The following is a 195,162-nucleotide window of genomic DNA, read 5'->3' as shown; positions in this document are numbered from 1 at the left end:
GATAATATTGGCTTTTTTCTAGTTACTTTACATAATCACCTACTTTCCACAATAAACTTTATGCAAAGCTTTACATAAAAGTTATATCGGCTAGAAGCCCCCACTCAAGCGCAAACTCAGAGCTTTGGGCTATTACAACATCTTGATCAATCGTAATATCTCATCTGTATGATTGATAGCATCATGTGCATCGTTTGAAGAAAATGATTTACTCTATAGTCTGCATGAACCCTTAAATCTTTTGTTTGCTTTAATAAATAACCAATAGTGTTTATATCCTTGTCTCTTTTAGTCGGTACTACTAAAGAAGGTTTATGATTTAAAAATAAATTATATAACTCCAACAGCATGGTGCATGCGAGTAATATAATCTTTACCTACAATAAGCGATTGTAATTCTTGAAAAGGATAAGTGTCGCCAGCCGTATAACAACCCTCACTAGCAGTGATTGACATCCTTAATTAAGACTTCCCAAGTATCAAGCCCATATTTATTAACAACCACATCATTCAGGGTAGTAAAAACGATTCCTTTCATAATATTCCCTTTATAATTATTTTTATTGCTAATCTTAGTACGAATTCTGATTTTAATCACATCAATTGTCCAGATGTTATCCCATTTCAATCGATTTAATCTTTATTTACTATATTAATATATATGATAAAATCAAAAACTGAGGGTTTGAGATTCTCTCATTACTCTAAAGAGATCCAAATGCAAAATACCAAAGTAAACATTGAAAAAATAATATTTACTGATCGTGTGATGCTACTCAATAAAAATTTGTTATTAAGTATTCCTGCCAATTTTTTATGCACATTAATAATTTTTATTGGGTTATATAAAACAACGAATCAAAAAACTCTTTTGATATGGTTCATAGCTGCAATATCAGTTTTTGTTTTACATGAAAGTTTATTTTTCTTTAATCGTTATCGTCCCCTATCATCAGAATACCAGTTAAACTGGTTAATAAGTCTTACCGTTATCTATGGTGCTCTATGGGGTATAACGGGTTCAGTGCTTATTCCTTATAACGATCTATTAAGTCAAATGCTTGTCATCATTATCATTATCGGAGTAGCATCTGGTGGACTACATATTCTTCAGCCCAATTTTTTAGCAAGTCTCTTATTTTTTACTTTAACCATTCCGCCTTTGAGTTTTTGGCTCTTTCATCAAAATTCACTAACCTATCGGTTACTTGGAACCGCGTTACTGATTTATTTTTGTTTTGTATCCATTGTATCTTGGTTGGGATATGGAATCCTTAACAAGAATTTTAAATTACGTTATGAGAATTTAGATCTAATTGATAAGTTGATTGAAATTAATGCTAGCTTAGAAGAAAGTGAGTCACGATTTCGCTCTGCATTTAATTCTGCTGCTATTGGTATGGCTATAGTCTCTCTGGAGGGACGATGGTTAAAAGTCAATGAATCTCTTTGCCAAATTGTTGGATACTCAGAAAAGGAATTATTAGAAACTGATTTTCAATCCATCACCTATCCAGATGATTTAGATCTGGATTTAAATTATGTACGACAATTATTAGCGGGAAATATACGATTCTATCATATGGAAAAACGCTATTTTCATAAAAATGGCAGCGTCATATGGATTTTGCTTAGTGGTTCTTTAATCCGAGATTCAGAGAATAAACCACTCTATTTTATCGCACAAATTCAAAATATTGATGCTCAAAAACGAGCGGAGCAAGAACTTAAGTACATCGCACATCATGATGTTTTAACTGGTTTGGGAAATAGAAAGCAATTGGAACTATCTTTTAATCATGCATTAGCTTATGCGAAACGTCACCAAAAACAAATTGCCATTATGTTTATGGACTTGGATTATTTTAAAAACGTAAATGACAAGCTGGGGCATGATATGGGAGATCTATTATTAATAGAAATAGGGAAAAGATTAAAATCCTCTCTAAGGTCTACTGATATCATTGCAAGGCAAGGTGGTGATGAATTCATCATCGCGCTCACTGAATTATCTAATGTAAATTCAGTTGTAACAATAGCAAAAAAAATTCTTGTTGACATAGCAAAGCCTTTAATCATCAAACAACATGACATTTCAATCACCGGTAGTATTGGTATAAGTCTTTACCCAGAAGATGGCTGTGACTTAGATACCTTAATCAAAAAAGCTGATGACGCATTGTATAACGTGAAAGCAACAGGAAGAAATAACTTTCAATTATCCACTGTAGCATTATTATAAATAGTAACAAAACAGCCTTAGCATTGATCATACTCTTTTCTATTTATAATAGAGCAACTATGAATAGCTGAAAAAAGATTGCGCATCAATAAGTGGTTATATTTGTTGAATAGATCTCAGAGTCAACCCAAAACCAAATGAGTTGTAACTGATATCGTCTATGCACATACTCCTAGACTTTATCCCCTATTTTAGAATGGTGGTTGAGCAACCTATCATTTCAATGGTATAGGTTACTATTTAAAGAAGTTTAGAAACTATATAGGATTGCAACATAATCTATTGCTAGAGGAGATAGACTACCCAAAAACAGGGGTGTCGCAAGGGGTTAAGCAACAAGACCATCCCAAGCAACAATTTGATTTCGGCCATTATTTTTAGCCTTATATAATGCTTCATCAGCACGTGTAAATAGAGAATCTGTATCGTCACCCTGAATAATATTAGTTAAACCAAAAGAAACCGTAACAGGAACTCTATTGCCACGAAAAAGAAAATGGAAATTTTCGATTTCGAGGCGCAAATTTTCAAGTTTTTCTTTAGATTGCTCTAAAGATAACCCTTCAAAAATAACAACAAATTCTTCACCACCGTAACGCGCAAGAAAATCGATAGAACGCATTGAGTCCTGAAATATAGAAGCGATTTTCATCAAAACTTTATCACCTGTAAGATGGCCATATTTATCATTAATATTTTTAAAATGATCAATATCCGCTAGCGCCAAAACAATATTTACTCCAGTAGTTTGCCAACGAGAATATGCTTTTTGGATAGAAATATTATAAAAATTTCGGTTTGCAATTTTAGTAAGTGTATCTGTATTGATTTGAATACTTTGGTCTATAATAGTTTTTTTCATCTGGGCATTTTTTTCTTCGAAATCCATCATCTTTTTTTGTAATTCACTAATTTGACTTTCATAGGATTGTAAACGTAAATCTTCTGCTTTTTTATAAGATTGAATTTGGCTGCTGATAAAATTCAAATTTTTATTTAAGTAATCAGTTAACTCCTCAATTGAGGTTGCATTCGACATGTTTGATTGGATATTATCCAGTGTAGCCTGAATGCCTAATTCCAGTTTACTTCGTTCCTCTTTGGAGATTTTATTATGTTCAAATGTTGTTTTTAAATAATTGCTGACTTGAAGAAGTTGATTAGTAATATTCTCAAGAAGAAATTTAAGCTGATATTGCTCTTTGCCAAATAATTCGATAACTAGATTTTTTATTTCCTCGATCACCTGAATTAACAAGCCAGCATTCAAATTATGCTCTAATGTTCTTTCTATAGATACTAACTGATTAGTTAACTCGGGAGGAGTTTTAAGACATTGGAGAAGTTCACGTAAATGTTCATTAATCTTTTTAGGCAAAATGGTCAAATCAGAATCATCAAGTATATTTTCAGAATTCTTTTCTAATAAATTATTAAGCGCAGAAACAACTGAATTTAATTTTTGCTTTATTATTATTGCATCAACATCATCATTGATCACTTCGTTAAAAAAACATATCTTATCATCCCAATCACTACTAAATCCCATTTGCAATCGAGCTAATTCAGATATGCCTTTACGAAGATGCTTAATCTCTTTTTGCATATTCTCGCAATTTTCTTCATAGAATTTGATTGTTCTAACAATTTTATTTTTTAAATCATCATCCATCGACTTCATTGTCAACCTACCTTGTAACCAATTCCTTTGCCGAATCACAATACATCTAATGATTAATACATATCATATGCAAATTCAACTCTGAAAATATAGGTAATTATTGCTCATGAATTTTAAATGCATGTCAATTATAGCAAATAAAAAGTGATAGTGAATTTCAATAAAATATAATCAATATTATTAAATTTTTTATTAAATTCAGTATAATGCCCATTATTACAGTTTGGATGTTCTAAAAATAGGGATAGATAAAGATGTTAATAGTAATTGGTTATATTTTTATATTACTTTGTGTTTTTGGTGGATTTGCCCTATCAGGAGGACATCTTGCTGCCATATTTCAGCCTCTTGAGCTACTTATTATTGCGGGGGCAGCGCTTGGCTCTTTAATTGTTGGTAATAGTATCACCACCTTAAAAGCAATATTAAGCAGCTTGCCAAAACTTTTTAGTAATGATAAGTCCTCTAAAAAAGTGCACACAGAACTATTAAGTTTGCTATTCAATCTTCTAAATAAAGCGCGCCAACAAGGGTTAATGTCTCTAGAAACAGACATTGACCAGCCAGAATCCAGCCCAGTCTTTAGTAATTATCCATCAATTACTAAAAACCATCATTTGATTGAATTTATTTGTGATTATTTTCGTCTGATTATTACCTCCAACCTTCCACCTTCTCAACTTGAAACACTAATGGATATGGAGATTGAATCACATCATGAGGAGCAATTGATTCCAGCGCACGCCTTAACTAAACTTGCTGATGGCATGCCTGCTTTCGGTATCGTAGCTGCTGTTCTTGGAGTAGTTCATACTATGGAATCAATCAGCCTTCCTCCATCAGAGTTAGGCGTATTAATTGCTCATGCGCTCGTAGGAACTTTTCTTGGTATCTTATTGGGGTATGGATTTATTGGACCGCTGGCTAATGTGATAGAGAATCAAGCGAATCAAACACAATTAATGCTTCAATGTATTAAAGCAACTATTCTGGCAAGCATTAACAATAATCCACCAATAGTCGCTGTTGAGTTTGGTAGGAAAGTCCTGTTTTCTCAACAAAGACCTACATTCAGTCAACTTAATGATGAAATTGAAAACAATAAGGATTCAGCCAATGCCCCGTCTACGAACGCAGAACCATCAGTAGGTTAAAGTAAACTATGAGTGAAAAAAAAGAAAAAAAAGAAACATCTGAACTAATTATTCGGAAAGTTAAAAAAAAACATAGTGGCCATCACGGTGGTGCTTGGAAAATTGCTTATGCCGATTTTGTTACAGCCATGATGGCGTTTTTTTTGCTAATGTGGTTAGTTGCCTCTTTAAATAAAGCCCAGAAAGAAGGAATTTCAGATTACTTCAAACAACCGTTAAAAGTAAGTCTTTTTGGTGGCGAAAGTGTTGGTAATCGTGAGCCCACCTCTAAAGGAGGAGGAAAAGATATTAAAGATACTAATGGCCAAGTTTCTACAACCAGCCAAATAGCAACAAAAACAATCATTAAAAAAAAACCTGAACCGGCTGAGCAAGAACAAAAAAAACTTGAACAGCTTAAATCTCAAATTAACTTAAGCATTGAAAGTGATCCGGCACTTACAGGATTAAAAAATCAATTACTCATGGAAATAGAAAACAATGGTCTACGTATACAGTTAATTGATGATCAAAAACAACCAATGTTTGAAGTGGGTTCTGAAAAATTAAACGCTGCTATTGAACCTATTTTTGAAAAACTTTCGAAATTACTGAATCAAGTTCCCAATAAAATAATTATTGAGGGATATACAGATGCTCATCCCTACCACAATCCTGATGAGTTAGAATATACCAACTGGGAGCTTTCCACTCAAAGAGCCAATGCCGCGCGACGAGCACTAATTAAATTGGGTTTAAATATAGATAAAGTAATCCAAGTTTCCGGATATGCGTCTACAGTTTTACTCAATAAAAAAGATCCTTTTGATCCCCAAAATCGTCGAATCAGCATTATTGTTGTCAAAAATATTAGTGATAAAGATATGCCTACCATTGATAAGATAAAAGATACCGCTGCGGAGTTTAATCAATCATCAGGAAGTAATCTCGCTCCTAAAAATAGCCAACAAATATCTCCTTAAATGCTTGCGGAATGCATGTTCTTTTTTGATGCTACTCGATTATGCATTAAAAAAACGCAGAGGGTTCGCACGGCTGGTGCTTATGATAAACAAAACTGTTATGAAGCAGCGCATCACGTGGCGCCAAACCTTTTTTCCTCCTCAGCATAACGTTGCGGTTCAACGAAATAAAATAAAAAAGAACATTGCTCTTATTCCTCGTGATGAATTGATTATCCGGTTTAACTCAACACCAGATAAATAAGAAATGCTTCGTGTTTGGAAAAGAAAATAATTATCATCGACGCTCATTGGTTGAAACCAACATGTCTCGAATGAATTTTATTTTAAGCGATCAAATGAATGCCCGTACACCTGAAAACCAATTTACAGACTTGGCTATTCGGTGCAGGATAATAAATAAGATGAATAAGCTAGGACTGCCTAAAAGTGTGGCCGTTTTTTAGTCAGCCCCATCGAGGCCGGCGAAGCTCCTCGTATATGCAACAACGCCACCTATTGGACGAGCATGCGGTTCATCTATATAGTTCATTCGATAATTCACATGAATATTACCTACATGCTCTGGGACTATCATTTCAACTTTGCCCAATAAGTTCTTCTCTTTTATAAGAGAAAATATTTTCTGTCAACCGATTGATCATTACAATATAGCCCTCATGATCCACAACAACAATTGCATCTGGTGCTGCTTCCAAAAAGACGAGAAATTTTTTATCGGATTTTTATAGTGGTATGTATTTTTTTCATAACCTACAATCCATTGAGTTACTTCAGATAAGGGAGAGTACCAGAAGAAATACATTCAATCGAAACTTTTGTCTACATTTAATAGACAACTTTGTTTTACATTTGAAAGAGTTTTCTATGATAAAATAGAAATACTTGTTAGATAAAACTAGATATGCGCCTTGTACATTGATATGAAAGACAACTTGGTAAATGATGAATCATCTGATTAACTTCTAAACCCAACAAAAAGTTTGACAGACTATAAACAGACTTATCCACAGAAAATGTGAATAACTTAAATGAAAGTGTGAAGATTTAAAAATGATATAAATCAGACACATTAAAGGTTTTTATATTTTGCTAATTAATTATTGATTATTTGCTAAAAATAGATATCCACAGATGAGGGATAGAAAAATAAATTTAAGCATAGCCATTTTATACAAATAAAAAATAAAAAAATAGTCTTGACTCGAACTATTTTTACTTTTTATTTTGAGCCATTGTTTGATTAGACTTTATGCTTAAAAACTATTCCTCTACTTTAGTGAGATTTTTAAATACAGTGCTGTCATCTGTGAACTGTTCATACCTTCATAAGACTTGAAGTTTGAGCATTTAATCTCATTATAAGAACTAAGATAATTTAGAATGAGTAATGAAAATGATATAGAGACTTTTATTTTGCTCGCCTCTCTATAAATTGCTAAAAATTTTTTTAATATAATCTATAGAAGTATTAACGCCGGCGCTTATCTGTAGCAAATAAGCATTTTCTTTATCCCACCAAAGAGCATCGTGTGGTCCATAAGAATTATTAACACTGACAATGTATATATTGCTCGAAATCATATCACTCTTGGGGTTTAAGACAGTTAAATTAAAACTACTATACCCACTAAATGAATTAATATTAGGTAATCTAGAAAGTGCTGGTTTCTTTATTGGAAAAGAATCTTTATTGAAAACACGAAACCATACAATTTGGTTTTTGTTTCCATTCTTCGGAAACATAACAAATTGAATTTCGTCTATTTGATTTTTATTACCATAAATAATTTGACTATCTGCAATAAAATCCAAGTTAATATGATTTAAATATTTTTCGTGACAATCTGGTTTGCTACCTCTAAGGATGTCATGCATTGGCCATCTTATATTCCATAAACTTGAAGGTGGTTTATATTCATTTCTATTAATGCACGCATTTTCTATACAATTGCTATAACGTGACCAATAGGATAGTTCAAAAAAATTCTTCTTTAAGACTTCAGTTGATGATGGGAGAGGAGAAAAAAATTTACAAAGCTCTAAGAACTCCTCATCTTTCAAACCCCCTTCAAGTAGACGAAGTTCAATATTAGTTCCATGAGATAAAAAACTTAATGTTTTTGATTTTGAATAATCATAACCAATCCAACAAATATTTTCCTGATTCATTACATGGGGCTTCATTTCCCAAACCCAATGATCGTATAAAGCAGCATGATCTAATGTTGATAAAGGCCCAAAGTCATACAAAAACTGCTTACATCTTAAGAGAGCATTTTTATACTTAATAAGGAAGCAATAGGAAGAGAAATGGGCAGAGCACCAAGCAGACCATTTTTTAAATTGATAATAACTTGGTTGTTCATTGTAAGGAACATCTTCTTCCCTAAGTATAAAGTTACTTAAAGTGACTTCATCTCTATTAGGTATCAAAATAACAAAATTTACCTTTTCTTGAGCCTGTGTAGGTGAAATATCTTGCACTAGATTCATTTCTTAATTCCAAGCATATTTGATTGGGAGCCTCTATAAATTGGTAGGGTTATAATCAATTTTTATAAGATTGAATTCTCCTTTTCAGCCTTTTTCTCTTGATCTATACGGTCATTACTCATAAAAAAACCAGTTATAGATGCTCTTACATGATTTCCCGCGGCATTTTCTACTTTTTTTATACAGTGCAAAATATTATTTTTAAAAATAACCAACCTATTTGGTTTTGGTACAATATAGTATCCAATTCCATCTGCAGCATAGTTATTCAACTCAGAGCTATTAAGGTGAAATCCTACTTTTTTCTTCTTATTATTGATTAACGTCACTTCAGGGTAATCAAAATCCAGTTGAGGTGTAGGATTAATTAATAATTCGGCTCCCCAATTTATGTCCCAAATAGGATGACAGTAATATACATAGGCACCTGAGATTTTATATTTACCATCAGTATGCCAAGAAAGTCCTGAACCTCTTGGGTAAAGGTAGGGTCTAGAGTAGAAAAAGTCCCAATCTTTATCTTTGAAACCTATTAAATGAGAATAGTTAGTAGATTCTGCTATTAATTTTTTTATAAATACATCAATCGTTGTGTTTGTAGGATAAATTTGCTCTGTAGTACAGGGTTCTGGCCTAGGATGAGAAATAGATACACTGCTCCATAAAGGAGAGCCATCTTCAAGACTAAAAGCATTTACCCATTTAGAAGAATGAACAAACTTGAATTGTTCAGTTTGAATAAAATTCCAAATTTGTTCAAAAGCTGATGGCTCTAAGAAATCATCAATGACCGCAAAAACATCATTGTTTAAAATTAATTTCATATTAATAGTAAAATCTATCAAAGGAGATTTTTATCTCTCCTTTTGTTACCAAGGCATGTACTCATCCTTATCTTCTTCGGTATCGATTCTATTAGAAAAATACTCATTCATAACATCTCCTTATTAAGCCATTTATTAGATGGGCCGGGATTATAGATTCATTATTTCATTGAATCAACTGAATTAAGTATCTAATTTTTACACTCTGCCTTTAGTTAATCATTAAGCTTATATTTTATCTACCGCTGCGAATAAACATTAATGCACAATTATCTTGTATAAACGGGGATGAATAAATTATCCCCTATCAGCATTCCATTAACTAAAATTATGGTAAGAGATTGTGTGTAATTTAAATAATATGAATAGCTTTAAAAAAAGTGTACCCCAAAGTGTACCCCAGATGACTTGGTCGGAACGTATCTTGTTATAACCCATTGATTTTACTATGCCGCTGATGTGAATCGAACACACGACCTTTTGATTACGAATCAACTGCTCTACCGACTGAGCTACAGCGGCGTATGGAAAAGTATACTTAAGTTAAATGATGATGCAACTGCTTGTGATTATTTATAAAGCTCGGAAGTAAAATAGATAATTAATTTTTTTTATAGAAAAACCGATGATTATAATCTTTTTTGTTGATTTAATCTCCCAATTAGCCTCAATCTGAGGTTTTCCCTGTAATAATTTTCATTAAATTAGCAAAAAAAAGTTCAATTAGGCAAAAAATGATTTATAATGTCCTGCTGATTAATTTTTTATATCAGTTTTTAAAAAAAATTAGTATAAATAGGGAAAATTTAGTTTTAAATTATTAAAGATGAATATAACATAGCGTCACCCAAAATTATGGCAACCTGTGAGAAACAAACAGCCCGTGAAAAAGAGTACGATGGAAACAGATAAACCTGTAAAAGACAGTGGTTATAGCCGAAGATTAAAAGACCGCCATGTGCAACTCATTGCCTTGGGGGGAATTATCGGCTCAGGTTATTTTTTAGGCACAGGTGAGGTAATCAACCTGGTAGGCCCTGCTGTGTTTCTAGCCTATATACTGGGTGGGTTGATCATTTTTCTAACCATGCTTTGCATGGGTGAGCTTGCTGTCGCTATCCCCATTTCGGGTTCTTTTGTAACGTACACCGCTGATTTTATATCTCCATCTGTTGCCTGTGGCGTAGGATGGTCTTATTGGATAAGTTGGGTAGCGTATATCCCCGCTGAATGTGTTGCGGGCGGGATAATCATGGAAATGTTTACAGGAGTAAATGGTTATATATGGGCTGTTTGCTTTGGTTTACTCATTACCTACATTAACCTGGCTAAAGTAGATACATTTGGTGAAATCGAATTTTGGCTGGCTTTGATTAAGATTTTGGCTTTATTAGGCTTTGTAATTTTAGCTATTTTAATTTTCTTTGGTCTAATCCATGGTCCAGAATCCAGGGGAATTATTGGCTCCAGATACATTTTAGGCGATGGCGGGCTTCTTCCGAATGGAGCAATGTCCTTGTTAACAGCAATGGTTCTTTTGCTGGTTAACTACCAAGGGTCTGAAATCATTGGTCTTGCTGCTGGAGAATCTGAAAACCCCGCGCGAATGATTCCCCACGCAATTCGAAATGTAACGTTAAGAATTCTTTTCATCTATATCATTCCCGTATTTTGTCTGGTCTTAATTTTCCCATGGCAAAAAGCCGGTTTATCCAATTCTGTATTTGCTGATGCCTTAAACTATTACAATCTTAAATGGGCAGGTGCGGTAACCAGTTTTGTGACCCTAAGTGCTACTTTATCTTGTGCTAACTCAGGATTTTATGGAACGGTTCGCGCACTCAATGCATTAGCACGCGATGGTATGGCGCCACACACTTTTTCCAAATTCAATGACAACTCAGTACCTCAAAATGCAATCATTGCAACCTTGATTACCATCTGGATTCTTTTAGGGGTGGGTTACTTTTTCGGCCAAACCCAGCTTTATATCGCTTTGCTTTTAGTATCTGGATTTACTGGAACTCTGGCATGGATATCCTTATGTACATCACAAATTCGTTTTAGAAATAGATTATATCAAGCTGGATATACAACAGCGAATCTTCGCTATGTTACGCCCTTTTCTCCTTACACAGGAATCCTTGCAATCATACTCATGTGTATTGCCTTGTTTTTCCTGGTACTGAATAAAGATCCTACCTATAAACTTGCTTTTTATATAGGTATGGTTAGCTTTATTGTTCCTATAATTGTCTATAAGCTTTTTGATTTATCGAAGAAAAGGAAAAAGGCATTACACCTGAAATCTCGAGTTAAGTTTCAGGACCTTTTCCCTCCAGTTTAATATATATGCTTGTGTGAAGCTGCTGCGAACCCTGGCTTGCCCTACGTCCCGCGGCTTGTCCGCGGGATCCAAGAGTAACACATTACTGGATCCCGCGGACAAGCCTTGAGAGATCCTCACAAAATTTAAACACGAAAACACATATTCTACGTCTTCTGTTATACCTAAAAAGACTGGCATCCCTGCGAAGGCAGGGATCCATTTACAATGTACGCGGGAAAAGCAAATTAAAAAAGTGAAAAGACAATGGAAAGTTAACTTTAATTGAGTGAACCCATCCTCTGTGGCTTAATTTGAGCGATGAACTATTTTGATGGATGGATCCCTGCCTTCGCAGGGATGACAGCCAACAATTGACATGCTACCTGGTTAAACTTTGTGGGGAGCTCTCGGGGCTTGTCCGCAGGACGTATATATTACTATAACTTAAGGCTACTGATTTCTTTATAGACCAAATGAAACCCGGGTTTCGCTACGCTGCACCCAGGCTACACCTCTAAACTCTATTTAATGCAGCTTTTGTCCGTTAGGAACTTTAGGATCAGTGGTTATTAGACATATGGCTCCGTTCTCATCTGAGAATCCAACCAATAGAAATTGAGAAATAAAGCCTGCGATATTTTTTTCACCCAAATTGACACATCCTACTACGGAACGCCCTATTAAATTTTCTGGAGTATAGTGCACAGTAATTTGAGCAGAGGTTTGTAATATGCCTATATCCTTACCAAAATCCACCCAAACTTTATATGCAGGTCTCTTTGTGCGAGGAAATTCTTCAACCTTAACAACAGTGCCTGAGCGTAGTTCAACTTTGGCAAAATCATCGTAAGAAACAATCATCTTAAAAACCTCTTTTCAATAAAACACAACAACAGTAAATTAGGCTACTGGTATCACACTGGTCGTATTCAATTCAGGAACCAAACTCTTCAATAGAATAAATAACTCATCAGTCTGATTTTCTTCACATGCTGTATTTAATAAACGCATTGTTTGGATTAATTCTTCCCAGTTAAGTTCACGGACTTTTGCCTTGAATAATTTTTCATGCTCTGTTGAAGCCAATTGCTCTGACTCATGAAACAACTCTTCAAATAACTTCTCTCCTGGGCGTAATCCAGTGTATTCAATCATAATGTCTTTTCCGGGCTCTTTACCAGCCAAGCGTATCATTTGTTCAGCCAAATAGCTGATTTTAACGGGTTCCCCCATATCCAAAACAAAAATTTCCCCGCCCTTTCCATTAACCATAGCTTGCAAAATCAACTGGCATGCTTCAGGTATCGTCATAAAATACCGTTGCATATCGGGATGAGTTACTTTGATCGGGCCTCCGCTTTGTAATTGCTTTTGAAATAATGGAACAACGCTTCCTGCCGAGCCTAAAACATTTCCAAAACGAACTGTAATGAATTGTGTTTTAGCTCTTCCATCCAGATTCTGACAATAAATCTCAGCAACTCGCTTGGTAGTCCCCATTATATTGGTTGGATTTACTGCTTTATCAGTAGAAATCAAAATAAATTTTTCAACATTAACTGAGACGCTAGCTTTTGCAACAATCTGAGTGCCAAGTACATTGTTCATCACAGCAACACGTATTTGATCTTGCAAAAGAGGAACATGCTTATACGCTGCCGCATGAAATACTATTTCTGGTAAAAAATCCATGAATAGATTATTAATTGCTACTTCATCAGTAACACTGATCAACTTAAGTTCTAAAGAAATATTGGGGAAATTTTCCTTCAGCTCGAGCTCTATTTGATATAAATTAAATTCACTGTTTTCAACTATAGCTAAACTCTTGGGTTTAAGCGCTAAAATTTGACGGCATAGCTCAGATCCAATTGAACCTCCCCCACCAGTAACCAAAACTCTTTTTCCTGCAAGACCTGCCGATAGTCGGTCCCATTGTAAATTAACCTGGTCTCTGCCTAACAAATCTTCTATATTGACCGGTCTAAGTGCATTTACCTCAACTCTTCCTGAAGCTAAAGCATTAAGGCTGGGAAGTGTGCTGAATGGGGTTTGGCTCTCCTCACAACAGGTTACGATTCGTCGCATCACTGAAGAACTTGCTGAAGGAATCGCGATAAAAATCAAATCAATTTTATATTTATGAACACGCTCTGTAATTTGGCTGGAGGTACCTAGAACTGGGATCCCATGAACTTCTAAGCCACGTTTTGCTATATTATCATCAATAAAACCTACAGGCTTATATCGATTAGAGCGTTTTAAATCACGAGCAAGCCCCTCACCAGCCATACCTGCACCAATAATAAGCACCCGCTTCATTTCAGCTGATTTATTGCCTCTGGATCGCTTATCCCAATAAATCCTCCTCAACACCCTGCAACTGCACAGAATAGTAGTTAAGATCATGCAATATAATGGAAATACAGAACGAGGAAGTTCACTCAATATTGACGTTGCGTATAAAACGGAAATTCCCAACACGGTAGCAGTCAGCGTGGCCTTTAAAATTCGAACTAAATCATTTAATGAAAAAAAGCGCCACAATCCACGGTATGTCTTGAAATAAAAATAGCAAAACACTTGAATCACTGTGAGCAAAGTCAATGCCATAATGGAATGCGACGAAGTCAATATTTTAGGAAAGGGTTGCATGTTATAACGCAACCAATGCGCTGCATACCACGCAGCAGGGATAGCAAAAATATCACACAGAAAAACGGGTGTTTTTTTATGTAATTTTTGCGCCAACACTGACATTTTATGTCTCATAACAAAGCTCATCCTTTACTCATTTTTATTATCTTATTATCGTGAGATAGTACACTATGTTGAATTGTATCTCACCAAAAAATCACTACAACAATGGTAAACCCTAATCTAAATTTATCTCTTCTGGTGAAGAAATGGAGGATCTTTCATATATTTCATAGCGATAAATCGAGTCGGAGCTAATACTTACATAAGTTTTACTTAATTTGTAATTAAAATATTTGCTCAACTCAGTTTTTAAACAAACATCACTCGGTGTATATATTACTTCGTCTTGTTTAATAAACGAAGTTAAAATGATGGTTGCTGGCTTTTTGCGCAAAATTTTCTTACAAAATTGCTCATACCAGTGTTTCGCAGGATAAAAAATAATAAGATTAGAGTGCTGTCATACCAACGCACCCTATCTTTCATTGAGCTAAAGCCATAAAGGTCAAAATCACAAAACACCAAAGATTAATTCGTGACAATTGATCGCTCAAAAAAACAATAACTGGGTCATCATTTTCAATATTTTGTCTTGCCAGCCAGGCAAATCGCCACAATGCAATTGCTGCGAAAGGTACAGTTAACATAAAATAAAACGATTCATCTCGAACATAAATGATGTAAAAGACGTACGTAATGAAACTGGCAAGGCCTACGGATACAATCAGCCAATGAAGGACTAAAGGATTATATTTCTTCAATACTTTACGTGTCGAATGCTTTAATCCTAATTGCATTTCCATTTGGCGTTTGTTTAAAGCGATAAAAAGACTCAGTAAAGTTACTGCAATAATCAACCAGGTAGAAATGGGTAGGCCAATGCCCAAAGTACCGGCTAACACACGCAACATAAATCCTGCAGCAATACAAAGTACATCGATGATGGGGATAAGTTTGAAAAGATGGTTATAAGCAACATTAATTACTAAATAAATACAGAGAATTAGAGCCAGTTTTTTAGAAATCAACCACCCCAAAGTAAGCCCCGTAAGCAACAATAAAAACAACATAAAAATCGCTTCTGATAGAGAAACTTTTCCGCTCGCTAGCGGCCTATGTCGTTTGTGAGGATGCAAACTGTCTTCAATTCTGTCTTCAATATCATTATAAATATAAACAGCGCTTGAAATAAGGCAAAAAGCCAAAGAAGCAAGTAAAGCTGGTATAAAATATCCAGGAATGGGTGTGTAACAAAATCCCAGCATCACAAAGACTGCTTTGGCCCAGTGGGACACACGAAGAAGCAGAAATAAATGTTTCAACCGTTCCATGAAACTCACTTTTTTCATATCATTTATCAATTCAATCACCTTCTCTGTTCCTGTAAAAATACAGTTTGGGAGAAGTAAGCATGACTCAGAATATATCCTTCATCTGCTCGTTGCTTGGATTATGGCTTCGCATCGCCCAAGTACCCTACTTGCACCCACAACGTACAATAAACCTCTTGGGAAACTCTATTACAAAGAGAATTGCTACGTCGATGCGGTGCGCGAACCCTCATGTGACTTTGTGTACACTCCGGCTTCTGCGTCGCTCCGCGTCTCCTCGCACTTCTCTCTTTATAGCAAGTTTCTAATAATTATTGGTCATTAAGCTAAAAGTATCATAATCCTGAAAAAATGCATCATTTCAACATGTTAATTACTAAATAAAATATAAACGTTCAATATATTGAAGCAATTTAGTAAAAAATAATCAAATAACATTGCATTTATACAATTACGAAGTAAGATAAAATATGCAAAAGGAATTACACGTGTATCACACACAAAAAAATATGCCAATGGAAGGGGGATATCATGCACTTTATTCTTGCGCCAGGATGTATCGCAAAATTTGACAATTTACGTAAAGATTATGAAGCAGAAAAAAAAATTGATTTGAACAAAAAACCGTCAATAATAGGTACGCCGATTTTTTTTGGAGGAACGGATTTAGTCAGTAGGAGCAAGCAAATTTCATTCTTAGAAAAAGTAAGAACACTACTTAAAATACATTTGCTTAACGAAGAAGACATCAAAACTCCAGCACAACGTCAAGTCTACATGATCGCAGCTCGATTTATGCTCGCTGCATGCTTGTACGTGCAATCACAAATCAAAAGTTCAAAACGAAACTCCACACTTTATCGTTTAACGGAAGACTATTTCGGAATTACTGTTATTAATTATCTGGATGATGAAGATAAAGAAGCCTGTTATTTGACAGCAGATCGACTCGTTAAAACACCACATGCTCTTGAACATGCTAATGTAGCCCTGGAAAAAGATGGGCTCAAGCCTTTTACAGAGAAAGAATGGAAAGAATTCACAGATTTTTTAAAAGAAATGACTCGTACAAAAGAATCTAAAGAGCAATTCACAAGTTTCCCTGTAATTTCAATCACCCAGCCTTTCTTTGGCACGGCTTTGGCTTATGCAGGAGCTACTGTAGGCGTGGTAATGGCGGAGGGAATAACTAACTCGACCACCGCAATTTCTCCTCGCGTTCAATTAACAGCACTGGTTGGAAGTACTTTATTAGTTTTTAGTCCCGCTGGACCAACCGGAGTTGCCCTCTTGGCACCAGTGATTGCGACAAAACTCCTCACTTCTTTTTGTACAATCAGTTTGGCTCATATTATGAGCACAGCAGGAAATTATCTCGGACAAGGCATCGGGATAGGAGTAGGCCTTCCCTTTGACGCAGCATATAATTTACTTTGGTCTATTTGTTCTCTAATAAGTCGTTATTACAGTAAATCATCACAACTTGCTGCACTTGATGGGGTACGAATTGTTGATGGAGCTACAATAGTTTCGGGTATCCCTATTCAATTAGTCCCTGAGAATGCATTACCCCAAGGATATACTAAAAAAATTCTTGAGATAACTGAAGCAGGTGAGATTCGTATTGAGGGAGAAGAAATAAAAGACTCTGATAAACCGGTACACATTCCCCCTGAGGTAATTGAGGAATTAAAGAAACAATTAGCTGCGCGTGGTAAAACACAGGATTCAGCCGAAGTACAACAAGAATCAGAGAAAAAAGAAGAAACTCAGAAAAATGATGATGAAGTGGAATCATTCTCACTGGTATAAATAAAAGCCAGGATTACGGTTTCTTTAATTTGAAATTAAATGGAAATTGCAACAGTAGCCTGGGTGCAGCGCAGCGAAACCCGGGTTCTGGACTTCCCAATACCCGGGTTTCGCTGCGCTGCACCCAGGCTACGATTAAGGACGACTATCAACCTCTTTGCGCTGGCTAGGCATAAAGTCTTTTTTATCCAGTCCCATAGCTACAGCTAAAGCCCCAGCAACATAAATTGAAGAATAAGTCCCGATTACAATACCAATGATCAATGCTAGAGAAAATCCGCGTATGGCTTCGCCTCCGTAGATAAAAAGCGCAAGTACTACAAAAAGTGTTAGTACAGAAGTCATGATGGTACGTGATAAAGTTTGGTTAATCGAAATATTCATGATTTCGATAGGACTAGAACGACGAACCTTAATAAAATTCTCGCGTACCCTATCAAATACCACGATAGTATCATTAAGAGAATAACCAATTACCGCCAACAAACCTGCCAGTGCTTTCAAATCGAATTCAAAGCCGAAAAAAGCAAAAATACCCAATATCAATACAGGGTCATGCACCAGAGCAACAGCAGAACTCACTGCAAGCCGATACTCAAAACGCATGGCAATATATATCATCGTCGCTAACAAAGAAACAAGAACAGCCAAGGCGCCTTTGGTTGCTAATTCTTGCCCTACTTGCGGCCCAACAAAGTCAACTCGTTGCTTAACAGCACCTGGTAGAGCACTCATAACTTGATCAACCAGACGAGCTTGTGCTTTATCTTCTCTGGGAGCAATACTAATTAATACATCCTTAGAAGTACCATAACTCACAACCTGAGCTTCTTTAAACCCTGCCTTATTCAGACTTTCCCTTATTGAAGGTAAATCTGCAGCAGAAGCATAAGAAACTTCAATTTGAGTTCCACCAGTAAAATCAAGCCCCCACTTCAAGCCATGAATCATTAAAGCGCCTATAGACAGCACAAAAATTAATATGGAGAACGTCGCCGTCCAACGGCGAGCACCCATAAAGTCCACATTTGAATTTGGATTAAAAAATTCCATCTGAGCCTCGCCTTAAATACCAATAGACAATTTCTTAACAACCCTACCACCATAATACCAATTTACAATCCCTCGGGTGTAAGTGATACCTGTGAGCATAGAGGTTAATAACCCCAAAGAAAGCGTTACTGCAAATCCACGTACTGGTCCTGTACCTACAGCAAACAAAATAATTGCTACGATTAACGTTGTCACATTCGCATCAAGAATCGTAGAAAATGCACGATCATATCCTGCACTAATTGCCGCTTGAGGCGATAATCCATTCCGCAATTCCTCTCGAATTCGCTCATAAATCAGTACGTTGGCATCTACAGCCATACCTACCGTCAATACAATTCCTGCGATACCAGGAAGAGTCAGGGTAGCATCGATCAGAGACAATAAAGCACCGAGCAAAACGAGGTTAAGCAACAGAGCAATATTAGCAATGAGTCCAAAAAGCCGGTAATAAACCAACATCAAGATTAGAATTAGGCCCATACCAACCTGCAAAGAAATAATACCTCTACGGATATTTTCTTTACCTAAAGTTGGCCCTACTGTGCGTTCCTCTATTGGATAAATCGCAGCAGGCAAAGCTCCAGCCCTAAGCAGCAAAGCCAAATTACTTGCTTCTTTACTGTCAGCGAGGCCAGTAATCTGAAAATTATTTCCCAAAGCGTTTTGGATCACTGGAGCACTAATAACACGCTCCTCTCTATGAGTGACTCTTTTTTCTTCTCCATTGACAGTTTGCATGGTGTTTTTTGTTTCAACATAAACAATGGCCATACGTTTACCAATATTTTCACGAGTAACTTTAGTAAACAGACTTTCACCACCACCAAGTTGTATTTGCACTGCTGGAGTAGCCGTTTGCTGATCATAACTAGATACTGCTGAGGTAATTGAATCACCACTCAACACGACTTGTCTCTTTAACAGAATAGGACGCCCCTCCATCATGAGTAATTTATCATTGACGGGAATAGCACCTGTTTGTTTCGCGATTTGCGGATCATTGTCCTGATCTACCAGGTAGAATTGTAACGTCGCAGTCCCGCCAAGAATTTGCTTGGCGCGTGCCGCATCTTGAATTCCAGGTAAATCCACCGCAACGCGGGTTGCCCCTTGTTGTTGCACAACTGCTTCGCCAACACCTAACTCATTCACCCTGTTACGTAAAATACTCATTGTTTGTTCAATCGTATTTTGGCGCGTCTTATTTAATTCAACAGGTGAAATCGATGCTAGAATTTCATTACCTGTTTTGTTTTTTACAAAAATGAGATCGGGAATTTTTTCCTTTAAGCCCAAATAAGCATTATCCATAGACTCACTATCACGGAAGCGTAAATTAACACCTTTGTCTGCTACATATCGAATACCTGTATAACGAATACCAAGCTCACGCAACTCTTGGCTAATATTTTTCATTATCCCTTCATAACGACGGCTAATGACACTGTCTACATCAACTTCTAACAGAAAATGCACTCCACCTCGTAAGTCCAGACCTTGTTTCATTGGGGCAGCATGAATTGCATCCAACCAATGTGGTGTTGATGGAGCTAAATTCAGAGCCACAGTATATTGAGAACCCAAAGCATTTTTGATGGTATCGCGGGCTAATAGCTGAGAGTCAGTCGATGAAAAAACAACCTCTACCCCTTCATTTTGGGCGATAATCGATTTAAAAGACAGGTTATCTTTTTTTAAGATACTTTCCACCTGATTTTTTAATTCATCATAATCCACAGGGGTCTCAGATGAAATCTGTACTACAGGGTTTTCTGTATATAAATTAGGTATAGCGTAAATAAACCCAACAACCGCAATAATAATCAGCATTAGGTTTTTCCACAGAGGATATTTATTTTGCATTTCCGTGTCCTATGCTTTCTTAAAGCGATTTTATAGTGCCTTTGGGCAATACAGTACTTACCGCACTTTTTTGTAAATTAATCTCTACGCCCTCTGCAAGACTGATCTTAATGTATTGATCATCCAGACTCACTACTTTAGCTAACATACCGCCTGCGGTAATAATCTCATCACCCTTCTTTAAACGGTTTATTAATTCACGATGTTCTTTTGCTCTTTTGTTTTGGGGTCTAATCAGCATAAAGTAGAACAACACAAAAATAGCGGCGATCATAATGAGCGAAAAAGATCCATCTGCTTGAGGCGCTGCTGTTCCCGCTCCAGCCAGAGCATCGCTAATAAAAAAACTCATATCGTCTCCTTTAATCTACTATTGATAATCGCGTGACATCATATAGTGAATTGCTCTTAAGGTAAATGAATCAAAGCGGAAATTAAAACAGTTTTTCATAATATTAGGTCCTATTTTGAACTATAATTTTCAGTGTCAGCTCAAAAAGAGACCAAAATGGACATTTCAAAGGTCGTATTTATTCTTTTATGTATGATGACCTATCTGATAACTGGATATTCAGCAACAGAAAAAAACGCTCAGGACACAAAACAGTCCACTGTCCTTATTATAAAAAAAATACCTCTTGTAGTAGATGGAAAGAGCACAGAAGTATTCAAAATTGAACAACTCGATGGAACTTGGGGTTATCAGGGGGTAAAAGGACAATATTTTGATGCAGTAGTTAAAAATACAACTGATAGTCCTACAGTAGTTCATTGGCATGGGCTAATTTTACCAAACTCACAAGATGGCGTACCTTATGTAACGCAAGCACCTATTCCAGCTGGGGGAGAGTCTCATTATCATTTTAAATTACGCCAATCAGGCACTTATTGGATGCACTCTCATTTTGATTTACAAGTCCAGCGCTTTCTTTCTGCCCCATTTATCATTTACGAGCCCAATGAAAAAAATAAAGAAAAGAGTGTCGTTTTATTTCTTGGAGATTTTAGCTATAAAAAACCTACAACTCTGTTGTATGAGTTAAAAAACAAAGGTACTGTCCCCCTAAAAACAATGGGTGATATGCAACAAAAAACACCCATGAATGATAATTCAATGAAAAAAAGTACATCTAAAGCAGAAAAGCCTGATTTAAATGATGTGACTTATGATGCTTTTTTAACAAATTATCACACTCTTTCCAATCCTGAAATAATCCCGGTTCACAGTGGGGAAGTTGTGCGACTTCGCATTATTGATGGTGCAGCAATGACTAATTTTTTTATCAATCTTGGCAAGCTTCAGGGAAAAGCAATTTCTGTTGATGGACAACCCATCAAAGAAATTTCGGGTAATCAATTTCAACTTGCCGTTGGACAACGTATTGATATCCTCATCAAAATCCCTGAAGGCGAAGGAGCTTATCCTATCCTTGCTCAAGGTGCTGGAACACAACTGCAAACTGGATTAATTTTATCTACACCAGGCGCTTCTAAAATATCAGTGAGTGAAAAAGCCTCCTCTCTTGTTGGCGGACTAAATTATGAGCAAGAATTTAAAACCCACTCATTAACTCCTCTTCCTGTGAAACAACCAAATCAAACGCTCACTGTCACTTTAGATGGTGATATGATGAACTATATTTGGAAAATAAATAATCAAGCGTGGCCTAATATTACTCCATTGAGTGTTGATAAAAATAAAAGAATAGAAATAATCATAATGAATAAAACAGGCATGGCTCATCCTATGCATTTACATGGGCATTTTTTTGAAGTCACAGAAATTGATGGGACTCCTCTTAAAAATGGGCCAATGCGTGATACGGTTTTAGTTTTGCCTAATTCCACCGTCAAAATACAATTCGATACTGATAATCCAGGAAATTGGATGTTTCATTGCCATATGCTCTATCATGAAGCCACGGGAATGATGACTTTTATTAATTATAATGGCGTAAAAATACCTGATTATAAGAAAGATACTTTTCGTAGATAAATCGTAGCCTGGGTGAAGCGCAGCAGAGCCCGGGTTTCGCTGCGCTTCACCCAGGCTATATGTTTATAATTTATAATGAACCCATTCCATTGGCCAAGTGATAAACCGTGCGAAATCCCGCTTGTCTTAATAACAGTACAGCACGCTGACTTCTTTGGCCGGACTGACAATAAATAAGGATAGGCTCTAAGGGATCCAGCTCATCAAGACGCATGGGCAACTCAGCCAAAGGAATTAATTTTCCACCTAAATTGTTATGGTAGTGTTCGTCGGCTGTTCTCACATCCAATAAAAACACATCAGGATTCTCTTGCAAAAAACGCGACAAATCTTCGCGTGCAATGGTAAAAACCTGCATCTCATCTGCATGGATACAAAAAGTACTTGCTTCAAGGGTTTGACCAAAAACACAAAATTGACATTCTTCGTTTTTAATCAACTGAATTTTTTTTATCTCCATAGTGAGTAAGTCAATACAAAGCAATCGATTCAGTAATGAGGCACTACTTGTGGTAATCCATTTGATAATTTCTGTAGCCTGCAAAAGTCCTAATAATCCAGGAAGAGTACCTAATACCCCACCATTTTGACAATTGGGACCCATGTCAGGAATAATCGGAAACAAACAATGTAAACAGGGATTTTCTTGCCCGTAAAATAAAGAGCAATGCCCTTGGAATTGATAAGCACTTGCATAGACATACGGTTTTCCTAAACGATGGCATGTATCATGAACAAGATAACGCGTATAAAAATTGTCGGAACAATCGGCCACCAGATCGTATTGCGCAATAATTTCTTCTGCATTACAAGCAGTTAAACGAAAAGCGTGTGTGTGAATCGTATTACTGGAATTTAAAGCGTGTATTTTTATTTTTGCAACATCAGCTTTTGCCTTGCCCACATCCATTTCCTGGTAAAGAATTTGTCGATGTAGATTATTTTCTTCGATTATATCACCATCAATAATTCCTATTGTTCCTACTCCTGCGCCAGCAAGATAAGGAAGTAGAGTAGCTCCAATACCGCCCGCACCAATACATAATACCTTTGCTTTTCGTAGTTTTATTTGTCCCTGAATGCCAATTTCTTCTAATTTGATTTGCTGAGAATAACGTTCTAATTCCGATAAAACAGTCATATTAGGGTTCCTCATCTGACTTGGATTTTTACTTCGTTGCCGGTTTATATCAGTCAATGAAACTCAAAAGTTGTTCGGTTGCTCTTTGCGGATCCTTTGCATGAGTAATTGCCGAAATAAGGGCTACGCCGTGAACCCCTGCAGCAACCACATCAGGCATGCGCTCAATATTAATTCCACCAATTGCAACCAAAGGATAATTTAAAGTGCGTTTCCAGCGTTGTAGGGATGCAATACCTTGCGCTGTAAAAGGCATTTCCTTGCTGGTTGTCGGAAAAATGGGGCCAATTGCAATGTATGAAGGATTGAGGGCATGTGCTCGTGCGACTTCGTAGTAACAATGGGTACTCACTCCCAGTAAAAGCCCTTGTTTTCTAATTGCATCAATATCCGCAGTATCCAAATCGGATTGTCCTAAATGCACTGCTTCTGCATTCAACTCTAAAGCCATTTCCCAGTAATCATTAATAAATAAAGTGGCCTGATGCTTTTTAGCTAAAGCAATACTTCGCCGCATCTCCTCTTCAAGGGTTTTTGTTTTTTCTTTAATTCGCAATTGAATGGTTTTAACTCCAAGATTCAATAGCATTTCAACCCAGGTGAAACGATCAACCACGGGATAAAGGCCCAATCGGTGACATCGCTTAAACGATGGAGGTATTTCGCACATCGGTTTGGAAGAAAGATAAGGTAAATCCATTTCATTTTCCGGAAAACCACCATAATATACACCAACTTTTGCTCGACGTACTGCTCGATGCACGTACATTTTTGCGATGATAAGTGCATCTTCAAGCAAATGACCAAGAGCCAATGACGCGGTAATTGCTGCTGAGAGAATGGAGCGAAGTTCTGGGTATTCTGTATCAGAAAAATGATTTTGGGTCAGCCAAAATGAAGTGGCACCATTTGTCCAATAATCATGCCTCCATGAAGAATCCTGCAAATGCTCCCCCAAGATAAAGACACTTTTTGCACCAAGAATTAATAATTCATGAGCAGCTTCTTGCATGGATTGATGCGTCATAATCTTACGCTTTAAAATAAATTCAGCTTCACGCATGTTCAGCACCAAAACATGTGCAAAAGAAAACCCTGCGTCGTTTAAGTTTTTTTCGTCACTATACTGGGCCGAGGGTAAAGTAAAATCGAAAACCACTGGGCCCGAATAATGATTGAGAAGCTGAAAATTTTCAGAGGAAATTTCTCCACTAATTTTAATAGCAGCAGCATCACCATAAAATCGCTGTGATTGAAGTTCAAGACCCAACCCTCGAAAAGTTTTTCTATCTGCTTCATTTTCAGTATTGGCCCAAACAGTACTCATAATGCAGCCTCCTGATGCCAAAATGGTGTATCGATCAGGGGAGTACACGATTGTGCTGTAATTCGCTCAGGCATCTGGCCTGCTTCAAAAGCACCTCGTCCTGCGATGACCGCATGCGAAAAGGCTTCAGCCATAATGATTGGATGAGTTGATGAAGCGACCGCGCTATTCAAAAGTACTGCATCAAAACCCAACTCTAAAATACGTGTCGCATGAGATGGCTTGCCAATTCCTGCATCGACAATCAATGTGACATCCGGTAATCGCAGGCGTAAAGTTTCCAAAGCAAAGGGATTAAGTAATCCTTTTCCAGAACCTATAGGAGCTGCCCACGGCATCAAAATCCGACAACCACAATCAACTAAACGCTGGCATAAAACCAAATCATCCGTACAGTATGGAAAGACTTCAAATCCGCGTTTTACCAATTCGGTTGCCGCATGTAACAATTCAAAGGGATCAGGTTGCAAGCTGTAATCATCACCAATTACTTCTAATTTAATCCATGAGGTCTGAAAAAGTTCCCGTGCCATTTCAGCTGTAGTAATTGCAGTTTGTGCATCGCGACAACCCGCAGTATTAGGAAGTAAATAACAATCTAAAGACTGAATGGTTTGCCAAAACAAATCCGTACCAGGATCACCAGGCATTTGTCTTTTTAACGACACAGTAATCACGTTGGTTTTAGAAGCCTGAACAGCATGAGTCATCACCTCAAGTGAGGGATAGCCTGCTGTTCCCAAGAGCAAACGACTAGATAAGGGTTTATCTGCTAAATACCACATAGCTATCCTCCCTGCATCGGTACAATCAGATCGATACGATCCCCTTCACACAAGATGGTGCTAGAAAACATGGATTTAGGAATAAATTGATTGTTAATTGCGATTGCTACATGCGCCGCAATCTCCTCTCTCTGCGCAAGCATTTCCTGCAGCGTACAGGACGTATCAAGCGTTAATGGTTTATCATTTACATAAATAATCATGAATAAGCCTCCCAAAGCTCAGGGTAACAAACGTCGTGTTGATTGCTGTTTAATCCACGTAGAATTTCCTCTACTAATGCCGGAGCAATTAAATATCCATGACGATAAAGTCCGTTAACAGCAATAAATTGCTTCGCATATTTTATGCGGGGCTGATGATGCACTAAAGTCGGACGACAATGCGTCACTGTCTTAACTATTCGTGCTTCGGCAAAACCACGATGCACATAGTATGCAGCGGTTAATAACTCAAGCGTTGTACGTACCGAAATTGGACTGGAATCTTCTGTTTCCAACTCACTCGCACCGATAAGATAATGAGAATCAGGGCGTGGTGCAATGTAAATATTGTACCTAGGGTGTAAGAGTCGAATAGGTCTTTGTAGCTGAACTTCCGGTGCATACAACCAAACAAGCTCCCCACGAAGTCCGCGCAGATATGGAAAAGAGGTTTTTGCCCCTAAACCTCGGCAATCAAAAACAAAATCAAATCGATGCGATTCCTTCCTTGCTTCAATTCTCCCTGGATAAACCGAAGAAACAAAGGTGTAATCTCGGCAAATAACACCTTGCTTACACAGATGGTTTTTAAGTACTGGCAACAGAGTCTGATTATCAATCTGTGCTTCTTGAGGGAAATAATAGGCTCGTTTAAATTGACTGAGTTCTGGCTCAAGTTGGTTTAGTACCTCTTCATTGAGCAACTGATAACACGAATCACTTAATTTACCAACAATTCTGGCACTAAACTGCTGCCATTCTGCTCTATCTTGTGGATGATGCACCACAAGACATCCCTTTTGGCGAAAATATACAGGTTCTGATAATTGATTTAGAATGGATGGCCATAAAGTTTCAACCGACTCCATTCCCAAATTAAAAATCACTTGCTCCGCCTTATCAAGCTCTGACATGGGTGCCAAAAGACCTGCTGCTGCATTGCTGCAATTATTGAACGAAGTTTCTGCTTCAAATAACGTGACATGCCAGCCTTCGTTTTGTAAGCGCAAAGCCAGCAAACACCCCATTATTCCAGCACCTACAACAGCAGCGTTTTTCATTTAATCAGAATCACTCTCAAAAATAATGGGTTATAATGTAGCCTGGGTGCAGCGAAGCGGAACCCGGGATCGAGAAGTTCAAGAGACCCGGGTTCCGCTTCGCTGCACCCAGGCTACATTATTTTTTTATTCCTCAATACAACACGCAATTGGTTCCAAATCAGAATGAGGCATTTTAGGTAATAACTCATTCGTATAACACGCATTCACTGCAAAAGACTCATCAATTACTCCCAAATGTTTGCCAAATCGCCCTACTTTATTCCAATCACGCTCCACATTTAAAAGCGTGCGTGAGAAAAAGGGTAAACTACGAATGAATATTGTATGATACATAGGAGTTCGCAATTGAGGTTTCATACGACATAAAAGTTCATAAGCTTCATCCGGATTTTCGGTGGTAAAGGCTGCCCCACGTTGTGTGGCTTTGAGAAATCCTTTAAGGGTTTCAGGATTCGTTAACATGCGTTCTGGCACAATAAATTGAATGGAACAAAAGCAGCAGCAACCTAAGCCTGCAAGCTGATCAAGGCGCAGAAATACCGTTTCACCGCGTAAATGTTCTAATTCAACTTTCTGAAAATTAATAAAACCAATACCTGTGTCAATGATATCACGGCAAATCGCATCAGTAACATTCATACCAATGCGCACTGTCTCATAACTTGTAGGTTCAATACCGGCTAACTTTGCCAAATTATCGATAATGATTTTGCCAAACTCGCCAATATAACCTACTCGTTTGCCGACAATATCCTGAAATGAGCTAATACCACTGGATTTAAGCGCGATAAGACCTGTTGGAGGCTCATCCAGCAATGTTCCAATTGAAGTAACAGGATAGCCTTTTGCGCGGGCAGCCAAGGTATGAATCATAGCCTTCACCCCAAAATCAACATGCCCCATCCCCACAATTTCAGTAACATCGCTGGGATCGCTAGGCTCCAAAATCGCCAACTTTATGCCTTCTTGCTGATAATATCCTAATGAATGGGCAACAAAAATTGGGGTGTGATAAGGATTTGCATACCAATTAAGTAATAAGGTTGTTCTTGTTGATAATGCACTCATGCCATAGCTCCTTGTATTAATTAATAAAATAAAGGATGGCAAAAGATATCGAGTGAAGGCCTAATTGAAGAAATGAACCTGTATTCAAAGCGCTTATTAAGCAATGATTCTTAAAAAGAGCCAAGAGACAGCTCTTTAAGAAATCAATCTATTTAAAAACGAATACAGATTTAAGGCGTTCTTACGCTGGTACAAACCAGATCAAGTTCTACGGGTATTTCTCAGACGTGTATCACGACACCCCGCGCCATCAAATTGTTGGTAATGCTAGCTGGTATAAGAAAAGCTGTCAAACATTATAGAAAAAAGATAAAAAAATCTTCATCCTCAAGTAATTGCAAGCTATTTATTGCTTGTCGAAATTTTTTAAAATTAGGTTCTCCAACAGTTACTTAAATATACTTAGGGATCAAGTCTTGTCTTCTTTAAATTGAATGTATAAAGCAACTTATGTCCAAGATAAAACAATTTATCCATTATTGAACCACATTCACTTTTATTTTTCTCAGTGCAAATAGCTCAAGGTTGTGCCATATTTTAATCAAGGTGTGTGTTTTCGATTTACTCTATAGGTGAAATCATGAAATTAGTCACTTCTGCATTATCATTATCTCTTTTCTGCATGGTTTGTACAGTTAATAGTCAATCCAACAGTAATCCGTCCAATAATGTTCAACCTAAAATTGAAAATTTTCAACTGTTAGTCAATGGACAACCTTTTTTTATTAAAGGAATGGCTTATGCTCCTGAACCCAAGGGGTTTCCTGGTAACAAACTGTCTGGAAAATCCGAGCATGATTGGGAATATAAAAAAGGAGCTTGGTTATGCATGCCGGCGAATCAATATGACGCCAATGATTGGAAATCTCCTTGTGATGATGATGATTTTTTTGGAACACTAACAATTAGCAGCACTGCAAATGAAGCTTATAACAAAGAGTTAATCGATAAATGGGAATATGAATTAAATGAGATGCAATCCATCGGGGTTAATACGCTTCGATTATATAATATTAATTCAGTAGGAAAAAATCATATTAAGTTTTTAGATGAAGCCTCCAAAAGAGGCATGCATGTTATTTATCCTATTTTAACTGATTATCTTTCAAAACAAGCTAATTATAACAAAACAAAAATTATTAACTCCATTAAAGAAGTATGTGGCAATAAAGCCATTCTTGCTTATACTGCGGGTAACGAATTGCCTATTTTTGAAGATAAAGGAGCTCTCGATCGTGTGAATGAGGTTGTTAATTTAATACACGAAAATTGTCCTGGAAGTTTAGTTACCTATGCAATGGCAGATGACCCTTCAAAATGGGCAGTAACTAAAGAGGGGGAAACGAGTCAGCTGGTAGAAAAAGTACCGAATGTAGATTTTATTACAGTAAATGCTGGTTACCGAGGGGATCCTTCAACAAATGCCTCTCATGCTTATAATGATTCGTTTTTTAATGAAATAAAACTAACCACTGAAAAATACAATAAGCCTTTTTTAATTGGCGAAGTAGGTAAGCATCTAAACGATAACTATGGTCCTACCTGGTTTAATGCAGTTTGGAAAATTATCATGAAAAAATCAGCCGAGGCGCACAATTTAGGTGGAGTCTTTTTTGAGTATAATGATGAACCCATTAAAAAATCTGCAGCTGGTACATCAAATGATATTTCCATGGGTATTACAACGGCAGGGGAACTGCAACCTGGTACAGAGTCTACTGTTCAAGATCCACCTTCTGTACAAAAGGCTGACTTCCAAATGTTTAATGGTCCCGACTGCAATTACCTTAAATGCGATAGCCAATAATTCATTGGCTTGGCCAGCTATACCACTCCTATTATAGGCTTTCTGATGGGTTCGAAAGCCTATTAACTGCATTTACATTATGCTGAATTAAAAATCGCTGACATAATAAGGGAGTGTGTTGCAATAGATGATGTAAATAAGCTCGAGTAAATTGTTGTGAACATGTGGGACAACCGCACTCCGCATCAATCATTTCAAATTGCATCTGTGTTTTTGAGTCAGTTAAATCCACGGTTCCTATCTGGCTGTAAACTTTTCCTTGTGTCGCTGCTTGTGTTGGCTCATCTGTCTCAATAAACTCGATTCCCTTATCACGCAAACGCTTGATTAACTCAGGATCAAAACGTCCTATCATATAACGTGCTAAATGAGACCATTGGTCTAATTGCTCCCAATTCAGCTCATCCAAAACATTAAAATAAACCCCATGAGACTTAACTACCTCATGTTTCTTCAAATCATTAACATCGATAAATGGAACAATTGCATCATCCCAATTATCCCAGATTTTTGGAAAATCGCGCAGGATATTTTTAGGTAAAATAACTGCATTAGGTTTTAAATGATGGATAAGCTCAATTAACCTCTCCGAGGTGAGTTTAATTCTAGAGCCATCATAAGGCGACTTGAGCACATAAACTTTTTCCTTATTGGCTATGAGCGACATTGCATTAATGACCACTGTCCCAGGACAAGCCAAATAAAGAGCTAAATCAGATATTTTTTCGAGTACATCCTGACCTGGCTTATACAATAACTGCTCTAAAGAATAAGATGCCGCGGTTATTTTTACTTCGTGCCAATTTGCCATTGTAAGACATAAACCTGCCTCTGAAGTTAAAACAGGTATAAAATTCTGTATTGCAGCCAACATTCCTGATCTCCTGATTTACAGCAATAAACTGGTGTCACCATAACTAAAAAATCTGTATCTTTTTTCGATAGCTTCTTGATAAAGCATCATTGCTTGTTTGTGGCCGATAAAAGCTGAAACCAGCATGAGTAAGGTAGACTCAGGCAAATGAAAGTTAGTCATTAACCCATCGCAAATCTTAAACTCATATCCAGGGTAAATAAAGATATCTGTATCTCTGCTGCATGCAGTTAATACTCCATTTTGTGCTGCACTCTCAAGACTACGCAAAGCAGTTGTGCCCACTGCAATAACTCGATTTCCAGCTGCCTTTGTAGCGTGTACTGCGGCACATAATTCCGGGCTAATTGTGAATTGCTCACTATGCATTTTATGGTCTTTGATATGTTCACAACGAACAGGTCTAAATGTCCCTGCCCCTACATGCAAAGTGAGATAAGCTACAGCAACTCCTCTTGAATGTAAGCTGGATAATACAGATTCATCAAAATGCAAGCCAGCCGTAGGTGCTGCAACAGAGCCTTCATATTTTGCATAGACTGTTTGATAACGATCCTGATCCAAAATTTCATCATTTCGCTCAATGTAGGGGGGTAATGGAATATGCCCTATTCCATTCAATAATTGCAAAACGTCCATAGCTGCTTTACATATAAATAAATCATCTTTTCTATCAAGGATTTCGATTTCTTTATTTTGTTCTAATTTAATAATTGATCCGGGCTTTAATGCTTTACTGGCTTTAATATGAGCGAGAAAAGTAAATTCACCCGTAATACGTTCCACTAATAACTCAACTTTTCCACCCGTAGTTTTATGACCATAAAGTCGAGCAGGGATCACTTTGGAATCATTCATAACCAGTAAATCGCCAGGATTCAAAAAATCAGCTATTTCGCGAAACTGATAATGTCCATATTCACCCTTTTGACGATTATAAGTTAAAAGACGTGAATCACTGCGGTTTTCCAAAGGATACTGCGCAATTAATTCCGGAGGTAAATCAAAGTAAAAATCCTGTTTATTCATAGAGCAACCTGAAAATAAATTGCCGTTATTATACACGGAATGTAAATATTCATCACCTCTACTGAATAAGAGATTACCTACACATTAAAGCAGAATCGTCTACACATCGCTGAAAAACCAGTCCGGCTGTGCTCTGACGTCCTGCCCCCGCGACTTATTCGTGGGTTATCCGCGGGATCCAGAAGATCTACGCTAACACTGAACCCCGCGGGCAAAGCTTGAGAGATCCTCACAAAATTTAAACACGAAAACACATATTCTCCGTCTTCTGTTATACCTAAAAAGACTATCATCCCTGCCTACGCACCCTACTGTCCGGTAAAAGCAAAAGGAATAGTTGCACGTCCTTGATAAAACACCAAGAATGGCATCCTAAATCCCTATTTAGATCAAAGATGTACTGTGAAAGATAGCGTTTTTCAAGAACCATTAAAATTTAGGGACATTACCTATTGCAGGAGAGTAAAATTTTTACCGGACAGTAGTGTGCGTAGGCAGGGATCCATTTACAATGTACGCGGAAAAAGCAAATTAAAAAAGTGAAAAGACAATGGAAAATTAACTTTATTTGAGTGAAACCATCCTCAGTGGCTTAATTTGAGCGATGAACTATTTTGATGAATGGATCCCTGCCTACGCAGGGATAACAGGCAACAATTGACATGCTACCTGGTTAAATTTTTTGAGGATCTCTCAGGGACAAAGCCACGGGGCATAGGCAGATGTGATCAAGAGACAAAGATTAAAGAAGAGCGTGCCATTAAACGCATTACTTAATCGTTTTATTTGGATCAACTTCAGGCTTAGGTGATGATGTATCCGTTATTATTCGTTTGGCGGTGTATAACCATTGAAGCCTTTGCTGCGGCCCCATAATCCTCTCCGGTGTGACTTGTTCGATTAATTCATCAAGCCTTCCTTTACCCTCAGATGATATTGATGAATTTTTGACAACACTTCTAGCTTTTTCGATATCTTCCTTTTTTGGCGCTTTTAATACCAACGATTCAAATTTTTCTACCATTTGTTTATAACTTGCATGGGGATCGGATTTTGGAGAAGGTCTTTGCGACAAACGAGGATTATTGCCTAATAATGTTGCTTTTCGAGTTTGAGCAACGCTTAAAGTTTCTTCCATTTTTTCTCTGGCCCGATGCATTTCTGATCTTTGGGCTTGTAGTATTTCTCTTAGGCTTAGGTGTTGCTCTTTGCGTTGAATTTGTTTCTGCAAATTTTCTTGTATCTTTTCCATAAAATTAAAGCGGGGGGTTTGAATACGTTCTTTTTCTTGATCAAAATTACGCTTAGCTTGCTCCCATTGCTCCTGAGTCATTTTTTTAGGGTCCATATCCTTAGGAATTAGAGCATATGAGCCATCATCTTTTTGGATAAGGCATTTTGCCTCCTCATGTTTGACAATAAAACGGGCTTGAGAAAAATCAAAAACTTGTTCCAATTTATCATTAAGGAGTATTTTCTTATTCCTCATAACTTTTAACGCAGAATGCAATCCTTGTTCACGTAATTGTAACCCTTCAATTTCAGGGGTCAATTGGCCAGGGGAGGATTGTGTCTGAAGCTCTTGTATTTTAGATCGTGTTTGTTCTAGAGCTAAACGAAATAATTCCTCATAGTTTGTGGCTGTTTGGCTCAGGTGAGCTTGATGAAAATTGAGCTCATGCTCAAAAACAACAGGATGTGCTTGAGGATGACTTAAAATAGGCAGTGCCAAGTACTTATCCAGTATATCGACATGCGTATGAAGTTCCTCATGATAGGCTTCCATCTGCTCCTCTTCCTCTTCAATAGCAGTCAACTCTTTTTCAACCTCATCTAATTGCTCTTCCAATTTATTCAGTTGTACATCAAGCGCGTGAATAGTCTTAAGGTAGTTGGAAATCATAGCCTCTATAATTTCTATTGGAGTACGGCTAGAAATTGTTTCTGTATGCTCAGTATGCTTATCCTTCATAAGATGCTTTTCTATTTCGAGTCTAAAAAGTTGATCCACATTTTTCGCCAAAGCTTCCCGATCTGCAATTAATCCCATCAGCAGAAAAACTATATGTTGTCGCTTTCGGAGTGCCTCTTCATTTTGTTCTTTAATTAATTGAATTTGATCCTCTTGTTTCATCAGTTCTCGGGCTATCATAGTCACTGTTTCTTTTCCCCCGGCTGTTTTAAGATAATAAAACACCTCTGAGGCATTTTTTAGTCCAAAATGTGAAAGAAATCGAGTGGCTAAAGAGGGAGTTGTTCCAGTATTGTTGGGGTCATTGCTTTTTTCTATATCTGCAAACCATTGCTGCAGTCGCCCCGTCATAAGTGTCTGTTCCGCTTCATTTAGCTCTTGCCCCATTGAAGCAACAGTTTCTGTACGCTTAGGATTTTCCGATCGATTAGAAGTCATATAAGCCCCCCACAAAAGCATCTTGATTAAATTATAGGCCATTTTGGCAGGAAAAAACGGACGGGGCTAAGAGAACTCCCTATTCTTAGTATTGTAAACAGTGCAAAGAGGTCTTAGAGTTGAAGGATTTTAATTTTTTAGAGCGCTTATTTGGTTTTTTGGGTTCTTTAATAACGAACCCAAAAAACTATAAAAACCACTGCTACTAATTCGAAGAGTATAATGGGGAGGATAAAGGAAATTGAATCTGAGAATCTAACAGATGAGACTCGTTTTCAGTGCGTTCTGGAGTTCTATATAATTCAGAATGGACTGGTGGCACATCTTTTGGCGTGCGACTGCTGCCAGATTTATGTTGTGCTCCCAAACTATTGCCCGACATCCAGGTATAGGACTCTGTCATTTGGATGCTTTTATCTGTAGATGACACCGAACGGGTTGAAACACAGGCATTCACAGCCGCTTTAACTGCCATACCTGACAAACCACCAATGAGTAAAAATGGAGACCACAATACAGAGCCTATGGATTTCATAACCCCTTTAAAGCTCAATTCATCTTCAGTTACAACAACACGTGATTTAATCATATCCAACACGTTTTTGTCGCTGCTATAGCATTCTTTAGCACTGGAATATAAATACGCTAAACCCAGGGCACCATAGAGTATTAGTGCGCCGATACCAAAAGTCGAAGCACTAAAAGCAATTGCGCCTGCAGTTGCAGCACCTGCTCCAGCAGTAGTTAGGGAAGCCGTAGTTAAACTCATTGCACCAAGAGTCGAACTCAGTATTGCAGCAATAACCACAATGGGTAAAAGAATAAAAAATCCAACAAATAAGACGCGTCCACCACGGCCAGTAGAAGAATAACTGTGATCATGATAATGATGATTATAACCAGTACGTACACGAGGAGTAGTACGAACCTCTACACGAGGATTATAAGGAGGTAGTGTTACCTGAGGATATAGGGGGTTACGCACCTCTACATGGGGGTGGTGAGACGTTACCTCAACTTGAGGATAGAGGGGTTGATGTCCATGGTCATGCTGATGGGTACCAGTAACTTTATCATGATGGTGTTGTTTTTTGCCGAATTCCACTTTAGTCTCCTTTTTGATTTTTATTAAATTCCAAACTTGACGCAAAGAAGTATAAAAAAGAAAACTTAAGGTTTTATTAACAAAATTGATGAATCTTTACATAAAAATTACATTTCTTTACAGATGAACTATATAATGACTAATAAAAAAACAGATATCAACCAAATTACTCCACTTGTCACATAAGGATACTGATATCCTTTGAATTTTTTTCTGCGTGAAAAAATATCAAGAATAAGAACTGGAACTACTGAAAGAAAAGTCAGCATGAATATCAGTACAACTGAAACTGCTCCATTCTGAAAAGGCATGATACGCACTAAAAAATTCAGTACTTCAACCAATATTTCACGCACATAAAAAATTGCCCATAAACACCAAAAAGAAAACGTATAAATTAGCCAGGAAGCAGCAAACATCGGGACTAACAATTTAGCTCCTTTTATGGCAAAGAACTTATTGAAGGCCTTAATAAATTCCTCTGAAAAGAAAACCAGAATCGAACTTAAAAGAACAACCATAGCCAGTGTTAGTAACATTTATTTGTTCCTTTTCTCAACATCTTCTAATACTTCCCATCGCGTATAAAGTTGTGTTAATAAATCCTCATCTTCAGCCAGACCTTGATTAATTTTTGTAATCAATTGGGCATCTTGTTGGTAAAATCTGGGCTCAGCCATTTGTAAATGTAATTCAGCTATTTTTGCTTCCAGCTGTTCAATTTTTTGTGGTAATTGCGCCAGTTCACGTTGCTCATTAAAGCTTAATTTATTTGTTACAGGATTTCGTTTCCCAACAGGTGTTTTTACTATCTGCTCTCGCTGTTGCTGTTTTTTATGCATTTTATATTCATCATATCCACCAACAAATTCATTAAACTGCCCTGCTTCTTCATAAACCAGAACACTGGTAACGACTTGATTAATAAATGCCCTATCATGGCTAATTAATATTAAAGTTCCAGGATAGTCAACTAACATACTTTCAAGGAGCTCTAAAGTTTCGATATCCAAATCATTGGTAGGTTCGTCCATTACTAACAAATTTACTGGTTTGGCAAGCAGTTTGGCTAATAATAATCTGTTTCTTTCACCACCAGAAAGCACTGAAACCGGTTGATTAAAACGTTCGGGTGAAAATAAAAAATCACGCAGATAACTGGCAACATGTTTTTTCTTGCCATTAATTGTTACATAATCCGCGCCATCACCTACATTAAACATAACTGTTTGATCTTCGTGCAATTGACGACGCAATTGATCAAAATAAGCGACACTCAAAGATGTACCAAGCTTTATTTGTCCAGAATCTGGCTTTAACTCCCCAAGCAACAGTCGGACCAGGGTCGTTTTACCACACCCATTCGGACCAATTATTCCAAGCTTATCCCCTCGAGTCAGTAGTAAAGAAAAATCACTTAAAATTGTTTTATCACCCAAGTTATAGTTCACTTGGTTTGCTTCGATAACATCTGTACCTGAACGAGTTACATCAAGCGAGAATGATTTGACCTTGCCCAATTGATTACGACGCGCCTTATATTCCTCACGCAGTGCCTTTAATGCGCGTACCCGTCCTTCGTTACGTGTTCGCCGTGCTTTAATTCCTGTACGGATCCATACCTCTTCCTCAGCCAGCTTTTTATCAAATAAATCATTTTGCTTTTGCTCGCTCAGACGAATGGATTCTCTTCTATCCAGATAAGTTTCATAGTTACAATCATGCTGGTACAGTTTTCCTCTATCAATTTCTACTATCCGATTAGATACCTGACTTAAAAACTCTCTATCATGAGTAACCAAGAGCACAGCTCCTTTGAAACTCTTTAAGTAAGCCTCTAACCATTCGATTGCTTCAATATCCAAATGGTTTGTAGGCTCATCCAATAGTAATAAGTCTGGAGTTGCAATAAGTGCCGCCCCCAGAAGCACGCGCCGTTTCATACCGCCTGACAAATTATTCATGCGCTCATTAGTAACTATGCCTAAACGGCTGGCCATAGTCTCAATTTGTGGTAATTTATCCCAAGCATGTAAATTATCCATTTGTTGCTGGCATGAAGCTAATTCATCCATATCACCCAACTGAGATAATTCATTAAAACGCGATAAAACCTCCCCTACTTCACCAAGGCTTTTCACGAGAAAATGATAAACCGACTCTTCTTCAGCAATTGGAACTTCTTGAGTCAATCCAGCTACTCGCAATCCAGAAAGCTGATTGATTTGACCGCTATCAGGAACTAAATCTCCTAATAAAAGTTTAAGCAAAGTGGACTTACCTGCTCCATTTCGTCCAACCAATGCAATACGATCTTGTGGTTGGAGCTGCCAATCAGCATTATCTAATAACTGATTACCCGCAATATTGAGTGAAACGCTATGAAGGGAAATAATACTCATAAATAAACTCTGGCTATAAATGTGCAGCCTGGGTGAAGTGAAGCGGAACCCGGGTTCCGCTTCACCCAGGCTACTTTTAAAATAAATTATTTCGAAGATAAAACCATTATACCATCCATCTCAACCTGAACACCACGTGGCAATGTAGAGACTTCTACCGCTGCTCTTGCTGGGTATGGTGTTGAAAAATAACGACTCATTGCTTCATTAATTAAAGGAAAATGACGCAAATCCGTAAGATAAACATTTAATTTCACTATATGTGCCAAACTACCGCCTGCAGCCTCACAAACTGCCGACAAGTTTTCCAAAACCTGAGTAATTTGCAATTTAATATCTTCACTGCATAGTTCCATGGTTACAGGATCAAGTGGTATTTGTCCTGAAAGATACACTGTATCCCCGCATTTAATAGCTTGTGAATAAGTTCCAATAGCTTCTGGAGCCAATTTTGTATGTACCGGTAGCATTAATTATCCCCTTGTTTTTTTCTATAAAGACGCATCACCACTTTATTGGCTCGTAACCTGCGCATTACACGAGCCAAATGCGTTCTATCAATAACACTAATTGAAAATGTAACTGCATTATGTCGTCCATCTCGTGGATCCACATTGATATTACCTATATTAGACCCTGCTTCAGCAATTGCAGTTGCCAGAGCTGCCAACACACCACGCTCGTTTACTACATCAACGGTAATATCAACCCAGTACTCACCTTCAACCTTCTCATCCCAACGTAAGGCAACAAATTGCTCTGGATTAGTTCGTGAATTTTTTAAAGTTGTGCAATCACTGCTATGCACAATAATTCCTCGACCTTGTTGGAATTTCCCAACAATATTATCGCCCGGAATAGGCTGACAACACTCACCAAAATGAACCACCATTCCCTCTGTTCCTTTAATTGCCAAGGGACGTGTTTTAATTCCTTTATCCAGTTCATTAGCGTCTTGAGTTATTACCAATCTTTTGGCAATTACCATTGCCATTTGATTGCCTATACCAATCGCATAGAGCAAATCATCTATCGTTTTATAATGTAAATCACTTAATAATGCGTGTAAGGATTCTGGTGGAATTTTTGCATAATCACTGGATAATTCGTTCAATGACTGCTCAAGAAGACGTTTTCCCAAGCTAATTGATTCAGTATTTTGTTGACTCTTTAGAAAGTGACGGATATTCGATCGCGCTTTTCCCGTAACTACAAAATTTAACCAAGTCGGGTTGGGATGAGCACCTTGTGCCGTAATAATCTCAACCGTTTGCCCATTAGATAAAGGAATACTTAACGGCACTAATTTTCTATTGACTTTCGCCGCCACACAACTATTACCCACCCCTGAGTGTACCGAATAGGCAAAATCAACTGGCGTAGCTCCTTTGGGTAACTCCATAATATGGCCTTTAGGAGTAAAAACATATACTTCATCTGGAAATAAATCGATTTTGACGTTCTCAATAAACTCTAACGAACTTCCAGTACTACGCTGCATTTCCAATAAACTTTGTACCCATTCTCTTGCACGCAGTTGTGCTTCGTTTACTTCAAGGCCAGACGATTTATAAATCCAATGTGCGGCTACTCCATTATCCGCAACCTTATCCATGTCACGAGTACGAATTTGCACTTCGAGAGGAACCCCAAACGGCCCAAACAAAGTGGTATGCAGAGATTGATATCCATTGGCCTTAGGTATACCAATATAGTCTTTGAAACGTTGTGGGACAGGTTTATAGGTACAATGTAAAGCACCTAAAATACGGTAACACGAATCAATATCTTCAGTAATCACTCGAAAAGCAAAAACATCGGTAATCTCGGTAAATGAGGCTTTTTTCTGGCGCATTTTTTTATAAATACTGTATAAATGCTTTTGTCTGCCGAACACTTGTTCGTAAGGAATGTTTAATTGCGCTAAAGCCAGTTGCAAATCACGTTCAATTGTCTGGGTCAATTCACGTCGATTGCCACGAGATTTTTCAACTGCTGATTTAATGGCTCTGTAACGCATAGGATATAAAGCCTGAAATCCTAAGTCCTCAAGACCTACATAAATCGAATGCATCCCCAAACGGTTCGCAATTGGGGCATAAATTTCCAGAGTTTCTATGGCTATACGTCTACGTTTTGCGTAAGGCATTGCACCTAGTGTCTTCATGTTATGCAAACGATCGGCTAACTTAACAATAATGACACGGATATCTTTAACCATAGCCAAAACCATTTTACGGAAATTTTCCGCCTGGGCCTCAGCCTTTGATTCAAATTTGATTTTGGTTAGTTTGGTAACACCATCCACAAGGGAGGTAATTTCTTCACCGAATTGGCGTGTTAAATCATCTTTGCTCACTGAGGTATCTTCAACCACATCATGAAGCAAAGTAGCCATAATTGTTTGATAATCCAGACGCATTCGAGCAAGAATCAAAGCTGCTGCAACAGGATGAGTAATATAAGGCTCGCCAGAACGCCGCATCTGCCCTTGATGCGCTTTTTCAGCAACCAGATAGGCCTGGTAACATTTCTCTATTTGCGACTGCTCAAGATAGCATTTCAGCTCTTCATCGAGCTCCTTAAAGTAGCTCACGCAGTACTCCCTAGTATCTAACATGACCATACCCCTATACCCATAATTCACCCTGTTTAAGGCGTCCCGTATAAATCACAATCCTTTATGATTCGTAGCTTGGGTGAAGTGAAACGAATCTGGGAAATTTTAGTCACTCAAAACTTGGGGCCCATTCAATTTACCCAAGCTACATGAATATTTTTTCCTGGGTTCTCTGTTTACAATTCTACGATTCTGGCCTAGAGCCTTGCCAATCTAATGAATGTGAACAGGGTCCCCCATCCTCCAAACTATTCCTTATCCAAAATTTCTGGCGTTATTAAGCCTTCGGCTATTTCACGCAAAGCCACTACAGTAGGTTTATCATTTTCCCATTCAACCATAGGTTGATCTCCTCGAACTGCAATTTGACGCGCACGTTTCGTGGCCACCATAACCAGTTCAAATCGATTTGCAACGTTCTTTAAACAATCTTCAACTGTAACTCGCGCCATAATTCATTCTCCAGTAGCAAAACCTTGCATTTTACTGCGATGATAAAAGGAATGAAAGCAATTTTGATTGTTTATTTATCTGCCGCCCAATACGTAAGCGGTTTGCAATCACAATTGCACCCAATTCCATCGCTGCTTTTTCAAAATTATCATTAACGATTAAATAATCAAACTCAGAATAATGACTCAATTCATCCTGAGCTTTTTTCATCCGGTCACTAATCACTTCATCCTTATCTTGTCGTCTATTCAATAATCGTTGTTTTAAGGCATCCAATGACGGCGGCACAATAAAGATACTCACCGCATCCGGAAAGGAACGTCTAATCTGCTCTGCTCCTTGCCAGTCTATATCCAGAATTACATCGATGCCATTTTGCAAACGGTTAGTAATTTGCTCCATCGATGTTCCATATAAATGATTAAAGACTCGGGCGTGCTCTAAAAAAGCACAATCATTAATCATATGCATAAATTCTTCTTCATCAATAAAAAAGTAATCCACTCCATGCTGCTCCCCAGGTCGCATCATTCGTGTTGTATGCGAAATGGATACCTCAACATCCTCAAGAGTTTCAATTAACTTTTTTACTAAACTTGTTTTACCTCCCCCAGAAGGTGCTGCAACAATAAATAAATTACCCGAATAATCACCCACAATAATACTCACTCAATGTTTTGAATTTGCTCACGCATTTGCTCAATTAAAACTTTCATTTCCACTGAACTCCGAGTCAATTCCACAGAGTCAGACTTTGAGCTTAACGTATTCGCCTCCCTATTTAATTCTTGCATCAAAAAATCAAGACGCCTACCTGCTATTTTATCGCAATTTAGTGTCCGATTCACTTCATCAAGATGAGTCTGTAATCTATCTAATTCCTCACTCACATCAATACGAGTCAAAATGAAAGCTATTTCCTGCTCCACACGCGCTTCCTGAACTTCAAGTTTCACTGCGTGCAATCGGGTCAACAGCTTGTCTTTCACTTGTTCTGTTTGCATTAATACTATAGATCGAGCCTTCTTAATCTCTTGACCTAAGTCACTTAATCGTCCTTCCACATGTGCTTTTAATGCGCTTCCCTCTGTGGTGCGCATTTGCCTTAACTGCTCAACTGCATCATGAAACAAAGAAAGTGCATGCTCTCCTAACACCTCCACATCGGGTATATTTGCTTGCAACACACCAGGCCAGGATAGGACACGACTAACACCTAAATCATTCGGCAAATGGTGAGACTCCGCAAGCTTCCCACTTAAATTCACTAATGCATTTACCATGCCTATATTTATAAGCATAGACTGATTATCAGCACTTGTGTCTTGAAATTTCAGCTGACACTCCAATTTCCCGCGATTGATCTTATCACGCAGCAAATGACGCAATTGTGGTTCTATAAATCGGAACGATTCAGGCAAACGAAATGAAACATCTAAATATCGATGGTTAACAGACTTAATTTCCCAACAAAAATGACCTTCTTCGATTTGCTTTTGCACCCGCGAGAAAGCCGTCATACTTTGCAGCATATAGATACCAATGAAAAAAACTACCTTGCGCGAATATACTCCAATTTAAAGCAATTGGACAGAGACAATCTGCCTAAAATTGGTATCAGACCATGAATCGCAATGAACAATATTACACCATTTTGGCAATTAATTAAATATATAGATGTAATAATCCCATGTAAGATCCAATATAAGTCACCTATTTATCCCGAGTTAAATCCTTAACCCGTGAGTAAATAATTACTTAATTTAACTTCCATAAGCAATTTGAAGTTAAAGGAATAAGCATACTCATTGGGATAATACTCTTGTATTCTTAGGTTAAATGGAGGAGTTATCGCCAGAAAAATGTAGAAAACTGCGCTTTTATCACATCATACATACTTTAGGGTGCAACGCGAGAAGTTAAGCGTTATAATTCTTAATTTTATCGAGGATTATCTATGCGCCCAAGTAACCGCGAAGCCAATCAATTACGTTCTGTTAAATTAACCAGAAACTATACAAAACATGCTGAAGGCTCAGTTCTTGTTGAATTTGGACAAACCAAAGTATTATGTAATGCATCGGTAACTGACGGGGTTCCCCGTTTTATTAAAGGAAAAAACCAAGGTTGGGTTACCGCTGAATACGGTATGCTTCCGCGTGCCACCCACAGTCGCACTGAACGAGAAGCAAGCAAAGGAAAACAAGGCGGTAGAACCATGGAAATCCAGCGTCTCATTGGCCGCTCACTAAGAGCTTGTGTTGATTTAAAATTCCTGGGCGAAAATACAATAACTTTAGATTGTGATGTAATTCAAGCTGATGGGGGTACAAGAACAGCGGCTATTACAGGCGCCTGTGTCGCGATGAGAGATGCAATAAACTGGATGGTAGAACGAGAAAAAATACGTAAAATGCCGGTATTTCATTACATTGCTGCAGTTTCTGTGGGGCTCTATCGAGGTCAAGCAGTACTTGACTTGGATTATGCTGAAGACGTACTTGCCGAAACCGACATGAATATCGTCATGAATGAAGCAGGACATTTCATCGAAGTTCAAGGTACTGCCGAAGACAAACATTTTAATCGTGATGAATTAAACAGCATGCTTGCACTTGCTGAAATGGGTATTCCTCAACTCATTGAATTACAAAAAAATGCGTAAAAGCTGTAACCATTCACGCTATAACATAGGATATGTGTAGCCTGGGTGCAGCGCAGCGGAACCCGGGATTGAGATCATATACAGAATCCCCGGGTTCCGCTGCGCTGCACCCAGGCTACAATCTGATGCCATTACGCGAATACTTTAAAATATGGTTTTATCAATAGCCACATCACGTGCTGTATGAGTAGAAATCATATTTTTTTTCACCAGCTCAGTTAAATGCTGATCCAAAGTTTGCATACCCTTTGCCTGACCAGTTTGGATGGAAGAATACATTTGTGCCACTTTATCTTCACGAATTAAATTTCGTATCGCACCGGTACAAATCATAATTTCCAAAGCAGCAATTCGCCCACCACCACTTTTTTTCAATAACGTTTGCGCTACTACGGCTTGCAGTGATTCAGATAACATCGAACGCACCATGGCTTTTTCCTCAGCTGGGAACACATCAATAATCCTATTGATGGTTTTGGTTGCAGAATTAGTATGTAAGGTGCCAAATACTAAATGCCCGGTTTCCGCAGCGGTCATTGCTAAACGGATTGTTTCCAGATCGCGTAGCTCCCCCACCAAAATCACATCAGGATCCTCACGTAATGCGGAACGCAAAGCAGCATTAAAACTAAGCGTATCTCGATGAACCTCGCGTTGATTCAACAAACATTTTTTATTTTGATGTACAAACTCAATAGGATCTTCCACAGTTAAAATGTGATCATAACGATTTGAGTTGATGTAATCGATCATAGCAGCCAAAGTCGTGCTTTTTCCTGATCCTGTTGGACCAGTGATGAGTACCAATCCTTTAGGATAACTAGCCATTTCTTCAAAAATAGCCGGTAATCCTAAATCATCCATACTTAAAATTTCAGAAGGAATAGTACGAAAAACAGCCGCTGCCCCACGTAATTGATTAAATACGTTCACCCTAAAACGAGCCAGATTGGGTATTTCAAAAGAAAAATCGGTTTCCAAAAATTCTTCAAATTCTTTCCTTTGCCGGTCATTCATCACATCATAGATGATTTTTATCACCTCTTTATGCTCCAGGGCAGGTAAATTGATTTTGCGCAAATCCCCATCCACACGAATCATTGGGGGTAATCCTGCAGAAAGATGCAAATCTGATGATTTATTTTTTACTGAAAACGCTAATAGTTCTGCTATATCCATTACTTAATTCGTCCTGATTATTAATCAATAATAGGTTGAGGCTTAATTGCCAGTCCAACCACAAAATTATGATGCTACTAGATTAGCTCACGAAGTGATACTCGGCAAATAGAGTTTCTTTTGCTATTGTTAAGGTTTGCAAATATACCTAAATGATCATGAGCCTTCAGCAAAATCTATATCAAATAAAACAATTAATTAAGCAATCTGAACTGGATTTTGGCAGGGAACCAGGGAGTGTTCTATTACTTGCTGTCAGCAAACAACAAAGTATTGAGGCGATTAGCCAATTATTTCATCTTGGAGTTACTCATTTTGGAGAAAGCTATTTTCAGGAAGCACAACAAAAAATAAATGCATTAAAAAACATGCCTATATGCTGGCATTTCATTGGCCCCATTCAAAGCAATAAAGCCAAAGGGATTGCCATTTCATTTAGCTGGGTTCACAGTGTTAGCCGCTTAAAAATCGCCCAGTATCTCAATGAATATCGCCCAACTCATTTAGCGCCACTTAACATCTGTTTACAAATTAGTTTAGTAGATGAAAAAACAAAATCAGGAATTCCTCCTGAAGATGCGGCTGAACTCGCTTTGGCAATCAGTCAACTTCCTCATCTCAAGTTAAGAGGTTTGATGACGATCCCGCCCCCCCAACACAATACACAAACACAATATGATTTATTTATTCAACTCAATCAACTGATGCATACACTAAATCAGGAGCTTGGGCTCAATATGGATACATTATCTATGGGAATGAGTGATGATTTAGTTTCTGCGATTGAAGCAGGAACTACTATAGTGCGTGTAGGTAGGGCATTATTTGGTGAGCGACAAAAATAAAGTGACGCGATATAATCCTAATAAGTCAGTTTTGATAAATGCAGGATAGGGGAAAATATGTCTGGTCTTATTGCCGTAACACTCTTTATTGTTTCTTTATTTTTTTCACTTGTTATTTTCAGTTTATGGCTTCGCATTGCGATACGCTATTTACGTGTCAGTGCACTTAATCCAGTAAGCCAACTTATTTATAGAGTAACTAACCCTATAGTTAACCCAATTCAACTGATATCAAAACAGCCCTATAAACCAGGAAAAAAATATGATATCCCAGCGATTATCACCTTGGTTTTAGTTGAACTATTAAAAATTATCTGCATTAGCCTTCTTGCCTTAAATGGGCTAATCCCGATCGTATTTATATTCATTTATATAATTGCAGACTTAATCATTCAACCTTGTGATATTCTGTTTTATGCCATACTTATCCGTGTCGTCATGAGTTTTATCAATCCAGAGTGGCAAAGTCCAATTGCTGACTTCTTACGTTTGTTAACAGAACCCTTGCTAAGACTCGGTAGAAAGATTATCCCGGATATTTCAGGTTTTGATTTTTCTCCTTTTCTCATTATGGTTTTATTGAAAATTATTACCTTATTTATTCGCGCAAACCTGCCCTGGAGATTATTATAAAAGCGGCTATACTTAATTTTAAGCAGAGGATTATCAGGATTGAATTATGAAATTGACGTTCCTCAGTAGCACTGGCTTAGGATTAATCCTTTTACCTTTTAGTTTATTCGCTGATACTCAGTCGTATTATTGCCCACAAAACCACGGGTACATTAATTTAGGAATGACACCTGATGAAGTAATTGCAGCCTGTGGCCAACCAGTGAGCCAACAAGAATCAAATCAACCTGTTGTACAAAAAATTCCCATGCAACAGCTCATTTATAATAATATGGGAACTCAAACCGCCTTTTACGGGGTATGGAACGTCCCCACCGGCAGTGGCGGCGTCACATTGGAAGTCAATGTTGTGAATCAAAAAGTACGCTCTATTAAATTAAATGGCTCAGATAGCAATGCAGTATCTGTTTGTCAGGGAGCAAACATTCAGGGAGGGGATCCAGTACAAAAAGTGTATTATTCCTGTGGCACACCCTCTATGGTAAATAATACGTTTATCAATGAAGTTGTACCAACAGCTGAAAAACCTCAAGTTTGGCTCTATCAGCCAGGGGAATACCAACCTGCCGTTACCATGACTTTTGTTAATGGTAAATTGCAATCCATTCAATAGACCTCTTCCCAAACTCTACTGAGAAGACGAATTGCTTCGTCGATACGGTGCTCGAATCCTCATGTACTTGCGTGTACACTCCGGTTCTCCGCTCCGCGTCTCCTCTCACTTCGCTCTTCTCAGCGAGTTTGGGAAGAGGTCTAACTCTGCAAAAAGTGGTTGGATGATATCCTCATTATATTCCATCCTACCTCCCTATTTTTTGGCAAATCACAGTTCAACACTATGGTAAGTTAAAAAAATAAGATAAACTTTCAAAATTTTAGCGCAGAACTCCATTTAAATTGATGAGGTCACTGCTTTTCTTGAACTACTTATTGAGGTACGTTTTGAAATGACTGCAAGTATAGATGAAATCACTATTGCATTTAGTGAAAATGGGACAGAAACAGTTAAAGAGCTGGATAAAAAGGTATTAAGTAAGGGCGCATGGACTACGATTATGTTTAAGTATCAGGATTGGGATAACGCCCAAAATGATTATGGACCCGTTAAATATTCAATTCGACGCTATCAAAAACGTAATAATCAATACTGGCAAAAATCCAAATTTAATATATCCAGCGAAGATCAGGCGCAAAAAATCATTGATATTCTCAGCGATTGGTTGAAATAGATTTACATTGAAGCCAATTTTGTTATTAAATTTTTACTAATTTATGACTTTTTTAATAAATATTTTCTATCTCCCAGATTACGATTTTATATCCTGCATCTACACATGCATTTCAATATAAGTTTTTATAAATAAAAGACTTTTTCATCACGCTTCTTAATAAAATAAGCAAAAAATCTGGGGGGTTTTGCTCAATTTGAATAACTTTGTGCCCATAAAATAATCCTCAAGATTTTTTTTTGTTCTAATTATTCATTTTTCTTAAGGTTCAGTTAATTTTTGCACCTTATAATACAAATCCAATTTAACAATGATCTAAAATATTATCATGCAGACTAAAAAAGAAACTCAATCTCAAACTGGGAAAAAATCTACTGCTCCGGTATGGTCCTATCCAACCATATCCATTCCAGGATTAACAATGCCACTGGACGTAGTAAAACAAAAACTACAAAATGCAAAAACGGGGCAAAAACCAACCACCACTCCATGGTTCCCTGACCTAAGCAAGATGCCATGGTTCACAACACCGTTGGATGTAGTAAAGCAAAGAATGCAAACTCCAAAAGCGAAACAACAACCTGTATGGTTTTCGCCATATGATGTAATAAAACAAACACTGAATACACCACAAACTTTATGGAGTGTATCTACTATACTCGCAGCTACATGGTCTTCACCATTTGAAGTAGTAAAACAAAGACTACAAACTCAAAAAACGCACCACCAACCTGCGACAACAGCTCAAAAAACCACACCCAAATACCAACCTGAGGCCTCAGAATTAGGGGGTTTGCCTGGTTACGCTTGGTCAGCTATGCCATCAATGGCGACAGTCCAACAACAAGTGTGGAATGGAGCTAATTTTGTAACTATTGCATTAGCTACAAGTTTTAGTATCGTAGCTGTTCAAAGCCCGATCAAAACAGTGTTAGTTAATTTATCCAAGAGCGGTAATATGGTCCCTACTTATCAAGGCGGGCTTTGGGGACTCATGAAAGCAATGTATGCTGGAACTTCGGCTTCTATTTCAGGATCACTAGTTCGAACTGGCTACGTTACCGGAGCTAAAGGCGGCAGCAAGCCTTTAGAAGAAGGGGTTCATGAAGCGGGTAAAGAAGAGGGTAAAAAATATGCCAGCGTTAGTTACAGCTATGTTATGGCTATGGCATTAGGCGATATTTTAGTAACCCAAATACCTGAATCATTATCAACCTTGAAGAAAGTTCCTGGTCTTCTTCCTACTGACTTTACATGGAAAACTCCTAATAATGCCTGGAAATTGATGATGGGGGGGTTTATACCCAGATATGGTTCTGGAATGGTCAATTTTGCCGCTTTATGTATTCTTGAAGAGAGAATAGCAAAAGGATTACCGATTCAAGATAAAAACGTGGCCCATTTTACTTCGGGAATGTTCAGTGGTATGGCAGCTGCCTTTTTCTCATATCCATTTACATCCTTTAAAGATTACGCTCTAGTGCAATCTACGGTTAAAGATGGACGTCTGCAGAATGCAAACACAATTAAATTAACCCAAGAGTTATTTTATTGCTTCATCAGCAATCCAGGAGCTTCATTAAAATCTTTTGGAGCAATGGCTCTAAAACAAGTTCCTATACGTATGGGCTTAACAGGAGTTATCTTCGCTCTGGTTGCTGGTGTTGGTCAAACTATGGGTGAAGAACCTTTGAAAAAAGTTGTTCCAGAAGGATATCAACCCTCTTCACCAGGAAAATCCAAGCACAGTATGTTTGGGGGCAAACAAACAACTCCTCGTATTGAAGAGGTTCCAAGCAATGAAGAAACACATACTACAAGTTTTACACCAACACAAAGCGAAAAGTCTTAGTGTAGAACACTAGTTGGGGAATTTCATAACGAACCATTTTATTTTTTATAAAATGGTTCGTTATGAAAAAATAGTGTACGATAGTGCAGTGATGTGCAATTTTAGATCACACATCGCAGTTTTTAACACTATTAAAAAGGATGATAAAATGATGTCACGTCTTGGGATGTTTTTCAAACCAGTTATTGAAACCACAGGTTATTCAATTGGCGCAGCCGCAGTAGGTAGTAGCATTTATCACGCCGGAACTTATATTAACAAAAAAATAAAACAACACGAGCAAGAACAAGAGCAAACTAGAAATGATATAGATCTTCCTCGTGAAAACGATAATGAACTACATGTACCGGGACTAGGGATAAAAATTGGATTTTAAAATCCATCCCCTCACTGTCATTTATTGGCATGCATGACTCATAAAAGATCGGTGTAGTTAAATTAGATTTATTAACACCGATCCAAACTTGTCTTACATAAAACCTAAAGAAACTATACCCATTCCAAACCAGGATGAGAACGTTCGAAGTATTTCTGCACCATTTCCTCTGAAACTAAATCCAAACGAGTTGGATGCCATTGAGGATTTTTATCCTTATCAATCAATAACGCTCTGACTCCTTCATAAAAATCATAATCATGCATAAAATGACTGACTATGTCATAGTCGATTTGCAGGCATTGTGCTAAAGATAGTCCCTTTGCCTTTTGTAATTGAGCTAAAGTAACTTTAAGACTCAAGGGAGATTTTTGGGATAAAGTATTATCAACCGCTTCAGCCCATACTGTGTTGGCACTTTGTAGGGACTCGCGAATCATTTCAATTGTTGGGTGCGCAAAACAGACATCAATCAATGGCTTAATTTGACTCACTTCCTCTGTAGCAGGTACAAAAGAAAAGCGCTGTACACATTGATTGACACGTTCAAAAGCATCTGTTGATAAATCTTCATTCATTAATGCATCATATAAAGCAGGCATTTGTTCTGAAGACACTATCTTTTTAACCAATCCAGCTTTTACTGCATCGTGAGAACCCAGACGATTTCCGGTCAAGCCTAAGTAAGTACCCAAATATCCCGGACACCGTGTTAATAAATAGCTTGCACCAATATCAGGAAAAAAACCAATACCTGTCTCAGGCATAGCAAATACGAAACGTTCACTGGCTATAGGATGACTTCCGTGCATGGAAATCCCTACCCCTCCCCCCATAACAATACCATCAATTAGAGAAATATAGGGTTTACCAAAATGATGGATAAAATGGTTTAATCGGTATTCGTGCCAAAAAAACTGCATTTGCTCTGCATCATTGACTTGTCCGGCAAGATAAAGTGAACGTATATCTCCCCCAGCACAAAATGCATTTCCCGAAGCTGCACGCACGACTACTGCGTGAATAGCATCATCTTCTTTCCAAAGACTTAACTGTCTTTGTATGTTAAGAATCATATTTAAAGTCAGTGCGTTCAGTGCGTTGGGTCTATTTAATGTGATGACTCCCAATGAACCTTCTTGATTAAAAAGTACTTCATCAGTCATGATTATCTTCCTTCGAATTCAGCAGCTCGTTTGTCCAGAAATGCAATCACCCCTTCATGCTTGTCTTCAGAAGCACATACTTTAGCAAAGTGAATTGCTTCCAGATGCAAGGCCTCGGTTAAAGACAAATCATAGCCATGATCAATCACCTCCATAACACTTGCAACCGCAAGAGGGGCCATGCTCAAAATTCCACGCAATAATGTTTTCCCATGCTCCAACAAAACCTCTGGTTCTACAACGTCACTCACCAATCCCCAATGTAATGCCATTTCTGCATTAATAAATCGTCCGGTCAAACATAAATCTAAAGCGCGTCCTTTACCAATTAAACGGGCCAATCTTTGTGTGCCGCCATAGCCAGGAATAACCCCCAGTTTTACTTCGGGTTGGCCAAATTGGGCTTTAGTTGAAGCGATTCTTAATGTTGCAGAAATAGCTAATTCACAACCGCCACCGAAGGCAAAACCATTCACTGCTGCTAATGAAGGCTTACCTAAAGTTTCTAAAAGACGGAAGACTTCTTGTCCACGACATGCAAATTCATATCCTGTTTGTGCTGTACATTCAGCCAATCGGTTAATATCTGCGCCGGCACAAAAGGCTTTACCCTGGCCAGTAATTATTAACGCCTTAACTTTTGGATTTATTTTTGCATAATGGAATGATTCTTCTAAAGCATCTAATACTTCGGAGCTTAAAGCATTTAACTTTTCGGGTCTGTTCAAAGTTAAAATCAAAATTCCCTGGCTATCTAAATCTTGTTCAATTAAATTCATTTCATTTACTCCTTTTCTGTAAGAACATACCGTAGCCTGGGTGCAGCGAAGCGGAACCCGGGATAGTATGCAGCGCTAAAACCCGGGTTCCGCTTCGCTGCACCCAGGCTACAAACTACGAGCACGTCAATCAACACAAAAAGTGCTCTTCATCCAAAGTTGCCTTCGCTACAATTTCTCGCATGATTTCATTAGTGCCTTCAAGAATTTGATGCACTCTCAAGTCTCTGAATATTCGCTCAATTTGATAATCACGTAAATAACCATATCCCCCATGTATTTGCATTGCTTTGTCACAAATACGGAAGGCAACATCCGTAGCCAAACGTTTCGCCATGGCACAATACAGAGGAACTTGAGAATCATTTTTATCCATAGCATTTGCTGCTCGATAAACCATTAAACGCGCTGCTTCGTAATCAGTTAGCATATCCGCAAAATAAAAACGTAATGCTTGCATCTCGGTGAGTGGTTTACCAAATTGTTTACGTTCGTGCATATAGCTTTGAGTTAATCGTAAGCAAGCAAGGGCCCCGCCTAATGAACATGAGGCAATATTTATCCGTCCCCCATTTAAAGCATTCAATGCAATTTTAAATCCCATACCTTCATCACCAACACGATTTGCAATAGGTACGCGGCAATTTTCAAAATACACCATACAGGTAGGTTGACTATGCCATCCCAATTTTTTCTCTAACTTACCAAAACTTAATCCTGGCGTATTTTTTTCGATCAACAAGCAACTTATTCCATGATGGGACTCATCACCAGTGCGAACCATACATAAATACACATCACTTGCTGAACCACCTGAAATAAAGGCTTTGGAACCATTAAGAACATAATAGTCTCCATCTTTTACAGCTCTGGTTTTTAAAGAGGCCGCATCAGATCCGGATTCAGGCTCAGTCAAGCAATAACTACCGAGCACTTCCATGGAGGTTAATTTAGGTCCCCACTTCATTCGTAACGCAGCATCAGCATATCGATCAACTAAAGAAGTAACCATATTATGAATGGAAAGATAAGCACTAGTACTGATGCAGCCTGTTGCTAATTGTTCAAACAATAATGCAGAGTCTAACCGCGTTAACTGTGCCCCGCCAATATCTTCTCGCGCCATCATCCCAGCCATTCCTAATGCGGCGGCTTCACGTAAAACCTCTATGGGAAAATAATGACGCTCATCCCAATTATCAGCCATTGGAGCCAATTTCTCGCGCGCAAAATCAGCTGCCATCTCACGAAAGGCTAAATGTTCTGCTGTGAATTCAAAATCCATAAACTATCCTTAGAAAATTTATTTAAATGTATTATTATTGCGAATTTTTATCATCCATGAAAGAGATATGCTTCGAAAAATACCTAGAACATTTTATGAACGTGATACAATTCGTGTTGCCAAAGAGCTTTTAGGAAAATACCTTATCCATAATCAATCCGGACTTGAATATATAGGAAGGATTGTCGAGGTAGAAGCGTATCTAGGACAACATGATCTCGCCTCCCATTCCTCTAAAGGCCTTACCCAAAGAACGAAAGTCATGTTTGGTCCAGCTGGATATGCCTATATCTATTTAATTTATGGAATGTATTATTGTACCAATGTTGTTACAGAAAATGAGGGTACAGGTTCTGCAATCTTGTTACGTGCTGTCGAACCCATCAAAAACATTCAAGGACGAACGCAGGGTCCCGGACTTCTTTCCAAAGCAATGCATATAGATAAACAATTGAATCAACATGATTTAACCGGCGATATTTTTTACATTGCGGAAGCAGAAAACCAAAATCCGTTTACCATTGTGGAAAAACCAAGAATTGGGGTTCATTATGCAAAAGATTGGGCAGAAAAATTACTGCGCTTTTATATAAAAGATAATGCTTTTATTTCCAAACCATAATTCTTAAAAAAGCGGTCTACTGCTTTTTTAAGGATAATGATATGATTGCAAATTTCCTGCTCGTGAAAAAAAATAAGAATAATCCTAGAAAAAGCAGTAGACCGTAGCGAGCAAATTAAAGGTGCTGAAGATAATGGATTTTTTTGAATTTTTTTCGCGAAAGCAGTAGTCACCGCTACGGTGAGTGAAAAAATTCAAAAATCCGGCAGATTGAGTACCTTTAGCTTGCGTCGCGGGTTTCAACTGCTTTTTCTAGGATAATACATGGAAACTCTTGCAGCACCTGTAATTCGTAATAACTCACTTGCCGTACTCAAAGAATATTTTGGTTTTGACTCGTTTAGAACACCTCAGGAAGACATCATTCATGATGTTATTGCAGGATATGACGTTCTCGTTTTAATGCCCACAGGAGGTGGGAAGTCTCTATGCTATCAAATACCTGCCATAGTAAGACCAGGAATAGGTATTGTTGTTTCTCCATTGATTGCATTAATGGAAGACCAAGTGGCTGCACTTAGATTACAGGGAATTCGTGCTGCATATTATAACTCCTCTTTAACCAGTGAAGAGGCAAAAAACGTATTAATGCAATTACATCATAATGAATTGGATTTACTGTATATCGCTCCTGAACGGCTAATTAGCACATCATTCCTGGAGCGCTTAAAAGAATGCCATATCGCACTTTTTGCCATTGATGAAGCCCATTGCATCTCTCAATGGGGGCATGATTTTCGACCCGAATATTCTGCTTTAGGTATTTTAAAAAACCATTTTCCTGATATTCCGATTATTGCTTTAACTGCAACTGCTGATAAACAAACACGCCAGGATATTGTTAATCAATTAAACTATTCACCCAAAAAATACATTGCTTCATTTAATAGACCCAATATCCATTATAAAGTAGTCCCTAAAACCAATGCAGTGAAGCAATTAAATCAGTTTTTGCAAACAGTAGAACAACAATCAGGGATTATTTATTGCGGCACCCGCACCAGCGTAGAAAATCTTGCCAAAAAATTACAAGAAATCGGTTTCAAAGCTCGTGCCTATCATGCTGGACTTTCTCATAAAGAACGCCGAGAAGTCCAAACTTTATTCAGGCACGATCGCATTGACATTGTTGTTGCCACGATCGCTTTTGGGATGGGGATTGATAAATCTAATGTTCGTTTCGTTGTTCATCATGATTTACCTAAAAATATTGAAGGCTACTACCAAGAAACAGGACGTGCTGGACGTGATGGATTGCCAGCCCAAGCACTGTTACTCTATGATCCAGCAGATAGTGCACGATTACGCTCCTGGATTATTAATAACCCGCTCGATGAACAAAGACGGGTTGAAACCAATAAGCTCAACCACATGCTTGCTTTCGCTGAAGCATCCTATTGTCGCCGCCAAATTTTATTACGTTATTTTGATGAACCTTGTGATACGGAATGTCAATATTGCGATGTCTGTGAAAATCCACCAATAACCGCTGATGCAACAGAAGATGCGCAAAAATTCTTATCCTGTATTTATCGATTACGGCAAAATTATGGTTTAACACATACCATAGACGTATTGCGCGGCAGTTCTTCAGATAAAATAAAACAATACGGTCATGAACAAATAAGTACCTTTGGCATCGGTAAAGACAAATCTGTCCACTATTGGAAGCACTTGGCCTGGCAACTCATTCATAAAGAATATTGTGTGCAGGACATGAATCACTTTAATGTTCTTAAATTAACACCCAAAGCCATTCCTTTGCTTAAAGGTGAAGAAAAAATCTCGCTTACTTTACCCAGTTATGATCTGAAACGGAGTAAAAAGAAAACAAAAGAACGACGCTCAATTGAAACGACGAACACCCCATTATTCGAATTGCTTCGTGCATTAAGACGCCAACTGGCAGATGAAGAAAATAAACCACCATTTATGATTTTCAGCGATGCAACCTTACATGCAATGGCCGAAGTAAAACCTAAAAATTTGGAACAGTTACTTGCAGTTCCCGGAGTAGGTCAACACAAATTAGCTCATTATGGAAGTCAGTTCCTTAAGGTATTGAATGAATACAGCGAATAAAATTAATTTGCAATGTATTTTGCTAAACTAGGAAGAATTATAGACTGGGTTCAGCGCAGCGAAACCCGGGTTCCGTGACGTTGCACTAGTACAGATAATTAAAAACTTTTCACTCCATGGTATGCGCTATACTATAGATACAAAGGATTGTAGAGATTTAAAATTGACCTCACTCCATAAAGAGAAAATTGAATTTCTTTTGGAAGGATCGCTGCGCGCCATACCTTTTAATATCATTTTAGCTGTATTATTGGCATTAGAACTCCTGTATTGGAACGTTCCTTTGTCAATGGTTCTATGGATAACTCCCGTTATTTTGCTCAGTACATTTAAATGGTTTTTTTGTCATTACCTTTTCAAAAAAGAACGGTATGAACATCCCCATATTTTAATTTATTTTACTCTGCTCACACTCACCATAGGAGTTGCCTGGGGAAGCTTTTATTGCCTTATGTTCCCCTATATATCTGTTGGACAAGAATTTATTATTGTTTTAATGTTAGGTGGATTAAGTGCTGGTGCAATAGCTTCGCTGTCTGTCTATCTTCCGGCTTATTATGCGTATGTCTCCCCTATCTTTTTCCAGCTGATCGTTTATAACTATTGGATATATAAAGAAGAAAGAATAGTTCTTGCATTTATGTTTATATTTTTTTTTATAGTGCTGAACTTTTCTGCAAGAATGAATAATTCTTTGTTAAATAAAGTATTTTTGTTATCTCGAGAAAAAGAAAAATTAATTGATGACTTAGAAACACTCTCCATAACCGATGCGTTAACCGGTTTATATAACAGACGTTATTTTCAATTAATATTGCAGAAGGAATATGAAAACGCTCAGCGTAATAATTACACAATAGTTCTGGTTTCTATTGATGTAGATAACTTTAAACTGATCAATGACAATCTAGGACATACTTATGGTGATAATTTTTTAATTTTTGTTGCTGGATTATTAAAAAAATCATTTCGCCGTGCTAATGATACGATTTGTCGTGTTGGCGGTGATGAGTTTTTCGTCATTCTTGTGAACCAAACTATTGAGAACAGTCTCGCCGTTTGTTATTCATTTAATAAACAATTCAATAACAAAAAATCGAAGAAAAAATCGATAATGAAGGACGTCACCTTAAGTATGGGCATAGTATCTACACCATCTAATAAGTTCAAAATTGATAATTTAATTGCATTAGCGGATGAAGCGCTTTATCAGGCTAAAAACGAAGGCAAAAACAAAATAGTTGTAAAAGAATGGAATGACTCTCCGTAGGCTTTGATGTGTGACAGGATCTGAGCTTAGTTAAGTAAAAATTCCTAGGTTTCGCTTCGCTGCACCCAGGCTATGGCAATACCAACTCGCCTTGAGCGTTAAAACGATATCGATTTTGATCCCAACCCTGACCAAAAAGTCTGAGTACGGAGCTGTAATAACTGTCAGCAGTCAGTTCCTCTGCATCAATACGCTGTCTTTGTACTGCAAGCTCTGAAGGATTATTTGCTAATAATGGTAATAGTGCAGCAGCAAAACCAATAGAGCCTTTGCCTTCTGTTTTACCCGTCAGAATATTAATTTCTTCTGGTGGAGCCCCCAATTGTTGCGTCAGTCCAATAATAGGCAAAAAGTGTTTTATCAATTCTGCTGCCTGAGGTGCATCCTGAGCTAACATCCCTACCCAAAGATAAACACGAATCGCATTATAACTACCTAAATTAGGATGCTTTAGATCAGGTTGCCAGCCATGATTCTTTTTCCAAATAACCCAATCCGGCGCAAATCCTTTGGGGGAAGTTTCTAACAACAACCGTCTGCTATTTCGCTCAAGGATATTCCATTGGCTGTTGAGTTGAGTAAATCGGGCAAATAACTGAGGCGGTAAATAACTGGGATTAAGACGCCAGTAGTTTTTAAAATTAAACCCGAACTTACCTGGAAGTAGCATGAGTCCAAATCCTGGAATTTGAACTACCTCTTCCTTCAGAATACGTTGAAGAAGCTTTTTACCAAGAGAATCATAGCGCTTATTGTTCCATAGGCGTCCTGCTTCCAGTAAACTATAAGCAATCCATAAGTCAGAATCAGCAGCCGAATTACGGTCTAAAACAGTCCATTTTTTTTGAGTATTTTGTCCCCATTCCCATGCAGGTAAGTGCGCCCCCAAATCACCTGCAGCAAGATTTTTTTCAGTCCAGTGTAATAATTTATCAAACATAGGTTGATCATGAGCAACTAAAGCAAAGAATAATCCATAACTTTGCCCCTCAGAAGTAGTTTTTCTTTCCGGAAGTTGTGGATCAATGACTCGTCCATCCGTACTGATGTAGTACTGCTTAAATTTCTCCCAAATTGGCCATTGGGTACTTGCCATGACGTTACAAATACCCAATATAAATAAAATAATAATTAATAAGCACTTCTTATTTTTTAATTTAAAAATCACGTTTTATCCTTTTGAGTGCCTTTCAAACGATGTCGGATGAGGGCTGACAAACCATTCCACATCAAGAATGTAATAATTACAGCAGCCAAAAGAGATAAAAGTGCTAGACTAATTGGATGTTTTTGCAACGACTCCCAAAGTCGATCCAATAATGGTAGATATCCCAGATAGTACTTATTACCTACCCGTAAACTATTAATTCCAGAGTCACGGATTACAGCCACGGAACCAAAGATTTTGTCAACATTTTTATTATTAGTTAATGCCCTATTGAGTAGATCAAAACCTTGCTGACTTTCAGCTAATAAAGCAACAATACTGCGTTTTTTGTAATATGGGGATTGGATACCGAAAATAGCTGCTACAGAACCCATTGCAGTGACGGTAGTTTTACTTTCAGCTGCACTGAAAGGAGTCAGTCGTTGTGTATCTGGCATTGCATTTCTATTTAAAGGTTTTTTAATCCAATCTTGGGTTTTATTAATCAGCAGATTAAGATCATCATTATCACGAAGGTCTTTAGGTAACGTACCAATAATTAAAATATCAGCATCTTTATTTTTAACTTGAGACCAGTTATCTGTCAAAGTCATCGCTAAAACAGGATAACCTGTTGCTGCCCCAATGTTACCCGAAACATTAAGCAAAGAAGTCACTGCTTCAGGTTTTGATTGTGGATCAATATAAACTACCGTTTGTGACAGATCAGCCAAAATACTAAAAGGAAAACCTGAACTCATGAACGCATTGAGATTAGGCATTGCAATATAATGATAATAATTGGAGAGATCTAAAGTTGAAGCATCATCAATTACTCCTAAATTATTAATTACCTGATAAGTAATGCATTGTTCATTTTGCACTCCTCCAGCCACTTGTGTTCCATATGCAAAATCAAAGGTAAATTGGTTATGTGCCCCTAATTTTGCTGGAATATAGAGTTGTTTACTTGTTACTGCCATATTTCCTGCAAAAGCGTTCTCTCCCTTGGGCTCCAACATATAGCTTTTTACAAAGGAATTATTCAGACTAATCTGCAGCTGTGAAATACTTGCTGCTGGCGGTAATGAGTAACGATACTTTAAGAATAAATCAATACCTCTGCTTTGATGCAAAAATAAATCAGGTGGGATATTAAATCTAAGAGAGATGGGAAAAGGAGTAAACCCTTTTGTTTGGAGTTGCTCGTCAAATTCTTTTAATTTTGCAAAAGTTACTGGCTTATAGGTAGGTATCCAGTTTGGCGCATCATAAGGCTTTCGAGGTTGTAACATTTTTACGTTATCGATACTAACGCTTGGTCCTCGAAAAAGGACATTACCTTGCGCTATGCCCTGGACAGCAGTTACTAAATCCTTATCATCACGTCCCGAAATCACCAGTAATTTAATATAGGGATTATTTGGATGACTTATCATTTCGACTGTAGGAGCTTGCACAGTTTTATAATTTTTCAAGAAATTAGGTCTTTGCGCATTCGTCGCAAATATTATGGCATTGCTTGTAGGTACCTGATTATACAAAACAGGGAAAGTCGATCCACGCCATAGAGCCTTACTTCCAAACCATGATGCCAGAATTGCTGCAGCACGCTGTTGCGCCAAATTAGGTTGCTCAGAAAATATAATGGGTAGATTTAACCGATTCTTATCTAGTGGGTCAAAAAAAGGCGCAGGAAAATGTGAGAGATCATTTTTCAAAAGTAAGGTTTGGAAATTCAACTCAAGATAGCTGTTCTTGTCAATATCCATCCATATTGAACTGTGTGCTGGATTTTCACAAATCGCTTTATAATGACCGATAAACTCAAGACGGAGACGGTTAAAATCATTGATAAAACGAGAATCGATGGGTATGTCTATGGAATTCAATTTACCTAATTGTTCAGCACTAATTGCGATCACGTCGACCAATTGGTCATTTAGATAAATTTTAAGTTGCGACAGCAAAGGAATAAGTGAGGGTGAAGGGATAAATTGCAAATGTAATGCTGCTTGAAATATCAATTCATCTTTACGCATGGTAAACTCGATATTTCTTCCTGTAGTGAAGTTACCTAAAGTAAAATTGCCTTGCTGCTGATTTAAATTATTAAAATATAACTTAACTTTTCGTGTTGGAACATTGGCTGGAACAGATAATATAGGTTTTGCAATCTGGTCTGGATTTGTTGTAACAACAGGAGCAGCGTGTAAATGAAATCCAAAAACCAGTAATGTAATCCAAATTATTTTTCTTATCATTATCTCATCCATTAGTTTAATTTTATTTCTAACTTCAGCAATCCCTGCCTAGAGATTACTCTTTGGTCTAGGTCTCGGTCGATGTGGCAAAAATGTCCCCATCCAAATAATTGCGTTGGTAAAGTCTATAAGTAACTTACGAATTCTACGCGGTGTAAATCCTATGATATCGTAATAACCACGCAAATCCAGTGCAAATACATCACGCATACTTTTCAGAGGTTTATCCTGACTAAATTCTTCTTGCCATAATGACCAAACATCTGCTCGCGCAAAAGTACACTGGATAAAATCGATATTTTGTCTCAAAGATAGCTCATGTAACTTAATACCTGCATTGCGATAAAATGTATAAGCAATAGTTCCAGGGAAAGCAAATTCGTCTTCTCCTCGTTTGAGGAGAAGAGTTATCTCTTCTCCTATGCGAAGTAAGTCTTGCTCTTCCATTTGTATACCTGCTCCCCTATCAGAATAATTCTTAAGGATACATTGATATACATGACCATCAGATCGCATAATTGCTGCTGGCATAATAAACGTCACGCGAGGCGCTCTACGTCTTTGTCTTGCCTCAATACTTACTCCCAGGGCACCACCAAGAATAGCTATATTATATAAAGACCAGGCTGAAGTAATAAGTACCGCTAAAATTGTAGCTGCTGGGTCCACAGTCAATCGAAAAGCGGCAGCGGCTAAACCAGCAATATTGATACACAATAAGACGATATACGGTCGTGCTGTCAGCCAATCTACATGCTCTTCTGCAATAATATCCCCTTTAGGCGTCACGTTAAATCTTCCCTTATGTGGATTGATTAAAGCCATAGTTGTAGGAACCGCAATATACCAAGCCATTACTGTTTCATAAATTTCATTCCATAAAAAATGACGAAACCGACCTTGAATTTGATTATTAGTCAATATTGCATGAACAATATGAGGTAAAGCATAAAGTAGTATCATTACCCCAGATGCATAGACTACATACGCGTTTAAAAGCAAAAACGCCGCTGGTGTAATGAAAAAAATTAACCGGGGAACGCCAGAAAGAAAATGCAACATGGCATTAAAATAACAAAGTCGTTGTCCAAAAGCTAACCCTTTACCGAACAAAGGATTATCCATGCGTAAAATCTGTACCATACCGCGTGCCCAACGAATACGCTGGCCCACGTGACTTGCAAGACTTTCTGTTGCCAAGCCAGCTGCCAATGGAATGCGAATATAAGCGGAATTATAACCAAGACGTTGGAGTCGCAAGGAGGTGTGTGCGTCTTCGGTAACGCTTTCTACTGCCAGACCACCAATTTTTTCCAATGCAGAGCGACGTATGATACCGCTCGATCCACAAAAGTAAGTTGCGTTCCATGTATCATTCCCATCTTGCACCACACCATAAAACAAAGCACTTTCATTGGGTGTTTTTCGAAACGACTTCAAATTGCGTTCGAAAGGATCAGGTGAAAAAAAGTGATGTGGGGTTTGTAAAATAGCAAGATTGGCATCTTTTAAAAACCAGCCAACAGTCAACTGTAAAAAAGGATGGGTAATAACGTAGTCGCAATCAAAAATTGCTACCAGCTCACCATGTGTTTGTTTTAGAGCATAGTTGACATTGCCTGCTTTTGCATGTTCATGGGAAGGACGCGCGATATAATGTACCCCTACTTCCTCGGCAAATGCTTTAAATTCAGGACGGTTGCCATCATCCAGAATATAGATATTTAGTTTTTCTTTAGGCCAATCCAAACCTAGAGCCGAGTAAACACCAGGTTTTAATATACTCAAATCCTCATTATACGTAGTGATCATGATATCTACAGTAGGCCAGACGGACTGATCAGCAGGTAACGGTATTGGCTTTCGATTTAATGGCCAAATACTTTGAAAATATCCTAATATCATAACCAGCCAAATATAGGTCTCAGCAAAGATAAGTAAGCTTCCAAATACAGCACTCACTGTATCATCCCATACTAAAGTATATTCGTACCTCCACCATAAGTATCGGCATGAAACAATCACAGAGAGGACAACCAGCATAATAGTACTTGCATGACCAGGAGCTTTACGAATACTCATAGCCATTCCCCATAGAAGTACCACAAAAATAAATTGTGCTAGTGGTTGAAATGGCTGGGTAATGCAAATTACTAATAATAAGGCCGAAAAAATGGTTAATATAATAAGCAGCACACGGCGCACAATACTTTTTGTTTGGCTAAAACACTTTGCTGTGTGTTTTGCTATTTTATTGTCTTCGATCTTCTCCGGCAGTCCTTCTATCCAAGAGTAATAATAATTAACGCCTCTTTGCCAAAGATTGTGACTCGTTCTTCTTTTTTGTTCTGTATATAACACAATAAGCCATAGGCTTTGAATTAAATAACGGAATATGTCTCCCGGGCGAGGATGTTTTCGGGAAATGTGCGGGAACCAAGCGTAATGATTTCTTCGCACCCATTGCCAACGGGATGATTCCAATCGTAAAAAAGTCCATGCCGTTATTTGGAGTAAAATAATGCAAATAGTAGTAAAAAATGAAGTTTGATGATGAAGAAAACTTTGGTAAAACCTTTCAATTTTTTTATTTGCAGTACGTGACAAAAGCAAATTCAGGATCTTACTCATTTTATATTTCCAAAATCATTGCTCATGCACCAATTAGCTAAGGCATTTATATCTTGAACTATTAAACGATACGCGCGACATTCTCCTATATTAAAATGCAGGCGCAATAAGTTATCCGTTGTAAAATCAATAACCAATACTGATTCATTCAATTGCACTAAAGCCCAACCCAGGCCCGCAGCAATAGAGGTTACGCTTACTCCTCCACGGATTCCTTGTAACGCAATTACCAGCATACTTTTTTCCTATTTATCTTTTCACTATTTTCCACCGTTCGATTATTTGTTTGATAGTTTCTTGTTTTGAAATATCCACATACATTACTGAGTTAAAGAATATATCCTGATCAGGAGCAAATCCTCCTGAAACCCCCAGAGATTTCAGTCCATGGCATAGCCCCCCTTACACGCTGTGTATAAATCGGGCCTACCCATTTAAACATAGCTTGCTTTAATAAAAAGATCAATTTTATCTAGTAGGTTATGCTCTTTTAGAACTTGCCTCTAAAGGGTCTGTTTGCAATTAGCTATTCTGAGCTAGATGCTGCAATTTTTCGCACTGAAATGGCGCATTTTGACCAAGAATGTAGCGTTATAAATAGATCCTAATCGAATTTTTGAGTAACCGATGTAAGCGCCTCATGTCTTTTATCAACAAGCTCCTGTGCTTTAACAATAATTGGATTTTCCTGTAAGTCTTTATCTGGATGAGCGAGTCGACAAAATTCTTTATATCGAACTAACTCCTGTTCGCGCATATAGAGTTCAAATTCCTTATAAAAGGATTTTCCATTCTCTGGTCCAAGAATCTCAATAAATTGTTCATACAAACCTGTTTTGGGATTACTGTAAAAACAAATATCCATGAATTTTTTCTGGTAAATGGAAGAAAACTGATAGGGCTCCCCCACAATCTCCGGTATTTGGTTAAATAGGATATTCACTCCTTTTGTCTGAGGTTCATTTTTTGCTTGATATAAAAGCTGAATCACTTCCTGACGTTTTTCCTTTGGTACAATAATTGATCGGACCGCCGCAAATTTCTTGTTCTCATCATTTAAAAAAGGAGCGCCCCCTACCCGAGCACCTCGTTCAGCAAGCGAGAGCTTCATCCTTCCATCTGGCAAATCTTTTAAAGTGGCAAGAACACCATGCCCCTTAAAACCAGTTGCCTGAAAAGCCATACCATCACTATCGAGACGATTTAATATATTCCCAATTGTTGCATCAGATTGGAGTTTATCTAACGCACCTAATAAGTGTTCGAACCGTGGAGAATATTCTGGATGTTTCTCATGAATAAACGCCTTTAAATAGACATTAAGAACCTGAACCCCTTCATCAAATAAGCCAGAACCAAATTGAACATCCGCATTAGGAAATTTAAGAACCTCATTCAACTTTTCTCCACCAAAGATAAAGTACAGTCGTCGGCGACTATAATATTCCTTATAATCAATTTGATGCGCTTCAAAAAAAAATTTGAGGGTTTCCTGGGGAAACGTATTTAATGGCGCGATTGTAATGACCGATTGAGCTTTATCGTTTTTAGCCAAAACATCAGCTCCCGCTGCCAAAAGTAATGGGATTGCCTCAAAATTTTGGCACGCTACAGCTGACAGCAAAGGGGTATTTCCCTGCTCATCTTTTGCTTCAATGAACTCCTTTTTTATCTTAGGTTCTAAAGCAACTAAACCAAGCATTTTCTCTATTTCATAAGTTCGCTTATGGATTATTGCTGTGTGTAAGGGTGATTCTTCTTTATGATTTTTTTTCAGTATCAAAGCAGGACTATGAGTATGAATATAACTCATGGCATCACCCAAATATCCTTTGGCCAATAACAAATGAAAAGCGGTATTTCCCTCATTATCTTGAGCCTCCAATGAACCACCTTCTTTATGGAGGAACTCGACCAATACATCGGAATTAACTTCAGCTGCTGCTAACAAAGGGGTTTTTCCTTTGGCATTTCTTTCTTCCAGTGGAAAAAGACCACGAGCGACTATATGTTCAACAAGAAAAGTCTGTCGACTTTTAATTGCCACAAACAATGCGTTATCCCCCTCACTGTCCTTATCATGAAGTGGTGAGGGATCTAAGCTAAGAAAATAATCGATTAATTTTATATTTCCCATATGTGCCGCTAATAGCATAGGAGTCATTTGTTGGAAGTTGTCCCTAACTGATAAAGAAGCACCATGCCCCACTAACCATTGTACGGAAGCTAAATCTCCTCTTTTTACGGCATCAATCAAAGCTTGGTCGATTTCATTTGCAGTACTCTGAGTTACAAGTAAATCAGCGATCTCAAATCGAGATGCTTCCAGTGCACGTTGAAAAGCAGTTTTACCCTGATTATCTTTCAGGTCTACGGGAATACCGCGCTCCAATAAATAAGAAACACATGCCACATGTCCATTTTTTGCGGCAAAAATCAAGGTGTTTTCACCTCTAGTATTGACAACTGTTAGGTCAATACCTTCTTTATCCAAAAATTTAAGTGTATCTAATTGTCCATTTTCAGCGGCAAAAGTGGCTGCATTTTCCCCGATGTTGTTTCTTTGATGCGGGTCACAACCTATTTGAAGCAAGTACTCAATAATTTTTAAATTTCCACTCCCAGAAGCAACCATTAGAGGCGTATCGCCTTGATTGTCTGTGATTTTTGCGACGAATTCTTCAGGAAATAATTTAAGGGCATCCAATTGATTATTGTATGCAGCGAAATGGGCACCAGACCATCCATCTTTAGTTTGACGGCGAAGTAAGCCCTCTTTATCTTTTGTAATACTCAAAAGAATCTGCAATGCCTTTACATCGCCTAATGCACTTGCAACGATAGCAATTTTCCCAAGCCCCTCCCTACGAAAACCATTTGGAGTTAACCTCTCCATCGCCTTATAGTCCTTTGAGACTACCAACTTCGATGAATTGCTTAACTGGGGATTAGATTGTAATAATGACATTGTCTTTGTTGATGAAAATAAGTAACAACATTCAAGAGGAGTGAATGCATTGTTATTGGGAATTTCTAATATCGAACTATTGAATTCCTCTGCCTTGTCCATAAGCATTTTCAACATTTCAGGTTGATCATATTTTGCAACAAGATGTGCTAGTGTATTACCGTTTTCATCAGTCATTAGAAAATTGTCTTCATAGACACTGGACATTAATCGTGTAAATTGAGCTAAATTCCCCTGCTTAATCGCAGCCTTAAATGCTTCAATACCCATTGAACATATCCTATCTATTGCGCTATAAAAGAAAGTATAGTTGTTTTAGAGAAGACTGTAGAAGGGAGAAATAGAAACAAATAGTACTGCGAGAATCAAATCAACAAAAATTACTTCTTAATATAGCGTTTATCCATTTTGATAAAGCGTTAACTCACGTAATACCGCAGTGGCATAAGCCCCCGGGGGCAAACTAAAAGATAACTCAGCAAGATTATTCTTAATAACACAGGTCAATTGTTCTGCGTGCAAGATATTAGCACGCCAATCTTCCTCTAAACCATAATGTTCCAAACCTGCCAACCATGGCTGCCAATCAAGATAAATTTCATTAACCAATTGCAATGCTTCACCTTTGATTTTGTGTTTACTTTTTCCAGGCAAAGGACTCGCGGGAGAAATATCTTTATCTTTAATCCTTTGCAGTAATTCATTATCAATATGATCAATAGCAAAAATACTGTTTGATCCTTTAAGCTGCATCACATCACCAGACAGGGGTGTATTCCAGCATTGCTCCATAACACGACGAGATAAAATCAGATTGTAAATCCATGAACGTGCCGCGGAACAATAAATACCCCGTAGAAATCGGTCTTTGACTCGATGTCCTTGAATGAGCATTTTTTCGGCTTTCAGTAAATTATCTGCATTGCGGCCAAATCGTTGCTCTCCAAAATAATTAGGAACACCATTCTCTTTAATTCGTTCGATACGCTCCAGCAAATCTTCTTTATGGGAGATTTCGCGCAAACGTACGATAAATTGATTTCCAGTTAAGAATCCTGGCCTCAATTTTTTATGATGTCGGGTCCATTCCAAAATACACCAACCGGGTGCCGTAAGTTGTGCAATCCCCGGAATCTGTTCACCAGGAGCATGAATACTCAGCCATTGAGTCGCCCGTGCCTGCCTATCTTTCAATCCAGCATAACCAATTGATTTTACTGGTTTATGCAGCAATTTTGCTAAAGACCTAACCACTTCTTCTGTAGTAACTCCAGTTTTTTCTATTCTAAGAACAATATGTTCGCCCTCTCCAGAAAATGGACTATCAAAAAATTCATTCACCTGAAAATCTTCTGGGCTGCATTTAAAACGAGCAGTGGACTTTGGTAGCCCATTAACGTATGACCAGTTTAAAGAATACATAATAGCCTTAGTAGAACTTATCCTAACCTTTTCAAAAATTTGATAAAAACTATATAAATCAAAAATTTTTACGTGCATACTTAAAGTACCGTACAATCTACATTAATTGTTACTAAATGGATAGATTAACAGTGAATGCATCATTTCCACCAATACGTAAAGCAGTATTTCCTGTGGCCGGCCTTGGGACGCGGTTTTTACCCGCAACAAAAGCAGCACCCAAGGAAATGTTAACTGTTGTAAACAAACCTTTAATTCAATATGCAGTTGAAGAGGCCTATGCTGCAGGCATACGCCAAATGATCTTTGTGACTTGCCATAATAAACGTGCTATTGAAGATCATTTTGATCTTGCCTACCAGCTCGAGAATGAACTGAGCATACATGATAAAAATGAACTTTTAGCTATAGTTCAATCAGTAACACCTGACGATATGGAATGTTTTTATGTTCGTCAGGCCAAACCTCTTGGTCTGGGACATGCTGTTTTATGTGTAGAACAAATCATTTGCAATGAACCATTTGCTGTAATTCTTGCTGATGACTTAATGACGAGTACGATACCAGTTATCCAACAATTAATCCAAATGTATGAGCAACACGGTCATAGCATTGTTGCAGTAGAAAATATTCCTCAAGAACTCACAGAATGTTATGGAATTATTCAAGGCGCACCCTGGGATAAAAACCTTTTGAGCATACATCATCTGGTGGAGAAACCGAAGCCTCATCTTGCTGCATCAAATATTGCAATTGTGGGACGTTATATCTTGAGCCCTAGTATTTTTGCACAAATCAAGAAACTACCCAATGAAAAACATAGAGAAATTCAATTAACTGATGCAATTAATGGATTGGTAAAAGAAGAAACTGTTTTAGCACTTCCCTATGAGGGAAAACGTTATGATTGCGGGAGTGTTCTTGGTTTTCTTAAAGCGAATGTAGATTTGGGGAAGAAGCATCCAACTGAAGGAAAAAATTTTACCGAATGGCTTTTAGCTTAGATTTTTTTATTAATTGAGAATGTATATGGAACAGCTTACAAAAATGAATGCGTGGAAAAAACTCGAAAAATATGCAAAAACATACATTAACCAAAGTTCTGAAACAAAAAAATATTGTGTATCCAGCGACCACATTAATCTGGATTACAGTGAACAACATATTAACCACCAGATTTTAGATTCACTTCTTGAACTGGCTCATGAGTGTGATCTGCTGGAACATATTAATGCCCTGATGGTCGGGAAACCTGTTAATAATACAGAAAATAGACCCGCCTTGCATACAGCGCTTCGTGCTCCAGAAAATAAAGTCATATTGGTTAATGAACGCAATATTATTCCTGAAATAGTTCATGTTCGAAATACAATGAAACTCATTTCCACAAAAATTAGAAACGGCGAGTGGCAGGGTTATTCTGGAAAACCCATTACTGATGTAGTAAATATAGGAATTGGCGGCTCTATGCTTGGTCCTTTTTTTTGTATTAATGCATTAAGTGATTTAGTAACAGACCGATTAGGATTTCATTTTATTTCCGACATTGATCCGAATTCGTTCTCACGTACTGCTGCGAAACTAAACCCGGAAACTACATTATTTATTATTTCCTCAAAGTCATTTACTACTCCAGAAACTTTGTCTCATTATCAAAAAGCGTTATCTTGGCTAAATCAGGAGCAACCTTTAAATCAACATTTTATTGCCGTCACTGCAAATGTTGAAAAAGCCCAAGAAATGGGTTTTAAAACCATACTTCCTATATGGGAATGGGTTGGAGGGCGTTATTCATTCTGCTCAGCCATTAATTTGATTTCCTGTATTGCGATTGGTTTTGAGCATTTTTCAGAAATCCTTGCTGGGGCATATAAAATGGATATGCATTTTTGCAATGAGCCTTTTGCAAAAAACTTGCCCGTCCTTATGGCATTATTAGGTATATGGAACATTAATTTTTTAAACATTAATAACTTGCTGGTCATGACTTATTCTCAAGACTTACAGTATTTTGTTCCCTATCTTCAGCAACTCGATATGGAAAGTAATGGTAAATCGATAAACAGACAAGGTCGTACAGTGGATTATGCGACAGGCCCCATTATCTGGGGTGGTCTAGGTAACCATGCACAACACAGTTACTACCAGCTTTTGTGTCAAGGAACACATAAAGTAGCAGCTGATTTAATTAGCGTTCAAACGTTTGATGGTAAGGTAATTAATAAAATATGTCATGCCCATAAAGAAGTATTAACAAAAGGTGGAAATCACGGAGAAAATCCTCACAGTTACATTGCCGGCGAAATGCCTATTAATCTTCTCTCTTTGACTGAATGGTCACCAAAAACTCTGGGCTCACTGATTTCCTTATACGAACATAAAGTTTTTGTCCAGGGTGTAATTTGGAATATAAATTCATTTGATCAACCCGGAGTCGAAAGCTCCAAGGAAATAGTTCGACAGAATAATTGGATTAGTTAATGTTCATAGCCAGATTCAGTTTATTATCCTGGAAAAAACAATTGAGCCGTAACGAGCAAATTAAAGGTGCTGAAGATGATGGATTTCTTTGATTTTTTTCGCGAAAGCAGTAGTCTCCACTACGGTGAGCGAAAAAATTCAAAAAAATCCATCAGATTGAGTACCTTTAGTTTGAGCAGCAGGTTTCAACTACTTTTTCTAGGATTTTTGTTTAGCTTAATCGCCTTAAAAGTTTATGCCATTGATATCAATCCAAAACAGATTTTATTGGATCAGGTGCTTTGGGGGGAGACCTATTATAGAGATGATTTTGTGCAAAACTCTCTTGATCGTTTGCAATTGATCGCTCCTAATGATCCTGAAGTTCTTGCAGCACGCATCAGACTTGCAATACGTCAAAAGAACTTGATTTTAGCAGAAGAACTACTCGAGGAATTAAAACAAAAAGCTCCAGATTCAGTTGAATACAAACAAGCTAAGATGAGTTTATTTCTTATACAGCCTGAAGCAAAATTAAAATTGCAAAAAGCGAGAATAATGGCAATGTCTGGACATCTCGATTTGGCTAAAGCTCAATATGATGCTCTTTTTCATGGAGTTTTTCCCACACGGGAGTTAAGTACTGAATATTGGCGCATCGTCTCAAGAATACCCGCTCAGCGCCAAAATGCATTTAACCATTTGCAAGAGCTTTATAATTTTTTAAAAGAACATCAAGTGTATACGAATAATAACAACCAGGATAATTGGTCTTATGCACTCAAAAATAGGCTTGCAGAGTTATGGGTTTCCAGCGGAGAAACTGAATTTCAAGCAGGTAATATTGATTTGGCGAAAAAAAAATATCAGCAAGCCCTCCTTTTAGATAGTAGGAATTATGATGCTTGGGTTGGGATAGGTGAAGTAGAATTCGCCCGCAAAAATTTCGCCAATGCAGAACAAGCATTTAAACGAGCTTTGGTCATTAGCCCTGGAAAGGGTAGCGCAGTCTTTGGGCTTCTTGGCATCTACAAGCGTCAATCATTACAAAAGGCCTTGAATTACCTGAATAGTTTGCCTGAAGATCTAAAAAGCAAATTTAAAGACGCTCAACGTAGTTTGGAAAGCGCTTTATTACAAGAGCAAGCGGAGGATCTTGAACAAACAAACCAATGGAAACAGGCAATAGAAAAGTACAGGCAAGCACTGAAAATTGACCCGGATAATGTTTGGTTAACTTATCATCTTGCCTTAGCATTGAATCATGAAGGTGAATTCAAAAAAGCACATGATTTATTCCAGCGCTTGATTTCAAAACAAAGAAAAAATCCGATTCAAGCATATGCTTATGCACTTTATTTATCGAATATAGATCAGTTACAGAAAGCGCTGACGCATCTTCATACTATTCCACAAAAACAATGGAATGAAGGCATGCGTCAATTAGCACAACGTCTGACCACTGAATTGATTTTACACCATGCACAACAATTACGTGACAGTGGCGATAAGCAAGGTGCGGCAGCATATTTAATGAGTCAGACACAGACCACACCGATTAAACTTACTCTAGCAGATTGGGCTTTGCTTGATGGAGAATTTGCAAGAGCATTGAATTATTATCAAGATGTGAAAACTCATGAACCGCTCAATGCTGATGCAAATCTTGGGGTTATAGAATCACTTATCGCCTTGGGAAATAAGAAAGAAGCGCATCAATTGCTCGAACAGCAGCAAAATCTCAAATTGGCTTTTAATCTTAATATGCAAAGAAGACTAGCAAATGCCTGGAATGCTGTAGGAAACTCTCAAAAAGCATTAACTATTTTCAACCACCTCAAACAAGAAAGTATTAATGCGGCACCTAGTCAGGATAGTGCGCTTATATTTCGCGATGCTGCCCGCTTGGAAACACAACTTCGCATGCCCAAATTAGCTCAGGAAGATTACAAAAAGGCAATGGTTCAAAGCAGTATTACCTCAGTATGGCCTACCAGCAACGATTACTATACCTGGTTAACACGGAATAATATAGAAGATGATTGGCTTAAACGTAGTATTCGTTCTGAATCAGCCCTACTGTATCGGCAACAAGAAACACGCCTTACTGTGGATGAAGATTACTGGCGGTTGCCAGGTTCAGCCGGAATTTCTGACCTGCGTGCCGAAGATACTATAGCGCAAGCAGATTGGGCATACTCGAACGGTCGTGCTTTTTTTAGAGCGGATAAAATCAATTTAGGAGCAGGAAGCTTTTCTCCAATTGATGGGGTTTATGAGGATGAATTTGGTACTTGTGCTATCAATGGATGTACAACAGGTATCAAACAGGCGACAAAAGGTATTGGCTGGGATGGAGGCTGGCAAAATCCACTCTGGGGTTTTGACATTGGACAAACGCCTATAGGATTTCCTGTAAAAAATTGGATTGGCGGCATCAATTACAACGGTGAAATACGACATGTGGGCTGGACAATCACCGCATCCCAACGCCCCATGACTAACTCCTTACTTTCTTTTTCGGGTACAGTTGATCCCAATACGGGAGTCGTGTGGGGAGGAGTAGTTGCTACAGGCATTACTTTGTCACTGAGTTACGATCGCGGCGAAGCTCATGGGGTCTGGGCTAACATTATTGGCAGTAAACTAACTGGGAAAAACGTGCTCTCTAATACACGTATTCTTTTATTAGATGGTTATTATTACAAAATCATTAATGAAGAGAACCGTCGTCTTTCCATTGGAGTCACAAATATGATCTGGCACTATGAAAAGAATCTATTTGCATATACTCTTGGACAAGGTGGGTACTTTAGCCCTAATTTTTATGTATCATTTTCACTCCCGATAAATTATCGCCGGCGTACTGCAAACTGGTCTTATGAATTAGGCGGATCGGTAACCTATTCACGTGACACTACCAAAGACTTGCTTGCTTATCCCTTACCAAACCTGATTCCAAATTTCGATCCTTCGCAAAACTTCATTCAATCGGGTGGACCTGGCACAGGCTATGGTTATTCTATACTTGCACTGATAGAACGTCGACTTGGTTCACATTTTGTTATCGGAGGATGGTTAGATATCCAACAATCAACAGACTATACCCCAAGTCACGCTGCTCTTTTCCTTCGCTACTCATTGGAGGGCTGGCAAGGAGATATGAACATGCCAATCGTACCATTAGTACCTTATTCCAACTTTAGATGAAATGTATTGATTATATTCCTGGATGCTCGCAACAGTCTCTTGATCACATTCTGCCTACGCCCAGCCCCACGACTTGCCGCAGGACGTCGGAGTAGAGTGTCAGGGATAGGTACGAGATTCAGTCGCAAGCAAGCATACTCTTCACCAGGATAATTTAGAAATTATTGGGGATAAGGGACCCAGTTATTGTCACCTTTTAATAAAATATAAAACTTATCTTGATATTTCATCACCGTAACACCCTCGTTGGATGACACGAAGGGAGTTCTTGGTAAATTCTTAGTTAGTATTTCTAAATTTACGCTTTCCTGATTAAATATCTTTCCATCTACTAAGCGTGCAATTAATTCTGAAATAGCCAAATAACTGCTTGGCTCATTTATTTGTATTTGCTTAGGTTTTGCTTTCAAACCAATAAATTTAATTCCAACAGGAACATGCGTAATGCTTGGGCTAGGAATGTCCCGTAAACCTGGCATTTGTAATTTATCACCAACAAGATTAGCTCCATGTTCTGGGATAAAAACTACAACTGCCTTACGGCCTGAATTTTCTAATGCCGTAAAGAAATTCATCGTTTGATCTAAAAGTTTCTTTGCTCGTGCCTCATAGGGTGCTGGCGTATTTTCACCAATAAATGTATTACCATCATGAAGCGAAATTTCATTAAAATAGGTAACATTGCGTTTTTTTCCTGGATCCTTCTGCTGCTTAAGCCATTTATCCAGTAATTGACTGTCATCTGAAAGCAATTTTCCATCAAATGAAACAAGATCAGGACGTATGCCCGCTCGTGACATTAAAGGCACGTCATCTAAACCACCATACTCTTTTATCTCGTTGAGAAAACTACCAAACTCACCTTCGTGGTCAAGCATCATCTCAGGAGAAAAACCAAGTTTAGCTAAGTTATCCAAAATATAACAATCTTGGGCTACAGGCTTATAAAGACCAGCATGGGATGTTTCACCACAGCTTGCACGTAATAAGCGTATTGCAGCAGGCCCACTATATGAAGCAGCCGAATTGAACTGATTAAAGAGAATATCAAATTTACTCCATATAGGATGATCTCTTAAATGCACCGCATCTATATCTGCCCACGCAAGAGAGCACACCTGAATAAATATAACATCAAAAGGCTCTGCATCGGCAGAAAGAGAACTTGGAAAAAGGGTATGTAATCCTTTTTGCTGCTCATAAAATTGATTCAGATAGGTATTGAGGTTTTCGTTGGTAGGTGGCAAATTACTGTTAAGCTCTACTGTCCCACTTATGTTAGTCTCGGATCCAGCTTGTACGCTCGTAGTAGCAGTCTTACTTTCTACGGGCAAAAGATTAATAGCTGGTCCTGTTAGAGTAAGAATATTTAACCAAATTAAAGCGATTACTGTAAACGTAGTAATGCGAATCCATTGAGAAAGAAATAGGTAAGCAACTAAGAGAATAAAAGCCATACCTATCAGTTGCCAATTAATAAAACGATTTAATAGCTCAAGAAGATAATTAGAACTGAAAGAAAAAAGATTTGTACCCTGACTCATAATTGAACTTAAACCGGGTAACCACGTATCGTGATAAAAGAGACCGATACCTATTGGAATAGCAATCCAATTACGGCAGCGATGAAGAAATGTTGATGATAAAGGAAATAATAAAAATGCCAGAAATACTAGGTTAGCAAAAGGATGAAAATTCAAATATCCACCCCATAAAAGAGCGAACTTCAATAAGAAATAATAGTTCCAACCATTAATATCACGCCATTTTACATGGATTTTTTCTTGACCCTGAACTGTTTCTATCATTACTATTCTTTGACCATAATAAAATAATTGATAAATTGATATGCCCAACCGACTTTATCAAAATCCGTTCGTACAAAGCAGGTATGGCAGATATAGGATTAAATCCCTTTTTAATTTTTTTAGTGTAGCAGGATATATAAGATATTCAATGTAAGATAGTTATTTTGCACGTAACTTTGTCTGGCTCCATCCTTGACATAAGCCCATGCATCTTGGTATTTTTGAGGAAAATTTAAAATATAAGACAATATGTTTAAAAATAAAACCATATCAATTATCGGTGCAGGTCATTTGGGAAGTGCTGTAGCACGCGGCCTCATCAAAGGTGGACATCCTGCAAATTCAATAATATTTAGCAATCGAGATCCCAGTAAATCAGAGCGTTTGGTTAAAGAACTAGGGGTCCTGTCAGCAAAAAACAATACTCACGCAGTCATGAACGCCGATATCCTTATTCTTGCTGTAAAACCTCAATTTATGCAACAGGTATGTCAAGAAATTAGCGTAACCATACAACTGAAGCAACCTATTTTTATTTCCTTAGTGGGTGTAATCGCTATTGATAACATCACTCACTGGCTCAACAAGAAAGACTTGGGAGTTATTCGTGTTATGACCAATACTCCAACTGAATTTTGCAAAGGAACATCTGCTTTATTTGCTAATTCTTCTACAACACCGGAACAAAAATTATTAGTTGAGACTCTTTTTAATGAAGTAGGTTACACATTTTGGGTTGAGAAGGAATCCATGCTTGATACGCTTACAGCTCCTATCGGTTGTGCACCAGCGTATGTCTTTCTATTTCTTGAGGCATTGCAAAAAGCAGCAATGAGTAGAGGTATTCCAGAAGAACTCTCTGGAAGAATTGCCTTGGAATCAGTATTTGGTGCTGCAGAATTAGCTAAAAAATCAGGACGCTCTTTTGCCCAATTAAGAGCAGGTGTGAGCACTCCTCATGGAGTGACAGCTCATTCTTTGGAACAACTTTCTTTTCCTGATTTTTTTGATCTTTTTAAGCAAGTCTATGCAGCCGCTGAAGAACGTATTGAGCAAATAACGCAGTCATTAAATACGCACACTTAATAACAGGTCACGAGAGATCTTTATTTGAATGTATTGTAGCCTGGGTGCAGCGCAGCGGAACCCGGGAAATTTGGTAATTGAAAAACCCGGGCTGCGCTGCACCCAGGCTACGTTCTTTTTATGATTGGCTAAGATTCGATACTGGCCTAACCCAAGGATGTAACTTAGCTAAAGTTGCTGGTAACTTTGTTATATTACGTTGTGCTTCAGCCCTACTTTCAAACTCCCCCATAGTCAAGATGTACCAAAGACCTTTTGCATTAGTGAAATGTCTTATTTTGGTATTTTGAGCGAATAATTTATTATTCTGCTGAAAACGTTCTATATCATTTTTATTATGACTGGCAGCAACCTGTATGGTATAAAGAGGGGTGTTTACATTTGAACTGGAAGACTGATCTTCTTTATTTTGTTTTGCTGTTGGAATCTCGACTGTTTTTGATTCCCGAGTAAGATCAGATTCCGGACTTTCCCGTTTAAACTCAGATTCAGGAATTCTAGGCTCTTGCTCCGCTAAATGTTGCATTTGTAATTTAGGAATCACAACGACCTTATCAATAATTGCAACTGTATCAACGGACATCTCATCATTGAGATCATCCAAAAGTTGCTTCTTGGGCAACGCCGCATAAACCAATTGTCGCGTTGAAGAATCCTCCCAAGAAGGGATTTGGCTCACTAATACTTCAGGCTGTACTTGATTTCCTACCAACGCTTCTGTGCTTTTATCTTGTACTGGATGAGTCATCTCTAAATGATAAAAAGATGAAAAGTCATAATTTCTCACAAAATAAAAACCAATAAGTCCTGTAATCACAGCCATGCTTGCTGCAATACCTGCTTTTTTTATCAACTTTCGTGGTTCTTTTTTCTTTTGCGCAGCACACTTAAATATAAATGATTCCAAATTACTATTAATTTTTGCCACGTTTCCTTTGGTAAGTTGATAAAACTGCTTAAACTGTACATCAGTTAAAGGTTTACTGATCAAATGTGCCGTCATGGCACGTTGTAACACATAAGTCCTTGTTTCATTTTCATTCAATGATCCCAATTCGATGCTATGGACTAAATTTTCAAAAAACGAAGCGACTAGATTATTCAGTGTTGCGACAATTGAGTAGTCCGATATAAGGCAAAGATGGAAGAAACTAAAGTTCTCTTGATTTTTTATTGCCAACATGGCTTCTTTAATTAGAGACTCAGGCAAATGTTGTGCATCATCAATCAATAAAACTACATGGGCCTTACGCTCATTAATTTGCGCAACTAAAGAGCTAATATCTGTATTTTCATCGTGATTAAGATGTAGTTGGCTTGCAATTTCCTGAATAATGTTTTCTCTATTGCAAGGAGGCTTCACTGTCATTGAAACAGATTTTATTTGTTGATCTAAATTACTTTGTAACAAAGTACCAAAAGAAGTTTTACCCCCCTCTTTCTCTGATAAAATCGTAATAAGCACATTGTTAAAAAGAATTAAATGATTAATAAAATCAATCTTAGCGAGCCAAGATCCGGGTTTAAACAATACTCTTGGTTGAATTACAGCCGTCACCTCAGACTGAATTATTCCCTCGTTCATTTTTATTCTCCTCTACAGCCGCATCAAGTGCATTATATAAACAATCCTCTGTTACGCCGGCTTCAAGATAACAATCACCAAGTTTTTTTATCAGCACAAAACGTAAACAGTTATTTTTAATTTTTTTATCCGATTGCATTAAATCTTTGAGTTTTTTCAAATTAACAGTTCTTGGAATTTTATGTGGCAAACCCGCATGGTGCAGAATTTGTTCTATTTGTTCCACGAATTGCTTATCAACCAAATGCATTTTATATGACAAAACTGCGGCACAGTATAAGCCAATCGCTACTGCTTCACCATGCAACCATTGTTGATACTGAGTGTACGTTTCCAGTGCATGAGCAAAAGTATGCCCAAGATTCAGTAAAGCTCGTTGTCCGGCTTCCTTTTCATCGGTTTCAACAAACTGGGCTTTAATGCGGCAACACTCAGCAATTAATTGGGGTAGCAGCAAACTGTTGGCGGTTAATCCCTGTTGGATAGCATCGCTTAGTAATTTGAAAAACTCACCTCCGGCAAGTAATGCATATTTTATCATTTCCGCCAAACCGGCACGAAACTCTCTTTCTGGAAGCGTGTTTAATGTATTCAAATCAATAATCACCGCTTGAGGTTGATAAAAACTGCCGATCATATTTTTACCTAAAGCATGATTAATTCCCGTTTTTCCACCTATAGAAGCATCGATTTGTGCTAATAAAGTTGTGGGAATTTGAATCAGTTTTACTCCACGTTGATAGGTTGATGCTGCAAATCCAGTCATATCACCAATCACACCGCCACCTAAAGCGATAAGTGTCGTATCTCTATGGTGTTTGTTTTGGATTAATGCATCATAAATAGCGAATAAGCTGTGTTGGTTTTTATAGTGCTCACCATCTTCTAAAATCAAAACATCGCATTGAGTTTCAGCAAAAGCAGCTTGTACATACTTTAAATAAAAAGGAGCTATTGTCTGGTTGGTAACAATTAGAATCTGCGAAGATTTTACAATCGTTTGCAAAAAACCCGGGCTTTGCAAACCATTGCGACAAATAATAATAGGATATTGATGTCCAGTTAAAGAGACATCAACTTGCTCATAAGCCTCAAAGTTCGCCATAAATATATTTTATTATATTATTTGCAACCGCTTTGACCGTTAATTTATCTGTTTCAAAACTAACATCAGCTAACTCAGTGTAGAATGGCTCGCGCTCATCCCTCAATAGTTCCAATCTTCCTTCAAGATCATTTGTCTGAAGTAAAGGACGCTTGGTATCCCGCTTAGTTCTTTCGAATTGTTGCTGTAAAGAGGTTTTAAGATAAATTACAGTTCCACGCCCTGCTAATGCATTTCTGTTTTCGGGAGTGATTACGACTCCTCCACCTGTTGCCAAAACAATGTTGGTCTTTTGAGTTAATTCTTCAATAACTTTTTGCTCGCGGCGTCTGAAACCTTCTTCACCCTCAATATCAAAAATCCAAGATATATCAGCGCCAGCACGCTCTTCAATCACTTCATCCGAATCAAAAAATTCTAACTTGAGCTCCTTTGCCAAAGCACGACCTATAGTGCTTTTACCTGCACCCATGGGTCCGATGAGAAAAATATTTCGTACTTTAACTATGCTCATTTTTTATTACATACCTCTTTAACTTAAATGTCATTAATTAAAGATCGAGTCCAAAATAACCTCCCATTTTAGCATGAAACTAAAGTATGATAATTTACCAAAGTGGGGATATTTGGGGCTCAATCCTAACTGTATTTTTCGCAGTTAGAAATTCCCGCCCATTATTCTACAACAAATGAGCATATTTTATAACTATTTACTCTTAAATCATTTCTATTATATCACTTCATTAAAAAATAAGTCTGTACAATCATGCTATAGCACCCCTTATTTTTCATCAAAACGAATTGGTTTTCTTCCTTCAATTGTCGTAATCGACAATGAGTTTGTTATTATTTTTGGTGTTATAAAAATGAGCAGCTCATCATTTCTAAGGGCAATTTGTGTATTTTTAAATAAATTCCCAACTACCGGTAACTGACCAAAAAAAGGTACTCTGGTAATAGTCTTGCTCTTATCTTGCTGATAAATACCGCCAAGTACTATAGTTTGTCCATTGCTGACAAGTACATTCGTCCTAATTTCTTTAGTTGCAATTACTGGTACTCCATTAAATGTCAGATTAGGTAATGCGTTATCCTGATTAATTTTCAGATCCATAAGTATCTTACTATCAGGAGTAATTTGTGGGGTTACATTTAAACTTAATACCGCTTTTTTGAATGCTACTGCGGTCGCGCCGCTTGAAGTAGCTTCCTGATAGGGAATTTCCTGTCCTGATTCAATTACAGCAGCCTGTTGATTTGCTGTAATAAGCTTCGGACTCGATATCAATTCGGCAAGTCCCTCGCTTTCTAAAGCAGACAATTCAAGATCAAGTAAAATATTATCACCAAGCTGCGCTAATGCGATACCTACAGAAGCAGGAGGTACACCCGTCACCGGAGCAGCAACTAAATCCAGATTTAATCGGTCTGTTAATGGCACGACATTTGCCGGAGCAACTCCTTGTGCCAGCTGATTGGCGCCAGCCAATGTACCACTTAAATGAGTCGGCCTGGAAACACCCCATCGAATACCAAGATCTTGAGCAAAATCCTTGGTCACTTCAACAATACGTGCCTCTATAAGTACTTGTTTGACAGGTACATCCAACTGTTTAATTAAATCCCTGACTTCATTTATCCGAGTTCCACTGTCTTGGATCCAAAGGGTATTTGTTCGCTCATCAACACTTACTCGACCTTTGTCCGAGAGAAGAGAATTTTGTTTGTCTTTAATCAAAATCGCAAGATCTGTGGCTTTGGCATAATTAATTTGAATGAGTTCTGAACGTATCGGTTCAAGCTTTTGTATAGCGCGTTGGGTCTTAAGCTCTTCTGCCTCCATTTTATCAAAAGAAGCTTTATAATCGATCAACATCACGTTCCCTGTCTGACGCTTCGCCAAACCTTGTGTCGTTAAAATAATATCCAAAGCTTGATCCCAGGGAATATTATTTAACCTAAGAGTAATATTACCCTGAACTTTATCACTCACTACAATATTGATACCAGTAAAATCAGCCAGCAACTGTAATACAGCACGTATACTGATGTTTTGGAAATTTAAAGAAAGTCTTCTTCCAGAGAAAACCTTCTTTTTCAATTTAGCCTGTTGTGCCTCTTCTGGAGTCAAAGGAAATACATCAACCATGAATTGCTTATTAACCTGATAAACATACTGGCCAAAAGCGCCTGTACCCGCTAATAACATATGTGCATTTTTACCTTTTTGTTTAAAAGTAACGATTTGTACAGGGCTGCGGAAATCCGAAACATCAAAACGTTTCCTTAAGTTCTGAGGAACTTTCGTGTTTAAAAATTTAACTAAAATATCTTTACCATGCTCTTCTACTTCAATCGGGACGCTGGTGCTGGAAACATCCACTATTGCCCGGCCGCCTTGCCGATCAATTCCTCGAAAATCAAAATGACTGATTTCATAACTTGTCCTAGCTGGACGATGGGTGATTATAAGTGCTTCAGGAGGTTGGATTACCTCATTACTTTTGCCATTCAAAATAAGAGTATATACATTTCCAGAAATTGAGCCTAAAAAAGGCACTTGATAATTTAAATCCAATATAGCCCGAACACGGGGGCCTACTGCTACAATAGTATATTTATCAAGAGAACCTAATTTAATTTCTTTTGTTCTTTGCTTGGAGGGTAATTCCAGATTAGAGTCAATAAAATCAAGGACTATACGTGCCGGGCTTGGAGTAACAAAGCTTGCAGGGTCTCGTTTTATAGGTTGCGCAAACTCAAAATCTATACGCAACTTCCCCAGTGGTAAAGGAATTACCTTGACTGATATCAATGGATTATTCTGGGCAAAAGCCATCCCTAAGCTCATACTAATTAAAATAAATAAAGCAACAATTCTCCGCACTTTTGCTCCTACTTCCCAGTATATAATTCAAGCGTGATTTTATGTTTCTCCCACTTCCCTGATGTTTGTGTTGTTTCTATTAATTGAATTGCATTATTCGTAATTGATACAACACGGCCATAATTCTGGCCCATATAATTACCAATTCCCACATGAGTAATATCTGAGCTGGGTAGTTTGATTAATGCCCATATTTCATTTCCTTGTGTTAAAGTGCCTACAAATTTTAACGCATCTAAAGGATAAGTTTCCAAAGGCTCTTTCGGCCTATTTTTATCTGGAGCATTAACATCAACCTCCTCCTTTTTTTGAGCTATAGGCTTAAATGGATTGCGCCTGTTGCCACTATCAGGAAATTTAAACGTAGGTAAGGGTGCAAAGGAAGGGATTGGTTCAATCTCTCGTGTTTTTCTGTGTTTTACTTCTTTGATGTATCGCACTAGATCATCATTATTACCGGAACAAGCAACCAGCAATAAAGACAATGAACAGATACAACCAATTTTTTGCTTTCGGTTTATCATTGTGCGCGATATCGATATATTTTAGCGGTGATGTTCATCACCAATTCATCCTCCGAAACCACTTTATTATCTTTGGAGGACACCCCTTTTATAGTGAAGTCATGCAAGGTTACAATACGATTCATCTCAGCGACCCGACTAATAAACATTGCCAATTGAAAATAAGTTCCGACTACTGAAATTTTTATTGGTCGCTCAACATAAAAATCATGTACTACCTCAGGTTGTGGCGCAAATAATTCAAACCTCAAGCCAGATGCTACTCCTGTTTTGGAAATATCTTCTAATAAACCTGGCATTTGATTTTTTTCTGGAAGTTGTTTGAGCATTAATGCAAAACGCTCCATCATAACTTGCAACTGCAGGCGATAGGCCGGCAAATTAAATAATTGACGTTGCTTGTTTTCAAAATCTGTTTTTAAAGTAGCCTCCTGCCCTTTTAGACTATTAAACTGAGTGAAATTGTCTTGTATGATTAGCCAGTAACCCAAAGCAATAATTAAAATACTCACTCCTATAAGAACGCAAATTTTAACCACTAATGGCCATTGCCCAACATTTTCCAGAGTTAATTCATTCAGATTAATGTTATTCATAGTGTTATCCCGATCTGGAATTGAGGGGCAAGCACAAAAGTTAATTTAAATTCATTCGAAGCAGATTGCTGTTTCTTTTTTTCATTATCTTCTTTCTTGATTTCACCAAGAAGAGGATTATGAACCCAATCATTATTTTCTATGTTTCTCATTAGTATAGAAACAAAAGTATTTGATTCAGTATATCCAGAAAGTGTGATGACATCGTTTTTCCCTTCTACCTGAGTTAAATAGACTCCTGACGGAGTTATATTGATCAATTCATCAAATAAATGAACCATTAATGTTCGCGTGGATTGTAAATGCTGAACTACAGACATCCTGGAAATTATCATCTCCCTAGCCTTTTGCAAATTTTTTATTTCTTTTATTTGCGCATCCATAGTATTAATTTCTTTCTGAAGCATTTGATTTCGTGTGACTTGATTGCTCACCAAGCCTGAAGCATATGAATTAATTAAAAACACAACAAACGCAGAGGCTACAATGCTCACCAGCAACATCAATGTAAATAGCTTTTTTTCCTGTTCCCGCTTTAATTCTCGCCAAGGAAGAAGGTTAATTTGTGTCATATAGTCTCACTTAATACCCCTTAATGCCAGACCACAAGCAACCATAAGTGCAGGAGCATCATTATTTATAGTGTCCAAATTCACCATTTTTCCTGGAGTCATATACGAAAAGGGATTGACAATTGTGGTACTCATTCCTAATCGCTCCTGAACCAAAGCTAGCAATCCAGGCAGCTTGGCTAACCCTCCTGACAACAGAATGTGATCTACCTCTCCGTCCTGGCTTGTGGAATAAAAAAACTGCAAGGTACGTTTGATTTGCAACAAAATATTTTCTTTAAAAGGCTCCAAAACTTCCTTTTCATAATCTGCAGGTAATTCTCCATTTTCTTTAGCAAGTGCCGCTTGCTCCAAAGACATTTCATAATGTTCAGCAATCGAGTCTATTAATTGTTTGCCTCCAAATTTTTCTTCTCTCGAATAAACCAATTTCATACCTTGCAATACAAATAAATGTGTATAGCAGGCACCAATATCAATGATAGCAATTGTTTTATCTTGTCCAGATGCAGGTAAATCTTTAGCAAGTTGTTGTGCTGCTCTCTCCACAGCATAAGATTCTACATCGATTACCACAGCATCTAAACCTGCGTGAACGGCAGTCTCAACACGTTGATTCACATTTTCTGCACGTGATGCAACAATAAGTACATCTAACATGGCCGAGTTTTTTTCAGAATGCCCCAAAATTTCAAAATCAAGATTAATTTCATCTATTGGATAAGGAATGTATTTATCAGCCTCTGTAACAATGAGCTCCTCCATCTCCTCATCATTTAAACCTTCATTGACTTGTATCACTTTGCTAATTATTGAGGAATCAGGAACAGCTAACGCAGCTTGCTTACATGCTGTATGCAAGCGGTCAATTACTTTCTTAATGCACTGGGAAACCGCATCAGCATCCTTAATTATGTTCCCATCCATTGCATTTGCTGGTAGTACTTCACGTCCATAATTTTCAACAACAAATGCATCCTCCTGACCTGAAATTTCCAAGACTTTAACCGCAGTTGATGTAATATCTATTCCGAGAATTGAACGATGCTTAGGTTGAAACAATTTGAGCATGTCTCTTATTCCTTTGAATCTTCCATGCATTCAAAAAAACTCCTTTAGAATTATATACTGATGTTAGCGTAACCTCTTAAAAAATTACACTGTTTTTTGTTTTATTAAACTTACCATAATGATGTCATGTTGTCATTTTCACCATTTAGTTATAACAACTTGCACTTCTCTAAAACATTGAATATAGTGAAAGACCAACTTGTAAGGGGAATTCGCATTTTATGTATTGAAAAAGGAGATTTTCATGACTAGGTTAGAAGAGTTAGTTTATGCATTGGCAACCGTTATAGTTCGTTATCATGATAGCCAAGATAATATAGCAGCTAAAGATAAACTTGTTGCTGCACTTGAACCTACAACGCGCAGAAAAAAATCTCATGAACGCGCAGTAGAAATAATTCAAGATACAAAGGTCAATTTTGCTGCATACTTAGAAGGAAAGATCAATGCGTGCACAAGAGGTTATCAGGCTCGAAAAGAATTCCTTTCTTTCATTTTAAATGAAATTTCTCATTTAAAAGAACAACTCGATAGAAAAACTCCTCTCAATTCCGAAGAGCTTCAGGCATTGCAAGAACAATTAACTCAATTATTCATTGATTTTCGCCAATTATTAAATATAAAAAAGGGATTCAAACATTCAGTAACTTTAAATAATTCCAAAGGTTCTATAACCCAAGAGTTATTTGGTTTATTGAATGATCGGTACGTAGGAGGCAAATATTGTAATTCAGGCCAACTGCTCATCGATGAAGTTCTTTTTGTACTTCATATGACTACCGATGACTCTAATGATGAGCTCAAAGATATTGCTGCGAACATCTGTTTTGAACAGCAAATTTTTCTAGAGTTTCAAAATAATAAATTAAAAAAAGTAACTGAAGAGTCAGGGAAAGATAACTTAAAATTAGAGAACGAATCTCTAAAATTAGAGTCAAGTGCTCAAAAATCAAAATTAGAAGCACAACAATTAGAATTAGAGAGTCAAAAATTAAAAATAGAAACGCAACGTTCAGAGTTAGAACAATTAAAATCAATAGATAAACAAAAATCTGAGCCAATATCCCAGCTACAGGAGTTAACTGAAAAAAATAAAGTACAGCTGGCAACTATTGAAAAGTTAACTGAGGAACTGGAAAAAACTAAAGCGGAATTGCAAAAAGCTAAAGAAGCTCCACCTAGACGTTTGCCTGTTTACACTCCATTCTATGGCAGTCTGGCTGCTTTAAGCATGCTTCAATCAGGAACTAATCCTCGATTTTTTCAACAGCAAACGACTCAACCTACAACTACTTCCTCACAAGATTTACCGAAACTGGAGGATCTTGAGGGAAACAGCTCGAATAGATCGTTAATAGAATAACGATATAATTACTGTGTTTCATTGGATTTTTCTCTTCAAAGTTCAATGAAACACCAAAAATTACTCTCTTTTTTGCACAAAACTCGCAATCGCACAAAAAATCACTGTATAATACACGCCAAATTTCATTCAAAACATTATGATTCTATGAAAATGGCATACTTCTGGCGTAAAGGTCTATGGGCGCTGATGAGCCTGTTTTTTGTTTTAATAGTGGCAGGTAGTCTATTTTACCTCTATCTTGAAAGCCAACTCCCCAACGTAGATTCGTTGAAAACAGTGCAATTACAAGTTCCTTTACAAATTTTCAGCAAAGAAGGGTTACTTATTCAGGAATATGGTGAAAAGAAACGAATTCCTGTTACTTATGATGAAATACCGCCCATGCTGATTCATGCTTTAATTGCCACTGAAGATCAACGCTTTTTTGAGCATCCTGGTGTGGATGTCTTAGGTCTTGGACGTGCTGCAGTTCGTATGGTTAAAACTGGAACTAAATCTCAAGGTGGTAGTACCATTACCATGCAGGTTGCACGTAATTTTTTCTTAAGCCGTAAAAAAACCTTCTTACGCAAATTTAATGAAATTATGCTTGCCATTAAAATAGATAGGGAATTGAGTAAGGAAAAAATTCTTGAACTCTACCTTAACAGAATCTATTTAGGTAATCGTGCTTATGGCGTTGGTGCGGCAGCAATGGTTTATTTTGGTAAGCCGCTTAAAGAATTAAATCTGGCAGAACTCGCTATGATTGCTGGGCTTCCTCAAGCACCTTCAACTCAAAATCCCATTGCAAATCCCTTAGCTGCCAAAAAAAGGCGCGACCATGTATTAGAGCGCTTGTTGGAAGAGCATTACATCAATGAAGAGCAATATCAAAATGCGATAAACCAACCAATTACTGCGAAGTATCATGGCACTCCTATCGAAGTGAAAGCACCGTATGTTGCTGAAATGATTCGTCAATCCTTATACGATAATTTCGGCCCTGATGCGTATACTAAAGGTTATAAAGTGTACACGACTATTGATGGAGCCTTGCAAAATACAGCTAATGATGTAGTCGAAAAAAATTTAATCTCTTATGATCACCGACATGGTTATCGAGGACCTGTTGCCACAATTGGTGAAAAGGACAGCAAATCCTTGCACTCAATTCAAAAAAACCTGGAAAAGTATCCAGAACTTAACCATCTTCTCCCGGCAGTTATTACCGAAGTCCGGGAAAATGAAGCAACAGCTACATTGCAAAGTGGCCGAACCATTCTTATCCCTTGGGCCGGTTTATCTTGGGCAAGACCAGCACTTAAAAATGGTTGGGTAGGAAAATCTCCATCCAAAGCCATGCAAGTTGTTGCTGTTGGAGATATTATTTATGTTCATTCAATAAAAGACCATTGGGAATTGGCACAAATTCCTGAAGCTGAATCAGCAATGGTAGCACTTAATCCTAAAAATGGTGCCATAGAGGTGCTCGTTGGTGGATTCAATTTCCAGAAAAGCAAATTTAACCGGGCAACTCAATCCAGCAGACAGCCAGGATCCAGCTTTAAACCTTTTGTCTATGCTGCAGCTTTAAATAACGGTTATACTCTGGCAACATTGATTAATGATGCGCCTATTGTCGTTGATGATCCAAGTCAGCCAAACTTATGGCGTCCCCATAATGTAAATCTGAAATTCAATGGACCAACACGGTTAAAACAAGCCTTAGTTCAATCTAAAAACCTAGTGTCCATACGTATCCTTGATGACATTGGTATCAATTACACCATCGATTTCCTATCTCGTTTCGGATTTAATAGGAAAGCACTTCCTAGAGGGTTATCCCTGGCATTAGGCAGTTTATCAATTAGCCCTATGGACCTGACTGCTGCTTATGCTGTTTTCGCAAATGGTGGTTATAAAGTTGAACCTTATCTCATTGATCACATTACTGATGCAGATGGCAAGATATTGTTGCAAGCCAAACCAACCGTTGTTTGTAATAACTGCGACAACAATGTGGACCATTCAACGCTGGCTCCGCGAGTAATTCCCGAAGACATTAACTTTTTAATGTATACTGCTTTAAAAGATGTGATTCAGCACGGTACTGCCCGCGCAGCTCGTGTGCTTAATCGCCAAGACATAGCAGGAAAGACCGGTACAACGAATGATCAAGTAGATGCCTGGTTTGCTGGGTTTAATCCCGATCTCGTTGTAACAGCATGGATAGGTTTTGATAATCCCAAATCCTTACATGAATATGCTGCGGGACTCGCTTTGCCTTTATGGATCGACTTTATGAAAGTTGCATTGAAAGGAAAACCTGAAAGTGAAATGAGACAACCAGAAGATGTAGTCGCAGTTCGCATTGATCCCAATAGCGGTTTATTGGCGCGTCCTAATCAGGCAAATGGCATCATCGAGTATTTTCGTAATAAAGAAGTTCCAGCAGAAGAAGATCCAACTCCAGTCTTTAATGCAAGCAATGATCCACAGCAACTACCCGCTGTTGAGGATAGTTTGTTTTAAATTAATGTAGCCTGGGTGAAGGCGAAGCCGTAACCCGGGAAATACGCCAGGGCTACGCTTCACCTAAGCTACAAGGCTAGGTAACCAGGCCTTTAATCTTTCATTAATAATCTTTAAGAGTAATTGAATTTGCAGCTTTGTTTATACGCTGAGTTGAACGATTAATAAAAAATTTGATTAAATAACCTGGTGCAATTTTCATAAGCTGTCCGAGTAACCAGGAAAGAAAATTACTCTTCTCTTGCGAGCGCATTACTTGGGCAGCCTTAACCCCTAATTCCTGATTGAGCTTAACAAAAGGACGCATTTTATTTTCATAATTTTGCAACGCAAGCTGATAGTTACCTTTTGCTGCAGCCAACTCTCCAGCAAGAATGTAAGCACCAATGATAGCCAAACTACTGCCCTGACCCGACATCGGTGAAGCACAATAAGCTGCATCTCCCAACAAAACTACCCTACCTTGTGACCAATGGTCCATATGGATCTGGGCTGCTGCATCAAAATAAAAATCAGGTGAGTCAGGCATCATTTCCAGAAATTTAGGAATTTCCCAGCCAATCCCTTCATAAACAGTCCTAAGCACTTGGTGCTGCTGTTTTACATTATGAAGATCGACCTTCTCTGGAGAAATAAATCCAAAGCATGCTTTGGCTTGAGGCTCTCCTGAGGCGCTCCAAACTGATGCAACTCTGCCTAACTCCGAGTATTGCATTTCTACACGATCCAAATTTAAATAATTGGGAACAGTAAATACGCAGAGATATAAACCTAGCTCCTGAGAAAAAAGTGATTCTTCACCAAATACAAGTTGTCTTACATTTGAATGAAGCCCATCAGCGCCAATAACCAGGTCGAATTCTCGAGCTTTATTATTTTGAAACTTAACTTCTAAATAATCAGGAAATTGAGATATCTCTGAAATGTAATCACCAAAAATAAATTCTGCATCAAGAACCTGATCCATGAGAATCTGACACAAAGCACCACGAATAATTTCCACATCATCGCCAACTCGATGTCCAAACTCATTCCCACTCATTTCATGAATTACTTTCCCATTTCTATCGACCAGCAATGCACCTTGCATATCCGTACTTTCTGCTACAACAGCTTCATAAATACCCATTCGTCGCAGAACATGTAGCGCTGCTCCGCGAGCATCGATTTTATAACCTCCAGTGAGCAATGCTGGAGCACGTTCAACGATTGTAATTGTAAAACCATAGCGTTTTAACCAATACGCAACAGTCAATCCTGCTACACCTGCTCCGGAAATAAGTACTCTCATAATCAACCCGCATAGGAAAGTAAATCTAAGTTCTTATAAATATATCTTAGCAGTATATAAGGAAATTATAGTGTAGCCTAGGTGAAGCGCAGCGAAGCCCAGGTTTACTCAATAAGCGAACTTCTCAAATCCCGGGTTAAGGCTTTGCCTTCACCCAGGCTACAATTTTTAGAAGAGTAAATCAGACAACAATAAAGTTTATCGACCAGCCAATGCGATTGCGGCAGGTGTATACTCATAGCCTAAATCACGAGCAACTGCATCAAAAGTGATTTTACCTTGATGAACATTTAAGCCATTAAGTAAATGCTTATCATTCAATAAAGCCAACTTCACACCTTTAGTTACAATGCTTAAAACAAAAGGTAAGGTTGCATTATTCAAAGCAAAGGTTGATGTTCTTGGCACGGCACCTGGCATATTTGCAACACAATAATGCACCACATTATCGACAACATAGGTGGGTTCTTGATGTGTTGTGGGTCGGCTTGTTTCGAAACATCCACCTTGGTCAATAGCTACATCCACCAGTACCGAACCAGGTCGCATTGATTTAAGCATGGCACGAGTCATCAATTTGGGCGCTGCTGCCCCAGGTACTAATACCGCACCAATCACTAAATCAGCACTGGTTGTATATTTTTCTACGGCATCCGCAGTAGAGTAAACGGTATTGATCTTAGAGCCAAATTGGAAATCCAACTCGTTTAACCGTTGTAAGGAGCGATCAAGAACTGTCACTCGAGCTTCCATACCCATTGCCATACGTACGGCATTAGTACCAACTACGCCTCCACCAATGACTACGACATTTGCTGCAGCTACTCCAGGAACACCACCGAGTAAAACGCCACTACCGCCTTGAGCCATCTCTAAGCAATGCGCTCCTGCCTGAATGGACATACGTCCAGCAACTTGTGACATAGGCGCCAATAAGGGCAAACCACCATTATCTTCAGTTACTGTTTCATAAGCTATAGCAGTAACTCCAGACTCTTTAAGCATACGAGCTTGGTGAGGATCTGGGGCCAAATGCAAATAGGTAAACAAAGTTTGGCCTTCGCGAAGACGCTTGCACTCAATAGGTTGTGGTTCTTTTACTTTTACAATGAGTTCAGCTCTAGAAAATACCTCATCCGCGCTATCAACAACCTCTGCTCCTGCATGTCGATAATCATCATCAGAAATTCCGATTCCTAATCCAGCACCCTTCTCTACTATAGCAGAGCTACCTACACGTATAATTTCCCTAATACTAGAAGGAACAAGACCTACACGATTTTCTTGAGGTTTAATTTCTTTTGGAACACCTACTAACATACTTTCTCCCCTCTAACGGTTTTTTAATTGTGCGATTAACTGTGGCACAAGTTCAAATAAATCACCAACCAAACCATAGTCAGCAATTTGAAAAATAGGGGCATCTTCATCCTTATTAATTGCAACAATAATTTTGGAGTCTTTCATCCCTGCCAAATGCTGTACCGCTCCAGAAATTCCCACAGCAATATAAAGCATTGGTGCAACTATCCTTCCGGTTTGCCCCACCTGATAATCATTAGGAACAAACCCGGCATCTACAGCAGCACGGGATGCTCCTACAGCAGCACCAAGTACATCAGCTAATTCTTCGATCAACTTAAACTTCTCGGCACTTTGAAGTCCTCTTCCCCCTGAGACAACAATTTTAGCGCTTCCTAGATCAGGGCGTTCAGACTTACTTAACTCATGTTTAACAAATTGACTATTTTTTGCAATAATCTCTTTATCGATTTGTTCAATGCAGCAACTAGCCTGGTTTGTAGTTACTGGATTAAAAGCAGTTACTCTAATCGTTAAAACCTTTATTGGATCAAGGACTCGCACAGTCTCTATCGCATTACCTGCATATATTGGATGTTCGAAGGTATCTTTATCGATAATCTTACTCACATCAGAAACTTGTGACACATCCAATTGTGCTGCAACACGTGGTGCGATATTTTTACCAAAAGTACTTGCAGGCACTAATATGGCTTTAAATGAATGTGCAAATGAAAGAACTAAATCACTTATTTGCTCTGCCAATGGATGTTCATAACACGGTTTATCAATGCACCAAACAGCATGCGCTCCTGCAAGAGTTGCGGCTTGTTCTGCTACCGCTTTGCATTGATGTCCTATAACGAGTAAAGTCGGTTCGCCGCCCAGCTCCAATGCCGCAGCTAGAACATTACGAGTAGATGGATGTAATGTTTGATTATCATGTTCAACGAGTACTAAAGTGCTCATCACGTTCCCCTTATCAAAGCACTTTGGCTTCATGCTGTAATTTATTCAATAACTCAGCCACTGATTCAACTTTTACTCCAGCACTGCGAGCATCAGGTTCCGTGACTTTTAATACCTCAACGTGTTTTTTAAGTGACAGCCCTAGACTATCCAATTCCAAGTTTTCCAAGGGTTTCTTTTTTGCTTTCATAATATTGGGAAGGCTAGCGTATCGTGGTTCATTCAAACGCAAGTCCGTGCTGACTACTGCTGGCAAGTGCACGCTAATTGTTTCAAGTCCCCCATCAATTTCCCGGGTTACCTGAAGGTGGTCGCCGCTTGCTTCGATTTTGGAGGCATACATTGCCTGGGGCCAGTTTAATAAAGAGGCCAACATTTGGGGGGTCTGATTATTATCGCCATCAATGGCTTGCTTACCCATCAATACTAAATCTGGCTTTTCATCATCGATAATTTTTTTTAATATTTTTGCGATATTAAGGCTTTCTAATGAATCTTGGGTGCGAATCAAAATTGCTCTATCTGCTCCTAAAGCCAAAGCATGTCGCAAGGTTTCCTGTGAATTTTCACCACCAATGCTTACTACTACCACTTCTGTAGCCCAATTTTTTTCGCGTAAACGTAATGCTTCTTCTACGGCAATTTCATCAAATGGATTCATTGCCATTTTAATATTTTGTGTTTCAACTCCGGAATGGTCCGACTTGACCCGAATTTTGACATAAGGGTCGATTACACGCTTCACTGCCACGAGAACTTTCATAATTCCTCACTGGATAATCAAAACTAACGCATCTTGCCAGAGATACCCTGCCAAATTCAAGGGGTATTTCTATTTTACCCTGAATTTGACAATGGTAAAGGCCATGAATATAACGCCTAAAATTTAGGCATAAAACGAGATACCTGGCTTTAAACTTCTGTTAGGTAGTAGGACATCCTACTACAACAAGCTGCATCCCAGAGTCATCTTTTAGCAGACTAATTACACGTTCAGCACGGTCAACTGCCAAAGCAGTTTTTCCTCCTGGAGTGTAAACACTGGGATCTTTTTTAACTAATTCTAATGCCTTAGAAGCTTTTGCAACTTTTTCTTCGACTTTCAATTCATCGTCTTTATCAATTACACGCATTCTAAGCAAAAATGCATCTAATGCCCGATGTTTTCCTCCCCCTGCCCTCCAGTTTCTAAAAAATTGCTGTTCTAATAATCCGAGGCAGGATTCAATTGGCGCTGCAATCATTTTTAATTCTGGCGTTTTAAAATTATCACTGGTACTTTGGTTCTGACTTGCAAGAATCAATTCACGGCATAAATTTTCATCTGCTGTAGAGTCGCCAGATTTCTCCTCTGAAGGGGCACAAAGTAATGGTGTCAAAAGTGTAGAGCCTATTTGCAAGCTCATCTCATAGCACTGACGAGATGCCCAAAAGGTCATTTCAAGTAACCGAACTAATAAGGTAGTTGTGGTCGTGGCAGAAACTATAGTGATTTTTTGCAAGGTATTACCGAGCTTTTGCAACTCCGTTGAATTGCCGCCTGCCATAAATTGGCCACTCTTTAATAAAGCAAAATAAAGCGCATAAACAGCAAATAGTTCTTCAGCAAAAACAAAAGTACTGAAACTAATAAAAATCATTGGAAGAAATGAAATTAAAGCACGGATCCCCTTTGGCTTTATTTTCCCTACTTCATCAAAATATCCGCTGGATTGATCAAGTAACCCCATAAGACTCGCATAGAAATGACGCTCGGTAAATGTTCTGGAAGTATGTTTTAAGTTTTCCAACCATTTTTTAAGATCTTCTCGCGTAGTAATCTCATCAAATTTAATCGGTTTAAAATCCTGAGGCGAAGTTAACTTCCCATAGCAAAGCGATAATGTTTTAAAACAAGCCCCATCATTGCGATTTTCAGACAGATTGTTCTCAATCCATTTTGCTTCTGGAATGAAATTATTAATAAGGTCCGGATGAAAATTTAAAGATAAATTTTTATAATTTTTTTTTATTTTTGTTTTATCTGGACCATCTTGAAGCAACAATTTATTAATTAATTTGATAAAGTCAGCGTCCAGTCGTAACAGAGCCTCCTTGTTCAAATCACTTATATAACACTCTTTTTCTTTATCGTAACTGGCATAGATGCTAACCAGAGTTTTTAATTCAGTCTCTATAGTCATAACCTCTCCCTAGATTGGCTATTTAGGATCGATACTGCTAAAACTCGTTAACTTTCTGAAATCCTAGTTATCGCATAGTACAATCCATTTTATTGAACCAATTCTTCCGTTTAAAATATTCCGTAAAAAAGCCAACAACCAACAGACTAATATAAAATGCACTCATCACATCACTCAAGTAGTGGAAATATAACAAAATTCTTGAGGCAGCAACCAAAAGAGCAACAACAAGGAACAGATAAAAATATCGAGGAAAAAGCACCCCTAATCCTGCTGCTAAACTAATAACCGTTGTCGTATGTCCTGAAGGTAAAGACCAATAATTTGAACTCAACTTAAACCAATAAAATCCAAATTCATTACTAGAAAATAACAATTCAGGGCGAGCACGACTCAACGCCACTTTCAAAATCAAACAAACCAAATTGGCTAAAAGGACACAACCCAGTAAATACCAAGATCGGGTTTCATAAACAGTATTAACCTGAATGTATCGAAAATACAATCCAGCAATAAAAAACAAAACGCTATAAGCGGCCCATTTTCCCAAAGCAGTCAATACGACTAAAAAGGGAATATTGACTCTAAGATCCAACAGGTAAAAATAAGTTGCCAAAGGCTGGTCTACAAAATAATAGACTAAAATAACCAAAAATGCATAGGGAATAATAACCCAAGGTTTTTTCATAAAATTAAATAACTTTTCAAATTGCGACATCAATCAATCCTTATTTTTCACGTAAGTACCATGGAATAGTAATAACAATCACATTGGGATCTCGCTTTAAAAACAGTAAAGCGCGTAATCCAGTGGCATGAATATTGTGTAACAAGTACTCATACCATTTAGGTTCTACTAACTCGGGTATAATAAGAGCAATCAGCCTATCTTTCCTCTCTTTTCTTACTTTATCCACAAAATTTAATATTGGCTTATAAATACGTCTATAGGGTGATTTAATAATTTCTAACTTAGGGAGGCCTTTATCTGATTTTTTGGCTGGCATTTCAATCAGTTCATGCCAAAGTTGTTGCAAACGCTCAACATCTTCATATTCTGCATCAATAAAAACTGCGGTAATATCATCTGAGAGCAACATCCCAAATTGAATCGCTCTTTCTGCGATTAAATCCAAACCATGTATTGGAATAATGACTATAGGGTCTTTTAGAGATCGAGGATGTATTTTTATTGGATTTTCGATTTCACGAGCAATTTTATTATAATGACGTTTAATATGATACATCAAAAATGCCAATGTAGGCGCAAGAACAACAATTATCCAGGCACCTTCTATAAATTTTGTGATAATTATGATAAAAAGTGCGATTGCAGTGATCAAAGCACCCAGAGCATTGATTACTAATTTATATCGAACTTGCCGATTTTCTTTGCGCAACCAATGCACTACCATACCCATCTGCGAAAAAAGAAAAGCACTAAATGCTCCCACAGCAAATAATGGAATTAGATTATGTGTAATTCCTTTAAAAGCAATTAGAATGAGAGCAGAAAAAATTGCCAAAATAATAATTCCTGCTGAAAAAACCAGGCGCCTCCCTCGCTCAGCAAAAAAATAAGGCAAATAATTATCTTCAGCAAGGAACCGGCATACCCTCGGAAAAGCTGAAAAACTGGTTTGTGCCGAGTAGGCAAGAACAGTAAAAATACTGACAATCGAAATATAGTAAAAAACGCCCTTTCCCGTAGACGCTTCAACGAGTTGTGACAGTATGGTTTGATAGCCCGGCTGCTTTTGATCCATAGCTAGAATATGATAAGCCGGGCAAAGATAACCAATGAGAATTAAAAATAGAGCAAGCGTGCCAACAATTATCGTCAATGTCCACTGCGCATTTTTAACTGGTGGTTTGCGAAATAAAGATACTGCATTACTGACCGCCTCTACTCCGGTCATCGCGGTTAAACCATTAGCAAAAGCAGTTAATAGTATCCAAAATGTTAACGTTTCGACTGAACTTGCTTGAGTTTGTGTTAGGTCATTTAGAGGTTGTGGATGCCCACCACTACTCCAGACATCTACTAATCCAACACACAGAGAAATGAGCATACACAATATAAAAATAATTACTGGGATTACAAAAAGTGTTCCTGTTTCACGAATTCCTCGCAAATTAATTACCGTGAGCATGAATAAGATCACCAGGCATAATATAAGTGTGTAGGGCTGTAATGCAGGAATTGCCGATACTATAGCGCCGACGCCCGCTGATATACCTACAGTAACATTCAATAAATAATCCAGTATTAATGAAATTGCCGCACCTACACCATATTTTCTACCTAAATTATCACTAGCAACAATGTAAGCTCCTCCTCCCTGTGGATATGCTGCAATTACTTGCATATAAGAAAAATACAAAAATATAAGAACAAGAACGACTAAGAGTGAAACAGTAAAAAAAGAATGCAACCCGATGATTCCCACTGGCAACAGCACTGTGAGTGCTGCTTCTGGCCCATAAGCTGTCGAGGACAAAGCATCTAATCCAAGTGCAGGAACCCCAGTTAATACCGACAATTCTTGTTTCTTCTTGGACTTTAAAGTAAGAGGCTTTCCTAAAATTTTATCTATTAATGACATCCCTATGACCTCTGAAATTTTTAACCTATTGTAACCATTCAATAAATCTTAATAAAGTCATCTTCATCATAGAAATTCATTGAAAATTAACTGTCTAAGTATCCATTGCAAATCACTCATATTGTTGACACTCAATCCAAAAAGTATAACAATTCAACATCTATTCTTAGCTACAGGAAAGAATTAGCATGGATTTAATAAAATGTTCCATTAGGTCAATACAAGCGCTTATTTGCACTGCACTGGTAATTAAGGGAGCTTATGCTCAGGATATTACAGTTGTTGGCACTCTGAAACAGACATTAACGCAAGCGCCCGCAAATTTGTCGCGTAATAGTCTTGCGAACGATGAAAAGAGTATTCAATTACTGCAAGTACATCTTTCCGACGAAGCAAAAAACCTTCTGACCCACCGTGCCCAAGATGCTTTAGCACATACTCACCAGTTTGCTTATGCTTCCTCAAATAAAGAAACCTTATCGATCCCTAATCATATTGAATTAGGGATGAATAAGGTACCAGTCTTAGATCAAGGAATACATGGAACCTGTGTCACTTTTGCAGTAACTGCTGCGCTTGATGCTACTATGACTAAAGGTGATTATATTAGTCAGTTGTGCAATTTACAGTTGGGTAGCTATATGGAAAAGCACGGTTACGGTTTAAGCGGCTGGGATGGAAGTTATGCGAGTTATGTCATTGAACAGATGGAACAGTATGGAATAGTTAATAAAGTAAAACAACTGAAATTCGGTTGTGGCGGCATGAAATACTATCCAACATACACCGATCATGATCCCGAATCTTTTATGGATCCTGAACAATTTAGTGCGCTAAGTGAATCCATCTTTGGTAAAGAGGTCAATTGGTCTGATGTATTTCAAAAAACTGATCCAGGAAAGAACTTAAATGATGTCAAACAAGCTCTATCTGCAGGTGACCGATTGGTTTTTGCTGTACTTCTCCCACGTACCGATTTAGGTACTGTAGGAGCAGTCGGCAAATATAAAACATGGATATATAAAGATACCTGGGTTTTAACACCAGAAATAATTGCAGATGTTGATTATGTCGAAGCTGCCCATGAAATGGTCATTACTGGGTACGATGATAATGCAGTTGCGGTGGATAATCACGGTGTGAAGCATAAAGGATTATTGTTCTTAAGAAACTCTTGGGGCACCTCTGTTGGGGATGACGGTGAATTCTATATGTCCTATGATTATTTTAAATTATTAACCTTTGATATAACCCGGTTTTCTCGAGCTTCGATATAGCAGCCTAGAAATCTTTCAAAAAGTAGCCTTCACCCTGGCTACTTTTTAAAACTTCAGCTGCAGACGATAAAAATCGACGGCATTTGTCAATAAAATTTTATTTGCCATACGGTCATCGAAGACATCCAAAATAAGGGTAATATCATTTTTTTTAAAAGGTTGCGGGGCTCGTGTTGAGGGAAGATCGGTACCAAACATCAATGCATCCGGATTAAGCGATGCAATTGTTTTTAGGGCGCTTGCGACATCAAAATCAACTCGGCCAAACCCGGATGCTTTAACTTTGATCCCTTGTTCAACGAGCTTAAATAAAACTGGAAGTCCGCTTTTTGATAGTCCCAGGTGGTCTATGCTGACTGCAGGTAAACTGAGTAGCAAATCAGATAATTCCGCGAGCTCAGAAGAATCGACATACAATTCTACATGCCACTTGGCAATCTCATAAACTCGATGTGCCATATCAGCTAAATGCTCAATTTTTTCTGAACCACCACGCTTCAGATTAAATCGAATACCGCGAATTCCTTGCTCATTTAATTCAATAATTTGTTCGTTATTTGCTGTAGCCGGTAACTGAGTTACTCCAACAAAATTTGGACCCAAGGCATGTAACGCATTGACCAAATAGGTTTGATCAAATGCTTGAAAAGATCCCGATACCACTGCTCCACCAATAATGTGCAGTGGTTTTGCAATTTTTAGGTAATCGACAACCGTAAACTCATCAGGTAAATAAGACTGATTTGCAAGCAACGGAAAGCGGTAATCAATAATATGTAAATGCGCATCAAATAGATTCATCATTTATGTCCCTACTTATATATATTTCCCTGTACTGCACCCAGGCTACGCAAAACGGTTAATATGCATCTCTTCCTCGACTGGCACATAAGATTGCTGCTTTGCTTTTTCGGTAAAGAATCGAGGCGTTTTAGAATCCGAGCGTAGACACTTCAACGTATCTTCCTTGACTGATTCCATCAAGGTTGGGGTATCCCTATATCCACCGAGACAATACCTTTGCCATTGACCATCCAATTCCATTTCAATAAAACAATGATCCGGATTAACATCAATAGATACAGGAATCTCCGGATATAAACGACTCATTTCTTCCTTAAAAGCAATCGCTCTTAAACGGCAACTTGCAACACCTAACTTTCTTGCCTCATCAAGATATTCCCTACCATTATGAACGGTGACTCCAATGGTGTTACGTAATTCTCCACGGTCTCTACCAAACTTAAAATATTTCATTAATAAACGATGTATTTCTTGATGTTCAGGTAGAGTAGTTAATGTGCTAAATACAGGATGTGCTCTATAGTTTTTGGGCATGCGTAACAACAAATTGACAAAAGCATCTCGAGGCTCTGTAGTAGGTTTAAGTAAGCGAATATAATACAAATGATTTTTTTTAGAGTACTTTATTTCGAAATCATCCTTTTTTAATCCACTTATTGCGATGTCCAACAAAGTTTCACCAGGATGCAAGGAAGGGAGAGCTTGCCAATTTCCTGTCAAACTTAATCTCTTTTTTCCTTTAAAAAGGACACAATCTGACTCCTCTTTCCTTTTTTCAATGAGTTCTTCTGTTATTCCCTCAGCATGAAACTTATAGCGACATTCAACCAGGTTTTCCGTAGCATTCATGCCCGCTAATTCAAAATATTGAAATGGAGAGGATGGGTTTTCATGAAGGACCAGGTCAGAATAAACTTCGTCACGATAATACTTAGTTGGTGGTGTAAAAGTCAGGGAATCAACAGGTTTGAATATGGGTTTTCTATATTGTGGTTGAGCGGCAAAAGCTTTTGTATCCATACCGCTTTGATACGTTTTTTGTTTTGTTTCTTTCTGGCCAATAATCCGTTTTTTTAGGCTTTGCAACTCCAATTGTTCACTTTCACTATATAAAGGATTTGCTATTTCAACTTCGAGAATAGCTTGTTTTGTTTGATTTAAATGATACTCATCCAATTTGGGCGAGAATATCGGTGCTACCTCATTAAGCCGTGTTTCCATGGATTGATGGTCATCTGCTAATTCTTGGCAGACTTTATAATCAAGGAAATGTATCTGTTGTGCATCCAATTGTTGACGTTGTGCTTGCTCAAGTACTGAGGCACGCGTTGCAGGTTTTAATTTAGAAGCCAACAAATCATCAAAATTCTCCCCATTAATAACACTTTTTATAGACTCTTTTTTCATTTGAACTAATTGTCCATTTTCCCAGGTATATAACGCATGCCCTACACCAAGCAATTCAAGCATATGCTTTAACATCAACTCACGTTTACTTATTGACCAACTGGAAAATGACCAATCAGAAAAAATATAAATTTGTCCGGTAGGTACCGGTACAAAATCTTCAACTACGTCTTCTTGAGCCTCTTTCTGAACAACGGGTTTACTCTTTAGCTTCTCTGTTGCTTCGCGGATATCCCCATCAAAAATACCCTGGGTACGAGCAAATGCTCTCACATTGGCATAAGAAGTTGATGGAAACCATTCGCCCAAGAACCCTGTTTTTCTTTGCAATGTGGGAAGTAACGTTGCAATAAGCTTTAAAGCCTCATCTACCTGCAATTCAACAGGATAGTCTTGGTACTTGGGATCACGAAAAGGCGAAAGAAGCCTTTTCAAATCAAATGCTTTTTTTCTATCTTTTTGAGTGATCCACCATTTAGACTCAATGCGTTGAATTTCCTGATCTACCACTGCTAATAAGGTACTCATCAATTCTTTGCCCGATGCAGGTAAAATTTGTAATTTAAATGGGGGTAGTTTTTGTGCAGCAACCATTGCTTCAAAATCATCGAATTGCTCCTGATTCACAGCAACTTCTTTTGTTGCCTCGCGAAGCCCTGCCTCTAAAGATTTGGGTAGGACGTGTCTGCCTCTCTTTACCAGATCAGGATTAACCTGATTTAAAACTTGCATCACATTTTGAGAGCAAAAAGTTTCATCAGAAGGAGAACGCTTTTCTCTATCTTTTTTATCTTGCTTATTTGACCATTGGAAAAAGGATTTGAGCACAGCCCAGAAGCTGGTGCGGCTTTTTCCTTGTGCATGTAATTTTTTAGTGACATTAACTTGTTCCCTGTATGCATCAAGGAATTGTTGTCTTTGTTTGCTGTCAGTATGTTTAAACACCAACAAACTTGAATTAACTGCAGGAAGGGTTTCTGCTTGTCCTGAAGCACGCCAGAAAGCAACCAATAATTGGATTAATCTTTCTTTATTCTCATTGGCTGCAACAAGGAATTGTTTAATGAGATCTTCTGCCTCCTCATTTCCCGTTATTTGGGAAGCCCAAAGTTTCATCCATTGCATGCCACCTTCAAGTGTTTTCTTTATTTGAACTGAAGTGAATTCTTTGCTGCAATAATTAAGTAGCAGAACGGTTAATTCCTCTATATTTTTCCCTTGAAGATTTTCAATAAATACATGTGGTGGCGAAGAAAGTTGCCGCTCATAATTGTGGCAGATGATGCCTTGTTCATTCTTGCCAGTACAAACAAAAACTGTAACAACTTCCAAATGTCCATGTTTGTTGCCAGCAGTTGTGAGTGATTGAGCGGCCTGTTTTAAGCGTACGAAAGGTTTGCGGCTACTTGAGACAACGAGAACAATATCGCCTGGATCAATAGCACAATCCTTCATCAGTAACATGCCGCTCTCCTACATTTAATTACCAGTGGCCGTGATGGTAGCCACCAGAGCCATAAGATGTTACGGTTGCATGAGGATGGCCATGGTGATGACCACTATCAGCGCATGTTACCAAGGTTTCACTCGTTAAGACTAATGATGATAGAATAACTAATTCATCATCTCCTCCTGCTTGTTCTATTCCTTTAGCTATTTCATCAATTTTACTGGGTTCGAAATCCAGCTCTTTAAGTCGGGATGCAAGATCTCCTGGCTTAGAAAAAGTGAATATACCGAGTTCAGCTGCATGCTCTCTCAACATAGATACAAAAGACTCTTTTTTTGCTTGTAAGGCTGATGAACCAGGTGATGTTTTTTGGATCAACTTATATCGTTTAATAACATCATCAACATATTGGACTGCATCTTGATTATCTCTAAGAGACTCACCTTTGCTTTTTTCAAGCAACGCATCATATCGAGATACTAAATCGTTTATTTTTCCTAATGCCTCTTTGAGTTCGGGCTTTAATTTATTTAATATTGGCATTTTGTCTCCTAGACTAGTTAATTTTCGGGCAAAATATATCATGCATAGACCAACCAATCAACTTTCTGGTTCCAATTTAATCAAAAGATAAGGTGCTGATTTGAAGATAAAAATTAAATACATCCATAAATAAGAAAAAGGACTTTTAACTTCTTTTTACTTGTTATTGGAAGCAACTATTCGCTAGAATCAGAATACATTTCTCACTGCTCAGTTTTTTAATGATAGAATTTACCTTGATCCAAAAAATATGTATTTGGGCTATTCCCATTTTACTTGCCATTACTCTGCACGAGGCAGCTCATGCTTTTGTTGCATATCGATGTGGCGATACGACGGCAAAAATGTTGGGTCGATTAAGCTTGAATCCTATTCGTCATGTGGATCCAATCGGTACCATAGTCATGCCTTTACTCATTGGTGTGTTAACCCAATTTAATTTTGTTATAGGTTATGCAAAACCTGTCCCAATTAACGCGAACCAATTTCACCATCCTCGGCGCGACATGATCCTGGTTACTCTTGCCGGGCCATTTGCCAATCTTTTCATGGCATTTTTATGGGCTGCTTGCGACAAGCTCGCGCTCATGCTCAACCCGCGCACATCGATGGCTGTACTTTTTCTTTATGCTACATCCCAGGCAGGAATATTTATTAATTTGATTTTAGCTGCATTAAATTTACTTCCTATCCCACCTTTGGATGGTAGTCGAGTAGTGAGTAGCCTTTTACCTCCCAGGCAAGCTATCGCTTATGCTAAAATAGAACCTTATGGTTTTTTTATCCTCATTCTTTTAGTGTTTACCGGAGTTTTAGGCATGATATTAACCCCGATAATTAATCTGGGACTCATCGCACTCAGTGCCATTTTTAGAATATGAACACCAGCGACTTAACCTCTCAAAAGGTCACTCTTTGAGATGGGAGTAAATATTAACTATGAATATTCTTGCTGATGCCTCTCTGCCAGGATTAGAGCAGGCTTTCCCCAAGCCCTTTCACCTAACGATGTATCATCATCCCGATGAAATCGCAGGGTTACTTTCTGGACAAGAGGTTCTTCTTTGCCGTGCTAATCTAAAAGTAAATCAATTTTTATTAAAAAATCATTGTTTGCGCTACGTTGCTACTGCAAGCAGCGGAACTGATCATCTTGATAGCACCTGGCTCAACTCTCAAAACATTCAAATTATTGATGCAAAAGGCGCCAATGCTCGAGCTGTTGCTGATTATGTCGTTGCCTGTCTTGCTTTTCTGGAGCAACAACAACGTGTTCTTGGAAATAAAGCAGGCATTATTGGCTTGGGGAAAGTAGGAACTCAAATTGCTGCACGTTTGCAAGCAGTTGGTTTTGAACTCTTAACTTACGATCCACTCAAAGCAGAACGTGAGTCCACTTTTGAAAGTTGTACTATCGAGGAATTATATTCAGTTGATCTACTGTGCATTCATGCTGAATTACATAATAGCTCCCCCTACCCTAGTGCCAATTTGGTCAATCAGGATTTCCTTGATCGATTAAAATCAGGATGTGTCATTGTTAATGCCGCTCGCGGTGGAATTGTCAATGAGGAAGCACTTCTCCATTCATCAAAACCGCTAATCTATTGCACCGATGTGTATCTTAATGAGCCGGATATTGATCCACGTATTATCGATCAATCCACAATATGCACCCCTCATATTGCAGGCCATAGTCTTGAGGCAAAATACACTGCGGTTGCGATGGTAAGCTCCGCTTTGCACCAAATTGCTGGCCTGGCTCCCCCTCAATTTGCAGCACCTGCATTGCCCAATGACTTGAGCTTGGAAAAAGACAAATTATGGCATGAGTTTATCTTAAAAATTTATAATCCTCTTGAAGAAACATTACTCTTAAAGCATGCTTCAGATAAGAAAGCGGCTTTCTTAAATTTGCGTAAAAACCATCAAACACGTCATGATTTTTCTCAGTATTCAAAAGACTCAACTTTGAACTATAAAACTAAATTATTATTGGGTATGTAAGAAATAAGACAACCCAATGGTTACATAATAAATACGATTAAATCTAAAATTGTTCATTGTAAATTAGTAAATCAAATGATACTCTTTTTCCGATTTTTACAAAAAAAACAAAGGAGTATGTAAATGTCTTTAGGAGTAAAATTATCTACCTTTACAGCAGCATTGGTTCTTGCTGGTTCTGCCTTCGCCAATAATCCTTGTCCCGAGTTGAGTGATCTTCGAGCAGAGGGAATCTCTGAAGTTCAAGAGATTGGTAACAACTATTTCATTGGTATGTCTATCAGTCGATTCAATTTAGCTACCTGGGGCTTTGCTATAGGACCAGTGAAAGCAGATACAGAAGATGATGCATTAGATGTTACAAATGGAATTTTAAATAGCATGGCTACTCCTGGATTTCCTTTGGAACTGGATCATGACACATTGATTTGTTTGTATGACACCGGCAATCCTTATGTTTATTCTATTGCAGTTAGAGATTACGCAATTAGCCCAATGAAATTAAAACAATACTTGCTCAAAGCTCATAAGTAAAAATAGATATTTACCCCGGTCTGGATAAAAAGAGTCCAGACCAGGCTCAACTTGGAATAAATAGATTTAACAAGGAGTATATTATGTCTTTAAAAACCAAATTAATTTCTTTTGCAGCTGCGATGGTTCTTACAGGATCTGCTTTTGCAGATGAACCAGTCTGTCCTAAACTGAGTGATATTCAAGCTGTAGGCATCACAATGGCTTCTCAACTGGCTTACAATTATTATATTGGTTATACAGTCAATAACTACAATACCTCTTCCAGCTGGGGATTCGCTATTGGACCAGTAGAAGCTGACTCTGAAGAAGAGACAATCGATATAACCAATGATATTTTAGCTGATTTAACCGCCCCAGGGATTCCTGAATCAGGTAAAGACGATGAAGATTTAGTTTGTATCTATGAGACAGGTGATCCGAATTTATTTGCAGTAGCAATCAAAGGCTATGAAGAAATGTCACCGATGAAGTTCAAACGATATATACATAAATAGGATGTAACCCGGGTGAAGCACCTGAATCTTCTGCACAATTCACCGAAAAGCCACATTTGGCACATCCTGGGTGAAAATGGTTCTCAAAAATGCTCCATAATCTTCTATGCTGCGCTTTTTGAGAAACCATTTTCACCCAACCTGTACTCAAGTCTGGCTTTTCCCCAAGATTCTTAACGTGTGACTAAGAGACAGGAAAGCCCGGGTTCCGCTACGCTGCACCCAGACTACACCATTACACTCCAGTTACTTCTGGATTAATTTTTTCACTACATCCTGATCTGAAAAAGTATGTTTTATCGTGCCAATTTGTTGATAAGCTTCGTGTCCTTTGCCTGCAATTAAAATAACGTCATGTTCATCGGCTTTATTTAAAGCATAAGCAATTGCTTCTTCACGATTAACAAGTTGAATGACATTAGATGAATTTGAAATACCATGTGCTATTTCATCAACAATCATCTGTGGATCTTCTGTACGTGGATTATCACTAGTAATGACGATTTGATCAGCAAGTTTACTGGCAACCTTTCCCATCACCGGTCTCTTGGTCTTATCCCTATCTCCACCACAACCAAATACTACCCATAGTCGTCCTTTTTTTAATTGATTTAAAGTAATTAAAGCATTCTCCAGAGCATCAGGAGTATGTGCATAATCAACAAGCACATAGGGCGCATTGGCAACAATTTCCATGCGCCCAGGAGCTGCTTTTAATTGAGTCATCACTTCGACAACCTGCGCGGGTGCATAATCAGAAGCCAATAAACTACTAAATATGGCCAAGCTATTATAAATATTAAATTGGCCTAGGGACTTTATCCTGAATTGATGCTGTCCCCAAGGAGAATGCACTTCAATTTCCGTACCTTTTATATCCATAACCCAATTTACAGCTTTCACATCACAATCTTGATGTATCCCATAAGTTAACTTTTTAACATGGGATTTAACGGCAGCAGACATTATTTTTTGATACGCATCGTCTTGGTTAATTATTGCCCATTGTAATGATTCTCTAGCAAATAATAATGCCTTGGCAATCGCATAATTTTCCATGTTGAGATGATAATCCAGATGATCAAGCGTTAGATTCGTAAATACAGCCTGCTTAAACGCAACAGCATCTACTCGATGTTGTGCCAGTGCATGCGAGGACACTTCCATACATACTTGTCTCAGACCCTGATTTTTATAGTGATGTAATAGCTTTTGTAAATAAAGTGAGTCAGGAGTTGTATTATCCAGTAATTGGAGTTTATCTACATTGCCTTGACCAATAGTGCCTATGTATGCTGCTCCCTGCCCTAATAAATGATGAGCCTGAGCTAATTGATAAGCAATCGTTGTTTTACCATTGGTTCCAGTTACTCCAGTGACACTTAAAAAACGACCAGGATCGTCATAAAACTGTTGTGCAATTGATGCAAGTCGGGTCGCTAGGTCAGGAACAGGAACACAAGGAATTGATTCAGGTAATACACAATTCTTGGGAAAATGGAGAGGATCATAGGCAACAGCAACTGCACCTGCAGAAACAGCCTTATTTATAAATAAACGACCATCAGTTGCTGCACCGGCATAAGCTACAAACAAATCTCCTGGCTGAATACGACGACTGTCATTTTCTAAACCGGTAATAGTGCAATCTGAATTAATGTGCTGCATCCATGGTTTCAATAGTTGTGAGAGTTTCATCACTGTGGTTCCTAATAAATTCTAAAAGTAGCCTGGGTGAAGCGCAGCGGAACCCGGGTTTCGCTGCGCTTCACTCAGGCTACATTATAACAAAACCTTTTTACCTTATGAGCGAATTTTATCCTGTTAACTCATCAGTTGGTATATTAAACAATCGTAAAGCCCCTGACATCACTTTAGCAAACAGAGGAGCTGCTACTGCTGCGGCATAATAACCTTTACGAGAAGGCTCATGAATGATAACGACTACAACAAATTTAGGTTTTGAAACCGGCGCGATTCCTATAAAACTTGCAGTATATTTTCTATCTTTGTAACCATCTTTCCCTGCTATACGTGCCGTTCCTGTTTTTCCTGCTACACGATAACCAGGTACCCTTGCTGCTTTTCCAGTACCATCTTTACCTAAAACGGCCTCCATCATAGATAAAACCTGTTGTGCTGTTTCAGGCTTCATGACCTGCACACCTGGGGTTGGTGGGTCATTATGCAATAACGTTACTGGAATCAATTTGCCTAGATTTGCAAAAACCATATTCGCTTTAGCCAATTGTAATGCAGTTACCGACAAGCCATAACCAAAGCTCACAGTAGCCAATACAAAAGGTTTCGCATCTTTAATATTCACGATACTTCCTTCACTTTCTCCTGGACAAGTACTTTCAGTTCGTTGTCCAAAACCACAACGCTGCAACAATCCAATGAGCTGCTCTGGGGGGCTTGCTAAAACCATTTTTGTCACCCCAACGTTACTTGAATGTTGTAATACGCCCGTTACATCAAGGACACCATAATTATGAATATCCCGAACTATACGCCCTTGAACATTCATCCAACTTGGATTCGTATCAATAATCGTCGAAGGTGTGAATAGACCAGTTTCCAAAGCACTGGCGATACTAAATGTCTTAATGACTGAACCCGGTTCAAACATATCAGTAACCGCTCTATTTCTATAACTATCTTTATCGTAGCGGCCCCGCGAATTAGGATTATAAGAAGGTACATTAGCCATAGCTAATATCTCACCATTTTCTGTATCAATAACGACAACAGAACCCGATTTTGCAGCAAATTCTTCAACCGTTTTAGTGAGTTCGCTGTAGGCTAAATATTGTAAACGTCGATCAATACTTAAAGTCATATCACGCCCAGGGCGAGGTTGTTTTATTACCCCTAATTCCTCAATAACTCTTCCTAAACGATCTTTAATTACCCTTTTCTTACCTACAACGCCTTTCAACCAATCCTGATAAGCAAGCTCAATTCCTTCCAAGCCCTGATCATCAACATTAGTAAATCCGACCAACTGGGAAATACTATCTGAATCAGGATAATAACGTTTGAATTCTTTTTGAAAATTAACGCCTGGGATTTTTAATGCCTTTATTTTTTTAGCTAAAGGAGGCGGTAATTGTCTTTGTAAATAGAGAAACTCTAACTCTTTATTTTCTGCATCTACTATTTTTCTGCTTAGCTGCTGGGGAGTTAAATTCAGGTATTCAGCAAAGGACATAAATTGTTCTTTATCAGGTGCGAACTCTTTAGGATTCACCCAGACCGATTCCACAGGAGTACTAATAGCTAAAGGTGTGCCATTTCTATCCATGATCATTCCTCTATGCGCAGGAATGTCTACAACTCGTAAACTGCGAGCATTACCTTGGCCTTGTAGAAACTGACGATGGAGTACAGTGAGATCAACCATACGCCAAATCAAAATGAATAAGAGCAATGAAAAAAAAGTAGATACTACAATCAGTCTGTTTAAATGAGTTGAGTTTTTCATGGATACTTATCCATCTGTAGCCAGGGTGGAGGCAAGTACCATAACCCGGGTTATATTGCACAAAAAACTCCCAGGTTATGGCCTTGCCTCCACCTAGGCTACGTTACTAAAACTAAATGGCAATGGTACTCGTTTAAAACAAAAACTTCTACTGCTGTGCTTGTAACCAATAAGTATTTTTAGATGTTGGCAAAAGCATTTGTAATTTTTCAGTGGCCAACTCTTCTACGCGTGCCGGTGTAGCCAGGCTTGCTTGTTCTAGAAGTAACTGCCCCCATTGCAACTGTAAATAATGGGTTAACTGTTCTTGTTGTTCCACCTTATTTAAAGTCACCCGATATGAGTTGGTACTGTATATCACAGCCAACGCACTCACTAATACAGCAACTAATAATATAATCAGCATGTATAATGATTTTGACATGTGCATATCTGCCAGTTGACCATTAAATAAGGTACCTTGATTGATTACTCTCGCTGCAGCGTTCATGCTAATTTCTCCCCTATTCTAAGTACAGCACTTCGAGATCTGACGTTCTCTTTTACTTCAATTTCTTGTGGCATAATCGCCTTACCTATTCTTTTAAAATTTGTCTTTAGTGCTTCATAACGAATTGGCACCTCAGGAGGAGGTTTGGCTCCCTGTTCTTTATCGCGCATAAATTGCTTGACGATGCGATCCTCGAGGGAATGAAAACTAATCACTGCCAATCTGCCTTTAGGAGCCAGAACATTAAGGCATTGTTCCAAGCAACTCTTTAAATCGTTTAATTCTTGATTTATATAAATGCGTATTGCTTGAAACACGCGTGTTGCTGGATGTTTGTGTTTTTCCCATTTGGGATTTGCTTCCTTCACAATTTCTGCCAATTGCAACGTTGTAGAAATAGGCGCAATGCTTCTGGCAGCAACAATTGCCTTTGCAATACGTCCTGCAAAACGCTCTTCTCCATACAGTTTGAATACAGAAGCCATTTCTTCTGCTTCAGCTTCATTAACAAAGCGTGCAGCACTCATGGGTTGAGATAAATCCATGCGCATATCCAAAGGTCCTTGCTGCATAAAACTAAAACCTCTTTCCGGACTATCCAATTGGGGTGAAGACACACCTAAATCCAACAAAATACCATCTACTTTTCCCAATACATTCGCTTCAGTAGCAAACTCCTGAATTCGTGCAAATGAACCTTGAAATATATGAAAACGCTTATCTTGGCTAAAATGATCTGTGGCATATGCGATCGCTTCCACATCTTTATCTATGGCATATAAACGACCTTGATCATTTAAATGTCGCAAAATTTCTCTGCTATGGCCTCCACGACCAAAAGTGCCATCAAAATAGATCCCGCCGCTTTTAATGGCTAGACCTTCTATTGATTCTTGAAGTAATACTGATTGATGCGTTGCCATTTTTGTTTCCATTACAAAGAAAACGTTTTCATTTCATCGGGTAACCCACCAGTTCCGGAACTTTCCTCAGCCAACCATTGCTCACGTCGGGTTTCCCAAAGATCCTTACTCCATACTTCAAATTTATTACCTTGGCCTATCATCACTACATCTTTTTCCAATTGCGCATAATTTCTTAAAACTGTGGGTAATAACACCCTGCCATTTGCATCCACTTCAACATCGGTCGCGTGACCAATCAATAAACGCTGTATTCTTCGTGCAGCAGCATTAAAGCTCGGTAATTTTTGCAAATTATCTTCAATAATTTGCCATTGAGCTGCGGTATAGAGCAGCAAACATGTTTCCTCAGTATCTATAGTCACCACCAAAGGAGTTTTTTCTTCAGCACCCAGCGCGGCTCGATAACGCGTCGGGATTGCTAAGCGCCCTTTAGTATCAATGGTGATGGCATTTATTCCACGAAACATGATTTTCTTTTATGTGGAAGTTTTAATCCTTCCACAATTCTCCACTTTTTTATTATTTTACCCCACTTTTATACACTATAGAAACACATTTCTCCATGCGTCAAGATAAAAACCCACTTTTTGGATAATTTATTTAGGGTTTAGAATTAAAATGATTAAAAACAGATCTTTATTTAAAAATTATGAACATTTATTAAATAAACTTCTCTCGATACTTGCTGCGAAGTGTGAGGAGTGCTGAGGGCGGATCCAGAGTGTCCATGCAGTCACATGAGGAGATATAACGTTATAAAAATAAAAAGCTACCTTCAAAAACTCAAAATAAGAGTCAACTGGCTCGGTGGATTACAGTGAAAAACTTAAATTATTCAACAGATGAAAAGCTCTTTATGCGGCAAGGATTGTCAATTTAATGTACCTGTAATTGTATGAAGCTTGGAACAATCTCTTCTATATATTATGTACTTTGATATGCTTTATATTTTTTCTGATTTATTATGAGTACATTTTATCGAGCAAATTAAATCAATTATTCATCAAAGCAGCTAATCTTATCCCTTGTAAAACCAAATCAGGAACGAGACGATCATATATTTCCTGTTTTTCAAATAAGGAAGCAAATCCTCCTGTTGCTAAAACCAATGCGTTTTCCGCATCAAAAGCCTCCCGATTCAAGCGTTGAATCAATTCGCGGCAAGCGCCAATAGCACCATAATAAACACCCGACTGAATGCTCTCTATTGTCGAGCGTCCAACTGAATTTTCAATTTTTATGATTTCTACAGCGGGTAACTTCGCAGTGTTTTTTGATAAAGCATCTACTGAAAGTCTAACCCCAGGCAAAATAGCGCCTCCCATATATACTTTCTGCGCACTAATGACACAAAAAGTAGTTGCCGTGCCAAAATCTATAATAATCACGTTTTGGTTTGGATAGAGATGTGTTGCTGCAATTGCATTTGCAATTCGGTCAGCCCCCACTTCTATGGGATTACGATATTTGATATTTAGGCCCGTTTTAACTCCCGCCTGGAGCAAAAAAGGCTCCAAAGAAAAATATTTAACACAGGCTGAACGTAATGAATAATCAATTTGTGGGACAACAGAACAAATACCAATTTGTTTAATTGCTTCAGGAGAACAATTATTTTCTCGCAAAACACTTTTCAAAAAGATACCCAATTCATCAGAGGTACTTATTTTAGATGTATGACGAAAGCGAAGCTTGATCTCTTCTCCATCAAAAACTCCACCATAGATATGAGAATTTCCAACATCAATACAAAGAATCATAATGCCATGCATCCAATTTAAAAAACATGATAGTAAATTGCGATGTGCATATTAGCAAGTTGTTCTCTAGAAAAAATGAAATTCGCAAATTAAAAATTTTTGGTAAAAAAAAGTATTTTGATTTTAGATCCAAAATAGAGTTCTTCTTGTCTAAGTCTTGGAGTAGAGGGTTATTGTTGTTCAAAATTCAAGCGTTCGTCTTCTCGTTTGTCCTCCGGCGATAGGGTGTTTTGTGTTGATGAAACTAAAAAGCTTAAATCGGTCAGTCTTTTACTTTTTTTCAAAATAGCCATTAAAGGCTCTGAAGCGTATAAGGCAGCCTTCTCTTCTTTTGATAAGATTAGAGTACCCTCTTTAACTTCATCAAGAGCCTCTTCAAGTAAGGGCAGTACTTTATCCATATTAGAAAATTTGTCGAATAAACATCTTAAATCACCATGAGGACATTCCTCCATTTGGGCAATTACTGCTAAATTTTGGAAAAATTTTAAAACTTCATGATGTTTATTAGATTTATTAGATTCTATTATTCTCGTTAAATGATCATCGAGTTTTCTCATCTCAATGACATCTTCTTTTAATTCTTGCAATCTCTTGCCAGCTTGCATTCCAAATAGCCCTTTCATCGTTTTTAAAGTAGAACCCTCATTATTCATGGTACTTTTACGGGCTTCTACTGATGTAGAAGTCTCCTTATACGCAGGATCTTCGTATTCATTTGTTGATGAGAATGAGGATTGATTTTCTAATGAATCATCCAGGTTAAGAGAAGGCTCAGGAGATTCCTCATTTTCATTTGTTTTGGAATTCCACAGCCCTAGTTTTTTTAATTGAGCGGTAACTATTGGAGCAAGCAGAGAAACAGCAACCCGACTCACCACATAAAGAGCACCTAGTCCTGCACTACCTGCAACAATACCAAGACCAACAGGAGGAAAAAAGAAACTCAGTGCCAAACCAATAATAGCAACGGAAGTAAGGGCTGCAGCGATACCTCTATCCATAAATGCAGCAGTTCCCAAACCTTTAAGTGTTTGCTCATCCTCCAGTTTTTTATTATGAAGTCTTTGTAACTCGTCTTTTTCAATCTTATATTTACCGCTTAAGTCGTCAATTTCTTTGCAAATAGCTCTGGCCCTTTCCTCATAATCCTGATCATTTTTATTAAGCTTTTTTAATTTCGAGCTCAATAATTTAGCATTTTCCTGCATCTCCTCTAAAAGGTCCTCTTGAGTCTTTATGTTTTCTTTAGTTTCACGTAACGATTTTTGAATGGTGTAACGTTTGTAAATCATATGTCCTATAGAAACCAAACTAAGCACCAAAGTTAAACTGGCCAAAACCAAGGCAATTGGAGGTGCTGCTGCAGGAACCAAAATAGCAGCTAAGGTCAAACCTAATACTAATGCAGAATAAGCCCAACGCGCATTATTGGATAATGTAAAAGGCACGCGTTCTCGAGCAATAAGCGCAAAGAAATAAATCAAAGGAATACGAACAAAATTAATGGCTGCGATACCTAAGCCAGCATAGTGGAAGCCAGCACTGGCTCCTTGCAAAGCTTGAGACGTATTACCCAGACTTTTGATTAGAGCTGTAGTTGCAGTGCCGGAACTTCCTAAACTTTGTAATAAACCAGAAAGTAATGGGATCTTCTCCATAAGTAATCTGAGTATGAATTTTTTTTGTTCCGGAGGCTCAGGTATAATCTGTACTTTCTTTGACATTTCTTCTGCAAGACTTATCGCCCTAACAATCTCTTCATCTGTCAAATCATTTGGTAGTTTTTCGGTACTCATTGGATTTTACTTTACAAGACGGTTTCTCTTAATATAGCTCAAATATCATTGTCTTGTTGCCTTACGTTATAACTGATTTATAGTTAATCAATCCTGCCTACTCCTCTTCCTAACAGCCCAGCATTTAACCTGTTCGTAGTAGCTATAACCCAAATAAAAAAGCCCTGCAAATGCAGGGCAGTAGTGGAGATTATCACATTTATTAACGACAACTTGATTAGTAGGGTTTAACAATTACTGTAGTACCAATATCAGCAAAATCTTCGTTTAACCATTTTGCTGCACTGGGCAAAACACGGATACAGCCATGGCTTGCATTGTAGTTAGGTACTTCGTACGCGGCATGAATAGAATAACCACCATGGAAATGCATGCAATATGGCATTTTTGCACCGCCATGTGTTTCTAATGGATAAATACTGGAGGTACACTCTTCGCCTTTTTTAGAATAAATACGGAAGGTTCCAGTCACCGTACGACAAGGTTTACCTGCATCCTCACAGAAATCCTTACCCCCGGAAGCACTACCGGTGTTTACCCGATTACCTTCTTTATCGTAAGCCGCCCACGCTGTTGCTTTAGGATCGAATACAATTACTTTTTTCCCTGTTGCTGGTCTTTTATCGGGAAAGGAACTAGAACCTCTATGGTCAGATTTCATACTCATTGTATAATGAGTGTGACCCGCATCATCAACGATAGGGACTGATCTATCCATGGAAGCACAGGATGTTGCTAAAGCACACACTGGAACTAACACTAGATATTTTTTCACTTTATTTCTCCCTCTTTTTTTTATATTTATCGGGAGATTTAAAAATAGGTTTAGGTTTTTTATAAATTTTTTTTACACTGTGTGTTTTTTATGACCTCTGCGTTTATTTAGTGGTTACATTTTTGGTTGTTTTGGGAGCATAAATTGAATGGCACTCATTAGCTGTTCATCAGTACATTCAAAACATCCTCCCCGGGGCGGCATTGCATTTAACCCTTCATCAGTATGCTTAAAAAGCGCTTCCATTCCCTGTTTTAAACGTATTTTCCAATCTGCTTTTTCACCAATTCTAGGAGCGCCTATAGGAATTAATGGTTTGCTCGCATGACAATTCACACAAAAATGATTGTAAATTTGTTCGCCTTCATCTTTGGTACCACTAACTGCTTTCAAGAACTCTTGGGGATGATGGCTTTCTGCATGAACAGGTAATTGGAATATCAATAAAATCATGGCATAAACAAGGAAATGAATCTTCATCTAATATTCTCCTGAAAATTGGCATAATATTTGCAGTTTGTAATAATCATTTAAAGAGGGATTATTTGTGAAAAAGTGCATACTAAGTGTTTTACTATTTTTTGCAAGTACAGGATTGCATGCTGAAACAATACAGTCTCCTGAAATACTAACGAACAAAATAGAACAACATATACGTAATGAGCTTTCTTCATATAAAGAAGGAGTAATTCGCGTTACAGCAGATAAAATTGACTCTCGTTTAAATCTCAAAGCATGTGCTGAAGATCAATTGGTGGTTTTTAATCCCTACCAATCGCCAATTTTAAATACCAGTACTATGGGAATAAAATGCCAAGAAAATGACAATCATTGGTCTTTGTACGTTCCTGTTAAAATAACTGTATTAAAAACGATCTATGTAGCAAAACGTGCTCTTATTAAAGGAACCCGACTTTCCAAAGATGATATCTACCAAACAGAAATGGATGTACAAAGATTAAATCATGGCTATTTTACTAAAAAGGATTTATTAATAGGGCAAATATGCAAACAAAATATTCCCCCAAATAGCCCGCTTAATCCGCATAATATAGAAGCAGCGAAATTGATTAATAAAGGAGAACATGTTTCTATAGTTGCTAGTGATAACAATTTGACTATAAGTATGGATGGTATTGCTTTGGAAGAAGGTTCACTGGGTGAAACCATTAAAGTACGCAATCTTTCTTCTAAAAAAATTATTGAAGCGCAGATTTCTGACTCAAAGAAAGTGAATGTTATTATTTAATAACTAGAGGTATTTATATTTCGTTAGCTTGAGCAAAAAGGACCGTTTAGCCAAGATAGTAGAAAGACAAACATACCTTTTATAATTAAAATTTACTAAAGATTTTTGCAAAATAGCCGATACATTTAGAAGTCGAACGTGATTGAGGATAAATTATGTTTAATCAAATCAGTGATGCAGTTCCTGTAAAAACTCTAGATGCAGACAATCGTTTAAAAACGAAACATCAAGAAAAAATCCAAAGTTTGATTGAGGATCCCTCATCACATGTCAATATTAGTGATACATCAAAACAATTAGAAGCTATAAAAAACTCTCTTAAGGAAGTTTCTGAAATCAATGAGGCTCGAGTTTTATATTTTAAATCTGAAATAGCACTAGGAAACTATCAGATTGATAGTGACAAAATTGCCATGAAAATGTTAAATGTAGAACCTGCATAAATTCTAAGGGCAATATTATATGGATCATAAGATAAAAACATTGAGTAACCACCTGGAACAAGAAATTAATTGGATAGAATCGCTCAATTCACTGCTGAGCGAAGAGAAAGAAATACTGACATCTCGTGAATTTAATCGACTTGAAGAATTTGCAAATAAAAAACAAGAATTATCAAGTAAGTTAGAGAAAAGTGCCAAACAGCGATTGCAACTTATTAACTATACGAATCCTAATCAAGACATGAACTTAGTTTTAACTGAGTTTCTTCAGGAGTGCAGTGTTGAGGAAACAAATCAAATCAATCAATTAAATACTAAGCTTGCTGAACTTTTAACACACTGTCGTGAATTAAATGCAGTAAATGGACAAATAATAGCCAACAACCTTTATGTTCGTCAAGAAATTGTCAATACACTGTCAGGAAATCAAGCAAATGCAATCAGTGTCTATACTTCCAATGGAACTATTCAATCAACAAAAGAGAATACACATCATCAAGAAACCTAAATCTTGAGCAAAAAGCTTATCTGGGTGACAGCGAGTAGGTCATTCGACCCAACCTACTCGTTGAAAACTAAATTAAAATATGAAAATTACTTCATGCGAAGAGCGCCATCCAAACGGATCACTTCACCATTCATCATTCCATTTTCAATAATATGCGCAACTAATGAGGCAAATTCATCGGGCTTACCAAAACGCTTGGGAAAAGTCATGGTGGCCACCAGATTATCTTGTACTTCTTGCGGCATGTTCAACAGCATTGGTGTTGCTATTAATCCGGGCGCAATGGTATTGACGCGAATGGCGAACTGAGCGAGTTCTCGCGCAGCGGGTAAGGTCATGGCCACAACACCCCCCTTAGAAGCACTATATGCTGCTTGACCAATTTGCCCCTCAAATGCTGCAATAGAGGCTGTATTAATAATAACACCTCGCTCTTGGGAATTATGTTCTAATTCCAAACTGCTCATTGCATGCGCCGCAACTCTCATCACATTGAAAGTACCAATAAGGTTTACATCAATCACTTGTTTAAAGGCGACCAGAGGCATAGCACCATCTTTCCCAACAATACGCTTAGCTGGAGCAATGCCTGCACAGTTGACACAAACTCTCGGTACTCCTAATTGTTCTATTGTTTGTTGCATCGCCTTTTCGACTGATTCATCACTAGTCACATCACAACTGATAAATAAATCAGCTCCGCTTTGGTCGTCTGCTTGCTTATCCCATACCACAACCCGCATTCCACGCTTCTGTAAGTATTGAGCACTTGCTTTTCCCATACCCGAGGCGCCGCCTGTAATCAAGGCGATTTGATTCGTAAAATTCATTATTATTCTCCATAATTTGTAGCCTGGGTGCAGCGTAGCGGAACCCGGGAATTCTATATTTGTTAACCCGGGTTTCGCTACGCTGCACCCAGGCTACAATTAACTAGCTTAAGTCAAAATGGTCTAATTTTCGAGTACCGAAGCACAGCATACATAAAGTATGTGAGCATCGGAGCGCAGAAAATCAGGACAGTTTGGCCAAGATAGTAGAAACCCAGGGCCTGTTTTCCATTTCGCTAGCTTGAGTCAAAATGGTCTGATTTTCGAGTACCGAAGCACAGCATACATAAAGTATGTGAGCATCGGAACGCAGAAAATTAGGACAGTTTGGCCAAGATAGTAGAAATGGAAACAGACCCTAAAAAAACTCCTTACTCAATTGCTTGAACTCAGCAGTCCCAGCCTTTCTTAGCCATTCGAAAAACACCATTTCTGCGGTAACCAAATTAATCCCTGCATGTTTCATTCGTTTCAATCCATATTTCATATTTTGTTCACCACGACAACTCACTGCATCGGCAACAACAAAAACATCATATCCAGCATCTTTCATTTCTAGGGCAGTTTGTAAGACACAGACATGAGTTTCAATACCTATAAGAATTAATTGTTTTTTATGAAATTGTTTTAAGCGCTCCACGTATTTAGGTTCGCCCATACAAGAAAAATTTACTTTATCAACAACACATTCTTGCTGATTAAAGTACGATTGAAATTGTTTCAAAGTTGCCCCAAGACCTTGTGGATATTGTTCACTTACCAGAATGGGAACATTAATTCGTCGAGCTAATTTTAAAAGCCATTCACAACGTGCAATAAACGCTTCACTATCTAATACGGCTGGTGTTAATTTCTCTTGTACATCAACCAATAATAAGAGTGAATCCTCTTTATTAAGTAACATCCTTATTCTCCTTGGCGAATAATTTGAACAATCTTGAATTTAAAGCAGCTAGGGCTGTTTACCTTTCAGGAGTTTGAGTCAAAAAAAATCAGGGTATAAAAACTTACAGCCCGGGTGAGATTAATCACTAACCAGGCTGTAAGTACATCGGTAGAGGAATTTTCAGTAAATCACTAAACCCCAGCGATATCAATTGTTTTCATTTTTACATCCATCTGCTTGTTATTTCGCTGAATGGATACTGTTATTTGCTCCCCAACTTTTATATCGGTAAGCATATTGTATAAAACATCATAGTTGGGAATCGCATGTCCATTCAGTGCTACTATAATATCACCTAACTCGATATGTCCCCAAGCATCTCGGTGAGTACCCCGTAAATGAGCTTTATCTGCTGGTGTATTACGTATAACATCTGCAATTAATATTCCTTTACGTATACCTAATCGATGAGCAATACTCGGAGGAACACTTTGAATACCGATTCCAGATAATACGACTCGCCCATTTTTAATAATTTGCGTCACAATACGATCAATATCATCTGCAGGGACAGCAAAACCAATTCCGGCAGACGAACCTGATTGGGAATAAATCATCGTGTTCATACCAATTAATTGTCCAGCACTATTTAATAATGGACCACCTGAATTACCGGGATTAATTGGTGTATCTGTTTGAATCATATTACGAATTGTAACCCCACCAATACCCGGAACTTTTCTACCCAAAGCAGAAATCACACCCTTAGATAAACTATGATCCAGACCAAAAGGATTACCAATCGCAATCGCCTTTTGTCCTACCATGAGATCATTAAGGTGTACTATTTCAAACGGTTTAAATTCTTTTAGCAGCGCCAATGCTTGTGGTGATTGAATCTTTAATACAGCGATATCCTTACGCGGCTCGGCTCCGACTACTTTAACAGGTACAGTCAATTTACCTATAGTAATTGCCAACTTATCAGCACCTTTAATCACGTGAAAATTGGTAACTATATATCCATTGTTATTCCAGACAATTCCAGAACCGGCCCCATCGGACACTTGCTTTTTCTGTAATGATCTTCTATTGGTTACTGTTGCTAATCTGTGCACATATACAACCTTGGGGGATGCGTCATGAAAAACGTGTACCGTATTTTGTTCATCAGGAAGAAGGGAATTTACACTTGTACTATGTCCTGGAAAAGCCAAAATAGAACAGAGCATAAAAGTAATAAACCATAAAAAACGTTGTCTTGCCATTAATATATCTCCACCAGTTAGGACCATAAGCGCGCATTCGTCCAAATGCACGCGAATTGTAATATATAATGACAAAAATGTCATCAAATGCATTAGAAGAATAATTTTCAAGCAAATGTCATTGAATGAGTTTTCTCTTGCTCTTGCTCTTTTTTCTCTTGATGAACATCATCATGCGGGTCATCTTGGTGTACTTTATTTCGTGGCGTAGTCTCCTTATGTACTAAATCCTCTTGTTTCTCTGGTACTGGATCATTTATCTCGTTTTGTATTTTATCTACGTTCGCTCGTGACACATTCTCTACTCGAGTTTGAACCAGTGAAATGCCGGGAGTTACTGATACGCCAAAAAATTGCATCAAAAATTGTATTGGCATCATGAGCATATCTTTAAAAGTTATAGTTGATGCTTCCATGCTTTTGACGGCCACAATTTCTGTATCATCGATATGACGTAAATATACTTTTTCCAAAAGTGCTGAATGCTGTTTGTACAAACTATCCAAACTAGCATTTCGTGACTTTTCCTGATTCAAAAGATATCTTTGAAAATCAGCATGCGCATCCCATAGAGAAGCCCTTCTTTCCTGTAATTCCTTGAGTTCACTATCATAGAACGCTATTTTATGGTCTATTTCTTCTCTTAATCGATCACACGCGGTTTTACGCTCAGAGGAAACTGCCCCGCTAACTATTGAGTCTGACTCTTTAACAATAACTTTGGCATAACGTTCAACCAATTCTGTTTTTGTGCGTAAAATCTCTTCTATCTTAGTATCTATATATCTAATGGCATCTTTATTCGCTCCGAGCACCTGGTAGTGAGAATCAAATCGTTTCTCATTTTGCATTTGTGCACGGATCTCCTCGAGTTCCTTTACTTCTTGAGTCAATGCCCTACTTTGTGCCTTATCATTTAACTGCTTGTCTCGGCTCAACAGGATTTGTCTTATAAATGCAGCCAAAATAACAACAGTTCCCAATGCTGCGGTACAAATAAGCGCTATACTGACTGGCTCCATAGTCAACTCCTTTAATTAGACAAATGAATCAATTGAGTATGAATTTCAATAGCAAAATACTGACTAAAAGTTTGGAGTGAATCCATCAAAGGCCATTGATCGGGCTGACTTGACATACGACTCATCGCTGCTGCAAAAATTGAAATATAGTTCTCTTTGATAAAAGGTTTTATCTCAGTTAAATTAGAAAAATTTTTCACCAAAGCAGTAGCATTTTCTTCCAGATGCGATAACTCTACTTTTTCAACAACACCAACCAAATTATCTTGGTCTTCCATAGTTTTTTTAAGCCAGTTAAGTAAAGCCACTCGAGGTTTAATGAACAATAATTGATGACTTGCTTCTATTGAAGACTCCATCGACACAATATGGTTGTGCAATTCAAATTTAAAACAGCAAAGAAAATCAAGAAAATTGGTTTCTATTTCATTGCGTGCTTTATCACCTAGCCAACGACAAATTTCATGGCGAAACATTGTTGAAAAATGCTTTTCTATTTCATCCAAAGTCGCGTCATCTGAGTTTTGTTTGTGTAATAGATATGCGGTGTTATCAATTTGTAATAATCTCAGATCCGGTAACTTTGTTTCAGGCAATTGCGAAGCAAGAAATGACAAAAAAACAGCTGTAGGTTTTAATACCACAATTTCATGTTGGTCGTAGTGCATCGATCTCTCCTTGATTTGACCTAAACCACTCACCAACAAATTACAGCGCACACCCAAATGCATTGAACCTGCAAGCTTTCTTAAGATCATCCAATTCTTATTTTCAAATTAAAAAATCTTAAAAAAACTTACATCGTCAATGCATTAAGTGAGTTTGCTACAATCTTTAGCAAATGATTTAGCTGACTTTACTCATCCTGAGTACAACAACCCTCTATTTAAAACGATAGACCATATATCGACACTTAGCGAGTCAACTTTAATTTTTCATAATATTGATAAAGTTCATAGGGCTATCTTTGCAATTATTTTTTCCATAAAAATGATACTCACGTATTAAATTCAGAGTTTATTAAGATCGCAGTGTTTAATTTATGAAGATATTGATCTACAATGCACCACCTATCAGGATTATTGCGGTTCACCATCATGCAGAGCAAATTACAAACAACTCATCAAATTGAAGAAACTCAGAAAAAACGTACTCAACTTTTATCCAAAGTCAAACAACTACCGACTAAGGAATTAAATGAATGCTTCGCATTTTGGTTAGGAAATGATCCCATTCAAGAAAAAGATCTGGAGCCGTATAAAACAGATAAGCCTTTTGTTTTTGTAGGAACTTCTATTTTTGGTGCTATTACTTTGGCCTGTGGGTTAGGAGAAAAAGTAAGCAGCGTACCGCAAGTAATTATTGTTGATTTAAGTCCACAGGTTGCAGACAGTTGGGATTTAATTAAAATCTATTTTGCTTCAAGTACTGAAACTAATCCAAAATCATTTGTCGATGGCTTTATTGATTTTTTAAAGAGTAAAAATATAAGTCAGTTTTCTATGGATATTTATGGGGATGAATCATTTCAACAAGTACATGATTTACTTATGAATCTAGTGAAGAAATATGGGTTTACACGTGTTAAAGAGATGATCAATGATGCAATCATTCTAAAGCAAAGCTGGGCGCATAAGGAAACGTTTCAACAAATTCGTGAAGTCTATGCTGATGCAAATATTTATGCTTATCCTTCTAATATTATTCATAGTATTAGGGATTTAAAAACTCAAAAGGACGTCGCACAGTGTGTTGAAATTCTGAACCCGGTTTTATCAATTCAAACGAATCTAGATAATGGAGAACCCACAAAATCTCATTTGATTGAAAATAACACTGTATCATCAATTATGAGAGCATTAGGGCCAGGTATTTTTCTTAAAGACGAGGAAAGAGTACAATTTAATAATGAGTTTTACACTACAGACCCAAGTTCATTCTTTTATCAGCCGGCCAAGAAACAAGAAATGGGACACGCTCCTGAACTCTCTGCACAAATCTAAAGATTCTGAGTACAATACTGAGGTTAAACAACGAGTACGTATCATTTAAATGGATATTAATGAACGTTACTCATTGACCTGGGACATTACTTTTTTTACAGTACGCCAACAATAAAGCATCAAAGAATTACGCGCGTGGATAAACAAAATTTGTACAAAAAAATGAGTCAACCATTACTGCAGTGGTATGCCCTTTATGGACGTAATAATCTTCCCTGGCAACTCCCTCGAACACCTTACAGAGTATGGATTTCTGAAATTATGCTTCAGCAAACTCAAGTACAAACCGTTATCCCTTATTTCGAACGTTTTATGCAACGATTTCCTACCATAAGTGCTTTGGCTCAAGCACATGATGATGAAGTACTTTCTTTATGGTCAGGACTTGGTTATTACAGCCGAGCCAGGAATCTTCATCAAACAGCAAAAATAGTGCTGCAATCCCATGGTGGTGTTTTACCCGATGATTATCAATTATTAAAAGAACTGCCAGGAATTGGCCCATCTACTGCAGCAGCCATTGTATCACAGGCTTTTAATCAACCTGTCGCTATTCTTGATGGAAATGTAAAACGCGTTTTAACACGTTTTTTCATGATTAAGGGGTATCCCGAACAAGCTCAAGTAAAAAAAACATTGTGGGAACTGGCTAACTCATGCATGCCTAACGAAAACTGCGCTGATTACACCCAAGCAATTATGGATTTAGGTGCACTGTGTTGTACCCCTAAAAATCCAAATTGCCAGAATTGCCCCTTACAGAATAATTGTCTGGCACTGAAATATGAAGAACAACATCTATATCCCACAAAAAAAGTAAAAAAACCCATACCCATTCAATACCAACAATTCCTGGTTTTATACAATGAACAAAACTCCATCTATTTAGAAAAAAGACCTCCTACAGGCTTATGGGGTGGTTTATGGTGTTTACCCAGTTTGGATGAAGAAGATTGCCCACTTGACTTTATACGCCTGAACTATGATTTATCAGGAGAAACACCACGAGAGCTAATGACTTTTAAACATCGCTTCAGTCATTTTCATTTGGAAATTAATGCACTCAGCATAAAAACTAAAGTTTTAGGTAATTCATTGTCTGAGAAACAGGGGCAGTGGTTTGTAAAAGAACAAATAAATTCTTTAGGCTTAGCTCAGCCCACCAGCAAAATATTATCATTCCATTACAATATTGATATAAAGAAATGAGTGTTCAGTGAGATAGCTTTTAATCTGGAAATCATGTGTTACCCCAACTTCAAAGCTGTCAAAAACACCGCGTTTTTCCCCTGGTTTAAGATAAATCGAATGGATCAATACTTGAACAGCTGGTGGTTATATGAAATACTTTACAAAGTAAATATCATTATGAATAAATTTAATACAACTATTTTGGGAAGTGTGAATGCCTGGTCATCCTATTTTTAAACATACTAAAAGCTTCTGGGATAATGAAGAATCAGGATTTTTTCATTATTTTAATGAAGCTTTTTTTGCAAAACAGGCAGAAAAAGCTTTAGAGCGTTTTAAGAATAAGACAGAAGCTAAAATACGTAAAGACGAAAGACATTCGTTCATGTCAGGTTCAGACAAAGAACGCTACATACAAAAGAGGCTAAATAGGGAATTAAAGGAACAAGCAAATAATCCCAATATTAGCGGAATTGGTCCTTATAAATTACATATTTCATTATCGCCTGACAGCTATACACCTAAATTAAGAGATCAAATTACAAACATCATTCTTAAATACCCAGGCGCAGTCCGCGATTTTAAATACGTTGATGCTCTACGACTTCAAGCTGGATTAGATCAGCTAAACGAGTTTAATGATGCTCTAACTCAACTTAAGAGCAAGGTAAAGAAGGGCGGCCAGCTTATAGAGGAGAATGATAAGCAAATATTTACAGCGATTAAACGGAGCTTCGAAAGTCATCTTGATCCTCGAGATCGGTGGGCAACATGGAGAACTGTAACCCGTGAACATATTGACGAACTTGATAAATTAGTTAGAAAAGAACTAGAAAAACAGAAAAAAGCGCATGAGCGTTTTTTATCCTCTGATCAATTTACTCTCTATATACCCACAACACCCAATAAACAAGAAATACTTCGCATGTGCCAAGAGATCCATGCCTTGCTTATAGAATCTGAAGCTCAACCAGGAGGAAGAGCCCCAACTGAAGTAGGACTAGGACAATTTATTAATTTTCGCCAAGAGCTTTTTCTCGAGGATTATCGAAACTTAAGTAAAGATCCGTCACGATATGAATATGCCAGAATTTCTGCTCATGAAAAAGATGCAGAAAAAGTAGAGAAAATTCAAAGTGAAATGACACAATGTGAGCTCTATCAATACTTGCATTCCAAGTTTAATACCCCCCTCCCCACCAATAAATGGCAAGCAAAATGGGAGAGGGCTTCGGGAACAACATTCGATAAGGCCTGTGCTTTACTTTTGGATTACTCCTGTTCACATGCCTCAAATGACGGAGTTAAGACTTCTTATTGGGGAGGTTCTATTGGACGCTTCTTTTCGGGCAGATGGGGTACTCACCACGGTGATGCGGTGCAGAATGCTTTAAATCGTTGTAATAATCTACGGGAAGAAGAACAGACACTCGCCAATTTATTGACTGCAATTCAAGAGGAACTTGGCGTAGAATCAACTGATATTAATCCAGTTGGTGATCTTAGAAGCATTTTGACAGTTATTTGGGATAACACCCATTATGGCCAAGAAATAGACTCTGATCTTGGACGAGAACGCACGTTAAGCTCTTCTCAAACAATCTTATAATATTAGGGAAATTGATCCGTGTTTTATAAACCTGGTTTTCGCAATCAGTTCATTTAACTTAATGAACCACCGCTAGCTAATATTTGAATCGCTACTTTTGCATCGGGTTGCCCTAAATTAGCAGCAGCATTGATCCAAAACCACGCTTTTTTCCGATCTTCTACTACTCCTTTGCCATAATAATACATATAACCCACAGCATATTGCGCATCAGGCTGACCTTTCTGAGCTAATGGTTTTAAGCGAATAAAAGCCCTACGGTACTCTTCAACTCTAAAACTATCAATCCCTTCACGCAAATTCCTTGCGTTGGTAACAGCACATCCAGCAAGAGAAGAAATAAAAATTATAACGATTAATAGGTTAAATAAGCGTTTCATAAATTTTTATCCCCTTCCAAAGGCTTTGCTACTGGTTCAAAGATTAATTCATTTTTGGGTAAACTTAAACTCTCTAAATTACCATTACGTTCAACCAAAATCCCAGCAGCCATAATACGTTTGATCACAGCACCACCAGGTATCGTATCACCTAATTTATAAGTGCTTTCCTCTCCATCCGCAGAACGAATAATTACTTGGGACTCTTCTATCTTATTAGCAAATAAGATCCCTACTAAAGTAACATTCAACATGGATTTTTTAATACTGGATAAATTGTTTGAAACATAAACCCCAAACAAAGAAGAGTGTAAAATCGCATCAAAGGAATTTTGTTGTGCTATCACCGGTATCTCTTTTGTGGTTTCAAGTACCGTTTGGTGAGTTACAGGGGAAAAGATTAACGTAGCGTATTCTGCAATAATCAGTATGGAAAACAATGAAATCAAGGCAATAATAATCCATTGTGCGTATTTTGCTGAAAATAAAGCATGAAGATCAAATTTCATTGTCAAAACGACCCCTGACACATTAATTGCCTGTAAATGAAAACTTCGCTATACCCTGGATAAACCCCGCAAAAGTAGAACTTGCCTTATACATAGAACCCCCACTAGAATATCCTACATAACCCACTCTGAAAAGATCACTTTTTAATATAATGGTAGAAAGTAATCGACATAAAAAATTCACAGCCTTAAGGATAGTCCAATGAAAAAGCATCATTTTGAAACACGAGCCATTCATGCTGGCCAGGAACCATGTCCAAGTACCGGTGCGGTTATGACCCCTATCTATGCAACATCTACCTACAAACAAATTGCTCCAGGGGAACATCTTGGCTATGAGTACTCTCGTACACAGAATCCTACTCGTGGAGCTTATGAAGGATGTATCGCCAGTTTGGAATCAGGTGAACGTGGTTTTGCTTTTGCTTCTGGAATGGCTGCAATCAACACAGTCATTGATTTATTAGATGCAGGAGATCATGTTGTTGCCATGGATGATCTTTATGGAGGCACATTTCGTTTATTTGATAAGGTCAAAACACGTACATCTGGATTATCTTTTTCTTTCGTAGACATGTCTGATACGCGTAATATAGAAGCTGCGATTACCCCAAAAACCCGCATGCTCTGGGTAGAAACACCTTCAAATCCCATGTTAAAACTGGCTAATTTACGTGAAATAGCAGTGATAGCAAAACGACATAATCTCATAGCAGTTGCAGACAACACTTTTGCGACCCCCTGGATCCAGAAACCTATAGAATTAGGATTTGATATCGTATTGCACTCAGCAACTAAATACCTTAATGGTCATTCAGACGTAGTCAGTGGGGTCGTAGTTGTTGGTGATAATCCTAATTTAGCGGATAAAATTGCTTTCCTGCATAACTCCTGTGGCGGAATTGCAGGTCCATTTGATAGTTTTCTCGTTTTAAGAAGTTTGAAAACCCTGTCATTGCGTATGGAAAGACATTGCGAAAATGCACATCATTTAGCAAATTGGTTGAGTACGCAGTCCAGAGTAAAAAAAGTCATTTATCCAGGCCTTAGAAGCCATCCCCAACATGAATTAGCTAAAGAACAAATGCATGGGTTTGGTGGCATGATTTCCATGGTACTTGATGGTGGTATTGATGCAGCCAAACGTTTTCTTGCACGTTGTGAATTGTTTACGCTCGCCGAAAGTTTAGGTGGTGTAGAAAGTTTGATAGAGCATCCAGCAATTATGACTCATGCGTCGATACCTCCAGAAAAGCGTAAGGCTTTGGGTATAGAGGATGGATTTATTCGACTCTCTGTAGGCATAGAACATGTGAAAGATTTACAAGCTGATCTGGAATATGCACTTGCATATTAAAGCTAGGATGCATTTGGGTAGGCCTGGGCGCAGCGCAGCAGAACCCGGCTTCAACTGATTAAGAACTCCCGGGCTGCGCTGCACCCAGGCTACAAAATATAGGAAAAATTGATGCAGACTTTACAAACTCTAATTGAACACGCTTTTGAACAACGCCAAACATTATCAATTGATAATGCATCACCCGAACTTATTGCGGCGGTGAATGAAGTACTTTCTTGTTTGGATAACGGACAGTATCGGGTTGCTGAAAAAATAAATAATGAATGGGTAGTTCATCAATGGATAAAAAAAGCAGTTCTTTTATCATTTAGACTTTATCCCAATCAAGTGATTGATTCAGGGTTTTGTCAGTTTTATGACAAAGTACCTCTCAAATACAATAACTATACTGAAGAACAATTCAAACAAACAGGGGTACGCGTAGTGCCTCATGCCATGGTTCGTAAAGGGGCTTATATTGCAAAAAACTGCGTTTTAATGCCCTCTTATGTCAATGTGGGTGCATATATTGATGAGGGAGTTATGGTTGATACCTGGGCAACTGTGGGCTCTTGTGCTCAAATCGGTAAAAACGTGCACCTTTCAGGTGGAGTAGGTATAGGTGGTGTTTTGGAGCCATTACAAGCCAACCCCACAATTATCGAGGACAATTGTTTTATCGGTGCTCGCTCAGAAGTCGTCGAAGGAGTGATCGTAGAGCGAAATTCCGTATTGTCTATGGGTGTCTACTTAGGGCAAAGCACCAAAATATATAATCGACTCACTGGAGAAATTACTTATGGGCGTATCCCAGCAGGGTCAGTGGTAGTCGCTGGTAGCCTGCCCAGCGAAGACAAAAGCTACAGCTTGTATTGTGCAGTCATTGTGAAGCAGGTAGATGAAAAAACAAGAGCAAAAGTAAGCATTAATGAACTATTGAGAGCGAGTTAGCATGACTGGGCCGAAAAATAGAGTACCCCCCAATTTAGAGGCAGGCTTGCAAGAAATCGTAACAAAACTAGTTCGTTTTCCCTCGATTACACCTGAAGATGCAGACTGCCAAGAGTTTATGATCCATTTTTTGGAACAAGCAGGATTTACCTGCCAACGTATGAATAAAGGACCTGTTTCCAACTTCTTTGCTTCTTATGGAGAATCAGGCCCTTTGCTTGTATTTGCGGGCCATACGGATGTGGTTCCTGTGGGCGACGTAACAAAATGGTTGTCTGATCCTTTTATAGTAGAAAATAAAAATGGGATGCTCTTTGGACGTGGTGTTGCTGACATGAAAGGTAGTCTTGCGTGCATGCTGCTTATGGCGCAACGATTTGTATACACTTATCCTAAATTTCAGGGAAGATTAGGTTTTCTTATTACCAGTGGGGAGGAAGGTAATGATTATGATATGGGCACGCCTCATGTCATGCAACTCCTGGAGAATCAAGGCATTCACATTGATTATTGCATTGTCGGGGAACCATCAAGCACTCATAGCGTTGGTGATGTGATCAAAATTGGCAGGCGTGGTTCATTGAGTGCCCAAATTACCTTACATGGAAAACAAGGGCATGTTGCCTACCCGCATTTAGCGGACAACCCAATACATAAAATAAGTCCCGCACTAGTAAAGCTGACCACAACGCTCTGGGATCAGGGTAACCATCATTTTCCGCCAACATCCATGCAAATTACCCACCTCCAATCAGGAGGCCATGCTCCAAATATAATTCCTGGAGAACTGATTTTACATCTAAATTTTAGATACTCAACAGAACACACACACCACTCGTTGAAAGAAAAAGTTATTGCTACGTTTCAAGAGCATGATCTGGATCCTATTATTGAATGGCGTCTAAGTGGTGAGCCTTTCTTGACATCTCACGGTACCTTACTGGAACGCTGTAAGGAAGCAATCCTCGAACTCACTGGAAATTCACCGGAACTTTCTACCAGCGGCGGAACATCTGATGGTCGCTTTATTGCACCTTACGGTGTTGAAGTAGTAGAGCTTGGCCCTGTTAATGCCACAATTCATCAAGTGAATGAATGTGTTTCCTTACGCGATCTCTGCCAATTAGAAATTCTATATTTTTCAATTTGTGAAAAATTATTAATCAATTAATTAATGGTATAGGGTCTGTTTACATTTCGCTAGCTTGAGTCAAAATCGTATGATTTTGGCCAAGATAGTAGAAATATAAACAGACCCTAGTCTATACTTTGAGAAAGGCAGTTGAATTTATTGCAATTTTGTAGCTTTGTAGCCTGGGTGCAGCGAAGCGAAACCCAGGTTTCGTAAATAAATTCCTGGGTTTCGCTCGCTGCACCCAGGCTACGGTTTTTATAGGACGATACTATAAAAAAGGAGACGAGCATGAAAGGTTGCAAATTAAGCCCTGTGGCTCTAGGCCTTGCACTTGGGGTTCTGTGGGGGATATCTATTTTAATAATAGGATTGATTGCTTACTATTATGCCTATGGACATGGTTTTGTAACAGCTGTAGGTAGTTTATATCCTGGATATAAGCCTTCGATAATGGGAAGTTTATTGGGAGGTGTTATAGGCTTCATTGATGCATTCATCACAGGCTTTCTGATAGGCTGGTTATACAACCTATTTAGTTGCTGCAAATGCGTCTGTTGTGATAAGAAAAAGGATGTGGAACTACACGATGTAGAAGTAAAAAAGGAAAAGAAAGTAAAAAAGGATAAGGAAGTAAAATAGTAGGCGTGTAGGCTGGTGCCGAACGTGTGCAACCCAACAACGGAAATTGAAAGATCCATGTTGGGCTGCACTAGCCTTAGCCCAGCTTGTGTCTTGAAAATATGATTTAATAGTAGCTCATCTTATCTTTGGGGTGCTTAAAAATAAACAACCTTTTTAATCAACATTTAGTTTGCTTATAAAGACAGCTTCTACGCTTGCTGATTAGCTCCAATGAGCAAAAGCAACAATTCATCAAATAACTCGCATGCTATAATTATTAAAGAGTTTCTATTAAGTTAAAATTATGTATTCTTCAGACTCTAATGATAATCAACTCACAGATGAAACAGCTGAAGAGCCCATGTTTACTTCAGAAAGTGGCTATTTATATAAAATATCAGAAATTCTCGATTACCTTCAGGGACAGGGCTTAGATTTTCAAGCGGATTGGATGGGAGTTTTCCCTGAAAATGGACTTTTAGTTGATTTTAAAAATGTATCAAAAAAGCATCCTAGACTATTTACAAAAAAGGATGTTGAACGATTATTACAAAACGATTTAGTTAAAGAGTGTTATCAAAAAATTGAAGGTGAAGGCCGTTTCCGCACAAGGACATTTGCAGCAAATGCACAAGAACTCAGCACCGCTTGTTTGCAAATCCAACAAGATACTATGGAGTTACTTGTTAATGTAGTAGAAGCTGCAGACAAAATTCTTGATCGCCCCGAATCTTTAGATCAAAACCAAGTGACGAGAATATTGGGACCTAGTATTGCAGCACTGTATGAGCATTTAACAAAAGATCCATCATCATTTCCAGAACACGAAAAAGAAAATCGCGATGCGGAAAGAAAACTCCTTGCTCTCCTGACCTCAAAAGAAAATTATGCATTAACAAAATATTCAAAAACCTCTATTCGTAAAGATTTGCTTCGTGATATTCGAGAAATTCACTTAGAGGGTAGATGTGCAAGTGGTTTTAAAAAAAATTTAACATCTTTTGTGTATTTACTACAAAGCCGTCAATTGATGTCTAGTATAAAAATATTAGCTGCAAAACAAGAAGTCGAACCTGTAAAAAATCAAAAAACCACTCATGCTATCGAAGCCGTTGGCTTTTTTAAAGGAACCCCTCCTGCTCGTTTAAAAGATATTTATGAGGCAGATCAGAAAGAACGACGATCAGGAAATATACCTAAAAATAAGGTTATGTCGGAAAGGATCAAACTAGTAAAAGAAATTATGAAAAAAAATAAGAACCCAGAAGGCGCAGATTATTATTACGCCGCAATGATTCTTTACTCGAGTCATTCGGCAAAAAATAATAAAAAAGCATATGTATATGCTAAAAGAGCGCTAAACTTTAAACCTGATGATCCACAAGCAATGGATGTAAGACTTTTAATGGCTTCATCCTTTGACAAGTGGAAATTGAATGATAATCCTCCAAAGGCACAAAAGTATGGCACCCAGATGGTACAAGAAGAGGATACTGAAACGGAATTAAAAATAGGTACTATTATCCCTCCTTATGAAGGATTTACTTATGATAAAAATCAAATCAATGCCGAACGATTAAAAATTGGGCTTCCTCAACTTGAAGACAAGGAAGTTGATTTGGAATCAGAACTATCTAAAAAAACACTTTAGCCTAGAGACTACCTTTAAATATGGATTATGCAGTATTTGGAAAGCTAGTCTCATTGCAGCTAGTAATGCTAACCATCATTAATCCGAAGATATAATTCAGTTGCCACTTAATTATTCGCAATAGGGTGTAAACGGTTGGTTTGAGTATAACGAAACGGGGAACCCGGGTTTCGCTTCGCTACACCCAGGCTACATCAATCTAAGTGATTAGTTTACAACATGCCATGTACCATCTGGCTGACGGCATGCACTACCACGTAATGTTTGTGGTCTTCCATCAATGATTGCCTTAGTTAGATACTCACGGCAAGGCAAACGCTCACGATAATAAGTACGAGTAGGTTGTACTGTATAACTATTTCCGGTGTCTGGATTTGACCAATGTACTGATTTGCCTGTGGGTGCAGTTTCTAAGGCACGTTGCATTTCCATTCTATCCACTTTATCCATATATTTACCAATTTGACCACCTAAATAAGCACCAGCAATAGCACCACCTGCTGTTGCAGCCAATTTAGCTGCAGGGCCACCACCAAATTGACTTCCAATCAATCCGCCGATAACTCCACCTGAGATAGTACCTACGTCTTGATGATTCATTGATGCACAACCAACTAATAATAAAGACAATGATGCAACAGCTATTTTTTTCATAACATATCACCCAATTAAAAGGTTATAGAAATCGGTTGTAATTCTAACATCACGCTCAGTTATTATCCATAGTTAAGAACAGCTATATTTTGTAGCCTGGGTGCAGCGAAGCGAAACCCGGGAATTCTAAATCAGTAAAACCCGGGTTCCGCTTCGCTGCACCCAGGCTACATAATTATGTTCTTAACCGTGACGCACTCGCTCAGAAATCTGACATAATAATTCATAACCCGTAGTTCCTGCTGCGTGTGCGATTCGCTCAACTAAAATATGTGTCCCCCAAAGCTCAACAGGCGCTCCAGGTTTTACTTCCGGATGATCTGTTAAGTCTACAGCAAGCATATCCATTGATACTCGCCCTACAATAGGAACCTCTTTGCCTTGAACCCAAACTGGAGTGTTTGCTGCAATATGCCGTGGATAACCATCACCATAACCCGCAGCAACAATACCGATAATGGAAGACTTTTCACTTTTCCAAATACCACTATACCCAACTTGCGCCAAAGGCGGATTATGATGAACTGCACTAATTGCTGAAACAAAACGCATTACCGGAAGTAAACCCAAATCAATTGCAGTCTGATCGGCAAAAGGTGATACTCCATAAAGCATAATACCAGGTCTGACAACATCCATATGAGTTTGCGGAAAAGAAATAATGGCAGCTGAGTTGGCAATACTGCGTTGACTAAACCCAGAAGTAGAAATGCTCTCAAACAAAGTAATTTGCTGAAAATTTTCGATGCGTTCAGGCTCATCCGCACATGCTAAATGGGTCATCAAACCGATCTCTTTATCCACCCAAGGACAAGATTGCAATGCATCCATCACACCTTGCAGTTCATGAGTCTTAAAACCCAAGCGATGCATACCTGTATTTACTTTAACCCAGAGTTTAATCGGCGTATCTAGAGGGGTATTTAAAAGCCACTGTACCTGATGTGGTTGATGAATAACACATCCAAATTGATGCTGTGCTACCACCTTAAATTCATCAGGGCTAAATATACCTTGAAAAAGAATACAATGAGTCCGTATTCCTATTTTACGAAGTACCAGGGCTTCCTCAATACACGCTACACCAAAAGCATCTACGTGTCCTTCCAATATTGGTGCTACAATATGCACACCACAACCATAGGCATTAGCCTTAACCATAGCAATTATTTTCTTGCCTGGAGCAAAATGTCTTATTCGCGTTAAGTTGTGATGCAAAGCGCTTGGCTCTATCACCAGTTTGGTAGGTCTGGACACCTTAATCTACCCCTTGATAACCATTATAAGCTAAATCTTCAAAACGAGTGTATTTACCAATAAAGGCTACACGAACCTTACCAATTGGACCATTTCTTTGCTTGGCCACAATGATTTCTGCTGTTCCTTTATCAGGACTATCTTCATTATAGACTTCATCCCGATAAATAAAGCAAATTAAATCAGCATCTTGCTCAATCGCACCCGATTCACGCAAATCAGACATAACAGGACGTTTATCTGCGCGTTGTTCCAAACTTCGGTTCAACTGGGATAAAGCAATGACTGGTACCTGTAGTTCTTTTGCAAGCGATTTAAGACTGCGTGAAATTTCAGATATTTCTGCCGTTCTATTATCCGCTGAAAACCCAGGCACTTTCATTAATTGCAAATAGTCTACCACAATTAGCCCCAAGTTACCTTGCTCCTTGGCTAAACGCCTGGCTCGTGCACGCATTTCACCTGGACTTAAAGCGGGTGTATCATCTATAAATAAAGGGGCGTCAGAAAGCATATGTACTGCTGAGGTCACACGAGGCCAATCATCATCATCCAGTTTACCCGTTCTAATCTTATGCTGATCAATGCGCCCTAAAGAAGACATCATTCTCATTGCCAAAGAATCTGCCGGCATCTCCATAGAAAAAGCAAGTACGGGTTTTCCAGATTTAATCGCGGCATGTTCTGCCATATTCATAACCAGAGTCGTTTTACCCATAGAAGGACGACCAGCAACAATAATTAAATCGGAAGGCTGCAATCCTGAGGTCATTTCATCCAAATCAGACAAACCTGTAGCAAGCCCGGTAATTGCATCACCATTATGATAAAGTGCATCAATTTTTTCTACCGCACGAACTAAAATTGATTTTATATTCTGAGGCCCGCCATCACCACCTGTTTGCTCACCTATAGCAAACACTTTAGTTTCTGCCATATCAAGAAGCTCAGGCACTTGCCTGCCTCCAGGATTATATGCTGAATCAGCAATTTCGGTAGCTACAGTAATAAGCTGTCTCTGTACTGATTTTTCACGAACTATATCGGCATAAGCAGATACGTTAGCAACACTGGGGGTGTTATTAGCCAATTCGAACAAATAGGCTTCCCCACCCACATCATCCAATTCGTTATAAGACTTTAAGGCATCAAGCAAAGTCACTACATCAAAAGGTTGATCTTTTTTTACTAAATTGGAGATTGTTCGAAATAAAATTCGATGCTCAGTGCGATAGAAATCGGTTTCACATAATTTATTACTGACTTTATCCCAAACCTGATTGTCCAACATTAATCCACCAATAATGGATTGCTCCGCTTCCACTGAATGGGGGGGGCGTTTTAATGGATCAACCGTTTTTTTGGAGTTTTGCAGATCATACATGGTCGTGATGCAATGAGAAATTTGGAACGAGGTCTATTGTAATGTTCTTTTACATAGATGTCATCCCGAACAAAGCTGTTCGGGATGAATTTTGTTGATAAGCTATTGTTTTTTCCAAACTTGAGTACGTCCTAATAAAGAAATCCCCAGATATCCTCGGACTAAAAGTTTATTGCCCTTATCAGTGATTTTGGCACGATAGATTTTCCCTGACTTGGGATCTAAAATAGAGCCACCGCCCCACTCGTTATCTCCTTCCTTCTTCAAGCCCCACATAAAAGTCAATCCTTCAACCTTCTTTCCTTTAAACATACCAGGACAATTCTGGCAAATTCCAGTATCACCAGGTTGCGGAAATACCTTATTAATCACTGCACTTAAAGTACCTCCGGATTCACTAATGGTGACAACAGCTCTTTTCTTACCTGTTTTATCATCAATAGTCACCCAGGTACCTACTGGCGATGCGGCAAGTGCTGCAGGTAAATAAAACATAGCAACAAAAAAACCACAAGCTAGCTTCCATAAGTTCATAATTTTCTCCATGTTTACAATCATTTAATAGCTTATGCTATGATTGAAAACTATGCTAGTTTTAATGAAGTAAATTTTAAAAATAAATGTTTAGCTTGGAATGAATCAAGCTTGTAGCCTGGGTGCAGCGCAGCGGAACCCGGGATTAAGAAATCCATTTATATCCCGGGTTCCGCTGCGCTGCACCCAGGCTACAAGAGCTATGCCAGCCTTAAGAAGTAATTTTTTATAATGGTGTAAAAAACTGTTCTACATCTTCTTCACTTAAAGCCATTGCCTTGGCCGGATCAGCGGATAAAACGCCTTCAACTAATTGTCTCTTTTTCTCTTGCATTCCTAAAATAGCTTCTTCTACTGTACCCGAAGTGATTAGCTTATAGACAAACACAGGATTTTCCTGACCTATTCGATGAGTTCGATCTGTAGCTTGATCTTCTACTGCAGGATTCCACCAGGGATCATAATGAATTACCGTGTCAGCACGCGTTAAATTAAGTCCAGTGCCGCCAGCTTTCAAACTGATAAGAAAAATTGGAATTTTTCCTTCCTGAAATTTTTCTACCATTGCTTGTCGATGTACTGTTTGCCCCGTTAATTTTAAATAATCATAACTTCTCGCATGCAATTCTTCTTCTATTAACTGCAACATGGAAGTAAATTGTGAGAAAACCAAGACTCGTCTTCCCTCACCTACCAAGTTATCCAATAAATCCATTAAGGCCTCTAGTTTTGCAGATGTACCATGTGCAATCGTTGCTTCAGGCAAAGACAATAATCTAGGATCACAACAACCCTGCCGTAATTTCAGTAGTGCATCCAGCAAAAGGATATGGCTTTTACCCAGGCCCTGCTTTGCAATCGCATCACGAACTTTTTTCTCCATACTCATACGAATTGCTTCATATAGATCACGCTGTTGGCCAATAATTTCGATGGTACGTGTCATTTCTGTTTTAGGAGGTAATTCACGTGCCACCTGATTTTTTGTTCTTCTCAATATAAAGGGCTGTACTCTCTTTGTCAGAACCTCTCGTCGATTCAAATCGGCATATTTCTCAATAGGAGTTCGGAACCAAAGTCTAAATTGCTTCGCATCACCTAATAGACCAGGCATCAGAAAATGAAACAACGACCATAACTCACCTAAGTGATTTTCCAAAGGCGTTCCGGTCAGGCATAAACGATGGGTAGCATGCAATTGCTGAATAATTTGCGTCGTTTTCGTACGCGCATTTTTAATAAATTGCGCTTCATCCAAAATCAGATAATAAAAAGAATAAGTGACAAATTTCTCTTTATCTCGATGGATTAATCCATAAGTAGAAACAACGATATCATAGTCATTAAAATTATCCTGATGACGCTCGGAACCATGATAAATTAAGACCTTTAATGATGGAGTAAAACGTTTGGCTTCAGCCTCCCAGTTCCCTACAAGACTTGTTGGTGCAACAATTAAGGTTGCTGCGTTAATACGACCTTGCTCTTTTTCATATTGCAAATGAGCCAAGGTTTGTATTGTTTTACCCAATCCCATATCATCAGCAAGAATGCCACTGAAATGGCTTGTTCGCAAAAATTGCAACCAATTTAAACCATAGCGTTGATAATCCCTCAGCTGAGCATGCAAGCCAGAAGGTGGTAGTATTTCAGGAATATGGGCTAATTGAGACAATTGTTTTATTTGATCTCTTAAAATTTCAGCGCCTTGCCAACGTGTTTTAGTTGCCGCAATAGCTAATTCAGCTTCACGCATTAAAATAAGTTGATATTTGTTAATTTGTAAGTGTTGATTTTCATCGATACGGCGCACGCCAAATTGAAGTAACAGACGCACCAAAGGTTTAATTCGCCCCATTTCTAACTGCAAAGCCCGTCCGTCATGCAAAGGCATCTTGACTAATTGTGTGTCAGGAAGATTATCCAAATCATTACCACTGTAACGATGAATTAAATCTGCTACCAAAGGTACAATACTGACTGGTTTACCCTCAACCAAAATTCCCAATTGATATGAGAAAAAATCGGTTGCATTTTCATGCAGGTCTGAATACCACTCTACATCATCAGCACGAATCACTTCGTGATACACTGGACTAATACATTCGACTCGCCAACCGCGGCTTTTTAACTCGGGTACTAATTGACTGTAAACAAATTCCAAATCTGCCAAAACATTAATATTCTGCAAAACAAAATCAGCCTGTTTTATTTTTTTCCACTGTTCATTTTCCCAGGCTCTCGGTGTTCTTAACTCAAGTATTTCCTGCACTTCATCCCATTTTGATTGCTCAAAACTCTTATGACGTGTGTATTCAATTAAACGTTCTTCCTGCTGGCATACGACGGTGTTACATTCTTCAGAACCTGCAATCATTAAACCGGCATAATCAAAAAGAATACGTGCCGTAAATAAAGCATGCAGTTCTTCTTCAGAGTCATACAGCCAGGAAGACTCATTATCCGATTCATTAATGGCATCTAGAATAAGCACGGGTACTGGTGTAACGTGTCGAGCTTCTCGCTGTGCAAATACTTGCGGCAAGGGAAACTCGGGACATGTTTTAGCCATTTTGTTTGCTAGTAATTCGGCCTGTTCTATTGGAATTGGAGGTGCTTTCAACAAATAACTCAATTGTTTTATTGGATAGGGAGTAACTAAACGTCCCATTTTGTCTTCGGAACGATTAAAATACCAACTTTCATCCAACAGCAAAGGTTCAAGTACATTCCCTTCATGTGTTAACAATAAATTTTGATTACCATTATGAGATAACACCCATTCACAAGTACCTTGAATCGCCTCACCCAAATGAATCGACTCGTCCTCGTTTTGTATAAAAAAAGCTCGTCCAGTTGCGATAATTCGTTCTAATAATTCGCTATTGCGAATGGTTAATGTATCAAACCAACCTGAAACACCACATTTAAACAGAAGGAGCGCTACCAAATCATTATCATCGCCAATAAAATGCTGTTTTTTAGAATCAGAGAGACTATTAAACGGGATCATTTTTCCATAACCACCACGTTTTAATAGCTTGGCTAAAGCTAACCTAATCACGATTCGATGCTCATAGCCATCCAGTCTTAGGTCTATGAGATAAACTAAATGATGTGTCACTTCGGGTGCTTTTACAATTGCAGCTTCTTGAGCACGCAAATTTTTCAACCAACTATCGAGCCTTTTATCTAATTTATTACCTGCAAAAGATGGAGAGCTTACTTTTTCTCTATCGCGTAGGGCAAATAAACACGCAGCGGCATGTTTGCAATTATATTGATAATTACAAGTGCAATGCGCTAATTTTTTTGGCCAAGATTTCAAATCCATATGTACATCATAAATTTGGCTCGAACTTCCTTTAACTCGACCTTTTAATAGACCGTCGCTAAAACGAATATTGAGCACATGTCCATTTTCAAAATATTCTTGACCTCGCAATAATATTTTGGCATCAAAGACTTCTGGCATTTTTGAGAGTGCTTCATTTAACATAAGCGTGTTTTTTACTGGACAAAGGATCTATTTTAGTCAATTTTTAAATTAATTGACATTTTTATCTTTAAATTAAAGGTTCTTTATATTAGTTTATCGCTCTTTGGAGTCTTTTTAGAGTATATATCATGCAAAATAAGCTTACTGTACTTATGGCACAAATCAATCCCACAGTAGGTGCTTTGGCATCCAATAGGGATCAAATCATAGAGGTTATAAAAAGCAAACAAGCTGATCACAATATAATACTCTTTCCCGAATTGGCTTTAACAGGTTATCCTCCTGAAGATTTGCTCTTTCGTAAGGAATTTCAACACGCAGTTGCTGAACATTTAAAACAGATTCAGGCTGTAACAAAAGATTGCTATGTCCTTGTAGGACACCCAAGTCAAAAAGAGCAGCGACTGTATAATAGCGTGAGTATTTTTTATAAAGGACAAAAAGTCGCAGAATATCACAAGCAAAATTTACCCAATTATCAAATTTTTGATGAAGCACGTTATTTTACTCCAGGAGAAAAAAATCCATGTATTTTAGATGTAAATCAATACAAAATAGGTGTGATTATCTGTGAAGATTTATGGTATCCAGGTCCTGCAGAAGATTTAATTGAGAAAGGAATTTCTGTCTTACTCGTTTTAAATGCATCTCCATTTGATTACAGTAAATATCAAAAACGAGAAAACCTCTTAAAATCTTACGCAAAACGCGGCATATCAATAATCTATGCAAATCAAATTGGAGGCCAGGATGAACTATTATTTGATGGTCAATCGTTAGCAATTGATTCACAAGGCAAGGTTTGTGCGCGATCCCCTGCATTTAAAGAAGATTTACGTACTGTAGCGATCCATGCAAATCATGTTGAAGGCGCATTGTCTCCCCTTCTTGAGTTTGAGCCATTAATCTATGAAGCATTACTGTGTGGTACTCGAGATTATGTGAATAAAAATCATTTCCCTGGAGTTTTGATTGGGCTTTCAGGAGGAATTGACTCGGCACTAACTTTAGCTGTAGCAGTAGATGCTTTAGGAGCAGATCGAGTTCATGCTGTGCTTATGCCTTCACGTTACACCGCGCAAATGAGTAATGAAGATGCTTTAACGCAAATAGAAAAATTGAACGTATCACATTCCACCCTATCGATTGAACCCGCTTTTAATGCCCTAATGACCACTCTTGAACCAGTATTCACAGGGCGAGCTCCCGATACGACTGAAGAAAATATTCAAGCACGAATTCGCGGTGTATTGATTATGGCATTGTCTAACAAAACTGGCAAAATGGTACTTACCACTTCGAATAAAAGTGAATCTGCTGTAGGCTATGCCACGTTATATGGAGACATGGCCGGCGGATTTGCCGTATTAAAGGACGTACTTAAAACTCAAGTTTATGCTCTTGCACGCTATCGTAATAGTCTTTCTGAAATCATTCCAGAACGCGTTCTAACCCGCGCCCCATCAGCTGAGTTAAGAGCTGATCAGACCGATCAGGACAGTTTACCTGACTATGCAACATTAGATGCAATCATTATTGCCTATATGGAGAAAAACTTAACTCCCGAAGAAATAATTCAGCAAGGTTTTGCCGCAGAAACTGTAACAAAAGTAATTCAATTGATTAAGCGCAATGAATACAAACGCCGCCAATCCGCACCAGGAATTAAAATAAGCCCAACCGCTTTTGGGAAAGACTGGCGTTATCCAATCACCAATGGTTTTTGAATTTGCAGAAGCCTGGTTGCTTACAACCGTCTGTAACGTAGCCTGGGTGTAGCGCAGCGTAACCCGGGTTTTTCACTCTTCGATAACCCGGGTTACGCTGCGCTACACCCGGGACGTAAAATATTAACAAGTACCTAAAGACTTAGTTTCGCGCAATTCTGATTGTTCCTGATCAGCAACTTTGCGTTGTTGCCAAAAAGTAGGTAATTGTGAAAGTGCCACATACCTACTTTTATCTAACTTTTTAGGAACTTCTTTTACGGACTCTTCAACGACTTCTACTTTAGACAGAGTAGGTTTATCAGTAGCTATTTTTTCTAAATGAGCCTTCATATGTTGCTCGATCAAGGCAAATTGCTTTAGGTCTATTCTGCCTTTAGATTCCCTAGTTTTATCAACTACCGGCTGTCCCAGCTCATCTTTCTTTGGTAACGCTTGAGATAACATACTCTGTGCTTGCAACACATGAGATAACTTGTTATTCATTTCATGCAATTTCGATGAAGCAATTGATTGAGCAGTATTTAATTGCAGTAAATAAGCTTTTAATGGTAAAACATCTGCTTCATTTAATGCAGCTTTATGATCAGCCAACCAGGAATTCAGTTTTGAATGATCAGTTAAAGTAATGTTATGCGGAACTCCTATACTATTTATCCACCAAAGACTTGTTTCACCCTCTGTACGGCGTAAAACAAAAGTTGATGTCATCCCATTTGCTATAAGCTCATCGTTAGTCAAAGCACTATGCGTTTTGGGATTTTCTGGATTGATAACTAATTGAACTTTAGCGAGATATTGTTCTCTTGCTTTGAGACACTCTCGTTTAATCCGTCTTAAATGCACTGTATTTAATTTTTCTACATCGCGGTCTTCTAATGTCGCCATCTTCTGTGCTAACTCGTCGGTTGGAGTAAGCGGATAAACCTCACCCTTTTCATCGACCCAAGAAATATGGCATTGATCATTTTTATAACTTACAGAAAAAACAGTTTTATCTTGTTGCGTGGATTGACATTGTTTCGCAGCAGCCAAATTATTAAAAACCCTCACGTTTTCAGTTACTTGGCGTGCGCTTTCGCGAGCTGCTTGACGCTCAATTTCTCGTGCTTTCTTATCTTCTAATGTCGCTTTATATTGAGCCATATAGCTATTAATCTCTGTCAATACTTCGTCCTTCAGATCCATCACAAAGTCAGGCATAAGATGATCTGCCAAAGGCTGGTAATCAGGGACTTCGTCGATAAATTCAAGAAAGAGAAAATAATTATAGGAGCTTTTTACATTCCACGCACCCTCACTCATCATGAGCTTTAATTCTTGCAAGCGAGTATATGCGTCGGGAAAGTCTTTCATCACATTAATTGAGTGGCCTATTTTTTCACCGCGAGTTCTGGTGTATTGATAGATCCAACCTGTGATCCATGATTTTACGGGTTTTTCATAATTTTTTTCTGCTCTTTGAGCAATGGCAACTATTCTTTTGCGTCCTTCTTCCGATTCGTTTGCAATTATAGCCACTATTTGTTCAACAAATTCTTTAGATATTTTCAATGGTTTTTTTTTTGGCATTTTTGAAACTCCTTTTCATGATGCAAATTTATCTTTACATTAATATTAATTTCATACAAGCAGAAAATTATTATGCTACATTGATCGCACGCGTATCGTCATGTTAATTTTTCTACATCATGCGAGAATATAATAATTATCTTCGCCGAAACATCACTCCATCAGCTGAAGGTCTAGACTTATTTTTTAAAAGCAAGATTGGACTTATTTTAGGTTTAAAACTTATGTACTAACAGAGTATCTGTCGCATCCACTTCATATCGATTGGCAAAATTATCGCAGCATCTCACATAAAGTATTTTTATACAAAAGATGCCAATTGGAAGTATAGACTCTGTTTTAAATTCTGCCATAAAAATGTATCGATTAAATCTTGAAGATAAAAAATTTCCTATGCGCTTCTCTTTTCTAAAATATGCTCTTCTAGTACTTGCAAATTTAAAGCAACACGTTAACATGATTCGATAAAAAATAATAACAAAGGGATGTTATGAAATTTGCATTTTTTTCAGTTACATTATTAGCAAGTGGTATCGCTGCAGCAGCAACTCCGGTCAATGGATGGTATTCCAGCGCATTTGGCGGATATACTCATTTAAATGGAAATGTATCGAAAAACATTTTGGGATTTCAGTTTGATAACGTTGATTATGAAAGTGGTTTTAATGCTGGATTACGTTTAGGTTATCAATACAATCCTATGCGCTATGAATTGGAATACACTTACTTACGTGCCAATACCCAAAACTTTCAGGTTGATTTCATCGATCAAATCGGGGTAACAGGAAACACCAATGCCAATATAGGTATGGCCAATATTTATTATGATTTTCCCGACGTTATCCTACCCACAATTTCTCCCTTCGTAGGGGTAGGTATTGGATATGCTTACATTCAAACTTCTTTAGAAAGTACAGGTCCATTTGGCGTAACTCTTTTTGACGACCATCAACATGCCTTTGCTTATCAAGGAACTGCCGGGCTCACTTTTAATTTTGCAGAGAACTGGGCATTAAATGCTGCCTATCGCTATTTAGCAACAGCAAGCTCTGGTAGTTTTGGTCGAACATTGCAGGCGCAAATGGGCAGTGCAGGCGTTGTTTATCGTTTTGATACCTGCAATTATAAGTAATTAAGTCATAAGATCTAAAGAAATCTGGGTTGGATTATTTTATCCGTTAGTAATCGCTCAGTCCTCTGTGTTACTGGCTGTCTCTTAGTCACATTAAGAATCTTGGGGAAAAGTCAGCTTGTAGCCTGGGTAAAACGAAGTGAAACCCGGGTTTCGCTGCGCTGCACCCAGGCTACATTTTGAGTGCCTTTCCCTTAAGCTGCCATCATTGACTGAGCACTTACTTTCATGCTTTTTCTTCAGGATGATGGATTTTTGTGGAAGCTAGTGTTTGCGGTTCTTGCCATAAAGTCATAAATAAAACCATAACTAAAGGCCCAACAAACAAACCAAGCAGACCTAAAGTTTCTACTCCTCCAAGAATTCCAAATAACACCGCTAAAAAAGGCAACTCGATTGCACCCCCAATTAATACAGGTTTAACAAAATGATCTGCAACAAACATCACTAAAGTTCCCCAAACCAGAACAATAATTGCGCCAATCATACTACCGAATGAAAACAGAATAATCGCTACCGTAATAAAAACTATAGGCACAACGAATGGAATCATTGCTGCAAGTGCTGTAACAAATCCGACAAGAGTAGGTGCGGGAAAACCAACCAGGCCATAACAAATTCCCATTAAGACCCCCACACCTAACCCAACAACAATAGTTCCATTTACTGTGGCTCTCAATGCTCTAGGGAGTCTGTCTGCATAACGAAACCACCTTTTCCCCAAACACGATTCCCCAACTTGATAAATCTGTACTATTAATCGATCGCCATCCCGATAAAGGAAAAACAAACTCAACAGGGTAAAACCTACTTGAACACTTCGATGCGCTAAGTTGGAGCCTATTTGTTTTACATAATAGCTCGTTGGAGTTAATGATAAGTGAACATTAGACAGCAGGCTTTTAATCATTCCTGGCTTACCAATATAATTATCCCAATAGGTAATCAAATCATTTCCCATAAATGGAAAGTCTTTTAAAAATTCAGGCGCTGCGCCACCTTGTTGATTTATATCTTGCAAGAAATTAATAAATATCTGTAACTCCTTTATCAACAAACCCAATAACCAGCTTAATGGAAGTAGAAACAATAAGCCGATTAAAGTTGTAAAAAGTAAGGCAGATAAATTATCTTTATTCCCAAAAAAATAACGCCATTTTTCATATAAGGGGAAGGTAGCAATAACAATTATGGAAGCCCAGATCAATGATGGAATAAAACGATGAATAATAAATAAACTAAGAACTACAATTCCAACAGTCAAACCCATACTAATGAGCTCTTTATGGTTCTCATTCATTTACGCAAAACTCCATGCTAAAAGTTGCATTATTATCCAAGCAGGCACAGCAGCGAATACATCATCCAACATAATCCCAAACCCGCCGCGTACTTTTTGATCAATATAATCTATAGGTTGTGGTTTCCAAATATCAAAAATTCGAAACAAAATAAATCCCCAAAGCATCCAGATCGCTCCTTTGGGTGCCAAAAACATAGTGAATAAATAACCTACAACCTCATCCCAAACAATTCCTTTATAATCATGCACACCCAAATCCTGGGAAACTTTTTCACTAACCCAAACTCCCAATACAAATGCGATTAGCGTAAAAAAAAGATAAACTACCCAATGAGTCCCCATAAGTAGCAAATAGAGAGGTATCGCAGCTAATGTCCCCCAGGTGCCTGGAGCAGTAGGCATTAAACCACTGCCAAATCCAAAAGCGATGAAGTAAATAGGATCTTGGAACACATTTTTTGCCAAATTGATTTGTCTCATTTCTTTTTCTCTATACTTAGCTCATTTTAAAGGTTGTATCCAAATGCTCTGCAATAGATGAACTCTTGTTCTTGCCTCTACTAAAAATGTGAGTAACCTGCTGGTTTTAACACATGACAGCGATTATTCACATCGTTTATTCTTATACCAGGGGTCGCTTCAATTACTCCAATAGGATAACAATGTAAATGAGCTTCCTTGCACTCATTCATCAATAAAGCCAATCGATGCTCTGGTACTGTAAAACATAACTCATAATCATCACCACCAGTCAATGCCAAGTCAACTGCATTATCAGACCAATACTTATCGAGTAATGTATGTATTGGAATTGCTTCTTCATTGAGACACGCGCCAACATTACTCGCAACACAGACATGATTTAAGTCTGCACTAAGTCCATCTGAAATATCTATAGCTGCAGTTGCATAACGTCGTAAAAGATCAACCAAATCAATTCGAGGTTTGGGATGCAGCAATTTATCCATTAATTCAGATTTATCTTCTTGAGGTATCTTCTGATTTTCAAGAAATTTAATTGCTAAGGCTGCAGCACCCAACTCACCTGAAACTACAATTATGTCTCCAGGTTTAGCTCCACTACGTTGTATCGTTTTGTCTTTTGGTGCAGTACCAAAAACAGTTAGCGTTATTGATAAAGGGCCTCGTGTTGTATCACCGCCTATTAAAGCCATATTAAATTGGCTAAGCGAATCTTTTAATCCTTGCACAAATAAAGTAAGCCACTGTTGATTGAGTTCAGGCAAAGTTAAAGAAAGAGTAATCCAACAAGGATCTGCTGCCATAGCAGCCATATCACTCACATTAGCCATAACTGACTTGCACGCAATGTCATAAGCATTCCATTGTGGAAGAAAGTGTACACCTGAAACCAAAGTATCTGTACTCACCAGTAGGTTCATTCCTTGAGGAACACGCACACAGGCCGCATCATCACCAATACCTAATAATACATCATCCCGTCTGCAATCAAGTGGTTTAAAAAAGTGATCAATAAGTGAGAACTCATTCATGGTGACTGATTTCAATTGAACGCACCTGTTGCGCCAAACTATTTAATACTCCATTAACATAACGGTATCCATCCTGGGAACCAAATTCTTTAGTCAATGATATTGATTCATCTAGAACAACTTTATAAGGAATTTCAGGACAATAGAGTAACTCAAAAGAACCAATACGAAGTACAGTCAGTTCAATTGGATTGAGTCCGTTGATCTCTCTGTCAAGAAATGGAGCAATACGTGCTTCTAAAGTTTCAACATGAGCGGGCACACCGTGCAAAATACGGCAAAAATAATCTACATCCACCTTATCCATATTATTAATGACACGAAATTGTGCCTCAATTTCATGTAATTCGCTTCCTGACATTAACCATTGATAAAGAGCCTGAAGTGCTAATTTTCGGGCTTTTCTTTTACCGCTTATTGACTGCTTTTCCACCTTAACCTCATGAACTCTTCTTAAAAAATCTATAAAGTCCTTCTCTCTTAACTTAAAGAGAAGGGATAAAATCACTATTGGACGGTTCTATTCTTTATTCATCTGATCAATTGTCTGTCTGAAATCACTGACGTCTTTAAAGCGTTTATATACAGATGCAAACCGTACATAAGCAACATGATCCAAACTATATAATTCTTTCATGACCAGCTCACCAATGATCTGAGAATCAATCTCCCTCTCACCTCTACGGCGAATTTCTTGAGTAATTGAAATAATTGATGCTTCCAATGCATCGACACTTACTGGTCTTTTTTCCAAAGCGCGTAACATACCTGAGCGTAAATTAGCAATATTAAATGGCTCGCGCCGGCCATCACGTTTAACGATTAACGGCATGATTAATTCAGCTGTCTCAAAAGTAGTAAAACGTTCATGGCATACAAGACATTCTCGCCTTCGACGCACCTGAGCGCCTTCAGCGACCAGGCGTGAGTCTACTACTTTAGTTTCTTCTGCGTGGCAAAAAGGGCAAAACATAATTATCTATAAACCGGAAACTCACGACATAAAAGCAATACTTGTTCTTTAACTTTTGCTATAGTCGTTTCATTGTTAATATCATCAAGAATATCTGCTATCCAATTTGATAAAAGCGTTATTTCTTTTTCTTTAAATCCTCTTGTAGTTACTGCTGGGGTTCCCAAACGTAATCCACTGGTTACAAAAGGAGAACGAGGATCATTAGGAACCGTATTTTTGTTCACGGTAATATTTGCTTTATCTAAAGCCGAATCCGCATCTTTACCTGTGATGTTCTTATCAATTAAATCAACCAATAATAAATGATTGTCTGTACCACCGGAGACAATCTTGTACCCACGACTCATCAGTACTGACGCCATGGTCCTGGCATTCAATAATACTTGTTGTTGATAGGTTTTAAACTCCGGCAATAAGGCCTCAGCAAAAGAAACAGCTTTGGCAGCAATTACATGCATTAATGGGCCGCCTTGGTTACCAGGAAAAACAGAAGAATTTAATTTTTTCTCTATTTCTTCATTGGCACGGCATAAAATCATCCCACCTCTCGGCCCTCTAAGTGTCTTATGGGTAGTAGTTGTTACCACATCTGCATAAGGAACTGGGGAAGGATAAAGACCCACTGCAATCAAACCAGCAACATGAGCAACATCTGCCATTAAATAAGCGCCAACTTTATCTGCTATTGCTCTGAATCTAGGCCAATCAAGGATACGTGAATAAGCGGAAAATCCTGCGATAATCAGTTTGGGTTTATGCTCCAGAGCCAAACGCTCCAAAGCATCATAATCAATTAAACCAGTTTGCGCATCAACACCATAAGGTATCGCTTCATAAAGCTTACCTGAAAAATTAACTTTGGAACCATGAGTTAAATGACCACCATGGGGCAATGCCATACCTAAAATAACATCACCAGGAGCTAAGAGAGCCATCATTACAGCGGCATTGGCTTGTGAACCCGAATGAGGTTGAACATTAACGTAATCCGCACCAAAAAGTTTTTTTGCGCGCGCAATTGCTAACTCCTCCGCAACATCAACATACTCACATCCGCCATAATAACGCTTACTTGGATATCCTTCAGCGTATTTATTCGTTAATACAGAACCTTGAGCCTGTAAAACACGTGGACTTACATAATTTTCCGATGCAATGAGTTCTACATGCTCTTCTTGGCGGCGTTGTTCATCAACAATAGCTTGATAGAGTTCGTCATCAAAATTTTCTATGGTATAGCTTTGGTCAAACATGAGTAATCCTTGGGAAAATGGTTAAGGTTTAACAATGATGTCATTACGTACCCTGCTAACACCATCCACACTTGCAGCAATAATCCCTGCTCTTTGTTTCAATCTTGGGGAAGCAACAAAACCACTAAGTTGCACTTCATCTTTAAAGGTCTTAACTTGTATTGCTAAACCTGTGCGCCCTAATTGATTCACTAATGTTGCTTTTACCTTAGCAGTGGTAGTCGAACTATCCAAAAACTCTCCTGTGCTTTCACTACCTGGAGATGCAACACATGCTATGATAATTATAGATAAAAGTCCCACAAACAGCATTTTAAGTGAGTTACGCATCCAAAAACTCCCTAAAGAAAAAACGTCATAAGACTACCACAAAATTTACTTGGTTACGAATTGTGAATACAAATCGAAAATAATGCTGCTATTTTGGTTAAAAACCTGTCCCCGGCAGCAAAAAAACATAACCGGGGAATATTAGATCCTGATTCCATTGAATAAGTGCTTTTGAAATTAGTCATTAATTATGACTTTGGGTCCAGATTCTGAAGGATGCTTAACTAACTTGGTTCTTTTTTTTGTCATGTCCATGAACATTGTTTGGCTTGGCATTATTTACAGTAACTTGCTTCTGATCATTTGCATGATGATTATGTCCATGTGTCTTCGCTTGATTAGTAGCCCCTTTTGTTTTTTTATGAGTTCGATGATGAGGGTTAGGATGTCGATAATCATGTGGACGTTCATCGAAACCATAAATTTCGGAATGGGGTTGAGCGGAGTGATAATAACCTGCCTCATAATATTCAGGCTGCGTCATCTCACAGGAAGTTAATAAAGGTAACAAAATACAGCAAGGGATTAAACGCTTCATGAAAACTCCGGAAACACAAATAAAAAAGGGAAGGTGCAACAGAATGCAACTTCCCTATCATCAAATAAGCTATTGCTTATTTTATAAAATTACTTATTTCTTTGCAGTAATCTCAACTTTATCGCCTTTAACACCTTTGTTCAGGTAATTAACGATACGTACAGTGCTGTTTACGTTAGTCCAACCGGAGTAAATAGTGCCGTAAGGACCTTGAATTAAAAGATTCATACCAGAATGGCAGTAACCATAGTAATACAAGCTGATGTAATGAGGCGCATCATAATAGAATATTGTAAAAGGATCTAAGGGAGCTCCATCATCAAAAGAACCGTATACACGGACATTGTCGATACTGTTATTGATGATTTCAATTTCACAATAACCTGGATACATCGTTGATTTACCAGCAGACTTATGATTTTTGTCAGCTTCGGTAGCTTTTGGGTGCAAATGTGCATTTGCTGCAAAAACTTGGCCAATTAAACAAAAACAAAGAGCAAATAACAAGGACTTCAACTTCATGGTTTCTCCTTTGTGTGATGAAAGCAGCATAGTAGCAAAGTGTTGTATTTAGTCAATAGGATATTTTTATAACCATGAAATAAATAAAATTGAAACTTATAAGCACAATAAGAGTAATAAATTCATCTTTCATGTTATATTTGGCAGATTTTAAAAACTTAACGTTTTTTAACCTAGAAAAGCCGTTGACTCAGTGGATTCGCAGAAGGTTTCAACTGCTCTAGGTTTAAGTATTCAGGGGAGCAGCATTAATGAAAAAGCGAATGATCATCATGGGAATAGCCTTATTGATTGTTTTTGGTGGAATCATTGCTTTTAATCTGATCAAGGGAGTATTGATTCAGCGTTTCTTTGCAAGCTACCAACCACCTGCTGTCTCTGTCGCTTCAGCTGTTGCCCAAGCAGTAGACTGGCAACCAACGATTAATGCGGTGGGTAATTTCGTTGCATTTAATGGGGTTGATGTCAGCTCCCAAGCTTCAGGAAACGTAGTGAAAATTGATTTTGAATCGGGACAGTACGTTGATAAGGATGCGCCCTTAATTACGATTGATGACAGCGTTGATCAAGCGATATTAAAATTTAACCAAGCAGAATTAACCCTGAAAACCTTAAGTTATAAGCGTCAAAATGATTTATTCAAACGAGGTGCCTCACCAATTTCCAATGTTGATGAAGCCAAAGCAAATCTCGATCAGGCACAGGCAAAATTGGATCAAACTCAGGCACAAATCAATCAGAAGCATATCACTGCTCCCTTTGCTGGGAAATTAGGTATACGACAAGTCAATTTAGGGCAATTTATCAGTCCCGGACAGACAACAATTGTTACCTTGCAATCACTTGATCCTTTGTATTTAGAGTTTTATCTCCCGGAACAACTCTACAAACGTATTCGGCCTGATCAAACCATTACCTTTTCCGTAGAAGCATTCCCTAATGCTCTTTTTGAAGCTAAGGTCACTGCAATTAATGCTAAAGTGGATGTCAATACACACAATATGTTAGTTCAAGGTACTCTTGCTAATTGCCCTTCGGCAGCAATTAAAGATCCCAAAAACTCTCCATTAATAAAAACCCGAAAAGAGCCCATGGGAAATAAACAAATTATCTCTTGCAGTACCGATTTAAACAGTAAAAATAAAATTCATAATTTTACCTTCGTGCCAGGCATGTTTGCTTCGATTGAGATAAGCCAACCCCCTGAACCTAAAACAGTCATTGTTCCTTCAACGGCTGTATCTTACAGTTTATACGGTAATGCGGTTTACATTATAGAGAAAAATGCAGACGGTAAGAAAAACCCAGATGGTTCCGATCTGCTTACGGTCAAGCGCGTTTTTGTCACCACAGGTGAGCAACGTGGAAATTATACCGTAATCAAAAAAGGAGTTAAGGCAGGACAACTCGTTGTAAGCGCCGGTGAAATAAAATTACAAAACGGTACTCCTGTTGTAATCAATAATGATGTCAAATTAAATGAAGTCAGTAATCCGGATATGTTGGAACAATAAACTATGCGGCGTTGTAATGTAGCCTGGGTGCAGCGCAGCGGAACCCAGGAAGTAGCGCAAACTCAATAAAACCCGGGTTCCGCTACGCTGCACCCAGGCTACGTTTGAGTATGGGCATTGCCCTGTTACAAAAACTTTTTATTCAGGAACAGTTTTATGAAATTTACCGATCTTTTTATCAAGCGGCCTGTACTTGCCATGGTAATTAGTTTGCTCATTTTTCTTTTTGGTATTAACTCCATCTATAACATGCAAATTCGCCAATACCCTCGCATGGATAATACAGTAATTACCATTATGACCGCTTATCCAGGAGCAGATGCGGATCTTATTGCGGGATTCATTACTTCACCTCTAGAAAAAGCGGTAGCCAGTGCAGAAGGGATTGATTATATGACCTCTTCAAGTACACAAGGTTTAAGCACCATCACCCTGAATATTAAATTAAATTTTGATCCGCAAGTAGCCTTTACCGATGTAATGAGCAAAGTGCAACAAACCTTAAACCAACTTCCTAAAGAATCCCAACAGCCGGTTATATTAAAAGCATCGGATAGCTCCACAGCATTAATGTACATCAGCTTGGACAGTACAGAAATGACGCCTCAGCAAATCACGGATTACGCAACTCGTGTCGTACAACCGCAATTGCAAACTGTAGATGGTGTAGCTAAAGCAGAGATTTTAGGTGGAGCAACTTACTCCATGCGAATTTTCCTTGATCCAATTAAAATGGCCGCACTGGGTGTTTCCCCCTCAGATGTTTCTGCCGTACTTGCTAAAAATAATTTCCTCACTGCTGCTGGAAATACTAAAGGTGAATACGTAGCAATCAGTGTCACTGCGAAAACAGATCTTAATGACACCGCACAATTTAGTAATCTGATTGTTAAAAGCGACAAGGGATCTATAGTTCGTTTGCGCGATATCGGTAGAGTCGAATTAGGCTCGCAAGACTATGATACCTCCGTCACATTCAATGGAAAAAAAGCGGTATTTTTATCCATTACCCCTACGCCTACAGCAAATCCTCTTACAGTAATCAGCGATGTAAGAAAAATACTTCCCTCAATCATCAAAGAGTTTCCACCATCTCTTTCAGGAACAATAGTCTATGATGCAACAGAGTTTATTAGAGCATCTTTAGATGAAGTGACCCATACCATTATTGAAGCAGGTCTAATTGTTATCGTAGTCATTTTCTTATTCTTGGGATCGATTCGCTCAGTATTCATTCCCATTGTCACTATTCCTCTGTCATTAATTGGTGTATGCACCTTGATGCTTGTACTCGGATACAGCGTCAACTTACTTACCTTACTTGCTTTTGTTTTGGCTATTGGTTTGGTAGTTGATGACGCAATTGTGGTCGTAGAAAACGTTCATCGTCATATTGAGGAAGGAAAAACTCCTTTTGATGCTGCATTGATTGGGGCTCGAGAAATAGCCACTCCTGTTATTGCAATGACAATTACACTTGCTGCTGTGTATGCACCAATTGGGTTTATGGGAGGACTAACTGGCGCCTTATTTAAAGAATTTGCTTTTACTTTGGCCTGTGCAGTTATCATTTCTGGGATCATCGCTTTAACCCTCTCACCCATGATGTGCTCAAGAGTTTTATCTAAAGAGATTAGTAGTGGCAAGTTTGTTCATTTTCTCGATAATTTTTTCAATAAACTTAAAGTAAAATATCAAAACGCATTACATAGTTTGTTGAACACCCGCGTCATTATGTTGTTTTTTGCAGCGGTTGTTATCATTATGCTGCCTTATCTCTATACTCATACTTCAGCAGAAACAGCCCCTGATGAGGACCAAGGCTTCTTTTTTGTCATGGCGATGATCCCTCAATATGCGACACTTAATTACATTGAAGCGTTCACTAAACCATTCGATGAGATTTATAAAAGTTTCCCTGAAACAGAAAATTATTTTACCGTAAACAACAGCAGCCAAACCATCTCAGGAATGGTATTGAAACCGTGGAATCAACGCAGTAAAAGCCAGTTTGCTTTAAAACAACCCTTGCAAGATAAATTATCACAAGTTGCAGGCTTAAATGCTTTTGCAATTGTTCCTCCTCCTCTTCCAGGCGGCGGGGGCGGTACGCCAGTACAATTCGTCATCAAAACAACGAATGACTTTCAAAGCTTACTCGATGTTTCCAATAAACTGACCGAAAAAGCCCAAAAAAGTGGTTTATTTATTTATGTCGATAATTCACTCAAATTCAATAAGCCACAAATTGTATTAGATATTAATCGTTCCAAAGCTTCAGAAATGGGATTAGATATGCAAGCAGTAGGAAGCAGCTTAACCAGCGCTTTATCAGGCGGTTACGTGAATTACTTTAACTTGGAAGGACGCAGTTATCAGGTAATACCCCAATTAAGCCGCTCATTTCGTATGACTCCCGAGCAATTAGGACAAATTTATGTAAAAACCATGAACGGTACCATGGTTCCCCTTTCAACGGTAGTTACTGCTAAGGAAAAAACGGCACCGAATGCGGCGTCACATTTCCAACAAATGAATTCTGCGACCATTCAAGCCGTCATGATGCCTGGAAAAACGCTAGGCGAAGGCCTGGCATTCTTACAAAATGCCGCCAATGATACTTTGCCTAAAGGTTTTTCCGCTGATTATGGTGGTGAGTCAAGACAGTTTATCCAGGAAGGAAGCGCCCTACTCTTTGCATTCGTCTTTGCAATCATCATTATTTTTTTAGTACTTTCAGCTCAATATGAAAGTTTTCGCGATCCGTTAATCGTTTTAATTAGTGTGCCTATGTCCATCTGTGGCGCTTTAATTCCTTTGAATTTGGGCTTGGCAAGTATCAATATTTATACCCAAGTCGGTTTGATTACCCTAATTGGATTAATTTCTAAACATGGAATTTTAATTGTTGATTTTGCCAATCATTTACAACGTGAAAAAAATCTGGATAGACGAGCAGCAGTAGAAGAAGCTGCTGGCATCAGATTAAGACCCATTCTCATGACGACTGCTGCGATGGTATTTGGGGTTTTACCCTTATTGATTGCCAGTGGAGCGGGTGCTGTGAGTCGTTTTGATATAGGACTAGTCATTGCAACTGGCTTGTTAATCGGAACGGGATTTACTCTGTTTGTAGTTCCCACTTTATATACTTACATTGCAGAAGACCATCGCTCAAAAAAATCCGAACCTCAGTTTGATGAAGCAAAAATTCCAGATGTTCAAGTACCTACTCAAAAACATTAGGAATTGTAGCCTGGGTGAAGCGCAGCGGAACCCGGGATAATTTAAACAGCCCAAAACATAGCAACTATCTTAATATAAAATTAACACCAGCTGCCTAACTTTATGTCTCCTACCTTTTGTAATCAATTCCAAATTTCTTATACTTCATGTAAGAGAGAATTATTATAAAAGGTAAATCATGACTCCTTTTAAACGAATTAACCTAAATTTAATATCGCATCTGGATGCTTTATTATCTGAAAAAAGTGTGAGTGCGGCTGCTGCTAAAGTGTTCGTCAGCCAGCCTGCAATGAGTGCTTCTTTGAAGCAACTTAGAGAACTATTTAAGGATCCGCTGCTTGTTCCCGGTAAAGGGGAATACTTTCTTTCCCCAAAAGCAAAGGAATTACAACCACAATTAGAACAAGTAATGTTTGATTTAAAAAATATCTTGCATCCTAGTGAACGATTCGATCCCCTCCACTCCAAGAGATCATTTAAGATTGCTTTACCTGATTATGTTGAATTAATTTTGTTGCCTTCCTTAATTTCAGCACTCGAAAAACTACCCCATATTGTTATTGAAACGACTATTGAATCAATGGCAGATAATCCGCTCTTATTTATTGATGATAACGTAGATATAGCAATTGGAGCCATTAATGAAAATTCACTTCCTTCGGTACTTAAAGCAGAAAAACTATATGAAGAAGAAATTATTTGTTTTGCGAGCCAAAATAATTCACTCATAAGTAAGCCCATATCTTTAAAAGATTATTTGACCTGTAAACATATTGCCTTTAGTTTTAATCCAGCAAGATACAGCCATTCAGCAGAATATTTGCATAAAAGGAAAAAAGTACGCAATGACATGCTCTTTGTAAAAAATATTTTGCCTGCGATTTTTGCAGTAGCCAATTCCGATACCGTTATTTCCACGGCCCCCAGTTTTTTAATTAATATCTTTTCAGAACAGTTTAATTTAAAAATGCAACCCCTACCGTTCAATCTGGAACCAACCCCTATTTACCTGGTAATGCACAGTAAGAGTCAATATGACGAGGGAGTGCATTGGTTATCCCAATTAGTAAGTTCGAGCATTAAAGATTTGAACAAGTGGTAAAAGACTCGCATGCTTTAAACATCAAGTCTTTCAAATTCCATCAGCAAATGCTCCGGATAAAACTACGTCCATGAGTATCATCAAAAATTTGTATATCACGCATATAAATAATCAATTTTTAATAAGCATTCAAAGCCATTACCATGCGCAGATTGCCTAATTAGCAAGCACATGCAAGGTCATAAAAATGAAATTTTCCACGCATGCAGAACGAATGCAGCATCCACAAGCCAAGTTAATTCCGCAAACTCTCTGGAATACACTTTTTTTTAAAGACCTTCCTAACTCGTTAATCCCCCTAATGCAAGCCTGTGATGAGCACGCGTTAATTTATCGCCTAAAAGCAATCACCCTCCCAGTCTACACTAGAGAAATACTATGTCTCTGGCTAGGGATTGCACTCAGTCATCCTGAATTTAATTCACAATCCCTTCAGCGCATAGGAGATATGTTAGGGGTATCGGATCAATTGATGTTTTACGCAGCAGTTTTATGGGGTAATGAGAATTATTTTAAGGACTTAATGACAAAATATTCTACACGATCATTACAAGATATGATTGCTGCGGATAACTATCTGGCTTTTAGACATAGTGCAGAAAACGGTCATTTATCAATCCTTCAATACTTAGCCGAAAAAGCTCCTGAAAAACTAAAAAAGATGATCACTGCTCAGCATTACTCTGCTTTTAGTTTCGCTGCCGAGAATGGTCATTTAACAGTTCTTCAATTCCTGGCTGAAAAAGATCCTGAAAAACTACAAGAGATGATCGCTGCTATGAACTATTTAGCTTTTAGACTCGCTGCCGAAAATGGTCATTTAACAGTTCTTCAATTCTTGGCTGAGAAAGCACCTGAAAAACTGCAAAAGATGATCGATGCTGATGACTTCCACGCTTTTAGACTTGCTGCAGAAAATGGTTACTTAACAGTTCTTCAATTCTTGGCTGAGAAAGCTCCTAGAAAACTGAGCGCCATGATTGTTAACCAAAACTGCTCCTCTTTTAAAAATGCTGCTGAAAATGGACATTTATCTATCCTTAAGTACATGGCTAAAAAAGCCCCTGAAAAACTGCAAGAAATGATCGCTACTAAGAACTACTCTGCTTTTAGAATCGCTGCCGAAAATGGTCATTTATCAATCCTTGAATACTTGGCCGAAAAAGCTCCTGGAAAATTACACGAGATGATCGCTGCTGAGGGATATCTAGCTTTTAGAGCTGCTGCGGCCAACGGTCATTTATCGGTCCTGCAATTCTTTGCTGAAAAAGCTCCTGAAAAACTGCACGAGATAATCACTGCTCAAAACTACTATGCTTTTACTTTGGCTGCCAAAAACGGTCATTTATCTGTCCTGCAATACCTAGCCGAAGAAGCCCCCGGAAAACTGCAAGACATGATTGCCGCTGATAACTATGAGGCTCTTCATAGGGCTACTTTACATACTCCTGTCATCAACTATTTACTTTCCCAAGCCAATGCTTTGGCTTTTGCAGAACAGCATCATCTTGAGTTTGCGCAACATGTTATCCCTTTTGTGACCCAAAAGCTTGCTGACCTTCAGGTCCAGAAAAATACCATTGAGCACGATAATGCTTATGCAGTATTTGATATCACCTCCCCCGAGGAAGGAAAACTCCTATTTTATGTCTTAAGAAATCTCATCAGACAAAATGATCCCGCACGCAGAGATGATATTTTATTCCTAATCAGCATTCCGTCGGTGAAAGCATTAGCCCATACCGAAGTGACACCGCATCAGCCCAACGAATTGTTGCGTCTTGCCTTAAGTTTAGGGAATGAAACAGCAGCTGAACTCTTATTAGGGATTCCCGCCGTACGCGAGCTTGCCGCACAAAACAACTTTTACCATGCAGAACAACACGGCGCTCTGGATTTACAGGCTCTAGCGCAAGACAGAGAATCTTCCATGACCGCGCTGACGCAAGGGGAGCAGCAACGCCTCAAAAGAGCCATTACACATTATCAGCCCATGCTCAAGCAAGCCAGTGTCCCTGCGGTGATGGAGGATTTATACACTACCCTTACACAACACTATGAACAAAACCCAGCAACCCTCACCATCGAGCATCAAGGCAAACAAACCACGATAACGCTCCCCCTACGCTGGGAAGCATTACAAGCTCTTCATCTCGATGAGCCAACCCATCAAGATGCTCTGAAAGTCTACTATCAACATAAAGTACATTCTGCATGGCGTTATTTATCCAAACCCAACCCCTGGATGCACGAACAGGCCAGTTATGTTTATGTTAATCCGCATAATACCGCCGAAAAGTGGTCCACCTTTGAGGAATACCAATCGCTTATCAGTATGCTTTATTTGGCAGTTATGGATAAAACCATGCCATGTATTGACCATCATACCTTTGAATCACGATGGGAACACTTCATCGATGAGCTCGCACTCATTGGACGCGCACATAACTGGGACAAAACCCGCATTATCACTGATGCCGACGAAAACCAGGTCACTGAGGAATTTGATGATCTCGAAGGCGACAGACCCAGTTGCTTTTCAGGGGTGAAGCGCCGTTTATTCCAATCCGTACTCGGTCATCCTTTTTTTATTCTGCTTACCGAGGACATCATCAAACAAGAAATTCGTGAATTTGTCCGTCAGCATTTTAAAGACTGTATTCATGATACCAATCGCGATGCCATTAAAAGCGCATGGGAGAAAGGCATTATATTGGAAGAGAGAACGAATGAAGATTGGGAAGCCTTAAAAGCCGTTGATATCAGTCAAGAAAAACTGGATGCCTTTATCCGTTCATTAAAAAATAAATATGAGGAAGCACAAATAGTCTCCTTTATACCTTATATCCAGAATAAATTTGCCCTCAATAAGGACAAGGAATCTGAACGGGCACATCTTCTTAAATTCGGCTATCTCCAGCTTGAAGAACTCCTCGAGTCGGATAACGAGCAAAAAAATATACATCAATGCAGCGCTCAAAGACTCAGTCAATTTGGTCTGTTTACTCCAGAAGAATCTTCATCGTCCTCAGAGAAAAACACCCCGAAATGCCAATATGGGTATGTAGTTTGAAAATAAGCAAGCAGAGCAACTGTTTTAAATAAAATTCAAGACAGTTGCTCCATATACCTTTTGTTTAATTTAAACACCTTACATTGTGGCCCCTAATTAACTCAACTTACGATTGAATTTGTGATAATATTTCGTCTTTTATCAGTACAGGTTTAATCATGGATAAAATCTATTCCCCTGAAGCAATTGAAAAAACATGCTATAAAAATTGGGAAAATCATCATTATTTCCAACCTCATGGTGACGGTAAAAAATATTGCATCATGCTTCCTCCTCCTAACGTCACGGGTAGCCTGCACATGGGACATGGTTTTCAGCATACGATTATGGATGCGTTGACCCGTTATCATCGGATGTTAGGTGATAGAACTTTATGGCAACCGGGTACTGACCACGCAGGAATTTCAACGCAACTTGTCGTTGAACGTCAGCTCGAGGCTTCAGGAGTTTCCAGAAAAGATCTTAGCCGTGAACAATTTTTAGAGCGCGTTTGGCAATGGAAAAATGAATCAGGTAATACCATCACACAACAAATGAGACGTTTGGGGACTTCAGTAGACTGGAGTCGTGAACGATTTACCATGGATGAAGGATTATCAGCTGCTGTACAAAAAGTATTTGTGCAACTCTATGACGAAGGACTAATTTACCGTGGAACCCGTCTAGTGAATTGGGATCCTAAGTTAGGTACCGCAGTATCTGATCTTGAAGTACTTTCTGAAGAAGAAGATGGTTTCCTCTGGCATATTCGCTACCCAGTTGTTAACTCAACTGAATCGCTTATTGTAGCTACTACACGTCCTGAAACCATGTTAGGAGACACAGCAGTTGCCGTACATCCTGAAGATCCACGCTTCAAACATCTTATCGGACAACAGGTTCATCTCCCGCTTTGTGAGCGGACCATCCCCATAATCGCTGATGAATATGTCGATAAAGAGTTCGGCAGTGGCTGCGTTAAAATCACACCTGCCCATGACTTTAACGATCATGAAGTAGGTAAACGTCATCAGCTTCCTGTTATAAATATCTTAACCAAAAAAGCCTCTATTAATAAGAATGCCCCTTTAAAATATCAAGGTATGGACCGATTTGTAGCTCGAGAACAAATTATTAAGGATCTGGAAACAGCAGGCTTATTAATTAAAACCGAACCACATAAATTAAAAGTACCTCGTGGCGAAAAATCGCATGTCATTATAGAACCCCTGCTCACCGATCAATGGTATGTAAAAACCCAACCATTAGCTGAACCTGCAATAGCTGCTGTGAAAAACGGTGAAATTCGATTTATTCCAGAAACCTGGACCAAAACCTATTTTCAATGGATGGATAACATTGAAGATTGGTGTATTAGCCGTCAATTATGGTGGGGCCATCGGATACCTGCATGGTATGACAGCAATGGTAATGTTTATGTAGGGTACAGTGAAAACGATGTGCGTTTTAAATACAAAATTAAAGATTCAACGGTACTCAAGCAAGATGAAGACGTTCTAGATACCTGGTTTTCTTCCGCGCTTTGGCCTTTCTCAACACTGGGCTGGCCTGAACGTACCCCTGAATTAGAACAGTTCTATCCGACTTCAGTACTCGTTACTGGTTTTGATATTATCTTTTTCTGGGTTGCTCGTATGATTATGATGGGCTTAAAATTTACCGGAAAAATTCCTTTTAAAGAAGTCTTTATTACCGGATTAATTCGAGATAGTGAAGGACATAAAATGTCCAAATCTAAAGGCAATGTGCTTGACCCGCTGGACATTGTTGATGGAATTGATCTCGAATCACTTATTGCAAAACGAACTTCTAATCTCATGTTGCAATCAGTTCGTGACAAAATAATCAAAAACACACGTAAAGAATTCCCTGAAGGCATTAGTGCCTATGGAACAGATGCCCTTCGCTTTACCTATTGCTCTCTTGCATCTACCGGTCGTAATGTACGCTTTGATATAGGCCGAGTGGAAGGTTATCGCAATTTTTGCAACAAACTGTGGAATGCTGCACGGTACGTATTGCTCAATACCGATGAGGAACAAATAGATTTCGATGACGGGGCATTTCAGTATAGCCCGTCAGATCAATGGATTTTATCCCGTTTGCAACGCACCATAAACAAAGTACATCATTATTTTGAAACGTATCGATTTGATTTGTTATCAAACACGATTTACGAATTTGTTTGGCACGAATATTGCGATTGGTACCTGGAATTATCCAAGCCGGTATTACAAGATGAACATGCATTGGGTGCTTTAAAGCGAGGTACTCGCAGGACCTTGATTCACGTTCTTGATCAAATTCTTAAAATGTTGCACCCTTTAATGCCATTCATTACCGAAGAAATTTGGCAGCGTACTACAAATTTAACCAGTGATGATGGCACGAGCATTATGATTAGCGCTTACCCTCAAGTGAATCATGAATTCATCAATGAGGCGATCGAAGAAGAGTTGGAATGGTTAAAATCAGCGATTCAAGCTGTACGCACCATACGTAGTGAAATGTCGATTTCACCCGCTAAACTTATTCCACTTTATATGCGTAATAGTACACCAGAGCTTAAAGAAAGAGTGGAAAAATATCAGCATACTTTAAAAGCATTGAGTAAATTAAGTCATATTCATTATCTGGGAGCAGATGAAAAGGTGCCCGTATCTGCAACTGCTGTATTAGGTGAAATTGAATTACTCATTCCAATGGCTGATTTAATTGACAAAGATGCAGAGTTGGCGCGTTTAACAAAGGAATTAGCTAAATTAGATAAAGACATTGGGCTTGCCGAAGGTAAATTAAATAACCCTAAATTTACTGATAAAGCACCTGCAGAAATTATCGCTAAAGAACGTGAAAAATTGGCGCAGGCACAGCAAACTAAAGACAAGCTGTTACAACATAAAACCAGGGTAGAGTCATTGTAAAGAAGGGGTCACTCTACACGGAAAAACCGTGATGGGTGTAGGTCTAATCGGAACCCGGGTTTTGCTGCGCTACACCCAGGCTACATTTAGAATTTCAATTCCAATAAAACAAAATCAAAAATGTAGCCTGGGTGTAGGTCCATAAGGACCGGAACCCGGGTTTCGCTGCGCTGCACCCAGGCTACGAAAATTAGGAGGCCGAATCGTTTCTTTTTCCAACTACCCGATGATTGATCCACCAAGCAAGTATTAAAGTAGATAAAACTCCCAAATACACACCTATATTTTCCCAGCCTGGGCCGACCAATTGCAAAGCATCTGGGCTTTGAAAGATTGAAAAAGGAATAGCAAGCAACACATCCATAATTGCAGAACCTGCTACCAAACCACAGGCAATCAGAGTCCCTCTTTGTTTGCGGATCATTGCTTCTTCTTTAACAGGGGTCGTGCGTTTCAAACGTTCTTTAACGAGCAATGCAATCATACCGCCAATAAACAGTGGGAATGAAGAGGAAAGTGGTAAATACATTCCTATAGCGATTCCTAGAATGGATAAATTTAAATAACGGCGTAATTTAAAAATATGATTGAGAAAAATAATAATCAGAATAATTGCAGAACCAATCAACATCATGGCCCATGGTAATGAATTTCTAAATACAGCCTCCGTAATAGCAGCCATTAAAGCGGCCGTTGGCGCAGGCAACGATTGACTTATATCCATATCAGGATGAGGCATTACTCCCGCAATTCCATAAACATTAAATAACAACTGCATTACTGGTGGAATAACTAAAGAAGAAATCACTACCCCCAGCAATAACATCAATTGTTGTTTCCATGGTGTAGCCCCGACTAGCTGTCCTACTTTAAGATCTTGGGTATTATCATTCGCAATTGCCGCAATGCCAGTAACTACAGCGCCAATAATAATCGTAATTGCTTCAGCGGCCTGGATTTGTTGCGCACTTAAAGGTAATGGCAATAAATGATCAATAGCGACTAACAGCAACCATGCGGCAAAAAGCATTCCTGAGATGACAACAGAACTCCCAGGACTTGCAGTAACACCTACCATACCTGAAAAATAGGCGGTAATAACCGAAAAAATAAAGCCTATAAATAAGACATAAAGTACAGCAAAAAAAACCAGAGTTGGTGAATATTGATTGTCCAATCCTACTTGTCCCAAAGGCAGAACAAGCTGAAAAAAAAGAAACAAGATTGCAGCAAATGCACCAGTACCAATTAAAATATAAGGCAAAGGGATGTCCTTATCAATCCGAGGCAACTGCGAACTAACGCTTCCTTTAGACATAAATGTTTTCAGTGAAGTATGGATACTTCTAGAAAGTGGTTTAACTAATTTTAAAAAAGTCCACACTCCTGCAAACAACATAGCGCCTATGCCCAGATAGCGCATTTCGCTGTTCCATAAAAACGTTGCAGCTTGTTCAGCAGGATAATGATTTACAAATTCGGGATTAAAGTAGCTGACTACAGGCAATGCAACTAACCAAGAGATTACTGCTCCCAAAAAGATACTAATCGTCATATCATGGCCAACAAGATAACCAGCACCTATCATCGTAGCGGAGAAACCAGCGCCAAGACCAAATAACGATCGTTTTACCACGAACCAATAGCCCCAACTGTTAGCAATTACTTTAAATCCTGTTTGGAATAATTCAACCAGAGCACCTACTGCTCCCCCAATTAATATGTCCTTAAGACCTGTTTTTTCAACGGACGATTTTAATACTTCCGCAATTGCTCTCCCTTCGGGAAATTTTAAAGATTGATCGTGGACTAAAATACGACGTAGTGGAATGGAAAATAATACCCCTAGAACTCCACCACAAACCGCAATGAAAAAATTAGTGAGGTAATCAAAATGATTCCAAAAACCAATAATAATCAATGCGGGAATGGTATAAACAATCCCTCCTGCCACAGCCTCACCAGCAGATGCTGCGGTTTGCACTGCATTATTCTCAAGAATGGTGGAATTTTTAAAAAAGCGCAAAATCCCCATAGAAATAATTGCAGCCGGAATGGATGCAGAAGTCAAAATCCCCAGCTTCAAAGCAAGATACGCATTGGACATAGCCAACAAAACAGTCAGTATTATTGCAAGAAGAATAACTCGAAAAGAAAGTTCAGCTACATTTTTATCAGCAGCTATAAAAGGAGTATCAGCCATTAACGACCCCAAACACTATGCATTACTTCAGGATTGAGTAAAGAAGAAATTTGTGACAAAGGTATTTTTACCGTCTGCGGACCATAGACATAAGCAGCGACCTGGTACGTATCAAAAATAATATTTATTCCATCAGAAGAAAAAGACCAAATTTTATAATTTTTATCTATAGGCTTGGTACCTTCTTCAATCCATTTTTTGTCCGAAATATTTTTCTTAGTAATTTCTTTGCTGCAGAAACTGGCAATAGGCTTTAAATAATTTACTTCAGGACGAAATAAATCAGATAAATTAACTTGACGACCATTAATGAAATTTAATACCGCCACTGTATTTGAAGGATGTGCAGCTCCCCGGTGATAAATCGAAATATTAAAAGACACACTTAAGGCATTTTTCGTTTTATAGGGCAAAGAATAAGTGACATTTAAACCCGACTTTCCTGGTGCATCAGCAGGAACATCCGCATCATCTGCGATTTCTTTAAAAAAACTTTTTTTAGTTTTTTCAATGAAACTCTGTACTGCAGCATTGATGCGCGGGTCTTTAAATTCTTGTGGGTATTTGATATCAAGAATATAAGCGGGCGTCTCTTTTTTAATTGATACTGGATTTACTGCCCAAACAGCGAAAGAGCTTACAATAAAACATAAAGAGAACATTGTTTTTAGTGGTTTCAACATCATTTTATTTCCTAATAATTATTCTCTGTAGAAACCCATTCTCCTGCAATCATCATACGATGTGATAAGGGATAGGCAAAATAATAACACAGAGCGGCACTGTCACTAACAGACCATAATAGCAAATCAGCGTGCATACCTTTAGCAAGTGTACCGAGCGTTTTTTGCAAACCTAATGCTCTTGCAGCTTGACTTGTAACTGCCGCGAGTGCTTCAGGAACTGATAATGAAAAAAATTGGCAGGCCATACTCATCATCAAACGTAATGAAGTAGTTGGCGATGAACCAGGATTACAATCGGTGGCAATTGCCATACCTACTCCAGCTCGTCGCAGTAACTCTACTGGAGGCTTTTGTTTTTCACGTAGAAAATAATAGGCACCCGGGAGTAAAACAGCAACTGTGTTTGCCTTTGCCATAGCATATGCTCCTTTCTCATCCAGAAACTCCAAATGATCACAAGACAAAGCGCCAAACTCTGCTGCAAGCTCACTTGCTCCAAGATTGGATAATTGCTCGGCATGACATTTTATAGGAAGATTTAATTTCCGTGCAGCAGTAAAAACTTGTTCTGTTTGTTTGAGTGAAAAAGCAATGGACTCACAAAATACGTCTACTGAGTCTGCTAAATTTTCTTCATACAATGCGGGTAACATTTCGTGACAAAGAACATCGATATAAGCCTGACTATTTCCTTGAAATTCAGGGCCTACTGCATGCGCACCAAGAAAAGTTTTTCTAACTCTTAATCCCGTTAGCTCACCTAAACGCTTTGCTACTCGCAGCATTTTTAATTCATTAGGCAAATCCAGTCCATAACCTGACTTAATCTCGACTGTTGTCACACCATCAGCACGTAAAGCAAGAATTCTAGGTAAGGATTGTTGGAGCAATTCCTCTTCAGACGCTGCTCGTGTGTGGCGTACCGTAGACAAAATTCCACCACCTGCCTTGGCAATTTCAGCATAACTAACTCCGGCTAGTTTCATTTGAAACTCGGTTGATCGATCCCCCCCATAAACCAAATGAGTATGACAATCGATAAGACCTGGAGTAACTAATTTCCCCTGACATTCTTCTTTATGGTGCAGTTCATAAAATTGCGAAGGCATTTGTGCTTGCGGCCCACACCATTCAATAAGACCATTTTTAGTCGCAATAGCTTGCTGAGTTAACTGGTTTCCCTGAGCATCAATAGTAGTTGCATTTAATAATAATTTTTCACACGCAGACATTAAAAATCCCAATAAAGAACTTGATGCGGGGGTTTGAGCCAGGCTTTATGATGTTTGGTATCATAGATATCCCACTCTTTGGATACAAAAGTCTTCTTATCCACATCCAATAAAAGCCAAGTCAAAAATTCGGCAACTGTATCCGGTGAAATTAAACGATTTGCATCGTTTAATCGCTTATAAAAATTGACCTGATCATAGGCAGGATTTTCATTACTTCGGGCAATCTCTTGCATTTTTGTGTCAATTATTCCCGGCATAACACTGGCAAAAGCAATTGAGTTAGACTCCAACTGCCAACATTTGGTGAGCATCGACAATGCTGCTTTAGATGCACAATATGCCCCCCATCCCCTAATTGCAAAATAAGCAGCTCCGGAACTGATATTTAAAACACGGCCATGAGTCAATTTATCATAGATCATTTGTGGGAGAAAAAGAGCAGCATTCAAATTTGTATTGAATGCATGATTCCAGTCTTTAGGCTCAACATCCTTCAGGAGAGCCAATGGATTTAAGGTCCCTGCATTATTAACCAGGGCACTCACTTGACTCACATTATTTAGGTGATTTTTGATTGACTCTAAACCTTCATGTGTTGAGATGTCAGCGCAAGTATATTGAATTTTTGAAGAAAAAGCCGCTGTTTCCTTCAATAACTCTTCTCTTCTGCCTACGATTAAGATTGATTGATCTCGTTTTGCCAAAGAAAAAGCTAATGATCTTCCTATCCCACTTCCTCCACCGGTAATAACAATCACAATGTTCTCTTACTCTTTTGATTTGCCATGCGCAGATAATACCAGACATTGAACAAACTTGGCATATTTTTATGCGCATGCATTGCCAGATGAAGGAATTCTATTATAGATTGTAAATATCAAATCTGTGTTGGGCTCAATTTTTACGATCTTAGAAGTTCCATAGAGAAAACAACTTTAAGGATTTTATCGATGTATCGATTAAGTACATTACTCGGTAACTCAGCAGAAAAATTTCCTGATAAAATTGCCTTGGTTATTAATCAACAGTGTTATACCTACCAGGAACTCTATGTATTAACTCATCATCTTGCGGCTTCTTTATTAGAAAAAGGGATTTCAAAAGGAGATTGTGTTGCTTTTCTTTTACCAAACAGTATTGAAATTATTTTATGTTACTATGCTTGCTTTATGATAGGAGCTATAGCGGTTCCTGTGAACATTCAATTTAATAATGTATTGATTCACTACGTTCTGAAACACAGTGAAGCATGTATTTTTATAACAACGTCAGATTATTATAAACAGCTACTCAACGATGAAAAAATAGTAAAAGAAATTAAGGAATGTTATCTTACTTCAGAAGCAAGTCGTTATTCTGGCACCCTTGATTTTCAAGAATTACTCTTACCTACACAGGCGCCCACTTCAACAACTGAAATTGAATTGGAAAAACCAGCCCTACTTTTTTTTACATCAGGCACCACAGGATTACCCAAAACGGTTGTACACAGTCATCAAAGTCTGAGTCAAAGTACACAAAACCAAATAACACAAATTCAAATTCATCATAGCGATCAAACATTAGTGATGTTTCCAGTATGCTATTTGATTGGTCTTGGCTCGCAAATTTTACCTTTTCACGCTGTTGGAGCTAGTGTGGTGCTATTACCCAAATTTGATCCTAAGGAAGCATTAGCAAAGCTTCACTTACATCAAATTACCAAAATCTATGGCTTCCCTAAGCTTTATCTTGAGCTCATTAATCAAGCTGAACTTTTGGATTATGAAATCAACACACTCAATTTTTGCTTTTCCGGTGGTGATGCTACACCTGTTTTTCTCCAGGAAAAATTTAACTTACTATTTCACATCGAAATTACTGAAGGATGTGGTATGTCCGAACTTCAGATCTATTCCATGAATCCTCCTTATGGAAAAAAGAAAACCGGTTCAATTGGATTTCCTATAGCAGGTATGGAAATGCGACTCATTGATGAAAAGGAGGAACCTATTTTAAAGCCACATAAAACAGGCGAAATTATTGTGCGTGGTGAGAGTATGTGTTCCGGTTATTGGCAAGATGCTGCTTTGACTGCGAAAACGATAAAGAACGGATGGTTTCATACGGGAGATCTTGCTTATCAAGATAACGAGGGTTATTACTGGTTCGTAAGTCGTAAAGTAGACATTATTTGCCGCGGAAAAGAACTTATTTCTCCCATGGAGATTGAAAATATCTTTTATCAACATGATGCGGTTAAAGAGGCTGCCGCGATTGCTTTACCGAATCCTAAAAAAAAGAATGATGATAAAATTATTGTTTATGTAGTACTTAAAATTAAGAATGGCCAATTGACCGCTCAAACATTAATGGATTGGACTAACGAATCGCTCCCGGCAGGCAAAGGTCCTTATCAAGTCATTATTATGGACCAATTGCCCTATGGCTTTACAGGAAAGATTGATCGAAGGACCTTGAGAGCTTTGGCAAAAAAACAATTGAACTAGACAATAGATTTTGTAAGAGTTCTATTGAGATTGCGTCATCATGTTATAATCAATTTAATAAATAATACCTGGGGTCGATTAATGAGGGTTCCTGTTTGTACCAACTTTCTTTGTGGATTAGTCATTTTATATCACTCAGCATATGCTGCTACAATACTATGCCCACAGATCATTCAAACGCATCAATCGTTACAGCATGAAATAAAAGATTGGAATGTATTTGCAGATGAGTTAAATGGTGTTCATCAATTTGCTCGTATTACATTTTATTCGGGTCATCCTAAAGAAAATGCAAGCCTTGCACCTGATCATGAAAACTCTAAAGTTAAAAAACTGACTTGGACATTCGGTAAAGAAGAAATTTGGGTTGCATGTGACTATACACATACTAAAATTCAATTAATTCGTATGCTTCCTGATGGAACAAAAAGCTGTACTGTGACTTATAATGCAAATTTTTCTAAAGTAAAGGCCATCAATTGCATTTAAACGCAGAGTTAAAATTTGATTTTTATTGTGATAATGCAAGAATAAATTTATGACTCAAAGAGAATTGCATTTACACCGATAAATCATCTTGCCTTACAACGTGTAATTCATAAAGCGGGAATTGAATTTTATAAAAAAGAGTTAAAGGATGAGAAAGAATGTTTATTTTATAAAAAGCACCTAAGATAAAATTGTAGTTTTGTATCCTGCAGTTACGACATTTTTTATCCTGAAGTAAGAACTTGAGAAAAGATCATAATATGAACATAGGGAGAATTTAATGTTTGAACATCTTACCAATTACCAACGCGCCAATCCTTCGCTTTGGCAAGGTAGAAAAGATACGAATAACGCAGAGCGGTTCTTTCAAAAAATTATTTTTCCTGCGCAACAAACTGATCTCATTACTAAAGAGAAAAAAACTGTTTTCCTTGGCTTCGCCAGTGATGCTGGTGTTCGTCGCAATATGGGAAGACCTGGAGCAAAATTAGGTCCCGATCAAATCAAAACGCAATTGGCAAAACTGCCTTGCTCCATAGATAAACCTCTTTTTGACTTAGGTACCATTTTTTGTGACGAAGATGAACTAGAAACCGCACAAGCGCAATTTGCCAATTTAATCAGTTTTTGCCATCAACAAGGGCATCAAACGGTTGCCTTGGGCGGTGGACATGAAATTGCATGGGCACATTATCAAGGATTGGCACCTCATTATGCCAAATTGGGTATTATCAATTTTGATGCACATTTTGATTTAAGACCTCATCAAAAAAATCAACCAGGCACATCGGGAACTCCCTTTTCGCAAATCGCAGCCTACTGTAAAGAAAACAACCAACCATTTCATTATTGCTGTATTGGAATCCAAAAAATGGGAAATACACCCTCCCTTTTTGAACGAGCTGATGAGCTTAATGTTAATTATTTGACTGCGGAAGAGTTGTATGCGAACAGCTTGGCCTGGCACTTGGCTTTTCTTGATGATTTCATGATCAATCTGGATCATATTTACCTAACTATTTGCTTGGATGTTTTAGCCGAGTCATTTGCTCCAGGTGTCAGTGCACCACAACCGCTGGGACTTGCTCCTTGGCAAATTTTACCACTCTTGAAATACATTATTCAAAGTGGCAAAGTAGTTAGTTTTGATGTTGCTGAACTGTCACCGCCTTTGGATCACGAACAAAAAACTGCTAGACTGGCAGCCCTTATTATCGCAGAATTACTACATACTATTTAGGAGTCGATTTCATGAAGAATACATTACTCTGGAGTACCCTTTTTGCCCTGCTTGGTACTCAAGTACATGCTGATACTACTACTCAGCCAGTAACGCCAGCACCTCAGCAAACACCAGGCGCTATGCAGCAGGCCCCTACTACACCCACACCGCCCGGCCAAAATATACCATCAGTACAACCTGCGCAAGCACCAGCGGCACCCATCAATTGTGAATATAAAATTCCTCCAGAAACCAAAACGATTGATCAATCACTGGTTATGAAATGGGCTGCAAAAGCAGTTACTCAAGCTTTTGATTTTAATCCAACTAATTTAGATTCCCAACTGCAAAAATTGCAGCTCTGCTTTACTGAACAAGGATGGACTGGCTTTAACACAGCATTACAAAAATCAGGTAATTTGGAAGCCATTAAATCTCAAAAACTGACAGTAAGCAGTCAAGTAATGGGACAAATTGTAGTAACAGAAGCCAAAGATAATCAATGGAAAATTAATTTGCCACTGCAAGTTGTTTATCAGAATGATAAAGAAAAAGTAACACAATTGCTCAGTGTTGACGTAACTGTAGGACGTAAGATAACTGGAGATTTGGGAATTACGCAGATGATTGCTGCTCCAAGAGGAACAGTAACTCAAAAACTACCGTCTGATTTTAACCCTAACCCAGCTACTGTTATGAATCCAAATATTGAAACGACGACCCCAACAACTACACCGACTAAGACGACACCCACAACAACCACACCCCAAACAACCGCACCGACTACGACCACACCAACAAATCCAACAACTCAAACTGCACCTCCTACTACCTCAACACAGCCAACTTCTGCAAATCCTTCGGCAACCCAAACTCCAGCTACTCCTGGACAGCCTACTTTGCCAGAAAATCGATCCACACAACCCACACTTCCAACTAATACCCCTTAATTTGGCATTGTCTTTCTCGATGGAAAAGGTAGCCTGGGTGCAGCACAGCGAAACCCGGGTTCCGGTCCTTATGGACCTACACCCAGGCTACATTAGATTAAGGTATTGTTTACCTTAGGTTTTATGCAGATTTAGTAGCTGGTTTATTGGCACCAGGCTCACTAGGGTATTCCAATACAATAACTTTTGTACCTATTTGGAAAAAGTTTTCACTTAACCATTTAGCGGCACTTGGGAAAATACGAACACAACCATGGCTTGATGGATGTTCAGGAACTTCATATGCAGCATGGATGGTATATCCTTGATAGAAATAGGTACAATAAGGCATTTTTGCACCACCTTTAGTATCTACAGGATATTCCCCGGACTTACAGTCAACCCCTCTCCGATTATATACTTTAAAAGTTCCAGTAACGGTTCTGCATGATTGATTTGAATTTTCTTCGCATACATCAATCCCTGCTGATCCACCGCCGGTCAGTAAACGATTACCCTCTTCATCATAAGCCGCCCATGCAGAAGCCTTCGGATCGAAAATAAAACGTTTCTCTCCTGTAGCCTGAATCTTTTGAGGATAATAATCACGACCGCGTTTATCTTTTGTATAATGAACCGTCCGATGCACATAACCTGCATCATCAGTAATTAAAGTAGATGGATCATTCTCAACACAGGATGTTAACCCCCCAATACACAGTAACAAACCTGCCCAAAACAACTTATTCATTAAATTTTATCTCCACTTAATTGAAACTTGAAACGTAACTACTTACCTCTACGTCCCGCGGCTTGTCCGCGGGATCCAGGAATCTCATAGCATCATTGGATCCCGCGGACACCCCCGCGAAACAAGTCGTGGGGCGGGGCGTAGGCAAGGGAGAGTAGTTACCTTGAAATTTACGACTCTAATTTTCTGTATTTAATTCGTGACGGTCTATCTGCAGCATCACCTAACCTACGTCTTCGATCCGCTTCATAATCACTGTAATTTCCTTCAATAAAGGTAATTTGGGAATCACCTTCAAAAGCCATCAGATGAGTACAAATTCTATCTAAAAACCATCGATCATGCGAAATCACAATGACACAACCAGGGAAATTGAGAATTGCATCTTCCAAAGCACGTAAAGTCTCAACATCCAAATCATTACTGGGCTCGTCAAGTAATAATACATTCCCACCGCTTTTCAGTAATTTTGCCAAATGCACACGATTACGCTCTCCTCCAGAAAGTTGAGCCATTTTCTTTTGTTGATCCGTGCCTTTAAAATTGAAACGTCCCACATAGGCACGTGAAGGCATTTGAAAACTCCCTACTTGCATGATGTCGTGTCCATCAGAAATCTCTTCCCATACTGTTTTATTGGGATTTAACTCATCGCGCATCTGATCTACATAAGCCAACTGAACCGTTTCACCAACGCGAATTTCACCATCATCAGGATTTTCCTGACCAGTAATCATTTTCAAGAATGTAGACTTACCCGCTCCGTTAGGACCAATAATTCCTAAGATACCCCCTTTAGGAAGTTTAAAATCTAGATTTTCAATTAAGATTCGATCAGCAAATGACTTTGTAATTTTCTCCCCTTCAAGAACCAACTCGCCCAAACGCTCACCAGGTGGGATATAAATTTCATTTGTTTCATTACGTTTTTGAAACTCTTTCGAATTCATTTCTTCAAATCGAGCGAGACGTGCCTTATTTTTAGCATGGCGTCCTTTAGGTGAAGTTCGTACCCACTCTAACTCTGCTTTCATTGCACGCATATGAGCATCTTCTTGTTTCTGCTCCATCTCCAGACGCGCTTCTTTTTGCTCAAGCCATGAAGAGTAATTGCCTTTGTAAGGTATTCCTTCGCCACGATCCAGTTCCAATATCCATTCTGCAGCGTTATCCAAGAAATATCGATCGTGGGTAATTGCAACGACTGTACCAGGGAACCCTTCAAGGTAATGTTCTAACCAAGCTACGGATTCTGCATCCAAATGGTTGGTTGGTTCATCAAGTAACAACATATCAGGATTAGAAAGCAATAAACGACATAAAGCGACCCTGCGACGCTCACCTCCTGATAATTTACCTACGATAGCGTCCCAATCAGGTAATCGCAGTGCATCAGCAGCAACATCCAGTTTTCTATCTAAATCCCAACCGCCACCTGCTTCAATATCATTTTGCAACTCACCTTGCTCAGCGAGTAAATTGTTCATTTCATCATCGCTCATTGGCTCTGCAAAACGCATGCTGATTTCGTCAAAGCGGGCGAGTTTTTCTTTCATATCCTTTACGCCTTCTTCAACAACTTCCCGTACCGTTTTATCCAGATCCAATCGGGGCTCTTGCTCAAGATAACCGATTTTAATTCCTGGTTGTGGTCGTGCTTCTCCCTCATATTGAGTGTCAACACCTGCCATAATACGTAATAAAGTTGACTTACCAGAACCATTTAATCCTAAAACACCAATTTTAGCGCCAGGAAAAAAACTTAATGAAATATCTTTTAAAATAAATCGTTGATTTTCAACAATTTTGCTGACACGATTCATGGTAAAAATATATTGTGACATAACTACTCCGTCTTTTTTTAAACTCTACCAATCAAGGACTACTTTGCCCGATTGGCCTGATGCCATAATTTGAAATGCTTTTTGGTACTCGTCAACTGGGAAACGATGCGTTATGACGGGTGAAATATCCAATCCACTTTGTAACATGGCAATCATTTTATACCAAGTTTCAAACATTTCACGTCCATAAATACCTTTAATCACAAGACCTTTAAAAATAACTTGATTCCAATCAATAGCTGTTTCCTGAGGGGGAATACCTAACATAGCCACATGTCCACCATGATTCATTGCTTTCATCATATTATTTAGGGCCATAGGGTTTCCTGACATCTCCAAACCTACATCAAACCCCTCAAGCATTCCTAACTCGGAAGTTACATCAGACAGCTTTTCGTACTTAATATTTACTGCGCGAGTCACACCCATTTTTCGGGCTAACTCCAAACGATAATCATTCACATCCGTAATAACGACATGACGCGCACCTATATGTCTTACAATAGCAGCTGCCATAATACCAATAGGCCCGGCACCAGTAATTAATACATCTTCACCAACGACATCAAACGCCAAAGCACAATGAGTAGCATTTCCAAAGGGGTCAAAAATTGAAGCCTGTTCTGCAGTAATATTATCAGGAAGAACAATAACATTACTCGCAGGTATGGATAAATATTCCGCAAAGCAACCTGGTCTGTTGACGCCCACACCTAAAGTATTACGACAAAGATGGCGTTTACCTGCGCGGCAATTTCGGCAGAAACCACAGGTTATATGTCCTTCACCAGAAACGCGCTGTCCTTCATGAAGTCCTTGTACTTCTTGGCCTACGGCAACGATTTCGCCATAAAACTCATGGCCAACAATCATAGGTACGGGGATGGTTGCTTGCGCCCATTCATCCCAGGAATAAATATGGATATCAGTGCCACAAATTGCTGTTTTTTTCACTTTAATTAATACATCATTGACGCCATATTCAGGTATAGCGACCTCTTCCATCCAAATTCCAGGTTCCTTTTTCGCCTTGACTAATGATTTCATAAAAGTACCTCAAAAATAAGATCTTCTCTGTACGACTCAGAAAAGATGACTTTGCTTTAAATAACAGAAAATTCCTTACCTACAGTTTCAAATGCCCCAATTGCTTTATCCAAATGATGTAATTCATGTGCGGCTGACATTTGGGTGCGAATTCGCGCTAACCCCTTAGGTACTACAGGATAAGAAAAACCAACCACATAGATACCTAGCTCTAACAAACGATTCGCCATACGCCCTGCCAAACTGGCATCACCCAACATCACAGGAATAATTGGATGCTCTCCAGGAATTAATTTAAACCCTAATTGAGTCATACCTTCACGAAAATAATGGCTGTTACGTTTTAATTTCTCAGCCAAATGGTTATTTTTCATCAGGTTATCCAGAACAACACACGAAGTATGTGCAATTACTGGTGCTAAGGTATTTGAGAATAAGTAAGGTCTGGAACGTTGGCGTAACCACTCCACTATAGTCTGATTTGCTGCAGTATAACCGCCTGAAGCACCACCTAAAGCTTTACCCAGAGTACCTGTAATAATATCAATGCGATCACTAACCCCAAAATGCTCAGGAGTTCCACGGCCAGTTTCACCCATAAAACCAACGGCATGCGAGTCGTCAACCATAACCATGGCATCATATTTATCTGCTAGCTCACAAATTGCAGGAAGATTTGCCAAAATCCCATCCATAGAAAAAACACCGTCTGTAGCAATTAAACGAAATCGTGCATTTTTAGCGGCGATCAATTGCTCTTCCAAAGCGTTCATGTCGTTATTAGCATATCGATAGCGGGTAGCTTTACAGAGGCGAACCCCGTCAATGATACTTGCATGATTTAATGCATCACTAATAATCGCGTCTTCTTCACCTAATAAAGTTTCAAAAAGACCTGTGTTCGCATCAAAACAGGAGGAATATAATATAGTATCTTCTTTACTTAAAAATTGACTGATTTTCTGTTCAAGCTGTTTGTGAGGCGTTTGAGTACCACAAATAAAACGCACAGAAGCCATACCATATCCGTATCGTGCTAGTGCTTTTTGTCCTTCAGCAATAAGTTGAGGATCATTGGCTAAACCCAAATAATTATTAGCACATAGATTAATTACTTCTTCATGATTTACTGTAACAGCGGCTTGTTGCTGACTGGAAATAACCCGCTCTGATTTATATAAACCTTCATTTTTAAGTGTCGCTATTTCAGTTTGCAAATAATCAGTAAATTGCTCAAGCACTGTATTCTCCTATCATTGAATTATCGTAAATCCCTCAGTTCTCTCACTTCATAAGCAATCTACTGAGGTAATCAAAAATTTCTTTAAGAAAACTATTAAAATTTGTGGATCATAACAAACTTTAAACAGAGTCACCACGAAATTCGGGATTCAAGCATTATTTCTTAGCACATACGCTGTTTTTTTGCTAAGATTGTGCCAAAGTTTTTAAAGTGTGTTGACAATTCGCTTCCACAACCTTGTTTCGCAGCATATTTGCGGAATTCTAAAATCCCCAAATGTGGAATCACCGCGAACACATCGCAAAGCGGGGGCATGGCAAATGAATGGTCAATCTTAACATAAAACAATCAACACGGTAGAGCAAATGAGTTATCAAAGCGCGCGCATTAACATGGTCAAGCAACAACTTCGAACTGGCGATGTTTTAAACGAATCCATACTGAATTTGTATGATGTAGTACTCAGACACGAATTCGTTCCCGAACAATTTGCACATTTTGCTTATTCAGATATGCAGATACCTCTTAATCATGGTCAACGCATGCTTACCCCTTTAGAAGAAGGACAAATTTTGCAGGCGCTTGATTTACAAGGCCATGAAATCGTTTTAGAAGTAGGTACAGGAAGTGGATTTTTTACCGCCATGCTGAGTAAATTGTGTAAAAAAGTAATTAGTATAGATTATTATGCGGATTTCACGAACAATGCTGCCCATAAATTAAAAGAGCATCATTGCGATAATGTAGAATTGATCACAGGGGATGCCAACCAAGGTTGGTTAGAAAATGCTCCTTATGATGTAGTCATATTCACCGGCGCAATGGAAAAAATAACTGAGACCCAAAGATTACAGGTACTTCCCGGTGGAAAATTATTTGTTATTGAAGGAACATCACCTGTAATGCAAGGTCGATTGTATGAATTGGATCACCATGAAAATTGGCATGAATCACTGCTTTTTGAAACAAACATCCCTTTATTGATCAATAAATCAAAACCAAAAGAATTTGTATTTTAGGATTTACTTTAAATGAAAAAATTGTTGATCTGCTATCTCATGACTTTGGGTCTGATGTCGCAATCATTTGCTGCAACAGACCTAATGGATATCTATCATCAAGCTCTTGAAAATGACCCTGTCTTCAAAAATGCCTATGATACATATATGGCCAATAAAGAAGCTTTGCCTCAAGCCTGGTCTGCATTGCTTCCTCAAGCAGGCCTTACGGCACAAACAACTCGAAATTTCATCCATGTGAATGATGGTTTTTTTACTATTCAAGACGACTATTATAAATCCAGAGCATGGCAATTTTCTGCATCACAGGCTGTTTTCAATTATCAAGCCTGGGCAAGAGTACAACAAGCAAAATCATCTGTTAAAGCAGCACAAGCCACGTTTAACGATGCAGCTCAGAATTTAATTCTTAGAACGGCCAAAGCCTATTTTGATATACTGTTTGCCCAAGATACTTTAAATTTTGCCGAAGCAAAAAAACGTGCAAACATGCGCCAATATGAGCAAGCGAAACAACGTTTTGAGGTCGGTCTTGATCCCATTACTTCTGTATATGAAGCAAAAGCAGCCTATGATCAATCAGTGGCTACAGTTATTGCCTCACGCAACAACCAAGAAAATCAAAGCGAAAACTTAAGAAAATTAACCAATCATGTTTATGAGTCCATAGCGCCGCTGCGAAATGGCACCATTCCCCTCGTTAAGCCAGAACCTAACGATGTGGACGAGTGGATAGATACAGGCCTTAGGCAAAACTATAAATTATGGTCTGCGAAATACAATCTTGAAGTAGCACGGCAAAATATGAAGGCGCTTTCTGCAGGAAATTGGCCTACCATCGCCATCCAGGGAAAGTCAACAGAAACAACAAATGAAGTCAATACATCCAGCCCTTTCTTACCTGCAAATCAAAAGCAATCCAGTATTGGTTTAGCTTTGAACTTTCCTGCATTCCAAGGAGGACTAGTACTCTCACAAACACGACAAGCAAAGCATAATTTTCAAGCGACCAGTGAACAGGTCGAACAAACTTATCGAGATGTGGTAGTAAACAGCCGAATTGCTTTTAACACAATTACCGACGGAATTAGCAAAGTAAAGGCTGACAGACAAACGATTATTTCACAACAAAATTCATTGGAAAGTACGGAAGCTCAATTTGAAGTAGGTACTCGTACTATGGTGGATGTGGTAAATGCCCAACAACGTCTGTTTGAAGCTCAGAACCAACTTGCCAATGACCAATATTCTTTAATTAATGCCGTTTTAACTCTAAAATACCTTGCAGGAACACTCAATGTAAATGATCTCGAACTGATCAATTCATGGTTAGCAACAACCCGGGTTAGCAGATTACCCCCAGCTGAAAGCAAGGCCACTACTACTAAATAACAACTTTTATTCAGGTTTTTAATAATGTCCAATCCCTCTCAAGTTGAAAAGAAATTATTACATTATACAGGTAAAGCAATTGCAGATTTTAACATGATCCAGCGTGGCGATCGGGTTATGGTCTGTTTATCAGGTGGTAAAGACTCTTTTACCCTTTTAACGATTCTCGATCACTTGCGCCGTCGCTCCGGGAATAAATTTGAACTTTTTTCTTTTACCCTGGATCAGGCCCAACCTGGTTGGGATGATACTGCAGTGCGTCAATGGCTGGTAGACCGCTCCATCTCTCATGAAATTCTAACTCGGGATACCTACAGTATCGTTAAGGAAAAAATTCCTGAAGGTAAAACGTATTGCTCTTTGTGCTCTCGATTGCGCCGCGGTATTATCTATCGATATGCTGAAGAACATGGGTTCAATAAAATTGCTCTAGGCCATCATCGTGATGATCTAGTGCGTACATTAATGATGTCGATCCTCTACAATGGTGATATTCGCTCCATGCCACCTAAATTGCTGAGTGACAATAAAAAGCATATAGTGATTCGCCCTTTATGCTATGTACAAGAAAAAGACATTATCACATTTGCTCAGGAACAATCCTATCCCATTATCCCGTGTACGCTATGCGGTTCACAGGAAAATTTAATGCGTAAAAAAGTAACGCATTTAATTAATCAGCTTGCCGAAGAAAACCCTAAAGTCCCAAGTAATATTCTTCATGCGCTGCAGAGCATCAAACCCAGCCAACTTATGGATCAAGATATGTGGGATTTTAGAAATCTTGAACATGGATTAATTACAAATCAAACAACCAATACTGATGAACTCTTTGGCACAGAAGAGTTTGATCCAATTGAAGCATAAATAACGTTCGGTAGCCTGGGTGCTGTAATGAAATCCAGGCTTTGAGTTTCCCCTGCCCTCCTGAATCTTCTACACATCGCAGAAAAACCACTGGATCCCACGGACAAACCACGCATTGTCACCAATCAAAACACACATAATGTATCGATATAAGACAATGAGATAATAAGAATCACAAAATCTTAACCAAACCGTAACAATTTAATAACATTTTTGTTACAATAATGTTTTATTAAATAACACTATAATCTAAAATTAAAATAATTTAACCTTACTCAATAATTTACTTTACTTTGTTACAAGAGGAAAAACAGATCCATGTTTACAAATGCAACGGTTGACTCACGTATACTTCGAATTTATGCAAAGCGTTATTTTAAATTTGATTTTGTAGCAGCTATAGTCGTATTTCTTGTTGCTATCCCATTATGCCTAGGTATTGCACTCGCCTCTGGTGCACCTCTTTTTTCTGGAATTTTAAGTGGAATTGTTGGAGGCGTCGTTGTCGGTTGGCTAAGTAGCTCTCACGTCAGCGTCAGCGGTCCTGCAGCAGGCATGGTGGCAGTAGTAGTTGCTGCCATCGCTCACATAGGCGATTTTAATTCATTTTTAATTGCCGTGATACTTGCCGGTTTACTTCAAATTATTATAGGAAGCTTAAGAGCTGGATTTGTAGCGGACTATGTTCCCTCGAATGTAGTACAGGGTCTACTGTGTGCAATTGGTATTTTATTAATAATCAAACAATTGCCTCTCGCATTCACTCTTTCTGCGGATTTCAACGAACTCAAAACTCATTTATTAGAAACAACCGAAGAAATCACATTAAGCCCTATCCTCGCCTTGTACCATCATATCAACACTGGTGCGATGTTAATAACAATACTTTCAATATCTACTTTAATTTATTTTGATGTGACGAAAAATAAGGTATTAAAGGAAATACCCGCACCCATTCTTGTAGTTATTTTAGGGGTGCTACTGAATGAACTGTTTCAATGGACTGATTCAAACCTGGCTCAAAATTCGCCGCAACTGGTTAACATTCCTCAAACAAATGGTTTTTATGATCTCTTTAGCCAACTGGAATATCCCAATTGGGCTGCCCTAACCAATCCTCAAGTCTATGTGTATGCTTTTATCATTTGCATTGTAGCTTCTCTTGAAACCTTATTAAATCTTAAGGCAGGGGAAAAGTTGGATAAAAAACGTCGACACGCCTCTTCCAACCGAGAATTAGTTGCTCAAGGGGTCGGAAACATGACGGCGGGTTTAATTGGAGGAATTCCTATTACTTCCGTGATCGTTAGAACATCCATTAATATTCAAGCGGGCTCTAAGAGTAAAATATCTGCTATTTTACATGGAATTTTCATTTTCCTTGCTGTGTTGTTAATCCCAGGTACGTTAAATAAAATTCCTTTATCTTCATTAGCTGCCATTTTGATCTACACCGGTTATAAACTGAATAAACCTTCTATTTATCGCTCCATATATGCCCAAGGAAGTGATCGCTTTATTCCATTTATAGCTACTGTGATTAGCATTATAGTGTTTAACCTCTTGACAGGTATTTTAATTGGGTTAGCAGTCAGTTTGTTCTATATCTTAAAATCAAATAGCCAGGCACGGATTAACATTCTTAAAGAATTTCATCCAACAGGAGAAATTAATCGCTTGGTTCTCCCTCAACAAATGACTTTCTTGAACAAAGCAGCCTTGGTTGCTGAACTTGATTCTATTCCTAGAGAATCACAATTAATTATTGACGCGCTATACTCAATACATCGATAAAGAAATTTCAGAACTATTAAAAGAATTTAAAGAAGAGCAAGCACCCAATAAGAAAATTGCTTTAAATATGATTGGCTTCAAAGAACATTATAAGATTCATAATTATATTGATTTTATCAATGTAACAACATATGACGTGCAATCCAATCTGTCACCAGCACAAGTATTAAATATTCTCTATGAAGGGAATCAACGCTTCCTCAATGACAACCTAATTCACCGCTCAAACCAATTGGACATTAAATACACAGCCAAAGAGCAGCATCCTATTGCCATTGTTCTCGGTTGTATCGATTCAAGAGTTCCTGTAGAAACGATTTTTGATGTAAGTTTTGGTGATATCTTCTGCGTACGCGTTGCTGGAAATGTAGTGAACAATGATGTTTTAGCCAGTATTGAATATGCCTGTAATGTTGTTGGTGTCAAACTCATTATTATTCTCGGCCATACCCGATGCGGCGCCATTCAATCTGCATGTGATGGAGTTGAAAAAGGTCATATTACGGAATTACTTGATAAAATAAAGCCCGCAATCAATGCCGAACGCGAAACAGAAGAAAGTCGTAACAGTAAAAATACAACATTTTTGAATAACGTCACTGAGCTAAACGTAGCTAATACCATGCAAAAAATTTATGAGCGTAGCTCCATTCTGCATGAAATGATAGAACAAAATGATATTTCCATGGTTGGAGCCGTTTATAATGTTCAAACAGGTAAAGTTCATTTTAAAAATTATGAGTATGAACTAAGTCAACTGGGTGGAAAAAATTATGAACACCTTGCTTCTAAATTAAATGAATTATTAGAAGAAACCAAGATGAAGGTATAGTATTTACAACACATCGCTCCCCACACTGAGTTTGGCAAGAGGTCCAATATCCACTCATCTGTTTTTGAACAGAAACTTCTGTATAATGCTGTTCAATTAAGAACAATACTATTTCAGGAGTAGAAATGCGTGCGTCACAATGGTTTTTAGCAACTCTAAAAGAAACTCCAAACGATGCGGAGGTAGTCTCCCATCAATTGATGCTGAGAACAGGAATGATTCGTAAACTTGGCTCAGGCCTTTATACCTGGATGCCTTTAGGTTTAAAAGTATTACGCAAAGTAGAACACATAGTTCGCGAAGAAATGAATCGCATTCATTCTATGGAGCTGCTGATGCCTGCAGTACAACCTGCTGAGCTATGGCAAGAAACTGGACGTTGGGATACTTTTGGCGGACAGCTTCTTACCATGAAGGATGCTAATGGTAGAGACTATTGTTTTGGCCCTACCCATGAAGAAGTCATTACTGACATTATGCGTAATGAATTACAATCCTACAAGCAATTGCCAGCAAGTTTCTATCAAATCCAAACTAAATTCCGCGATGAAATCAGACCGCGTTTTGGTGTAATGCGTGCTCGTGAATTTATTATGAAAGATGCTTATTCGTTCCATTTAAATTTGGAAAGCCTGCAGATGACCTATAAAGATATGTACCAAGCTTATTGCCGTATCTTTGATCGCCTAGGACTTAAATATCGCGCAGTTGAAGCAGATACAGGAGCCATTGGCGGTTCCGCATCTCATGAATTCCAGGTATTGGCTGATTCTGGAGAGGATTTGATTTTCTACAGTGACCAAGGAAATTATGCAGCAAATATCGAACAAGCTACCAGTCTAAAACCAGAAAAAGCAACCCCTACCAGCCAAAAAATGATTTTGGTTGATACGCCAAACACCAAAACCATAACAGAAGTGGCAAAATTCCTAAACGTAGAAAGCAGCCAAACCATCAAAACCTTGATTGTAAAAGGAAGAGAGCATCCTATGGTTGCTTTGGTTTTAAGAGGTGATGACGAGCTGAATGAAGTTAAAGCAATAAAACATCCTTCAGTACATTCCCCCTTACAATTTATAGATGAAGAAACTGTTTTAAAAACTTTAAAAGCACCAATTGGTTCATTAGGACCAGTCAATTTATCTATTCCAGTGATTGTGGATCATCATGCGCTTGCTATGGATTCTTTTATTTGTGGCGCTAATCAGGCAGACAAACATTATCAATATGCAGCTTGGGATAAAGATATCAGTGAGTACCTTGCTGCTGATTTGCGTAATGTAAAAGAAGGCGATGTCAGTCCAGATGGAAAAGGGGTACTTCGTTCTTGCCGAGGCATTGAAGTTGGGCATGTCTTTCAATTAGGTGATAAATACGCTAAAGCCATGAATGCCACAGTGATTAATGAACAAGGTCAATTAGAAACCATGTTAATGGGATGTTATGGCTTAGGTATCACCCGTGTGGTTGCAGCAGCCATTGAACAACATCATGATCAACAGGGAATTATCTGGCCTCAAAATATTGCACCCTTCCAGGTGGTCATAATTCCTTTAAATGGACATCGATCAGAGGTAGTCCAAAAGCAAGCAGATGCATTATACGAACGTCTAAAGGAGTTAGGTATCGATGTATTAATTGATGATCGTAATGAGAGAGCGGGCGTATTATTTGCAGATCACGATTTAATAGGTATTCCACATCGTATCATCATAAGTGAGCGGAATATGGAACAAAACTGTGTGGAATATAAAAACCGAGCCACAGGAGAAACACAACAGTTAAGCCTGGATAAAGCAATTGATGCACTCATCCAATTAGTCACAAATAATTAAGTACAAATCTGTAGCCTGGGTGCAGCAAAGCGGAACCCGGGGCTTTAACTGAGGCACATTATTTCCCGGGTTCCGCTTTGCTGCACCCAGGCTACAGATTCTGCATTAATATTTACTCGAATGGTTGGACTTGAGTACAAGATGCGCCAAATAAGGCCGTTCCTTGCTCCTAGTTTTCATCCCCAGGATTCCCCTGGGTATTCAAATAAGTCAGTACCTCATTGTTTTTTAGCGCTTTTACTCCAATTGTAGTGATTTGATTAAACCCCACATCTAACGTATAAAGAGTTGCTGTTTCAGCTAATGCCAATGCGCCATCATCGCCAATATAGTTATGGCTTAAACCCAAATTTTGCAGATGTATCATTTTTGCCAAGATTTTTGCGCCATAATCCTCAATAAGATTATTACTCGCATATAAATTATTCAGAGAGCTTATTTTTACCAACTCAGCAATGCCTTCATCATCAATTAAATTATTGTCGATGTTCAGTAGGGTAAGATGATTTAACTCAGATAAAGCGTGCGCACCTTCTCGACCCACATCACAATCAACAATTGTAAGCCACTCAAATGTCCTGGCCTGGGCTAAAAAAACTGCTCCCTCGTTATGTAAGGGATTATGATCAATAATGAGATAAAGCAAATTAGGTTTTCTTGCTATAATTTTCGCCCCTTCTTTACCAATATTATTGTCTTCCAAATCAATAAGCTTGAGCGATTGGTTTCTATCAAGAAATTCGATACCTTCATTACCTAAATGATTACTGCTTAAATATAAACTTTTCAATGTCTTATTCGCAAACAGTGCCTTTGCACCTGCTGCACCAATTTGAGCTTTTCTTAGAGAAAGATGAATCAGGGATTTATTTTTTGCTAATGATTTAGCACCCGAAGAACCAATAGGATTACCGTCAAGAGAAAGAAAAAACAAGGTAGTATTATTTGCTAAAGCTTCAGCTCCATAGGGACCAATATGATTGTCTCCCAAAAATAGATAAACCAGAGAGGTATTTTTTGCTAATACCTCAGCTCCTAATGAGCCGATACGATTTCCATTTAGAAATAGAAGGCGAATATGAGTATTAGTAGAAAGTAATTCTGCTCCCTGATAGCCAATCTCATTATCGGAGAGACTCAAGCGAGTAATTTCGGGATGCTCATTGAGGTAAGATAGAATTTGCGGAATATCTCGATCATGTATAGAACATTGATCCATAAATATACCACCATCGCTGACATATGACTCTATATTTTCAACACACTGATTACCTTGTGATACAGAATTTTTTATTTTATCCTTAGCAAACAGAGGTGAAATCATTGCACTCAATATAAGCAAAAGACAGAAAGCAGCTTTTCTCATCATGAACCAATCCTTTTTGTTAAATCTGATGTCCATAAGCCAGGAAATAAAAACTATGAAGTTGTATCACGAAGATAAATAAAAACCAACACACCAACTCATAAGATTCCTAGAGGATAGGTACGAAAGGATATTTTTGCGATTCATCAGGGGTAATTCGATTTAAGGATGGCATTTCTCGTTGCTCTAATTTTTTTGCCTTTGTTTATAGAAACTAGTTTCGTGATCTCCACACCAATAAAGAAAATTTGAGATGAATAATACACCCAAATTAAAATAATAATTAAAGAGGTTGCGGCGCCAAATATAGAATATTTAAGAAATTGTATCAGGTAAAATTCAATGAGAATTTTCCCGAAACTAAATAATAAAGAAGTGATTAATGCCCCTAACCATACATCGCGCCAATTTAATACTACATCCGGTAGAAACTTAAATATCATCGCAAATAATAATGTGAGAACAAAAAAAGAGATTAAGTGATTTATTATTAAATCCATTAAAATATTTGGACTCATCATATAATTTAAATATTTACTTATGAGCGTGAAACCAGTACTCAAAATTAATGATACTAATAATAAAAAAGCAATTCCTAAAACAATAACAAAAGAAAAAAATCGACTTTTTAACTTTACAAACCATCCTGTATCAGGATTTGTTTTGACACCCCAGATCTCATTTAATCCCATTTGAATCTCAATAAAAACTCCCGAGGCAGTGAACAAAAGAACTATAAAGCTAATTACTCTTGTTAAGAAAGAAGGAGTTGTATGATGTCTATCTTGAATTATTTCCTGAATTTGTAAAGCAGGTTCTTTTCCTAGTAAACTGCTTGCTTGGGCCAAAATTTGCTCACGAGAAGTTTCTTCACCAAATATGGTTCCTGCAATGAAAATACAAATTAATAAAATTGGGGCAAGGGAAAATAATGTATAATAAGCAAGTGCTGCGGCTTTACTTGAAACCCTATCAAGGCTCCAATAATTAAATAGTTCTTTTAAGAAATTCCAAGAGTTCATTAAAATCATTTTTTTTCCTTATAATAGGAACTCTTTTAATTGGGAGATACAAAATGTCTGTGTGTGCACCGTGGCCTATTGTTCAGCAAGTGCTTTCAGAAAACGGTTTACCCAGTTACATATTTAAATCCATTTTTTATTTTAATACTACATATAGCGAAGGAAAGCCAAACATTTTTTATTCTATTTTAAGGTACTTCCTTGAGCTGCAGTAATGTAATGCTACCGTTTACAGTAAATGCACTTCAAAGAAAAATATTTAAGCTTTATTCGTATTGCGAAGTGCATTGCTTTCACCAAGTACTATTCCCGTGAGGGTTTCTGAAAATATGTCGAAATTTTGGGAATATGAACCGGTATCAATTATGGGAAACATGATATGTTGAAAAAAATGAGCTCTTTTTTCAATTTCTTCAGCATAAATTTTTGCTACAAGTTTGGGATCATTTTTAAATGCACCACAACCCCATGCACCTAGGATCGCATAAGGTCGTCCTTCAAGAATTAATGTATCCAGTTGTGCTGCAATTCGTCGGCGCAAATTAGCTTCATACGCTTTTAATACTTCAGGCGCTTGTGATTGTGATTCAGTAAAATGTTCAGGAGCAGCCGATCTCAATTCATAAAAAGGAAAAATACTTGATGCAGGAAGAAACAAGTAACTTATATCAGGATTGGGCTCATGGCCTCTTGATATGTATTCATTTTCTGATGATGGGTCAAAATAGAGTTCCTCACCTCTAAAACACACTCGTGGTTCTTTACTAAATAAGACTTTATAGAGTTCATCAGAAGAAAAGACTTCAGGACAACGTTCTTTTAGAATGCCAATTTCCGCATCAGTCATTTTCTTCCTTGCCTCAACCAGCTTTCTGCCTTCCTCAGTATATAAAAATGAGTAGGTATTATTATCAAATTTGATCCATTTATTCATCAATGAAAGTGCACAGGTAGTTCGATGCCACATATTTTCCTCTTGTGCATTTCCTCCTTCGAATACAGCTCCCCCGGGGTAGAGTGAATTCGCCATATTCAATACAGAATAAAGTTCACCATGCTCTTTCGTTGCCTCTAGAGTTGCAGTTCCCCAATCTTTAGGGACAACTTCAACTTTCAAAGGAGCCCTGGATTTTGTTTTTGCCCAACGTTTTAAATTGTCTGTTGCGTGTTGTTGTAACTTTTTTTGTTCTTCAGGATTTGTTATCTGCTCTATAGTTTTTCCCATGCTTTGATAACGCCAACTTCTACCTGATAAAGCGCCACTTATTAAACCGGGTTTTTGGGCTTTGTACGCTTCTTTTAACAAGGAATAAGATACACTATGTGAGGAAACTCGCCTGAAAAATCTAGCTCTCATAATTTAATCCCAAATATATTTTACACTGAGTCATTTCCCGGCTTCACCTTATGGTTATCGCTTTATCTCGATATCAAAGAGCATGCTTTTCAATTTTCCCTGATGAATACTCCTTAAAGCAGACAAATTGATTCATAAGCGAATTAATTAGATTATATATTTATCATAGTGTATATAAATTTGAATTCAAGAAGACACTTAAGCCGTTTTTTATAAGAATATTTTGACTTAGTGTTTGATTACACTTTGTGCGAACTATTTAACAGGAAGCTACTCAAAGAAATACAAAATCTTGTATTAGGTTAGGTTATGTGACATTCATAAAATCGCCTTTTTCTGAAGTAAGTTATCTGGTTTTTCTTTCTCCTTTGGGGAAACTACAATTGCAAAGGGTTCGCTTGAACTGCCATCTATAATTTTATTCAATAACTTTACCCTTATTAAAACCCTCATCGTTTTGCTCTCCTCAGAGCATTTTATATCCTGCGGCTCACGCTTACAATTTGCAACTTGGTGCACTGTGTCTATAGGACTGGTATCGCTATCAATCACTTTTTGATGCTCTAAGTCGATAAGAGTTAGCTCCAGATGACTGAGCGCCCATTCGTTTCCTTCAGAAGTATATCCCACACGTCGTTCATGAACTAAGGTAACCTTTTCCCCTCGTTTAAGTATGGTTTGGTATTCCCATATTGGGTTTTCTGTAGTGAGCTCACTTTCAATAATATTGTTTCTTTGTTGAAATGCTTTTTCCATGTTGAGGTAACCCCAGCCATAAGTTCTATTCCAGGCTGAGCCCATAATCTTAGAATGTCCAGAATCTGCTGTACCAGCATCAGTCCAGGTATCAGCACTATTAATGAGTAACGCTTTGATGGCCATAGGATTCTTAATCCCTGCATCTTGTAATAACAATGCAGAAGCGCCCACATGCGGGGCTGCAGAGCTGGTCCCCCCCATAAGACGATACCCATCTTTGTAGTGCATTGCATTGGAATAGATAAAGCCATACACCTTGGGATCAGGGGCACAAGTCATCGTATCATGGCCAGGTGCAGTTAAATCCGGTTTACGTCTACCAAAAGGTGTAGGTCCTCGGCTGCTGGTGTCCTTAATATGATGTTTACTTCTATCTGCAGTTTTTACAACTGTTTCATTTTCAGAAACAATCGTATTCATATTGGCAACCGTAATTCCATTGTAATTATCGCCAGGAACAGTTAGGGTGGAGGCAAAGGTGAATTGATGTGCGGGCTCTATATATCCTGCATTCCCAGCTGATTTTACCCAGAGAATTTTTTGAGTATTCACCACATAATCTATAACTTTTGCAAGCCCACTCCACTCAGGACAAGCAGGACAATTTAAATCCAGCCTTCCATTCCCCATGCTGTAATTAATAAGTGTGGGTTTAACCTCAGAACGGTGCACCATCCAATCCAAAGTTTCCATAGTGCGCATGATACTTGAAGGATCGGCTGTTTCCTCTCCTGCTAATCCAGAAATAATTGTAGAAGCACCATAAGCCATACCTTTGTACTTTTCATGATTACTGGCATAAATGCAAGCTACACCGGTTGCATGTGGCTCTTTTACTCCATTAATGATATTAGAATAGCCTGAACCAAGTTCTTGATGCACTATTAATCGCTTACTGGATAATGCGGGGTGCAAAGGATCTACTCCAGTATCGATTATACCGATAATTCCTTTTTGACCGGTATAACCATGATCCCACCAATTACTTACATTAGGGTAAAAAGATGAAGGTGCAAGTTTCAAAACTTGAGCAGTCACTTCCAGCTCCGATTGCGCAGCAAAATGTGAGGAAATTTGTGCTGCGGCATCAAAATTAGCAATTTGATAAAGTAAGTTACGACTCCTGGGAATCTGAATTGCTACTGCAGGCATGAAGCCTAAATCTTGAACGTGCACATCCTGAATTTTTTTTATTTCTTCTACAAATGATTCTTTTTCTGAAAGATTATGTAAAAAAACCAGAAGTGATAAAGGAGTTTGAGTAGAAGTTTTGGAACGTTTTAAAGTTTGGAACACATCAGCATCAATAATAGCCCTAGCAGAAAGAATAGGACTTACCGTGAGTAAAGTTATCGCCAGATAAAATCTATTGAATTTACGCCACATAGAGTGCCTCATTTATGGAGTCAATATAATGAACAATATTTACCTACCCCATAGCAAAATATTGTTTTCAGAATAATTTTAAAGCAAGGAATCAAAAGAAGAAAGCCATCGTGTAAAAAAATTTCAATTAATACAATAATATAAGCTCATTTCTGCTTTTGAGCAGAATCCTTGAGGGACTCTTCGAAATAAAGATTCAGTTTTATAAAACGCTTAACAAGATGTATCACTCCAAATTTGTCATTTCGAATGAGTAGTGTGTTTTAAAATAAAAAAACGTGCAAGCAAGAAACCTATAATAATTCCTGCAAAATTTATCCAATATAATGGCCAAGAAAAAATTCCAAGCCCCACAATATTCGGACCCGGACAAATTCCAGTTATTCCCCAGCCCACACCAAAAGCTGCAGCCCCAAGAACAAGCTGCCAATCAAACCATAATTTGCACACTAAAATAATTAAATTGACACAATGGGGTTTAATTTGATATGTTAGTCTGTGTAGATAAAATTTTAATCAAAACGAAAATATCACAATGAATCAGTGCAATACGAATAAAAGCAATAACTTTCCTGCAGTTTTCACTGCAAAGGTATCGCTATGCCATGATTCTTTACCTACAGCAAACTCCTCAATAGATATTATTATTATTTTGCCCTCTTCCCCCTAGAGCGGTCAGCTATTTCTTATTCCCGAACCTCTCTAGGGTGGAACATCGGGTGTTTGGAATAACTGAATATTAATGCTGGAGGGTATCGTGACTCAAACTAACTCTTTTAACCTAAAAAACAATTGCTTGCCCTTTGTTATGTGGTTTTTTCCACTATTGTTTTTTGCGCTTCAATTTATATTGCGTCTATGGCCAGGATTGATGATGCAAGAAATAATGACTCGATTTTCAATTGATGCAGCCAGTTTTGGTCTCTTAGCTGCATTTTATTATTATGGATATGCAGGAATGCAAATTCCTATGGCATTATTGCTCGAAAAATTTGGCGCTCAAAAAGTAGTTTTTATCTTTGCACTACTTTGTGGTTTAAGCGCCCTACTCTTTACCTCCACCCATAATTTTTACCTGGCTTTATTAAGCAGATTTTTAATTGGGGTCAGTTCGGCTGTTGGTTTTTTGGGCGTATCCAAAGTTATTTCTGAATGGTTTCGTAGCACTCAATACTCCCAAATGGTTGGATTTTCTTTTAGTGTTGGGCTTTTAGGAGCGGTCTATGGCGGCAAACCATTGACGCAATTGCTTTCAACCTACGGCAGTCAACGGATAGGATTAGTACTTGCACTATGCTCCATAAGTGTAGGTGTATTCGCTTATTTAGTCTTGCGTACGCCCAAGAGTTTAAAAGCAACACAATCTAATGAGTTAAATCTATCTCATTTATCGGTTTTGTTCACCTCAAAAATATTATGGATCCTTGCCCTAGCTAATTTGTTAATGGTTGGTGCACTTGAAGGGTTTGCTGATGTTTGGGGCGTATCCTTTTTAACTACCGCCTACGGTTTTGCTAAATCGGATGCAGCCTTGCTTGTCTCGTTGATTTTTGTAGGTATGTTATTTGGAGGACCATTGCTTGCATTTCTTAGTAAAAAAATAGGAAATTATACCGTTATAGGAATTTGTGGCATCGGATTAGCCTTAGCTTTTTTGGTGATTCTCTCTGGAAATGTAACCAATTGGTGGCTCCTTGGAGCTTTATTCTTCATTATTGGGCTTATGTGTTGCTATCAAGTCATTGTATTTGCGGCAGGATCCGCTCTTGTTTCCAACAAACATTTAGGAATAACCATAGCCTTTTTAAATTGCATCAATATGCTTGGCGGCTCATTTTTTCATACTTTAATAGGCAAAATAATGGATTGTTACTGGGAGGGGAACCTAACTGCGAATGGGCTAAAACAATACAGTCTTTCCTCCTACCATCATGCTTTGATGGTGATACCAGTCTGTGCTCTTTTAGGAGCGGTACTCATTTATTTGATTCATAAGCATATTAAGAGTCAGGTGAATCTAAAGTCGGTTGAACCCGCTGTGGTTTCTGAAGCTTCATTTTGAGAGTAAGCTCAATAGCACCCATTGAAATTAATGGGTGTTAATTTCATTAGGGTCCCTAATTGACTTGAGTTGCATTATAAACTCTTCTTCAATTTTATAATGAAGACAATTGTTTTTTATTTTTTCAATATAACCCAACTCTTCCAATCTATTTAGAGCAGGGAGAATATCTGGAGACAACTCATAGCGAAACCGAGGCACAAACGAATTCAATATTGCCTCTTTTTCAACTACAAGAAACTCTCTTATGTTCTTATTGTTAGGATGAGTCACATCATTTTTAATCCTATTCATAAAATGAGAATAATCATTAAAAAGCTTATCCAAATCCAATATTTTTTTATTCTTTATATTTTTAGTATTTTTTCTATTATTCATGAATTTTTGTACGTGCCACCCACCCAGAGTGGTAGTAAGACAACCCGCTAAAAAGCCAAATAAAAATGAGGTATCCATAGACATTGTTTCAATTAAAATTTTGATGGTACAAAAATAGGAGCATCGATGTAATAAGTTGGTTAATTATATATCAAAAAATAATTAAAAGTAACAACACTTTTTTAAGATCGCAAACCATTCCAAACGTTTGCCAAGAGGGCGCTCCGCTTGATTTTTCAAGTGGACATGAATAAAATACACCTAATTTGTTCTGTTTGAAACTCGTCTGCATGCATCATGAACACTACGCCAGAACTATTGCTTCACATAACTCGTCAAAAGAGGATACTATGCTAAAAAAGTTCTTCATTTTTTCCATTATGGTTCTAGTTGGCATGTTGACTGCCTGTGGTCCTATCTATAATACAGAATACAGTTTTGTTCCGCCAAAATCAGATATCGCAAAAATGTGTACAGCCCAATGTATTCAAGGCAAAAATGATTGCGAACAAAGTTGTCGCGTGGATAATGACAATTGCCGTATGAGAGCACAACAAAACGCGATGTTTGAATACAAGCAATATAAAGAGGACCGAAAAAAAATGGGTTTACCGATTAATAAATCAGTGAATGATTTTGATCGAAGCAGCAGCTGTATCAACTCATGTCGATGCGAATCCACCTATAGAGCATGTTATTCCGCGTGTGGCGGTGAAGTCCAAGAACATAAAGTATGCGTTGCTTTCTGTGACAAGCATCAATAAAAAGTATTCTCAGACTTTAAGCTACCAGTAAGCAAACCAGCGTTATTTAATTCGGGTTTGTTTACTGCTTAACAGCACTATTAATCACTGGATCTTCGAGATTAATACGAATAGCATTAAATGAATCATTGCTTGGTAGTCAAAAATGTCTGAAAAACCATCCCTTGCGAACCCCCAAATTATTGAACACTTAAAAACTGATTATCACATCGATACACTGAGCCTTACCTATCTCCCCATCGGTGCAGATATGAATGCTTCAGTATATAAAGCAGATACAAAAAATCAGTCTTATTTTGTCAAGCTAAAAAAGGGTTATCATCATGATGTAGCGATTGATATTTTGGAGCTTTTATACGAAAGCGGAATTCAGCAAATTATTAAACCCATCAACACCGTTGCAAATCAACCCATTTTATATGCTGATGGATTTAGCCTCATTGTTTATCCCTTTATTCACGGACAAAATGGTTTTAATCAGGCCTTGACAAAAGAACAATGGATCACATTTGGGAACACTTTAAAGCAAATTCATGAAATCAAAGTACCAATACCCATTCGACAACAACTTCGACACGAATCATATGCATCGAAATGGAGAACGAGTGTACGAGCACTTTGGGAGCACATTCAAAAACCATCTGCTGTGGATGAGTACGCACTCAAACTGATCACATTCATGAGAAAAAACCGTGAGGTGATTGTTAACTTAGTAGATCGCGCAGAACATCTCGCCCAAAAGCTACAAAACGACTCGCCTCAATTGGTCTTATGTCATTCTGATATCCATGCTGGCAATATATTAATAAGCCCTCATCATTCTATCTACATTGTAGATTGGGATGAGCCGATAATGGCACCAAAAGAACGCGATCTAATGTTTATAGGCGGTGGAATTGCCAATGTTTGGAATGAACCATATCAAGAAACTCTTTTCTATAAAGGTTATGGCAAAACAGAGATCAATAAAGCACTTTTAGCCTATTACCGATGTGAACGCATCGTAGAAGATATCGCTATTTACGCTGAAGAGATACTTTCTGTCTCATCAGAGCATGGAAATAAAGCGGAAGCGTACAAACATTTCATGAGTATGTTTACTACAAATGGAGTAATAGATATCGCCTTGAACACTGAAGAAATATAACAGGAACAGATAAGTATATTTATTTTACAATTTAAAAAACCTTTGCCACACTTTATATGACCAGTTCTTAATGAGTGCGGAATAATAATGAAGAAAATCATCCTGTATTTTTTAGCGTTCATTGGCATAATATCCCTATTATTTCTTATCTCCCAATGGTTTACCCGAAGTGGCCAAACCATGTATGCGGGAAGCCCCATGCCTACAATGGCAGCGGTTAGCAGGCCTGATTACGCTGCTGGCTCAATGGCAATGCAAGTTAAAAATCAGTCTAATGCAAGCCAACCTTCAGACAATGTAATGCGCGGTATGATTATTCGTAACGCGAATATTTCCTTGCAAGTTGATAACATTAACTCAGCAATGGAAAAAATCTCTCAATTAGCAGAAAACTCAGGAGGTTACGTCGTAAGCTCCAATATAATGCAAGATAATAATGATGCGAGTAATACCACTGCAAATATCAGCATAAGAGTACCTGCCCAAGGTTTAAATAACGCTCTAAGTGCATTGAAATCATTAGCAACACAAGTCACCCAGGAATCAGTAACGGGTGAAGACATTACGCAACAATTCGTCGATTTACAAAGCCAGCTTAACAACTTGCAAACTGCTAAAGAGCAGCTATCCAAGATTATGGCCAAAGCAAAAGAAACATCAGATGTTCTTGCTGTGTTCAAACAATTAAGTGATGTACAGGGACAAATTGATGTAATCCAAGGACAGATTAAATATTTCAAAGAATCGGTAGCTTATTCATTAATCAATATTAACTTGAATATGAATCCAATAATTCAGACAGAGCAACAAAAACAATGGAAAATAACAGAAGCATTTATTGATTCCTACCATGCCTTAGTGGATAAATTACGTAACGTTACTTACGGTTTGATTGAATTTTTTGTGTATTTTTTACCGTTAATTTTGTTATGGATTTGTCTCTGCCTCATTGTCTATTGGATCGGAAAAAAAATCTGGAATAATTTAAATAAGAATTAACTCGTCTAATACTCTGTATATGTAACTGGATGCTGCGACTTGTTCCTGAGAGATCCCCACAAAATCGAAACAGGAAAATACATATTCTACATTTACAGCTATGCCTAAAAAACTGTCATCCCTGCGTAGGCAGGGGATCCATTTACAATATACACGGGAAAAACAAATTAAAAGGGAAAAGACAATGGAAAATTGCCTTTAATCGAGTGAAACAAATCCTCAGTGGTTTAATTTGAGTAATGAACTATTTTGATGGATGGATCCCTGCCTACGCACACTACTGTCCGGTAAAAGGAAAAAGAATAGTTGCACGTCCTTGATAAAACACCAAGAATGGCATCCTAAATCCCTATTTA

General features: G+C 38.2%; 160 protein-coding genes, 1 tRNA gene, 2 pseudogenes and 1 riboswitch. Of the genes and pseudogenes, 60 read left to right on the top strand and 103 right to left on the bottom strand.

The features are described from left to right. Positions 1–439 precede the first annotated feature (439 nt). The gene (locus Lani_RS20760; RefSeq protein ID WP_223499421.1) at positions 440–538 is read right to left on the bottom strand and encodes a heme NO-binding domain-containing protein; all 99 of its coding nucleotides are present in this window, start codon (positions 536–538) and stop codon (positions 440–442) included. A gap of 180 nt (positions 539–718) precedes the next feature. Between Lani_RS20760 and Lani_RS10045 the strand changes: the two genes are divergently transcribed. Next, positions 719–2,242, top strand: a complete 1,524-nt coding sequence (locus Lani_RS10045) for a GGDEF domain-containing protein (protein WP_019233636.1) — start codon at positions 719–721, stop codon at positions 2,240–2,242. Positions 2,243–2,570: 328 nt separating this feature from the next. Here Lani_RS10045 and Lani_RS10040 read toward each other — a convergent pair whose 3' ends face one another. Then, on the bottom strand, positions 2,571–3,914 hold the full coding sequence (locus Lani_RS10040; protein ID WP_019233637.1) for a GGDEF domain-containing protein: 1,344 nt from the start codon (positions 3,912–3,914) through the stop codon (positions 2,571–2,573). A 263-nt stretch (positions 3,915–4,177) separates the two neighbouring features. Here Lani_RS10040 and motA point away from each other — a divergent pair, with 263 nt between their 5' ends. The 3 genes from motA to Lani_RS10025 all read left to right on the top strand — a co-directional run bounded on the left by motA (position 4,178) and on the right by Lani_RS10025 (position 6,283). Continuing rightward, positions 4,178–5,077 carry a flagellar motor stator protein MotA gene (gene motA, locus Lani_RS10035; RefSeq protein ID WP_019233638.1) on the top strand — a complete coding sequence of 300 codons (900 nt, stop codon included), beginning with the start codon at positions 4,178–4,180 and terminating at the stop codon, positions 5,075–5,077. Between the two features lie 8 nt (positions 5,078–5,085). After that, positions 5,086–6,039, top strand: a complete 954-nt coding sequence (motB, locus tag Lani_RS10030; RefSeq protein ID WP_065233478.1) for a flagellar motor protein MotB — start codon at positions 5,086–5,088, stop codon at positions 6,037–6,039. A gap of 82 nt (positions 6,040–6,121) precedes the next feature. Next, complete coding sequence (locus tag Lani_RS10025) at positions 6,122–6,283, top strand: hypothetical protein (protein ID WP_156415158.1); 162 nt, start codon at positions 6,122–6,124, stop codon at positions 6,281–6,283. A 334-nt stretch (positions 6,284–6,617) separates the two neighbouring features. Here Lani_RS10025 and Lani_RS21170 read toward each other — a convergent pair. From Lani_RS21170 to Lani_RS10005, 4 genes and pseudogenes are all read right to left on the bottom strand, one after another. After that, positions 6,618–6,749, bottom strand: a pseudogene (locus Lani_RS21170) (PAS domain S-box protein); the annotation flags it as partial. 718 nt (positions 6,750–7,467) lie between these two features. Next, positions 7,468–8,535 (bottom strand): hypothetical protein, encoded by a 1,068-nt coding sequence (locus Lani_RS10015; protein WP_019233642.1) that lies wholly within the window; start codon positions 8,533–8,535, stop codon positions 7,468–7,470. Positions 8,536–8,597: 62 nt separating this feature from the next. Further along, complete coding sequence (locus tag Lani_RS10010) at positions 8,598–9,359, bottom strand: 2OG-Fe(II) oxygenase (RefSeq protein WP_040522608.1); 762 nt, start codon at positions 9,357–9,359, stop codon at positions 8,598–8,600. 449 nt (positions 9,360–9,808) lie between these two features. Further along, positions 9,809–9,881: transfer RNA gene (locus Lani_RS10005), tRNA-Thr, on the bottom strand. Between the two features lie 376 nt (positions 9,882–10,257). Between Lani_RS10005 and Lani_RS10000 the strand changes: the two genes are divergently transcribed. Further along, positions 10,258–11,706 carry an amino acid permease gene (locus Lani_RS10000; RefSeq protein WP_019233645.1) on the top strand — a complete coding sequence of 483 codons (1,449 nt, stop codon included), beginning with the start codon at positions 10,258–10,260 and terminating at the stop codon, positions 11,704–11,706. A 507-nt stretch (positions 11,707–12,213) separates the two neighbouring features. Here the strand turns inward: Lani_RS10000 and Lani_RS09995 are convergent. From Lani_RS09995 to Lani_RS09985, 3 genes are all read right to left on the bottom strand, one after another. Next, positions 12,214–12,549: a tRNA-binding protein gene (locus tag Lani_RS09995; protein ID WP_019233646.1), complete on the bottom strand. Its 336-nt coding sequence runs from the start codon at positions 12,547–12,549 to the stop codon at positions 12,214–12,216. A gap of 39 nt (positions 12,550–12,588) precedes the next feature. After that, on the bottom strand, positions 12,589–14,472 hold the full coding sequence (locus tag Lani_RS09990) for a polysaccharide biosynthesis protein (RefSeq protein ID WP_019233647.1): 1,884 nt from the start codon (positions 14,470–14,472) through the stop codon (positions 12,589–12,591). A 398-nt stretch (positions 14,473–14,870) separates the two neighbouring features. Further along, a complete protein-coding gene (locus tag Lani_RS09985; protein ID WP_019233648.1) occupies positions 14,871–15,758 on the bottom strand; it encodes a decaprenyl-phosphate phosphoribosyltransferase in 888 nt (295 codons plus the stop codon). 492 nt (positions 15,759–16,250) lie between these two features. Here Lani_RS09985 and Lani_RS09980 point away from each other — a divergent pair, with 492 nt between their 5' ends. Continuing rightward, positions 16,251–17,531, top strand: a complete 1,281-nt coding sequence (locus tag Lani_RS09980) for a hypothetical protein (protein WP_058388528.1) — start codon at positions 16,251–16,253, stop codon at positions 17,529–17,531. Between the two features lie 135 nt (positions 17,532–17,666). On the opposite strand, the gene secF is transcribed toward Lani_RS09980, so the two are convergent. From secF to yajC, 3 genes are read right to left on the bottom strand one after another with little or no spacing between them, the layout of a single operon-like run. Continuing rightward, positions 17,667–18,584, bottom strand: a complete 918-nt coding sequence (gene secF, locus Lani_RS09975) for a protein translocase subunit SecF (protein ID WP_019233650.1) — start codon at positions 18,582–18,584, stop codon at positions 17,667–17,669. A 12-nt stretch (positions 18,585–18,596) separates the two neighbouring features. Continuing rightward, positions 18,597–20,450 carry a protein translocase subunit SecD gene (gene secD / locus Lani_RS09970; protein WP_019233651.1) on the bottom strand — a complete coding sequence of 618 codons (1,854 nt, stop codon included), beginning with the start codon at positions 20,448–20,450 and terminating at the stop codon, positions 18,597–18,599. Positions 20,451–20,469: 19 nt separating this feature from the next. Beyond that, complete coding sequence (gene yajC / locus Lani_RS09965) at positions 20,470–20,802, bottom strand: preprotein translocase subunit YajC (RefSeq protein WP_019233652.1); 333 nt, start codon at positions 20,800–20,802, stop codon at positions 20,470–20,472. A gap of 156 nt (positions 20,803–20,958) precedes the next feature. Here yajC and Lani_RS09960 point away from each other — a divergent pair, with 156 nt between their 5' ends. Continuing rightward, a complete protein-coding gene (locus Lani_RS09960; protein WP_223499419.1) occupies positions 20,959–22,446 on the top strand; it encodes a multicopper oxidase family protein in 1,488 nt (495 codons plus the stop codon). Between the two features lie 70 nt (positions 22,447–22,516). On the opposite strand, the gene Lani_RS09955 is transcribed toward Lani_RS09960, so the two are convergent. From Lani_RS09955 to Lani_RS09930, 6 genes are all read right to left on the bottom strand, one after another. After that, entirely contained in the window at positions 22,517–23,587 is a 1,071-nt protein-coding gene (locus tag Lani_RS09955) for a HesA/MoeB/ThiF family protein (RefSeq protein ID WP_019233654.1), read from the bottom strand. 49 nt (positions 23,588–23,636) lie between these two features. Then, entirely contained in the window at positions 23,637–24,914 is a 1,278-nt protein-coding gene (thiE, locus tag Lani_RS09950) for a thiamine phosphate synthase (RefSeq protein ID WP_019233655.1), read from the bottom strand. After that, positions 24,911–25,699 carry a thiazole synthase gene (locus Lani_RS09945; protein ID WP_019233656.1) on the bottom strand — a complete coding sequence of 263 codons (789 nt, stop codon included), beginning with the start codon at positions 25,697–25,699 and terminating at the stop codon, positions 24,911–24,913. Before Lani_RS09945 ends, thiE begins: the two co-directional genes overlap by 4 nt. A 2-nt stretch (positions 25,700–25,701) precedes the next feature. Continuing rightward, complete coding sequence (gene thiS / locus Lani_RS09940; RefSeq protein WP_019233657.1) at positions 25,702–25,902, bottom strand: sulfur carrier protein ThiS; 201 nt, start codon at positions 25,900–25,902, stop codon at positions 25,702–25,704. After that, positions 25,899–26,963, bottom strand: coding sequence for an FAD-dependent oxidoreductase (locus Lani_RS09935; RefSeq protein ID WP_019233658.1), 1,065 nt, complete (start codon positions 26,961–26,963; stop codon positions 25,899–25,901). Before Lani_RS09935 ends, thiS begins: the two co-directional genes overlap by 4 nt. 126 nt (positions 26,964–27,089) lie before the next feature. After that, positions 27,090–28,034, bottom strand: coding sequence for an ABC transporter substrate-binding protein (locus Lani_RS09930; protein WP_019233659.1), 945 nt, complete (start codon positions 28,032–28,034; stop codon positions 27,090–27,092). A gap of 161 nt (positions 28,035–28,195) precedes the next feature. Next, positions 28,196–28,289, bottom strand: a riboswitch (TPP riboswitch). 325 nt (positions 28,290–28,614) lie between these two features. Between Lani_RS09930 and Lani_RS09925 the strand changes: the two genes are divergently transcribed. Next, positions 28,615–29,841, top strand: a complete 1,227-nt coding sequence (locus Lani_RS09925) for a glycoside hydrolase 5 family protein (protein ID WP_058388527.1) — start codon at positions 28,615–28,617, stop codon at positions 29,839–29,841. 31 nt (positions 29,842–29,872) lie between these two features. On the opposite strand, the gene Lani_RS09920 is transcribed toward Lani_RS09925, so the two are convergent. The 11 genes from Lani_RS09920 to Lani_RS09870 all read right to left on the bottom strand — a co-directional run bounded on the left by Lani_RS09920 (position 29,873) and on the right by Lani_RS09870 (position 42,266). Continuing rightward, complete coding sequence (locus tag Lani_RS09920; RefSeq protein WP_019233661.1) at positions 29,873–30,715, bottom strand: tRNA-guanine transglycosylase; 843 nt, start codon at positions 30,713–30,715, stop codon at positions 29,873–29,875. Between the two features lie 15 nt (positions 30,716–30,730). Next, complete coding sequence (gene queA / locus Lani_RS09915) at positions 30,731–31,744, bottom strand: tRNA preQ1(34) S-adenosylmethionine ribosyltransferase-isomerase QueA (RefSeq protein WP_019233662.1); 1,014 nt, start codon at positions 31,742–31,744, stop codon at positions 30,731–30,733. 769 nt (positions 31,745–32,513) lie between these two features. Beyond that, complete coding sequence (locus Lani_RS09910; protein ID WP_040522611.1) at positions 32,514–34,154, bottom strand: hypothetical protein; 1,641 nt, start codon at positions 34,152–34,154, stop codon at positions 32,514–32,516. Positions 34,155–34,359: 205 nt separating this feature from the next. Further along, entirely contained in the window at positions 34,360–35,259 is a 900-nt protein-coding gene (locus tag Lani_RS09905; RefSeq protein ID WP_019233664.1) for a hypothetical protein, read from the bottom strand. Between the two features lie 128 nt (positions 35,260–35,387). Continuing rightward, positions 35,388–35,798, bottom strand: coding sequence for a hypothetical protein (locus Lani_RS09900; protein ID WP_019233665.1), 411 nt, complete (start codon positions 35,796–35,798; stop codon positions 35,388–35,390). Continuing rightward, positions 35,799–37,661 (bottom strand): ATP-binding cassette domain-containing protein, encoded by a 1,863-nt coding sequence (locus Lani_RS09895; RefSeq protein ID WP_019233666.1) that lies wholly within the window; start codon positions 37,659–37,661, stop codon positions 35,799–35,801. 86 nt (positions 37,662–37,747) lie between these two features. After that, positions 37,748–38,131 carry a RidA family protein gene (locus Lani_RS09890; protein ID WP_019233667.1) on the bottom strand — a complete coding sequence of 128 codons (384 nt, stop codon included), beginning with the start codon at positions 38,129–38,131 and terminating at the stop codon, positions 37,748–37,750. After that, on the bottom strand, positions 38,131–40,257 hold the full coding sequence (gene spoT / locus Lani_RS09885; RefSeq protein ID WP_019233668.1) for a bifunctional GTP diphosphokinase/guanosine-3',5'-bis pyrophosphate 3'-pyrophosphohydrolase: 2,127 nt from the start codon (positions 40,255–40,257) through the stop codon (positions 38,131–38,133). Before spoT ends, Lani_RS09890 begins: the two co-directional genes overlap by 1 nt. Positions 40,258–40,529: 272 nt before the next feature. Then, complete coding sequence (rpoZ, locus tag Lani_RS09880) at positions 40,530–40,733, bottom strand: DNA-directed RNA polymerase subunit omega (RefSeq protein ID WP_010653170.1); 204 nt, start codon at positions 40,731–40,733, stop codon at positions 40,530–40,532. A gap of 31 nt (positions 40,734–40,764) precedes the next feature. Further along, positions 40,765–41,394 (bottom strand): guanylate kinase, encoded by a 630-nt coding sequence (gene gmk, locus Lani_RS09875; RefSeq protein ID WP_085956448.1) that lies wholly within the window; start codon positions 41,392–41,394, stop codon positions 40,765–40,767. A gap of 5 nt (positions 41,395–41,399) precedes the next feature. Then, positions 41,400–42,266: a YicC/YloC family endoribonuclease gene (locus Lani_RS09870; RefSeq protein WP_019233670.1), complete on the bottom strand. Its 867-nt coding sequence runs from the start codon at positions 42,264–42,266 to the stop codon at positions 41,400–41,402. Positions 42,267–42,691: 425 nt separating this feature from the next. Here Lani_RS09870 and rph point away from each other — a divergent pair, with 425 nt between their 5' ends. Beyond that, entirely contained in the window at positions 42,692–43,399 is a 708-nt protein-coding gene (gene rph / locus Lani_RS09865) for a ribonuclease PH (RefSeq protein ID WP_019233671.1), read from the top strand. A 144-nt stretch (positions 43,400–43,543) separates the two neighbouring features. Here the strand turns inward: rph and Lani_RS09860 are convergent, their stop codons facing one another. Further along, positions 43,544–44,578 (bottom strand): type IV pilus twitching motility protein PilT, encoded by a 1,035-nt coding sequence (locus tag Lani_RS09860; protein WP_019233672.1) that lies wholly within the window; start codon positions 44,576–44,578, stop codon positions 43,544–43,546. 158 nt (positions 44,579–44,736) lie between these two features. Here Lani_RS09860 and Lani_RS09855 point away from each other — a divergent pair, with 158 nt between their 5' ends. The 6 genes from Lani_RS09855 to Lani_RS09830 all read left to right on the top strand — a co-directional run bounded on the left by Lani_RS09855 (position 44,737) and on the right by Lani_RS09830 (position 49,513). Continuing rightward, on the top strand, positions 44,737–45,423 hold the full coding sequence (locus tag Lani_RS09855) for a YggS family pyridoxal phosphate-dependent enzyme (RefSeq protein WP_019233673.1): 687 nt from the start codon (positions 44,737–44,739) through the stop codon (positions 45,421–45,423). 57 nt (positions 45,424–45,480) lie between these two features. Continuing rightward, a complete protein-coding gene (locus Lani_RS09850) occupies positions 45,481–46,056 on the top strand; it encodes a YggT family protein (RefSeq protein WP_019233674.1) in 576 nt (191 codons plus the stop codon). Between the two features lie 46 nt (positions 46,057–46,102). Further along, the gene (locus Lani_RS09845) at positions 46,103–46,669 is read left to right on the top strand and encodes a DUF2845 domain-containing protein (RefSeq protein ID WP_019233675.1); all 567 of its coding nucleotides are present in this window, start codon (positions 46,103–46,105) and stop codon (positions 46,667–46,669) included. A 334-nt stretch (positions 46,670–47,003) separates the two neighbouring features. Then, a complete protein-coding gene (locus Lani_RS09840; protein ID WP_019233676.1) occupies positions 47,004–47,285 on the top strand; it encodes a hypothetical protein in 282 nt (93 codons plus the stop codon). Positions 47,286–47,613: 328 nt separating this feature from the next. After that, positions 47,614–49,137: a hypothetical protein gene (locus tag Lani_RS09835; RefSeq protein WP_019233677.1), complete on the top strand. Its 1,524-nt coding sequence runs from the start codon at positions 47,614–47,616 to the stop codon at positions 49,135–49,137. A gap of 148 nt (positions 49,138–49,285) precedes the next feature. Then, on the top strand, positions 49,286–49,513 hold the full coding sequence (locus tag Lani_RS09830) for a hypothetical protein (RefSeq protein WP_127908245.1): 228 nt from the start codon (positions 49,286–49,288) through the stop codon (positions 49,511–49,513). A gap of 113 nt (positions 49,514–49,626) precedes the next feature. Here the strand turns inward: Lani_RS09830 and Lani_RS09825 are convergent, their stop codons facing one another. From Lani_RS09825 to Lani_RS09815, 3 genes are all read right to left on the bottom strand, one after another. After that, on the bottom strand, positions 49,627–50,679 hold the full coding sequence (locus Lani_RS09825) for an enoyl-CoA hydratase/isomerase family protein (protein ID WP_019233679.1): 1,053 nt from the start codon (positions 50,677–50,679) through the stop codon (positions 49,627–49,629). Between the two features lie 2 nt (positions 50,680–50,681). Beyond that, positions 50,682–51,458: an enoyl-CoA hydratase/isomerase family protein gene (locus Lani_RS09820; RefSeq protein WP_019233680.1), complete on the bottom strand. Its 777-nt coding sequence runs from the start codon at positions 51,456–51,458 to the stop codon at positions 50,682–50,684. Positions 51,459–51,588: 130 nt separating this feature from the next. Then, the gene (locus Lani_RS09815) at positions 51,589–52,743 is read right to left on the bottom strand and encodes an acyl-CoA dehydrogenase family protein (protein WP_019233681.1); all 1,155 of its coding nucleotides are present in this window, start codon (positions 52,741–52,743) and stop codon (positions 51,589–51,591) included. A 67-nt stretch (positions 52,744–52,810) separates the two neighbouring features. Here Lani_RS09815 and Lani_RS09810 point away from each other — a divergent pair, with 67 nt between their 5' ends. The 3 genes from Lani_RS09810 (at position 52,811) to Lani_RS09800 (ending at position 56,717) form a co-directional block, all read left to right on the top strand. Further along, complete coding sequence (locus tag Lani_RS09810; RefSeq protein ID WP_019233682.1) at positions 52,811–53,365, top strand: DNA-3-methyladenine glycosylase; 555 nt, start codon at positions 52,811–52,813, stop codon at positions 53,363–53,365. A 264-nt stretch (positions 53,366–53,629) separates the two neighbouring features. Further along, positions 53,630–55,447, top strand: a complete 1,818-nt coding sequence (gene recQ / locus Lani_RS09805) for a DNA helicase RecQ (protein ID WP_019233684.1) — start codon at positions 53,630–53,632, stop codon at positions 55,445–55,447. 163 nt (positions 55,448–55,610) lie between these two features. Further along, a complete protein-coding gene (locus Lani_RS09800) occupies positions 55,611–56,717 on the top strand; it encodes a GGDEF domain-containing protein (RefSeq protein WP_019233685.1) in 1,107 nt (368 codons plus the stop codon). 70 nt (positions 56,718–56,787) lie between these two features. On the opposite strand, the gene bcsZ is transcribed toward Lani_RS09800, so the two are convergent. The 6 genes from bcsZ to truD all read right to left on the bottom strand — a co-directional run bounded on the left by bcsZ (position 56,788) and on the right by truD (position 67,149). Then, positions 56,788–57,885 (bottom strand): cellulose synthase complex periplasmic endoglucanase BcsZ, encoded by a 1,098-nt coding sequence (gene bcsZ, locus Lani_RS09795; RefSeq protein WP_019233686.1) that lies wholly within the window; start codon positions 57,883–57,885, stop codon positions 56,788–56,790. After that, positions 57,882–60,128: a cellulose biosynthesis cyclic di-GMP-binding regulatory protein BcsB gene (gene bcsB, locus Lani_RS09790; protein WP_019233687.1), complete on the bottom strand. Its 2,247-nt coding sequence runs from the start codon at positions 60,126–60,128 to the stop codon at positions 57,882–57,884. Before bcsB ends, bcsZ begins: the two co-directional genes overlap by 4 nt. A gap of 48 nt (positions 60,129–60,176) precedes the next feature. Beyond that, positions 60,177–62,759 (bottom strand): UDP-forming cellulose synthase catalytic subunit, encoded by a 2,583-nt coding sequence (gene bcsA, locus Lani_RS09785; RefSeq protein ID WP_019233688.1) that lies wholly within the window; start codon positions 62,757–62,759, stop codon positions 60,177–60,179. Further along, entirely contained in the window at positions 62,756–62,995 is a 240-nt protein-coding gene (locus Lani_RS20755) for a cellulose synthase operon protein YhjQ/BcsQ (protein WP_019233689.1), read from the bottom strand. The genes bcsA and Lani_RS20755 overlap by 4 nt, the downstream gene beginning before the upstream one ends. Before the next feature lie 368 nt (positions 62,996–63,363). Then, the gene (locus tag Lani_RS09775; protein ID WP_058388526.1) at positions 63,364–65,997 is read right to left on the bottom strand and encodes an ankyrin repeat domain-containing protein; all 2,634 of its coding nucleotides are present in this window, start codon (positions 65,995–65,997) and stop codon (positions 63,364–63,366) included. A gap of 129 nt (positions 65,998–66,126) precedes the next feature. Then, positions 66,127–67,149 carry a tRNA pseudouridine(13) synthase TruD gene (gene truD, locus Lani_RS09770; protein ID WP_040522618.1) on the bottom strand — a complete coding sequence of 341 codons (1,023 nt, stop codon included), beginning with the start codon at positions 67,147–67,149 and terminating at the stop codon, positions 66,127–66,129. 131 nt (positions 67,150–67,280) lie between these two features. Here truD and galU point away from each other — a divergent pair, with 131 nt between their 5' ends. From galU to bcsC, 3 genes are all read left to right on the top strand, one after another. After that, positions 67,281–68,153 (top strand): UTP--glucose-1-phosphate uridylyltransferase GalU, encoded by an 873-nt coding sequence (gene galU / locus Lani_RS09765; protein WP_019233693.1) that lies wholly within the window; start codon positions 67,281–67,283, stop codon positions 68,151–68,153. A gap of 25 nt (positions 68,154–68,178) precedes the next feature. Next, on the top strand, positions 68,179–69,630 hold the full coding sequence (pgi, locus tag Lani_RS09760) for a glucose-6-phosphate isomerase (RefSeq protein ID WP_058388525.1): 1,452 nt from the start codon (positions 68,179–68,181) through the stop codon (positions 69,628–69,630). 75 nt (positions 69,631–69,705) lie between these two features. Next, positions 69,706–72,819: a cellulose synthase complex outer membrane protein BcsC gene (gene bcsC / locus Lani_RS09755; RefSeq protein ID WP_223499415.1), complete on the top strand. Its 3,114-nt coding sequence runs from the start codon at positions 69,706–69,708 to the stop codon at positions 72,817–72,819. Positions 72,820–72,980: 161 nt separating this feature from the next. Here the strand turns inward: bcsC and bcsG are convergent, their stop codons facing one another. Next, positions 72,981–74,627: a cellulose biosynthesis protein BcsG gene (bcsG, locus tag Lani_RS09750; RefSeq protein WP_019233696.1), complete on the bottom strand. Its 1,647-nt coding sequence runs from the start codon at positions 74,625–74,627 to the stop codon at positions 72,981–72,983. Between the two features lie 249 nt (positions 74,628–74,876). Between bcsG and proC the strand changes: the two genes are divergently transcribed. Then, positions 74,877–75,713, top strand: a complete 837-nt coding sequence (gene proC, locus Lani_RS09745) for a pyrroline-5-carboxylate reductase (RefSeq protein ID WP_019233697.1) — start codon at positions 74,877–74,879, stop codon at positions 75,711–75,713. A gap of 118 nt (positions 75,714–75,831) precedes the next feature. Here proC and Lani_RS09740 read toward each other — a convergent pair whose 3' ends face one another. The 8 genes from Lani_RS09740 to Lani_RS09705 all read right to left on the bottom strand — a co-directional run bounded on the left by Lani_RS09740 (position 75,832) and on the right by Lani_RS09705 (position 84,053). Continuing rightward, positions 75,832–77,298 carry an SPOR domain-containing protein gene (locus tag Lani_RS09740; RefSeq protein ID WP_019233698.1) on the bottom strand — a complete coding sequence of 489 codons (1,467 nt, stop codon included), beginning with the start codon at positions 77,296–77,298 and terminating at the stop codon, positions 75,832–75,834. Then, a complete protein-coding gene (gene aroB / locus Lani_RS09735; RefSeq protein WP_019233699.1) occupies positions 77,273–78,403 on the bottom strand; it encodes a 3-dehydroquinate synthase in 1,131 nt (376 codons plus the stop codon). Before aroB ends, Lani_RS09740 begins: the two co-directional genes overlap by 26 nt. After that, a complete protein-coding gene (aroK, locus tag Lani_RS09730; protein WP_019233700.1) occupies positions 78,390–78,917 on the bottom strand; it encodes a shikimate kinase AroK in 528 nt (175 codons plus the stop codon). The genes aroB and aroK overlap by 14 nt, the downstream gene beginning before the upstream one ends. 267 nt (positions 78,918–79,184) lie before the next feature. After that, a complete protein-coding gene (locus Lani_RS09725) occupies positions 79,185–81,290 on the bottom strand; it encodes a type IV pilus secretin PilQ (RefSeq protein ID WP_058388524.1) in 2,106 nt (701 codons plus the stop codon). A gap of 8 nt (positions 81,291–81,298) precedes the next feature. Next, positions 81,299–81,814 (bottom strand): pilus assembly protein PilP, encoded by a 516-nt coding sequence (locus Lani_RS09720; protein ID WP_019233701.1) that lies wholly within the window; start codon positions 81,812–81,814, stop codon positions 81,299–81,301. Then, positions 81,811–82,410: a type IV pilus inner membrane component PilO gene (locus tag Lani_RS09715; RefSeq protein ID WP_019233702.1), complete on the bottom strand. Its 600-nt coding sequence runs from the start codon at positions 82,408–82,410 to the stop codon at positions 81,811–81,813. The genes Lani_RS09720 and Lani_RS09715 overlap by 4 nt, the downstream gene beginning before the upstream one ends. Further along, a complete protein-coding gene (locus Lani_RS09710) occupies positions 82,407–82,982 on the bottom strand; it encodes a PilN domain-containing protein (RefSeq protein WP_019233703.1) in 576 nt (191 codons plus the stop codon). The genes Lani_RS09715 and Lani_RS09710 overlap by 4 nt, the downstream gene beginning before the upstream one ends. Before the next feature lie 6 nt (positions 82,983–82,988). Next, positions 82,989–84,053, bottom strand: coding sequence for a pilus assembly protein PilM (locus Lani_RS09705; protein WP_040522622.1), 1,065 nt, complete (start codon positions 84,051–84,053; stop codon positions 82,989–82,991). 244 nt (positions 84,054–84,297) lie between these two features. Between Lani_RS09705 and Lani_RS09700 the strand changes: the two genes are divergently transcribed. Next, entirely contained in the window at positions 84,298–85,416 is a 1,119-nt protein-coding gene (locus Lani_RS09700) for a hypothetical protein (RefSeq protein ID WP_019233705.1), read from the top strand. Between the two features lie 147 nt (positions 85,417–85,563). Next, complete coding sequence (locus Lani_RS09695; protein ID WP_040522626.1) at positions 85,564–87,933, top strand: penicillin-binding protein 1A; 2,370 nt, start codon at positions 85,564–85,566, stop codon at positions 87,931–87,933. A 103-nt stretch (positions 87,934–88,036) separates the two neighbouring features. Here the strand turns inward: Lani_RS09695 and Lani_RS09690 are convergent, their stop codons facing one another. The 7 genes from Lani_RS09690 to Lani_RS09660 all read right to left on the bottom strand — a co-directional run bounded on the left by Lani_RS09690 (position 88,037) and on the right by Lani_RS09660 (position 96,284). Continuing rightward, entirely contained in the window at positions 88,037–89,224 is a 1,188-nt protein-coding gene (locus Lani_RS09690) for an FAD-dependent monooxygenase (protein ID WP_019233707.1), read from the bottom strand. A gap of 198 nt (positions 89,225–89,422) precedes the next feature. Continuing rightward, positions 89,423–90,544, bottom strand: a complete 1,122-nt coding sequence (gene ald / locus Lani_RS09685) for an alanine dehydrogenase (protein ID WP_019233708.1) — start codon at positions 90,542–90,544, stop codon at positions 89,423–89,425. Between the two features lie 12 nt (positions 90,545–90,556). Next, complete coding sequence (locus Lani_RS09680; RefSeq protein WP_019233709.1) at positions 90,557–91,495, bottom strand: electron transfer flavoprotein subunit alpha/FixB family protein; 939 nt, start codon at positions 91,493–91,495, stop codon at positions 90,557–90,559. Between the two features lie 13 nt (positions 91,496–91,508). Next, positions 91,509–92,258 (bottom strand): electron transfer flavoprotein subunit beta/FixA family protein, encoded by a 750-nt coding sequence (locus Lani_RS09675; RefSeq protein WP_019233710.1) that lies wholly within the window; start codon positions 92,256–92,258, stop codon positions 91,509–91,511. Positions 92,259–92,418: 160 nt separating this feature from the next. Continuing rightward, complete coding sequence (locus Lani_RS09670) at positions 92,419–93,678, bottom strand: hypothetical protein (protein ID WP_058388523.1); 1,260 nt, start codon at positions 93,676–93,678, stop codon at positions 92,419–92,421. Positions 93,679–93,745: 67 nt separating this feature from the next. Then, complete coding sequence (locus Lani_RS09665) at positions 93,746–94,396, bottom strand: phosphatase PAP2 family protein (protein ID WP_019233711.1); 651 nt, start codon at positions 94,394–94,396, stop codon at positions 93,746–93,748. A gap of 10 nt (positions 94,397–94,406) precedes the next feature. After that, on the bottom strand, positions 94,407–96,284 hold the full coding sequence (locus Lani_RS09660) for an APC family permease (RefSeq protein WP_019233712.1): 1,878 nt from the start codon (positions 96,282–96,284) through the stop codon (positions 94,407–94,409). A gap of 188 nt (positions 96,285–96,472) precedes the next feature. Here Lani_RS09660 and Lani_RS09655 point away from each other — a divergent pair, with 188 nt between their 5' ends. Next, entirely contained in the window at positions 96,473–97,561 is a 1,089-nt protein-coding gene (locus tag Lani_RS09655; RefSeq protein ID WP_019233713.1) for a C1 family peptidase, read from the top strand. Positions 97,562–97,606: 45 nt separating this feature from the next. Here the strand turns inward: Lani_RS09655 and Lani_RS09650 are convergent, their stop codons facing one another. The 3 genes from Lani_RS09650 to Lani_RS09640 are packed head-to-tail and all read right to left on the bottom strand — an operon-like array spanning position 97,607 to position 101,765. After that, positions 97,607–98,365, bottom strand: coding sequence for an amidohydrolase family protein (locus Lani_RS09650; RefSeq protein WP_019233714.1), 759 nt, complete (start codon positions 98,363–98,365; stop codon positions 97,607–97,609). Between the two features lie 42 nt (positions 98,366–98,407). Beyond that, complete coding sequence (locus Lani_RS09645) at positions 98,408–101,236, bottom strand: hypothetical protein (protein ID WP_019233715.1); 2,829 nt, start codon at positions 101,234–101,236, stop codon at positions 98,408–98,410. A gap of 19 nt (positions 101,237–101,255) precedes the next feature. After that, positions 101,256–101,765 carry a hypothetical protein gene (locus Lani_RS09640; protein WP_019233716.1) on the bottom strand — a complete coding sequence of 170 codons (510 nt, stop codon included), beginning with the start codon at positions 101,763–101,765 and terminating at the stop codon, positions 101,256–101,258. 221 nt (positions 101,766–101,986) lie between these two features. On the opposite strand from Lani_RS09640, the gene Lani_RS09635 reads away from it, so the two are divergent. From Lani_RS09635 to Lani_RS09620, 4 genes are all read left to right on the top strand, one after another. Beyond that, complete coding sequence (locus Lani_RS09635) at positions 101,987–102,646, top strand: site-2 protease family protein (protein ID WP_019233717.1); 660 nt, start codon at positions 101,987–101,989, stop codon at positions 102,644–102,646. Positions 102,647–102,704: 58 nt separating this feature from the next. Further along, complete coding sequence (locus Lani_RS09630; RefSeq protein ID WP_019233718.1) at positions 102,705–103,772, top strand: 4-phosphoerythronate dehydrogenase; 1,068 nt, start codon at positions 102,705–102,707, stop codon at positions 103,770–103,772. Positions 103,773–103,895: 123 nt separating this feature from the next. Then, positions 103,896–104,306 (top strand): DUF4949 domain-containing protein, encoded by a 411-nt coding sequence (locus Lani_RS09625; protein ID WP_019233719.1) that lies wholly within the window; start codon positions 103,896–103,898, stop codon positions 104,304–104,306. 83 nt (positions 104,307–104,389) lie between these two features. Next, on the top strand, positions 104,390–104,803 hold the full coding sequence (locus Lani_RS09620; RefSeq protein ID WP_019233720.1) for a DUF4949 domain-containing protein: 414 nt from the start codon (positions 104,390–104,392) through the stop codon (positions 104,801–104,803). Between the two features lie 246 nt (positions 104,804–105,049). Here Lani_RS09620 and Lani_RS09615 read toward each other — a convergent pair whose 3' ends face one another. From Lani_RS09615 to Lani_RS09575, 9 genes are all read right to left on the bottom strand, one after another. Beyond that, a complete protein-coding gene (locus Lani_RS09615; RefSeq protein WP_019233722.1) occupies positions 105,050–106,501 on the bottom strand; it encodes a UDP-N-acetylmuramoyl-L-alanyl-D-glutamate--2,6-diaminopimelate ligase in 1,452 nt (483 codons plus the stop codon). A 118-nt stretch (positions 106,502–106,619) separates the two neighbouring features. Then, the gene (locus Lani_RS09610) at positions 106,620–108,290 is read right to left on the bottom strand and encodes a peptidoglycan D,D-transpeptidase FtsI family protein (RefSeq protein ID WP_019233723.1); all 1,671 of its coding nucleotides are present in this window, start codon (positions 108,288–108,290) and stop codon (positions 106,620–106,622) included. Between the two features lie 148 nt (positions 108,291–108,438). Beyond that, positions 108,439–108,780 (bottom strand): cell division protein FtsL, encoded by a 342-nt coding sequence (ftsL, locus tag Lani_RS09605; protein ID WP_019233725.1) that lies wholly within the window; start codon positions 108,778–108,780, stop codon positions 108,439–108,441. Beyond that, entirely contained in the window at positions 108,777–109,703 is a 927-nt protein-coding gene (rsmH, locus tag Lani_RS09600; protein WP_040522632.1) for a 16S rRNA (cytosine(1402)-N(4))-methyltransferase RsmH, read from the bottom strand. The genes ftsL and rsmH overlap by 4 nt, the downstream gene beginning before the upstream one ends. 11 nt (positions 109,704–109,714) lie before the next feature. Then, positions 109,715–110,173, bottom strand: coding sequence for a division/cell wall cluster transcriptional repressor MraZ (gene mraZ / locus Lani_RS09595; protein ID WP_058388522.1), 459 nt, complete (start codon positions 110,171–110,173; stop codon positions 109,715–109,717). Between the two features lie 525 nt (positions 110,174–110,698). Beyond that, positions 110,699–111,466, bottom strand: coding sequence for a type III pantothenate kinase (locus Lani_RS09590; RefSeq protein WP_019233727.1), 768 nt, complete (start codon positions 111,464–111,466; stop codon positions 110,699–110,701). 170 nt (positions 111,467–111,636) lie between these two features. Then, on the bottom strand, positions 111,637–113,265 hold the full coding sequence (locus tag Lani_RS09585; protein ID WP_019233728.1) for a hypothetical protein: 1,629 nt from the start codon (positions 113,263–113,265) through the stop codon (positions 111,637–111,639). 217 nt (positions 113,266–113,482) lie between these two features. After that, positions 113,483–114,040 (bottom strand): L,D-transpeptidase, encoded by a 558-nt coding sequence (locus Lani_RS09580; protein ID WP_019233729.1) that lies wholly within the window; start codon positions 114,038–114,040, stop codon positions 113,483–113,485. 114 nt (positions 114,041–114,154) lie between these two features. Next, positions 114,155–114,520 (bottom strand): c-type cytochrome, encoded by a 366-nt coding sequence (locus tag Lani_RS09575; protein ID WP_019233730.1) that lies wholly within the window; start codon positions 114,518–114,520, stop codon positions 114,155–114,157. A gap of 67 nt (positions 114,521–114,587) precedes the next feature. Between Lani_RS09575 and flgA the strand changes: the two genes are divergently transcribed. The 3 genes from flgA (at position 114,588) to Lani_RS09560 (ending at position 116,240) form a co-directional block, all read left to right on the top strand. Continuing rightward, the gene (gene flgA, locus Lani_RS09570) at positions 114,588–115,289 is read left to right on the top strand and encodes a flagellar basal body P-ring formation chaperone FlgA (protein ID WP_019233731.1); all 702 of its coding nucleotides are present in this window, start codon (positions 114,588–114,590) and stop codon (positions 115,287–115,289) included. 155 nt (positions 115,290–115,444) lie between these two features. Beyond that, the gene (flgM, locus tag Lani_RS09565; protein ID WP_019233732.1) at positions 115,445–115,732 is read left to right on the top strand and encodes a flagellar biosynthesis anti-sigma factor FlgM; all 288 of its coding nucleotides are present in this window, start codon (positions 115,445–115,447) and stop codon (positions 115,730–115,732) included. Positions 115,733–115,751: 19 nt separating this feature from the next. Then, a complete protein-coding gene (locus Lani_RS09560; protein WP_019233733.1) occupies positions 115,752–116,240 on the top strand; it encodes a flagella synthesis protein FlgN in 489 nt (162 codons plus the stop codon). A gap of 86 nt (positions 116,241–116,326) precedes the next feature. On the opposite strand, the gene Lani_RS09555 is transcribed toward Lani_RS09560, so the two are convergent. The 5 genes from Lani_RS09555 to Lani_RS09535 form a co-directional block, all read right to left on the bottom strand. Next, entirely contained in the window at positions 116,327–117,070 is a 744-nt protein-coding gene (locus Lani_RS09555; protein WP_019233734.1) for an SDR family NAD(P)-dependent oxidoreductase, read from the bottom strand. A gap of 358 nt (positions 117,071–117,428) precedes the next feature. Continuing rightward, on the bottom strand, positions 117,429–117,974 hold the full coding sequence (locus Lani_RS09550; RefSeq protein ID WP_019233735.1) for a hydrolase: 546 nt from the start codon (positions 117,972–117,974) through the stop codon (positions 117,429–117,431). 173 nt (positions 117,975–118,147) lie between these two features. Beyond that, a complete protein-coding gene (locus tag Lani_RS09545; RefSeq protein ID WP_019233736.1) occupies positions 118,148–119,224 on the bottom strand; it encodes a S1C family serine protease in 1,077 nt (358 codons plus the stop codon). 107 nt (positions 119,225–119,331) lie between these two features. Next, positions 119,332–120,246: an AAA family ATPase gene (locus Lani_RS09540; RefSeq protein ID WP_019233737.1), complete on the bottom strand. Its 915-nt coding sequence runs from the start codon at positions 120,244–120,246 to the stop codon at positions 119,332–119,334. 11 nt (positions 120,247–120,257) lie between these two features. After that, complete coding sequence (locus tag Lani_RS09535; RefSeq protein WP_019233738.1) at positions 120,258–120,914, bottom strand: hypothetical protein; 657 nt, start codon at positions 120,912–120,914, stop codon at positions 120,258–120,260. A 429-nt stretch (positions 120,915–121,343) separates the two neighbouring features. Here Lani_RS09535 and Lani_RS09530 point away from each other — a divergent pair, with 429 nt between their 5' ends. From Lani_RS09530 to Lani_RS09520, 3 genes are all read left to right on the top strand, one after another. After that, positions 121,344–122,249, top strand: a complete 906-nt coding sequence (locus tag Lani_RS09530; RefSeq protein WP_019233739.1) for a hypothetical protein — start codon at positions 121,344–121,346, stop codon at positions 122,247–122,249. Positions 122,250–122,384: 135 nt separating this feature from the next. Further along, positions 122,385–123,458, top strand: coding sequence for an A/G-specific adenine glycosylase (gene mutY / locus Lani_RS09525; RefSeq protein WP_223499411.1), 1,074 nt, complete (start codon positions 122,385–122,387; stop codon positions 123,456–123,458). 196 nt (positions 123,459–123,654) lie between these two features. Beyond that, a complete protein-coding gene (locus Lani_RS09520; RefSeq protein ID WP_019233740.1) occupies positions 123,655–125,049 on the top strand; it encodes a hypothetical protein in 1,395 nt (464 codons plus the stop codon). 53 nt (positions 125,050–125,102) lie between these two features. Here Lani_RS09520 and Lani_RS09515 read toward each other — a convergent pair whose 3' ends face one another. Then, complete coding sequence (locus tag Lani_RS09515; RefSeq protein WP_019233741.1) at positions 125,103–125,429, bottom strand: tetratricopeptide repeat protein; 327 nt, start codon at positions 125,427–125,429, stop codon at positions 125,103–125,105. Next, positions 125,426–125,938, bottom strand: a complete 513-nt coding sequence (locus Lani_RS09510) for a type II secretion system protein N (RefSeq protein WP_019233742.1) — start codon at positions 125,936–125,938, stop codon at positions 125,426–125,428. Before Lani_RS09510 ends, Lani_RS09515 begins: the two co-directional genes overlap by 4 nt. A gap of 202 nt (positions 125,939–126,140) precedes the next feature. Here Lani_RS09510 and Lani_RS09505 point away from each other — a divergent pair, with 202 nt between their 5' ends. The 5 genes from Lani_RS09505 (at position 126,141) to Lani_RS09485 (ending at position 131,635) form a co-directional block, all read left to right on the top strand. Further along, a complete protein-coding gene (locus Lani_RS09505) occupies positions 126,141–127,295 on the top strand; it encodes a trans-sulfuration enzyme family protein (protein ID WP_019233743.1) in 1,155 nt (384 codons plus the stop codon). Between the two features lie 111 nt (positions 127,296–127,406). Further along, on the top strand, positions 127,407–128,228 hold the full coding sequence (gene dapD / locus Lani_RS09500; protein ID WP_019233744.1) for a 2,3,4,5-tetrahydropyridine-2,6-dicarboxylate N-succinyltransferase: 822 nt from the start codon (positions 127,407–127,409) through the stop codon (positions 128,226–128,228). Position 128,229: 1 nt separating this feature from the next. Then, complete coding sequence (dapE, locus tag Lani_RS09495; protein WP_019233745.1) at positions 128,230–129,399, top strand: succinyl-diaminopimelate desuccinylase; 1,170 nt, start codon at positions 128,230–128,232, stop codon at positions 129,397–129,399. A 252-nt stretch (positions 129,400–129,651) separates the two neighbouring features. Next, positions 129,652–130,002 carry a bacteriophage holin gene (locus Lani_RS09490; RefSeq protein ID WP_019233746.1) on the top strand — a complete coding sequence of 117 codons (351 nt, stop codon included), beginning with the start codon at positions 129,652–129,654 and terminating at the stop codon, positions 130,000–130,002. Between the two features lie 286 nt (positions 130,003–130,288). Continuing rightward, the gene (locus Lani_RS09485; protein WP_058388521.1) at positions 130,289–131,635 is read left to right on the top strand and encodes a hypothetical protein; all 1,347 of its coding nucleotides are present in this window, start codon (positions 130,289–130,291) and stop codon (positions 131,633–131,635) included. A gap of 207 nt (positions 131,636–131,842) precedes the next feature. Here the strand turns inward: Lani_RS09485 and Lani_RS09480 are convergent, their stop codons facing one another. The 5 genes from Lani_RS09480 to Lani_RS09460 all read right to left on the bottom strand — a co-directional run bounded on the left by Lani_RS09480 (position 131,843) and on the right by Lani_RS09460 (position 138,963). Next, positions 131,843–132,289 (bottom strand): RT0821/Lpp0805 family surface protein, encoded by a 447-nt coding sequence (locus Lani_RS09480; protein WP_019233749.1) that lies wholly within the window; start codon positions 132,287–132,289, stop codon positions 131,843–131,845. 183 nt (positions 132,290–132,472) lie between these two features. Then, a complete protein-coding gene (gene alr / locus Lani_RS09475) occupies positions 132,473–133,546 on the bottom strand; it encodes an alanine racemase (RefSeq protein WP_019233750.1) in 1,074 nt (357 codons plus the stop codon). A gap of 1 nt (position 133,547) precedes the next feature. Next, positions 133,548–134,930: a replicative DNA helicase gene (gene dnaB, locus Lani_RS09470; RefSeq protein ID WP_058388520.1), complete on the bottom strand. Its 1,383-nt coding sequence runs from the start codon at positions 134,928–134,930 to the stop codon at positions 133,548–133,550. Positions 134,931–135,032: 102 nt separating this feature from the next. Continuing rightward, a complete protein-coding gene (locus Lani_RS09465) occupies positions 135,033–135,464 on the bottom strand; it encodes a DUF2147 domain-containing protein (protein WP_019233752.1) in 432 nt (143 codons plus the stop codon). Positions 135,465–135,690: 226 nt separating this feature from the next. Then, entirely contained in the window at positions 135,691–138,963 is a 3,273-nt protein-coding gene (locus Lani_RS09460; RefSeq protein ID WP_058388519.1) for a DEAD/DEAH box helicase, read from the bottom strand. 128 nt (positions 138,964–139,091) lie between these two features. On the opposite strand from Lani_RS09460, the gene Lani_RS09455 reads away from it, so the two are divergent. Beyond that, positions 139,092–140,690 (top strand): NAD+ synthase, encoded by a 1,599-nt coding sequence (locus tag Lani_RS09455; protein WP_019233754.1) that lies wholly within the window; start codon positions 139,092–139,094, stop codon positions 140,688–140,690. Between the two features lie 123 nt (positions 140,691–140,813). Here the strand turns inward: Lani_RS09455 and Lani_RS09450 are convergent, their stop codons facing one another. After that, positions 140,814–142,262 (bottom strand): hypothetical protein, encoded by a 1,449-nt coding sequence (locus Lani_RS09450; protein ID WP_019233755.1) that lies wholly within the window; start codon positions 142,260–142,262, stop codon positions 140,814–140,816. Positions 142,263–142,752: 490 nt separating this feature from the next. Here Lani_RS09450 and Lani_RS09445 point away from each other — a divergent pair, with 490 nt between their 5' ends. After that, positions 142,753–143,394, top strand: coding sequence for an outer membrane protein (locus Lani_RS09445; protein ID WP_019233756.1), 642 nt, complete (start codon positions 142,753–142,755; stop codon positions 143,392–143,394). A 226-nt stretch (positions 143,395–143,620) separates the two neighbouring features. Here the strand turns inward: Lani_RS09445 and Lani_RS09440 are convergent, their stop codons facing one another. The 9 genes from Lani_RS09440 to Lani_RS09400 all read right to left on the bottom strand — a co-directional run bounded on the left by Lani_RS09440 (position 143,621) and on the right by Lani_RS09400 (position 149,830). Then, entirely contained in the window at positions 143,621–144,694 is a 1,074-nt protein-coding gene (locus Lani_RS09440) for an AI-2E family transporter (protein WP_019233757.1), read from the bottom strand. Then, positions 144,695–145,177 carry a phosphatidylglycerophosphatase A family protein gene (locus tag Lani_RS09435; protein ID WP_019233758.1) on the bottom strand — a complete coding sequence of 161 codons (483 nt, stop codon included), beginning with the start codon at positions 145,175–145,177 and terminating at the stop codon, positions 144,695–144,697. A gap of 80 nt (positions 145,178–145,257) precedes the next feature. After that, the gene (thiL, locus tag Lani_RS09430; RefSeq protein ID WP_019233759.1) at positions 145,258–146,211 is read right to left on the bottom strand and encodes a thiamine-phosphate kinase; all 954 of its coding nucleotides are present in this window, start codon (positions 146,209–146,211) and stop codon (positions 145,258–145,260) included. Next, positions 146,204–146,644: a transcription antitermination factor NusB gene (nusB, locus tag Lani_RS09425; protein ID WP_019233760.1), complete on the bottom strand. Its 441-nt coding sequence runs from the start codon at positions 146,642–146,644 to the stop codon at positions 146,204–146,206. The genes thiL and nusB overlap by 8 nt, the downstream gene beginning before the upstream one ends. Positions 146,645–146,731: 87 nt before the next feature. After that, positions 146,732–147,184, bottom strand: a complete 453-nt coding sequence (gene nrdR / locus Lani_RS09420) for a transcriptional regulator NrdR (protein WP_019233761.1) — start codon at positions 147,182–147,184, stop codon at positions 146,732–146,734. Positions 147,185–147,186: 2 nt separating this feature from the next. After that, positions 147,187–148,440: a serine hydroxymethyltransferase gene (gene glyA / locus Lani_RS09415; protein WP_019233762.1), complete on the bottom strand. Its 1,254-nt coding sequence runs from the start codon at positions 148,438–148,440 to the stop codon at positions 147,187–147,189. 21 nt (positions 148,441–148,461) lie between these two features. Continuing rightward, on the bottom strand, positions 148,462–148,770 hold the full coding sequence (locus Lani_RS09410; protein WP_019233763.1) for a BON domain-containing protein: 309 nt from the start codon (positions 148,768–148,770) through the stop codon (positions 148,462–148,464). Between the two features lie 220 nt (positions 148,771–148,990). Next, positions 148,991–149,308 carry a hypothetical protein gene (locus Lani_RS09405; protein ID WP_058388518.1) on the bottom strand — a complete coding sequence of 106 codons (318 nt, stop codon included), beginning with the start codon at positions 149,306–149,308 and terminating at the stop codon, positions 148,991–148,993. Positions 149,309–149,401: 93 nt separating this feature from the next. Further along, positions 149,402–149,830, bottom strand: a complete 429-nt coding sequence (locus Lani_RS09400; protein WP_019233765.1) for a hypothetical protein — start codon at positions 149,828–149,830, stop codon at positions 149,402–149,404. 251 nt (positions 149,831–150,081) lie between these two features. On the opposite strand from Lani_RS09400, the gene Lani_RS09395 reads away from it, so the two are divergent. The 5 genes from Lani_RS09395 (at position 150,082) to Lani_RS09375 (ending at position 161,689) form a co-directional block, all read left to right on the top strand. After that, entirely contained in the window at positions 150,082–151,344 is a 1,263-nt protein-coding gene (locus Lani_RS09395; RefSeq protein WP_019233766.1) for an efflux RND transporter periplasmic adaptor subunit, read from the top strand. Positions 151,345–151,500: 156 nt separating this feature from the next. After that, positions 151,501–154,590, top strand: coding sequence for an efflux RND transporter permease subunit (locus Lani_RS09390; protein WP_019233767.1), 3,090 nt, complete (start codon positions 151,501–151,503; stop codon positions 154,588–154,590). Positions 154,591–154,765: 175 nt separating this feature from the next. Then, entirely contained in the window at positions 154,766–155,692 is a 927-nt protein-coding gene (gene lelA, locus Lani_RS09385; protein ID WP_085956444.1) for a LysR family transcriptional regulator LelA, read from the top strand. Positions 155,693–155,879: 187 nt separating this feature from the next. Further along, the gene (locus Lani_RS09380; protein ID WP_058388517.1) at positions 155,880–158,765 is read left to right on the top strand and encodes an ankyrin repeat domain-containing protein; all 2,886 of its coding nucleotides are present in this window, start codon (positions 155,880–155,882) and stop codon (positions 158,763–158,765) included. Positions 158,766–158,923: 158 nt separating this feature from the next. After that, positions 158,924–161,689, top strand: a complete 2,766-nt coding sequence (locus Lani_RS09375; RefSeq protein ID WP_019233770.1) for a valine--tRNA ligase — start codon at positions 158,924–158,926, stop codon at positions 161,687–161,689. A gap of 190 nt (positions 161,690–161,879) precedes the next feature. Here the strand turns inward: Lani_RS09375 and Lani_RS09370 are convergent, their stop codons facing one another. Genes Lani_RS09370 through Lani_RS09355 form a run of 4 tightly spaced genes read right to left on the bottom strand, consistent with a single transcriptional unit; the run spans position 161,880 to position 166,571 of the window. Next, positions 161,880–163,892, bottom strand: a complete 2,013-nt coding sequence (locus tag Lani_RS09370) for an OPT family oligopeptide transporter (RefSeq protein WP_019233771.1) — start codon at positions 163,890–163,892, stop codon at positions 161,880–161,882. Next, complete coding sequence (locus Lani_RS09365) at positions 163,892–164,575, bottom strand: DUF3298 and DUF4163 domain-containing protein (RefSeq protein ID WP_019233772.1); 684 nt, start codon at positions 164,573–164,575, stop codon at positions 163,892–163,894. Before Lani_RS09365 ends, Lani_RS09370 begins: the two co-directional genes overlap by 1 nt. Positions 164,576–164,586: 11 nt before the next feature. Then, positions 164,587–165,810: an imidazolonepropionase gene (gene hutI, locus Lani_RS09360; protein WP_019233773.1), complete on the bottom strand. Its 1,224-nt coding sequence runs from the start codon at positions 165,808–165,810 to the stop codon at positions 164,587–164,589. Next, positions 165,810–166,571 (bottom strand): SDR family NAD(P)-dependent oxidoreductase, encoded by a 762-nt coding sequence (locus Lani_RS09355; protein WP_019233774.1) that lies wholly within the window; start codon positions 166,569–166,571, stop codon positions 165,810–165,812. The genes hutI and Lani_RS09355 overlap by 1 nt, the downstream gene beginning before the upstream one ends. A 192-nt stretch (positions 166,572–166,763) precedes the next feature. Here Lani_RS09355 and Lani_RS09350 point away from each other — a divergent pair, with 192 nt between their 5' ends. The 4 genes from Lani_RS09350 (at position 166,764) to Lani_RS09335 (ending at position 170,963) form a co-directional block, all read left to right on the top strand. Then, entirely contained in the window at positions 166,764–168,302 is a 1,539-nt protein-coding gene (locus tag Lani_RS09350) for a class I adenylate-forming enzyme family protein (RefSeq protein WP_019233775.1), read from the top strand. Between the two features lie 81 nt (positions 168,303–168,383). Beyond that, the gene (locus Lani_RS09345; protein ID WP_019233776.1) at positions 168,384–168,791 is read left to right on the top strand and encodes an STY0301 family protein; all 408 of its coding nucleotides are present in this window, start codon (positions 168,384–168,386) and stop codon (positions 168,789–168,791) included. A 280-nt stretch (positions 168,792–169,071) separates the two neighbouring features. Further along, the gene (gene hutG / locus Lani_RS09340; RefSeq protein ID WP_019233777.1) at positions 169,072–170,031 is read left to right on the top strand and encodes a formimidoylglutamase; all 960 of its coding nucleotides are present in this window, start codon (positions 169,072–169,074) and stop codon (positions 170,029–170,031) included. 11 nt (positions 170,032–170,042) lie between these two features. After that, complete coding sequence (locus Lani_RS09335) at positions 170,043–170,963, top strand: DotI/IcmL family type IV secretion protein (RefSeq protein ID WP_019233778.1); 921 nt, start codon at positions 170,043–170,045, stop codon at positions 170,961–170,963. 121 nt (positions 170,964–171,084) lie between these two features. Here Lani_RS09335 and Lani_RS09330 read toward each other — a convergent pair whose 3' ends face one another. The 4 genes from Lani_RS09330 to Lani_RS09315 all read right to left on the bottom strand — a co-directional run bounded on the left by Lani_RS09330 (position 171,085) and on the right by Lani_RS09315 (position 175,825). Further along, positions 171,085–171,693, bottom strand: coding sequence for a L,D-transpeptidase (locus Lani_RS09330; protein WP_019233779.1), 609 nt, complete (start codon positions 171,691–171,693; stop codon positions 171,085–171,087). 170 nt (positions 171,694–171,863) lie between these two features. Then, positions 171,864–173,537: an energy-dependent translational throttle protein EttA gene (ettA, locus tag Lani_RS09325; RefSeq protein ID WP_019233780.1), complete on the bottom strand. Its 1,674-nt coding sequence runs from the start codon at positions 173,535–173,537 to the stop codon at positions 171,864–171,866. A 24-nt stretch (positions 173,538–173,561) separates the two neighbouring features. Continuing rightward, entirely contained in the window at positions 173,562–174,584 is a 1,023-nt protein-coding gene (gene tdh / locus Lani_RS09320; protein ID WP_019233781.1) for an L-threonine 3-dehydrogenase, read from the bottom strand. Between the two features lie 56 nt (positions 174,585–174,640). Then, complete coding sequence (locus Lani_RS09315; RefSeq protein ID WP_019233782.1) at positions 174,641–175,825, bottom strand: glycine C-acetyltransferase; 1,185 nt, start codon at positions 175,823–175,825, stop codon at positions 174,641–174,643. Between the two features lie 367 nt (positions 175,826–176,192). Here Lani_RS09315 and Lani_RS09310 point away from each other — a divergent pair, with 367 nt between their 5' ends. From Lani_RS09310 to Lani_RS09290, 5 genes and pseudogenes are all read left to right on the top strand, one after another. Further along, positions 176,193–176,846: a protein-L-isoaspartate O-methyltransferase family protein gene (locus Lani_RS09310; protein ID WP_040522604.1), complete on the top strand. Its 654-nt coding sequence runs from the start codon at positions 176,193–176,195 to the stop codon at positions 176,844–176,846. A gap of 12 nt (positions 176,847–176,858) precedes the next feature. Beyond that, positions 176,859–178,238 (top strand): TolC family outer membrane protein, encoded by a 1,380-nt coding sequence (locus tag Lani_RS09305; protein WP_019233784.1) that lies wholly within the window; start codon positions 176,859–176,861, stop codon positions 178,236–178,238. A 24-nt stretch (positions 178,239–178,262) separates the two neighbouring features. Further along, the gene (gene ttcA, locus Lani_RS09300; RefSeq protein ID WP_019233785.1) at positions 178,263–179,105 is read left to right on the top strand and encodes a tRNA 2-thiocytidine(32) synthetase TtcA; all 843 of its coding nucleotides are present in this window, start codon (positions 178,263–178,265) and stop codon (positions 179,103–179,105) included. Between the two features lie 318 nt (positions 179,106–179,423). Beyond that, a pseudogene (locus Lani_RS09295) lies at positions 179,424–181,731 on the top strand (SulP family inorganic anion transporter). Positions 181,732–181,856: 125 nt separating this feature from the next. Beyond that, positions 181,857–183,566: a proline--tRNA ligase gene (locus Lani_RS09290; RefSeq protein WP_019233787.1), complete on the top strand. Its 1,710-nt coding sequence runs from the start codon at positions 181,857–181,859 to the stop codon at positions 183,564–183,566. A 169-nt stretch (positions 183,567–183,735) separates the two neighbouring features. Here the strand turns inward: Lani_RS09290 and Lani_RS09285 are convergent, their stop codons facing one another. The 5 genes from Lani_RS09285 to Lani_RS21095 form a co-directional block, all read right to left on the bottom strand. Next, positions 183,736–184,935, bottom strand: a complete 1,200-nt coding sequence (locus Lani_RS09285; protein ID WP_019233788.1) for a leucine-rich repeat domain-containing protein — start codon at positions 184,933–184,935, stop codon at positions 183,736–183,738. 143 nt (positions 184,936–185,078) lie between these two features. Continuing rightward, entirely contained in the window at positions 185,079–185,963 is an 885-nt protein-coding gene (locus Lani_RS09280) for a YihY/virulence factor BrkB family protein (RefSeq protein WP_019233789.1), read from the bottom strand. Positions 185,964–186,213: 250 nt separating this feature from the next. Next, positions 186,214–187,311: a TIGR02452 family protein gene (locus Lani_RS09275; RefSeq protein ID WP_019233790.1), complete on the bottom strand. Its 1,098-nt coding sequence runs from the start codon at positions 187,309–187,311 to the stop codon at positions 186,214–186,216. Between the two features lie 318 nt (positions 187,312–187,629). Continuing rightward, positions 187,630–189,456 (bottom strand): S8 family serine peptidase, encoded by a 1,827-nt coding sequence (locus Lani_RS09270; RefSeq protein WP_058388516.1) that lies wholly within the window; start codon positions 189,454–189,456, stop codon positions 187,630–187,632. 240 nt (positions 189,457–189,696) lie between these two features. Beyond that, complete coding sequence (locus Lani_RS21095) at positions 189,697–189,906, bottom strand: DUF6691 family protein (RefSeq protein WP_317851291.1); 210 nt, start codon at positions 189,904–189,906, stop codon at positions 189,697–189,699. Between the two features lie 292 nt (positions 189,907–190,198). Here Lani_RS21095 and Lani_RS09260 point away from each other — a divergent pair, with 292 nt between their 5' ends. Beyond that, the gene (locus Lani_RS09260) at positions 190,199–191,518 is read left to right on the top strand and encodes an MFS transporter (RefSeq protein ID WP_085956446.1); all 1,320 of its coding nucleotides are present in this window, start codon (positions 190,199–190,201) and stop codon (positions 191,516–191,518) included. 27 nt (positions 191,519–191,545) lie between these two features. Here the strand turns inward: Lani_RS09260 and Lani_RS09255 are convergent, their stop codons facing one another. Further along, positions 191,546–191,974: a hypothetical protein gene (locus Lani_RS09255; protein ID WP_019233794.1), complete on the bottom strand. Its 429-nt coding sequence runs from the start codon at positions 191,972–191,974 to the stop codon at positions 191,546–191,548. 272 nt (positions 191,975–192,246) lie between these two features. On the opposite strand from Lani_RS09255, the gene Lani_RS09250 reads away from it, so the two are divergent. The 3 genes from Lani_RS09250 to Lani_RS09240 all read left to right on the top strand — a co-directional run bounded on the left by Lani_RS09250 (position 192,247) and on the right by Lani_RS09240 (position 194,806). Then, positions 192,247–192,660, top strand: a complete 414-nt coding sequence (locus Lani_RS09250) for a hypothetical protein (protein WP_019233795.1) — start codon at positions 192,247–192,249, stop codon at positions 192,658–192,660. 145 nt (positions 192,661–192,805) lie between these two features. Beyond that, entirely contained in the window at positions 192,806–193,807 is a 1,002-nt protein-coding gene (locus Lani_RS09245; RefSeq protein WP_019233796.1) for a phosphotransferase, read from the top strand. Positions 193,808–193,894: 87 nt separating this feature from the next. Then, complete coding sequence (locus Lani_RS09240) at positions 193,895–194,806, top strand: DUF4349 domain-containing protein (RefSeq protein ID WP_019233797.1); 912 nt, start codon at positions 193,895–193,897, stop codon at positions 194,804–194,806. The last annotated feature ends 356 nt before the right edge of the window (positions 194,807–195,162 follow it).

The organism is Legionella anisa, assembly GCF_001467525.1.
In the GTDB taxonomy this organism is placed as follows: Bacteria; Pseudomonadota; Gammaproteobacteria; order Legionellales; family Legionellaceae; genus Legionella; species Legionella anisa.
This window is presented reverse-complemented; position numbering and strand designations above follow the sequence as displayed.

Bases quoted from the DNA above. Each gene is read 5' to 3' on its own strand.
- Lani_RS09710 (WP_019233703.1), bottom strand. From the start codon at position 82,982: ATGACACAAATTAACCTTCTTCCTTGGCGAGAATTAAAGCGGGAACAG.
- motB (WP_065233478.1), top strand. From the start codon at position 5,086: ATGAGTGAAAAAAAAGAAAAAAAAGAAACATCTGAACTAATTATTCGG.
- Lani_RS10015 (WP_019233642.1), bottom strand. From the start codon at position 8,535: ATGAATCTAGTGCAAGATATTTCACCTACACAGGCTCAAGAAAAGGTA.
- Lani_RS09285 (WP_019233788.1), bottom strand. From the start codon at position 184,935: ATGATGAGAAAAGCTGCTTTCTGTCTTTTGCTTATATTGAGTGCAATG.
- Lani_RS09540 (WP_019233737.1), bottom strand. From the start codon at position 120,246: ATGGAGCCAGTCAGTATAGCGCTTATTTGTACCGCAGCATTGGGAACT.
- dnaB (WP_058388520.1), bottom strand. From the start codon at position 134,930: ATGTATGATCTGCAAAACTCCAAAAAAACGGTTGATCCATTAAAACGC.
- Lani_RS10040 (WP_019233637.1), bottom strand. From the start codon at position 3,914: ATGGATGATGATTTAAAAAATAAAATTGTTAGAACAATCAAATTCTAT.
- Lani_RS09435 (WP_019233758.1), bottom strand. From the start codon at position 145,177: ATGAGACAAATCAATTTGGCAAAAAATGTGTTCCAAGATCCTATTTAC.
- Lani_RS20760 (WP_223499421.1), bottom strand. From the start codon at position 538: ATGAAAGGAATCGTTTTTACTACCCTGAATGATGTGGTTGTTAATAAA.
- secD (WP_019233651.1), bottom strand. From the start codon at position 20,450: ATGCAAAATAAATATCCTCTGTGGAAAAACCTAATGCTGATTATTATT.
- rpoZ (WP_010653170.1), bottom strand. From the start codon at position 40,733: ATGGCGCGAGTTACAGTTGAAGATTGTTTAAAGAACGTTGCAAATCGA.
- Lani_RS09380 (WP_058388517.1), top strand. From the start codon at position 155,880: ATGAAATTTTCCACGCATGCAGAACGAATGCAGCATCCACAAGCCAAG.
- Lani_RS09775 (WP_058388526.1), bottom strand. From the start codon at position 65,997: ATGGGTATTGAAGCATTTAAGGCTGCGATTAAGCAGGGGAATTTAGCT.
- rsmH (WP_040522632.1), bottom strand. From the start codon at position 109,703: ATGGCAACGCATCAATCAGTATTACTTCAAGAATCAATAGAAGGTCTA.
- Lani_RS09645 (WP_019233715.1), bottom strand. From the start codon at position 101,236: ATGTTACTGATGAAGGATTGTGCTATTGATCCAGGCGATATTGTTCTC.
- Lani_RS09255 (WP_019233794.1), bottom strand. From the start codon at position 191,974: ATGGATACCTCATTTTTATTTGGCTTTTTAGCGGGTTGTCTTACTACC.
- Lani_RS09810 (WP_019233682.1), top strand. From the start codon at position 52,811: ATGCTTCGAAAAATACCTAGAACATTTTATGAACGTGATACAATTCGT.
- Lani_RS09660 (WP_019233712.1), bottom strand. From the start codon at position 96,284: ATGTCATTAATAGATAAAATTTTAGGAAAGCCTCTTACTTTAAAGTCC.
- Lani_RS09625 (WP_019233719.1), top strand. From the start codon at position 103,896: ATGTCTTTAGGAGTAAAATTATCTACCTTTACAGCAGCATTGGTTCTT.
- Lani_RS09845 (WP_019233675.1), top strand. From the start codon at position 46,103: ATGAAATTGACGTTCCTCAGTAGCACTGGCTTAGGATTAATCCTTTTA.
- Lani_RS09375 (WP_019233770.1), top strand. From the start codon at position 158,924: ATGGATAAAATCTATTCCCCTGAAGCAATTGAAAAAACATGCTATAAA.
- Lani_RS09720 (WP_019233701.1), bottom strand. From the start codon at position 81,814: ATGATAAACCGAAAGCAAAAAATTGGTTGTATCTGTTCATTGTCTTTA.
- Lani_RS10010 (WP_040522608.1), bottom strand. From the start codon at position 9,359: ATGAAATTAATTTTAAACAATGATGTTTTTGCGGTCATTGATGATTTC.
- bcsC (WP_223499415.1), top strand. From the start codon at position 69,706: ATGATGGATTTCTTTGATTTTTTTCGCGAAAGCAGTAGTCTCCACTAC.
- Lani_RS09400 (WP_019233765.1), bottom strand. From the start codon at position 149,830: ATGAAGTTGAAGTCCTTGTTATTTGCTCTTTGTTTTTGTTTAATTGGC.
- pgi (WP_058388525.1), top strand. From the start codon at position 68,179: ATGGAACAGCTTACAAAAATGAATGCGTGGAAAAAACTCGAAAAATAT.
- Lani_RS09650 (WP_019233714.1), bottom strand. From the start codon at position 98,365: ATGATGAATCTATTTGATGCGCATTTACATATTATTGATTACCGCTTT.
- Lani_RS09370 (WP_019233771.1), bottom strand. From the start codon at position 163,892: ATGGCTGATACTCCTTTTATAGCTGCTGATAAAAATGTAGCTGAACTT.
- Lani_RS09440 (WP_019233757.1), bottom strand. From the start codon at position 144,694: ATGAATGAGAACCATAAAGAGCTCATTAGTATGGGTTTGACTGTTGGA.
- hutI (WP_019233773.1), bottom strand. From the start codon at position 165,810: ATGTCTGCGTGTGAAAAATTATTATTAAATGCAACTACTATTGATGCT.
- Lani_RS09290 (WP_019233787.1), top strand. From the start codon at position 181,857: ATGCGTGCGTCACAATGGTTTTTAGCAACTCTAAAAGAAACTCCAAAC.
- Lani_RS09955 (WP_019233654.1), bottom strand. From the start codon at position 23,587: ATGACTGTTTTATCGGAATTAGAACGTTATTCTCAGCAAATCAAATTA.
- Lani_RS09960 (WP_223499419.1), top strand. From the start codon at position 20,959: ATGGACATTTCAAAGGTCGTATTTATTCTTTTATGTATGATGACCTAT.
- Lani_RS09635 (WP_019233717.1), top strand. From the start codon at position 101,987: ATGATAGAATTTACCTTGATCCAAAAAATATGTATTTGGGCTATTCCC.
- Lani_RS09870 (WP_019233670.1), bottom strand. From the start codon at position 42,266: ATGCTGCAAAGTATGACGGCTTTCTCGCGGGTGCAAAAGCAAATCGAA.
- bcsB (WP_019233687.1), bottom strand. From the start codon at position 60,128: ATGATAAGAAAAATAATTTGGATTACATTACTGGTTTTTGGATTTCAT.
- Lani_RS09990 (WP_019233647.1), bottom strand. From the start codon at position 14,472: ATGAGCTTTGTTATGAGACATAAAATGTCAGTGTTGGCGCAAAAATTA.
- Lani_RS09510 (WP_019233742.1), bottom strand. From the start codon at position 125,938: ATGAAATTTGATCTTCATGCTTTATTTTCAGCAAAATACGCACAATGG.
- Lani_RS09855 (WP_019233673.1), top strand. From the start codon at position 44,737: ATGAGCCTTCAGCAAAATCTATATCAAATAAAACAATTAATTAAGCAA.
- Lani_RS09405 (WP_058388518.1), bottom strand. From the start codon at position 149,308: ATGAAGCGTTTAATCCCTTGCTGTATTTTGTTACCTTTATTAACTTCC.
- dapE (WP_019233745.1), top strand. From the start codon at position 128,230: ATGACTGGGCCGAAAAATAGAGTACCCCCCAATTTAGAGGCAGGCTTG.
- Lani_RS09520 (WP_019233740.1), top strand. From the start codon at position 123,655: ATGCCTGGTCATCCTATTTTTAAACATACTAAAAGCTTCTGGGATAAT.
- Lani_RS09840 (WP_019233676.1), top strand. From the start codon at position 47,004: ATGACTGCAAGTATAGATGAAATCACTATTGCATTTAGTGAAAATGGG.
- Lani_RS09505 (WP_019233743.1), top strand. From the start codon at position 126,141: ATGAAAAAGCATCATTTTGAAACACGAGCCATTCATGCTGGCCAGGAA.
- Lani_RS09410 (WP_019233763.1), bottom strand. From the start codon at position 148,770: ATGCGTAACTCACTTAAAATGCTGTTTGTGGGACTTTTATCTATAATT.
- Lani_RS09490 (WP_019233746.1), top strand. From the start codon at position 129,652: ATGAAAGGTTGCAAATTAAGCCCTGTGGCTCTAGGCCTTGCACTTGGG.
- Lani_RS09345 (WP_019233776.1), top strand. From the start codon at position 168,384: ATGAGGGTTCCTGTTTGTACCAACTTTCTTTGTGGATTAGTCATTTTA.
- Lani_RS09860 (WP_019233672.1), bottom strand. From the start codon at position 44,578: ATGGATATAGCAGAACTATTAGCGTTTTCAGTAAAAAATAAATCATCA.
- Lani_RS09740 (WP_019233698.1), bottom strand. From the start codon at position 77,298: ATGAACGAGGGAATAATTCAGTCTGAGGTGACGGCTGTAATTCAACCA.
- dapD (WP_019233744.1), top strand. From the start codon at position 127,407: ATGCAGACTTTACAAACTCTAATTGAACACGCTTTTGAACAACGCCAA.
- Lani_RS09815 (WP_019233681.1), bottom strand. From the start codon at position 52,743: ATGGATTTTGAATTCACAGCAGAACATTTAGCCTTTCGTGAGATGGCA.
- Lani_RS09350 (WP_019233775.1), top strand. From the start codon at position 166,764: ATGTATCGATTAAGTACATTACTCGGTAACTCAGCAGAAAAATTTCCT.
- Lani_RS09920 (WP_019233661.1), bottom strand. From the start codon at position 30,715: ATGTTGGCTGCAATACAGAATTTTATACCTGTTTTAACTTCAGAGGCA.
- nrdR (WP_019233761.1), bottom strand. From the start codon at position 147,184: ATGTTTTGCCCTTTTTGCCACGCAGAAGAAACTAAAGTAGTAGACTCA.
- Lani_RS09545 (WP_019233736.1), bottom strand. From the start codon at position 119,224: ATGGCAAGACAACGTTTTTTATGGTTTATTACTTTTATGCTCTGTTCT.
- aroB (WP_019233699.1), bottom strand. From the start codon at position 78,403: ATGGCGAACTTTGAGGCTTATGAGCAAGTTGATGTCTCTTTAACTGGA.
- Lani_RS09825 (WP_019233679.1), bottom strand. From the start codon at position 50,679: ATGACTGATGAAGTACTTTTTAATCAAGAAGGTTCATTGGGAGTCATC.
- Lani_RS09260 (WP_085956446.1), top strand. From the start codon at position 190,199: ATGCTGGAGGGTATCGTGACTCAAACTAACTCTTTTAACCTAAAAAAC.
- yajC (WP_019233652.1), bottom strand. From the start codon at position 20,802: ATGAGTTTTTTTATTAGCGATGCTCTGGCTGGAGCGGGAACAGCAGCG.
- Lani_RS09640 (WP_019233716.1), bottom strand. From the start codon at position 101,765: ATGCCAATATTAAATAAATTAAAGCCCGAACTCAAAGAGGCATTAGGA.
- Lani_RS09480 (WP_019233749.1), bottom strand. From the start codon at position 132,289: ATGAAAAAAATAGCTGTTGCATCATTGTCTTTATTATTAGTTGGTTGT.
- Lani_RS09280 (WP_019233789.1), bottom strand. From the start codon at position 185,963: ATGATTTTAATGAACTCTTGGAATTTCTTAAAAGAACTATTTAATTAT.
- Lani_RS09690 (WP_019233707.1), bottom strand. From the start codon at position 89,224: ATGAGAGTACTTATTTCCGGAGCAGGTGTAGCAGGATTGACTGTTGCG.
- Lani_RS09695 (WP_040522626.1), top strand. From the start codon at position 85,564: ATGAAAATGGCATACTTCTGGCGTAAAGGTCTATGGGCGCTGATGAGC.
- Lani_RS09980 (WP_058388528.1), top strand. From the start codon at position 16,251: ATGCACTTTATTCTTGCGCCAGGATGTATCGCAAAATTTGACAATTTA.
- ftsL (WP_019233725.1), bottom strand. From the start codon at position 108,780: ATGAACGCTGCAGCGAGAGTAATCAATCAAGGTACCTTATTTAATGGT.
- Lani_RS09445 (WP_019233756.1), top strand. From the start codon at position 142,753: ATGAAATTTGCATTTTTTTCAGTTACATTATTAGCAAGTGGTATCGCT.
- bcsA (WP_019233688.1), bottom strand. From the start codon at position 62,759: ATGAGTAAGATCCTGAATTTGCTTTTGTCACGTACTGCAAATAAAAAA.
- Lani_RS09935 (WP_019233658.1), bottom strand. From the start codon at position 26,963: ATGAAAAACGCTGCTGTTGTAGGTGCTGGAATAATGGGGTGTTTGCTG.
- ettA (WP_019233780.1), bottom strand. From the start codon at position 173,537: ATGTCACAATATATTTTTACCATGAATCGTGTCAGCAAAATTGTTGAA.
- Lani_RS09455 (WP_019233754.1), top strand. From the start codon at position 139,092: ATGCAAAATAAGCTTACTGTACTTATGGCACAAATCAATCCCACAGTA.
- Lani_RS09615 (WP_019233722.1), bottom strand. From the start codon at position 106,501: ATGAAACTCTCACAACTATTGAAACCATGGATGCAGCACATTAATTCA.
- Lani_RS09910 (WP_040522611.1), bottom strand. From the start codon at position 34,154: ATGACTTCTAATCGATCGGAAAATCCTAAGCGTACAGAAACTGTTGCT.
- Lani_RS09715 (WP_019233702.1), bottom strand. From the start codon at position 82,410: ATGAATAACATTAATCTGAATGAATTAACTCTGGAAAATGTTGGGCAA.
- Lani_RS09465 (WP_019233752.1), bottom strand. From the start codon at position 135,464: ATGAACTTATGGAAGCTAGCTTGTGGTTTTTTTGTTGCTATGTTTTAT.
- Lani_RS09485 (WP_058388521.1), top strand. From the start codon at position 130,289: ATGTATTCTTCAGACTCTAATGATAATCAACTCACAGATGAAACAGCT.
- Lani_RS09700 (WP_019233705.1), top strand. From the start codon at position 84,298: ATGACTAGGTTAGAAGAGTTAGTTTATGCATTGGCAACCGTTATAGTT.
- thiS (WP_019233657.1), bottom strand. From the start codon at position 25,902: ATGATTATTTATGTAAATGATAAACCATTAACGCTTGATACGTCCTGT.
- queA (WP_019233662.1), bottom strand. From the start codon at position 31,744: ATGAATAAACAGGATTTTTACTTTGATTTACCTCCGGAATTAATTGCG.
- Lani_RS09450 (WP_019233755.1), bottom strand. From the start codon at position 142,262: ATGCCAAAAAAAAAACCATTGAAAATATCTAAAGAATTTGTTGAACAA.
- Lani_RS09705 (WP_040522622.1), bottom strand. From the start codon at position 84,053: ATGCTCAAATTGTTTCAACCTAAGCATCGTTCAATTCTCGGAATAGAT.
- Lani_RS09275 (WP_019233790.1), bottom strand. From the start codon at position 187,311: ATGAGAGCTAGATTTTTCAGGCGAGTTTCCTCACATAGTGTATCTTAT.
- Lani_RS09610 (WP_019233723.1), bottom strand. From the start codon at position 108,290: ATGAAAAACTCAACTCATTTAAACAGACTGATTGTAGTATCTACTTTT.
- Lani_RS09590 (WP_019233727.1), bottom strand. From the start codon at position 111,466: ATGATTCTTTGTATTGATGTTGGAAATTCTCATATCTATGGTGGAGTT.
- Lani_RS10045 (WP_019233636.1), top strand. From the start codon at position 719: ATGCAAAATACCAAAGTAAACATTGAAAAAATAATATTTACTGATCGT.
- Lani_RS09930 (WP_019233659.1), bottom strand. From the start codon at position 28,034: ATGAGTGCATTATCAACAAGAACAACCTTATTACTTAATTGGTATGCA.
- Lani_RS20755 (WP_019233689.1), bottom strand. From the start codon at position 62,995: ATGCTGGTAATTGCGTTACAAGGAATCCGTGGAGGAGTAAGCGTAACC.
- Lani_RS09585 (WP_019233728.1), bottom strand. From the start codon at position 113,265: ATGAGTACCGAAAAACTACCAAATGATTTGACAGATGAAGAGATTGTT.
- proC (WP_019233697.1), top strand. From the start codon at position 74,877: ATGTTTAAAAATAAAACCATATCAATTATCGGTGCAGGTCATTTGGGA.
- Lani_RS09365 (WP_019233772.1), bottom strand. From the start codon at position 164,575: ATGTTGAAACCACTAAAAACAATGTTCTCTTTATGTTTTATTGTAAGC.
- Lani_RS09995 (WP_019233646.1), bottom strand. From the start codon at position 12,549: ATGATTGTTTCTTACGATGATTTTGCCAAAGTTGAACTACGCTCAGGC.
- Lani_RS10000 (WP_019233645.1), top strand. From the start codon at position 10,258: ATGGAAACAGATAAACCTGTAAAAGACAGTGGTTATAGCCGAAGATTA.
- Lani_RS09835 (WP_019233677.1), top strand. From the start codon at position 47,614: ATGCAGACTAAAAAAGAAACTCAATCTCAAACTGGGAAAAAATCTACT.
- Lani_RS09925 (WP_058388527.1), top strand. From the start codon at position 28,615: ATGAAATTAGTCACTTCTGCATTATCATTATCTCTTTTCTGCATGGTT.
- Lani_RS09850 (WP_019233674.1), top strand. From the start codon at position 45,481: ATGTCTGGTCTTATTGCCGTAACACTCTTTATTGTTTCTTTATTTTTT.
- aroK (WP_019233700.1), bottom strand. From the start codon at position 78,917: ATGAGCATAGTTAAAGTACGAAATATTTTTCTCATCGGACCCATGGGT.
- Lani_RS09895 (WP_019233666.1), bottom strand. From the start codon at position 37,661: ATGAGTATTATTTCCCTTCATAGCGTTTCACTCAATATTGCGGGTAAT.
- Lani_RS09680 (WP_019233709.1), bottom strand. From the start codon at position 91,495: ATGAGCACTTTAGTACTCGTTGAACATGATAATCAAACATTACATCCA.
- Lani_RS09675 (WP_019233710.1), bottom strand. From the start codon at position 92,258: ATGAAAGTTCTCGTGGCAGTGAAGCGTGTAATCGACCCTTATGTCAAA.
- Lani_RS09335 (WP_019233778.1), top strand. From the start codon at position 170,043: ATGAAGAATACATTACTCTGGAGTACCCTTTTTGCCCTGCTTGGTACT.
- truD (WP_040522618.1), bottom strand. From the start codon at position 67,149: ATGTATTCTTTAAACTGGTCATACGTTAATGGGCTACCAAAGTCCACT.
- Lani_RS09575 (WP_019233730.1), bottom strand. From the start codon at position 114,520: ATGAAGATTCATTTCCTTGTTTATGCCATGATTTTATTGATATTCCAA.
- tdh (WP_019233781.1), bottom strand. From the start codon at position 174,584: ATGAAATCATTAGTCAAGGCGAAAAAGGAACCTGGAATTTGGATGGAA.
- Lani_RS09305 (WP_019233784.1), top strand. From the start codon at position 176,859: ATGAAAAAATTGTTGATCTGCTATCTCATGACTTTGGGTCTGATGTCG.
- Lani_RS09535 (WP_019233738.1), bottom strand. From the start codon at position 120,914: ATGCACTACGACCAACATGAAATTGTGGTATTAAAACCTACAGCTGTT.
- thiL (WP_019233759.1), bottom strand. From the start codon at position 146,211: ATGAATGAGTTCTCACTTATTGATCACTTTTTTAAACCACTTGATTGC.
- Lani_RS10025 (WP_156415158.1), top strand. From the start codon at position 6,122: ATGATAAACAAAACTGTTATGAAGCAGCGCATCACGTGGCGCCAAACC.
- ttcA (WP_019233785.1), top strand. From the start codon at position 178,263: ATGTCCAATCCCTCTCAAGTTGAAAAGAAATTATTACATTATACAGGT.
- Lani_RS09390 (WP_019233767.1), top strand. From the start codon at position 151,501: ATGAAATTTACCGATCTTTTTATCAAGCGGCCTGTACTTGCCATGGTA.
- rph (WP_019233671.1), top strand. From the start codon at position 42,692: ATGCGCCCAAGTAACCGCGAAGCCAATCAATTACGTTCTGTTAAATTA.
- Lani_RS09550 (WP_019233735.1), bottom strand. From the start codon at position 117,974: ATGTTACTTAATAAAGAGGATTCACTCTTATTATTGGTTGATGTACAA.
- bcsG (WP_019233696.1), bottom strand. From the start codon at position 74,627: ATGATAGAAACAGTTCAGGGTCAAGAAAAAATCCATGTAAAATGGCGT.
- Lani_RS09310 (WP_040522604.1), top strand. From the start codon at position 176,193: ATGAGTTATCAAAGCGCGCGCATTAACATGGTCAAGCAACAACTTCGA.
- Lani_RS09460 (WP_058388519.1), bottom strand. From the start codon at position 138,963: ATGTTAAATGAAGCACTCTCAAAAATGCCAGAAGTCTTTGATGCCAAA.
- Lani_RS09245 (WP_019233796.1), top strand. From the start codon at position 192,806: ATGTCTGAAAAACCATCCCTTGCGAACCCCCAAATTATTGAACACTTA.
- Lani_RS09655 (WP_019233713.1), top strand. From the start codon at position 96,473: ATGGATTTAATAAAATGTTCCATTAGGTCAATACAAGCGCTTATTTGC.
- Lani_RS09900 (WP_019233665.1), bottom strand. From the start codon at position 35,798: ATGTTACTAACACTGGCTATGGTTGTTCTTTTAAGTTCGATTCTGGTT.
- glyA (WP_019233762.1), bottom strand. From the start codon at position 148,440: ATGTTTGACCAAAGCTATACCATAGAAAATTTTGATGACGAACTCTAT.
- Lani_RS09830 (WP_127908245.1), top strand. From the start codon at position 49,286: ATGATGTCACGTCTTGGGATGTTTTTCAAACCAGTTATTGAAACCACA.
- Lani_RS09515 (WP_019233741.1), bottom strand. From the start codon at position 125,429: ATGAAACGCTTATTTAACCTATTAATCGTTATAATTTTTATTTCTTCT.
- Lani_RS09530 (WP_019233739.1), top strand. From the start codon at position 121,344: ATGCAGAGCAAATTACAAACAACTCATCAAATTGAAGAAACTCAGAAA.
- secF (WP_019233650.1), bottom strand. From the start codon at position 18,584: ATGGAATTTTTTAATCCAAATTCAAATGTGGACTTTATGGGTGCTCGC.
- Lani_RS09250 (WP_019233795.1), top strand. From the start codon at position 192,247: ATGCTAAAAAAGTTCTTCATTTTTTCCATTATGGTTCTAGTTGGCATG.
- Lani_RS09395 (WP_019233766.1), top strand. From the start codon at position 150,082: ATGAAAAAGCGAATGATCATCATGGGAATAGCCTTATTGATTGTTTTT.
- Lani_RS09945 (WP_019233656.1), bottom strand. From the start codon at position 25,699: ATGTGGTATTTAGCAGATAAACCCTTATCTAGTCGTTTGCTCTTGGGA.
- hutG (WP_019233777.1), top strand. From the start codon at position 169,072: ATGTTTGAACATCTTACCAATTACCAACGCGCCAATCCTTCGCTTTGG.
- Lani_RS09270 (WP_058388516.1), bottom strand. From the start codon at position 189,456: ATGTGGCGTAAATTCAATAGATTTTATCTGGCGATAACTTTACTCACG.
- Lani_RS09665 (WP_019233711.1), bottom strand. From the start codon at position 94,396: ATGTCGCAATTTGAAAAGTTATTTAATTTTATGAAAAAACCTTGGGTT.
- Lani_RS09820 (WP_019233680.1), bottom strand. From the start codon at position 51,458: ATGAATTTAATTGAACAAGATTTAGATAGCCAGGGAATTTTGATTTTA.
- Lani_RS09555 (WP_019233734.1), bottom strand. From the start codon at position 117,070: ATGAATTTTACGAATCAAATCGCCTTGATTACAGGCGGCGCCTCGGGT.
- Lani_RS09560 (WP_019233733.1), top strand. From the start codon at position 115,752: ATGGATCATAAGATAAAAACATTGAGTAACCACCTGGAACAAGAAATT.
- Lani_RS09620 (WP_019233720.1), top strand. From the start codon at position 104,390: ATGTCTTTAAAAACCAAATTAATTTCTTTTGCAGCTGCGATGGTTCTT.
- mraZ (WP_058388522.1), bottom strand. From the start codon at position 110,173: ATGTTTCGTGGAATAAATGCCATCACCATTGATACTAAAGGGCGCTTA.
- thiE (WP_019233655.1), bottom strand. From the start codon at position 24,914: ATGAGTACTGTTTGGGCCAATACTGAAAATGAAGCAGATAGAAAAACT.
- Lani_RS09240 (WP_019233797.1), top strand. From the start codon at position 193,895: ATGAAGAAAATCATCCTGTATTTTTTAGCGTTCATTGGCATAATATCC.
- Lani_RS09330 (WP_019233779.1), bottom strand. From the start codon at position 171,693: ATGAATAAGTTGTTTTGGGCAGGTTTGTTACTGTGTATTGGGGGGTTA.
- ald (WP_019233708.1), bottom strand. From the start codon at position 90,544: ATGTTAGTAGGTGTTCCAAAAGAAATTAAACCTCAAGAAAATCGTGTA.
- Lani_RS09670 (WP_058388523.1), bottom strand. From the start codon at position 93,678: ATGACTATAGAGACTGAATTAAAAACTCTGGTTAGCATCTATGCCAGT.
- Lani_RS09630 (WP_019233718.1), top strand. From the start codon at position 102,705: ATGAATATTCTTGCTGATGCCTCTCTGCCAGGATTAGAGCAGGCTTTC.
- flgM (WP_019233732.1), top strand. From the start codon at position 115,445: ATGTTTAATCAAATCAGTGATGCAGTTCCTGTAAAAACTCTAGATGCA.
- recQ (WP_019233684.1), top strand. From the start codon at position 53,630: ATGGAAACTCTTGCAGCACCTGTAATTCGTAATAACTCACTTGCCGTA.
- motA (WP_019233638.1), top strand. From the start codon at position 4,178: ATGTTAATAGTAATTGGTTATATTTTTATATTACTTTGTGTTTTTGGT.
- Lani_RS09890 (WP_019233667.1), bottom strand. From the start codon at position 38,131: ATGCTACCGGTACATACAAAATTGGCTCCAGAAGCTATTGGAACTTAT.